This is a genomic window from Ensifer adhaerens, assembly GCF_000697965.2.
Lineage (GTDB): Bacteria > Pseudomonadota > Alphaproteobacteria > Rhizobiales > Rhizobiaceae > Ensifer > Ensifer adhaerens.
On record NZ_CP015880.1, the window covers coordinates 2027217 to 2249968 of the forward strand.

General features: G+C 63.8%; 231 protein-coding genes, 1 other RNA gene and 6 pseudogenes (1 of these 238 only partly in view). 115 read left to right on the forward strand and 123 right to left on the reverse strand.

Annotated elements, in window-relative coordinates:
• Window positions 1–98 precede the first annotated feature (98 nt).
• Window positions 99–779 (forward strand): glutathione S-transferase family protein, encoded by a 681-nt coding sequence (locus FA04_RS09745; RefSeq protein ID WP_034793207.1) that lies wholly within the window; start codon window positions 99–101, stop codon window positions 777–779.
• A gap of 82 nt (window positions 780–861) precedes the next feature.
• Here the strand turns inward: FA04_RS09745 and FA04_RS09750 are convergent, their stop codons facing one another.
• The gene (locus FA04_RS09750) at window positions 862–1107 is read right to left on the reverse strand and encodes a hypothetical protein (RefSeq protein ID WP_034793196.1); all 246 of its coding nucleotides are present in this window, start codon (window positions 1105–1107) and stop codon (window positions 862–864) included.
• Between the two features lie 468 nt (window positions 1108–1575).
• Window positions 1576–2553 (reverse strand): SphA family protein, encoded by a 978-nt coding sequence (locus FA04_RS09755; RefSeq protein WP_034793194.1) that lies wholly within the window; start codon window positions 2551–2553, stop codon window positions 1576–1578.
• 238 nt (window positions 2554–2791) lie between these two features.
• Between FA04_RS09755 and FA04_RS09760 the strand changes: the two genes are divergently transcribed.
• On the forward strand, window positions 2792–3841 hold the full coding sequence (locus tag FA04_RS09760) for an aldo/keto reductase (RefSeq protein ID WP_034793721.1): 1050 nt from the start codon (window positions 2792–2794) through the stop codon (window positions 3839–3841).
• Window positions 3842–3939: 98 nt separating this feature from the next.
• Here FA04_RS09760 and FA04_RS09765 read toward each other — a convergent pair whose 3' ends face one another.
• Entirely contained in the window at window positions 3940–4563 is a 624-nt protein-coding gene (locus FA04_RS09765; RefSeq protein WP_034793192.1) for a hypothetical protein, read from the reverse strand.
• Window positions 4564–5068: 505 nt separating this feature from the next.
• On the opposite strand from FA04_RS09765, the gene FA04_RS35855 reads away from it, so the two are divergent.
• From FA04_RS35855 to FA04_RS09795, 6 genes are all read left to right on the forward strand, one after another.
• Window positions 5069–5461 (forward strand): antitoxin Xre-like helix-turn-helix domain-containing protein, encoded by a 393-nt coding sequence (locus tag FA04_RS35855; protein ID WP_034793180.1) that lies wholly within the window; start codon window positions 5069–5071, stop codon window positions 5459–5461.
• Entirely contained in the window at window positions 5458–6153 is a 696-nt protein-coding gene (locus FA04_RS09775) for an RES family NAD+ phosphorylase (RefSeq protein WP_051659267.1), read from the forward strand. Before FA04_RS35855 ends, FA04_RS09775 begins: the two co-directional genes overlap by 4 nt.
• A 430-nt stretch (window positions 6154–6583) precedes the next feature.
• On the forward strand, window positions 6584–7024 hold the full coding sequence (locus FA04_RS09780) for a GNAT family N-acetyltransferase (RefSeq protein ID WP_034793178.1): 441 nt from the start codon (window positions 6584–6586) through the stop codon (window positions 7022–7024).
• Between the two features lie 112 nt (window positions 7025–7136).
• Window positions 7137–7646 (forward strand): GrpB family protein, encoded by a 510-nt coding sequence (locus FA04_RS09785; protein ID WP_034793174.1) that lies wholly within the window; start codon window positions 7137–7139, stop codon window positions 7644–7646.
• A 72-nt stretch (window positions 7647–7718) separates the two neighbouring features.
• The gene (locus tag FA04_RS09790) at window positions 7719–8120 is read left to right on the forward strand and encodes a GFA family protein (protein WP_034793170.1); all 402 of its coding nucleotides are present in this window, start codon (window positions 7719–7721) and stop codon (window positions 8118–8120) included.
• A gap of 90 nt (window positions 8121–8210) precedes the next feature.
• On the forward strand, window positions 8211–9077 hold the full coding sequence (locus FA04_RS09795) for a protein NO VEIN domain-containing protein (protein ID WP_234798748.1): 867 nt from the start codon (window positions 8211–8213) through the stop codon (window positions 9075–9077).
• A 56-nt stretch (window positions 9078–9133) separates the two neighbouring features.
• Here FA04_RS09795 and FA04_RS09800 read toward each other — a convergent pair whose 3' ends face one another.
• Together FA04_RS09800 and FA04_RS09805 are read right to left on the reverse strand one after the other, a co-directional pair.
• The gene (locus tag FA04_RS09800; protein ID WP_034793718.1) at window positions 9134–9901 is read right to left on the reverse strand and encodes an adenylate/guanylate cyclase domain-containing protein; all 768 of its coding nucleotides are present in this window, start codon (window positions 9899–9901) and stop codon (window positions 9134–9136) included.
• Window positions 9902–10017: 116 nt separating this feature from the next.
• Window positions 10018–10905 carry a LysR family transcriptional regulator gene (locus FA04_RS09805; RefSeq protein ID WP_034793162.1) on the reverse strand — a complete coding sequence of 296 codons (888 nt, stop codon included), beginning with the start codon at window positions 10903–10905 and terminating at the stop codon, window positions 10018–10020.
• Window positions 10906–11030: 125 nt separating this feature from the next.
• Here FA04_RS09805 and FA04_RS09810 point away from each other — a divergent pair, with 125 nt between their 5' ends.
• The gene (locus tag FA04_RS09810; protein WP_034793159.1) at window positions 11031–11375 is read left to right on the forward strand and encodes an antibiotic biosynthesis monooxygenase; all 345 of its coding nucleotides are present in this window, start codon (window positions 11031–11033) and stop codon (window positions 11373–11375) included.
• 63 nt (window positions 11376–11438) lie between these two features.
• On the opposite strand, the gene FA04_RS09815 is transcribed toward FA04_RS09810, so the two are convergent.
• Entirely contained in the window at window positions 11439–12878 is a 1440-nt protein-coding gene (locus tag FA04_RS09815) for a DUF1254 domain-containing protein (protein ID WP_034793156.1), read from the reverse strand.
• Between the two features lie 327 nt (window positions 12879–13205).
• Here FA04_RS09815 and FA04_RS09820 point away from each other — a divergent pair, with 327 nt between their 5' ends.
• Window positions 13206–15143 carry an elongation factor G gene (locus FA04_RS09820; RefSeq protein WP_034793153.1) on the forward strand — a complete coding sequence of 646 codons (1938 nt, stop codon included), beginning with the start codon at window positions 13206–13208 and terminating at the stop codon, window positions 15141–15143.
• A gap of 106 nt (window positions 15144–15249) precedes the next feature.
• Here the strand turns inward: FA04_RS09820 and FA04_RS09825 are convergent, their stop codons facing one another.
• The 9 genes from FA04_RS09825 to napE all read right to left on the reverse strand — a co-directional run bounded on the left by FA04_RS09825 (window position 15250) and on the right by napE (window position 22719).
• Complete coding sequence (locus FA04_RS09825; protein ID WP_034793150.1) at window positions 15250–16098, reverse strand: hypothetical protein; 849 nt, start codon at window positions 16096–16098, stop codon at window positions 15250–15252.
• 234 nt (window positions 16099–16332) lie between these two features.
• Window positions 16333–16932, reverse strand: a complete 600-nt coding sequence (locus FA04_RS09830; RefSeq protein ID WP_034793147.1) for a hypothetical protein — start codon at window positions 16930–16932, stop codon at window positions 16333–16335.
• A 159-nt stretch (window positions 16933–17091) separates the two neighbouring features.
• The gene (locus tag FA04_RS09835; protein WP_034793144.1) at window positions 17092–17514 is read right to left on the reverse strand and encodes a YciI family protein; all 423 of its coding nucleotides are present in this window, start codon (window positions 17512–17514) and stop codon (window positions 17092–17094) included.
• Window positions 17515–18036: 522 nt separating this feature from the next.
• The gene (locus tag FA04_RS09840; RefSeq protein WP_034793141.1) at window positions 18037–18735 is read right to left on the reverse strand and encodes a NapC/NirT family cytochrome c; all 699 of its coding nucleotides are present in this window, start codon (window positions 18733–18735) and stop codon (window positions 18037–18039) included.
• A gap of 4 nt (window positions 18736–18739) precedes the next feature.
• Complete coding sequence (locus FA04_RS09845) at window positions 18740–19195, reverse strand: nitrate reductase cytochrome c-type subunit (RefSeq protein ID WP_089043553.1); 456 nt, start codon at window positions 19193–19195, stop codon at window positions 18740–18742.
• A 44-nt stretch (window positions 19196–19239) separates the two neighbouring features.
• Window positions 19240–21747, reverse strand: coding sequence for a periplasmic nitrate reductase subunit alpha (gene napA, locus FA04_RS09850; RefSeq protein ID WP_034793137.1), 2508 nt, complete (start codon window positions 21745–21747; stop codon window positions 19240–19242).
• A complete protein-coding gene (locus tag FA04_RS09855) occupies window positions 21744–22028 on the reverse strand; it encodes a chaperone NapD (RefSeq protein ID WP_034793133.1) in 285 nt (94 codons plus the stop codon). Before FA04_RS09855 ends, napA begins: the two co-directional genes overlap by 4 nt.
• Window positions 22021–22521, reverse strand: a complete 501-nt coding sequence (gene napF, locus FA04_RS09860) for a ferredoxin-type protein NapF (protein WP_034793131.1) — start codon at window positions 22519–22521, stop codon at window positions 22021–22023. The genes FA04_RS09855 and napF overlap by 8 nt, the downstream gene beginning before the upstream one ends.
• A gap of 9 nt (window positions 22522–22530) precedes the next feature.
• A complete protein-coding gene (napE, locus tag FA04_RS09865) occupies window positions 22531–22719 on the reverse strand; it encodes a periplasmic nitrate reductase, NapE protein (RefSeq protein ID WP_034793129.1) in 189 nt (62 codons plus the stop codon).
• A 389-nt stretch (window positions 22720–23108) separates the two neighbouring features.
• Here napE and FA04_RS09870 point away from each other — a divergent pair, with 389 nt between their 5' ends.
• Together FA04_RS09870 and FA04_RS09875 are read left to right on the forward strand one after the other, a co-directional pair.
• Window positions 23109–23483, forward strand: a complete 375-nt coding sequence (locus tag FA04_RS09870) for a DUF4180 domain-containing protein (RefSeq protein WP_034793127.1) — start codon at window positions 23109–23111, stop codon at window positions 23481–23483.
• 50 nt (window positions 23484–23533) lie between these two features.
• Window positions 23534–24115 carry a GNAT family N-acetyltransferase gene (locus FA04_RS09875; protein WP_051659266.1) on the forward strand — a complete coding sequence of 194 codons (582 nt, stop codon included), beginning with the start codon at window positions 23534–23536 and terminating at the stop codon, window positions 24113–24115.
• 39 nt (window positions 24116–24154) lie between these two features.
• Here FA04_RS09875 and FA04_RS09880 read toward each other — a convergent pair whose 3' ends face one another.
• Complete coding sequence (locus FA04_RS09880) at window positions 24155–25600, reverse strand: MFS transporter (RefSeq protein ID WP_034793124.1); 1446 nt, start codon at window positions 25598–25600, stop codon at window positions 24155–24157.
• 285 nt (window positions 25601–25885) lie between these two features.
• On the opposite strand from FA04_RS09880, the gene FA04_RS09885 reads away from it, so the two are divergent.
• Together FA04_RS09885 and FA04_RS09890 are read left to right on the forward strand one after the other, a co-directional pair.
• Window positions 25886–26776 carry a LysR family transcriptional regulator gene (locus FA04_RS09885; protein ID WP_034793702.1) on the forward strand — a complete coding sequence of 297 codons (891 nt, stop codon included), beginning with the start codon at window positions 25886–25888 and terminating at the stop codon, window positions 26774–26776.
• A 156-nt stretch (window positions 26777–26932) separates the two neighbouring features.
• Window positions 26933–27301 (forward strand): VOC family protein, encoded by a 369-nt coding sequence (locus FA04_RS09890; protein ID WP_034793121.1) that lies wholly within the window; start codon window positions 26933–26935, stop codon window positions 27299–27301.
• 121 nt (window positions 27302–27422) lie between these two features.
• Here FA04_RS09890 and FA04_RS09895 read toward each other — a convergent pair whose 3' ends face one another.
• The 5 genes and pseudogenes from FA04_RS09895 to FA04_RS09910 all read right to left on the reverse strand — a co-directional run bounded on the left by FA04_RS09895 (window position 27423) and on the right by FA04_RS09910 (window position 32262).
• Window positions 27423–27671 (reverse strand): hypothetical protein, encoded by a 249-nt coding sequence (locus FA04_RS09895; protein WP_034793118.1) that lies wholly within the window; start codon window positions 27669–27671, stop codon window positions 27423–27425.
• Window positions 27672–27732: 61 nt separating this feature from the next.
• Entirely contained in the window at window positions 27733–27939 is a 207-nt protein-coding gene (locus FA04_RS36675; protein ID WP_034793116.1) for a hypothetical protein, read from the reverse strand.
• A pseudogene (locus FA04_RS36680) lies at window positions 27900–28058 on the reverse strand (arsenical-resistance protein); the annotation flags it as partial. The gene FA04_RS36675 and the pseudogene FA04_RS36680, both read right to left, overlap by 40 nt.
• Window positions 28059–28095: 37 nt before the next feature.
• Window positions 28096–30402: a rhodanese-like domain-containing protein gene (locus FA04_RS09905; protein WP_034793113.1), complete on the reverse strand. Its 2307-nt coding sequence runs from the start codon at window positions 30400–30402 to the stop codon at window positions 28096–28098.
• Between the two features lie 124 nt (window positions 30403–30526).
• Window positions 30527–32262: pseudogene (locus FA04_RS09910) on the reverse strand (adenylate/guanylate cyclase domain-containing protein).
• 246 nt (window positions 32263–32508) lie between these two features.
• Here FA04_RS09910 and FA04_RS09915 point away from each other — a divergent pair.
• Both FA04_RS09915 and FA04_RS09920 read left to right on the forward strand, forming a co-directional pair.
• Window positions 32509–33432: a bifunctional helix-turn-helix transcriptional regulator/GNAT family N-acetyltransferase gene (locus FA04_RS09915; protein WP_034793110.1), complete on the forward strand. Its 924-nt coding sequence runs from the start codon at window positions 32509–32511 to the stop codon at window positions 33430–33432.
• A 248-nt stretch (window positions 33433–33680) separates the two neighbouring features.
• On the forward strand, window positions 33681–34037 hold the full coding sequence (locus tag FA04_RS09920; protein WP_034793109.1) for a response regulator: 357 nt from the start codon (window positions 33681–33683) through the stop codon (window positions 34035–34037).
• A 119-nt stretch (window positions 34038–34156) separates the two neighbouring features.
• On the opposite strand, the gene FA04_RS09925 is transcribed toward FA04_RS09920, so the two are convergent.
• The 3 genes from FA04_RS09925 to FA04_RS09940 all read right to left on the reverse strand — a co-directional run bounded on the left by FA04_RS09925 (window position 34157) and on the right by FA04_RS09940 (window position 37609).
• On the reverse strand, window positions 34157–34765 hold the full coding sequence (locus FA04_RS09925) for a histidine phosphatase family protein (RefSeq protein ID WP_034793105.1): 609 nt from the start codon (window positions 34763–34765) through the stop codon (window positions 34157–34159).
• A gap of 652 nt (window positions 34766–35417) precedes the next feature.
• Entirely contained in the window at window positions 35418–36113 is a 696-nt protein-coding gene (locus tag FA04_RS09935) for an SOS response-associated peptidase (RefSeq protein ID WP_034793099.1), read from the reverse strand.
• A gap of 92 nt (window positions 36114–36205) precedes the next feature.
• Window positions 36206–37609 (reverse strand): DUF1254 domain-containing protein, encoded by a 1404-nt coding sequence (locus tag FA04_RS09940; protein ID WP_034793096.1) that lies wholly within the window; start codon window positions 37607–37609, stop codon window positions 36206–36208.
• 288 nt (window positions 37610–37897) lie between these two features.
• Here FA04_RS09940 and FA04_RS09945 point away from each other — a divergent pair, with 288 nt between their 5' ends.
• The 12 genes from FA04_RS09945 to FA04_RS09995 all read left to right on the forward strand — a co-directional run bounded on the left by FA04_RS09945 (window position 37898) and on the right by FA04_RS09995 (window position 46808).
• A complete protein-coding gene (locus FA04_RS09945) occupies window positions 37898–38473 on the forward strand; it encodes a TetR/AcrR family transcriptional regulator (RefSeq protein ID WP_034793094.1) in 576 nt (191 codons plus the stop codon).
• The gene (locus tag FA04_RS09950; RefSeq protein WP_034793090.1) at window positions 38470–39435 is read left to right on the forward strand and encodes a DMT family transporter; all 966 of its coding nucleotides are present in this window, start codon (window positions 38470–38472) and stop codon (window positions 39433–39435) included. Before FA04_RS09945 ends, FA04_RS09950 begins: the two co-directional genes overlap by 4 nt.
• A 16-nt stretch (window positions 39436–39451) precedes the next feature.
• Window positions 39452–40393, forward strand: coding sequence for a DMT family transporter (locus FA04_RS09955; protein WP_034793088.1), 942 nt, complete (start codon window positions 39452–39454; stop codon window positions 40391–40393).
• 78 nt (window positions 40394–40471) lie between these two features.
• Window positions 40472–41203: a hypothetical protein gene (locus tag FA04_RS09960; protein ID WP_051659265.1), complete on the forward strand. Its 732-nt coding sequence runs from the start codon at window positions 40472–40474 to the stop codon at window positions 41201–41203.
• A gap of 30 nt (window positions 41204–41233) precedes the next feature.
• The gene (locus FA04_RS36785) at window positions 41234–41530 is read left to right on the forward strand and encodes a MafI2 family immunity protein (protein WP_082566233.1); all 297 of its coding nucleotides are present in this window, start codon (window positions 41234–41236) and stop codon (window positions 41528–41530) included.
• A 120-nt stretch (window positions 41531–41650) separates the two neighbouring features.
• Window positions 41651–42085 carry an RrF2 family transcriptional regulator gene (locus FA04_RS09965; RefSeq protein WP_034793085.1) on the forward strand — a complete coding sequence of 145 codons (435 nt, stop codon included), beginning with the start codon at window positions 41651–41653 and terminating at the stop codon, window positions 42083–42085.
• Window positions 42086–42249: 164 nt separating this feature from the next.
• On the forward strand, window positions 42250–43134 hold the full coding sequence (locus tag FA04_RS09970; protein ID WP_034793082.1) for an NAD(P)/FAD-dependent oxidoreductase: 885 nt from the start codon (window positions 42250–42252) through the stop codon (window positions 43132–43134).
• Window positions 43135–43272: 138 nt separating this feature from the next.
• Window positions 43273–44091, forward strand: coding sequence for an arginase family protein (locus FA04_RS09975; RefSeq protein WP_051659264.1), 819 nt, complete (start codon window positions 43273–43275; stop codon window positions 44089–44091).
• A gap of 137 nt (window positions 44092–44228) precedes the next feature.
• Window positions 44229–45023, forward strand: coding sequence for a DUF1194 domain-containing protein (locus tag FA04_RS09980; protein WP_034793076.1), 795 nt, complete (start codon window positions 44229–44231; stop codon window positions 45021–45023).
• Window positions 45024–45102: 79 nt separating this feature from the next.
• Window positions 45103–45627, forward strand: coding sequence for a MarR family winged helix-turn-helix transcriptional regulator (locus tag FA04_RS09985; RefSeq protein WP_034793072.1), 525 nt, complete (start codon window positions 45103–45105; stop codon window positions 45625–45627).
• The gene (locus tag FA04_RS09990) at window positions 45624–46418 is read left to right on the forward strand and encodes a DNA alkylation repair protein (protein WP_034793069.1); all 795 of its coding nucleotides are present in this window, start codon (window positions 45624–45626) and stop codon (window positions 46416–46418) included. The genes FA04_RS09985 and FA04_RS09990 overlap by 4 nt, the downstream gene beginning before the upstream one ends.
• A 48-nt stretch (window positions 46419–46466) precedes the next feature.
• On the forward strand, window positions 46467–46808 hold the full coding sequence (locus FA04_RS09995) for a DUF6616 family protein (protein WP_034793040.1): 342 nt from the start codon (window positions 46467–46469) through the stop codon (window positions 46806–46808).
• A gap of 26 nt (window positions 46809–46834) precedes the next feature.
• On the opposite strand, the gene FA04_RS10000 is transcribed toward FA04_RS09995, so the two are convergent.
• The 3 genes from FA04_RS10000 to FA04_RS10010 all read right to left on the reverse strand — a co-directional run bounded on the left by FA04_RS10000 (window position 46835) and on the right by FA04_RS10010 (window position 50867).
• A complete protein-coding gene (locus FA04_RS10000) occupies window positions 46835–47260 on the reverse strand; it encodes a GNAT family N-acetyltransferase (protein ID WP_034793009.1) in 426 nt (141 codons plus the stop codon).
• Between the two features lie 198 nt (window positions 47261–47458).
• Window positions 47459–49051 carry an arylsulfatase gene (locus tag FA04_RS10005; protein WP_082572751.1) on the reverse strand — a complete coding sequence of 531 codons (1593 nt, stop codon included), beginning with the start codon at window positions 49049–49051 and terminating at the stop codon, window positions 47459–47461.
• A gap of 151 nt (window positions 49052–49202) precedes the next feature.
• On the reverse strand, window positions 49203–50867 hold the full coding sequence (locus FA04_RS10010) for an arylsulfatase (protein ID WP_034793006.1): 1665 nt from the start codon (window positions 50865–50867) through the stop codon (window positions 49203–49205).
• Between the two features lie 317 nt (window positions 50868–51184).
• Here FA04_RS10010 and FA04_RS10015 point away from each other — a divergent pair, with 317 nt between their 5' ends.
• The gene (locus FA04_RS10015) at window positions 51185–51655 is read left to right on the forward strand and encodes a group III truncated hemoglobin (protein ID WP_034793003.1); all 471 of its coding nucleotides are present in this window, start codon (window positions 51185–51187) and stop codon (window positions 51653–51655) included.
• Here the strand turns inward: FA04_RS10015 and FA04_RS10020 are convergent.
• The 4 genes from FA04_RS10020 to FA04_RS10035 all read right to left on the reverse strand — a co-directional run bounded on the left by FA04_RS10020 (window position 51613) and on the right by FA04_RS10035 (window position 55023).
• Window positions 51613–51876: an EamA family transporter gene (locus FA04_RS10020; protein ID WP_034793000.1), complete on the reverse strand. Its 264-nt coding sequence runs from the start codon at window positions 51874–51876 to the stop codon at window positions 51613–51615. The two genes, FA04_RS10015 and FA04_RS10020, sit on opposite strands and share 43 nt — an antisense overlap.
• A gap of 27 nt (window positions 51877–51903) precedes the next feature.
• Complete coding sequence (recX, locus tag FA04_RS10025) at window positions 51904–52491, reverse strand: recombination regulator RecX (protein ID WP_034792997.1); 588 nt, start codon at window positions 52489–52491, stop codon at window positions 51904–51906.
• 260 nt (window positions 52492–52751) lie between these two features.
• Window positions 52752–53522 (reverse strand): siderophore-interacting protein, encoded by a 771-nt coding sequence (locus FA04_RS10030; protein ID WP_034792990.1) that lies wholly within the window; start codon window positions 53520–53522, stop codon window positions 52752–52754.
• 271 nt (window positions 53523–53793) lie between these two features.
• Window positions 53794–55023 carry an aminotransferase-like domain-containing protein gene (locus tag FA04_RS10035; RefSeq protein WP_034792987.1) on the reverse strand — a complete coding sequence of 410 codons (1230 nt, stop codon included), beginning with the start codon at window positions 55021–55023 and terminating at the stop codon, window positions 53794–53796.
• 497 nt (window positions 55024–55520) lie between these two features.
• Here FA04_RS10035 and FA04_RS10040 point away from each other — a divergent pair, with 497 nt between their 5' ends.
• On the forward strand, window positions 55521–55970 hold the full coding sequence (locus FA04_RS10040; RefSeq protein WP_034792986.1) for a hypothetical protein: 450 nt from the start codon (window positions 55521–55523) through the stop codon (window positions 55968–55970).
• Between the two features lie 123 nt (window positions 55971–56093).
• On the opposite strand, the gene FA04_RS10045 is transcribed toward FA04_RS10040, so the two are convergent.
• Window positions 56094–56756 carry a LysE family translocator gene (locus FA04_RS10045; RefSeq protein WP_034792983.1) on the reverse strand — a complete coding sequence of 221 codons (663 nt, stop codon included), beginning with the start codon at window positions 56754–56756 and terminating at the stop codon, window positions 56094–56096.
• A gap of 239 nt (window positions 56757–56995) precedes the next feature.
• On the opposite strand from FA04_RS10045, the gene FA04_RS10050 reads away from it, so the two are divergent.
• Together FA04_RS10050 and FA04_RS10055 are read left to right on the forward strand one after the other, a co-directional pair.
• Entirely contained in the window at window positions 56996–57595 is a 600-nt protein-coding gene (locus tag FA04_RS10050) for a class I SAM-dependent methyltransferase (RefSeq protein ID WP_034792981.1), read from the forward strand.
• Window positions 57596–58184: 589 nt separating this feature from the next.
• Window positions 58185–59705, forward strand: coding sequence for an arylsulfatase B (locus FA04_RS10055; protein WP_082936528.1), 1521 nt, complete (start codon window positions 58185–58187; stop codon window positions 59703–59705).
• A 33-nt stretch (window positions 59706–59738) separates the two neighbouring features.
• On the opposite strand, the gene FA04_RS10060 is transcribed toward FA04_RS10055, so the two are convergent.
• From FA04_RS10060 to pdxR, 12 genes are all read right to left on the reverse strand, one after another.
• Window positions 59739–60032, reverse strand: coding sequence for a hypothetical protein (locus FA04_RS10060; protein ID WP_226020593.1), 294 nt, complete (start codon window positions 60030–60032; stop codon window positions 59739–59741).
• 170 nt (window positions 60033–60202) lie between these two features.
• Window positions 60203–60910: a L,D-transpeptidase gene (locus FA04_RS10065; RefSeq protein ID WP_051659263.1), complete on the reverse strand. Its 708-nt coding sequence runs from the start codon at window positions 60908–60910 to the stop codon at window positions 60203–60205.
• The gene (locus FA04_RS10070; protein WP_034793684.1) at window positions 60907–61821 is read right to left on the reverse strand and encodes an ABC transporter substrate-binding protein; all 915 of its coding nucleotides are present in this window, start codon (window positions 61819–61821) and stop codon (window positions 60907–60909) included. The genes FA04_RS10065 and FA04_RS10070 overlap by 4 nt, the downstream gene beginning before the upstream one ends.
• Window positions 61822–62364: 543 nt before the next feature.
• Window positions 62365–64098, reverse strand: a complete 1734-nt coding sequence (locus FA04_RS10075) for a methyl-accepting chemotaxis protein (RefSeq protein WP_034792979.1) — start codon at window positions 64096–64098, stop codon at window positions 62365–62367.
• A gap of 118 nt (window positions 64099–64216) precedes the next feature.
• The gene (locus tag FA04_RS10080; protein ID WP_034793683.1) at window positions 64217–64732 is read right to left on the reverse strand and encodes a metal-dependent hydrolase; all 516 of its coding nucleotides are present in this window, start codon (window positions 64730–64732) and stop codon (window positions 64217–64219) included.
• Between the two features lie 130 nt (window positions 64733–64862).
• Window positions 64863–65078 carry a hypothetical protein gene (locus FA04_RS10085; protein ID WP_034792977.1) on the reverse strand — a complete coding sequence of 72 codons (216 nt, stop codon included), beginning with the start codon at window positions 65076–65078 and terminating at the stop codon, window positions 64863–64865.
• A 139-nt stretch (window positions 65079–65217) separates the two neighbouring features.
• Entirely contained in the window at window positions 65218–66132 is a 915-nt protein-coding gene (gene ubiA, locus FA04_RS10090) for a 4-hydroxybenzoate octaprenyltransferase (protein WP_034793682.1), read from the reverse strand.
• Window positions 66133–66537: 405 nt separating this feature from the next.
• Window positions 66538–67200, reverse strand: a complete 663-nt coding sequence (locus tag FA04_RS10095) for a peroxiredoxin (RefSeq protein ID WP_034793680.1) — start codon at window positions 67198–67200, stop codon at window positions 66538–66540.
• Between the two features lie 360 nt (window positions 67201–67560).
• Window positions 67561–68118, reverse strand: a complete 558-nt coding sequence (locus FA04_RS10100; RefSeq protein WP_034792975.1) for a DsbA family protein — start codon at window positions 68116–68118, stop codon at window positions 67561–67563.
• 115 nt (window positions 68119–68233) lie between these two features.
• The gene (locus FA04_RS10105; protein ID WP_034792973.1) at window positions 68234–69223 is read right to left on the reverse strand and encodes a threo-3-hydroxy-L-aspartate ammonia-lyase; all 990 of its coding nucleotides are present in this window, start codon (window positions 69221–69223) and stop codon (window positions 68234–68236) included.
• Between the two features lie 63 nt (window positions 69224–69286).
• Window positions 69287–69874, reverse strand: a complete 588-nt coding sequence (locus FA04_RS10110; protein WP_051659262.1) for a hypothetical protein — start codon at window positions 69872–69874, stop codon at window positions 69287–69289.
• Between the two features lie 128 nt (window positions 69875–70002).
• Window positions 70003–71514 (reverse strand): MocR-like pyridoxine biosynthesis transcription factor PdxR, encoded by a 1512-nt coding sequence (pdxR, locus tag FA04_RS10115; RefSeq protein WP_051659291.1) that lies wholly within the window; start codon window positions 71512–71514, stop codon window positions 70003–70005.
• A gap of 93 nt (window positions 71515–71607) precedes the next feature.
• Here pdxR and FA04_RS10120 point away from each other — a divergent pair, with 93 nt between their 5' ends.
• From FA04_RS10120 to FA04_RS10170, 11 genes are all read left to right on the forward strand, one after another.
• The gene (locus FA04_RS10120) at window positions 71608–72231 is read left to right on the forward strand and encodes an FMN-binding negative transcriptional regulator (protein WP_034792971.1); all 624 of its coding nucleotides are present in this window, start codon (window positions 71608–71610) and stop codon (window positions 72229–72231) included.
• Window positions 72232–72362: 131 nt separating this feature from the next.
• Complete coding sequence (locus tag FA04_RS10125) at window positions 72363–72995, forward strand: LysE family translocator (RefSeq protein WP_034792969.1); 633 nt, start codon at window positions 72363–72365, stop codon at window positions 72993–72995.
• A 139-nt stretch (window positions 72996–73134) separates the two neighbouring features.
• On the forward strand, window positions 73135–74721 hold the full coding sequence (locus tag FA04_RS10130; RefSeq protein WP_034792967.1) for an acetolactate synthase large subunit: 1587 nt from the start codon (window positions 73135–73137) through the stop codon (window positions 74719–74721).
• Window positions 74722–75005: 284 nt separating this feature from the next.
• Window positions 75006–75242, forward strand: a complete 237-nt coding sequence (locus tag FA04_RS10135; RefSeq protein ID WP_034792964.1) for a helix-turn-helix domain-containing protein — start codon at window positions 75006–75008, stop codon at window positions 75240–75242.
• Between the two features lie 546 nt (window positions 75243–75788).
• Window positions 75789–75998 carry a cold-shock protein gene (locus FA04_RS10140; RefSeq protein ID WP_034792962.1) on the forward strand — a complete coding sequence of 70 codons (210 nt, stop codon included), beginning with the start codon at window positions 75789–75791 and terminating at the stop codon, window positions 75996–75998.
• Window positions 75999–76124: 126 nt separating this feature from the next.
• Window positions 76125–76400, forward strand: coding sequence for a hypothetical protein (locus FA04_RS10145; protein ID WP_034792960.1), 276 nt, complete (start codon window positions 76125–76127; stop codon window positions 76398–76400).
• 47 nt (window positions 76401–76447) lie between these two features.
• Entirely contained in the window at window positions 76448–76684 is a 237-nt protein-coding gene (rpsU, locus tag FA04_RS10150; RefSeq protein ID WP_034792958.1) for a 30S ribosomal protein S21, read from the forward strand.
• Window positions 76685–76727: 43 nt separating this feature from the next.
• Window positions 76728–76949, forward strand: a complete 222-nt coding sequence (locus tag FA04_RS10155) for a hypothetical protein (RefSeq protein WP_034792918.1) — start codon at window positions 76728–76730, stop codon at window positions 76947–76949.
• A gap of 180 nt (window positions 76950–77129) precedes the next feature.
• Window positions 77130–77513, forward strand: a complete 384-nt coding sequence (locus FA04_RS35115; RefSeq protein WP_060516030.1) for a hypothetical protein — start codon at window positions 77130–77132, stop codon at window positions 77511–77513.
• A gap of 597 nt (window positions 77514–78110) precedes the next feature.
• Window positions 78111–79025 (forward strand): pyridoxal-phosphate dependent enzyme, encoded by a 915-nt coding sequence (locus FA04_RS10165; protein WP_034792908.1) that lies wholly within the window; start codon window positions 78111–78113, stop codon window positions 79023–79025.
• A gap of 115 nt (window positions 79026–79140) precedes the next feature.
• Window positions 79141–79386: a hypothetical protein gene (locus FA04_RS10170; RefSeq protein WP_034792901.1), complete on the forward strand. Its 246-nt coding sequence runs from the start codon at window positions 79141–79143 to the stop codon at window positions 79384–79386.
• A gap of 107 nt (window positions 79387–79493) precedes the next feature.
• Here FA04_RS10170 and ilvC read toward each other — a convergent pair whose 3' ends face one another.
• A complete protein-coding gene (gene ilvC / locus FA04_RS10175) occupies window positions 79494–80513 on the reverse strand; it encodes a ketol-acid reductoisomerase (protein WP_034792899.1) in 1020 nt (339 codons plus the stop codon).
• 177 nt (window positions 80514–80690) lie between these two features.
• A complete protein-coding gene (locus tag FA04_RS10180) occupies window positions 80691–81338 on the reverse strand; it encodes a TetR/AcrR family transcriptional regulator C-terminal domain-containing protein (RefSeq protein WP_034792897.1) in 648 nt (215 codons plus the stop codon).
• A gap of 230 nt (window positions 81339–81568) precedes the next feature.
• On the opposite strand from FA04_RS10180, the gene FA04_RS10185 reads away from it, so the two are divergent.
• Complete coding sequence (locus FA04_RS10185) at window positions 81569–82147, forward strand: AAA family ATPase (RefSeq protein WP_034792881.1); 579 nt, start codon at window positions 81569–81571, stop codon at window positions 82145–82147.
• A gap of 24 nt (window positions 82148–82171) precedes the next feature.
• Here FA04_RS10185 and argS (FA04_RS10190) read toward each other — a convergent pair whose 3' ends face one another.
• From argS (FA04_RS10190) to FA04_RS10200, 3 genes are all read right to left on the reverse strand, one after another.
• Window positions 82172–83299 carry an arginine--tRNA ligase domain-containing protein gene (gene argS / locus FA04_RS10190; RefSeq protein ID WP_034793664.1) on the reverse strand — a complete coding sequence of 376 codons (1128 nt, stop codon included), beginning with the start codon at window positions 83297–83299 and terminating at the stop codon, window positions 82172–82174.
• Window positions 83286–84107: an arginine--tRNA ligase domain-containing protein gene (gene argS, locus FA04_RS10195; RefSeq protein ID WP_051659260.1), complete on the reverse strand. Its 822-nt coding sequence runs from the start codon at window positions 84105–84107 to the stop codon at window positions 83286–83288. The genes argS (FA04_RS10190) and argS (FA04_RS10195) overlap by 14 nt, the downstream gene beginning before the upstream one ends.
• 387 nt (window positions 84108–84494) lie before the next feature.
• A complete protein-coding gene (locus FA04_RS10200; RefSeq protein WP_034792878.1) occupies window positions 84495–85343 on the reverse strand; it encodes a LysR family transcriptional regulator in 849 nt (282 codons plus the stop codon).
• A gap of 178 nt (window positions 85344–85521) precedes the next feature.
• Here FA04_RS10200 and FA04_RS10205 point away from each other — a divergent pair, with 178 nt between their 5' ends.
• The 7 genes from FA04_RS10205 (at window position 85522) to FA04_RS10235 (ending at window position 92005) form a co-directional block, all read left to right on the forward strand.
• Window positions 85522–86130 (forward strand): cysteine hydrolase family protein, encoded by a 609-nt coding sequence (locus tag FA04_RS10205; protein ID WP_034792874.1) that lies wholly within the window; start codon window positions 85522–85524, stop codon window positions 86128–86130.
• A gap of 176 nt (window positions 86131–86306) precedes the next feature.
• Complete coding sequence (locus FA04_RS10210; protein WP_034792871.1) at window positions 86307–87644, forward strand: efflux RND transporter periplasmic adaptor subunit; 1338 nt, start codon at window positions 86307–86309, stop codon at window positions 87642–87644.
• Window positions 87645–87663: 19 nt separating this feature from the next.
• Window positions 87664–89607 carry a MacB family efflux pump subunit gene (locus tag FA04_RS10215; RefSeq protein ID WP_034792868.1) on the forward strand — a complete coding sequence of 648 codons (1944 nt, stop codon included), beginning with the start codon at window positions 87664–87666 and terminating at the stop codon, window positions 89605–89607.
• A 92-nt stretch (window positions 89608–89699) separates the two neighbouring features.
• Window positions 89700–90125 carry a hypothetical protein gene (locus FA04_RS10220; protein WP_034792865.1) on the forward strand — a complete coding sequence of 142 codons (426 nt, stop codon included), beginning with the start codon at window positions 89700–89702 and terminating at the stop codon, window positions 90123–90125.
• 166 nt (window positions 90126–90291) lie between these two features.
• Window positions 90292–90690, forward strand: coding sequence for a hypothetical protein (locus tag FA04_RS10225; protein ID WP_034792862.1), 399 nt, complete (start codon window positions 90292–90294; stop codon window positions 90688–90690).
• A gap of 44 nt (window positions 90691–90734) precedes the next feature.
• Entirely contained in the window at window positions 90735–91436 is a 702-nt protein-coding gene (locus FA04_RS10230; protein WP_034792859.1) for a Type 1 glutamine amidotransferase-like domain-containing protein, read from the forward strand.
• Window positions 91433–92005 (forward strand): nucleotidyltransferase family protein, encoded by a 573-nt coding sequence (locus tag FA04_RS10235; RefSeq protein ID WP_034792856.1) that lies wholly within the window; start codon window positions 91433–91435, stop codon window positions 92003–92005. Before FA04_RS10230 ends, FA04_RS10235 begins: the two co-directional genes overlap by 4 nt.
• Window positions 92006–92071: 66 nt before the next feature.
• On the opposite strand, the gene FA04_RS10240 is transcribed toward FA04_RS10235, so the two are convergent.
• The gene (locus FA04_RS10240; protein WP_034792853.1) at window positions 92072–92296 is read right to left on the reverse strand and encodes a YjiS-like domain-containing protein; all 225 of its coding nucleotides are present in this window, start codon (window positions 92294–92296) and stop codon (window positions 92072–92074) included.
• A gap of 113 nt (window positions 92297–92409) precedes the next feature.
• Here FA04_RS10240 and FA04_RS10245 point away from each other — a divergent pair.
• Window positions 92410–93270: pseudogene (locus FA04_RS10245) on the forward strand (LysR family transcriptional regulator); the annotation flags it as partial.
• Window positions 93271–93330: 60 nt separating this feature from the next.
• Here the strand turns inward: FA04_RS10245 and FA04_RS35870 are convergent.
• Window positions 93331–93420 (reverse strand): annotated as a pseudogene (locus FA04_RS35870) (DUF2280 domain-containing protein); the annotation flags it as partial.
• Between the two features lie 33 nt (window positions 93421–93453).
• Between FA04_RS35870 and FA04_RS10250 the strand changes: the two are divergent.
• Window positions 93454–93645 (forward strand): hypothetical protein, encoded by a 192-nt coding sequence (locus FA04_RS10250; protein ID WP_034792850.1) that lies wholly within the window; start codon window positions 93454–93456, stop codon window positions 93643–93645.
• Here FA04_RS10250 and FA04_RS10255 read toward each other — a convergent pair.
• On the reverse strand, window positions 93642–93917 hold the full coding sequence (locus tag FA04_RS10255; protein ID WP_034792847.1) for a hypothetical protein: 276 nt from the start codon (window positions 93915–93917) through the stop codon (window positions 93642–93644). The two genes, FA04_RS10250 and FA04_RS10255, sit on opposite strands and share 4 nt — an antisense overlap.
• Window positions 93918–94168: 251 nt before the next feature.
• Between FA04_RS10255 and FA04_RS10260 the strand changes: the two genes are divergently transcribed.
• A complete protein-coding gene (locus FA04_RS10260; RefSeq protein WP_034792821.1) occupies window positions 94169–94918 on the forward strand; it encodes an SDR family oxidoreductase in 750 nt (249 codons plus the stop codon).
• Window positions 94919–95152: 234 nt separating this feature from the next.
• Window positions 95153–95572 (forward strand): NUDIX domain-containing protein, encoded by a 420-nt coding sequence (locus FA04_RS10265; RefSeq protein WP_034792818.1) that lies wholly within the window; start codon window positions 95153–95155, stop codon window positions 95570–95572.
• A 73-nt stretch (window positions 95573–95645) separates the two neighbouring features.
• Here FA04_RS10265 and FA04_RS10270 read toward each other — a convergent pair whose 3' ends face one another.
• On the reverse strand, window positions 95646–96098 hold the full coding sequence (locus tag FA04_RS10270; RefSeq protein WP_034792802.1) for an Lrp/AsnC family transcriptional regulator: 453 nt from the start codon (window positions 96096–96098) through the stop codon (window positions 95646–95648).
• Window positions 96099–96217: 119 nt separating this feature from the next.
• Here FA04_RS10270 and FA04_RS10275 point away from each other — a divergent pair, with 119 nt between their 5' ends.
• Complete coding sequence (locus tag FA04_RS10275; RefSeq protein ID WP_034792799.1) at window positions 96218–97213, forward strand: nucleoside recognition domain-containing protein; 996 nt, start codon at window positions 96218–96220, stop codon at window positions 97211–97213.
• Window positions 97214–97584: 371 nt separating this feature from the next.
• The gene (locus FA04_RS10280) at window positions 97585–99207 is read left to right on the forward strand and encodes an arylsulfatase (protein ID WP_034792797.1); all 1623 of its coding nucleotides are present in this window, start codon (window positions 97585–97587) and stop codon (window positions 99205–99207) included.
• Window positions 99208–99307: 100 nt separating this feature from the next.
• Here FA04_RS10280 and ftrA read toward each other — a convergent pair whose 3' ends face one another.
• Entirely contained in the window at window positions 99308–100345 is a 1038-nt protein-coding gene (gene ftrA, locus FA04_RS10285; protein WP_113080969.1) for a transcriptional regulator FtrA, read from the reverse strand.
• Window positions 100346–100431: 86 nt separating this feature from the next.
• Here ftrA and FA04_RS10290 point away from each other — a divergent pair, with 86 nt between their 5' ends.
• Window positions 100432–100863: a rhodanese-like domain-containing protein gene (locus tag FA04_RS10290; RefSeq protein ID WP_034792795.1), complete on the forward strand. Its 432-nt coding sequence runs from the start codon at window positions 100432–100434 to the stop codon at window positions 100861–100863.
• Window positions 100864–101051: 188 nt separating this feature from the next.
• Window positions 101052–101528 carry a GNAT family N-acetyltransferase gene (locus FA04_RS10295; RefSeq protein ID WP_034792793.1) on the forward strand — a complete coding sequence of 159 codons (477 nt, stop codon included), beginning with the start codon at window positions 101052–101054 and terminating at the stop codon, window positions 101526–101528.
• Window positions 101529–102260: 732 nt separating this feature from the next.
• Here the strand turns inward: FA04_RS10295 and FA04_RS10305 are convergent.
• Entirely contained in the window at window positions 102261–103493 is a 1233-nt protein-coding gene (locus FA04_RS10305) for an HlyD family secretion protein (RefSeq protein ID WP_034792791.1), read from the reverse strand.
• Between the two features lie 3 nt (window positions 103494–103496).
• Window positions 103497–103970, reverse strand: a complete 474-nt coding sequence (locus FA04_RS10310; RefSeq protein WP_051659258.1) for a hypothetical protein — start codon at window positions 103968–103970, stop codon at window positions 103497–103499.
• Window positions 103971–104257: 287 nt separating this feature from the next.
• On the opposite strand from FA04_RS10310, the gene FA04_RS10315 reads away from it, so the two are divergent.
• A complete protein-coding gene (locus tag FA04_RS10315) occupies window positions 104258–104983 on the forward strand; it encodes a class I SAM-dependent methyltransferase (RefSeq protein ID WP_034792789.1) in 726 nt (241 codons plus the stop codon).
• A gap of 38 nt (window positions 104984–105021) precedes the next feature.
• Here FA04_RS10315 and FA04_RS10320 read toward each other — a convergent pair whose 3' ends face one another.
• Window positions 105022–106290, reverse strand: a complete 1269-nt coding sequence (locus FA04_RS10320; protein WP_034792787.1) for an NAD(P)/FAD-dependent oxidoreductase — start codon at window positions 106288–106290, stop codon at window positions 105022–105024.
• Between the two features lie 128 nt (window positions 106291–106418).
• Window positions 106419–106733 (reverse strand): DUF1272 domain-containing protein, encoded by a 315-nt coding sequence (locus tag FA04_RS10325; RefSeq protein ID WP_034793634.1) that lies wholly within the window; start codon window positions 106731–106733, stop codon window positions 106419–106421.
• A gap of 103 nt (window positions 106734–106836) precedes the next feature.
• Here FA04_RS10325 and FA04_RS10330 point away from each other — a divergent pair, with 103 nt between their 5' ends.
• Entirely contained in the window at window positions 106837–107790 is a 954-nt protein-coding gene (locus FA04_RS10330) for a GlxA family transcriptional regulator (RefSeq protein WP_159415449.1), read from the forward strand.
• A gap of 23 nt (window positions 107791–107813) precedes the next feature.
• Here FA04_RS10330 and FA04_RS10335 read toward each other — a convergent pair whose 3' ends face one another.
• The gene (locus FA04_RS10335; RefSeq protein WP_034792783.1) at window positions 107814–108410 is read right to left on the reverse strand and encodes an isochorismatase family protein; all 597 of its coding nucleotides are present in this window, start codon (window positions 108408–108410) and stop codon (window positions 107814–107816) included.
• A 6-nt stretch (window positions 108411–108416) separates the two neighbouring features.
• Window positions 108417–108881, reverse strand: a complete 465-nt coding sequence (locus tag FA04_RS10340; protein WP_034793632.1) for an Lrp/AsnC family transcriptional regulator — start codon at window positions 108879–108881, stop codon at window positions 108417–108419.
• 189 nt (window positions 108882–109070) lie between these two features.
• Between FA04_RS10340 and FA04_RS10345 the strand changes: the two genes are divergently transcribed.
• Window positions 109071–109790: an aspartate/glutamate racemase family protein gene (locus FA04_RS10345; RefSeq protein ID WP_082572749.1), complete on the forward strand. Its 720-nt coding sequence runs from the start codon at window positions 109071–109073 to the stop codon at window positions 109788–109790.
• Window positions 109791–109852: 62 nt separating this feature from the next.
• Here FA04_RS10345 and FA04_RS36555 read toward each other — a convergent pair whose 3' ends face one another.
• From FA04_RS36555 to FA04_RS10365, 4 genes are all read right to left on the reverse strand, one after another.
• Window positions 109853–110743, reverse strand: a complete 891-nt coding sequence (locus FA04_RS36555; protein ID WP_063979479.1) for a GrpB family protein — start codon at window positions 110741–110743, stop codon at window positions 109853–109855.
• Window positions 110744–111136 (reverse strand): VOC family protein, encoded by a 393-nt coding sequence (locus FA04_RS10355; RefSeq protein WP_034792769.1) that lies wholly within the window; start codon window positions 111134–111136, stop codon window positions 110744–110746.
• Window positions 111137–111188: 52 nt separating this feature from the next.
• On the reverse strand, window positions 111189–112469 hold the full coding sequence (locus tag FA04_RS10360) for an FAD-dependent oxidoreductase (RefSeq protein WP_051659256.1): 1281 nt from the start codon (window positions 112467–112469) through the stop codon (window positions 111189–111191).
• 439 nt (window positions 112470–112908) lie between these two features.
• The gene (locus FA04_RS10365) at window positions 112909–113313 is read right to left on the reverse strand and encodes a winged helix-turn-helix transcriptional regulator (protein ID WP_034792759.1); all 405 of its coding nucleotides are present in this window, start codon (window positions 113311–113313) and stop codon (window positions 112909–112911) included.
• 200 nt (window positions 113314–113513) lie between these two features.
• On the opposite strand from FA04_RS10365, the gene FA04_RS10370 reads away from it, so the two are divergent.
• The gene (locus tag FA04_RS10370) at window positions 113514–114398 is read left to right on the forward strand and encodes an SDR family oxidoreductase (RefSeq protein ID WP_034792757.1); all 885 of its coding nucleotides are present in this window, start codon (window positions 113514–113516) and stop codon (window positions 114396–114398) included.
• Window positions 114399–114605: 207 nt separating this feature from the next.
• Window positions 114606–114989 carry a VOC family protein gene (locus FA04_RS10375; protein ID WP_034792755.1) on the forward strand — a complete coding sequence of 128 codons (384 nt, stop codon included), beginning with the start codon at window positions 114606–114608 and terminating at the stop codon, window positions 114987–114989.
• 108 nt (window positions 114990–115097) lie between these two features.
• Here FA04_RS10375 and FA04_RS10380 read toward each other — a convergent pair whose 3' ends face one another.
• The 3 genes from FA04_RS10380 to FA04_RS10390 all read right to left on the reverse strand — a co-directional run bounded on the left by FA04_RS10380 (window position 115098) and on the right by FA04_RS10390 (window position 117808).
• Window positions 115098–116312, reverse strand: coding sequence for a multidrug effflux MFS transporter (locus FA04_RS10380; RefSeq protein ID WP_034792753.1), 1215 nt, complete (start codon window positions 116310–116312; stop codon window positions 115098–115100).
• A 99-nt stretch (window positions 116313–116411) separates the two neighbouring features.
• Window positions 116412–117044, reverse strand: coding sequence for a histidine phosphatase family protein (locus tag FA04_RS10385; RefSeq protein ID WP_034792751.1), 633 nt, complete (start codon window positions 117042–117044; stop codon window positions 116412–116414).
• Between the two features lie 11 nt (window positions 117045–117055).
• A complete protein-coding gene (locus FA04_RS10390) occupies window positions 117056–117808 on the reverse strand; it encodes a pyridoxine 5'-phosphate synthase (RefSeq protein WP_034792749.1) in 753 nt (250 codons plus the stop codon).
• Window positions 117809–118281: 473 nt separating this feature from the next.
• Here FA04_RS10390 and FA04_RS10395 point away from each other — a divergent pair, with 473 nt between their 5' ends.
• The 3 genes from FA04_RS10395 to FA04_RS10405 all read left to right on the forward strand — a co-directional run bounded on the left by FA04_RS10395 (window position 118282) and on the right by FA04_RS10405 (window position 121395).
• Window positions 118282–119394, forward strand: a complete 1113-nt coding sequence (locus FA04_RS10395; RefSeq protein ID WP_034792748.1) for a hypothetical protein — start codon at window positions 118282–118284, stop codon at window positions 119392–119394.
• Between the two features lie 397 nt (window positions 119395–119791).
• On the forward strand, window positions 119792–120466 hold the full coding sequence (locus FA04_RS10400; protein ID WP_034792747.1) for a MerR family transcriptional regulator: 675 nt from the start codon (window positions 119792–119794) through the stop codon (window positions 120464–120466).
• 254 nt (window positions 120467–120720) lie between these two features.
• The gene (locus tag FA04_RS10405; protein WP_034792746.1) at window positions 120721–121395 is read left to right on the forward strand and encodes a spermine/spermidine synthase domain-containing protein; all 675 of its coding nucleotides are present in this window, start codon (window positions 120721–120723) and stop codon (window positions 121393–121395) included.
• 20 nt (window positions 121396–121415) lie between these two features.
• On the opposite strand, the gene FA04_RS10410 is transcribed toward FA04_RS10405, so the two are convergent.
• Both FA04_RS10410 and FA04_RS10415 read right to left on the reverse strand, forming a co-directional pair.
• Window positions 121416–121775 carry a VOC family protein gene (locus FA04_RS10410; protein WP_034792745.1) on the reverse strand — a complete coding sequence of 120 codons (360 nt, stop codon included), beginning with the start codon at window positions 121773–121775 and terminating at the stop codon, window positions 121416–121418.
• A gap of 26 nt (window positions 121776–121801) precedes the next feature.
• Entirely contained in the window at window positions 121802–122929 is a 1128-nt protein-coding gene (locus FA04_RS10415) for an ATP-dependent DNA helicase (RefSeq protein WP_034792744.1), read from the reverse strand.
• 451 nt (window positions 122930–123380) lie between these two features.
• On the opposite strand from FA04_RS10415, the gene FA04_RS10420 reads away from it, so the two are divergent.
• Both FA04_RS10420 and FA04_RS10425 read left to right on the forward strand, forming a co-directional pair.
• Window positions 123381–124421 carry an AbrB family transcriptional regulator gene (locus FA04_RS10420; protein WP_371273166.1) on the forward strand — a complete coding sequence of 347 codons (1041 nt, stop codon included), beginning with the start codon at window positions 123381–123383 and terminating at the stop codon, window positions 124419–124421.
• A gap of 46 nt (window positions 124422–124467) precedes the next feature.
• Window positions 124468–124890: a hypothetical protein gene (locus FA04_RS10425; RefSeq protein WP_051659255.1), complete on the forward strand. Its 423-nt coding sequence runs from the start codon at window positions 124468–124470 to the stop codon at window positions 124888–124890.
• Window positions 124891–124928: 38 nt separating this feature from the next.
• Here the strand turns inward: FA04_RS10425 and FA04_RS10430 are convergent, their stop codons facing one another.
• Window positions 124929–125819: a LysR family transcriptional regulator gene (locus tag FA04_RS10430; protein ID WP_034792740.1), complete on the reverse strand. Its 891-nt coding sequence runs from the start codon at window positions 125817–125819 to the stop codon at window positions 124929–124931.
• A gap of 97 nt (window positions 125820–125916) precedes the next feature.
• Between FA04_RS10430 and FA04_RS10435 the strand changes: the two genes are divergently transcribed.
• The 4 genes from FA04_RS10435 to FA04_RS10450 all read left to right on the forward strand — a co-directional run bounded on the left by FA04_RS10435 (window position 125917) and on the right by FA04_RS10450 (window position 128899).
• Window positions 125917–126900 (forward strand): quinone oxidoreductase family protein, encoded by a 984-nt coding sequence (locus FA04_RS10435; RefSeq protein ID WP_034792738.1) that lies wholly within the window; start codon window positions 125917–125919, stop codon window positions 126898–126900.
• 256 nt (window positions 126901–127156) lie between these two features.
• Entirely contained in the window at window positions 127157–127534 is a 378-nt protein-coding gene (locus tag FA04_RS10440) for a COG4315 family predicted lipoprotein (RefSeq protein WP_034792736.1), read from the forward strand.
• A complete protein-coding gene (locus FA04_RS10445) occupies window positions 127518–128069 on the forward strand; it encodes an RNA polymerase sigma factor (RefSeq protein WP_034792734.1) in 552 nt (183 codons plus the stop codon). Before FA04_RS10440 ends, FA04_RS10445 begins: the two co-directional genes overlap by 17 nt.
• Window positions 128066–128899 (forward strand): anti-sigma factor family protein, encoded by an 834-nt coding sequence (locus FA04_RS10450; RefSeq protein WP_034792732.1) that lies wholly within the window; start codon window positions 128066–128068, stop codon window positions 128897–128899. Before FA04_RS10445 ends, FA04_RS10450 begins: the two co-directional genes overlap by 4 nt.
• 145 nt (window positions 128900–129044) lie before the next feature.
• On the opposite strand, the gene FA04_RS10455 is transcribed toward FA04_RS10450, so the two are convergent.
• Entirely contained in the window at window positions 129045–129680 is a 636-nt protein-coding gene (locus tag FA04_RS10455) for a TetR/AcrR family transcriptional regulator (RefSeq protein WP_034792728.1), read from the reverse strand.
• A 91-nt stretch (window positions 129681–129771) separates the two neighbouring features.
• Between FA04_RS10455 and FA04_RS10460 the strand changes: the two genes are divergently transcribed.
• The 3 genes from FA04_RS10460 (at window position 129772) to FA04_RS10470 (ending at window position 133060) form a co-directional block, all read left to right on the forward strand.
• Window positions 129772–130425 carry an O-methyltransferase gene (locus FA04_RS10460; protein ID WP_034793622.1) on the forward strand — a complete coding sequence of 218 codons (654 nt, stop codon included), beginning with the start codon at window positions 129772–129774 and terminating at the stop codon, window positions 130423–130425.
• Between the two features lie 71 nt (window positions 130426–130496).
• The gene (locus FA04_RS10465) at window positions 130497–131390 is read left to right on the forward strand and encodes an SDR family oxidoreductase (RefSeq protein ID WP_034792725.1); all 894 of its coding nucleotides are present in this window, start codon (window positions 130497–130499) and stop codon (window positions 131388–131390) included.
• A gap of 200 nt (window positions 131391–131590) precedes the next feature.
• Complete coding sequence (locus FA04_RS10470; RefSeq protein ID WP_051659254.1) at window positions 131591–133060, forward strand: MltF family protein; 1470 nt, start codon at window positions 131591–131593, stop codon at window positions 133058–133060.
• A 54-nt stretch (window positions 133061–133114) separates the two neighbouring features.
• Here FA04_RS10470 and FA04_RS10475 read toward each other — a convergent pair whose 3' ends face one another.
• From FA04_RS10475 to nthA, 3 genes and pseudogenes are all read right to left on the reverse strand, one after another.
• On the reverse strand, window positions 133115–133504 hold the full coding sequence (locus FA04_RS10475; RefSeq protein WP_090294265.1) for a nitrile hydratase accessory protein: 390 nt from the start codon (window positions 133502–133504) through the stop codon (window positions 133115–133117).
• Window positions 133473–134132, reverse strand: coding sequence for a nitrile hydratase subunit beta (gene nthB / locus FA04_RS10480; protein ID WP_034792719.1), 660 nt, complete (start codon window positions 134130–134132; stop codon window positions 133473–133475). The genes FA04_RS10475 and nthB overlap by 32 nt, the downstream gene beginning before the upstream one ends.
• Window positions 134129–134772: pseudogene (nthA, locus tag FA04_RS10485) on the reverse strand (nitrile hydratase subunit alpha). Before nthA ends, nthB begins: the two are co-directional and overlap by 4 nt.
• A gap of 233 nt (window positions 134773–135005) precedes the next feature.
• Here nthA and FA04_RS35875 point away from each other — a divergent pair.
• Together FA04_RS35875 and FA04_RS10490 are read left to right on the forward strand one after the other, a co-directional pair.
• Window positions 135006–135155 (forward strand): annotated as a pseudogene (locus tag FA04_RS35875) (DoxX-like family protein); the annotation flags it as partial.
• Window positions 135156–135157: 2 nt separating this feature from the next.
• Window positions 135158–135616: a DUF2269 family protein gene (locus tag FA04_RS10490; protein WP_034793618.1), complete on the forward strand. Its 459-nt coding sequence runs from the start codon at window positions 135158–135160 to the stop codon at window positions 135614–135616.
• On the opposite strand, the gene FA04_RS10495 is transcribed toward FA04_RS10490, so the two are convergent.
• Window positions 135608–136201: a LysE family translocator gene (locus tag FA04_RS10495; protein ID WP_034792716.1), complete on the reverse strand. Its 594-nt coding sequence runs from the start codon at window positions 136199–136201 to the stop codon at window positions 135608–135610. The two genes, FA04_RS10490 and FA04_RS10495, sit on opposite strands and share 9 nt — an antisense overlap.
• 543 nt (window positions 136202–136744) lie before the next feature.
• Between FA04_RS10495 and FA04_RS10500 the strand changes: the two genes are divergently transcribed.
• Window positions 136745–136984 carry a hypothetical protein gene (locus FA04_RS10500; RefSeq protein ID WP_127889203.1) on the forward strand — a complete coding sequence of 80 codons (240 nt, stop codon included), beginning with the start codon at window positions 136745–136747 and terminating at the stop codon, window positions 136982–136984.
• A gap of 92 nt (window positions 136985–137076) precedes the next feature.
• Here FA04_RS10500 and FA04_RS10505 read toward each other — a convergent pair whose 3' ends face one another.
• Window positions 137077–137988 (reverse strand): MBL fold metallo-hydrolase, encoded by a 912-nt coding sequence (locus FA04_RS10505; protein ID WP_034792710.1) that lies wholly within the window; start codon window positions 137986–137988, stop codon window positions 137077–137079.
• A 116-nt stretch (window positions 137989–138104) separates the two neighbouring features.
• Here FA04_RS10505 and FA04_RS10510 point away from each other — a divergent pair, with 116 nt between their 5' ends.
• Complete coding sequence (locus FA04_RS10510) at window positions 138105–139013, forward strand: LysR family transcriptional regulator (RefSeq protein ID WP_034792707.1); 909 nt, start codon at window positions 138105–138107, stop codon at window positions 139011–139013.
• A 171-nt stretch (window positions 139014–139184) separates the two neighbouring features.
• Window positions 139185–140030, forward strand: coding sequence for an aldo/keto reductase (locus FA04_RS10515; protein WP_034793617.1), 846 nt, complete (start codon window positions 139185–139187; stop codon window positions 140028–140030).
• 133 nt (window positions 140031–140163) lie between these two features.
• Here the strand turns inward: FA04_RS10515 and FA04_RS10520 are convergent, their stop codons facing one another.
• Window positions 140164–140913, reverse strand: a complete 750-nt coding sequence (locus tag FA04_RS10520) for a glucose 1-dehydrogenase (protein WP_034792704.1) — start codon at window positions 140911–140913, stop codon at window positions 140164–140166.
• Window positions 140914–141007: 94 nt separating this feature from the next.
• On the opposite strand from FA04_RS10520, the gene FA04_RS10525 reads away from it, so the two are divergent.
• Window positions 141008–141904 (forward strand): LysR family transcriptional regulator, encoded by an 897-nt coding sequence (locus FA04_RS10525; protein WP_034792690.1) that lies wholly within the window; start codon window positions 141008–141010, stop codon window positions 141902–141904.
• A 173-nt stretch (window positions 141905–142077) separates the two neighbouring features.
• On the opposite strand, the gene FA04_RS10530 is transcribed toward FA04_RS10525, so the two are convergent.
• The 3 genes from FA04_RS10530 to FA04_RS10540 all read right to left on the reverse strand — a co-directional run bounded on the left by FA04_RS10530 (window position 142078) and on the right by FA04_RS10540 (window position 145931).
• Entirely contained in the window at window positions 142078–143109 is a 1032-nt protein-coding gene (locus FA04_RS10530) for an NADP-dependent oxidoreductase (protein WP_234798700.1), read from the reverse strand.
• A 448-nt stretch (window positions 143110–143557) separates the two neighbouring features.
• Window positions 143558–144130 carry an acetolactate synthase small subunit gene (gene ilvN, locus FA04_RS10535; RefSeq protein ID WP_034792687.1) on the reverse strand — a complete coding sequence of 191 codons (573 nt, stop codon included), beginning with the start codon at window positions 144128–144130 and terminating at the stop codon, window positions 143558–143560.
• Between the two features lie 22 nt (window positions 144131–144152).
• A complete protein-coding gene (locus FA04_RS10540; RefSeq protein WP_034792684.1) occupies window positions 144153–145931 on the reverse strand; it encodes an acetolactate synthase 3 large subunit in 1779 nt (592 codons plus the stop codon).
• A gap of 524 nt (window positions 145932–146455) precedes the next feature.
• On the opposite strand from FA04_RS10540, the gene FA04_RS10545 reads away from it, so the two are divergent.
• Entirely contained in the window at window positions 146456–147829 is a 1374-nt protein-coding gene (locus FA04_RS10545) for an MATE family efflux transporter (protein WP_034792681.1), read from the forward strand.
• A gap of 46 nt (window positions 147830–147875) precedes the next feature.
• Here FA04_RS10545 and FA04_RS10550 read toward each other — a convergent pair whose 3' ends face one another.
• Complete coding sequence (locus tag FA04_RS10550) at window positions 147876–148244, reverse strand: hypothetical protein (protein ID WP_034792678.1); 369 nt, start codon at window positions 148242–148244, stop codon at window positions 147876–147878.
• A 397-nt stretch (window positions 148245–148641) separates the two neighbouring features.
• The gene (locus FA04_RS10555; RefSeq protein ID WP_063979478.1) at window positions 148642–149268 is read right to left on the reverse strand and encodes a TetR/AcrR family transcriptional regulator; all 627 of its coding nucleotides are present in this window, start codon (window positions 149266–149268) and stop codon (window positions 148642–148644) included.
• A 116-nt stretch (window positions 149269–149384) separates the two neighbouring features.
• Here FA04_RS10555 and FA04_RS10560 point away from each other — a divergent pair, with 116 nt between their 5' ends.
• Both FA04_RS10560 and FA04_RS10565 read left to right on the forward strand, forming a co-directional pair.
• A complete protein-coding gene (locus tag FA04_RS10560; protein ID WP_034792675.1) occupies window positions 149385–149996 on the forward strand; it encodes a class I SAM-dependent methyltransferase in 612 nt (203 codons plus the stop codon).
• 24 nt (window positions 149997–150020) lie between these two features.
• Window positions 150021–151031: an NAD-dependent epimerase/dehydratase family protein gene (locus tag FA04_RS10565; RefSeq protein ID WP_034792671.1), complete on the forward strand. Its 1011-nt coding sequence runs from the start codon at window positions 150021–150023 to the stop codon at window positions 151029–151031.
• A gap of 18 nt (window positions 151032–151049) precedes the next feature.
• Here the strand turns inward: FA04_RS10565 and cax are convergent, their stop codons facing one another.
• Together cax and FA04_RS10575 are read right to left on the reverse strand one after the other, a co-directional pair.
• Window positions 151050–152144 carry a calcium/proton exchanger gene (cax, locus tag FA04_RS10570; protein ID WP_034792668.1) on the reverse strand — a complete coding sequence of 365 codons (1095 nt, stop codon included), beginning with the start codon at window positions 152142–152144 and terminating at the stop codon, window positions 151050–151052.
• Between the two features lie 164 nt (window positions 152145–152308).
• Window positions 152309–152776: an Lrp/AsnC family transcriptional regulator gene (locus tag FA04_RS10575; protein ID WP_034792656.1), complete on the reverse strand. Its 468-nt coding sequence runs from the start codon at window positions 152774–152776 to the stop codon at window positions 152309–152311.
• Between the two features lie 107 nt (window positions 152777–152883).
• On the opposite strand from FA04_RS10575, the gene FA04_RS10580 reads away from it, so the two are divergent.
• The 4 genes from FA04_RS10580 (at window position 152884) to FA04_RS10595 (ending at window position 157219) form a co-directional block, all read left to right on the forward strand.
• Window positions 152884–153432, forward strand: a complete 549-nt coding sequence (locus FA04_RS10580) for an RBBP9/YdeN family alpha/beta hydrolase (RefSeq protein WP_034792653.1) — start codon at window positions 152884–152886, stop codon at window positions 153430–153432.
• A gap of 126 nt (window positions 153433–153558) precedes the next feature.
• Window positions 153559–154077 carry an ABZJ_00895 family protein gene (locus FA04_RS10585; protein WP_034792648.1) on the forward strand — a complete coding sequence of 173 codons (519 nt, stop codon included), beginning with the start codon at window positions 153559–153561 and terminating at the stop codon, window positions 154075–154077.
• Between the two features lie 135 nt (window positions 154078–154212).
• The gene (locus FA04_RS10590; RefSeq protein ID WP_034793613.1) at window positions 154213–156240 is read left to right on the forward strand and encodes an ATP-binding protein; all 2028 of its coding nucleotides are present in this window, start codon (window positions 154213–154215) and stop codon (window positions 156238–156240) included.
• Between the two features lie 283 nt (window positions 156241–156523).
• Complete coding sequence (locus FA04_RS10595) at window positions 156524–157219, forward strand: class I SAM-dependent methyltransferase (RefSeq protein ID WP_034792645.1); 696 nt, start codon at window positions 156524–156526, stop codon at window positions 157217–157219.
• Between the two features lie 45 nt (window positions 157220–157264).
• Here FA04_RS10595 and FA04_RS10600 read toward each other — a convergent pair whose 3' ends face one another.
• Complete coding sequence (locus FA04_RS10600) at window positions 157265–157678, reverse strand: winged helix-turn-helix transcriptional regulator (RefSeq protein WP_234798701.1); 414 nt, start codon at window positions 157676–157678, stop codon at window positions 157265–157267.
• Window positions 157679–157834: 156 nt separating this feature from the next.
• Between FA04_RS10600 and FA04_RS10605 the strand changes: the two genes are divergently transcribed.
• Window positions 157835–158227 carry an MAPEG family protein gene (locus tag FA04_RS10605; protein WP_034792642.1) on the forward strand — a complete coding sequence of 131 codons (393 nt, stop codon included), beginning with the start codon at window positions 157835–157837 and terminating at the stop codon, window positions 158225–158227.
• Between the two features lie 39 nt (window positions 158228–158266).
• On the opposite strand, the gene FA04_RS10610 is transcribed toward FA04_RS10605, so the two are convergent.
• Window positions 158267–158554, reverse strand: a complete 288-nt coding sequence (locus FA04_RS10610) for a hypothetical protein (RefSeq protein WP_034792640.1) — start codon at window positions 158552–158554, stop codon at window positions 158267–158269.
• A gap of 172 nt (window positions 158555–158726) precedes the next feature.
• Here FA04_RS10610 and FA04_RS10615 point away from each other — a divergent pair, with 172 nt between their 5' ends.
• Window positions 158727–159128 carry a VOC family protein gene (locus FA04_RS10615; protein WP_034792637.1) on the forward strand — a complete coding sequence of 134 codons (402 nt, stop codon included), beginning with the start codon at window positions 158727–158729 and terminating at the stop codon, window positions 159126–159128.
• Between the two features lie 19 nt (window positions 159129–159147).
• Here FA04_RS10615 and miaA read toward each other — a convergent pair whose 3' ends face one another.
• Entirely contained in the window at window positions 159148–160059 is a 912-nt protein-coding gene (gene miaA / locus FA04_RS10620; RefSeq protein WP_034792634.1) for a tRNA (adenosine(37)-N6)-dimethylallyltransferase MiaA, read from the reverse strand.
• Here miaA and serB point away from each other — a divergent pair.
• Both serB and FA04_RS10630 read left to right on the forward strand, forming a co-directional pair.
• Window positions 160058–160945: a phosphoserine phosphatase SerB gene (gene serB / locus FA04_RS10625; RefSeq protein ID WP_034792631.1), complete on the forward strand. Its 888-nt coding sequence runs from the start codon at window positions 160058–160060 to the stop codon at window positions 160943–160945. The genes miaA and serB overlap by 2 nt on opposite strands.
• A complete protein-coding gene (locus FA04_RS10630) occupies window positions 160942–161517 on the forward strand; it encodes a GNAT family N-acetyltransferase (protein ID WP_034792629.1) in 576 nt (191 codons plus the stop codon). Before serB ends, FA04_RS10630 begins: the two co-directional genes overlap by 4 nt.
• 204 nt (window positions 161518–161721) lie before the next feature.
• Here FA04_RS10630 and FA04_RS10635 read toward each other — a convergent pair whose 3' ends face one another.
• The 10 genes from FA04_RS10635 to FA04_RS10680 form a co-directional block, all read right to left on the reverse strand.
• The gene (locus tag FA04_RS10635; protein WP_034792628.1) at window positions 161722–162624 is read right to left on the reverse strand and encodes a LysR substrate-binding domain-containing protein; all 903 of its coding nucleotides are present in this window, start codon (window positions 162622–162624) and stop codon (window positions 161722–161724) included.
• Window positions 162625–163104: 480 nt separating this feature from the next.
• On the reverse strand, window positions 163105–164625 hold the full coding sequence (locus FA04_RS10640; protein ID WP_051659253.1) for a DegQ family serine endoprotease: 1521 nt from the start codon (window positions 164623–164625) through the stop codon (window positions 163105–163107).
• A 271-nt stretch (window positions 164626–164896) separates the two neighbouring features.
• Entirely contained in the window at window positions 164897–165283 is a 387-nt protein-coding gene (locus tag FA04_RS10645) for an ACT domain-containing protein (protein ID WP_034792627.1), read from the reverse strand.
• A gap of 6 nt (window positions 165284–165289) precedes the next feature.
• Entirely contained in the window at window positions 165290–165475 is a 186-nt protein-coding gene (locus FA04_RS10650; protein ID WP_034792618.1) for a DUF2065 domain-containing protein, read from the reverse strand.
• Between the two features lie 7 nt (window positions 165476–165482).
• Window positions 165483–166403: a protease modulator HflC gene (gene hflC / locus FA04_RS10655; RefSeq protein ID WP_034792614.1), complete on the reverse strand. Its 921-nt coding sequence runs from the start codon at window positions 166401–166403 to the stop codon at window positions 165483–165485.
• The gene (hflK, locus tag FA04_RS10660; protein ID WP_034792611.1) at window positions 166400–167518 is read right to left on the reverse strand and encodes an FtsH protease activity modulator HflK; all 1119 of its coding nucleotides are present in this window, start codon (window positions 167516–167518) and stop codon (window positions 166400–166402) included. Before hflK ends, hflC begins: the two co-directional genes overlap by 4 nt.
• A 156-nt stretch (window positions 167519–167674) precedes the next feature.
• Window positions 167675–168211 carry a dihydrofolate reductase gene (locus tag FA04_RS10665; protein ID WP_034792608.1) on the reverse strand — a complete coding sequence of 179 codons (537 nt, stop codon included), beginning with the start codon at window positions 168209–168211 and terminating at the stop codon, window positions 167675–167677.
• Window positions 168204–168809, reverse strand: coding sequence for a glutathione S-transferase (locus FA04_RS10670; RefSeq protein ID WP_034792605.1), 606 nt, complete (start codon window positions 168807–168809; stop codon window positions 168204–168206). The genes FA04_RS10665 and FA04_RS10670 overlap by 8 nt, the downstream gene beginning before the upstream one ends.
• A 167-nt stretch (window positions 168810–168976) precedes the next feature.
• Window positions 168977–169771 carry a thymidylate synthase gene (locus tag FA04_RS10675; protein ID WP_034792602.1) on the reverse strand — a complete coding sequence of 265 codons (795 nt, stop codon included), beginning with the start codon at window positions 169769–169771 and terminating at the stop codon, window positions 168977–168979.
• Between the two features lie 99 nt (window positions 169772–169870).
• Window positions 169871–170179, reverse strand: coding sequence for a DUF2853 family protein (locus FA04_RS10680; protein WP_034792600.1), 309 nt, complete (start codon window positions 170177–170179; stop codon window positions 169871–169873).
• Window positions 170180–170325: 146 nt separating this feature from the next.
• Between FA04_RS10680 and ssrA the strand changes: the two genes are divergently transcribed.
• The 5 genes from ssrA (at window position 170326) to FA04_RS10705 (ending at window position 173049) form a co-directional block, all read left to right on the forward strand.
• Window positions 170326–170684, forward strand: a transfer-messenger RNA (tmRNA) gene (ssrA, locus tag FA04_RS10685).
• Between the two features lie 138 nt (window positions 170685–170822).
• Window positions 170823–171335 (forward strand): SspB family protein, encoded by a 513-nt coding sequence (locus FA04_RS10690; RefSeq protein ID WP_034792598.1) that lies wholly within the window; start codon window positions 170823–170825, stop codon window positions 171333–171335.
• An 18-nt stretch (window positions 171336–171353) separates the two neighbouring features.
• A complete protein-coding gene (locus tag FA04_RS10695) occupies window positions 171354–171560 on the forward strand; it encodes a DUF4169 family protein (protein WP_034792596.1) in 207 nt (68 codons plus the stop codon).
• 88 nt (window positions 171561–171648) lie between these two features.
• On the forward strand, window positions 171649–171885 hold the full coding sequence (locus tag FA04_RS10700; RefSeq protein WP_034792594.1) for a ribbon-helix-helix domain-containing protein: 237 nt from the start codon (window positions 171649–171651) through the stop codon (window positions 171883–171885).
• A 375-nt stretch (window positions 171886–172260) separates the two neighbouring features.
• On the forward strand, window positions 172261–173049 hold the full coding sequence (locus FA04_RS10705; RefSeq protein WP_034792592.1) for a hypothetical protein: 789 nt from the start codon (window positions 172261–172263) through the stop codon (window positions 173047–173049).
• 73 nt (window positions 173050–173122) lie between these two features.
• On the opposite strand, the gene FA04_RS10710 is transcribed toward FA04_RS10705, so the two are convergent.
• The 3 genes from FA04_RS10710 to FA04_RS10720 all read right to left on the reverse strand — a co-directional run bounded on the left by FA04_RS10710 (window position 173123) and on the right by FA04_RS10720 (window position 180295).
• Window positions 173123–174457: a TadE/TadG family type IV pilus assembly protein gene (locus FA04_RS10710; RefSeq protein WP_034792590.1), complete on the reverse strand. Its 1335-nt coding sequence runs from the start codon at window positions 174455–174457 to the stop codon at window positions 173123–173125.
• Between the two features lie 467 nt (window positions 174458–174924).
• Window positions 174925–178668, reverse strand: coding sequence for an AsmA family protein (locus FA04_RS10715; protein ID WP_034792588.1), 3744 nt, complete (start codon window positions 178666–178668; stop codon window positions 174925–174927).
• 220 nt (window positions 178669–178888) lie between these two features.
• Window positions 178889–180295: an FAD-binding oxidoreductase gene (locus FA04_RS10720; RefSeq protein ID WP_034792584.1), complete on the reverse strand. Its 1407-nt coding sequence runs from the start codon at window positions 180293–180295 to the stop codon at window positions 178889–178891.
• Between the two features lie 315 nt (window positions 180296–180610).
• Between FA04_RS10720 and FA04_RS10725 the strand changes: the two genes are divergently transcribed.
• Both FA04_RS10725 and FA04_RS10730 read left to right on the forward strand, forming a co-directional pair.
• Window positions 180611–180871 (forward strand): hypothetical protein, encoded by a 261-nt coding sequence (locus FA04_RS10725; protein ID WP_156552974.1) that lies wholly within the window; start codon window positions 180611–180613, stop codon window positions 180869–180871.
• Window positions 180872–181057: 186 nt separating this feature from the next.
• Window positions 181058–181489, forward strand: coding sequence for an anthrone oxygenase family protein (locus FA04_RS10730; RefSeq protein ID WP_034792578.1), 432 nt, complete (start codon window positions 181058–181060; stop codon window positions 181487–181489).
• Between the two features lie 27 nt (window positions 181490–181516).
• On the opposite strand, the gene FA04_RS10735 is transcribed toward FA04_RS10730, so the two are convergent.
• Window positions 181517–184627 carry an efflux RND transporter permease subunit gene (locus tag FA04_RS10735; protein WP_034793607.1) on the reverse strand — a complete coding sequence of 1037 codons (3111 nt, stop codon included), beginning with the start codon at window positions 184625–184627 and terminating at the stop codon, window positions 181517–181519.
• 59 nt (window positions 184628–184686) lie between these two features.
• On the reverse strand, window positions 184687–185868 hold the full coding sequence (locus FA04_RS10740; RefSeq protein ID WP_034792575.1) for an efflux RND transporter periplasmic adaptor subunit: 1182 nt from the start codon (window positions 185866–185868) through the stop codon (window positions 184687–184689).
• A 317-nt stretch (window positions 185869–186185) separates the two neighbouring features.
• Here FA04_RS10740 and FA04_RS10745 point away from each other — a divergent pair, with 317 nt between their 5' ends.
• On the forward strand, window positions 186186–187007 hold the full coding sequence (locus FA04_RS10745) for a cyclase family protein (RefSeq protein ID WP_034792573.1): 822 nt from the start codon (window positions 186186–186188) through the stop codon (window positions 187005–187007).
• Window positions 187008–187205: 198 nt separating this feature from the next.
• Here FA04_RS10745 and FA04_RS10750 read toward each other — a convergent pair whose 3' ends face one another.
• Entirely contained in the window at window positions 187206–187520 is a 315-nt protein-coding gene (locus FA04_RS10750; protein ID WP_034792570.1) for an EthD family reductase, read from the reverse strand.
• Between FA04_RS10750 and FA04_RS10755 the strand changes: the two genes are divergently transcribed.
• The 5 genes from FA04_RS10755 (at window position 187513) to FA04_RS10775 (ending at window position 193047) form a co-directional block, all read left to right on the forward strand.
• Window positions 187513–187890 carry a hypothetical protein gene (locus FA04_RS10755; protein ID WP_143106221.1) on the forward strand — a complete coding sequence of 126 codons (378 nt, stop codon included), beginning with the start codon at window positions 187513–187515 and terminating at the stop codon, window positions 187888–187890. The genes FA04_RS10750 and FA04_RS10755 overlap by 8 nt on opposite strands.
• Window positions 187866–188510: a hypothetical protein gene (locus FA04_RS10760; RefSeq protein ID WP_034792564.1), complete on the forward strand. Its 645-nt coding sequence runs from the start codon at window positions 187866–187868 to the stop codon at window positions 188508–188510. The genes FA04_RS10755 and FA04_RS10760 overlap by 25 nt, the downstream gene beginning before the upstream one ends.
• Before the next feature lie 124 nt (window positions 188511–188634).
• Complete coding sequence (locus FA04_RS10765) at window positions 188635–189042, forward strand: carboxymuconolactone decarboxylase family protein (protein WP_034792561.1); 408 nt, start codon at window positions 188635–188637, stop codon at window positions 189040–189042.
• Between the two features lie 133 nt (window positions 189043–189175).
• Entirely contained in the window at window positions 189176–191641 is a 2466-nt protein-coding gene (locus FA04_RS10770; RefSeq protein ID WP_034792560.1) for an ATP-dependent helicase, read from the forward strand.
• Between the two features lie 155 nt (window positions 191642–191796).
• The gene (locus FA04_RS10775; protein WP_034792559.1) at window positions 191797–193047 is read left to right on the forward strand and encodes an adenylate/guanylate cyclase domain-containing protein; all 1251 of its coding nucleotides are present in this window, start codon (window positions 191797–191799) and stop codon (window positions 193045–193047) included.
• A gap of 19 nt (window positions 193048–193066) precedes the next feature.
• Here the strand turns inward: FA04_RS10775 and FA04_RS10780 are convergent, their stop codons facing one another.
• The 3 genes from FA04_RS10780 to FA04_RS10790 all read right to left on the reverse strand — a co-directional run bounded on the left by FA04_RS10780 (window position 193067) and on the right by FA04_RS10790 (window position 195048).
• Window positions 193067–193528 (reverse strand): GNAT family N-acetyltransferase, encoded by a 462-nt coding sequence (locus tag FA04_RS10780; RefSeq protein WP_034792558.1) that lies wholly within the window; start codon window positions 193526–193528, stop codon window positions 193067–193069.
• A 42-nt stretch (window positions 193529–193570) separates the two neighbouring features.
• Complete coding sequence (locus FA04_RS10785; protein ID WP_034792554.1) at window positions 193571–194206, reverse strand: cysteine hydrolase family protein; 636 nt, start codon at window positions 194204–194206, stop codon at window positions 193571–193573.
• A gap of 170 nt (window positions 194207–194376) precedes the next feature.
• Window positions 194377–195048, reverse strand: coding sequence for a phosphoribosyltransferase (locus tag FA04_RS10790; protein WP_034792548.1), 672 nt, complete (start codon window positions 195046–195048; stop codon window positions 194377–194379).
• A gap of 333 nt (window positions 195049–195381) precedes the next feature.
• Here FA04_RS10790 and FA04_RS10795 point away from each other — a divergent pair, with 333 nt between their 5' ends.
• Together FA04_RS10795 and FA04_RS10800 are read left to right on the forward strand one after the other, a co-directional pair.
• Complete coding sequence (locus tag FA04_RS10795; RefSeq protein ID WP_034792546.1) at window positions 195382–196626, forward strand: GGDEF domain-containing protein; 1245 nt, start codon at window positions 195382–195384, stop codon at window positions 196624–196626.
• A 153-nt stretch (window positions 196627–196779) separates the two neighbouring features.
• The gene (locus FA04_RS10800) at window positions 196780–197274 is read left to right on the forward strand and encodes a CreA family protein (protein ID WP_034792543.1); all 495 of its coding nucleotides are present in this window, start codon (window positions 196780–196782) and stop codon (window positions 197272–197274) included.
• A gap of 244 nt (window positions 197275–197518) precedes the next feature.
• On the opposite strand, the gene FA04_RS10805 is transcribed toward FA04_RS10800, so the two are convergent.
• The 3 genes from FA04_RS10805 to FA04_RS10815 all read right to left on the reverse strand — a co-directional run bounded on the left by FA04_RS10805 (window position 197519) and on the right by FA04_RS10815 (window position 200660).
• Window positions 197519–197827 carry a hypothetical protein gene (locus tag FA04_RS10805; RefSeq protein ID WP_034792540.1) on the reverse strand — a complete coding sequence of 103 codons (309 nt, stop codon included), beginning with the start codon at window positions 197825–197827 and terminating at the stop codon, window positions 197519–197521.
• A 260-nt stretch (window positions 197828–198087) separates the two neighbouring features.
• Window positions 198088–198552 (reverse strand): chemotaxis protein CheW, encoded by a 465-nt coding sequence (locus tag FA04_RS10810; RefSeq protein ID WP_034792537.1) that lies wholly within the window; start codon window positions 198550–198552, stop codon window positions 198088–198090.
• A gap of 2 nt (window positions 198553–198554) precedes the next feature.
• Window positions 198555–200660 (reverse strand): methyl-accepting chemotaxis protein, encoded by a 2106-nt coding sequence (locus FA04_RS10815; RefSeq protein ID WP_090425629.1) that lies wholly within the window; start codon window positions 200658–200660, stop codon window positions 198555–198557.
• A gap of 364 nt (window positions 200661–201024) precedes the next feature.
• Between FA04_RS10815 and FA04_RS35605 the strand changes: the two genes are divergently transcribed.
• The 3 genes from FA04_RS35605 (at window position 201025) to FA04_RS10825 (ending at window position 203158) form a co-directional block, all read left to right on the forward strand.
• Window positions 201025–201183, forward strand: a complete 159-nt coding sequence (locus FA04_RS35605; protein WP_034792531.1) for a hypothetical protein — start codon at window positions 201025–201027, stop codon at window positions 201181–201183.
• A gap of 338 nt (window positions 201184–201521) precedes the next feature.
• Window positions 201522–202121 (forward strand): SCO family protein, encoded by a 600-nt coding sequence (locus FA04_RS10820; RefSeq protein WP_034792528.1) that lies wholly within the window; start codon window positions 201522–201524, stop codon window positions 202119–202121.
• A 161-nt stretch (window positions 202122–202282) separates the two neighbouring features.
• A complete protein-coding gene (locus tag FA04_RS10825; protein ID WP_034792526.1) occupies window positions 202283–203158 on the forward strand; it encodes a 50S ribosomal protein L11 methyltransferase in 876 nt (291 codons plus the stop codon).
• 10 nt (window positions 203159–203168) lie between these two features.
• Here FA04_RS10825 and FA04_RS10830 read toward each other — a convergent pair whose 3' ends face one another.
• Entirely contained in the window at window positions 203169–203615 is a 447-nt protein-coding gene (locus FA04_RS10830) for a hypothetical protein (RefSeq protein WP_063979484.1), read from the reverse strand.
• A gap of 560 nt (window positions 203616–204175) precedes the next feature.
• On the opposite strand from FA04_RS10830, the gene FA04_RS10835 reads away from it, so the two are divergent.
• Entirely contained in the window at window positions 204176–206011 is a 1836-nt protein-coding gene (locus FA04_RS10835; RefSeq protein WP_034792524.1) for an aminopeptidase P family protein, read from the forward strand.
• Window positions 206012–206132: 121 nt separating this feature from the next.
• Here the strand turns inward: FA04_RS10835 and FA04_RS10840 are convergent, their stop codons facing one another.
• From FA04_RS10840 to panC, 5 genes are all read right to left on the reverse strand, one after another.
• The gene (locus FA04_RS10840) at window positions 206133–206372 is read right to left on the reverse strand and encodes a hypothetical protein (protein WP_034792522.1); all 240 of its coding nucleotides are present in this window, start codon (window positions 206370–206372) and stop codon (window positions 206133–206135) included.
• 182 nt (window positions 206373–206554) lie between these two features.
• Complete coding sequence (locus FA04_RS10845; protein WP_034792520.1) at window positions 206555–206869, reverse strand: AzlD family protein; 315 nt, start codon at window positions 206867–206869, stop codon at window positions 206555–206557.
• A 2-nt stretch (window positions 206870–206871) separates the two neighbouring features.
• Window positions 206872–207588 (reverse strand): AzlC family ABC transporter permease, encoded by a 717-nt coding sequence (locus FA04_RS10850; RefSeq protein ID WP_034792518.1) that lies wholly within the window; start codon window positions 207586–207588, stop codon window positions 206872–206874.
• A gap of 210 nt (window positions 207589–207798) precedes the next feature.
• Complete coding sequence (gene panB, locus FA04_RS10855; protein ID WP_034792516.1) at window positions 207799–208620, reverse strand: 3-methyl-2-oxobutanoate hydroxymethyltransferase; 822 nt, start codon at window positions 208618–208620, stop codon at window positions 207799–207801.
• A gap of 1 nt (window position 208621) precedes the next feature.
• Entirely contained in the window at window positions 208622–209497 is an 876-nt protein-coding gene (panC, locus tag FA04_RS10860; protein WP_034792514.1) for a pantoate--beta-alanine ligase, read from the reverse strand.
• A 249-nt stretch (window positions 209498–209746) separates the two neighbouring features.
• Between panC and FA04_RS10865 the strand changes: the two genes are divergently transcribed.
• The 3 genes from FA04_RS10865 (at window position 209747) to FA04_RS10875 (ending at window position 211634) form a co-directional block, all read left to right on the forward strand.
• Window positions 209747–210046 carry a hypothetical protein gene (locus tag FA04_RS10865; protein WP_034792512.1) on the forward strand — a complete coding sequence of 100 codons (300 nt, stop codon included), beginning with the start codon at window positions 209747–209749 and terminating at the stop codon, window positions 210044–210046.
• 320 nt (window positions 210047–210366) lie between these two features.
• Window positions 210367–210777 carry a VOC family protein gene (locus FA04_RS10870; protein ID WP_034793603.1) on the forward strand — a complete coding sequence of 137 codons (411 nt, stop codon included), beginning with the start codon at window positions 210367–210369 and terminating at the stop codon, window positions 210775–210777.
• Between the two features lie 203 nt (window positions 210778–210980).
• Window positions 210981–211634: a CatB-related O-acetyltransferase gene (locus tag FA04_RS10875; RefSeq protein WP_034792510.1), complete on the forward strand. Its 654-nt coding sequence runs from the start codon at window positions 210981–210983 to the stop codon at window positions 211632–211634.
• 34 nt (window positions 211635–211668) lie between these two features.
• Here FA04_RS10875 and ligA read toward each other — a convergent pair whose 3' ends face one another.
• The 8 genes from ligA to ftsQ form a co-directional block, all read right to left on the reverse strand.
• Window positions 211669–213822 (reverse strand): NAD-dependent DNA ligase LigA, encoded by a 2154-nt coding sequence (gene ligA / locus FA04_RS10880; RefSeq protein WP_034793601.1) that lies wholly within the window; start codon window positions 213820–213822, stop codon window positions 211669–211671.
• 75 nt (window positions 213823–213897) lie between these two features.
• Complete coding sequence (locus tag FA04_RS10885; RefSeq protein ID WP_034792508.1) at window positions 213898–214842, reverse strand: hypothetical protein; 945 nt, start codon at window positions 214840–214842, stop codon at window positions 213898–213900.
• Between the two features lie 204 nt (window positions 214843–215046).
• The gene (gene recN / locus FA04_RS10890) at window positions 215047–216720 is read right to left on the reverse strand and encodes a DNA repair protein RecN (protein WP_034792506.1); all 1674 of its coding nucleotides are present in this window, start codon (window positions 216718–216720) and stop codon (window positions 215047–215049) included.
• Window positions 216721–216757: 37 nt separating this feature from the next.
• Complete coding sequence (locus tag FA04_RS10895; RefSeq protein ID WP_034792504.1) at window positions 216758–217624, reverse strand: outer membrane protein assembly factor BamD; 867 nt, start codon at window positions 217622–217624, stop codon at window positions 216758–216760.
• A gap of 173 nt (window positions 217625–217797) precedes the next feature.
• On the reverse strand, window positions 217798–218751 hold the full coding sequence (lpxC, locus tag FA04_RS10900) for a UDP-3-O-acyl-N-acetylglucosamine deacetylase (protein WP_034792502.1): 954 nt from the start codon (window positions 218749–218751) through the stop codon (window positions 217798–217800).
• Between the two features lie 334 nt (window positions 218752–219085).
• Window positions 219086–220873: a cell division protein FtsZ gene (gene ftsZ, locus FA04_RS10905; RefSeq protein WP_034792500.1), complete on the reverse strand. Its 1788-nt coding sequence runs from the start codon at window positions 220871–220873 to the stop codon at window positions 219086–219088.
• Window positions 220874–220978: 105 nt separating this feature from the next.
• Entirely contained in the window at window positions 220979–222310 is a 1332-nt protein-coding gene (gene ftsA, locus FA04_RS10910) for a cell division protein FtsA (protein WP_034792498.1), read from the reverse strand.
• Window positions 222307–222752: the 3' portion of a cell division protein FtsQ gene (ftsQ, locus tag FA04_RS10915; RefSeq protein ID WP_034792496.1), read on the reverse strand. 505 nt of this gene lie beyond the right edge of the window; 446 of the gene's 951 nt are visible here — the last part of the coding sequence; its start codon lies off the right edge, out of view — the gene reads right to left on this strand; the stop codon is at window positions 222307–222309. Before ftsQ ends, ftsA begins: the two co-directional genes overlap by 4 nt.

Genomic DNA, 222752 nt, shown 5'->3' on the forward strand with positions numbered 1-222752 from the left:
AAACCGATTGCGAAACAGGACCGGTTTTGCGATAAACGGGCACGTAAAGACCTGACGACCGATCCGCAAGCGTCCCTTCCGCACTGGAGAATACGCGCATGTCCCTTACGCTTTACCAGCATCCACTCGCTTCCTTCTGCCACAAGGTGCTCATCGCGCTTTACGAAAACGAGACCCCGTTCAAAAGCAGCCTGGTCGACCTGCTCGACCCGGAAGAAGCGGCCCGCTTCGCGGCGCTGTGGCCGGTCGGCAAGATGCCGGTCTTGACGGACAGCGCTCGCGACGTGGTGATGCCGGAGACGTCGATCATCATCGAATATCTCGACCGCCATTATCCGGGACGCCAGCGGCTGATCCCCGATGACCCCGATATGGCTCTGAAAGCCCGGCTCTGGGATCGCTTCTTCGACAACTACATCCACGTGCCGATGCAGAAGATCGTCACTGACACGCTGCGGGGCCCGGGCGAAAACGACCACCGCGGCGTTGCCGACGCCCGCGCCGCGCTTGGCTTGGCCTATGGCATGGCCGACGCGCACTTCGCCACGCATGAATTTGCCGCGGGCGATACGTTCAGCCTTGCCGATTGCGCCGCCACCCCGGCTCTCTTTTATGGCGGCATCGTCGAGCCCTTCGATGAGACCCATCCGCATCTTGCGGTCTATTTCGAACGGCTGCTCGAACGCGCGTCCGTCCGCCGGGTGCTCGCCGAGGCCCGTCCGTATTTCCATATGTTCCCCTACCGGAACCTGATGCCGGAGCGGTTCTTCGAGATGTAGAGAATGTCGCGCAAAAGGGCGCAGCGGGTTGCGATAGACAACTCAATCTGAAAATCGCGATGTGCTTCAGGCGCCGCCGGCGTCAATTGTCGGCGCGATGCCGCGTTGAACCACCCTGCTGCTCCAACCACATGGCGTTTTCGAACAGCACCCGCTCGTCGGCAATGCCCCTGCGGAACTGGCCCGTGATGTGGCGGGCCAGCCGGTCGGCACGTTTGCCGTAGCGCGGGATGTCGCACCAGATGCAGACCCGGTCGAAGGTGCGTTGCAGCATATCAAGATCGTCGGGGCCGATCGGGCCGTCCGGTTCGCGTGCAAACTCCTGCATTGAAACCTCCTGGCTGCCAAGGGCCGGCGCGCCGCTATCCGCGTACGCCGCCAACCGCGGGTCGAAACCAATTGTGCCTTTCAGGGCGGACGCTCTTACGAATGCCCGCCGGCTGCGGCGGAAGTGACGCGTGGCACTTGCTTCCGCTCAATCGCCGTTGCACGGACACCCGATCTCGGCGAAGGCCTGGTCGATCCGGTCCATTGCGTGCAGGAGAAGCGCCTGTGGCCTGGCCGTCCGAGACATTCCGCGACCGCCCGTATCGGGACGAAAACGCGAACGATCTTACAGCCGCCGGAGCCGCATCCTGCCCAGCGAAGGCGGCAGTATGCGCCGATCGGGAGATAAAGCAACGTCGCCGCACGCGAACCCTGCCGCGATCGGTCGTTTCCGGACGAAGGTCACGCGTCATCCATGCCTCCGCCGGCCGAAACGGCGCCGGCGGGGCATGCGAGGCTTGGCTCAAGCCTACTTCACCTGGGCCGGCGGCGTGCCGATCGGGAAGGCGATGGTGACGAAACCGGCCGTGCCTTCTGGCCGGTTCTTGGCGCCAAATTCCTGGAAGACCTTGAGCGTCAGCGATACCGGCGTCTCGGCCATCTTGAAATTGTAGCCCATGGTGCCGCCGATCGCGGCAATACGGCCCTTGAACGGGCCGAGCCTTGCGCCGGCGCCACTGTCGCCGGTCACCTGCTGGTAGAAGTAGCCTGCAACGCCGGCGGAGAACTCCTGGCCGAAGTGCTTGGTAACGGCCCATTCCGCGTGGAATTCCGTACCTGTGCGGTAGTCCGTCGCCGGGTTCTCGCCGTTGAAGGTGAAGCCCGCGGCGCCCGAGATGTCGAAGCCCGTTTCCGGATTGAACCAAGTGCCGGCGAGCGTGAAGTCGCCAGCCCAGCGGTTGAACGAGAGATTGGCGAGCTGCCCCTTCTGGTAGTCGCCGATCGGCACGTTGACCGAGGCGTTCGCCGTCCAGTGGAAATCGCCCTCGTGCCAGCCGAGAACCGCGCCCAACACGGGGTCGCCGATAGTGAAGATAGAATCGCTGACCGAGGCCGAGCGACCGGCCCTTGGCGCCGAAAGCGTAGCGTCGATATCCGGCCCCCCGAAGGGCACGATCGCGGTGAAGCCGAGATTGCCGCCGAGCACTTCTTCGGGCATCACCCAGAGGCCGGTGCCGAAGATGCCGATCAGCGTCGCATCGACCTCGCCGACGATCTCGCCACCGAGCGGAAGCTGCTTGTTGCCCTTGAGCTCGCCCACATAGAAGTAGGTGTCGTTCTGGAAATAGGTCCCGGGCGGCGCCAAAAGGCCGGCCATCGGGCCACGTGCGCCGAGCAGATAGAAGCCGGCACCGTTTTCGGCCGCATTCGCCGTCAAGGGCGCCGCAACGCAACACAGGCCCGCAACGGTTGCCGATGCGGACAACAGACGCTTTACAACGCTCATCGAGTGATTCCCCTTAATCTCTCGACGAAACGATAACATTTTGCCGTGTTCAAGCCAGCCCTAAGAAACCGGAGCTGCAACCACCGCAACATCCGATTGCAGAGTGTTGCAGGCCTGCACACTGGGCCCGCGCCGCGGACGCGGCCTCTTTGAGCGCCACTTGACCGCCGCTGTCGCCTTCGGCTTTCATCCGGTGAAGCTTGCGTTCCCGTTCCCCACCAGCAAAGGACCAGAGACCATGGAATACCGGCTGCTCGGCCGTTCCGGCCTGAAAATCTCTGTCATCACCATGGGCACAATGACGATCGGCGGCCGCGGCAAGTTCGCCGAGGTCGGCAATGTCGGGCTGAAGGAGGCGCGCCGCTATGTCGACCTCTGCCTCGATGCCGGCGTCAACCTGATCGACACGGCCGACATCTATTCGACCGGCCATTGCGAGGAGATCATCGGCGAGGTCCTCGGCGGCCAGCGCAAAGGCGGTGTGCTCGTCGCCACCAAGGCGCGCTTTTCGATGGGGCCGGGGCCGAACGACGGCGGGCTCTCGCGCCAGCACCTGATTGCCGCTTGCGAGGCGAGCCTGAAGCGGCTGAACACCGACGTCATAGATCTCTACCAGGTGCATGAATGGGACGGCCTAACACCGCTCGAAGAAACGATGGAGGCGCTCGACAGCCTCGTTCGCAGCGGCAAGGTCCGCTATATCGGCTGCTCCAACTATTCCGGCTGGCACATCATGAAGGCGCTCGGCGTCAGCGCGCTTGGAGGCCGCCAGCGCTTCATCAGCCAGCAAATCCACTACACGCTCGAGGCCCGCGAGGCTGAATACGAGCTGATGCCGATCGCCATCGACCAGGGGCTCGGCGTGCTCGTCTGGAGCCCGCTTGCCGGCGGACTTCTCTCCGGCAAGCACCGGCGAAACGAGACACCGGAAGGCACCCGCCAGCTTGCCGGCTGGAAGGAGCCGCCGATCCGCGACGAGGAGCGGCTCTGGAAGATCGTCGACATGCTCGTTGCCATCGCCGCCGAGCGCGGCGTGTCGCCGGCGCAAGTTGCGCTCGCCTGGCTGATCGGTCGCAGGGGCGTAACTTCCGTCATCATCGGCGGGCGGACCGAGGCGCAGTTCTCAGACAACCTCGCCGCCGCAAATCTGAAGCTCTCCGACGAGGAGCGCGAACTGCTCGACGCCGTCAGCCTACCGCCGGTGATCTACCCCTACTGGCACCAGCTCTGGACCGCCAGGGACAGGCTCGGCGAGGCCGACCTGTCGTTGCTCGGGCCGCATGTCTGACGCACGTGGGAACGGACCTGCGACCCGGGCCGAGTGTCCGGGCCGTCAGGATGAAACCAAGGCGTGTCCCTTGCGCGTTACGATAAGCTGAAAGCGCCCTATTTCGCAGCGAAGCAATAGAACAGCCCCGCGCCGCCGGTGCCCTTGAAGGCCTCGACGGTGCAGCCGCCCCGCGTCGCGTGCGAAGAGTTCCAGGATTTGGCCTCGGCGGAATCGTTCAATCCGGTGCGGTCGCTGTGGCCGACGATCGCCGCGCCGTCGGCGCCGCCCATCGTCCAGTTGCCGCAGGTGTCCGGTGCCGCCGTGCCATCGGCTTTCGAGCCCGTCAGAATGTCGTGGCGGTTGGGCGTATCGCCGCGCCCGTTGATCACCTCGCCCTTTTCATTGAGCGCCGTCTGCTTCGTCAGGTTGTTCTTGTCGCTGTGGAGCGATGCGACGTCATCGGCGATCTTCTCGCCCTTGGCGTTGTACCAGGGGCCTGCGCCGATCCGGTCCTTGGCGTTCTCAGCGTCGGTGGAAAGATAGGCCTTCCAGCTCTTGCCCGTCGCCCCCGCTGCCTTGGCGAGCGTATCGCAATAGGCGTCCGCCCCCGTGAGGCCGCCCAGATCGCCGCCCTTTCCGGGGTTCACGCTGGTGACGAAGAAACTCATGCTGGTGTCCTGCGCATAGGCCGCGCCGGAACAGGCCAAGGCGAATGCGATTGCTGCTAATGCGCGCTTCATGGCTTTCTCTCCCATCAACTGTGCCGAAAAGCCTATCGGCCGCCGCCAACCGAGTAAAATCGAATTGCCGTGATGGAGACCGCGCCATCTCAACGGGTGGCGACGCAACGCGCGGCGACCTCTGCGCCACGTCAGGTGAAGGGCGATCCAAGCGGCAAGAGCCCCGACCGGGGTGAGGATGGCCCCTTTGCAGCAAAAGCGCTGCCCCTCACCCCCTGCCGGGACCTTCTCCCCGTCACGACGGCGAGAAGGAGACGTGGTCACCCGCTCCCCCCACAGAAACCTGGCCTACCTTAGGTTTGTGAGATCAGCCGCCGAGTGACGGTGCCCCCGTCGTCCATGTCCCCTCTCCCCGCGTGGCGGGCAGAGCGTTAGGGTGAGGGGCAGAGCCGGGCGCGTTCGCTCGGCAGTGCAAACAGGCATCAGCCGGCTAACCCTTGACTTTCCGCCCAACATCGCCATTTCATATCATATGATACACTCAGTCACCGCATAGGAGACATTCATGGCCCTCGCGCAACCGGCTTTCGCACCCGCCCGGCAGGAAGAAGCTGTGATCGTAAAGGCGGTGGTGAAAGCCTGCGACCTCTGGAACCTCACCAATAGGGAGGCGGCCCAGCTCTTCGACGTGCCGATCGCCACCTGGAACCGCATGAAGGCCGGCGACTTCAAGGGCAGGCTCGACCAGGACAAGCGCATGCGCGCGAGCCTGATCGTCGGCATCTTCAAGGGCCTGCGGCTGTTCTTCAACGGGCCGCTTACCTATCAATGGCCGAAGGCGGTCAACACCGGCCCGCTGTTTTCCGGCCGCTCGCCGGTCGACCTGATGATCGAGGGCGGCATTCCCGTGATGATGAAGGTCAGGCGCTATCTCGACGGGTTGCGCGGCGGCCTATGATCGCGCTGCCGGAAATCGACTTCAACGAGCCGGCAACCGTCCGGCTGATCTCGACCGCCTATATCGGCGAGCCCGCGGTCAAGCCGCTCGCCGACGATGACGACGAGATCGAGATCCTCAACCGGCTGGAGGCGATGACCTCGGCGCGGCTGAGCCCGCTCGCTCTGCCCATCGGCGTCGATCCTGCCGAACTCCTGAACGAGACCTTCGGCTACGGCTGGTCGCTGATCAATGCCGCCTTCTGCCATGCCCGGCCTCCAGGCAACCGCTTCAACGGCGAGGAGCGCGGCGCCTGGTACTGTGCCTTCGGCCCGCGGGCACTCCAGACCTGCCAGGCGGAAATCGTCTATCACCGCACCCGGGCGCTTCGCGAGGCCGGCAGCTTTCACGACATCGGTCGCTACCGCGAACTGATCGCCGGCTTCACCTGCCGCTTCCATGACGTGCGCGGCGAAGTGGACGCCGCCTATCTCTCCCCCGACACCGCCGTCGCCTACCCCGCCGGCCAGGCGCTCGCCGCCACCATTCTTGCAGAAGGCGGCAACGGCCTGATCTATCCGTCGGCCCGTGATCCCGAGGGCACGTGCCTCGCCGTGTTCCGCCCCTCGGTCATCCAGAACGTCCGCCAGGGCCACACCATCACCTTTGAATGGACGGGCAAAGCAGAGCCACGCATCATCGAAGAAACCTGAGCGGCTGGCGCGAAGGCGTTTCTTTCTTGCCATCGCAATTTTGCGGTAATGCGCCCGTTGGAGAAGGGCTCGCTTTCCGGATTTCGGCGCCTCGAGCGGCCCGGCCGGTACGGCAGAAACTGAAAACGTATAAATCAGATTGTTATTGACGCTTTGCCAGGCTGGACGCGTGTCCCCGTCCCTCCGGTTCCTTGCCCCCAACTCCCTCGCCCGCTGATCGGGAAAGGGAACGGCAGCGGCCCGGCTCCGCCTACCCTTCGGTTCCCCTGCCCGCCCCGCAGAGGGAACCGCTCGCGCCCAGGCGCAGGATGTGGACGCCGAGAGCGCTGCAAGGTCCCTTCTCCCCGCTCGCCCCGCGGGGAGAAGGTGACCGCAGACGGGATTAGACAGAGACTGCCTCCCAGGCCACAGCGTCGACCACGAGGACCGAATGACGATTACACTCCTGCCCGTCGATACCGTCGATGCCGATGTCATCCGAAGGCTCGACGTTCACGAAAACCAGATGGATTTCATCGCCAGCAACGACGAATCTCTCGAAGAACTCGGCGAACGCCCCGAATGCGTCGGTTTTGCCGTGATGGCCGAAGGCGCGCCGGTGGGTATCGCCATGTATGCGCTCGACCCCGATGACGGCAACCACTGGATCTACCGGCTGATGATCGATGCCCGCCACCAGGGCAAGGGCTATGGCGCCATGGCGCTCGCAGCCCTCCTGGACCACATGGCCAAGATCCCTGAATGCGGCGACATCTATCTCGGCGTCTACCCGGAAAACACCCGCGCCCACGCCCTCTACCACCGCTTCGGTTTCCGCGAGACCGGCATGGTCCTCGGCGAGGAAAAGGTCATGCGGCTCGACCGCAACTAGACGGTGGCGCGATCCGACCAAACAACCTTCCTCCGTCCAGGCGGGGGAAGGTCCATGAATTCGTTCCGGGTGCTACCATGACACCACCGTCAAGAACCCGGAGCAAGCCGCCGTGCCGCTGACCAGCCAGATTTCAGTCTATGATCCGCGATGGCCCGATCTGTTTCTCTCCGAGCAGCAGCGCATCCGCAGCGTATTCGCAAATGCGCTCGTCACGATCCACCATGTCGGCAGCACCGCCGTCCCCGGTCTCGCCGCGAAGCCGGAAATCGACCTTCTGGTCGAGGTGTCCGAGCATCGCGACGTGGGCGATGTGACGGAGCGGATGAAATCGCTTGGATATGTTCGCGGCACGGACCTTTCGCAGGACCACCACTTCTATCGGCGCGACGTCAATGGCGTTCGAACCCACAAGGTCCATGTGTGCCCGTCAGGACATTGGCAGATTGCAAGAATGCTGCGGTTTCGCGATCTTCTGCGGCAGGATCCGGACCTCAGCGCCCGCTATCAGGCGCTGAAGCTGCACCTCGAAGCCACGAACCAGCATGGCATCGGCGAGTACCTCGCCTCGAAGGCTCCCTTCATCGACGCTGTCTTGGCGCACAAGCGCGAGCGAGATTGATATCCGGCCCCGATTGCGGACATCCCGCCATCGGGGCACTATGCCGCCTCGGTACAATAGCGGGAGCGGCTCATGCTTGACGGCTCATGTCACTGCGGCAATGCGAAGTGGACGCTCAAAGGCGACCCCGGCCCGATCACCGCCTGCAACTGCACGCTCTGCCACCGCTACGGCACGCTCTGGGCCTATGACTACGAAGGCGAGCGCATCGCAGTCAGCGGCGAACTCACCGCCTATACCCGCGCCGACGAGAAGGACCCGACGCTCGAAATCCTCTTCTGCCCGACCTGCGCCGGCGTCGTCGCCTGGCGCAGCCTCAACCTCGACGCACGAGGCCGCCGGCGCATCGCCGTCAATGTCAGACTGGCCGCGCTGGACCGGGTCGCAAACCTTCCCATCGACCATTTCGATGGCTTCGATACCTTCGAGGACCTGGCACCGGATGGCCGCTGCGTGCGCGATCTGTGGGCGTGACCAGTGAACACAAGCATCGGTTGAGGCGAACTGATACTCAATATCCGGGGATGAGGGTATACGAAGCATGGCGAGGCGCTGCTTTTCCGGATGACTTATTCCGGTGTGCTGCGTAGCCTGGAGAGCATGGGCTTGGGGAATTGGACAGATACGGAAAATGACGCGATCGTCGCGGCCTATTTTTCCATGCTTCGCGACGAACTTTCTGGTCAATCCTACAACAAGGCCTTGCACAACCGGGTTCTGCAAGAAGCGCTCGGAAGAAGTCGCGGCTCGATAGAATTCAAACATTGCAACATTTCGGCTGCTGCGAGAGGGTTTGGTCTTCCCACCCTCAGCGGTTACCAGCCGCGGTTCAATTTTCAGATGTCCTTGGCCGAGGCAATATCCCGTTGGTTAGCGCAGCATCCGCAATGGGACAGTGTCCTTGGTTCCGGTCCGACATTCGGCATGGCCGAGCCACTGGCGCTCTTCATCGGTGTCCCGCCCACTCTCCACAATGCCCCACCCCCCGACGAATTGACACAGATGCAGACGGTCGCACGGCGTTTCGATGTGGCCGGGCGGGACGAACGCAACCGTGCACTCGGCCGCGCTGGAGAAGAGCGCGTACTCCAGCACGAACGCGCGCAGCTACTCCAGAGCGGTCGTCAGGATCTGGCCCGCCAGATTCGGTGGGTGGCGCAGGAAGATGGCGATGGCGCGGGCTATGACATAGCAAGCTTCACGCCGGATGGGCGCGTGCGTTTGATCGAGGTAAAGACCACCAACGGCTGGGAACGAACGCCATTCCATATTTCGCGCAACGAACTTGAGGTGGCCCAGACGCGACGCGAGGAGTGGTGCCTCCTCCGTCTCTATGATTTCTCACGCCATCCACAGGCCTTCGAACTGCGACCGCCTCTTGACGCTCATGTCTCGCTCATCGCGACCAGCTATCAGGCAAGTTTCCACTGAGTAAGCTGAAGCGGTTCACCTCGACACTAGGGAAATCAGCAAACGCTTCACGTCGATCAATGTGTCGCGAGCACCCTCGCCTCGACCGGCTGGTCGATGCCTTTCAGGACCAGCAGCCGCGTGCCGGCGCCCGCCGTCAGCGTTGCCGCCTGAGCGGCCGTCTCCGGGGAAAGCAGAATCTCCCCCGCCTCGGCCTGGGATTCGAGCCTCGAGGCCAGGTTGACCGTGCCGCCGATCGCGGTGAAATCGCTGCGGAATGTCGAAAACTCGCCGATCTCGACCTCGCCCGAATGAATGCCGACGCCCACGCCGAGCGGCCGTTCGCCGAGGTCGTCGAGGTCGAGGCGGCCGAGTGCATCGGCGCAGAGACGCTGGATATCGCGTGCTGCCATGATCGCCGCTTGCGCATGGTCTTTCCGGATGATCGGAAAGTTGAAGATCGCCATCAGCCCGTCGCCCATCTGCTTGTTGACGATGCCGTCATGCGCCCAGATCGCCTGGGCGCAGCGATCCTGGAACAGGCTGACGATCTGGCTCAAGCGCACCCGCTCGATCCGCTCCGAAAGATGCGTGAATCCGCGGATGTCGGCAAACAGGATTGTGGCGCTTGCCGCAACGTGACTCTGCTTCTTCACGTAACGGAAGGAGCGCTCGCAGATCGTACAGATGTTCGGGTTCATCTTGCTGCGGGTAATACCGAAGGCGCGGAACGGCAGCGCCAAGGGCCCGCGGATCGGGATCGGCACATGCATCTGGTCCCAGCATCCCCGGCAGATGCGGGCGTCATGGCTGGCGGCAGGCTGAATGGAAGAGGCGTCTGTCATGGTGCGCATCTGCTCCGGCTCGCATGACCCGATGGCGTCAGCGAAGCTTCGGACATTTGCAGCACTTTAGCAACGGCTGGATCGACGCCGGGGGAACGTTCCGTGCCGCCCGGCCGTCACGCGGCAAACAGGTTCTCCGCCATGAAATCGACGAAGGCACGCACCTTTGGCGAAAGATAGCGATTGGTCGGCCAAAGCACGCGGAACGTGCCGGTTTCGCGAAGGTAATCTTCCAGCAGCGAGACCAGCTTGCCTTCCGCCAGTTCAGGCGACACGGCAAAGGGCGGCAGGCAGGTGATGCCGAAGGAGCGCTCCGCAAGAAAGATCAAGGGGTCAAGCGTACTCGCCACCGTGGTCACAGGCAGGTCCAGCTTCACCTCACGCCCGTCACGAACGAGTGGCCAGGGTTCAAGGCGGCCGGAATTGGCGTAGCGGTGATGAAGGCAGCGGTGCCCAAGCAGGTCCTCCGGCACCTCCGGCCGCCCATGAGCCGCGAGATATTCCGGCGAAGCGACGATCCGGTGCCGGAACGTCCCGAGCTTGCGGCTCATCAGGCGTGTATCCTTCACGTCGCCGGTGCGGATGACCGCATCGAAGCCCTCCTCGATCACATCGACCAGCCGATCGGTGAAATCGAGATCAAGATTGATCAGCGGATAGGCGCGCATGAAGTCCGATATGGTCGGCATCAGCAGCATGCCGGCGAGCGGCAGGCTGACGCGCAATTGCCCGCGCGGCGTCGCATGCGAGCGTGACAGTTGCGCCTGGGCCGTTTCGAATTCGGACTGGATGCGGCGGCAGGTGTCGAGAAAGAAGCTGCCGTCGTCGGTCAACGCCATGCTTCTCGTCGACCGGTTGAAGAGGCGCGCGCCCATCTCGTCTTCGAGCCGCGCGATCGCCTTGCCGACGGCCGAACCTGAAAGCCCTAGGCGATGCCCGGCGGCCACGAAGCTGCCCGCCTCTGCCACCTGAATGAAAATGCTGAGCGTTCCGAGCTTGTCCATCGCGCGCCGATTACGGAATTATTTTCCGAAGTGATGAGAATACGCGCTCGTTTATCCGCTATTTCTCTCCCGATATCCAGATGCCGTCGCGGTCGATACGCCGCGGCGTTTAAATGGAGAGAAGCATGACAACGATTCCTACCCCCACTTTCTCGGCGTCCCCCGTTCCGACGACCTTCGTCGTCAACGTCATCCACGCCCATCCCGGCAAGCAGGAAGAAGCCTTCGCCGTCATCCAGGACGTCGTGCACTACGTTGCCGAACGGAAGGAAGGTTTTCTGTGGAGCACCCTGTCGAAGAGCACGGACGGCGAGACCGTCGTCAATGTCGAGGCGATCCAGGGCACCGGAAATGTCGATGAGTTCTTCTCCGATCCGGTGTTCGCGGAGAAGTTCCGCAAGCTGGACGAAGTCTCCCGCAGCGAGTTTCACATCTATACGGTCGGCGATCTCGTGCTGCCGAAGCGCTGAGCCGCAGCCTGATCGCCACGCCCTGCGCCTTCACGCGAAGACGCAGGGACTCTTTCGCCTCTGTCATCCCGCCTTCTTCACTGGCGGGATGAGCCACGACCCGTCGAGAATGGAAGGCGGGCTGTCGTCGGGCCAATAGAGCCGCATCATCAGGATGAACTTGCCCTTCGGCGCCGGCAACCAGTTGTTTTCCTTGTCCTTGCCGGGTGATTCATTCTGGATGTAGATCTCCGTCGAACCGTCGGCATTGGCCTTGGGGCTGACGCGCGTGCTGATCGAATAGCGGTTGAGCGGATTGTCGACGAAGAAATAGTTCTCGTCGTACATGGTGATCGACCAGAAGCCGCGCACCGGCGGCAATTGCCCCTTGGGGAAGGTGACGACGTATTTGTTGGAGCCGTGATAGGCGCGGGAAACCAGGCCGTCCCTGGACTTCAGCGACGTCGGATAGATCGCATCCTGCGGACGATTGGCGCCAAGCCCGATCGCCGTGATCAGCGCCCGCTGCAGATAGTTGGTGCCGTAGATGCCGGTCTTGGTGGTGAAGCCCCAGCCGTTGACGTTCTGGATGTCACCATCGCTGAACTTGAAGTGCAGCATGATGCGATGGAACGCCATGATGGGGATGCGCGAGACGAAGGCGGCATCGAGCTTGCTCTTGTCGAAGTCCTGGCCCGGCACGATGCCGATTTCGGCAAATTTGGCGATCGCCTCGCCATCCGCTGCCGTCGGCGGATTGGTCTTCATCAACTCGCAAAGAAGCGTGAAATATTCGACCGCATCCATGCGATTGACCTGCTCGCGCACCGCCGTCTTCATGTCGATCGACGGATCGACCTTGCCGACCGGCGGCGTCCAGTCCTTGCCATAGGCGCTGAGCGGACAAAGCTTGCACTCGTCCTGAAGTGCATGCACCGCCGCATAGTCCTCCGGCGTGCCATCACAATAGATGCGCCCGAGGATCCAGACGATGCCGGTTGAGGATTTGTATTCGGTCACGCCGTCGGGAAGGCTTCCCTGCCAGCCCGGCCCGGTAATGGCATAGGCCTGCGCCCCGCCGCCGGTCGTGCGCTTGCCCGGCACCTGAAACACCGTCGTCCAGCCGTCGAGCATCGGAAACAGGAAGAAGCGATCCTTCATGTCGGGGATCGACAGCACCCACGGCTCCTTGCCCACATCGACGAAGGCTGTCGTGTACAGCGTATCGGCATTCGGCGCGGTGACATCCTTGAAGGATGCGTTCGGATATTCACGCAGCTTGATGACGTGGCCCATCGGCCCCTTGCTGCCTTCGGGCTTGGCCACATTGGTCACCACCCGGCGGGTCATTTCCGTCGTCACCAGTGGGTAGCCGTAGATATAGGCTTCCACCGCCAGCCAGAAATCATCAGCAGCCTCGACCGGATCGAAAAGCGGCGATTCCAGCGCGTTCGCAGGTAAGAACGATGCTGATGCAAGCAGGCCGGCGCCGCCCAAAGCGACGGCGCGACGGGTCATGTCCATGTTTGCCTCCCCCTTTTTCTTTGGTGGGAGGAAGTTAGCATATACTAATAAGCACGACCAGACATTGTGTTCGGCCTGTCCTCGCGTAACCGCCTGAAGGGAGCATCGCCATTTTTCGATGGCCCCGGCCACACCAGCAAATCTGCAACACCGCGTCGGAGTTGTCAGGCGGCGCTTGACGCCCTTCCTGTGGCGTCCTTAGATTTCACGAGCACCCTCGCCTGCCGTGGGTTGCGCGATCCGCAAGAAGCTCAAGTCTGGAGGCCCCGATGCGCCGAGTCACTTCTCAAGAAACCCAGATCCGAATTTTTGAGAAGCTGATGGGATATGCGCACATTGAATCTGGGCATCCTCGCCCACGTGGATGCAGGCAAGACTAGCCTTACGGAAAGACTCCTTTTTGACACCGGCGCGATCGACAGGCTCGGCAGCGTCGATAGCGGCAATACCCAGACCGACAGCCTTGAACTCGAACGGCAGCGTGGCATCACCATTGCCGCCTCCGTCGTGTCGTTCAGGCTTGGCGATCTGGTCGTAAACCTCATCGACACCCCCGGGCATCCGGACTTCATCGCCGAGGTCGAGCGCGTGCTGCAATCGCTCGATGCCGCCGTCGTGGTCGTCTCGGCGGTGGAAGGCGTGCAGGCGCAGACCCGCGTGCTGGTGCGCGCCTTGCGCCGCCTCGGCGTCCCCTTCCTGTTCTTCGTCAACAAGATCGATCGCCTGGGGGCGCGTCCCGCCGAAGTGGTCGAAGAGATCGCCAGCCAACTCTCGGTCCGCCCCGTCATCATGTCGGCGGCGGTCGAGGCCGGCAGCCGACACGCGAGAGCCGAGCCGAACGACTTTGCGCAGGAACCGCATTTTTCGGCACTTTCGGAGGCGCTTGCCGCCAATGATGAAGCCTTGCTCGACGATTATGTGCTGGCACCGGAGCGTCTGACTGTCGAGCGGCTGCGGAAGGCCTTGGCGACGCAGCTTGCCGAAGGCCTTCTGCACCCGGTCTATTGCGGCATCGCCATGACCGGCGTCGGCGTGCCGGGCCTGATCACCGCGATCGAGACGCTGTTGCCGGCGAAGGCGCCCGCCCCGGATGCACCGGTCGAAGGCCGGATCTTCAAGATCGAGCGCGGCTGGGGCGGTGAAAAACTCGCCTTTCTCAACCTGACGTCCGGCACCGTCGCCATGCGCGACTATCTCGTCCTTCCCGGCGGCGCGGCGAAGGTGACCAGCATCCAGCTCTTCGACCAGGGCCGGCTGGAAAAGGTGGACCAGGTGACAGCCGGCCGCATCGCCAAGGTGGGCGGGCTTGCCCATGCCCGCATCGGTGATTGGATCGGCGTCGGCGGAAAGCGTGCCGGAGCGTTTCACTTCGCCCCGCCGACGCTCGAAACCCTCGTGCGGCCGAGGCGCCCTTCGGACAACACGGCGCTGTGGCTTGCCCTTCAGCAACTGGCCGAACAGGACCCGTTCATCAACCTGCGCACCAGCGACGATGCCAGCGAGATGTTCGTTTCGCTCTATGGCGAGGTGCAGAAGGAGGTGATCGAGGCCACCCTGTCGGCCGATTTCGGGCTGGAGGCGCATTTCGAGCAAAGCACGGTCATCTGCGTCGAACGGCCCCTTGGCACCGGAACCGGCATCGAGATCCTCTTCCGCGAGCCGAACCCCTTCCTTGCGACCGTCGGCCTCAGGATCGAACCGCGGCCGGCGGCAGCGGGCAACAGTTTTGCCTTGGAAGTGGATGTCGGCCAGATGCCTGCGAGCTTTTACCGGGCGGTCGAAGAGGCCGTTGCCGAAACGCTGAAGGCCGGGCTCTTCGGCTGGCAGGTGATCGATTGCCACGTCGCCATGACAGCGGCGCGCCAGACCTCGCCGGCCAGCACCGCCGTCGATTTTCGCCGGCTGACGCCGCTGGTGCTCGCCGAGGCGTTGTCTTCGGCCGGAACGGTCGTCTGCGAGCCGATCGACAGCTTCCGCCTTGAAGCGCCCGCGTCCGTCCTGACGGCCATTCACACGCTGCTCGCCAAGTCAGGCGCGTCGACGACGGATTCGATCATCGAAGGCGGCGTCGCCCGGCTTGCCGGAACGATCGCATCGGCCAACGTCCAGGGCGTCCAGCGGCAGTTGCCGGGGCTCACCAGCGGCGCGGGCGTGCTCGAAAACAGCTTCGATCACTACGCGCCGATCGCAGGCACGCAGCCTTCCCGGCCCCGGTTGGGCGCGAACCCGTTCGATCGGGCCAATTATCTCCGGAGCCTGCGATAACATAAGAACACCGCGCGCCTCTTCAGACGCGCGGTGCCACCATGCTCTTGCTTGATGATTGTACCTGGCTGGCAGCGGCGCAAAATGCTGCCGCCTGCCAAGCCGATCAGAACGCCAGGCGATTGCTGGACCAGACCGGGCCGAGGCGCTCTTCTTCCTTGAGCGTCGTCGAACCGTAGGAGAAGCGCAGGCCACCGAAGAGGGTGCTGGTGTCGCCGGAAACCGAAGCGCTCAGCCCTGAAAGCTCTTCGTTGGTGTATTTGTAGCCGGCAAAGAGCGTGACGGGGAAAGCGTCCAGCCGGTAGTTGGCCGTCAGCTTGACGCTGCGCAGGTCGTAATCCAGGTCGTTTTCGCTCATGCGATGCAGCGAGCCGTCGACGTCGAAGCGCAGGTTGTCGGTCGCGTAGATGCGCGCGCCTAGCGAGCCCATGTAATGATCGGCATCGATGTCGTCGAAGTCTTCCACACTCGCCTGGCCGTAGCCGATCGCGCCATGCAGCGTCCAGGTATCAAGGAAGTAGGCCGCTTCGACGCCACCCATGTAATCGTTGAGGTCGAGGCCGATGCCCGGGTCGAGGCGTGCGCCTTGCACGAAGACGCCTGCCGCAAAGAGATCATTGCGGTAGTAGCCGTGCAGCGCGCCGTCATAGCTGTTCGTGTCGATATCCTCAAAGGAGGCGCGCGTGTAGCCGAGATCGACCTGCAGGTTGAAGCCGGCGCCGGCGTCGAAGTTCACCGCACCGCGCAGGTCCCATGCATCCGCATCGATATCGCCGGGCGAGTCCACGGCCGCGCCGTAGGACGTCTCGACGTAGCCGACGATGCCGCCCGACGCCTGCTCCACCGGCACCTCATAGGCGTCCTGCGGCCCCACCAACGGACCATCGATATCGGCAGCCGCCGCGATCGAAACACTTGAAAGAAGAAAAATGACGAAACTGCTCGTCCTGACCATGGCCCCACTCCGGTTCAAACCCCGGAAATAAGGTAAACGAACACGGTTAATACAATCTCTACGAGAAATATTTAACGCGATCGACGTATGCGAATAGCCGGTGATCGCCATATTACTGTGCATAATCGGCGCGATTGCAGATACAGCCGCACGCTTCCCTCTCTCAGAGCGGGAAAGAGAAGTATGAGAGGCTTAACCAGTCCTCCAATGGCGAGCGTCAAAGAGAGCGGTCGCTTATCGGGTAGCTTGGCAAGACACAACAAAGACCCCATAATTTTGCTCTACAGCGGTCGCTGCCACATCACAGTTTCGGCCTTCGCCAGTTACAATAGTGGCACTACCATGCGCACCCGGCGTCACCTGAAAGGTCTTATCACGATATCCAACGGTCGCTTTTAGCTCGTCGCCCGATCCCGATATCATGTCCAGTGTGAGGTGCAGGTCAGTTCCCGCAAACAAGTGGCTTCCGCCCTGCGATATCCTCACCACTTGGGGCGAACGGTTATTCTCTTCAATGATGCGATTAACGTTGTCGAGCTCGGATTGAAGGCGGGCGATAGTGTCGTTCGCCTCCGCGAATTTTTTATCCGCTATCGCTAGCGCGGCCTTCGAAGCGGCGTTGGCTTTATCCGCTGCGGTAGTTGCATCCGCCACATTCTTGCGTGCGGTTTCAAGCCGCTTTTCGACTTCCTCAAGTTTCGTTGCAGGAACCGTCTTCCCAGTAACTAGCTCAATAAGCGGCAGCGCGGCATTTCCGGCGAAAAACCCACCCACCGCCGCGATGATCGCCAGGATAATCTGTAAGCTCTTCGTCGAATTGTTTTCAGTCGTCATTGCGGAACCCTACGTAGCAAATATTGACGAGACTCACTTCATAACCCGCCATTCTTGCTAAATCGTAAGTCTTCACAATCCTTTAGCATCTACGGAAGCAACCTAGGGCGGAGTCCTACTCCCGCCCTAGCGCCACAAGGTAATTGGTGCCGTTTGCCCTCACCCCTTGGCGATCTTCTCGCGCAGGCGCTCGTCCTGGGCGGCGATCTCCGGCGTCACCAAGTCGCCGAAATCTTCCATCTCGAAGACCGGGCGGATTTCGATTTCGCTCGGGCCCGGCATCGGGTTCGGGCAGCGCTTCACCCAGGCGATTGCCTCGGCCATGTCCTTGACGGTCCAGATCCAGAAGCCGGCGACCAGTTCCTTGGTCTCGGCAAAGGGGCCATCGATGACCATGCGGTCGGCGCCGTCGAAGGCGACGCGGGCGCCACGCGACGAGGGATGCAGCCCCTCGCCCGCCTGCATGATGCCGGCATTGACCAGTTCCTCGTTGTACTTGCCCATGGCTTCCAGCAGCTCGGTCGAGGGCATGTTGCCCGCTTCGCTGTCCTTGGTCGCCTTTACAAAAACCACTACGCGCATTGTCCATTCTCCTCTGTCACGCCAGTCCCGGTCCTCGTGACCTCTGGGGGTGCCGGCGTGGTGAAACCCAAATAGTGAGAGCAAGCTGCGGGCGAAAGACCCGCGCGGATTTTTTTCCTATCCCGCTCCGGTGGAGGAAGCCAGATTGCCTCCCTGCCTAAATGACGAACGGGAAATGGCGGCGCCGACAGCGGTGTCGAATTTTTTCCGAAAAAAGATTGGCGCGGGGAAATGAAGCGAGAAAAGCGCTGTTCGACAAGACCATCGCCGCAGATCCGAATGTGCGCCGTTGGCTCAAGAACCCCCAAGCCACTCCCCTCATCTGGCGGCTTGGCACGAGGCCGGCCCCCACCCACCCTCATCTCTGTGCTCGTCACAGGAATCCAGCAGCCGTGCGTCGGCACGGCGGGAAGTATGGTCCAGGAATGAAGGACGCACTGCCCAAGAACCGTAAAAAAGAGGGCCACACCGCACCGGCATGGCCCTGGAGAATTCAATGCGGCTCAGGCGGGCCGGCGCGTCTTACTGCGCCTGCATATGCAGATCCGCCATCGCCTGCCTCAGATCGTCGATCGGCGTCTGATTGGCCATCTTCTTGCCCTCCAGTTCCGGCGGCATCTTCCAGCCTGGATCGATGCCTTCCATGTTGGGCAGCTCGTGGGCGATGCCCTTATGGCAATCGATGCAGGTGGCCTTGCCCGAGAGCAGATAGCGGGTGTGGATCTCGGCCGCCCGCTGCGTCTGCTTCTGCAGGTCCATGGCGACGGAGGAATGGCAGTTGCGGCATTCAAGGCTGTCATTGGCCTTCATGCGCGCCCATTCGTGCTGCGCCAGTTCCAGCCGCTTCTCGAGGAATTTCGGCCTGGTATTGATCGTGCCGAAGATCTTGCCCCAGACTTCCTTCGAAGCCTGCATCTTGCGGGCGATCTTGTCGGTCCATTCATGCGGCACGTGGCAGTCCGGGCAACTGGCGCGCACGCCCGAGCGGTTGGAGAAGTGAATGGTGCGCGTCAGCTCCTGATAGACGTTGTCGTGCATCTCATGGCACGAGGTGCAGAACTTTTCGGTGTTGGTGAGTTCCAGCGCCGTGTTGAATGCACCCCAGAACATGACGCCGCCGATGAAGCCGCCGAGCGTGAGGAAGCCAAGGCCGAGCGTGCCGGCCGGCGTCTTCATGATGCCCCAGGCCCAAAGGATGATTTTCCTGATCCATGCGATCATGTCGTCACTCGCTTCCGGCCGGCTTGAAGCCCAGTTCGCTCATGTCCTTGAAATTGCTCGGCACCAGCGGGCTGGTATCGGCCTGCGGCACGTGGCAGGCGGTGCAGAAGTAACGCCGGGGCGAAACGTCGGCGATCATCTGCCCATCGCGCGTCATGTAGTGGGTGACGCTGATCATCGGCGCACCCGAATCCTGCGTGAACTCGCGCTTGTGACAGGACAGGCATCGGTTGGCATTGACCGAAAGCTCATAGCCCTCGATCGAATGCGGAATGACCGGAGGCTGGTCGGGATAGGCGCGCATCTTGCGCTTGTCATCGACCACCCATTTCGGCAGCGGTGCCGCCGCTTCCGTCGCCATCTGCGGCGTCGGCCCTTCGAGCTGCGGCACCAGTTTTTCCGCCACTTGGGCGACGGCCGCCGTCGTGACGAACATCAGAAGGCCAGCCGCAAGGGCCATCCATGCGGGCCGTTTGGCAACGGCCCGAACCAGCCGTGACCACCCTAGAGGGTGACGGGAAGAATCTTGACCGCGCATTTTTTGAAATCCGTCTGTTTGGAGATGGGATCGGTAGCGTCGAGCGTAACCTTGTTGATCAGCTGGCTGGCGTCGAACCAGGGAACGAAGACGACGCCGGGCGGCATGCGGTTGCGGCCGCGGATGTCGACGCGCGAGCGGATCTCGCCGCGGCGCGAGACGATGCGCACTTCCATGCCCTGGTTGATGCCGCGCTTGCGGGCATCCTCCGCGTTCATGAAGACGCGCGCGCCCGGAAACGCCTTGTAGAGTTCCGGCACCCGCATGGTCATCGAGCCCGAGTGCCAGTGTTCCAGCACGCGGCCGGTCACCAGCCAGGTATCGTATTCGTCGTCGGGGGATTCGGCCGGCGGCTCGTAGGGCACCGCAAGGATGATCGCCTTGCCGTCCTTGTTGCCATAGAACTTCACGCCCTCGCCCGGCTTCACATAGGGGTCGAAGCCCTCGCGGTAGCGCCAGCGCGTCTCCTGGCCGTTGACCACAGGCCAGCGCAGCCCGCGCACCTCGTGATAGGTGTCGTAGGGCGCCAGATCATGACCATGGCCGCGTCCGAAAATGGCATATTCCTCGAACAGCCCCTTCTGGATGTAGAAGCCGAAATCCTTGGCTTCGTTGTTGTCGTATTCGGCACTGACATCGGTCAGCGGGAAACGATCGACTTCGCCGTTCTTGAACAGAACCTCGAACAGCGTCTTGCCGCGATATTCGGGGCTGGCGTCGAGGATCTCCTTCGGCCACACCTCGTCGGTGGTGAAGCGCTTGGAAAACTCCACCATCTGCCAGAGGTCCGAGCGCGCTTCGCCGCCCGCTTGCACCAGCTGGTGCCAGACATGGGTGCGCCGCTCGGCATTGCCGTAGGCCCCTTCCTTCTCCACCCACATGGCGGCGGGCAGGATCAGGTCGGCGCTCATCGCCGTGATCGTCGGATAGGCATCGGAAACGACGATGAAATTGTCCGGGTTGCGATAGCCCTGCCAGGTCTCGTTGGCGGTGTTCGGCCCCGCCTGGACGTTGTTGTTGACCTGCACCCAGTAGAAATTGAGCTTGCCGTCCTTCAGCATCCGGTCCTGCTGCACGGCGTGGTAGCCGGGCTTTTCCGGAATGATACCGTGCGGAATGCGCCAGATTTCTTCGGCGTGCTTGCGGTGCTCGGGATTGGTCACCACCATGTCGGCAGGCAGGCGATGGGCGAAGGTGCCGACCTCGCGCGCCGTGCCGCAGGCAGACGGCTGCCCGGTCAGCGAGAACGGGCTGTTGCCGGGCTCGGAGATCTTTCCGGTCAGAAGATGCAGATTGTAGACCATCTGGTTGGCCCACACACCGCGCACATGCTGGTTGAAGCCCATGGTCCAGAGCGACATGACCTTGCGGCTCGGGTCGGCATAAAGCTCGGCCAGCTGCTCCAGGAACTCCGGATCGACGCCGGTCATCTCGGCGGTCTTCTTCAGCGTATATTCGGAAACGAACTCCTTGAACGCCTCGAAATCCATCGGCTCGGTCTTGCCGGGGTCCTTGGAGTTGGCGGCATTCACCTCGACCGGGTTGTCGGGCCGGAGACCATAGCCAATGTCGGTGACCCCGCGAGCAAACTTCGTGTGCTTGTTGACGAAGTCCTCGTTGACCTTGCCGGTCGTGATGATGTGGTTGGCGATGTAGTTGAGGATGACGAGGTCGGTGCCTGGCTTGAAGACGATCGGGATATCGGCCAGGTCCATGCTGCGATGGGTGAAGGTCGAAAGCACCGCGACGCGCACATGCGGCTGGCCGAGACGCCGGTCGGCGACACGGGTCCAGAGGATCGGGTGCATCTCCGCCATGTTCGAGCCCCAGAGCACGAAGGCATCGGCGTTCTCGAAGTCGTCGTAGCAGCCCATCGGCTCGTCCATGCCGAAGGTGCGCATGAAGGCGACGGCGGCGGACGCCATGCAGTGGCGGGCATTGGGATCGAGATTGTTGGAGCGGAAACCCGCCCGCATCAGTTTGGTCGCCGCATAACCCTCGAAGATCGTCCATTGACCGGAGCCGAACATGCCGACGGCCGTCGGGCCTTTCTCCTTCAGCACCTTCTTTGCCTGCTCGGCCATGACGTTGAAGGCTTCGTCCCAGCTGACGGGCTCGAACTCGCCGTCCTTGGCGTAAGTGCCGCCGCGCTTCCTCAAGAGCGGCGTCGTCAGGCGGTCGTTGCCGTACATGATCTTGGAAAGGAAATAGCCCTTGATGCAGTTGAGACCGCGGTTGACCTCGGCCTGCATGTCGCCGTGGGTGGCGACAACCTGGCCTTCCTTCACGCCCACCATCACGCCGCAGCCCGTGCCGCAGAAGCGACACGGCGCCTTGGACCACTTGATTTCCAGCGCGTTGACGCCGCCCGGCACCGGCTGTGCGGCGGCAGGCAGCGCAATGCCGGCCGTGGCGGCGGCGATGCCGGCCGCATGGGCCTTCAGAATGTCACGCCGCGTCAGTTCTCCGCTCATGGCTCCTGCCCTTCCTCTTCCATTTCCACATGCTCGAAAACCATGTTGGCCGAGATCACCCCGTCGAGCAGCGAGATCTGAGTCAGCCGTTCGCCGAGCGCGCCCGTGCTTCTGCCTTCGATGACGACGACGATCTTGCCGCCGCCATGGCCATGGATTTCGACGTTTTCCATTCCCGCGAGCGTCGCCAGGATCGCTTCGGTGCTCTGTGGCATCGTGGCGACCACGGCGCTCGAAATGTGATAGGGCGTACCCGCCTTTGCCGCTGCGGCCTCAGACATGCGCCACCTCCACTTCCAATGCCTTCACTGCAATCGCACTCACCGGGCAGCCACTGAGGCAGGCGCCGCAGCCGGTGCATCGGTCTTCGTTGATCTCAGGCAGAAACGGCCCGCCGATACGCGGGCGAAAACGGATCGCCTGCTCCGGACAGCTTTCGCCGCAGGACTGGCAGGCAATGTAACGGCGCGCGAGACAGGTATCGGTGACCGCGGCGACATGCGGGAAACGGCGCACGGCCTTCTCGGTGAATACCGGCTCGGGACAGGCTTCCTCGCAGGCACCACAGAAGGTGCATTCGCCGCCCGAAAAGTCGACGAAGGGAAGACCGTCAGAAAGACGGATTATGGCGGTGGGACATCGCTCCGCACAGGCGCCGCAACCGGTGCAGGCGGCAAGGCTGAGTTCCGAAACGCCCGGCGGGCGGATGCGGACGGGCTTTGCGGCAGCGCGGCCGGTAAAAAACTCACGGCGTGAGAGAGGTTCGACCTTCATGGCTCGACCTCAATGCCCGGGCGGGCCCGGCGGGCCAAAGATGATCTGCAGCATCCAGACGAGGAAACCATAGCCGCCGACAATGCCGACGGCGACGATCGGCCAGATGCCGAAGGCGAGCACGAAGAAGGTAATCAGCTCCGCGCGTCGCGAGCGCGGCGGCTTTTCGATCGGCTGTGCCTGAACGACTTCCGGCATTCCTGCGTCCCCCAACACAATCCAAGGTAAGATGCGCCACCGGAAATAAAAATCAATCCCGTGACCGGCCGATGACAGCTTTTCACCGTGCCTCAGAGTAAATGCCGAACAGAAGGGGTCATTGATCTGTGTCAAATTGACAGAAAACTGGCACCGGAATTCCCGAGAAATTCTCACGCGTCGTTCCGGCATAACTTGCGGACGCCAATCAGTTTTTGCGAATATCGATATATTTCTAGAAATACATCGCCTCATGCCCGCTCGGCCGAACCGACCGGACATGCGGATACGGGACCAATCCTGCCGGCGGCGAGCGCAACCTGCCCCGACGGCAGAACCCGAGGCAACAGCCCTTGCAACCCTGGGCTTTGCAGCCTACTTCTTGGCGCATGACACAGCTGATCGAAATCGGAACCGCGCGCGTGCTGCAATGCGCTGTCGATGGCCCTCTGCTTGCGGCACCGGGCGACGCCAATGATTTTCTCGGCGACGGCTGGGCGCATGAGGCCGACTTGCTGGCAGTCCCGGTCGAACGGCTGGGTCCCCATTTCCTCGATCTTTCGACCCGCGTCGCCGGCGAGGTGTTCCAGAAATTCGTCAACTACCGCATGCGGCTCGCCATCGTCGGCGATATCAGCACCAGGCTCGAAGCCAGCAAGGCGCTGACCGATTTCGTGCGCGAAACGAACAAGGGTGATTCGATCTGGTTCGTGCCGGATTTCGAAACGCTTCGCGCCCGGCTCGAGCGTTTGCCGACCGCCTGAACGCGGTAGTGTCTGACGATCAGTGCGGATCGATGGGGAAACCTCTGACAATGCGCCCATCCGCAGCGAACACTGGAAATCGCCCCGCGGTCACGCTGACGACCGATCGACTCGCGCTGCGCCCGACAACGCCCGCCGATGCGCAGCGCGCCTTTGAGATCCAGTCGGATTGGGACGTCACGCGCATGCTACGCATGGCGCAGTTTCCACCCGATCCCGACGACATGACCGGCTGGTTCGGTGTGCACCGGCAGGAATGGATCGCCGGCACGGCCTTTCGATTTGCCATCGAGCGCAAAGGCCACATGATCGGCCTGGTCGATCTCGACGAGATCGACGGCGAAGAAGGCGAACTCGGCTACTGGCTGGAGAAGCCAAGCTGGGGCCAGGGCTATGCCTTCGAGGCAGCGCAGGCAGTGGTGTCCTTCGCCTTCGAGCAGCTCGGGCTCGCGAGGCTGAAATCAGGCCACGCGGCCGACAATCCGGCCTCCGGCAAGGTCCTGCTCAAGCTCGGCTTTCGCCCTGAGAAAACCATGCGGAAGGCCTCCCGCTCGAGGGGCGAAGAGATCCTCCACCAGAGCTACAGCCTCGCGTCAGAGGCGTGGCGCAATCGGTCGGGTGCCGATCGCTGAGCGGCGGCGTGTCGGTGCGGTCCGTCTCTTGCGGGATCATCACTCTCCCGCTGGCTCCGCGGCGACGGCCCGTTGTGCGCGCCTGAACGCCCTGCCCGCAACGGCAATCGCCAGCGCGGTCACGGTCAACAGCCCAGCCACAGCAAAGGTCACCTGCATGCCCCTGGCGACCAAGGCTGGCGCCGCCCCGGCCATGTCGCTTGCCACCACGGCTGAGGCAAAGACCGCGCCCATGACCGATGCGCCGGTGACGAGGCCGAGATTGCGCGAAAGGTAGAGCAGGCCGGAAACGACGCCGCGCCGGTCCGCGCTCACATCCGCCATGACCGCCGTGTTGTTGGCCGCCTGGAACAGCTGGTAGCCGGGCGTCAAAAGCGCGATCGCCGCGACATAACCGGCAACGCCAAAAAGCCCCGGCAGCAGCACAAGCGCCGCGCAGCCCGCAACCATCGCGGCAAGACCGATCGTGACTACGAAGCCCGCGCCCAGGCGATCGACGATACGGCCGGCGACCACGCCACCAAAGGCCGAGATGACGGGACCGACCGACAGGACGAGCCCGACCATCGCCGCATCCAGCCCCAGCCCGCGCGACAGATAAAACGGCCCGACCACCAGCGTCGCCATCATCACGGTCGAGACCAGCGCATTGGTCGAAAGCCCGCGGCTGAAAACCGGATCACGCAACATCGCCGGCCGGATCAGCGGCGAGGCTACCTTGGTCTCGACCCGCAGGAACAGTGCAGAACCCACAACGGCGGCCGAAAGCAGCGCGACATTGAGCGCGCCGAAACTGCCGCGGCCCACCGTCATCGCCAATGCATAGGCGCCCAGCGAAAGCGCAAGCAGCAAGGTGCCGGCGACGTCGAAGCGTGGGCGTTCCCTGCCCTCATACCCCTTGTCCGCCGGCAGATACCGATGGGCGAGCACGAGCGCCAGAAGCCCCAACGGCACGTTGACGAGAAAGATCGCCCGCCAACCGGGCCCGGCAATCAGCGCGCCGCCGAGCGACGGCCCGAGCGCTGTGCCGATGGCCGACATGGTGCCGAGCAAGCCCATGGCGCTGCCGGTCTTCTCCTTCGCCACCGTCTCGCCGACAAACGCCATGGTCAGCGCCATCATGATCGCAGCCCCGATGCCCTGCATCGCTCGCGCCGCGACGAGCAGCGGGAAAGCGGGCGTCAGGCCGCAAAGCACCGAGGCTGCGATAAAGAGCGCGATGCCGGCAAGCAGAAGCCGCCGCCGGCCGACGATATCGCCAAGCCGCCCGACGCTGACGATCAGCGTGGTGATGGCAAGCAGATAGGCAAGCACCACCCATTGCACCGCCTGGAACGAGACACCAAAAGCGTCCGCCAGCGCCGGAAGCGCCACATTGGCGCTGCTGGTGCCAAGCGAGGAGAGCAGCATCGACAGCGACAGGCTGGTGAGCACGCAGCGAACCGAGGCGGTGGCGGGAGCGTTTGCAGTCTTCGTCGCGCTCATCGACCACCTCCCGCGCGCGAGGTTTCGCGCCGATCTTTTGCAGCACGGGAAATCGCGGGAAAACAAGGCGATAGCGCGCTTTCATGATTCAAAATATGCGGCAACGACTTCCGATCAGACAGGGAAATCGGGGCGGGCATCAGTGGGCATGGGATCATCGGAAAACCCTCCAAGGTCGGTTCTCCGAAAAATTAGACCTCGGCTTCATATGGCGGAAGGCGCAGCATTTGCACTTCATTCGTGCGTTTGACGCCACATCATGAGCCAACTGTGTTATGGATGGGCATGACCAGACCGGATCTCAACCTCCTCGTGACCCTCGACGTGCTGCTTGCGGAAGGCAGCGTCGCCCGCGCCGCCAGGCGCCTGCGGCTCAGCCCCTCGGCCATGAGCCGGGCGCTGGCAAGGCTGCGCGAGGCGACCGGCGATCCGCTGCTGGTGCGCGCCGGCCGCGGCCTCGTTCCAACGCCGAGGGCGTTGGAACTGCGCGATCGCATCGGCCCCATCGTCGAAGCGGCCGAAGCCTGCCTTCGCCCGGCCGAGAGCCTGGACCTGAAGACGCTTTCCCGCACCTTCACGCTCAGGAACCGCGAGGGTTTCGTCGAAAACTTCGGCGCTGCACTGATTGCCCGTGTCGAGCGAGAGGCGCCCGGCGTACGCCTGCGCTTCGTGCAGAAGCTCGACCGGGAAAGCAGCCCGCTTCGCGAAGGAACCGTCGATCTCGAAACTGCCGTTGTCGGCGACATGACGGGCCCGGAGCTTCGCGCCCAGGCCCTCTTCCACGACCGTTTCGTCGCCGTGGTCCGCCCGGGCCATCCGCTGACATCAGGCGAAGTGACGCCCACCCGCTACGCCGAAGGCCACCACATCCATGTCTCGCGCCGCGGCAACGACGTCGGCCCGATCGACACTGCCCTCCAGGTCCTCGGCCTTAGCCGCAAGATCACCGCTTCCGTCGGCAGCTTCTCCGAGGCCCTGGCGCTTGTCCGCGCCACCGACCTCGTCGCCAGCGTGCCCGAGCGCTACACCGGAAGCTTGCGCGAAAACCTCGTCACCTTCCCTTTGCCCGTCGCCCTGCCCGAAATCACCATCTCGTTGCTCTGGCACCCCCGCCTCGACGCCGACCCGGCGCACCGCTGGTTGCGGGCCTGCGTGCGGGAGGTCTGCACCGTGTGACGCGCCGCGCGGCAAGAGGCTAGGCCCCGAGCGCATACCGATGCGCCCCCAAGGACCTACGGTTGCCTGCAACAGGCCATCGGGGTATCAGCCCAATCCCGGCCGCAAATGCGCCGCCTCGCCAGCGCACGTCAAACCCGCACACAGGAGAACGCGATGTTCGACCACGTCAAATTCGGTGTCCGCGACTATGCGGCAAGCCTCGACTTCTACCTGAAGGCGCTCGAACCGCTCGGCGTTTCGGTGGTCGATCACGGCGCGCATGGCGTGGAGATGAGCACGGACGGCAAGTCGTCGCTGTGCCTCTACCAAACCGAGGAAACGCCGGCGCATCTTCACCTCGCCTTCATGGCCACGACCCGTGAGCAGGTCGACGCCTTCTACAGCGCAGCCCTTGCGGCCGGCGGCAGGGACAACGGCGCGCCGGGCCTGCGCCCACGCTACCACGCCAACTACTACGCCGCCTTCGTTTTCGATCCGGATGGCCACAACATCGAGGCTGTCTGCCACGAGCTTGAGGCCTGATCCGACCAAGATCGCAGCAAGGAGCCGTCATCTATGCCCGGCAAGCGAGCTGGGCCTTGATGGCGACAGGCTGAAGTCTACGTGGCGTTGCGCCCCCGCTTCAGGGCGGACGGCGCGACGCTCAAAACCAATAGCGTCTCATCCGCGCCAGGAATTCGACCGTCGTCACGGGAAAGCCTGAGCCACTGCCGATGACGGAATCGATGCCGCAACGGGGACAGATCGCCGTTGTGTCATCGTCGATCCATTCGTTTATCTCGGCCGCCGGAAAGATCTCGCAACAATAGAAGCATCCGCAGGACGGGCTCGCTTCGATTTCGGCTCGATGGTTGGCGCAATGCTTGTGCGCCTGGATGACGATTTCGTCCATCCGTCATCATTGGCGCATGTATCAAGGGTTGTCCAGCGAGCGCGACACGCGCCTCCATCGCTCATGCGCCTTTCGAGACGGAATTCCGGGCCACCGCCGGCGCTACCTCGTACCAGTCCCTGGACCTGTTCACGATCCAGACGACCGACAGCATCACCGGCACCTCGATGAGCACCCCGACGACGGTCGCGAGCGCGGCGCCCGACTGGATGCCGAACAGGCTGATGGCGGCGGCAACGGGCGGAAGAGCCAGCCGATGAACAACCATGCCAGCAGGGCCATAGAGAATGGCTTGATCGCCCAGTTGATGAAGAGCGTCACGCCGATGCCGCGCCAGTGGCGCCCCAGCTCGGACAGCGACCGGAAGTCGATCTTCATCAGCATCGGGCCACGGTAGCAATGGATCGGGACATCCCAGCCCGAACTACTTGCCGACCTCGATCACGAGCGGGTAGCCCTCGTCATCCCACTCCAGAAATCCGCCGGCGAAATAGTAGACGCGGGTGTAGCCCCAGGCGATCGCCTTGGCCGACGCATAGGCGGCATGGGTGCAGTTTCTGCCCTGACAATAGAAGGCGACCTCGTCTGCCTTTCCCACCACCTTGGCGAGGCTTTCCTTCGATAGCGCGGTCAGCAGCGACAGATTGACGGCCTTGGGGAGATGGCCAATGTCATAGGTGAGCGGCGCCCGCACATCGATGAAGGTGACGCCGCGCGCAAGCAGCGCTTTCACTTCCGCAACGTCGACCTTTATCGTTCGCTCGACGCTGAGCTCGCCCTTCAGCGTCATGAACTTGGCATAGTCGTCGAAGGCAAGGTCCGTGCCGGCCCCTTCCGGCAATCCGGCCTTGCGAAGTCCCTCCTGCAACCGCGCGATATAGGGCCGGTGGTAGCTGAAGGCGCTGCCATACCAGTCATAGGCGCTTTCCTGGACGGTGAGCGGATCTCCCAGCGAGGACGTCGCCAGTTTGTTGTACTGGTCGACCAGCCTCTGAATGTCGCCCGTGCGGCCGAGATGTCCGTAGCTCGAAGTCAGCGTGGCGTAATCCCCCAAGAGTTCGGAGCTTTTCTCGAGCACCCGCTCGTAGGTGGCGGCGGCCTCGTCGTATTTGCCTTGAGAAAACAGCGAGACGGCGAGCATGCGCAGCGTTGCCCGCGTCGGGTGAGGATCGAACCGCATCGCCAGGCGCGCCTCCTGTTCCGCCTCGGTCGCGCGTCCTGTCGCGTTGAGGATCCGCGCCATGCCGACATGGTTGTCGGGATCGTTGGGCGCAAGCGTCATCGCTCGGTCGATGGCGGCGAAGGCTTCGTCGTAACGCCCCTGCTGCGCAAGCACCTGCGCCGAGACGGCATAGGCAAGCGGCGTCGGCCTCTCCATGGCCTTTGCGAGATTTCTGGCGAGGTTCCTGGACGCGGCCTCCCTGCGGGAATAATCCCAGGAGAGGATGCTCGCCCGCCAGTTTGCTGCCGCCAGCGACGCGTAGGCGCGGCTATAGTGCGGGTCGAGCACGATCGCCTTCTGGAAAAATGCGGAAGCTGCGACCGTTTCCGCTTCGCTGTCGCGGCGAAGATGCTCCCAGCCGCGCAACAGGGTATCGTAGGCCTTCGGGTTCGTCGTTTCCGGCACCGCCGCCACGTTCTTTTCGGCACTCGTCAGCTTCACGGAGAGCGTCGAGACGATCTGTCCGATCACCTTGTCCTGCAGCCCGAACACGCCGCTCATTTCCCCATCATAGCGCTCGGCCCACAGGTGGTGCCCGTCGATCGCGTCGATCAATTGGGCATTGACCCGAACCTGGTTTCCCTCCCGACGGACGCTCCCTTCGAGGATATAGTGGACGCCCAGTTCCGCCCCCACCTGCTGCGCCTTGGTGGGCTTGCCCTTGTAGGCAAAGGTCGAGTTGCGCGCGATGACGAAGATGCCCGACAGTTTCGACAGTTCGGTGATCAGGTCGTCGGTCATGCCGTCGGCGAAGTAGCTTTGCGCTGAATCGGAGCTGAGATTTTCGAAAGGCAGCACCGCGATCGAGGGCGTCTGCGGCAGCGGCAAGGCGCTCCGCGCAACGGACGCGGGCTCGACGCTCTCGCGCCTCTGCACCAGCCACGTCGCGGCAAGGCCGGTCGCAACGATCACGGCCAGCGCAGCCGCAATGCGCCAGCCGCGAAGGGTCTCGAAGGTGAAGCGCCGACTCTTGAGATCTCCGTCGAACTGCACCCGGTAGACGCGGACGGGCCGCTGGATGTTCTTCACGTGATGCTCGCCAATGAACTCCAGCGGCAGTTCGAACTTGCCCTGCAGGTGGTCGAAGGCGGTGCCGGAGACGAACAGGCCCCCTGGCTCGCACATCTGCTCGAGGCGGGCTGCGACGTTGACGCCGTCGCCGAGCAGATCATCCCCCTCGACGACGACATCGCCGAGGTTGATGCCCATGCGCAGCAGCAGCCGATGCTCGCGCGGGATATCCGCCTGGCGCGCCGCAACCCTGTTTTGCGACGCGACCGCACAGGCGACGGCATCGACGACGGAGCCGAATTCGACGATCGCACCGTCGCCCATCAGTTTGACGATGCGGCCGTGGTAGTCCTGCATGAGGGGATCGAAGATGTCGCAACGCCACGCCTTGATGGCTGCGAGCGTACGGGCCTCGTCGGCCTCCATCAGCCGCGAGTAGCCGACAACGTCGACGGCAAGAATGGCCACCAGCCGCCGTTCTGCGCGAACTGCTTCCATAGCCACCTCTCCCGACGGTGCAGCAGGCTCCGCAATTGCGTTGTCAGGGGCGGAAACGCATCCTCCTCGCCTCCGGATCCGTGCTTGCGTCCACGCGCAGGCCTTGAGCGCGCGGGCCCGCTTTTCACCCCGCCCCCGCCTTCACCAGCCCCTCGCGCAGATGCTGCAGGTCCTCCTCCTGCGCATAGTGCATGGTCGCCAGAAAGGTCTCGATCTCGAAGCTCGGCGCCAGCGCCTTGACCTTGCCGATATGCGCGCCCGCCGCAATCGCATCACCGCGCCAGCCGTGGCAGGCGGCGACGAAGGCGTGCTGGGTCTCGTCCATCGAGGTCAGGTGCATGAAGGCCTCGATCGCCTCGCCATATCGGCGCGCGGCGAAATGCGCCTTGCCGAGGTGGCTCCAGAAGCGTTCCGGGTGGTGCGGGTTGAGGCGCATCGCCTTCAGGATCCATTCCGCTCCCTCCTCCGGCCGGCCGAGCCAGGTCAAGAGTTCGCCCTGCTGCACCACGACGAGGTCGTAATTGGGGTTGAGGAACAGCGCCCGCTCCTGGTGATAGCGCGCCGTCTCAGTTCGTTGGTGTTGACGTTGACGGCGGCAAGGATGCGATGCACGTCGGCGTCGTTGTCGTCGAGCGCAAGCGCCCGTTCGAGCTCGGCATTGACCTCGGCCCAGGTCGCCTCCTTGTCGGCACACCAGCCGTAGACCCAGGATTGCCCGAGGATGCAGGCCCGCCAGGCATGCGCGTGGGCATAGCCGGGATCGAGCGAAACGGCACGGTCGATCAACGCCTGCGCCTGCCTGTTGTCGTCGGCACTGCTGCGGTGATGCAGCACCTTGGCGGCAAGCGCACATTCATAGGCCGCCATGTTGGCCGGCTTGGTGCGCGAAAGCTGGTCGCGCTGGGCGGCCTCCAGCCGACCGGGCACGGTCGCGGCGATCGCCGCCGTCACCTCGTCCTGAATGGCGAAGATGTCGTCGAGCTGCCGGTCGTATTTGTCGGCCCAGATGTGTGCGTCGTTGACCGCGTCGATCAACTGGACGGTGACGCGCACCCGCTCGCCGATCTTGCGCACGCTGCCTTCCACCAGATATTGCGCCCCGAGGCTGGCAGCCACCTCGCGCACGTTGACCGACTGGTTCTTGTAGACGAAGGAGGAGTTGCGCGAGATGACGAAGAGCTCATGCCTTCGCGAAAGCTCGGTAATGATGTCCTCGGTCAGCCCGTCGGCGAAGAACTCCTGGTCGGGATCGCCGCTCATATTGTCGAAGGGCAAGACGACGATCGTCGGTTTGCAGACGCCCTTTTTCGCTTCGCTCCCTCCCGTCGAGGCCGGAAGGTCCAGACCCTCGAGACCGACGCGGTAGAGGCGCACCGGCCGGCTGATGTTCTTCAGCGTCTTCTCTCCGAGATCTTCGATCGGCAATTCCAGCCGGTCAGCCACTTGTGTCGCCACCGCCGCTGTCACGCAGATGCCACCGACCTCGGCCAGCTGCTCGGCGCGCGCGGCAATGTTGACGCCGTCGCCGAAGATGTCGTCGTCCTCGAAGATGATGTCGCCAAGATTGATGCCGATGCGGAATTCGATCCGCCGGTCCTCCGGCACATCGGAGTTCCGCCTCTTCATGCGCTGCTGGATCTCGACCGCGCATTTGACCGCATCGGTCACGCTCTGGAATTCCACCAGCAGCCCGTCGCCGGTGGTCTTGATCAGCCGCCCCTTGTTCTTGGCGATCGCGGGATCGATGAGCTCGATGCGGTGCGTGCGGAGCCGCGCAAGCGTGCCCGCTTCGTCGGCCTCCATCAGCCTGGAGTAGCCGGCCATATCGGCCGCCAGCACTGCGGCTAATCTCTGCTCCATGGGCTTGCCAAACACGTTGAAAAGCGGCCCGTTCCGGACTTCCGGACCTAAGAGATATCCGATCCGATATTATCGCAGCCTGAAACGATCTCCTACCTAAATTAGCAAATGCAAAAACCAAAAGGGGGCGCACATGCGCCGGCGCTCGGCAGCGGGCGGTCCCGCAGGCCTTGGCGCATTCCTGCTTGACAATACTTGCCTTAGGCAACTAATTATCTGATCAAGGCAAACTCATAAAGGCATCCCATGTCTCCGCAGCAAATCGATGACCGCGCCCAGACGGTGCGGCACTTCAACCGCTTTTACACCCGACTGATGGGCCTGCTGCACGAGCATCTGCTCGCCAGCGCCTTCTCGCTGACCGAAGTCCGCATTCTCTATGAGTTGGCGCATCGCTCCGGTCTGACGGCGAGCGACCTCTGCCGCGAACTCGGCCTCGATGCGGGATATCTCAGCCGCGTCATTACCGGCTTCGAGAAGAAGGGGCTGATCGAAAAGACCCGTTCGCCGGCCGACGGCCGGGTCACGCAACTCGAGCTGACGGACGCGGGGCGCGTGATCTTCCAGCCCCTGGAAGATGCATCACAGCGCGAAGTCGTCGCCATGCTGGAGAAGCTTTCGGTGCCGGAACAGAAGCAGCTGGTGGGCGCCATGGGCGAGATCGAAAGCCTGCTTGCCGAGGAGCGTACGCCGGGCTTCATCCTGCGCGATCCGCAGCCGGGCGACATGGGCTGGGTGATCCACCGGCAGGGCGCGCTCTATGCGCAGGAATATGGCTGGACCACCGCGTTCGAAGCGCTGGTCGCCGAGATCGTCGTCAAATACATGCACGACTACGATCCGAAGTCGGATCGATGCTGGATCGCCGAAAAAGACGGCAAGGTCGTCGGCTCGGTATTTCTCGTCCGCCACGATGAAACGACGGCGAAGCTGCGCCTGCTCTATGTCGAGCCCACCGCCCGGGGCCTCGGCATCGGCCGTCGGCTGGTCGAGGAATGCATGCGCCACGCCCGCCTTCTGGGCTACCACCGCATGATCCTGTGGACCAATGCCGGCCTCGACGCCGCCCGCCACATCTACGAGAAGGCCGGCTTCGCGCTGATCGAGGAAGAACAACACCACAGCTTCGGCAAGGATCTCACCGGCCAGATTTTCGCGCGGGACCTGTAGGAACGGCAGGCACGCCATCCGCTTGAAGATCGAGAAGGCCATTAAGAGGCGTCTTCTGCTGGCCTTGCAGGAAAGCGGCGGTCCGTCGGTCACGCCCCCGACGACGGCGGGCTTCGGCACCAGGCTTATCGAATTCTCCGTGAGAAGCGAATTGGGCGCGCGCGTGGAACTGAACTATGCACCAAAGGGTTTGGCAGCAGAGATCGCTACGCCCCTGTCACCGGTCTCCAAAGACAGAGACTGGTTTCATGTCCAAGTCCGTGCTTCTCGTCGAGGATGAGTTCCTGATCGCCATGGACCTTGAGCTGCTGCTGGAAAGGCACGGCTGGCATGTCTTGGGACCCGCCGCGACGGTAAAGCAGGCCCTGCAGCTCTTGCGAAGCGCCGAGCCGGCGGTGGCCATTCTGGACGTTACCCTGAAAGACGGCACCGTGACGCCGGTGGCGGAGGCGCTGCGGGCGCAGAGCGTGCCCTTCGTGCTTGCCAGCGCCTATGAAAAGCCGGAGCAGGTCGGCGGAGAGGTTCTGGCGGGGGTAGTCAATGTCGGCAAGCCGGCGGATACGCGGGCGTTGCTGAGCGCTCTGGAGCAGGTGATGCAAACGTGATGCTTGCGCAGTCCGCGTCTGCCTTTGGCCGATAGCCCTCCAACCGCGAAGAAACGTCGATCCACCGCGGCGGCCACTGGAAAAGCCCGGGAGCCGACCGAGGTGCCGCGCTGGTGCTTTCACTCGGTAGCGGACGCCAGTTGTCGGCCGGTCGATATGCCGGTGACGAGGCTGAACGTCCCTTCGCCGAGACGATAAAATCCATCCTGCGGCACCGGCAGCTCCAGCATTTCCCGCCTGGAGAGGCCGGCATAGACGCCGCGCAGCAACCGGCCGAACAGCCCATGGGAAATCGCGACCGTCGGCCGCCGGATATCCGCAAGCCAGCTTTCCGCCCGCGCACAGGCGGCATCGAAACTCTCCCCATCCGGCGAACGGAAATACCAGTCGAAGACATCGGAACCATCGAGTTTGCCCGGATACTCCATGTCGATCTCGAACTTGGTCATGCCATCCCAGCAGCCGACCGAAACCTCCATCAACCGCGCATCCTCGCGGCTCGCAAGCGGCAGCACCCGCTGCACCCTTTCGGCGGTTTCGCGGGTCCGTCCGAGCGGGCTGACATGCATCTCGAACGACGGCACCTCATCACCAATCTCGGCGCGAAGGAGGTTGGCGACAGCATCTGCCTGCTCGACGCCAAGCCTCGTCAGCGGCGAATCCAGCTGCCCCTGGAACCGACCGAGCGTGTTCCAGACGGTTTCGCCATGGCGGAGAAGATAGAACAAGAGCTGGCCTTTCCATGAGCCTGTGGCTGGCGCAGGCAGCTAGATCAGGTCGCCAAGACAATGTCGAGCACTGAGCTTGCGCTCCCGTCAGGCGATACGACGCTTTTCCAGGCCACCCCTCTCGCACAACACAAAGGATCGTGTTCAGTTTCAGCCGCAATCAAGGAAGGCATCGATGTCACAACGGTACATATGGACGTTAGCTGCTCACATTGGGCGCAAGCTCCAGCGTGCCTCTTCCGGCGTCCGCTGAGCCGGAAATAGCGGCGAACTGTGCGCTTCTCCGCCATGAAGACGTCGCGGGTATCGCTGCTACGGTCTATCGATATGAGCGACAGATCCAAAAGGACTATAATGTCCGTGTCGAAATGTGGATTTCCAAGGAAACCGGGTTGCCGCTAAAATCCCATTTCAGGGCGCTGCCTCTCGATAACATCTCTGAGCGCCGTCTGACCTACACCTACGGCGATGACGTAAAGGCACCGATTTGAGGCGGCAAAGCTGCAGCGGGAGGATCGTGAAGGTTGCCAAAACAATCGTTCACGATATCGCCTTTATCATCATCGCGTACATCGTGTTTCAGATGGTTATGGCACTTGCGATCGTGCCGTCATTGCTTTGGGCTCAATGGACGAAGTGAAGCGCTTCCCCTTCAATCCACCGGATCCAAGATATCCGGCGTATCGTTCTTCGGCGAGCCGACCTTGCTGCCGATCTTCCACATCGTCATGAGCTCAGGCGGAAACGGCTTCATCAGGTCAGGGGCTTCCGGCTCCGGCGAAAGCCAGCGCTCGTAATCGTCGGGATGCAGGATGACAGGCATGCGGTCGTGGATGTCGGCCATCATCGCGTTGGCGTCGGTGGTGACGATCGCAAAGGTGCGGATATCCTCGTCGGTATCGGGGTTCCGCCAGCTCTCCCAGATGCCGGCAAGGCAGAACGGCTCGCCCGTTTTCATGGCGATTGCATAGGGCTGCTTGTCCTTGCCGGTCCCGTGAATGTCCTTCCATTCGAAGAAACCGTCGATCGGCACCAGGCAGCGCCGGCGCTGGTAGGACGAGCGGAACTTGCTGGCGATCGTGTCGGAACGCACGTTGACGAGCGGCCTGCCCGCCTTCGGATCCTTCGTCCAGCTCGGGATCAAGCCCCAGCGGGCCGAGACGAAGACCGGCCCGAAGAGATCGGGATCGCGGATCACGTCGCGGATGATGATCGGATAGGTGAGCGTCGGCGCTCCGTTATAGCGCGGAAACTGGTTGGCGATCGTCTCGACGCCGCCACGCTCGGCAAAGCCGAAGGCGCGCAGCACCCCCTCCAGATTGGTCTTCAGATAGACGCGTCCGCACATGGTGGCTCCTTCCGCCCGCGGCTGCATGCATAGCTATGGCTCCGCCGGAATGCGTCAACACCGTCACTTTGCAAGTACGGCATTTGCAAGCGCTACGGCATCTTCTCCACGTCGGGCAGCTTCCAGCTTTTCTCGAACAGCGGCTTTTCCGGGCCGTAGAGCCTGAAAAGCAGTTCGAACTTGCGGGCAGGGTCGACGGGCACGAAGTTCGCCTCCTTGCCCGCAGGCGCCTTGGCGCCGAAATAGACGTCGACCGAGCCGTCGGCATTTTTCTTCACCCCCTCGCCGATCGAGGCGACGCTCGCCTTGTCCATGTTGCGGATCAGCGCATGGGTCTCGCGGTCGTAGGCGGTCACCGACCAGTACTGCTCGACCGGCGCATCCTTCGGCACGACGAGGCGGTAGTTAGCGCCGCCGTCGAACGGATTGCCGTCCTTGTCCTTGTTGGCCATCAGGTAGAACTGCGCCGTGCCCAGCCGCTTGATGCCGGTGAAGCCGAGCGTATAGGTCACGCCTCGGGCATCGACCGGATAGAGACCGGGATCGGCATAGGCCTCCGAGGCGGCCTTCACCATGTCCGGCAACCCGGCGGGGAACCAGCGGATGCCCTCGTTGATGACAGGAAAGCCGGCGTCATAGCGCGCCGAAAGCTCGGCTCTGGCTTCGGCCGCCGCCTTGTCGAGCAGCGCCTTGGTTTCGGCGCTTGGCTGGAAGGGCTTGCCCTTCTCGATGCCGAGCGTCTTCAGCTGGTCGATCATCGCCCGGTCGCGCTCGAGCCACGGCTCGGTCTGGACGACCCGGTTCAGATTGTCGAAGAAGCTGGCGTCGAAGCGGATGGTGCTGTCGAACAGCACGTCATAGGCGTCGGTAAAGACCGTTTCCGGCGGCTTGTCGGTCACCGGCATCGGGTAGATCTTGATCTTCTTGCCATAGGCGACCGACTTTTCGATATCGGCGTCGGCATGGCTCTTCAGGTTGGAACGCAGCAGAGCAAATCCGGTGAAGGTGTCCGAGCGAAGCGGAATGAAGCCCTCCGGCACCTCGCCCATGTAATCCGGCGGCAGGATCAGGTACTTGCCGCCCTTGCCCTCGTCGGCGCCATGCGGGCCGGCATCTTCGAGCGGCATCTGCCAGGCGTTGACGATGTTGCCGGCGATCGATCCGCCCTCGGCCGGTGGGATCTCGATGACGATGGGCCCTTCCTTCACGTTCCAGAAGGACATGAAATAGATCGAATCCGGGTTCGGCGTCAGCGTCTGGTTCTTCCAGTTGACCGGGCGAGACCAGTAGACGACTTCGTTGGCCCTGGCCTTCGTCGTCGAAAGCATCGTCTGCAGCATCAGGTCGGCATTGACCGCCGGCATGCCCCAGATCACCGCCTCCGTCGCCCGGCGGGCGATCGCGCGGTCCCGGAGTTCGGCCGGCAACATATCCTGCGCCGCGACGTTCGTCGCGCCGGCCAGAAGCACCACCCCTGTGAGTATAAATCGCAGCATGCCGAATCTCCCTCATACGCCGCGGCCGGCGGCCTTGAAATCTCTCGACCGCCGCTGCCTCGCAAACTCCATTGCGGGCCACCAATGCGAAATTTAGTGCGAATGCATGCCGAGCAGTAGACCCGTTGCGTGCGACGCGCGGAAGTACGTTACGGTTACAGCCGCAAACACAAACGGCGGCGATCGGCCGGCGCATCACCGCATCCTCATCCCCTTTGAAAAACACCGCGTCACTTGACATCGGACCAAAATAGGTAGATCGGTCTACCTAATAGATTGGAGAAAGCGATGAGCGACAAGGCGCCGGCGCGCGAGCGGCTTTTGAAGGCGGCAGCCGAACTGTTCTACCGGGATGGGGTCGGTGCCACGGGCATCGATGCGATCACCGCGCATGCGGGCGTCGCCAAGATGAGCCTCTACAACAACTTCTCGTCCAAGACCGATCTGGTGAACGCCTATATCGAGGCGCGCCACCGGGAATGGCAGGAGCTTTACCGCGAGCGCCTGGCTCATGCGGCAACGCCGAGAGATCGTGCGCTGGCGATCTTCGACAGCTATGTCGACCACGCTGAAATGGCCTATTCCTGGGGTTTCCGCGGCTGCGGGCTCCTGAATGCCGCAGCCGAGCTTTCGGTCGGCGATCCCGCCCGCGACATCGTCGCCTCGCAGAAGGACGAGGTGGAAACGCTCTTCAAGCAATATCTCGCCGAGATGAAGCCCGACGCGGGTGCCGCCATCGACGAGACGGCGGAGCACCTCTCCTTCCTGCTCGAAGGCGCGATGTCGCGTGCCGGACTCGACGGACATGACGCACGGCTGAAGACCGCGCGCCGGATCGCCATCTCGATCATGGACCAGCTATGACCTCCCGAAATTCCGCTTCTCTCGTCGGCTTTGCCTGCGTGCTCACCGCCTCCGCGCTCTGGGGCACGACCGGCACCACCGCCACCTTTGCTTCAGGGGTCAGCCCGCTTGGCATCGGCGCCGTCGCCATGGGCCTTGGCGGCCTGCTCTTGGCGCTGACGGCGCTGCATTCGATCGTCAAAAGCAGGGCGAAGATCGCCGCGCAGTGGCCGATGCTGATCCTCGGCTCGCTCTCGGTCGCGATCTATCCGCTTGCCTTCTACTCTTCCATGCATCTCGCCGGCGTCGCCATCGGCACCGTCATCTCCATCGGCTCGGCGCCACTCGCCGCTTCGCTGATCGAGCGCATCTTCGACGGTCAGAAGCTCACCACTCGCTGGTTGCTGGGTGCCGCCGCCGGCCTTGGCGGCGCCGTGCTTCTCACCTTTTCGGAAAGCCACGGCAGCGCCGGTGCTGCCGACGCGACGGCGGTCCTCTACGGCATCCTGCTCGGCCTGGTCTCCGGCCTGCTCTACGCGCTCTATTCCTGGGTGGCGCGGCGGCTGATGCAGGCGGGCATTCCGCCGCGTGCCGCCATGGGCTCGATCTTCGGTGTCGGCGGCACTCTGCTGTTGCCGGTGCTCGCCTTCACCGGCGCGCCGCTTTTAGCGTCGTCGACCAATGTCGCCGTCGGTATCTACATGGCGCTGGTGCCGGTGCTGGTCGCTTACGTGCTCTTCGCCTATGGCCTCGCCCGCGTGTCGGCCACCATGGCGACCACGCTGTCGCTGCTTGAACCGGTCATCGCCGCCGTGCTTGCCGTCGTCATCGTCGGCGAGCGCCTGCCGGCCGAGGGCTGGGCGGGCATCGGGCTGATCGTCGGCTCGCTCTTCATCCTCACCCTGCCGATGCCGGCCCGGCGCCGCCGCGCCGAACGCCCGCGATCCGCCGCCGCCATCGACGCGGCCCTCCCCAGCCGCTAGAGCCGGAACCCTTGATATGAGCGACGTCGCTGCGCTGCCTTCCCGCCGGCCAAACCGGATGTGGGCCGTCGTCATCCTGATCCTGCTCGAGGCCGCGCTGGTGATCTCCTGGAGCGCCGGCTTCGTCGGCATCCGCTTCGCCATCGATCACGCGCCGCTCTTCCTGATCCTCTTCTGGCGCAGCCTCGTCTCCGGTCTCATACTGCTGCCCTTCGCCCTGACGGTCGGGCCAAAGATCCGGTTGCAGGACGCCGTGCCGCAGATGCTCTTCGGCGCGCTTGCCATGTCCGGCTATCTCGCGGGCTTTGCGCTGGCGATTTCCTATGGCGTGCCCACTGGCCTCGTGGCGCTGATCACCGACATGCTGCCGCTTGCCGTCGCCATCCTCTCCTGGCCGGTCCTCGGCCAGGCCTTGACCGCCCGCCAATGGCTCGGCTCCTTCATCGGGCTGACCGGTGTCTTGATCGCCTCCGGCTGGTCGCTCGATATCGGCAACGTTCCGCTCTGGGCCTATGGCCTGCCAGTTCTCGGCACCCTGTCGCTGGCGCTGGCGACCCTGCTGCAGAAGCGCAGCCCGGCGGGCGCCATGCCGGTGCATCAAAGCCTCTCGATCCAGTGCCTGTCGGCGGCAGCGATCTTCGCGCTCTTTTCCTGGCATGAGGGCAGCGTTCTGCCGGTGCTCGATCCGGGCTTTGTCGGCGGTATCCTCTGGCTCGTTTTCGTCGCCACCTTCGGCGCCTGGAGCCTCTATTATCTGGCGCTGAAAAAATCCTCGCCCGCCCGCGTCACCGCCATCCTCTATTTGAGCCCGCCCGTGACGATGATCTGGGCCTTCGTCATGTTCGGCGAGCCTCTCTCCTGGGCCATGGCCGTCGGCCTCGCCGTCTCGCTCGTCGGCATCGTCATTGTCGCACGAGCACAGCAGCCGGCCGGCGGCCAAAGTCCGGCGCACGCCTAGGAAAGCCATCCACTGACCGCTTGCATCTTGTGGTGGTGTCTGCGACAGCTTCGCCAAAACCACCGGGGGACAGCGGCCATGAGCTTTTCCGAAGTCAAACCACGTCACGTGCTCTGCCTGCTCGGCGGAGAACGCCCCTTCTCCCACCTTTGCGAGATGATCCAGTCGGCGATCGACGATTTCGCCCTGGGTTTCGAGATCGACTATACGTTTTCCGAGGACGCGCCGGATGACCGCATGCCGATATCCTTCGAAGTCTGCCGGGATCGCGTCAAGAAGGGTGCCTGGACCGAAGCCGACGAAGAGGCCGTCAGCGACCATCGCTCGGTCATCTATGTGCTCGGCCCGCCGATGACGGCAGAGGATGCGGTCAAACATTCAGTCATCGCACTTCGGCTGGTCGCCCACACCCTCGATAACGGCATCGTCGCCGCCAAGGGCGAGAGCGCCGGCGTCGCCCACGGCGTTGAGAGGTGGAAAGAGCTTGCTCGCGACGCCGAAGGCCAAACAGGCGCTGCACTTGCCCGCCCCTGCCGCCTCGCCTTTGCCAAGCGGCCGATCGGCACCGACGAACATCTCTACAGCATCGGCTTCCATCTGGTCGGGATACCCGAAGTCTACGCGCCGAAAACCCTCTCCGACGACGAACTGGCCTTGAGCGCGTTGATCGACACCGTTGCCGACGAAGTCTTCAGCGACGGCGTCGAGACGGTGCTGAAGCACCGCGGCGCCCAATTGCTGCCCGTCGACGCCTATGACGAGGACGAGTTCAAGTACAATCCCTTTGGGGCCATCCATCTGGCGTCATAGATTCGAACCGCCCCAGCAATGAAGGTACTTATGCCAGCGTCAGATCGCGAGAAACGACTGCTCCTCAGCGTGCAACGCGCCTTGCTCGGAACAGTCCCGCCGACGATATCGGCCGTAACGTGCGGCTGGAACAACGACAATATCGTCCTCGAGTTCTTAGTAGACTCAGCTTTTGACGATGAAGATCGAGAACGTTGTGAAGTTGTTGCAACTGAGGTGGTCGCGGATTTCAGCTATGAAACGATAACGTCTGTCTTCACGGTACAAGCTTCCGGCGGACCGAAGACCCCAGTCGAAGAGCGGTGGTGGGCATACCGGCGATCTTAGCCGAATGCGCTGACAACAGGAGTGGCACCTCGTCAGGCAAGCCTCTGTCGCTTGGCACTTTTAGGCGTGAGCTAGAGGTACCGCTTGCATCGTACTTCGATTCGTAATAATTGAAGTTACATGAAAAAAGACAGCCGCCTTTCCTCCGTCCTGCACGCGCTCCTGCACATGGCCGAGCGCGGCGAGCCCTTGACCTCGGACGAGCTTGCCATGTGCATGCGCACCAATCCGGTGGTCGTTCGTCGCACCATGGGTTTCCTGCGCGATGCCGGCATCGTTTCCTCCGCCCGCGGCCATGCGGGCGGCTGGGCGATCACTGCCGATCTCAAGACCGTGACGCTCAGGCAGTTGCACGAAACACTCGGCGAACCCGCGATCTTTGCCATCGGCAACCGGCAGGAAATGCCGGAATGCCTCGTCGAACAGGCGGTCAACGCCGCCCTCGATACCGCCTTTGCGGAGGCCGAGGCGCTGCTGCTCGACCGCTTCGCCCACGTGACCCTTGCCGACCTAGCCGAGGACTTTGCCCGGCGGCACCGGCTCCGATCGCACTGACAGCAGCCGATCGATCCGTCCTGACGTGATCGATCCCGACACATCCGATTACACCGGGACCGCATAAGCGGTTTCCGGCCGGAACCCTATTGCCCAAAGCCCGGGTCGAGACACTGGTTCAAGAAACCGGTGGGCTGGCCTGCGCCCAACCGAAAGGAAGACCCATGCAACAGGACGTCATCATCATCGGCGGCAGTTATGCCGGCATGGCCGCCGCCCTCCAGCTCCTGCGCGCCCGCCGGCGCGTGACGATCATCGACGAGGGCATTCGCCGCAACCGTTTTGCCAGCCATTCCCATGGCTTCCTCGGTCAGGACGGCATCGACCCGTCAGAGATTGCCGCAACCGCGCGGGCGCAGCTCTCCAAATACCCCACGCTCACCTGGATCGACGGCCGTGCCGAGAAAGCCAGCGGCAAGCAGGATGCCTTCTTCGTTACCACCGCTGACGGCGCCTCCTTCGAAGGCCGGCGCCTGCTCTTTGCAACCGGCGTCAAGGACGGCCTGCCGCAGATCGAGGGGCTGACCGAGCGCTGGGGCAAGAGCGCCTTCCATTGCCCCTATTGCCACGGCTACGAGCTGAACCAGGGCGAGATCGCCGTCATCGCGGCAAGCCCCATGTCGATCCACCAGGCGCAGCTCATTCCGGAATGGGGCAAGGTGACCTTCTTCACCAATGGCGCCATCACCCTCGACGCCGAAGGCCGTGCCGATCTCGTCAGGCGCGGCGTGACCATCGACGAAACCCCGGTCGCACGGCTCGAAGGCCATGCCGACGTGGTGCTGACGGATGGCCGCCGCCTGCCCTTCGCAGGCCTTTTCGTCGCCACCCGCACCACGCCCTCATGCGACATCGCCGAGCGCTTCGGCTGCGAGATCGAGGAGACCCCGATGGGCCTGCAGATCCGGGCGACGGCCGCCAAGGAAACCACCATTCCCGGCGCCTATGCCTGCGGCGACGTCGGCCGCGTTCCCCACTCCGTCTCGCTTGCCGTCGGCGACGGCGCCTGGGCCGGCGCGCAACTGCACCGCTCGCTGGTGTTCGGATAGAAGGCACACCGAGCAGGGACGCTGGCATGAAGGAATACCGAACGGACGCAACCGCATTGCGCCGTTCGGCTTCCAGCCTTGCCAAATCGACGGCCTCTGTGCTTCGTTCGCTGCAAACGCGAGTTGGAGCCGCCATCGATGCCCATTGCCCTCACCTGCTTTCAGGGTCGCGCCGGCGATCACAACGACCTCGGCATTCCCGGCGCGAAGTCCGTTGCCGCCCATCTCGCCCGAAAACTCGGCCTCGAAACGGTCACGGTCGGAGATCCGGAACCGGCGCTGAACGGCCACTGGGCGGTCGAGCTCGAAGCCGCGATGCCGGCTCTGAAGCGCATGCGAGATCGCTTCGATGTGGTCTACGCCGAGGGATCGTTTTCGCTGGCAGCGACCAGCCGCTGTGCCGTCTCGCTCGCAACCCTGCCTGCCCTTGCGAGGCACCACGGCAATGCGGTCGTCGTCTGGTTCGACGCCCATGGCGACCTCAATACGCCTGAGGCCAGCAGCACCGGCTATCTCGGCGGGCTGGCGCTGTCCGGGCCCTGCGGCCTCTGGCAGTCCGGTCTGGGCGGCGGGCTTTCGATCGAAAATATCGTGCTCGTCGGCCAGCGCGACCTCGATCCCTTCGAGGCCGAACTCATCGAGGCGAAGCGCATTCCGCATATTCGTCCCGGTGCCAATCTCCCGCAAAGGCTGACCGAAGCCGTCGCCGGCCGACCGGTCTATATCCACCTCGACTGCGACGTGCTGAGCCCCGGCATCGTGCCCACCGACTACCAGCATGAAAACGGGCTGTCGCTCGATGACCTGCGTGCAGCCTGTGCTGTCCTTGCCGGGAGCGAAGTCGTCGGGCTTGAAATCGCCGAGTTTCAGAATGCTTGGGAGGAAGGCGGCGATCCGGTTTCGCCCGAACCGCTGATCGAGGCGCTGGAACCGCTTTTGCAGAAGCTGCGCCGCTGACCTGACCAGAGCCTGCCGGCAGGTTTGCCTAACCGCAGGGGGCTCAGCCGGCCAATCCATCGGCGGCGGACCCCCCATTGCGCTAGGTCGGTTTGGGCGTAGCATGGATATCCCGCTCGCCTTCGGTATCGGCCGCCATGAAGCTCGGATCGACCCTTCTTGCCTACGTCTGCCTTTTCTGCGGGAGTGCTTCCGCCGAACCGCTCCGGGTCGATCTCGAACTGGTGCTCGCCGTCGACGTTTCCTATTCCATGGAACTCGACGAGCAGCGGCTGCAGCGGCAGGGCTATGTCGCGGCCTTCCTGGAGCCCGCCCTCATCGAGGCGATCGAGAATGGTCCTGTCGGCCGCATCGCCGTCACCTATGTCGAATGGGGCGGCTCGGCGGTGCAGGCCACGCCCTGGACGCTGATCGACGGCCGCGGCACGGCCTCGCAATATTCCGAGCTGCTGCGGCGGCAGCCGATCCGGCGGATCGCCTTCACCTCGATCTCCAACACGCTGGCCTTCACCCGACGGCTGTTCGACTACAGCCCCTTTGAGGGCAGCCGCCGCGTCATCGACATCTCGGGCGACGGTCCCAACAATTCCGGCGTCCCCGCCCCTGTCGCCCGCAATTCCACCGTTGCCCGCGGCATCACCATCGACGGCCTGCCGATCATGCTGAAGACGCACGCCGCCTCGGACTCCGCCGCGATCCCCGATCTCGACGCCTATTACCGCGAATGCGTGATCGGCGGCGACGGCGCCTTTCTGGTGGAGGTGACGGACAGCGGCGAGTTCGCCCGCGCCATCCTGCGCAAGCTGATCATCGAAATCTCCGGCCTGGAGATAAGCCGCCTGTCGCCCGAAACGGTGCGCGCAGCCCGGTTCGGTGAGGGCTACAATTGCTTCATCGGCGAAGAAATGCAGGAGCGGATGATCGGGCGGTAGGGCAGGTCTGCCGCCCCATCCACAGCCGACAACGAAGAAGCCGTTGACTCTAATTAGGCGCCTTATTATCTGTCGCCTTATGACAATGCTGGAACAAAAACACCGGGCCATGTTGCAGGAAGCCGAGCGTCGTGCGGTCGCCGAGACCGGCAACATGCGCGCCTGCTTCGAACTGCTGGCGCTGTCAGGCGCGATCGACCGGGATTGCGCCACAAGACTGGCGCCCCACCGGCTTTCGGAAGGCAAGTTCGTTATCCTCTTCCTGCTCAACGATCAACCCGAGGGCCTGTCGCCGCACGAGCTTGCCGATCGCGCGGGCGTGACGCGCGCCACCATCACCGGGCTCCTCGACGGCCTGGAGCGCGATCGCTTCGTCGAGCGCCGCTCGGGCCTTAATGACCGGCGCAAGATCGCGGTAATGCTCACCGAAACCGGCCGCAGGACTGCCCGCGATCTGCTGGGCGAACACAGCGCCTGGATCGCCTCGCTGTTTGCCGGTTTCAGCGCCGATGAACACCAGACGTTCCACCGGCTGCTCAAGCGCATCTGGCAAAATCTGGAGACCGGCGCCACGCCCAAGAACACGCCGGAAACACAGACGTGAGCGAGAGCAAGACCAAGAAACGCGGCGCCAGCGGCATTGGCGCCGAGCGCCTGGCGCAGCTGAACGCCGGAGCGCAAGCCATCACCTTGACCGAATGCCTCGCGGTCGACTTCGCAGCGCTGATGGGCAACATCGTGCCCGGCATCGACGACGATGCCCTTGCCGAGATGACATCGGCCGCGTCGGCCGGCATCTCCCGGCGCATGCCGCTTGCCGCCCGGCTGATCGGAGAGCGCCTCGGCCCCTCGACTTTCGAGACGCTCAAGCAGCATTCCTCGGACACGGTGCGCGGCTGGGCCTGTTTCGTGGTGGCGGCCAGAGAAAACATGACCCTCGCCGAGCGGCTGGCCGCGATCCGGCCGCTGGCCGACGATAGCCATTTCGGTGTTCGCGAATGGGCCTGGATCGCCGTTCGCCCGCATCTCGCGGCCGATCTGGATCAAGCGATCGCCCTGCTGGCGGCAGAGTGGACATCAGATCCATCCGAGCGCATCCGCCGTTTCGCCTCGGAATCCATCCGCCCGCGCGGCGTCTGGTGCGCCCATCTCTCAGTGCTCAAGAAAGAACCCGAACGCGCGCTGCCCGTGCTCGAGCCGTTGCGCGCCGATCCCTCGCCTTACGTGCAGGATTCGGTCGGAAACTGGCTGAACGATGCGGCCAAGGATCGGCCCGAGTGGGTCCAGGCGCTGGCGGCACGCTGGTCCGCCGAAAGCTCAGGACCCGCGACATCGCGCATCTGTCGCCGCGCGCTTCGATCCATCCCCACCAGATCCAGTTCCGGAAACGCTTGAGAGCGCCCGGAATGGCATAACCTCAGACTGACAACAAGAAAGCAGACTATGCCTCACTACCTGACCGAACTTTACAGCGCCAAGCCGGCGTGGCTCGCCCTTCCCCGTCAGGGGCGCCAGCAGTTCCTGGCCGCGATCGGCTCCGCCATGCCGGGCCTGTCGGCGCTCGGCGTCGAGCTCATCACCTTCGGCAAGGTCGACCAGTCGAAGCTGCATGCGGCATCGCAGACCTTCTTCGCCGTCTGGCGCTGCCCGGACGCGACAGCACTCGAAGCCCTCGTCGCCGGCATCGCCCAATCCGGCTGGCACGAATATTTCGACACGATCAACGCCGCCGGCCGCGGCACCGACCTTGCCGGCCACCTCGCCGAGCTCGGCGCGGCCGCCTGAGCCCCCACGCTATCCACCCCCTCAGGTCACGATCGGCTTGGGGGGCTGTAGAAAACGATCTCCGGATCGTTCTCGTCGAGATTGTCGATGTAGCCGCTCGGCCGGAACCCGGCCTTGACCAACAGGTCCTGCATCGGACGGTTCGACATGTTGGTCGAGCTGAAGAGTTTCGCGCCCGACGACATGGATTGAAAGTGGGCGATCAGCGTCCCAGCCAGACCACGCCGGCGCCAGGACGTCCCCACCATCAGCATTTCGATGAAGGCCTGGCCAAAGAAGTGGCGGGTCAGCACGCCATAGGCGGCAGCCTCCCCCTCGATCTCGATGAGATGGCAGCAGCCCTGCTGGATCCAGTCGGCAATGTCGGCGCGTCGCTTCAGATCGTCGGCCGCAACGCTGTCGATCGCGCAAAGCGCCGGATGGTCGTCCTTGACCGCAGGTCGAATTCGCATGGTTCAGCTCCCGGCAGATTTGGCGGGAAACTAGGATGTGGTGTCGCTGGGCGCAATCGCGAAAGCGCTATCTCAACTGCCCCTCTCGCGGCGGCAAGACGAAGTCGCGACCGGACCTCACTGCGACGGCGCGGCGCCCGAAAATCCCCGCCGCGTCCACTGAAAATCCACGACGTCCCCTGTTCTGTACCGGATCGCTCACTGTCCAAGGCCGATGTTCTTCGCCGGGTATTTCTTGAAGGTGGCGGCATGCGCCTTCATCTCGGCCAGCATCGAGGCGAGGAAGGCATTCATCCGGTGGCCGACGGGATATTCCTCCTTCGGATCGATGTAGAGATTGAAGAGCCACGGGGCGAGGCCAACGTCGCTCACCGTCGTCATGTCGATGTTCAGCCACTGGGCCTTGGTTTCCACCACCTTCACGTGGATCTTGTACTCGTACATGCGCATCGCCATCAGGTTCTGCTCGTTCCAGACGAACACCTTCTCGCGGTTCGAACGGCCGTCGTCGGCAAGCAGGAACGAGGTCTGGTCGATGCCGTCGATGTAGCGGTCGACCGGCACCTTGTCTCTGATGCCGCCAAGGCTCAGCGACGTGTTGAAGAGGTCCATCAGGTCGAAGAGCTCGTCGCTTTCGCGGCCGGGCTTGATCATGCCCTTCCAGTAGGCGATCGCCGGGATGCGGATGCCGCCCTCCCAGGCCGATCCCTTGGCGCCGCGAAACGGCGTATAGCCGCTGTCCGGCCAGCTATCGAGCTGCGGGCCGTTGTCGGAGGTGACGAAGATGAAGGTATTGTCCAGGACGCCGGCCTGATCGAGCGCGTCGACGATCTCGCCGATATAGGCATCCACCTCCACCACGTCGTCCTTGTAGGGGTACTTGCTGCCGCTCTTGCCTTCGAAGGCCTTGGAGGCGAAATTGTCGGCGTGCACTTTCATGAAGCAGTGTTCGAGGAAGAACGGCGCCGTTCCCGACGCAAGCTCCTTGATCTTCTTCACCGTGAATTCCTTGAGCATCCGATCGCCTTCGGCCATCTTCTCGATGCTGTCGATCTCTTCGACTTGGCTGACTGGCCCGCCCTTTACCGCCTGTACCAGCGCCGTGCTCGATCCGGTCTTCCTCAGCATCGCCAGCCGCTCCGGGTTCAGCACCAGATCGGGGTAACGCCGCTTGTCGACCCCTTGGGTGATTTCCTTCTCGGCCTCGTAGAAGCCGTAGAACTCGTCAAACCCGACCTCGTGCGGCCGCATGCCTTCGCTTTCGCCCACATGCCACTTGCCCGAGAGCACGGTCTTGTACCCTGCCCCACCAAGCAGCGTCGGCAGGGAAACCTCGTCGGCCCAGGGGTTCTTGGTGATCTTGTCGCCGGCAAGGATCGGCCGCGTCAGGCCGGTGCGAACCGGCAACCGGCCCGTCAGGATCGCCGAGCGCGTCGGCGTGCAGGTGGGTTGCGAATAGGCCGAGGTGAGCCTCAGGCCCTCGCGCGCCAACCTGTCCATGTTGGGTGTCGCAGCGCCGATCGCAGCACCTCCGCCATAGGCGCCGGGGTCGCCATAGCCCATGTCATCAACCACGAGCCAGACGATGTTCGGCCTCTTGCCCAGCCTGGTATAAAGCGTATCGAGCTTCTGTTGCGCCGCGGACTGCTGGTCGGCATGGATCAGCGCTGGCTCCTGCGCCTCGCTCGTGCGTATGGCCTGAGTCATCACCGATTGTGCCGGCGCCACTGTCGGCAACGCCACCAGGATCGCCGTGTGTAGGGCAAGGGCACGCAGATTCCGCAGGCACATCGCACGCTCCTTTTTGCGATCGAACGCAAGGAATTACGCAAGGGATGCCGCCGGACCTTGATCCGCGGCAAGAGGTGGCGGCCTTTTTACAAGCCGCCGGCGCTTTGCGTCCCGCCGCCAGCGGTCGCCGGCGGCGGAGTCTTTCCGCTCTTTACCGCGGCGCCAGGCTTTCCAGTTCGCCCAGCCGCTTCATCGCTGCCTGCTGCGCAAGCCAGCCATAGTTGATGCCGCTGGCGTTCAGCGTGCTGCCGGCCTGGTACGGATAATCGTTGAAGTCGGCGAAGAACTCCTTGATCTTGCCCTGGATCGGCACCAGCAGCCACATGTTGCGGGCGAGGAACTCGATCGCCCCGCCGCCGTCTTCCATGCCGCGCTCGTAGGGGTCCATGCGCAGGTTGGCGATGACGGCCCAGCTCGGCACCTCACGGGTGGCCGTCGCGATGTTGCCGTGGCTCGCCTGGGCGAAGCTCAGCTTCCAGTCGTTCCAGCGGATAGCGTTGAGGTTGCCGCCCTGGTCGAAGTAGTAGACCGAGTCACGCGGCGGCTCCTTCGCCTCGCCCTTCAACAGCCCCGTCAGGTCGTAGCCGTCGAGATGCACCTTGAAGGTCTTCGACGTGCCCTTGAAGCCCTTCTTCATCTCTTCCTTGACGTCGGCGATGCCGGCGGCGGTCGCAAAGGTCGGCAGCCAGTCCATCAGCGTCACCGGGTCGTTGATCTGCGTGCCCGGCTTTACCACGCCCGGCCAACGCACCATCATCGGAATGCGGAAACCGCCTTCCCAGGTCGTGCCTTTCTCGCCGTGGAACATCGTCTGCGCGCCGTCCGGCCACAGCGCCAGTTCCGCGCCGTTGTCGGTGGTGTAGAGCACGATGGTGTTCTCGGCGATGCCGAGATCGTCGAGCTGTTTCAGGAGCTGGCCGACGTGACCGTCATGCTCCACCATGCCGTCGGCATGGATGCCCTTGCCGGTCTTGCCGAGCGAGTCCGGCTTCAGGTGGGTGAAGACATGCATGCGGGTCGAGTTGAACCAGCAGAAGAACGGTTTGTCGGCCTTCACCTGCCGGTCGATGTAATCCTTGGCAGCCGTCAGGAATTCCTCGTCGATCGTTTCCATGCGCTTGGTGTTGAGCGCGCCGGTGTCCTCGATCTTGCCGTCGGCGCTCGACTTGATGACGCCGCGCGGGCCGAACTTCTTCTTGAACTCCGGGTCCTTCGGATAGAAGTAGCCTTCCGGCTCCTCCTCGGCGTTGAGGTGGTAGAGGTTGCCGAAGAACTCGTCGAAGCCGTGTGCGGTCGGCAGATGCTCGTCGCGGTCGCCGAGGTGGTTCTTGCCGAACTGGCCGGTCGAATACCCCTTGGTCTTCAACACGTCGGCGATTGTCGGCATCCAGTCCTGGATGCCGTGCGGGTCGCCCGGCATGCCGATCGTCAAGAGCCCGGTGCGGAAAGGCTCCTGGCCGAGGATGAAGGAGGCGCGGCCCGCCGTACAACTGTTCTGGCCGTAGCTGTCGGTAAAGATCGCGCCTTCGGCGGCGATCCGGTCGATGTTGGGCGTGCGATAGCCCATCAGCCCCATCGTGTAGGCGCTGATCTGCGGAATGCCGATATCGTCGCCGAAGATGACGAGGATGTTTGGCGGCTTGCCGCTCGCCGAAGAAGAGGATTGCGCCTTGGCAGGGCTTACCGAAGCAGCGCCTGCCACCAGCGACGCGGCTGCAAAAATTGTTCCACTTAGAAGGAGATCGCGGCGGCTGACATCCGTTACCCCATTCTCGGCCATCGCTGGCGCAGCCTTGTTATCGTCATGCATGCTCATCGTACTCTCCTAGTTAAGGCGATCGGAAATGCACTGCTGTCGAGGACCGGGCGGATGATGCGCGTGCGGGGGTGGGTGTCCAAGTACGTAACAGTTACGACGTGCCGGCTCGCAACCGTTACTGCGACGCGCGACGCGGGCAATCCGTTGCAAGCCCGGGTAGAACAGCACTGGCAAAACTCACCCAGCGTAACCTCTGACAGATTGACGCAATCGCCCATTCGGCCTCTGGCGCGACGCCCCCGCATGCCTATATGCAAGACGCCAAAGATAAGGGCCTGGGCCTGAGACATGGGCATTGAGACAGGGACATCGGGATGGACGACAACGACTTGCAGGGCCGCGCCGCTCATGTCGCAGCAATCCGCGAACGAGCGGAAGCCGAGATGAAGGCGATCGGCATCGATGCGGCCTTCATCGATCGTCTCGTCGAGACCTTCTACGCCCGCGTGCTCGCCCATCCCGAACTCGGCCCCGTCTTCGACGCCAGGCTTTCCGGCCGCTGGCCGGAGCACATGGACAAGATGAAGAGCTTCTGGTCGGCCGTCGCCTTCCGCAACGGCGCCTATGGCGGCAAGCCGGTGCAGGCGCATGTCGGCGTCGCCAACATGACGCCGGATCTCTTTCCGAAATGGCTTGATCTCTTTTCCACGACGCTCGACGACATCGCCCCGAACGGCGAGGCCAAGGCCTGGTTCATGGCCACGGCCGAACGCATCGCCCGCAGCCTGACGCTTTCGCTATTCTACAATCCGGCGATGGACGATCCGGCGCTGAAGCGCGGGTAATTGCCGAGGCCTTTACGCCCGATGCCGAAGACGGGCGTCAGGGTCAGGAACAGCGCAGCCGTGCTCACCGGCAGGCGCTTGAGGCCGATCAGGTAGAGCCAGAAGGCGAGCGCGTACTGGACGATGCCGGAGATCAGGGCGAGCGCCAGCATGCCCGCCCCCGCGGCGGCAAGGTCCTTGCCGATCGCCTGAGGCCTGACCCAGGCGAACAGGAAGACCAATCAGACAACACGACCTGCCCCCTTGGGTCAGAGCGAGCGGCCTGCAAACAAAATGTCCTCGGCCTCGTCGACCGACATCGCAAAGACCCGCTTGCCCAGTTCGAAGCTGAAGCCGCCCCGGGCAAAGGCGGAGAGCTCCTTGGCCGTACGCTTCTCGTCGAGCGCCGCCTTGCGGAACGGCCCGAAGGCGCGCTTTCGCGCCAAGACGACGGCCGCATAGAGATCGTCGGCTTCCGCCACCGCCGCAGCGACGGCGTCCCGTGCAACGCCCTTTTCCGACAGCTTCTGGGCGATCGCCCGCTTCGACTTGCCGCCGCGCATGGCCGAGCGGGTCTTGATCTCGGCATAAGCTTTGTCGTTGAGCGCGCCATTGTCATAGGCAAAGGTCACGGCGGCAGCCGCCAGCAGCTCCACCTGGTTCACGCTGATATCCTCGAACTTCTCCCGCGCCTTGCGCGAGATGGCGTCGAAGAGCTGCTTTTCCGTCAGCATCTGCCGCGCCAGCCGATAGGCCGCTGAATTGCGCGCCCAGGCATACATGCGCGGCGTCGGTTGATCGGATTGCGCTTGATCGTCGATGAGGTCCAAGCCTGCCCTGCCCTCGAATTGAACCATTGATGGCACCAGTCGATCCGCAGGATGGGATAGACGTCGCCCCAAGATGCGAAATGACCTGACTCTCCGCGACAAGGCAATTGCGCACCCGAGCCCACGACATGTTTTCCCGGCCTTGTTCCGCCGGCATGAGGGCGGCAGGCGCCCCTCAAGAGAGGCGCGCCTGAGGTAACCGCAGCAGGGCCTGCGCGGATCTTTTGATCCGCCGGCCGAGCGTTCCCGTCGTGATGCCCGAGCAAAGGCACCGGAAAGCGTGATGTCTATTCGAACTTCTCGGTGCTGTCGGCCTTGCCCTTCACCCAGTAGCCGGAAGCTTTTAGCCAGCTGAGCGGCAAGCCGCGCTCCTCGACGAGATGGGTGCGGATCGCCCGGGTGACTGCGGCTTCGGCCGCGATCCAGACGAAGGTGCCGGGCTCGAGCGCCACTTGACGCACGACGGCAAGCAGCGCTGACGGATCGTGCGCTTGATCGAGCGGGCGATAGGCCCAATGGGTGGTGAGCGCCGCCTTGGTGCGGAACTTCTGCCGCTCGTCCAGCCCGGTGACGGCGGCGACACTGGTGATCTGATGCCCCGCCGGCGTCTCCTCGATCCGCCGCCCGATCGCCGGCAGCGCCGTCTCGTCGCCGATCAGCAGCCATCGCGTGAAATCTCCAGACACGACCGCCGAACCGCGCGGCCCGCCGATCTCGAGCTTGTCGCCCACGGAGGCCGCCATTGCCCAGGCGGTCACGGGGCCTGCCTCGTGCAACGCGAAATCGAGCGCCAGAACGCGCGCGTCGGTGTCGTAGCGCCGTGGCGTATAGTCCCGGCGCTCTTCGGTGCCGTTTGCGCCGGGCACGAAGATCTTGATGTGGTCATCCGCCCCGAGGCTGACGAAGTCGGCGAGATCCTCACCGGAAAGCGTGATCCGGAGCATGCCCGGCGTCACCCGCTCGATGCCGGAAACGACGAGCGAGCGGCGCTTCAGCTCATGGCGAACACGCTCGATGCGCGGCGTCGGGAGATGGGAATAGTTGGGAGAATTGTCCATTTGCATCCTTTGGAGGGCCTCGAAAAGCTCGATCCGCAGGACACAGTCGCGCAGATCGAAGCCGCTTCTGGCCGTTCGATCATACGCGTTGAGTGACGTTAACGCTTACGTGGCCGGGGGTGGCCCGGTCATGTCACGTTCTAACTATCGGAAGGCCCCGCTTCGATCAATGCGTCATCTTGACTAAAGCACGAAGGTTTTACCAGCCAAAAGAAAAACGCGCCCACAGGAGCAAGCGCGTTTCTCAAAATGAAGAAGGTCTGACGAAGCCTTAAGCCGCCAGAGCCGCAACTTCGCCACGGATGAGGTCGCCGAGCCGGCGGATGCCCTCGTCGATCATCTGATCGTTGGCGCAGGAGAAGGAAACGCGCAGGGTGTTTTCGCCCGAGCCATCGGCAAAGAAGGCGCGACCGGGAACGAAGGCGACCTTGGCGGTCTCGATCGATTTTGCAAGCAGTGCGGCGCCGTCCATGCCCTTTGGCAGCGTCACCCAGACGAACATGCCGCCTTCCGGCTTCGTCCAGGACACGCCCTCGGGCATGTACTTTTCAAGCGCTGCGAGCATGGCGTTGCGGCGCTGCTTGTAGACCCGGTGGATCTTCGCCACCTGCTCATCGAAGCCGCGCTCGGCAACGGTGCAGATCGCCATCTGGTTGATTGTCGAGGAATGCAGATCGGCTGCCTGCTTCAAGAGCACGAGCTTGCGGATCACCTTTTCCGAGGCGCAGACCCAGCCGACGCGAAGGCCGGGAGCGAGCGTCTTCGAGAACGAGCCGCAATAGATCGTGCGGGTGTTGTTGATGTCGCCCTTCTTGGCGATTTCGAGCGCCAGGATCGGCGGCACCGGCTCGCCGTCATAGCGCAGCGACTGGTAGGCCGCGTCTTCGATGACGGCAATGTCGAGCTCTTCGGCAAGCGTCAGCACGCGCTCGCGGCCGGCCCGGTCGACGGTCTCGCCGGTCGGGTTGGCGAAGTCGGCCGAGAGATAGGCAAACTTGACGCGGCCGCCCGCCTCGCCCGCCGCCTGACGGTAGGCTTCCGGCGTGCGGTTGCCGTTGGGGTTCAGCTGGTCGTAGGTCGGCTCATAGGCGTTGAAGGCCTGCAGCGCGCCGAGATAGGTCGGCCAGGTGACAAGTGCGGTATCATTCGGCGACAGGAACAGCTTGCCGAGATAGTCGAGGCCCTGCTGCGAACCGGACGTGATGAAGATGTTGTCGGCGCCGGCGGGAATGCCGAGATCGGCCATCTGCTTGGCAAGCCATTCGCGCAGCGGCTTGTAGCCTTCGCTGACCGAATACTGCAGTGCGGCACTCACGGCCGGGCCGGAAAAGATCTCCGCATAGGCGTCCTTGAATTCCGCATCCGGAAACAGCGCGGGATCGGGAATGCCGCCGGCAAACGAAATGATGTCGGGGCGATCGAGCAGCTTCAACAGTTCGCGGATTTCCGAAGCGCGCATCCGGTTCGAGCGCGTCGCGAAGATATGTTCCCAATCCAGCATGGGGTGTTTCCTCAGAGATTATAAGCGGAAAGCGGTTCTCCGCTTCCTCCCGCGTCATTCTAGAGCGCCGTGCGTTCGTTTGAACGCACAAAGCACGCTCTGGTTTTTTGTTTAGAGCATCTTTCCGCTTCGGGCGATCCCCCTGGAAGGAAGGATGCTCTGGACGGTGATGCGACAGGACCATGACGACCAATTTATGTCAATATTATTGACCTAATTCCGTGCGCTTTTCGGGCCTTTGGGGCTCCGCGCACGTTACGTCCAGGACCTGACGTTACGTCAGCTTGAGCCGAATGCCACGCGCCATGAGGTAAAGCAAGCCATCTGCTCAACCGCTACGCTCGCGCCGCTTGGCCCCAATCGCACAGACGCCCGTCGTCCGCTTGTCCTTGCGCCGGCAGCGGCACCCGGCGCCTGATAACCCAAAGTGGCAAATTGCCGGAGAAGGAGGCGAAGCGTAAAATTTCTCCCCTCAATTCGACCGGAGGGACTAGGCCATGAGCAGACTGTTTATCCTGTCGGCTGGCGCCGCCCTGGCGCTGGCACAAGCGGCGCCGGCGGCACCCGCAGCGCCGGAGACGCGACCCCTCAAGATCGCCAAGGAGTGCAGCCAGTTCACCGGCGACACCCCGAGCTTCTGCACCATTACGGAATCGAACCTCGAAGCGATCCCGGCTGGCAGCAAAATCCTCTACTATGGACCGGTGGTCGCCAATCCCCTCTTCTCCAGCAGCACCGCCGTCATCGCTGTCGGAAACGGCGACTCGGCGCTCGGATACTGCGTCGTCTACGATACGGCCAAGCCGCCGTTCGGCACCTGTGCGTTCCACGCCGGCAGCGGCACGCTCGCTGGCTTCCAGGCGATCGTGAAGGTCACGGTTGACGACAAGCAGATCTGGCACTGGGACGGAGACTACGTGCTCGGCACGACCCAGGCGGCCAAGTGAGACGGTAGGCATTGCCGGCTCCACACCCGGCCAATCGAGACGACGCGGCAGAAGACCTAGGCACTCTGCCATCAAGCAACGTCTTTCAAGTGCTGTCCCCGCCCAGCGGGGACAAGCGCCGCCTTACGTTTTGACCGCCGGCGCGCTGGCGTTGTCTGCAAACAGGAGCCGGAAGCCGAGCCCCAGCATGACGGCGCCGGTAAAACGCTGCTGCCAGACGAGCAGCCGCGGAAAACGATAAAGCGCCTGCCCGACCGTTCCCGAAGCAAGCGCTACCGAACCGAGCGAAAGGATGCCGGCAAGCTTCTGCACGGTGCCGAGCACGGCAAGCTGCAGCCAAACGGGGCCGGCGGTCGGGTCCACGAACTGCGGCAGGAAGGCGAACATGAAGAGCAGCGACTTCGGGTTCGTCAGGCTGTTGATCGTTCCCTCGCGGACCGCGCGCCAGTCGGACACCTCGGTCGCCGCCAGCCGCTTGCTTTCGGCCGCATCGCCGAAACTCGACCAGACCATGCGCGCGCCGAGATAGAGCATGTAGGCTGCCCCCACCCACTGCAGAAGCATGAGCCCGGCGGGATAGGCCTTCAGCAGCGAGGCGACGCCGAGGACCAGCAGGCCTACCTGCACGACGCCGGCGACGAAGATCATGCCGACCACCGTCAGCAGCGCCACCCGGCGCCCCTGCCCGATCCCGCGGGCGAGCACCAGCATCATGTCCGGACCGGGCGTGATCTCCAGAACGAAGAGTGCAGCAACGAAGGTCAGGAGAATGGGGAGATCGGCCATCGAAGGTTCCGGCTGAGGACAACTGCCACATGCTTATCCGGAAGCGTCAGGCCTGTCGACCAGCCCGCTTTAACCGCAGCATGCCGATATTTTTTGCTCCGCCTGCCGCCATCTTCGTCTAGTCTGCTCTCGGGCTTCGAACGGAGAAAAACGATCCATGGCGAAACGCTGACGGAACGGATTTCGCAGCCCAAGGCAATCGCCCTTCCCACGCCGGCGCCAACGCCCAGAAAGCATCGATGACAAAACCCGACGACGACACCCTCGCCTTCTATCGCGACAACGCCGCCACCTATGCGGCGCGCGAACGCAAGCCGCCGGCAACCCGTCTCGCGGCCTTCATGGCCCGTCTCGCCCCCGGCGCCTCGGTGCTCGATCTCGGCTGCGGCGGCGGGCATGACAGCCTTGTTCTGCTGGACCATGGCTTCGACGTCAGCGCCTGCGACGGTTCGGCGGAACTGGCGCGGGAAGCCGAAGTGCGCATCGGCCGCAAGGTCGAGGTCATCACGTTTCAGGAGATCGTTTGGGAAGGACGGTTCGACGGCATCTGGGCCGAGGCCTCGCTTCTGCATGTGCCGCGCACGGAGCTTGCCGACGTGCTCACACGCATTCGCCGGACGCTGAAGCCGGGCGGTCTTCTGCAGGCGAGTTTCAAGGCCGGCGAGACGGAAGGCCACGACCGCTTCGGCCGCTACTTCAACTACCCCTCAGCCGAATGGCTGCGCGCCTGCTTCGAAGACGCCGGCTGGCCCGAGCCTGACATCAGCGAGGCCGATGGAAGCGGTTATGACGGCGAACCAACCCGCTGGTTGCATGTCTCGGCAAGGCGCACGGCTTGAGCCGGTTCAGCGCTACGACCGTAAAGCCATGCAGATCGAAGTGCACGACGCCACGTGTTGTCGCGGTTCAGCGACGGCAAGCTTGAAGCGCCCGCGCCATTGGAACCCCTCCGGGTCGTCCACGGATCCCGTTTTGCTTCCCCGCGCCCTCAGGCCTCGCGGCTGAAGTAACTCAGGATCAGAAGCGTGCAGATCGCCGCAACGATCAAGGCGTCGAAAAGTGCAAAGTGCTCGAAGAACGAGAGCATGGCATGTCCTCCTTCCAACTAAACCTATGAGAGCACATATTTTCCAAACTTGGAAGAAGTCCTGGAAAATATACTGACCAAACAACGCAATTCGCCCGAATAATATTTGCACTGCAGCATTATTTATTTGCACTGCACAAAGCTTAATTCCATGAAAATTATCGTTGACAGTGCCGCGACAGCTCAACGATACAGCCGTCGATAGGCCGTCAACGACGCGCCATTTCCCCCCTTTGCCACCACGACAATGTTAATTGACGGCGCTACCGGAAGGTGCAGATATTAGAAAAATCGAATAGAAGATCCGCTGTCCGGTCGGGTCGCATTTCCAGGGGGTGCGCATGTCTGAACTGCAAGCGAACAACGCCCGTGCAAACGCATGCGGCGGCAAGACGGCTGAGGCGGATCCGGAAGCCGGCCTGACCCGGCGCGACATTCTCATGAGCAGTGCGGCGATCGCCGTTGCCGCCGGGCTGCCGGCGAGCCTTGCGGCTCTTGCCCCGAATGCGGCGCAAGCAGCCGGCGCGACGGCGCCGAACATCGTCTACATCATCGCTGACGATCTCGGCTGGGGCGGTGTCGGCTTCCGCGGCTCGGACATCAGCACACCCAATCTCGACAGGCTGGCGGCGACCGGCGTAACCTTCGACCAGTTCTACACCCAGCCGATGTGCACGCCGACGCGCGCAGCCTTCCTCACCGGCCGCTACCCGCTGCGCTATGGCCTGCAGACGGGCGTGATCCCCTCGCCCGGTACCTACGGTCTGGCGCTCGACGAATACCTGCTTTCCCAGGTCATGAAGGATGCCGGGTACAGAACCGCGCTGGTCGGCAAGTGGCATCTCGGCCATGCCAAGCCGGAATATTGGCCCAAGCAGCGCGGCTTCGACACCTTCTATGGCGCGCTGGTCGGCGAGATCGACCACTTCAAGCACGCCTCCCATGGGGTGAAGGACTGGTACCGTGGCAACAGGCCGCTCGAGGAGACCGGCTTCGACAACACGCTGATCGGCGACGAGGCAGCCCGGGTGGTCGAAAGCCACGATCCCGCAAGCCCACTCTTCCTCTATCTCGCCTTCACGGCGCCGCACACGCCCTTCCAGGCGCCCGATGACTATCTCGAGCGCTACAAGCACATCGCCGACAAGAACCGCCGTGCCTATGCGGCGATGATCTCCGTGCTCGACGACGGTATCGGCAAGCTGCTGGCGTCGCTCGAAAAGCGCGGCATGCGCGACAACACGATGATCGTCTTTCACAGCGACAATGGCGGTGTGACGAGTTCGCTCTTTGCCGGCGACAGCAAGGTGAGCGGCGAACTCCCGGCCGACAACGGCCCCTATCGCGACGGCAAGGGCACGCTCTACGAGGGCGGCACCCGCGTGGTCGCGCTTGCCAACTGGCCGAAGAAGATCAAGCCCGGCAAGGTCGCAGGCATGGTCCATGTGGTCGACATGTATCCGACGCTGGCAGCGATCGTCGGCGCGACGCTCGACAAGAACCAGCCGCTCGACGGCATCAACCTCTGGCCCTCTTTGAGCGAGGGCAAGCCGACGCCGCGCACCGAGGTTGTCTACAACGTCGACCCCATGGGCGGCGCCGTGCGCCGGGACAACTGGAAGCTCGTCTGGAAGGCGACGCTGCCGCAAAAGGTCGAACTCTTCGATCTTGGCGTCGACCCGTCCGAGGCACACGATGTTTCGGCCGATTACGCCGACCGCGTGCGCGACTTCCAGGACTGGATCACCAGCCTTGCGGTCGAGATGGACCAGCCGCTGCTGCTGATGGACGCGGCGCGCCTGACCTTCTACGCAGCGCCCGTCGTTGCCGATCCTTCGACGCTGTTCAATATTGGTGATTGACGGCCGGCAGCATGGCCGCGGCCGGGTTGTCTGCTAGACCGGCGTGACCGACTTCACGCTGCCGGCGGTGTCGACGATGCAGGTGAACTTGCGGCCGGCGGCGTCGAGGTCGACGCTGTAGGAGGCGGCATCGAGCGCCCGCGAACTGGTCGGCAAGACCTTGGCGCTGTCGACCTGGGCAGCACCGGCGGCCGCATGGGCACACAGAAGCTGCAGATCAGCCGGCGCCGTCTGCAGGCTGGTGCGCGCCATATCCTCGGGCTTGGGCGCGGACTGGCAACCGCTGATCGCGGCCGTGGCCGCCAGCGCCAGAACAAGGCCTTTCATACGCAATATCCCCTCGCTCACCACGTATCCTCCCCTTCGCATCTTCTGTCCCTGTTTCTTCGCGCGATCGACCACCCGTGTCCCCGGCGGCCGATCGGTTCTTTCCTGGCGCCCGCAAGGTGCCTGCGCCGACGCGCCGCTCTCAAGCGACCCGTCTTGCCTATACTGCCTCAAACGCCCTTGTAGAGCGCTGCCCCCTGCATCAGCACGATCACCTTGGCGCCGATCTCGATGCGCGAATGCAGGTCGATGACGTCGTCATTGTTCATGCGGATGCAGCCGGAGGAAACGTCGAGCCCGATCGTCCAGGGCTCCACCGTGCCGTGGATGCGGTAGATCGTGTCCTGGTCGCCCTCGTAGAGATAGAGCGCGCGGGCGCCGAGCGGATTGTCCGGCCCGCCGGGCATGCCGGCCGCCCATTTCGCCGCATTCGGGTCGCGCGCCACCATCTCGGCCGGCGGCGTCCAGGTCGGCCATTCGGCCGTGCGCCCGACGCGCACGATGCCGGCCCAGCCGAAGCCCTCCCGCCCGACGCCGATGCCGTAGCGGATCGCCTGGCCGCCGGGTTGCACCAGGTAGAGGAAGTGCTGGTTGCCGTCGATGATGATCGTGCCCGGCTGTTCCGCCGTTCGGAAGGTCACCACCTGGCGGCGGAACGCCTCTGGCAGCTGATTGTTGCGGGCGAAATACTGCCGCGCTTTCTTCTTGTCGTAGTTCACCCATTTCTTGGTGCGGGCGTCGTAGATCTGGGTCTGCGCCCAGGCGGCGAGCGGCCCGAGCGTAAGGGCGGCGGCAAGCACCGCGACACCGAGCCTGCGCCGCGTCCACAGGGGCCGGTCCGTGCCGGCAAGGCGATTGTCGTCAGAACGTCCGCTCATGGCTTGGCCCACCCGTCGATGCGCGCCGCATTGTCTTCGGCCCATTTCTTCGCGTAGTCGGCCGGCGCCTGCCGCTCGACCTCCAGCGCGTAGCTCATCTTCGTCACTTCCTCCGGCGAGAAATCCACCTTCTCCAGGAACTTCGCGACATCGGGGTGTTTCTTGCCGAAGGCAGTGGCATAGGCAATCTGGAAATGTGCCGCTTGCCAGGCGGTCGAGGCGCTGGATTTCGACACCCAGAGCGGGTCGCTCGGCGGCAAGATCTTCCACTTGGCGGCATCGTGCGGCGGCTCTTCGAGCCGTGCGATCGGGTGCAGCTCGAACACGTGATGCGGCGCGTAGCAGTAGAACACCATCGGCCTCTCGGTCGCGACGGCCGCATCGACGGCAGCCATCGCCACCTCCTCTTCCGCCTCGAACAGCGTCAGCGTCTTGTCGTAGCCGTAGCCGGCCGCCCGCGCCCGCTCGATGCCGGTCGAAAGCCAGGTGGCGGCGCCGATCCACATCTCGCCCTTGCCGTCGCCGTCGGTGTCGAGGACCTTGGTCTTTTCGGGGTCGCTGAGATCGGCGGCCGACTTGATCGTCTTGGCCGCTTCCGGCGTGGCGCAAAGGCCCTGCCAGGCCGGCACGCTGCGTTCGGTCAGCTGGCCGACCCCCTTTTCGGTCACGTATTTGCGCACGACGTCTTCGAAGTTCGGTCGCCAGACCTCAGGCTGAATGTCGACCGTGCCCGCCTCGAAACCGACGAAGGCATTGAGCGTGCCGAGCTCCTTGACCTCGGCATCGAGCCCGAATTTCTTGGCGATGCCCACTTTCAGGATATTGGCCGTCGCCTGGCCCGACGGCCAGTTCGGCATGGCGATCACCAGATCGGCGGCAGTGGCAGGCAGCGCCACGGATGCGGCCAGCATGGCAGCCAGCACCGCTGGCAGAAACCTCGACTTTTCCTTCACAATCCCCTCCGACCTCGAGCAATCGATGCGAATGACGTCGTGAATGCGTATGTCGTGCTCAAGCGACGCTGAAACGCGTCGCAACTCTGCAGGTTTCCCTTGATCGCGAGCCCCTGCAGCTCTTCAGAATGCCATGGCGACCTGGCGAGACGCACGGGCGCCGTTTGCGAATGCGAAGCTTATCAATGCCTTGGGCCTTTGGCCCTGCTCTTCCCGTGCCGTATCCGGCATCTTCGTTCGTTGGCCGGCAGGATGCATAGAACCGTGGGCTTCGTCAACGTATCAGCGATACCACACGTTGCACGAACACGTCTGCCGATCGTCTATCACGCGCCAATGCCACGGGAGACCTCGGAGACAGTGCGGTCACAATTTCGTTGCTGCGGTAGGGCTCTCCAACGCACGAAGGTTGCCTTGGAGGGGATGAGGCGGGCCGCACCCCCGGCCCGCCCGCCCGCGAACGGCAGGGCATGATCGCCCCGCACGTCCCGCTTTATTCCCTCAGGCGGCCCGCGCGTCGGTCGCGCGGCGACGGTCACCCATGCCGCCCGTTGCCGCTGCCGTGCCCGCCTCGCGCCGCTCGGCACGGCGGTTGAGCTGGAAGCGGTTGACCAGTTCCGTCAGCCGCTGCGCGCCTTCGGCCAGCCGGACGCTGACGTCGGCGGTGCGCTCCACCATGCCCGCATTCTTCTGCGTCATGACGTCGATGTCGTTGACCGCAGCGTTGATTTCGCCGAGGCCCGCCGTCTGCTCGGTCGCAGCCGTCGCGATCGCTGCGATCCGCGTGTCGATCGCCGCGACGAAGTCCTCGATTTCCTTCAGCGCGCTGCCGGTATCGCCGACGAGGCGCACGCCTTCGGCGACTTCGGCGACCGAATTCTGGATCAGCGCCTTGATCTCCTTGGCGGCCTTGGCCGAGCGCTGGGCGAGCTCGCGCACCTCCGAGGCAACGACCGCAAAGCCCTTGCCGGCATCGCCGGCGCGCGCCGCCTCGACCCCGGCGTTGAGCGCCAAAAGGTTGGTCTGGAAAGCGATCTCGTCGATCACGCCGATGATCTGGCTGATCTCCTCGGAGGCCGCCTTGATGCGTTGCATCGCCGTCACCGCATCGCGCACGACGCCGGAAGAGCTGTGCGCCGATTGCCGCGCATTCTGCACCAGTGCGCGGGTCTGCTGGGTATTCTCGGTCGAGGTGCGCACCGTCGCCGTCGCCTGTTCCAGCGCCGCCGAGGTCTGCTCCAGGGCTGCCGCCTGCTGGCGCGTGCGGTCGGCAAGATGCTCGGCGGCATCCTTCATCTCGTGGCTGTTGCTGTTGAGGTCGCGGGTCTGGCTGAGCACGGCCGACAGCGTTTCCTGGAACATGCCGATCGAGGTGTTGAAGTCGCGCCGAAGGATTTCGAGCTCGCCGACGAAGGGCTCGTCCAGCGTCATGCGGATGTTGCACTCGGCTAGGCGGCCGAGCCCGGCGCCGATCTCCTGGACCGCAAGCACGCGGTCGGAAACGTCGACGGCGAATTTCACCACCTTCGACACGCGACCGGCATCGTCGAGGATCGGATTGTAGGACGCCTGGATGAAGACCGTCTTGCCACCCTTGCCGATACGCTTGAACTGGTCGGTGACGAAGCGCCCGGCCGCAAGATCGCGCCAGAAGCCGGCATAGGCGGGCGAATGGACATCGTCCGGCTCGCAGAACATGGAATGGTGCCGGCCGACGATCTCGGGAAGCGCGTAGCCCATGGCCGAAAGGAAGTTTTCGTTGGCGGTGATGATCTCGCCCGAAGGCGTGAATTCGATGATCGCCTGGGCCCGCGACAGGGCGTCGATCTTGCCCTGATCGTCGGTGCTCTTTGCCTTCGACGCGGTGATGTCCGTCGCGAACTTCACCACCTTGTAGGGCTTGCGGCCGCGAAACACCGGATTGTAGGAGGCCTCGATCCAGATCTCCCGCCCGCCCTTGCCGATGCGCCGGTACTGCTGGCTGTCATATTCGCCGCGGGCAAGGCGTGCCCAGAAATCGGTATAGGCAGCGGACGCCGCCTCCTCCGGCTGCACGAACATGCGGTGATGCCGGCCGACAATCTCGTGGAGATCGTAACCCATCGCGCGGCAGAAATTCTCGTTGGCGGTCAGGATCGTGCCGGAAAGATCGAATTCGATGATCGCCTGCGACCGGTTGATCGCATCGAGCATGGCTTTGGCATCGGACGAAAAAAGAAACGGCAGGCCAGTCATGAGGGCGGGACCTATAGCTAACAAATCGAAAAGGGATACATGCGAATTGTAGCTATTCGTATGATAAATTTCTTAAGCGATTCTTTTCGCGCCCCCTAGAATTGCCCTGCTTTTGCTCTCATGCGGCCTCGGTCCCGATCGTGCGCCGCGCTCTCAAATCGTGCAAAGCGAAATGGCCGGCCAGCAGCCAGATCAAAACTTCGAGCGCAAAGGTCCAGTGCAAGAGGAAGTTCAGGTACCAGGGTTTGTAGACCGCCTGCACATGCACAAGGTTCACCCTGAGATCCACAAAGGGAAAGAACCAGCGGATATCAGCCGCGACAGAATCCATCACCAGATGCAGGAGCACGCTCGAAAGCCCGACACCGACAAGGACGAGCTGTTTGCGCCGCCCGGTGGCGATGAGAACAAGCGCAACCGTCGCCGCCAGCACCAGCCAGAAGATCGGCGTGTGCACCCAGTAGTCGTGATGCGGCGTGCGGCGCTGGTCGATCAGGTAGAAATAGGCGAGATCGAAATCCGGCAGGACGGAACAGACAAGCCCGACACCGAAGATGGCGCGGGCCTGCGACGGGCTGCGGCGCGCAAACGGGCGGCACAGCAGATACCCGGCCGGCAGATGTGCAATGAACAAGCAGGTTTCCTCCCGAAGCGCGGCGATACCCGCGCCCAACGGGCGCAGTCTTTACGCGAACTCCGGAGGATTTGCAACCAAACTTGTCGCTTTGATGGCTTCCACCCACAGGCATCGCTGCCAGCGGACGTTACCAGTTGCCCGGATCTGCCGTGTGGTCGACGCTCGCGAATTCGTCCGCCTTGTCGCGCTCGAGCGTCAGCCTGGTAATGTTCTTCGCCTCGTCGGTGACGGCGTAGGAAAGCGGCGCCGGCTCGCGGGTCAGATACTGGTACATCAAAAGGGCCGCCTCCTCGGCGCTATCGGCCTCGAATTCCTTGGCGACGCTGACGAAGAACCTTTGCATGGCCTGCCCCTGCCCGTTTGACTGCGCTGAACGCCTGGATATGACATCTGGATATGACATGGAGCGCTCGCGCCGGGCGTCAATGCGTCGCCCGCCTGTCGGCCGTATTCCAGGCGGCAGGCCGGACGTTCGGCGTCCCTCAAAAACTTCCGGCGAGAGCGGCGGCAGCCAGCAGCCCGCCGGTCAGGATATTCGCCAGAAACAGTCGATAGCTGATTTCGGGGCGATCGAGGTCGAAACGCCGGGCCTGCCACGCGAGATGGGCCGCGATCACCACCATGCCGATGGCATACAGGCTCGACATGCCGAGCATCCAGCCGCCAACAGACCAGGCGGCCAGCGTCAGGCCGTAGAACAGGGCGATACAGGCCTTGCCGCGAGAGCCGAACAGGATCGCCGTCGACTTGAGACCGAGACGCGTGTCGTCTCGCACATCGACATAGGCGTAGGCCGTATCATAGCCGATCTGCCACGCAACGGCGCCGGCCCACATCAGCACAGCGCCCGCCGGAACATGTCCGGCAACCTGCGACCAGGCCATCAGCATGCCCCAGTTGAAGGCAGCGCCCAAGACCGCTTGCGGCCAATGGGTGAACCTCTTGCAGAAGGGGTAGAGGAACACGAGCGGCACGACGCACACCGCAAGCACACGGGTCGCGGGGCTCAGGAAGACAAGGAGCGAAGCGGCGAGCGCAAGTTGCGCAATCAGGAAGACAACGGCCCGGGACATGCCGATCTCACCATTTGCAAGCGGACGAAACCGCGTGCGCTCGACATGCCCGTCGAAATTGCGGTCGGCCATGTCATTGATGGTGGAGCCGGCACTGCGCATCAGAAATGCGCCGAGCGTGAACACCAGAATATCCCGAATCTCGGGAAGGCCATGCGCCGCCTGGAAAAGCGCCGCCCAACAGGGAAAGAGCGTCAGCCAGATACCGACCGGCCTGTCGAGCCGCGCAAGACGGGTATAGGGCCGCACCGCCCGCGGCAACCGGCGATCCACCCAGTCGCCGCGGTGAATGTCTGTCAGGTCGGGGCGGCTTGCTGCGGTCATGAGGCGGGTCATCCAGTCAGCGTGCGGCGCGCTCCGGCGGCGGCCGCAAACAGCGGCACTATAGGCGCGGGCGTGCTCAGATAAAGGAGGGATTCTGTCGCAGAGGAAGCAGGCTTCCGGCGCGGGGTTCGCCGCTCCGGCAACCATGGGTCGTGGGAATGGAAGCTAAACGGCCTCTCCGCCGCCCCCCAGAGGCGGGGAAAAGGAACCGCGGAAAGCACGCCAACGTCCCTTCTCCCCGCATGCGGGGAGAAGGCGCCGGCAGGCGGGTGAGGGTCAGCTCCCTCACCGCGAGATGAGGGGCAGCCCCCTCGTCACGGAATGCGGATAAACCCTCACCACCAGCAACGAAGGACGAACCCGTACGCGGGCGCTTCCGCGCCCTGGCGAAATGTCAGCCCCGCCTCAGCCCTTCGGCTGCGGCACGATGCGGATATAGGGCTTCGGCGCGCGCCAGCCCTCCGGATAGACCTTGCGGGCATCCTCATCCGTGACGGAGCCGGCGATGATCACGTCGTCGCCCTGCTGCCAGTTCACCGGCGTTGCCACCTTGTGCTTGGCCGTCAGCTGCAGCGAGTCGATGACACGCAGCACCTCGTCGAAGTTGCGGCCTGTCGTCATCGGATAGATGAGGATCAGCTTGATCTTCTTGTCCGGGCCGACGACGAAGACGTTGCGCACCGTCTGGTTGTCAGCGGGCGTACGCTTGGTCGGATCGCCGGAAACCGGCGCCGGCAGCATGCCGTAGAGCTTCGAGACGGTGTAGTCGACATCGGCGATCATCGGGAAGTTCGGCGCATGGCCCTGTGTCTCCTCGATATCGGCGGCCCAGCCGGCATGGCGGTCGAGCGGATCGACCGAAAGGCCGATGATCTTGACGCCGCGCCGGTCGAATTCCGGCTTGATGCGCGCCATGTAGCCGAGCTCGGTGGTGCAGACGGGCGTAAAGTCCTTCGGGTGCGAAAACAGCACCGCCCAGGAGTCGCCGATCCAGTCGTGAAACCGGATCGTGCCGTCGGTTGTCCCGACCTCGAAGTCCGGTGCGAGGTCATTGATTGCAAGCGTCACGATACCCTCCAGTTGTGTATGCACCGCGCCCATCCGGAGCGGTGGCAGCGCTTAGATTTTTGGCAACGCGGCGTCCGAAAAGGCGCTCAAAAAGCCCGCTGTATTCCTCTGGCTTTTTCCAACATGTGTTTTCCGACGGAAATCGGCCGGAGAGAAATCCTTTAGAAAAACAAAATATTACAGTGGCCTCCGCCCTGTCATTCAGACGCTTGGCGCCGTCGCGCGAGGCTCAGTGTGCCACTTTTGCCGGTTAAGGCAACTGGAAAGACGGGCGTCGCCAACGGCCCGGTCGAGCCCCGGGAAAATGCCCGCAACGGGGGCCCGGCCGCTGCCCGCCGGAAGCGTCCCTTGCAACCTTCGTCAGGCGAGCAACTTCGCCGCCCAGGCCGAAACATCATCGCCGCTGCTCACGTCCGGCCGCACGATCCCGTCGATCATGAAGGTCGGGGAGACGTGGATGCCGTTCTGGCGGGCGTACCGGCAATGCCATTTGATCTCCCGATCGAGATCGGGGATCGCAAAGGCCGCCTTCAGTTGCACGCCGCTATAACCTTCCAGTCGCTCGATGATCGTGTTGGGGGTCACGTCCATGTTGGGCCCGCCGGCGTGGTGGGTGAACTCGAACTCCTCCCGATGCGCAGCGACGGCCGCGATGACGGTCTTTGCGGTCTCCTTGCCGCCCGCCAGCGTCGAGGCCGCAAGAATACAGCGAACGACGACGCCGGAATACATGTGCCAGGGCTGCGACTGCAGCCGGATCTTGATGGTGATCCTGTCCGCGCCGGCGCGGGCGAGAAGGGCATCGAGCTTGCCGAATGCCTTGGCCGAGTAAGGATCCGTCGGTTCCAGAAAGACCTCGAAGAGGTGCGGACCGGTGCCCCAGGTGAGTGGATCGGCGTGCCAAGGTGCGTCTGTCATGTGATGTCCCCTTCTTCAAGCCGCCTGATCTGTTCGATGAACGTCGAGAGCCATGCGCCCGGTCTGCAAGGCTTCGACGAAATGGCGGGCACCAGGACGGCGGTCCGGGTAAAGTTCACGTCGCCTGCAGCAGCGCGCCGTAGGTCGCCAGATCGACATTGCCGCCGCTCAGGACGATGCCGACGCGCTTGCCGGCGCAGGCAAGCACCCCCTCGAGCACGGCGGCCGCCGCAAGGCAGCCGGTCGGCTCGACCACGATCTTCATGCGCTCGCCGAAGAAACGCATGGTTTCGACCAGCTGTGCGTCGCTCACCGTGACGATGTCGGCGACCGCGCGCTGGATGATCGGAAAATTGTGGGCGCCGATGCTGGGGGTGAGCGCGCCGTCGGCGATCGACTTCGGGATGGCGATTTCGACGATCCGGCCCTGGCGCAGCGACTGCTGGCCGTCATTGCCGGCCTCGGGCTCGACGCCGACGATGGTCGCGCCGGGCGAGCGCTCCCTGGCGGCGAGCGCGGTGCCGCCAAGCAGCCCGCCGCCGCCGAGCGGCGTGACGATCAGGTCGAGCTCACCCACCTCCTCGATCAGCTCAAGAATTGCCGTCCCCTGGCCCGCGATCACGTCCGCATGGTCGAAGGGAGGGATCAGCACAGCGCCGCGCTCGGCCGCCAACCGGGCGCTGATGGCCGAGCGGTCTTCCTTGTAGCGGTCGTAGAACACGACGTCGGCGCCATAGCCGCGCGTTGCCGCCACCTTCATGTCGGGCGCATCGGCGGGCATGACGATCGTCGCTGCGACGCCCTGCAGGCGCGCGGCATAGGCGATCGCCTGGGCATGATTGCCGGAGGAAAAGGCGACGACGCCCTGCCTCGATCCCTTTTCCCTGAGCGCGGCGATGGCGTTATAGGCGCCGCGGAACTTGAAGGCGCCGCCGCGCTGGAAGTTTTCCGCCTTGAAGAACAGCCGGGCGCCGGTGGCGGCATCGGCCGTGCGCGAGGTCAGGACCGGCGTTCGGTGCGCGATCCCGGCGATCCGGTTTCGGGCCATCTGCACGTCGTCGAATGTCGGAATGCGCAATGCCTCGTCCGCCGCTGAAACTGCCATCGAGTCTCTCCCCTGAGCCTGCTTTCCGGAGGCTAGTAAAGACCGCCATGCAAGGCAAGGACGTCAGCCGTGTCCCCCATTTTTGGACACCTGCCCATCTTGGGGCGGGACCGTGCGGTAATGGTCGACGGCGAAGCTGAAGAGCACCTTGAGCATGAAGAGGCCTGAGACCGCCATCATCGCCGGCGTCAGACCGGGCAGAAGCGGCAGGCCGGCAAGGCCAATCGCAGTGAGCAGCCCGCCGACGAAGGTCTGCGCCTCCCGCCCCGCCAGCCGGTTGACGAGCGCGGCCGCTGCGATCGTATAGGCCAAGACGACAACCGCGGCCGCGATCCCGCTGCCAAGAAGCAGCGCGACGAGGACGATGTGGAAATGGATGGCGATGAATATCCAGCGGTTGCGCGGCCGGGCTGCGTAGAAATCATTGGTCGACGGCGTGAAATTGGCGACGCAGCCGGCGGCGATGTCGAGCACGAGAACAAGCGCCAGCGCCGCCCGCCACCAGGCAAGATCGGCAAGCATCGACCCCGTAGACAGCGCAAAGACGACGGCAACGCCGGCTCCGAACAGGAGTATGGCGGCGAGATAGGCGAGTGGTTGCTCTTCACCGAAAACGTCGTGCAGGTGGGGATGGATGCGAAGAGATCTCATGGAGGTCGCCTGGGCAAACGCGGAATGGCCGCCACTATGAAGGGACGTTGGCCGGGCGCAAGCGGCTAACCGTAACGTGCCGCCGGGATGCCCAGCCGCGCACGGGCTCCGCTCCGCCCGCTCCCGACCTAAGACGGCTTCGCCTCCGCCTTCTCGTCGCCCCAGGACCGCAACACCTGCGCAAGTGCTGCCACGCCCTTGCCGATCTCGGCCGCCTCGAGGCTCGCATAGCCCATGACGATGCCGGCCCGGTCCGGCCGGTGGCCGGCATCACCTGCCGCATAGAGGGGCGAAACCGGATAGAGGCCGACGCCAGCCGCCCGCGCTCGCGCGATCAGCGCGTCTTCCTGCGCCTTTTCCAACTGCTCGAACCAGACGACCACATGCAGGCCGGCATCGGCGCCGGATATGGTCACCGCGTCGCCGAGCTCCGCCTTGAGCGCCGTCAGCAGGGCCTCCCGCCGGCGGCCATTGTTGCGCCGGCTGCGGCGGATGTGGCGCTCATAGGCGCCGCTTGCAATCATCGCCGCCAGTGCTTCCTGCTCGAGGCTTGGCGAATGGCGGTCGATCAGTTGTTTGGCGGCGGCAAAGGCCGGGACAAGCGGCGGCGGCACGACGAGATAGCCGAGCCGGAGCATCGGCGACAGGCTCTTGGAAATCGTGCCGAGATAAAGCACGTTTTCCGCCTGTCCCATGGTCTGGAGCGGCGGGATCGGCCGGATGTCGTATCGATATTCGCCGTCGTAATCATCTTCGAGCACATAGGCCCCGGTTCGCCTGGACCAGGCCAGAAGCTCCTGCCGCCGCCGGGCCGAAAGCACGCTGCCGAGCGGGAACTGATGCGAGGGCGTGACATAGGCGAGCCTGGCATCCTCCAATTGTTCGAGGATGTCGGTCCTCAGCCCTTCCGCGTCGACCGCGAGGGGAACCACCGCGGCGCCGGCGGCGGCAAAGACCCGGCGCGCCATCACATAGCCCGGATCCTCCATCGCCACCCGGTCGCCAGCATCGACGAGCACGCGCGCCGCAAGGTCCAGCCCCTGCTGCGAGCCGTTGACGACGACGATCTGATCCGGATCGCAACTGAGCCCCCGCGCGCGCCAGAGATAGGCCTGCAGGGCCATGCGCAGGGCAGACGAACCGGCGGGGTGATCATAGGCAAGCCGCGGCCTTCGCCGGCGGAGCGCCGCGTTGACCGACTGCCGCCACGCCTCCTCCGGAAAATCCGCGGCCGACAGGTCGCCGTAACGAAAGTCGGCAATCAGCCGAGCAGAAACCGGCGGCATCCAGATCGGCCCGTCGCAAAGGGCAGCCCCCAGGCGTGACAGGCGAACCGCCGCCGCACCCTTGTCCCGATGCTTCTGGCTCGCTGGGCGCCCGGGCGCGGCCACCGAGCCGGGACCCTGCCAGGCCGCAAGCAACGCAACCCGCGAGCGCGCGCCCTGCCGGCTTTCCAGATACCCCTCGGACAGAAGCTGCTCATAGGCGGCCGTCACCGTCGTGCGCGAAACGCCAAGCTCGGCGGCGAGCGCCCGCGTCGACGGCAGCAGCGCCTCGGCGCCATAGGTGCCGTCAAGGACCTGTGCCTTCAGCGCCTCATAGATCCGCCGGGCGGTCCCGACCGTCGCCTCTTCTTTCATCGTCACAAACTGGCCCACGTATTTATACGGAAACTGGATATTCTTGGCCGTCCAGTTTGCCTCTATGACGGGACGAGCACAAGGAGCGAGATCATGTACACACCGCCTGCCTTCAAGGAAGAAACGCTGAGCGTGTTGCACGACATCATCGAGGCGGCTTCGCTTTCGACCCTCGTCACCGCCACGGCCGATGGGCTGCTTGCGAGCCCGCTGCCGCTGCTGCTTGATCGCAACGAGGGGCCGAACGGCACGCTCTACGGCCACGTCGCCCGCGCCAACCCGCAAGGAACGACACCGGTCATCGGCGCGGCTATGGCGACCTTCATGGGGCCGGACGCCTATGTCACGCCCTCCTGGTATGCCTCCAAGCGCGAACACGGCAAGGTCGTGCCGACCTGGAACTATGTCGCCGTGCACGCCTATGGCGCGGCCGAATTCTTCACCGACGAGGACCGGCTGCTCGACATCGTCACGCGGCTGACCAACCGGCATGAGGCCGGACGAGCCGAGCCCTGGCAGGTCAGCGACGCGCCCGCCGCCTTCGTCAAGGCGCAGCTTCGCGGCATCATCGGCCTCAGGCTGCCGATCGAGCGTCTCGACGGCAAGCGCAAGATGAGCCAGAACCGCAGTGCCGAGGACCGCACCGGCGTCGCGGCAGGGCTTGCCGCCAGCGCCCGCCGCGAGGATCGCCTCGTCGCTGAGGAAATACCGGTCTGACCACGGACGAACGGACCGCCGGCGGCTGACCCGCCGGCCCGAGCACTTGTGATTTTCCTTCAACTTTCCCGCGCAAGCCCTTACAACGACTCCCGCAAGAGGCCACGCAGCAGCAGACGAGGTATAACCGCATGCCATCGCTCGACATTCTCCTCACCTTCTTCGTCACCACGGCGATCTTCGCCTATATCCCGGGCCCGGCCATGCTCTACGCCGCCGCGCAAACCGTGGCCCGCGGCCGCTCTGCCGGAATGATGGCCTCGCTTGGCATTCATCTCGGCTGTTACGTGCACGTCATTGCCGCGGCTGCCGGCCTTTCGATGCTGTTCCATGCGGTGCCGACGCTGTATCTGGCAGTGAAGCTTGCAGGGGCCGCCTATCTCGTCTGGCTCGGCTTCACGCTGATGCGTACCAAGGCGACGGGCGACGGCAGCCTGCCCCTGACCGAGGCGAAATCGGCACGCCGCGCCTTCTTCGAGAGCATCACTGTCGAAGTACTGAACCCGAAGACCGCGATCTTCTTCGTCGCCTTCCTGCCGCAGTTCACCGATGCGTCTGCCGCCTTCCCGATCTGGGTGCAGTTCCTGCTGCTCGGCGCCCTCGCCAATCTGATGTTCTCCTCGGCCGATATCGTCTGCGTGTTCCTCGCCGGCGCCGTCGTCTCACGGATGCGCCGCTCCGGCAGGGCGCAGCGCCTGATGCAGCGCGCCGGCGGCACAGTGCTGATCGGGCTTGGCGCCCACCTCGCCTGGCAGCGGACCTGATGCCCGTCCGTTGAGCCGGCGCAGCGCCAGCCGATTGGCGCTGGCCGACTGGTGCTGCGCCGGGTGGCTCGCCATGCCCCGGTTGCACCGGCGCAAGTTGCCGCTATCATGCCCTTGAGGGCCATCGAGGGATACGCGCATGGGAGAAGGCGGCCAGGGAATTCGCACCACCGGCGCGGATGTGCTTGTCGATACGCTGCTTGCAAACGGCGTCGACGTCTGCTTCGCCAATCCCGGCACCTCGGAAATGCACTTCGTCGCGGCACTCGACCGCAAGCCGGAACTGCGCTGCATCCTCGGCCTCAGCGAAGGCCTCGTGACCGGCGCCGCCGATGGCTATGCGCGCATGACCGGGCGCCCGGCAGCGACCCTTCTGCACACCGGCCCTGGCCTTTCCAACGGCCTTGCCAACCTGCACAACGCCCGCCGCGCCCGGGCGGCTGTCGTCAACATCGTTGGCGACCACGCCTCCCATCACCTCCCGCTCGACGCACCGCTGACGACCGACATCGAGAGCTTGGCCGCGCCGATGTCGAACTGGGTCCGGCGCGTGAAGGATCCGGCTGATGTCGGTCCCACCGTTGCCGCCGCCGTTCAGGCCGCGCTGACGCCGCCGGGTGTCGCCACCATGATCCTGCCCGCCGACGCCGCCTGGGGAACGCTTGCCCTTGCCACCGCGCCACAAAAGGCGCCCATCGAAGCGCCGCGGCCGGCCAGCGCCGAGACGGTGCGCGAGGTAGCCCGCCTGATACGTTCGAATCCTCAAGGGATCGCCATGGTCGTCAGCGGCGCTGCGGCGCAGGCCGATGGCCTGGCCGTCGCCGGGCGGATCGCGGCTGCGTGCGGCATCCAGCTTTTCAACGAGGTTCTGGTCGCCCACACCCAGCGCGGCCGCGGACGGGTCGCGCCGGCGCGCATCCCCTACCCGATCGACATGGCGCTCGCCACGCTCAAGGACGTCCGCGTTCTCATCCTTGTCGGCGCGCCCGAGCCGGTCGCCTTCTTCGCCTATCCCGGCATGCCGGGCCGGCTGGTGCCGGAGGGCTGCACGGTCGCAACCCTTGCCCGCCATGGCGAAGACCTGAAGGCGACACTGGAGGCGCTTGGTGACGAACTCGGCGTCAGCCCGACCGGGCCGCTGCCAACGGCAGGCACCCCCACCGACACCGGCGAGCCCTCGGGCCCGCTCACCGAAGACGCGATCGCCGTCATCGTCGCGCACAAGGTGCCGGAGGACGCAATCGTCTGCGACGAAGGGGTCACCTCGGCGCGGCGCTTCTTTGCCCTGTCCGCCTTCTCCGCACCGCACGACCTCATCATGCAAACCGGCGGCGCGATCGGCGACGGTATCCCGCTTGCGACCGGCGCGGCCATCGCCTGCCCCGATCGGAAAGTGATCTGCCTGCAGGCCGACGGCAGCGCAATGTACAACATTCAAGGCTTGTGGACCCAGGCGCGCGAAAACCTCGACATCGTCACCGTCATCTTCTCCAACCGCACCTATGCCATCCTGCATGCCGAGATGCGCAATGTCGGCGTCGGGGAGATCGGCACCAATGCGCGGCAGATGCTGAACCTCGACAACCCCGCGCTCGACTGGGTGTCGCTTGCCCGCGGCCTTGGCGTCGAAGCTGCCGTTGCCACTTCCTGCGAGGCCTTCGCCGCGCTCTTTTCCGCAGCGCTGTCGCGGCGCGGACCGTTCCTGATCGAGGCGCGCCTGGCGTGAGTTTCGGCGCCGTTTTCGCAGTCCTTGGGACGGCGATTGGCGAGCAGCCGCGGTACCCCAGATCGCCTGGAAAAGGACCGTCCAGCACCCGATAATCACAGGGTAAGATATTGATATAAATATGATTTTTACAAAGATTCGGGCGCAAACTTGCGCCTGCGGACTTCTCGCTTATATTAGCGACGCCCTAGGTTCGCACTCATCTGCCTTGAGTCGCATTTCAGTTTTGGGCCCCCTTCAACCGGCAGCGTTCTTTGCCGGTGGACCAACGAAGGAGACACTTCATGTCCTTTAAGAAAGACCTAACCAAGGCTCCAGGCGCATCTCTGTCCCGCGTCAAAATCGGAGCCGCCATCAAGCGTTCGCGTGAAACCGCCGGTTATTCGGTTGACGATCTGTCGGTCACGACAGGCCTGACGGAAATTGAAATATCCAAGATCGAGCTCGGCGCCGATACCGATCCCGCCAAGCTGCAGCGCATCGCCGCCGCACTGCAGGTCTCGCCGCAGACCTTCACCTGAAAAGCGGGGGCGGTGCGCGACAGATACGCGTACCGCCGCCTGACCTCCCCTGCCACCGCTGGCCGGCGTGTTTGCTTTACCCCGTAGCCGATTAAAGGACAAAAGCATGCAGGATTTCAAAGTTCTGCAGCGACCTTCGCCCTTCTGACAAGACGCCCGGCGCTGTCGGGCGCGATGCGGAAGGCCAAGCCAGACTTCTCCCGACAGCAATCACACAAATGCACCGCCTCCAAAGCGGTCGCGCTGTCGGCTGACCCATGCGCCATATTCAGTCTCCATTGGCAGGGACCGAGCGTTCAATAGAAAGAAAAATAGCGGCACGAAAACCCGCATTTTCAGGCCTTTGACAAGGCTTATACAAGGACGGGAAAATAGATAATTTAATATTTTCATTGAGTTTCAAAAAGTATCGTCTATATATCAACTCATCGAATATTGCTTGTGACCTTTGACACAGCGCTTATGCGCGGCCAGATCTCCTCTCAAATATCGATCACCGCCAGAGAAATATTTTCTGGCAAACTCCACGATTGAAAGGAAATCGTCATGGCTTCGGGCACTGTAAAGTGGTTCAACAGCACCAAGGGCTTCGGCTTTATTCAACCGGATGACGGCAGCACCGACGTGTTTGTCCATATCTCCGCAGTAGAACGCGCTGGTCTGCGCTCGCTCGCCGACGGTCAGAAGGTGACCTTCGACGTCGTCGCCGACCGCAAGTCGGGCAAGAGCTCGGCCGACAATCTGCGCGCCGAATAATTTGTCATTCGCCCTTCTCTGACCACGGATGTACTGGCAGGAAAGGCTTGAATGACGGGAAGAGGTCGGGGAACAACCCGGCCTTTTTGCATCTTTGGCCCCTTCACTTCCGATATGGAGCTCGTCATGAGCCGCACGGCCTGCGAGATCGGCGACAGGGTCAAACTGAGGGCATCCGCCACACAGTCGGCCTTGGTCAGCCCCTTCGGCGTCATCGTCGGCCTTTTGCCCACGGAAGATCGCGGCGAGCCCCGCTTTCGCGTACGGGTCGACGGTGAGACATTTGAACGCTCGGTCCTTGCGACCGACATCGAACACGCCGAGACCGCCACACCGGACCCCGCTCAGGCGGAAGCTACCGGCCCCTGGCTCAAGAAACTGAGCGCCAAGCGCGGCAGATAGGCGCATGCGCCTCGCCCGCGCTGCAATCGACAACAGGAGAACATGTTTTGCAGGTACTCGTTAGAGACAACAACATCGACCAGGCTTTGCGCATTCTGAAGAAGAAGATGCAGCGCGAAGGGCTTTTCCGCGAGTTCAAGGCCCGCAGCAGCTATGAAAAGCCGTCGGAAAAGCGCGTGCGGGAAAAGGCGGAAGCCGTCCGACGCCAGCGCAAGCTGGCGCGCAAGAAGCTGCAGCGCGAAGGCCTGCTGCCCAGCCCCAAGAAGGCGGCGCGCACGCGCTGACCCCTCTGGGTCGGCAGCACCCGCCCGTTTCAGGAGACAGGTCATGACGCCCAACGCTAACGCAGCATTCAAGCCGGCCAAGACCTCCGCGAGCGACAAGGCGGCCGCAACCGATCATACGGCGAGAGCCATCGTTGCGGCTGAAAAGATCGCCCGCGACAAGAAGACCGAAAAGCTCAAGGCGCAACGCCTTGAGCGCGCCGCCGCCGAACCGGCCGCGGAGGTGTCCGCAAGCAAGCCGGCCCGGAAATCGCGCCGGTCCTGACTGACACAGAAAAACACACACCCTCCTGGCCGCCGGCAACGGGCGTCAACCCTGAGGTCATCCCAGCACGGTCCACCCGAGACGGAAAGACGCTCCGGGGGTAGAGTTCCTGGAAGCGCGCCTTGGGCGCTCGCACGCATGCGCCACGCAAACGACAGTTCCCATCAACAGGAGGGGCCTATGTCATCCGCAGAGCAGCATCCACTGATTCCCTCGGACCTTGCCATGCTCGACGGCGTGCTGCGGCGCGCGGGCTTTCACCAGCATGTCGACCTTGATGACCAGGAAAGCCTCCGTCTTGCCGCCGTCTTTCTGATCGGCAGGTTCCAGGCGGGCGTTATCACCGCCGATGCCCTGCTTTGCGAGCTTCAGGGCCGGAGCGGGCAGCGCACTCCGCGTCAGATTGAAACCGCAAATCTCGAACAGTGGGAGAACGATGGCGGCGCGCCGCAAAGGCGCAGCGCCGTTACCCGCTACACCGGCGCCCGACGCCTCCCCTGGCCGGAGGCCATGCCGCCCCGGGACCTGGCCTCGTTTGCTCGTAAAGGCCCCAAATCGGGATGAGGCTTGTGTGCTGGAACGCAAAAGGGTGCCGCCAAGGGGATCTTCCTTGTGCCGGACACTTTTGAGGCGCATGGTTTGACGATCGACACGGGCCGACTTGGCTTATCGCGGTGTGAGGGGCTCTCGAGCCGCCATATCCTCCTTTATCGACAGCAGCGCATGCGCGCGTTCGCGCCAAGGCGAGCCGCCGTCTGGCCAATTTCGCGGGCTGGGTAGCAATTGTCGTCACTGCCGAATTGCGGGCACCGCATTTCGCTCGAACGAACGGCGACGAGCCGCCGCTTACTCACGATTGGACGAACCCATGTTCCACACGCTGACACACAGACTTCGCCGATACGACTATACCCTGGCGGCAATCAAGGCGTCACTCGTCCTGTCCCTGCTCTTCGTCGCGTTCGTGACGCTAAGCGGCCTCTTGTGGTGACGGCCGCCGCAAATCCATGATGTTCCGTGAGATGACACGCAGCCATCCGCGACGGAGTGCTTCCCCATATTGCGCCGACGTGGCGATCGGGGGCAAATTGCCTCACGATTCTCCCTGAGCTCCGTCACACCGGGGCACCCATCGGCATCGCGCCCGCAACGGAACATCTCATGCCACTTCACCTCGAAACTCCGCTGATCGAATCCCTGCCGCTGGGTCTTGCCTCGGGCCGCTCAATCTTTCTGAAGATGGACGCGCTGCAGCCACCGGGTTCGTTCAAGATCCGCGGCGTCGGCGCTGCCTGCGAGCACCACGCGCGCGCCGGCAAGCGGCGCTTCGTCTCCTCCTCCGGCGGCAATGCCGGCATGGCGGTCGCCTATGCCGGGCGCATGCTTTCGATCCCTGTATTCGTCTTCGTTCCCGAAACGACGACCGAGCGCGCGAAGGGCCTGATCCGCCAGCAGGGCGCCGACGTCATCGTGCACGGCACCGCCTGGGATGAGGCGAATGCAGCCGCCCTCGCCTCCCTCGATGCCGACACCGCCTTCATCCATCCCTTCGACGACCCGCTGCTGTGGACCGGTCACGCGACGATGATCGACGAGGTCGCGCGATCCGGCCTCGCCTTCGATGCCGTGGTGCTGTCAGTCGGCGGCGGCGGACTGTTTGCCGGCGTTGCCGAGGGGCTCGCGCGCAACGGGCTTGGCCACGTGCCGATCCTTGCCGTCGAGACCGAAGGCACCGCTTCGCTGGCCGCCTCGATGGACGCGGGCTCGCTGACGGAACTCCCCTCCGTCAGCGGCATCGCAACGTCGCTCGCCGCCCGCAAGGTCAGCGAGCGCGCCTTCGAGCTGAGCCAGACGCGCCCAGTCGAGAGCGTCGTCGTCAGCGACACGGACGCCGCGCAAGCCTGCATCCGCTTCCTCGACGACCACCGCGTGCTGGTCGAGCCCGCCTGCGGCGCCGCCCTCGCCGTCGCCTACGCCCACGCCGACCGGCTGGCGCGCTTCGAGCGCATCCTGATGATCGTCTGCGGCGGCGCGACGACCACAGTCGAGCGGCTGCAGGCCTGGCAGGAGTTTTGAACCAAGCGCCCGAGCTCCCGGCCATTGATATCAGGTTGATCTGGAAATCACCTCTGCGCGAACTTATGTCCGGTACGTAACCACAGCGTGTTCCGGCTCGCGGCAGGGAAGGCAGATGCTTGATACGTTCATTCGCCATGCGACGACCACCCTCCGGGTTCTCTGGTGGATGACGATCGTCGGCACGGCGACCACTTTCGGCACCCTTTACGGCTGGCAGGGTTACGGCTTGGACGGCGCAATCGGCTTCGGTCTGGTTGGTTTCACCGCTGGCGCGGCCTTTGCCGCCCTGTTCCCCGAAATCTGTCTTGAGCTGTTCGGAAGGGTCTTTCTGGGCGTCTTTCGGCTTCTCTGGGATTAGTCTGACCCAATTCCAGGAAAAGCGTGAAGCTATCCGGGAGATGTATGCCAAACGAAAAAAGCCGGAGCATGCGCCCCGGCTTTTCTCATTCAACCGTTCGATAAGGCTTAGTTCTTCGCCTTGTCGACCAGCTTGTTCTTGCCGATCCAGGGCATCATGCCGCGGAGCTTGGCGCCGACTTCTTCGATCTGGTGGCTGTCGTTGACGCGGCGGATGCCCTTGAAGCGAGCCGCACCCGACTTGTATTCCTGCATCCACTCGGAGGTGAACTTGCCGGTCTGGATGTCCTTGAGGACGCGCTTCATCTCGGCCTTGGTTTCTTCGGTGATGATGCGCGGACCCGTGACGTATTCGCCCCACTCGGCCGTGTTCGAGATCGAGTAGTTCATGTTGGCGATGCCGCCTTCATAGATCAGGTCGACGATCAGCTTTACTTCGTGCAGGCACTCGAAATAGGCCATTTCCGGGGCGTAGCCGCCTTCGACCAGCGTTTCGAAGCCGGCGCGGATGAGCTCGACGAGACCGCCGCACAGAACGACCTGTTCGCCGAAGAGGTCGGTTTCGCACTCTTCCTTGAAGTTGGTCTCGATGATGCCCGAACGGCCGCCGCCGACGCCGCAGGCGTAGGAGAGAGCGAGGTCAAGGGCGTTGCCCGAAGCGTCCTGGTGAACGGCAACGAGGCAGGGAACGCCGCCGCCCTTCTGGTATTCGCCGCGAACCGTGTGGCCCGGGCCCTTCGGCGCGATCATGACGACGTCGAGCGAAGCCTTCGGCTCGATCAGGCCGAAGTGAACGTTGAGGCCGTGGGCGAAAGCGATCGCAGCGCCGTCACGGATGTTGCCGGCGATTTCGGCCTTGTAGATTTCGGCCTGGAGTTCGTCCGGGGTCGCCATCATGATGAGGTCGGCCCACTTGGCGGCTTCTGCTACCGAGAGAACCTGGAGACCGTCGGCCTCGACCTTGGCAGCCGTTGCCGAACCCGGCTTCAGAGCGATGCGGATTTCCTTGGCGCCGGAATCCTTGAGGTTCAGCGCATGGGCGCGGCCCTGGCTGCCGTAGCCGACGATGGCGACCTTCTTCGACTTGATCAGGTTGATATCGGCATCACGATCGTAATAGACGCGCATTGTTGTGGTCCTTCCCGTTGTTTGTCAGTTGCTTCCGCTGCATTACCCGGGAGCTCCGGGCCCTGCAGCAATTCCTGGTGTCGCAGCGACCTTTGCGCTTCTTTCGAAGCGCGGCGCTGTGACTTTTCTTTGCCGCAGCGACCTTACGCTTCTTTCGAAGCGCGGCGCTGCGGGCCGTTACCTTTTCGTGCCGTAAAGCGAAAGGAAGGCGGATACCGCCTGCTCCGCCTTGCGGCCAAAACTTTGTCTCATCTCGCCGGCCTCTTCGCCGAGCAGCATCTTCAGATGCCAGTCGGAGACGATCAGCCCATAAAGCGCGCCATAGGCCTCGTCGGCATCGTCGAACGTCAAGAGGCCCGCCTTGCGGCCGGCTTCGAGCAGCGCTGCGGCCCGGCGGCCGATCTGCCGACGCCCGCGTTCCTGCAGCATGTGGCCGAGCTTGGAGCCGTCGCGGCTCGCCTGGCCGATCGCCAGACGGTTGAGCGCCAGCGACACGTCACCGGCGAGAACCTCAAGCAGATCCTTGGCAAAAACGATCAGATGCCGCTGCAGGCTCTCGGCATCGAGCGCGCGGGCGGCAACGTCCTGCGTGCGCACCTTGCTCGCCTGGAAGCCGATCATCGCCGAAATCAGCCCGTCGCGATCGCCGAACCACTTGTAGAGGCTTTCCTTGGAGCAATTGGCAGCACGCGCGATGCCGGCCGTCGTCAGCGCCTTTTCGCCGCCGTCGACGAGAAGTCGCAATGCCTGCTCGAGAACGGCGCCCTGACGTTCCGTCAGCCCCTCCCCGGCATTCGCCTCTCTCATCGCCACAGTCATCTGCACGCTGCCTCGCCCTCGATCAGTACCGTACGGTACGGTTCGCAGTGTTCTAGTGAAGCCTCTCCAGAGCGTCAAGACGATTCTTGCAAAGGGGCGAAATTTCGACGGTGACGGCGCAGAAGCCGCGCCATAGGGTGCGAACCGACGGAATGGAGGTCGACCTGCCCTCGTCAGACGTAGGTGTTTGATCGTGGCGCGGTCGATCACGCGATCGATGGAATGGAGTCCAACGCATGCAGCAGCCGGCCCTCGGGATCCTGATTGGAGGAAGCTCGCATGTCGGGAAGTCGACACTCGCCAGGGCTCTCGCAAGTTCGCTCGGGCGGGAGCTGATCTCGACGGACGATCTGGGCCGCCATCCCGGCAGGCCCTGGCCGTCGGTCCGTCCTCAGGTCGCCGAGTACTATGCAAGCCTGACCGACGAGACCATCCATTGGTTCCTGAAGGTGCACCACGAAAACATGTGGCCGCGCATCCGCCAGATCATCGAAAGCCGCCTAAAACACGCTCAACCCTTCGTGCTTGAAGGTGCCGCGCTCCGGCCGGAGTATATGGCTCAATTCGAACAAGAGGACATCCTCCCCCTGTTTCTCTACGCGGATGACGCTTTCCTGCGCCGGCGTATGCTGGAAGAATCTCGGCGCGCAGATGCTGACGGGACGAAGGCCGCGATCATCGACAAGTTCATCGAGCGCTCGATCCGCGAAAACAGAGAGATGCTGGAGGCTGCCGGAACCGCCGACATCCGGTGTATCGATGTCGCGGCGCCCGGGACGCTCGACGCCTTGGTGAAAGAGTTTTCGGCGGCCTGATCACCGAGGTCGGCCAACCGAACGTTACATGCGCCGCACCGGCTCCATTCCAAGAAGCTCCAGACATTTCCCGATGACCTGTGCGACGAGCCTGCATGTGGCAAGCCGACCCGACGGATCATCTGCCTTCAGCACCGGGCAATCCGCGTAGAAGCGGCTGAACGCATCTGCCACCTGGTAGGCCCGGTCGGCGATCTCGAAGGATTCGAGCTGATGCGCCGCCTGCGAAAGCGCATGCGGATACCAGAGACATTCCATCAGCACGGCCCGCTCGGACGGATGGCTGATCGAGACCATCTCGGCTGGAACCATGCCCGCCTCCTCGGCCTTGTCCAGGATCGATGAGATCCGGGCGTAGGCATATTGAAGATACGGACCCGTCCGCCCCTCGAAGGAGGTCATCCTGTCGATGTCAAAAACATAACCTGTGTTTCGCGGCGTGGAGAGGTCGGTAAACTTCAGGGCGCCGAGACCGACGGCCGTGGCCGCCTCGCCGTCAGTCACCTTTTCCGACGACTTGGCAAGCGCCAGATCGATCATGTCGCCGACCGATGCGGCCGACCCGTCGCGGGTCTTGAAGGGCTTGCCGTCGCTGCCACGAACGGTGCCGAAGGTCGCGTGCCGCAGTTCGACGCCATCGGCATAACCTGCCGTCCGCGCCGCCGAAAACACGCTGGCAATATGCAGCGCCTGCCGGTCGTCGGTGCAATAGACGATCTGCTCTGTACCGAGATCGCGCACCCGCTGGCGCAGCGTCGCGAGATCCGTCGTGCCGTAAAGCGCAGCGCCGTCGCTCTTCTGAAGAAGCAGAGGTGGCGCATTGTCTGGAAGTCCGTCCCCGGCGACATCCATGACAAGAGCACCGTCGCTCTCCCGAGCGAGCTTGCGGGCAACGAGGTCGGCAAGCATGGGCGCGACTTCGGCATGCGCATCGCTTTCCCCCTTGAACAGGTCGAAATGCGCCCCTAGCACCTCTGCTGTGGCCGAGATCGCGACCAGGGAAATGGCCCGCATGCGCCCCCAGGCCGCGGTCAGGAGTGGATCTCCGTCCTGCAGTCTCGTGGTCAGCATCCGCGCCTGCGCAAGCGACGTCTCGTCCTCGCAGGCCGCATTGCCCGACCTGTAGAGAATGCCAAGTTCATCGACGGTCATGGCATCGAATGCGCGGGGATCGATGAAGGGCGCGGGATCGCCGGCTTTCCATCCGGCGGCCAAGGCCGCACCCAACAAGGGAAATGGCCCGCATGCGCCCCCAGGCCGCGGTCAGGAGTGGATCTCCGTCCTGCAGTCTCGTGGTCAGCATCCGCGCCTGCGCAAGCGACGTCTCGTCCTCGCAGGCCGCATTGCCCGACCTGTAGAGAATGCCAAGTTCATCGACGGTCATGGCATCGAATGCGCGGGGATCGATGAAGGGCGCGGGATCGCCGGCTTTCCATCCGGCGGCCAAGGCCGCACCCAACAGAAGCTTGCCCATCTGCAGGCCCCAGTCGCCGAGATGGATATCGGACAGCACGTCGTGGCCGATCTCAAGCAGGATGCGCCGCAGGCTTTCGCCGATGACGAAGGAACGCAGGTGCCCGACATGCAACGCCTTGGCGACGTTGGGTCCGCCGAAATCGATGATGGTGCGCAGCGGCTGCACCTTCTCGGCGGCAAGCGACCCATCGGCCAGCATCGCCGTCGCCTCCGCGGCAACCGCCGCATCCGTCAGCCGGACGTTGATGAAACCCGGACCGGCGACGGACACTTCCGCGAATTCTTCGCCGCGTGCCGCCTCGGCAACCTCAGCGGCAAGTTCGCGCGGATTCCGGCCGGCGGATTTTGCCAGCCGCATCATGTCGTTGCATTGGAGATCGCCGAACTCGGGCCGTGTCGACCGGGCGATGGAGGGTTCGGCTTTAAGGCCGTTCAGTTCATAGGCGCGAGCAAGGGCTGCGAGTGCTGCCGATTTGACGGACATGGATCATTTCCTGAAATTGCATGAAAAGGAGCGCAAAAGCGTTGAGAGCTTCAGCGTCGTCGTTCTGCAATTTTCGGAACCATGTTCATGGCAAGCCTCGAGATTGGAGCCCTTCAATAGTCCGTTCGGTGACCGCTGGCAATGTTATGATCGGCTGCGCCGTCACTACGTTGGTGTGGCTCAGAAGGCCCCCTCTTCCGCCTGACGGCACCCACTCGCCCAACAAGGCCCGCCCGATTTCCCGCTAATCGCGGACCCCGTTCGCGGTGCCGGCAGCATGGCACGTCACCTATATCCCCGCCCGCGGGGAGAGGGTTATTCCTCGGGTTAAACCCGATGAGCGGGGCAATGCCTCTGGACACGCGAACACCACGCCTCAACCAACACCTACTTCCACCCCCGAACCGCCTCTTCGATGAAAGCCGCGACCGCCGCCACGCTCGGCACGCGCGCCCGTTCCGGGTGCATCATCAGATAGACTGGGCGCTCGGCGGCCGCCCCCGGTTCGTCCACCGCCTCGAAACGCGGATCGCGTGAGGCCGAAACCTCCGGCAGCATCAGTTCGGCGCCGAGCGAAAGGGCCGCCTCCATCAGGATCTCCAGCTTGTCGGCCGTCAGCGCCACGCGGGCATCCGGTCTGAGCCGGTCAAGCGCCTGCATCTCCGGCACATGGGCGAGTGCCGGGCCGTAGCGCACGACCGGGCATGGGCCTTCTCCCTGCCCCCTCGGCCGGAACAGGCGGAAACGCAGCGTGCCGAGGCTCTTCACCCGCACACTGTCTTCGCCGGTGCGGGCCATGCGGATGGCGATGTCGGCCTCGCGCCGCTCGATGCTCAGCATCTGGTTGTCGGCAACGAGATCGAGGGTGAGGCCCGGATGGCGCTGTTCGAGGCGGGCAAGCGCCGGCGCCAGGATGGCGCTCAAGACGAAGCCGATGCTGGTCACCCGTACCTGGCCCTGCAGTTCCGCCGTGCGCCGCAGCAGCGTCGCCAGCGACAGCGACGCCTCCTCCGAGATCGTCCGAAGCCGCTCGACGACGGGGGAAAGCACCGGCGTCGGCGTCAGCCGGCCGTCGATGCGGTCGAAGAGCGCCGCCCCCACCCGCCGCTCCAGCGCCGCAAGCCGGCGCGACACCGTGGTCTGGTCGACACCAAGCGAGCGCGCCGCCTGGCTGAGCGTCGCACCGCGCACCAGATGATCGAGCAGTTCGAGATCCGCCCATCCCCCTGCATTCATGCAGATAGTCCTCCGAAAAATTCGGATCACTCTGCGCCAACGCAGCCGCTAAGATCAAGCCCATAGACCGACCGCTTCGACGAACCAACGCCAGGGCTACGGCCCCGAAACCACCGCCCGGCCAGGGCGGCCTTCCACCAAACACCCTGCACCGTCCGCACAAACAAGGAGCCTTCCCATGTCCGATTCCGCGCCCGCAGCAACCCTTTTCACACTTGCCGGCGTCACGCTCGCCCCGCCGCCGCTTGGCGAAGCGACGCTGGTGCTGATCGACTACCAGAACGAATATCTGGCCGGCCCCGTGCGCCTGGTCGAGCCGGAAGCGGCGATCGAAAAGGCGCGGCAGTTGCTGGTCGCCGCTCGCGCCGCCGGCGCGAAGATCATCCACGTCGCTCATAAGGGGGCCGCCGGCGGCATGTTCGACCGGGGGGCGCACCGCGGCGCGATCGTCGATGCGCTGACGCCAATCGCCGGCGAAGCGGTGGTCGAGAAGATCCGGCCCAACGGCTTTTCGGACACCAACCTTGCCGAAATCATTGGGCCGGCCGGCACGCCGGTGATCTTCGCCGGCTTCATGACCCACAATTGCGTGTCGTCGACGGCCCGCGCGGCCAAGGATCTCGGCTACGGCATCACCATCGCATCCGATGCCTGCACCACACGCGACCTGCCATCGGCAAGCGGCACCATCTCCGCCCGTGCCCTGCATGACGCCGAACTTGCCGGCCTTGCCGACCACCACGGCGCGGTCGTCAATGTCGCCGCGCTGATTGCGGCACGCAGCTGAGAGACCCGTCGTTCCCTTCGAAAACGGGCGTCCGCAGCTGCGGGCGCCTTTCTCTTGCCATGCAGATGGCGAAGATTACGAAAATATAATGATCTCAATGCTTTTCGCCGGGTCCATTCGCTTCTATTTTTGAACCTATCCATTTTGGCATCGGCGATGCCGGTTAGGCGCAAGCGATGAACAAGACAGCCAAGACGGCGCGAGCCGACACCACGCCCCGAGACGATGCGGCGCCCAACGTCACCTTCATTCCCGGTGCGGTGAAGACGGTGAAGCGCAGGCGCCGCTCGCGAGCCTGGCTGTGGCTGCCGGTCATCCTCGCCGTCGCCGGCGCCGGCTATTACGGCTGGACGCGCTATGGAGAGAACCCGGCCTCGACCGCAATGGTGACCGAGGTGGTGACCCGCGGCGACATCGAAAACAGCGTGACCGCCGTCGGTACGCTCGACGCGGTCAATTCCGTCGATGCCGGCGCCCAGGTCTCCGGCCAGTTGAAGGCGCTGCATGTGGCGATCGGCGACACGGTCACGCAAGACCAGCTCGTCGCCGAGATCGATCCGGCCACCATCGAGAACCGCATAGAGATCGACCAGGCGGAGCTTGCCAACCTTCAGGCCCAGCTCATTTCCAAGAGGGCGCAGCTCGTCCTCAAGCAGGCCAATATCGACCGCCAGCGCAATCTCGTCGAAACCCGGAGCGTGGCGCAATCGACGCTCGACCAGGCGATTGCCGATCTCGCCGCCGCCGAGGCCGACGTCAACGCCATCGAGGCGCAGATCCGCAAGCAGCAGGCGACCCTTGCCGGCGACAAGGTCGATCTCGGTTACACCAAGATCTACGCGCCGATCTCGGGCACCATCGTCGCCAACCCGGCCAAGGCCGGCCAGACGCTGAATGCCAACCAGACGACGCCGACCATCGTCACCATCGCTGACCTCTCGACCATGACCGTCAAGGCGCAGGTGTCGGAAGCAGACGTCACCCGGCTGAAGGTCGGCATGGATGCCTATTTCACCCTGCTCGGCCAGCCCGGCAAACATTTTGCCGGCAAGCTTCGCCAGATCCAGCCGATGCCGGACACGGCCAACAACGTCGTGCTCTATTACGCACTCTTCGACGTGCCCAATCCCGAAGGCGAACTGATGATGTCGATGAGCGCCCAGGTGTTCTTCGTGCAAGCCGCCGCCAAGGACGTATTGATCGTGCCGAGCGGCGCCTTGAGCCATCCGGCCAAGGGTACGGGAGATGCAACGGGTGAGAGCAACGGCCGACGCGACGGCCAGAGAAACGGAACCGGAAGCGGGCCCCGCAAGGCGCAGGTGACCGTGGTTACGGCTTCCGGCGCGCTCGAAACCCGCGACGTCGAAATCGGCATTCGCAACCGCGTCAGCGCCGAGATCAGAAGCGGCCTCCAGGAGGGCGAGAAGGTGGTCGTCAGCACCGGATCGACAGGGAGCGGCAACGCCCGCGACAACCGAAACCAGCGTGGCATGCGCATGCCGCCGATGTTCTGATCCAAGCTCGATAGTGGCCATGACCCCGCTTCTCTCACTCAGGCACGTCAGCAAGACCTATTTCAACGGCGACCTCGCCGTCGAGGTTCTGCACGGCCTGTCGCTCGATATCGAGGCGGGCGAGTTCGTGGCGATCGTCGGCCAGTCGGGTTCCGGCAAGTCGACGCTGATGAACATACTCGGCTGCCTCGACCAGCCGACCGGCGGCGACTACCTGATCGATGGCGAGAGCGTCGCTACCCTCGACAGTGACGAGCTCGCGGCCCTTCGCCGCCGCACCTTCGGCTTCGTCTTCCAAAGCTACAACCTCATCCCGACAGCAAGCGCCAAGGAAAATGTCGAAGTACCGGCCGTCTACGCCGGCATGTCCGCCCGCGACCGGCACGACCGCGCCGAGGCGCTGCTTGAAGCGCTGAAGCTCGGCGAGCGCCTCGACCACCGGCCGGGCCAGCTGTCGGGTGGCCAGCAGCAACGCGTCTCCATCGCCCGCGCGCTGATGAACGGCGGCCGGGTGATCCTGGCCGACGAGCCGACCGGCGCGCTCGACAGCCAGAGCGGCTCGGATGTGATGGCGCTGTTGCGCGACATGAACGATCAGGGCCATACGGTCATCGTCATCACCCATTCGCGCGAGGTCGCCGAACAGGCCGACCGGCTGATCGAGATCCATGACGGCCGCATCGTCGCCGACCGCGCCAAGAAGGCCCGCGTCAACGCCGAAGGGGCGGCCGCCCTCGCCCGCCATGTCAGCGAAGGCTCGGCCGCGATCGCCGATGTCACCGAAGCCGTCAAGATGGCGTTCCGGGCGCTGAAGGCCAATCTGTTCCGCACCATCCTGACCCTGCTCGGCATCGTCATCGGCGTCGGCTCGGTCGTCGCGATGCTGGCGATCGGCACCGGAGCGCAGGATTCCGTTCTGAGCCGCATCTCGTCGATGGGCTCGGACCTGCTGGTGGTGCGGCCGAGCATGGCGAATTTCCGCGGCAGCGCGGGCGGCAGCAACGTGACGCTGGTGCCCGCGGACGCGGACGCGATCCTGGAGGTGCCGAATGTCGCCTTCGCCGTGCCGGAGATGACCAGTTCCGTCACGCTTCGCCGCGGCAATGTCGACTATCAGACCACCGCCAACGGCACCGTACCGCAGTTTACCACCGCCAAATCCTGGAAGATGGCCAAGGGCGAGTTCATCAACCAGAACGACATGGACACCTACGCACCTGTGGCCGTACTCGGCCAGACGGTCGTGAAAACGCTTTTCCCCGACGGCGACAACCCGATCGGACAGTATGTGCTGGTCAACAAGATCCCCTTCCAGGTGATCGGCGTGATGGCGGAAATGGGCGCCACCTCCTTCGGCAACGACCAGGACGACGTGGTGCTGGTGCCGCTTTCGACCGGCAGCATCCGCCTCTTCGGCCAGCGCAACATCCGAACCATCACCGTTCAGGTGAAGGACGGTTCGGCGATCGACATCACGCAGCAGACGATCCAGGCGCTGCTCGACCAGCGCCACAAGCGCCAGGACACGCAGATCACCAACATGTCCTCCGTGCGCGAGGCCTTCACCGAGACCTCGAACACATTGAAGCTGTTCCTCGCCTCGGTGGCCGCGATCTCGCTGCTCGTCGGCGGCATCGGGGTCATGAACATCATGCTCGTCTCGGTCAGCGAGCGCACCCGAGAGATCGGCGTGCGCATGGCGACCGGCGCCCGCCAGCGCGATATCCTGCTGCAGTTCATCATCGAGGCGCTGGTCGTCTCGGCGATCGGCGGCACGCTCGGTGTGGCGCTCGGGCTTGGCACCGGCGCGCTTGCCGGCCAGTTCGGCATGCCCGTTTCCTTCACCCTCGGCCCGGTGGCGCTCGCCTTTGCCTGCGCCTTCCTGACCGGCCTCGTCTTCGGCTTCCTGCCCGCCCGCAACGCCTCGCGCCTGCAGCCGGCGGTGGCGCTGAGCGCGGATTAGGCAAAAGCCACGCTCCTGCCCGCCAGACGATAGACAAGTGTCGCGACACGACCCAAGATGGCAGGCACTGCATGCTTGGGGGATGATTCGCGATGTGGAAGGCGTTTGCAGTTCTCTATGGGCTGCTTTTCATTTTCATGCTGTCATCGGCTTTCGTCACGCTACCCCCTGAAATCGCGGTGCAGCTGTCGTCCGCCGACCGAGCCCTGTTCTATGCGGGCCTGGCCGTGGAATTTGCTGCCATGATAGGCGTCTTTGCCTATGCCTTCGGCCTGAGGGTCCCGCCCTTGTCATTCTGGCGGCCATTCAGCTGGGTTCTCGCCTGCTGGTGTCTCTACACGTTGATGGCCGATGCCTGGGATCTCGTCACGCTCATTTCCAGCCCCCAGCCCGGAGACGAAGGCCTGCTGTCGGCCTCCCTCGGTTTGCTGTTCCTGCTCCTTCTCAGCTATTTCGGCTGGCTCGGCGTCTGGCGCTATGGCCGCCGCATAGAGCAGCAGCCGGCCGCCATCGGCTGACAGCGGAACGTCAGCGCGCCAAGCACTCCGGTGAAAGAATGAGAGAGCGGGCGGCATGCAGGCCGTTTGAGGCGTAAGGCCTTGCGACAACCTCGCCCGCCGAACGATAGACAAGGCGCCCATCACCGCCGAAGCTGCCACCAACGCAGATACAGGATGATTCGCGATGTGGAAGGCATTTGCAATTTTCTACGTGCTCAGCCTTGCTTTCGGCCTGGTCATAGGCGCGACGCTGCTCCTGAGCTTTTGGGACGAGATGGCATACGGGATCAAGATCCTCGGCGGCGTCAGCCTGGTCATGGCGCTGGCAACGGCGATCGGTCTCGTCGCTTACGCCTTTAATCTGCAGGTCCCGCCGTTCGGGTTCTGGCGGCCCTACAGCTGGCTGCTCGGCATCCTTCTCGGCGGCCTGTCGCTGATCAGCGTCGTGCGATTTGCCGGTCAGTTCGAAGGCGGTGACGACCTCACCACTCTGCTCTGGCTTTGCCTGTCGCTTCTCGTCAACTATTTCAGCTGGCTCGGGATCTGGCGTTACGGCCGCCGGGTGAAGGCGATCGCGGGCTAGCCCGAGCGAACCGGGCTATGGCCCTTCGTCACGACAGGAAAGACATGCTCAACCTCGTCCTCTATAGCGACCAGATCGTGCCCGCCTGCTCGGCGATCGACCTCAGGCTTGTGGAGATGATGGCGGCAGGCGGCGCTGGAAAACGCATCGCCTATGTCGCCTCCGGTCCGGAACGGGACCGCGGCTTCTTCCTTGCCGGGCAGGCCTATTACGGCAGGCTGGGTCTCGATCTCGCGCTGTTCTTCGATCTCGACGAACCGCATTCGGCAGACGACATTGCAGCGCTCTTCGCCTCAGACGCCATTCACCTTGCAGGCGGTCACACCGGCGGCTTTCTCGAACGGCTGAAGCGAAGCGGCATGCTCGGGCCGCTTCGCGACTGGGCACAGTCCGGCGGCATCCTCATCGGCGTCAGCGCCGGCGCCATTCTCATGGCGCCGACGATCGCGACCGATGCGCTCTTCATCGGGCTGGAGCCGGAGGAAATCACCGACGGCGATGCGCTTGATCTCGTGCCCTTCGAGTTCTTCCCGCACCTGAGCGACGACAAGAGCTACCTGCCCGCTCTCTTGCGCTACAGCCTGTCGACGCCGCGACCGATCCTTGCCTGCAACGACGGCGACGGCATCGTCGTTGCGGGCACTCGGATCGAGTGCTTTGGCGATCCTCTATGGATCTCCGCGGGAGCCGCGCGAGCGCCGGCGGAACGCATGCTTCAAGGCTTCATGCCGATGCATATTCCATGACGGACCTGCAGACTATCATCCTGAAGAGCCCGCTCTTGGCTCCGATCCTCGATCGCTGGGTCCGGATTGCCCTGCCCGATGGCTGGCTGGCGGCCGGCGCGATAGCGCAGACCGTCTGGAACCATGCGTTCGCCCTGCCGCCGACGCACGGCATCGGCGATATCGACATCGTCTATTTCGACGGTGACGACCTCTCGCAAGAGGCGGAGGCCACGCATGCGAAGCGGATCGAAGGCCTGTTTGCGGATCTACCCGTGCGGATCGACGTCAAGAACGAGGCACGCGTTCACCTCTGGTACGAGGAAAAATTCGGCACGCCGATCAGGCCCTATCTATCGGCGGAAGAGGCGATCGCGACATTTCCGACGACTGCGACCGCCGTCGGACTTCGCCCGTCCCGGGGCGGACTGGAGATCTGCGCCCCTTTCGGCCTTGTGGACCTGCTCGCACCGATCGTGCGCGCCAACAAGAGCCAGATCACCCGCGCCATCTACGAGCGCAAAGTGGAACGGTGGCGCGCCCTTTGGCCGGGCCTTGCGATCGAAAGGTGGGACGTGAGGCCGGCTTGAGACGAGACGCTCCTGTCACTGGCGCCCCACCAGTTGTGGTCGGGAACAGTGCGCGGGCCGAAACCGCTACATCGCGCCCGCCCGTGCGGCGTCCGCATGCGGAACGACGACGGCCCCTTCGCGCGCCGGAACCGGCGCAACCTTGCGCCTTCCCAGCTGAGCTTCCGCCTCCGTCAGGCCGATATCGGCCAGATGCTCAGCATCCAGTTCGCGCAGTTGCTGCAGTTGCCAGTACCGCGAGCGCGGCGAAGCAACGAGATAAAGACCGAGTTCCCGGATCATGTCGAACATCCATGTTTCTTTTCCAACCATGGACACAGTCTGCGCCTCGACATCTCCTAAAAGAAGCTTAGCATTCCTATTCCACGCATAAGAGAAACTTTGACAATAAGAGAAACCTGGCCATGAGTGCTCTCAACCTCGATTATCTCAAAACCTTCGCGCTGGTCGCCGAACTCGGCAGCTTCTCGGCCGCCGCCGAGCGCCTGGGCCTGACCCAGCCGGCGGTCAGCCTGCAGGTGCGGGTGCTGGAGAAGCAGCTCGGCGTGCGCCTGGTCGAGCGGGTCGGCCGCAGGGCGCGGCCGAGTGCGGCCGGCGAGGAGCTGCTGGCCCATGCCGGCAGCATCGAGGCTGCCACCAGCCGGGCGATCGAGGCCGTCGCCCGCCACGCCAAAGGCGTTCTCGGGCGCGTCCGGCTCGGCACCGGCGCCACCCCGTGCGCCTTCCTGCTGCCGCCGCTTCTGGCCGATCTCAAGCGCCGCTTTCCTGATCTAGACATCACCGTGACAACCGGCAACAGCGCCGACATCGTCCGCGCGGTCGACGAGAACCTCATCGACATCGGCCTCGTCAGCCTGCCCGTTTCCGGCCGCATCTTCGATATCACGCCGCTCTTCGACGAGCGCTTCGTGGCGATTGCGCCGCTCGGAAGCGCCCTGCCCGATACCGTCACGCCCGCGATCCTGGCTGAACGGCCGCTGATCCTCTACGAGCCCGGCGCCAACACGCGAAGGATCACCGACGAATGGCTGGCCACCACAGGCACGACCGTCAAGCCGGTGATGGCGCTCGGCAGCGTCGACGCGATCAAGGAGATGGTCGCCGTCGGCCTCGGCTCAGCCCTCGTTCCGGAAATCGCCCTTCGCCCCGGCGACCGGGAACGGCTGGTGGTGCGGCCCGTCACCCCAACGCTCTTCCGCCGCTTCGCCCTGGTGCTTCGAAGCGACAAGCGGCTGGACCGGGCGCTGCGCGAAACGCTGGCCGCGCTGAAGACAACGGCGACTGGACTAGATACGCCCGAGGGCCGGACGCAGGGCCGCCAAAGGCGCCGCAGCGACGACGGGCGGGCTGTCGAAGCATGCCAGAGCCTTTACGATGTAGGTCTTGACCTCATCGCTTAGTTTTGGTTTGGCCATTGATCTGTCAAAGTGCAGTCAAAGGAGCAAGCAGTGACGAAGTACGATCCCGACAGATTGAAACTCCGCATCCAGGGACGCGGCCTGAACACATGGAACTGGCAGCTACTGCTTGATGGCAAGCAGCTCATAAAATCCGGAACCATCTCGGGCTCAAGACGCAATGCCGAAGTCGCGGCTGAGGCAGTCATGCGCGATATGTCAACTGCGCCGGATAAAGACTAAGCGAATAGAAGCTGGCAGGTGCCGCAGGCATGGGCGATCTGCACTCTGGCGATCTCGGGTTTCTGGTTGGCTGTATCGACCATGGCCCGGACGCCGGCAGCATCTGCACCATTATGTCTGACCACGCCGGCGAACGCCTCGGACGCCGTGTGCACGGATGACGAAGACTGGGCGGCCGGGTTGTGGCCGCGATAGTCGGTCAGTGCCGCCTCCCCGGTGATCAGCCGGAAGGCGTCGGGCTTCGCCACCATCGACCAGAGCCGCCTCTTCATGCAGGCCGTGCCGTTGCATTCTCCGTGCCGACGCTGAAGTCGAGGTCCGTCTCGATCCGCGCCGCGCCGCAATGGCGGCTGCCGCCATAGGTCCTCAGCATCCCTTCTTCCCTGCCCTCGTTGTCGGCCCGGACTATGCCACCGGGGCGATTGAGAATCTGCGCCGTCACAATCACCGATCGGAAATCGGGTGGGCGCTGATGCCCGCCGGCAGTAGTCAGGGCGCATCAATCAAGAGAAGGGAAAAGTCCATGACCATGCTGCAAGACAAGATCGTGATCGTCACCGGCGCCTCCTCCGGCATCGGCCGTGCGGTCGCCAGGCTCTTTGCCGCCGAGGGTGCGAAGATCGTCGCCAACGCCCGCGGCGAAGAGCAGCTTGACGCCGTCGTCGAAGCGATCCGCGAGGACGGCGGCGAAGCGATCGCGGTTGGCGGCGACGTCACCGCGGAAGAAACCCATATCCGGCTGGTGGAAGCGGCGCTCAAGCATTTCGGCGGCCTCGACATCGCCGTCAACAATGCCGGCGCGGTCAACGTCATGAAGCCGGTCGCCGAGATCACGTTCAAGGAATGGCAGCAATCGCTTGCCACCAACCTCACCTCCGCCTTCCTCGGCGCCCGCCACCAGATCCCGGCAATGCTCGCGCGTGACGGCGGCTCGCTGGTCTTCACCTCCACCTTCGTCGGCACCAGCGTCGGTATTCCCGGCATGGCCGCCTATGGCGCGGCAAAGGCCGGCCTGATGGGCCTCGTCAAGGGCATCACTGCCGACTATGGCGCAAAGGGCATTCGCGCCAATGCGCTCCTGCCCGGCGGCGTCGACACGCCGGCGGCCGGCAGCAAGGAAAACAAGGAATGGGCGGCCGGCCTGCACGCCATGAAGCGCATCGCCCAGCCGGAAGAAATCGCCCAGGCCGCCCTCTTCCTCTCAGGCCCGATGGCAAGCTTCGTCTCCGGTGCGGCGCTCTTTGCCGATGGAGGGAACGCTGCGGTGAAGTAACGGCAGCTCAAGCGCCGGGGGCAGATTTCCAGTCATGCTCCCGGTCAACCGGCCTTTTCGGTCCAGATAAGACGACGCCTGTCAGAATGGTATAGCCGGAAAACGCCGGGTTGTGTCACACCAGAAACAATCATTGCGAGCGTTGCCAAATTGCAAGATCTTCGGCTTTGCAAAAAATCGGGATTCATCGAAGACGAGAGTTGAGCTTCGCTCAGCAAGCGCAGGGTTTCGCAAATGGCCTTCATCCCCTTCAAGGGTGCAAAAATCGCATTGCTCTTTCAGGGGCTTTTGATTGCCTACCAGCGTGATCAGAAGCCGGAAATCCCCTTCCCCGGCATGTGGGATCTTCCGGGGGGCGGACGGGAGGATGATGAGAGCCCGGTCGAGTGCGCAATCAGGGAGACCCGCGAGGAGTTCGATATCGCGGTCGATCCGGCGTGGATCGTGTGGACGCGGTATTATCCGGCGCAGAATACGATCGCCCCTGGAAGTTACTTCCTTGTTGGCAAGCTCGAAGAGGGTTTCGGGCCTGTAAGGTTTGGCGACGAGGGCCAGCAGTGGGCAATGATGTCGATCGCTGACTTCCTGAAACACCCTGAAGTCGTCGAGAGTTTGAAGAGTAGATTGCGCGATTATCTCGTCGAAAACACTTGATCGGGATCCCGTCGGGACCGCCGGCCCGCCAGCGCCTGTCGTTTCGGGTCGTCCCCCGTGGTTCGGTGTCTTCTCACACCGGTATCTCCGTCGTCTCCTTGCCGGTACGGATCACGAAGGCGGTGTAGTAGCGCGCGACATTGGTTTCCTCGCGAAACAGCCGCTCGGTCAGCGCGTCGAGCTCGTCCATGTCTTTCAGCCGCAGCATCAAAATGGCGTCGGTCTCGCCGCTGACGCTGTAGGCCTGGATCACTGCCGGCTCCTTTTCCGCCATGTCGAGGAAGCGGCGGATATATTGCTCGCCGTGGCGCTCGAGCTCGACTGTGATGATCGCCTTCATGGTGCGACCAGCCTTTGCCGGATTAAGCACCGCGACGATCCGGTCGATGACGCCGGTCTCGTGTAGCCGCCTGATGCGACGCAGGCAACTCGATGGCGAAAGGCCAACCTCTTCCGCAAGCTCGGCATTGGTGCGAGAGGCATCCACCTGCAAGAGCCTCAAGAGCTTGCTGTCGATCTTGTCCATCCCCGTCCGTCCCCCTGTTGCGGTCATTTGCAATTTTATTGCACAAAGGTGCATATTTTGACCACAACTGCGAACGGCCTGGCGTTAGTCCTTGGACAACATCCCAAGGAGAGACAGCCATGACCGTCCTGATCATCCTCTACCGCAAGACCCTTGCTACCCTCGAAGTCTACTTCGATCTGGTGCGCATCATCGTGCCCGTCACCATCGTCACCCATGTGCTGCAGGAACTCGGCGTGATCCGCGCGGTCGCACCCGCCTTCGAGCCGGTAATGACGGTGATCGGCCTGCCGCCCGAGTTTGCCTTCGCGTGGCTCACCGGCCTGCTCGTCGGCATCTGGGGCGCCGTCGTTGTGGTCTTCGCGCTGGTGCCGGTCTCGGAACTGACGACTGCCGACATGACGGTGTTTTCGGCGCTGATGCTGGTGGCCCATGCCATCCCGATCGAACAGCGCATCATCCAGAAGGCGGGCCCAAGCTTCCTCGTCACCGCCGCGATAAGGATCGGCGGCGGCCTCATCTTCGCAGCCCTCCTGCATCAGCTCTTCGCCGTCACCGGATGGCTTGCAACCCCGCTCGCCCCCACCTGGATCCCGGCCAACGAGGGCTCCGGCTGGGTCGCCTTCGCCTTCGGCACGCTGAAGACGCTTCTGACCATGCTCGTCGTGCTGCTCGTGCTCAGTTGGACGATCGAGATCCTCAAGCTCGTCGGCATCCTCGCATGGCTGAACCGGGGCATGGCGCCGCTCTTTCGCCTTGCGGGCGTCAAGACCGAGACCGTGCCCTTTGCCGCCGTCGGCGTGCTGCTTGGCATTTCCTATGGTGGCGCGCTTCTGATCCGCGAGGCGCGCGAGGCCAAGGTCGAGCCGCGCCAGGTGTTCCTCGCCTGCGTCTTCATGGGCTTTGGCCATAGCCTCATCGAGGACACGCTGGTGGTCGTGGCGCTGGGGGCGGATTTCACCAGCGTCTTCTTCGGCCGGCTGGTCTTTGCCATCGTCGCCACGGCCATCGTCGCCCGGATTGTCGCCTCCGCGCCCGACGCCGTGTTCTTCCGGTCGTTCTTCCGCAAGGACGACTTCAACCTTGCGTCCCCTCAGGCCGAGCTCAACGGATGACCGTGTGACAGGGCGGCGAACGCCGCCCTGTCACATTGTAGCCCTGGTTCACCCGACGAAATTGGGCGTGCGCTACCGGGCGCACGCCTTGGGGCGAGCACCCATCGTTCTAGCATGCCCTTGGATTTTTTAACTGTTACGTACTTACGGGCTTGCCGCTTTTCTGTCTTGCTCCGGCACGCACAACGCAGTGTCGGAAATGCAGTTCGGCCATGCCTGAAACCAGAGCCGCCAAGTCCGGTCGCAAGGACGGGCAGGTGCGCACCAGTTCGGCCATTGCTTTCAGGACTGCACGTGGCTGGAGCCAGAGACGGATCCAGACCGACTGAAAGATCATCGACAATCCCATACCCCAATGAGGAGTACGATTGATGAAGGCCTTCAACTATCTTCTCTCTTGTTCCCTTGCAGCTTCGTTCACGTTGCTCGCCACCACGTCGCACGCCCAGGAGGCAAAGGGGTGGGACCGTACGGTCAGAACCGCGGACTATCTGGAGCCGGCCATTCCGCGCCCCGCTCAGGAGCAGACGGCCGCGGACCGGCTTCGCGAGTTTGAGACGAGGACCGGTCGCAAACCCAACATCCTGATCCTGCTCGTCGATGACCTTGGATATGGCGACCTGGGTGCGTTCGGCGGCGGCGCGATGCTCGGGGCTCCGACACCGAACATCGACAAGCTGGCAACCGAGGGCCTGAAGCTGACATCGGCCTATGCGACGCCGGTGTGCACGCCCTCGCGCGCGGCCCTGATGACGGGTCGTATTCCGGCGCGAAGCGGCCTTACGCGTCCCCTGCTTGCGAGCGACCACCCCACCAAGAACCCCTGGGCCGACGAGGTCTCGGCGGCAAAGCTCCTGAGCGACAACGGCTATGTCACCGGCCTCTCGGGCAAGTGGCACATCGGCGAAGCCAAGGGCATGCAGCCCCAGGACGTCGGCTATGACGAATTCCATGGTTTCCTGTCGGTCGTCAGCGAATACACGCAGTACATGGACAGCCGGAAATATTCGCAGCTTATGCTCGATCCGCAGCGGCTGGAGACGTTCAAGAGCCTCAGCGAGTATAACGGCGTGGTCGAAGGCAAGAAGGGCGGCGACCTGAAGATCGTCTATCCGCTGGAGACGCAGAAGCAGATGGGAAATGTCGACCAGGATTTTGCCAACTGGTCGGTGGATTTCATCAAGCGCGCGGCCAAGGACAACAAGCCGTTCTACCTGATCCACGCCTTTGCCAAGGTCCATTTCGACAACTATGCCGCTGATGGCTACGAGGGGCGCAGCCCCGCCAAGCTGCCCTACCGCGACGCCGTGGTCGAGGTCGACGACATCGTCGGGCGGCTGACGAAGACCCTTCAAGACGCCGGCCAGGCCGACAACACCTTCGTGTTCTTCACCTCCGACAACGGCCCGGAGGAAGACAGCTACCCGGACTCCGGCTTCACCCCGTTCCGCTCCGGCAAGGGCACGACCTGGGAAGGTGGCGTGCGCGTGCCGGGCATCGCCTACTGGCCCGGCATGATCAAGGCGGGGCGCATCAGCGACGGCCTGTTTGACCTCATGGACCTGTTCAACACGTCGCTGGCGCTTGCCGGCATCAAGGACAAGATCCCGACCGAGCGCTATATCGACGGTGTCGACCAGAGCAGCTTCCTGCTGGCCGACGACGGTCAGACGTCCCGCCAGGCGGTCTTCTCCTATAACCAGGCCGAGTTCTCGGCCATCCGCTGGGAAAACTTCAAGGGCTATTTCAAGGTCATGCAGTACGACCAGCCATTTTCCAACATCAGCATGTCGACATTCTCGCCGGTCGGCGTCGCCCCCTGGATCTTCGATATCTATCGTGATCCCAAGGAGCGCATCACCCGCAGCAATGGCGACTATGAATGGCTCTACGGCCCCATCCTGCAGCTGCAGACCCAGCACGCAGCGACCTTCGTCAAATATCCGAAGAAGGACATCGGCCTCGGGATCGGCGGCGGCGGCGATCCCAAGTAGGCTAGCATACCCGGCTGACATTCTAGACCGTGACTGGCGGCCCCCATCGAAATCGGTGGGGGCCGTTGTTTGAGGTGGGATGCGGCACCGACGATGCGGCCTATTCCGCAGCGACCCGCCCAAGCCCGCCTTCAGAAATCGCCATCCGTCCGAAGGCGGCACGGTAGGCGGCGGGTGTCGTCGAAAGCTGCTGGCGGAAGTGATGACGCAGCGTCTGGGTGGAGCCGAAGCCGGAGGCTTCCGCCACCTGCTCCATGCCGAGCGCGGTCTCCTCCAGCAATTGCCGGGCGCGCGACAGCCGCTCGGACAAAAGCCAGCGCGCCGGCGTCGTGCCGGTCGCCGCCTCGAAGCGGCGCAGGAAGGTGCGCTCGCTCATGCCCGCAGCCTTTGCCAGCGCCGCAATCGAAAAGTCCTCACCGAGCCGTTCGCGCATACGGTCAAGCAGCGGCCCGAGCCGGGCGCTCTCATGCACGTCGGGCACCGCCCGCTCGATGAACTGCGCCTGGCCGCCATCGCGATGCGGCGGCACGACGAGACGGCGGGCGACGCGGTTGGCCGCCTCGCTGCCGAAATCGCGGCGGATCAGGTGCAGGCAGAGATCGATGCCGGCCGCACTGCCAGCCGAGGTCAGAACCTCGCCGCCATCGACATAGAGCACATCCGGCACCACCTCGATGTCTGGATAAAGCGCTTTCAGCTTGTCGGTATAGCGCCAGTGGGTCGTCGCCCGCCGGCCCGATAGCAGCCCGGCAGCCGCCAGCACGAAGACGCCGGAGCAGATGGAAAGCACGCGCGCGCCCCGCGCGCAGGCGTCCCTCAGCGCCTGGCACACCGCCTCGGGCACGGGCTGATCGGCGCCGCGCCAGCCGGGCACGATGATCGTGCCGGCCTGGCCCAAAAGCTCGATGCCGCCGTCGGCGACAAAGCGAACGCCGCCGGTCGCCCTAAGCTCACCCGGATCGACCGAGGCGACGGCAAAACGGTACCAGCCCTCGCCCATTTCCGGCCGCGGCAGGCCGAACATCTCGACGGCGACGCCGAACTCGAAGGTACAGAGCCCGTCATAGGCGAGCGCCACGACGAGCGGGTTTGTGAGTGGTGCGGCAACGGAAAACGACTTTGGCATGATCTTGAGCATATATGGCAATGTTGCCAACTGCCAGCCCTGATCCAGTGCTGCTACACATTTCCTCGTCAACGCGCACCGAGCCAAGGAGAACCCCGATGAGCACCGTCACCGAAATTCCCGCCGCATCGCCTGAGATCGCCATTGCCCATTTTGCCGGGCGGCTCAGCGTCGAGACCGATTGCTCCGACGTCGCCCAGGCGCTGAAGAGCGGCGAGCAGGACTTCGTGCTGCTGCACGTCGTCGGCTCGGATGCGGCCTATGCGCGCCGCCACGTGCCGGGCGCGATCCACCTGCCCCACCGGCAGATCACTGCGGAGCGTTTGGCAGAGTGGCCGGCCGATACCCTCTTCGTCGCCTATTGCGCCGGCCCCCATTGCAACGGCGCCGACCAGGCCGCACTCAAGCTCGCCAGGCTCGGCCGGCCGGTGAAAATCATGATCGGCGGCATCACCGGCTGGGAAGACGAAGGCCTCGCGTTTGCGACCGGCGCTACCCCCGGCGAAGCGCTGTCTCTGCTCGCTGCTTAAGCCGGCGCCAAACGCCCTTTGCAGCGCCGCACGCCTTGCCGGATGCGCGGCACTGCAGCATTTTGGATCGCGATCGATTTCAGCCTGAAATCGATCGCGATTGCGGCAAATGATGCGGCAAGTTCGGCCTTCCACCGGCCCTCGGTAACCCGCCCCGGCCAGCTAACCCCTTTGCACGAGATATCGCGATGCCCGCGTCACCCGTTATCGTCCGCCCATTTAAACGAGATGACGTCGCCTGCGTGCTGCGGCTGATGCGCGGCCTTGCAGTCTTCGAAGCTTATATTGACGCGTTCCGCGTGACCGAGAGCGATCTGATCGAGCATGGGCTTGGCGACAACCCACGCTTTGGCGTGCTGGTCGCGGAGTTTGGCAGCCGTGTCATCGGCATCGCTGTGCATTACGTCATCCCCTGGACCTACGATCTGAAGCCGACGCTGGTGCTGAAGGAACTTTTCGTCGATGAAACAGCACGTTCCCTGGGGGCCGGCGCGGCGCTGATCGACGCCTTGAAACGTCATGCCGCAGCGATCGGCGCACCGCGCATCGAATGGTCGGTGCTTGCGAGCAACGAAAATGCCAAGCGCTTCTACCTGCGCCAGGGCGCGATACACGATGCGATATGGGAGCCCTGGACGCTGCCGATCGGGACCGACGAGACCTAAAAGGGAGTGTGGGGGATTTGTCTTTGTCCATGCGGGCTACCGTCAGGAAAATCCTGACCCGATTGGGTGAAAAAGCTGGGGATTTTCCCGTAACCCAAATTGACTATTAAAATCCCCTTAAAATCCATTGCTTTCAGATCACGCTTTTGCCACACTGTACTTGCGATTGCGCCCCGGAAGTATGCAATCCCCGGAAGAGTATGCATGCTTGTGGTTATATTGCAGTGCAGTTGCTTTATTAATTTTATTGCGCGCTTGAGCCTCCGTCCCCACGGGGGCTCAATCATTTTTGGACACCCCTTTTCCCTCCGTGACGGCCCGGCGCTCTCGGGGCCTTCCAGAGAAGGAGGCAAGGCATAGACGCAACGGAAGATAGCGCCGCATAGATCGCTCCCGCAAACATTGCGGCCTTTCAGGTGGGAAGCTGTCCGTTGAATTCCACGCCCTTGAAACCATCGATCCCGGCAAGATCGACGATGCAGCCGAAGCGATCTTGCCGCGCGAAGATGCGCTGTCTCGCATCGCAATTCGACGGCACACGCGACCGCTTCAACCGCGAGGACCCCGCGCGGGCTTTGGCGCTGGAAGATGGGACCCGCCTGCAAGGAGGGGGTTCAACGTTTGCAGGCCGATCGGACGAGGCTGAAGGAAGCGGTGGCCCGCCTGAAGGGGAATATCTGCAGGCGGCAGGCGCCGGCCGGGATCGGAAACCCCGGCCGCGTGTCTTCGTGCTTAATGCCCGCCGAGCACCAGCGTCTGCACCGGCAGCATCAGCGCCTGAATGCGCAGGATCGCCGCATGCACGAGGCCAACGGCATCGACACCGTGCAGATAGGCCCACTGCAGCGTGCTGATCCCCGGCTTGTCCAGTTCGTCGTGGTTGCTGGTGTAGGCATTGGCGATGCAACTGCTGCCGGGCGGAACGTCGTCGAGCACGCCGGGATAAAGCGGCTCCATGACCACGGTCAGCGTGCCGGGTTGCGAGATCTGCGTAACGTCGATCAGCTGGTCGCTGGCGCGCACCTGGCCGGAGGCAATCACGTCCTGCACCTCTGTGACGACGAGCGGAATGATGGTGAACGGCTTGCCGACGCAGGTCGCCTCGCCGATCATGCCGGGCTTCATCACCTGAGCCTCGATCTGCCCGAAGCCGGCCACCAGCCGGGCCCGGCCCGCGTCTTCCGGCACGAGCACGCCCGCTGGCCTCAGCAGCGGGTTGACGATTTCGCCGACCCGAAGCGTGAACTGCTGCAGCGTGCCGGACACGCCGGCGCGCACGGTGGTCTTGGTAATATCGACCTCCGCCTGCTTCAGCGCCGCTTCGGCGCTGGCCTTCTGCGACGGCAGCAGCGATTGCAGCTTCGTCTCCAGCGTCTGCTTGTTGGAAAGCACAGCGGTCAGCGCGCCCTTGCGCCCTTCGAGAAGCACCTGCTTGCGCTCGATTTCGCGGCGGGCAACGACGTTCGGGTTGAGCCGGTTAAGCTCCACCTGTGTGTTGTATTCGTCCTCGGCCTGCTTCACGTCGGCCTGTGCCTGGACGATCGCGCCATCAGCGGCAACAAGCTCGGTGCGACCGACAGCCAATTCGGCGTCAACCTCGGCGATCTGGCGGCGGGCGACCTCGGCGGCCGCTTCCTCCTCCGAACTGTCGAGCTTGAACAGCGGCTGGCCGGCCTTCACCTTCTCAAAGCGCGTGGCATAGATCTCCGTGACGCGCCCGTTGGTCTCCGGCAGCACGGCGACCGTACGGAACGCGGCCGTCACGTTCTTCGTCGACGGATGGAAGTAGAAGATCAGCGTGATCAGCGAGATCGTCAGCACGATGCAGGCGGTGATGCCCCAGCGCAGCTCGAACCAGACCGAATAGATGGTGATCTCGCGCCCGATGCGTTTTCCCTGGCCGTAACGGCGGAAGAGATAGTCGGGCAGGATGGTCAGCATCGAGCAAAGGATAAACTCGAACATGGCTTATGCCTTCCCTTCCGTCGATGGCTGAGCGGGCGATGCGTGGCCGTGGCCGGGCAACGCGTGCGGCTGTGGGTGGCTTGCTGCAGGCTCGGCCTCCACGTCCCTCGCCTCCGGCACGGTCGGCTGGTCCACCTTACCGGCAATCCGCTCCAGCGAACCGGCGATCGATGAAAGCGGCGAGGAGAAATCGGGAAGGTCGATCAGGGCGAGAAGCAGAGCTGCGCCCCACAGGAGGTTGTTGTGGGTGAGCAGCGACAGGAGCGCCAGGACCGCCACCAGCTCCAGCTGGATCTTGTTGGTCTTGTGCGCCATGACCTCCGGCAGCGAATGCAGCCTGAGATAGAGTGTACCGAGCGCGAAAATCGCCACGATCAGAAAAACGGCAACCGCATTCAAAAGCCAGTCGGACTGGCCCGGGGCTGTAATAAAGCCCGGCAGGTGATGGATGGCTGCAGGATGGATGGCTTCGGACATTACGCCTCCGCAAATCGGACTGGACCACGAGAATCGAACATTAGCACCCCTCAAAAAAAACGAAATAGAAGCTTGCACTTCAGCCGCAACTTGACCTTGCGGCAACACGCGCCCTATCAATCGACGCGCCGGCACTTCGAAGCGCCGCCGGTTTCGAGCAGGATCGAAAGGCACATGCTGTTCCCGCGGTAACGGCACCGGATGCCCACTCGCCCTAACGCGCGCAGACGCCCGCGCCTCTCGCGCGGCGGGTGCCGGCACAAGCACAGCCAGAAGGAGAGACCGCCATGGCCCAGAACATCTATGATCGTCAGGAGTTTTTCGAGGGCTACAGCCAGCTCGGGCGCTCGGTGCATGGTCTTGCCGGGGCCGCGGAATGGCCGGCGATTCGCGCGCTCCTACCGGATCTTTCCGGAAGCCGCGTCGTCGATCTCGGGTGCGGCTATGGCTGGTTTTCGCGCCACGCCCGCGAGGCCGGTGCCGCCCATGTGCTCGGGCTCGATCTCTCCGAGAAGATGATCGCCCGCGCCAAGGCCGACACATCAGATCCAGCAATCGACTACAAGATTGCCGATCTCGACCAGCTCGACCTGCCCGAAACGAGCTTCGACTTCGCCTACAGCTCGCTTGCCTTCCACTATGTCGAGGATTTCGGCCGGCTGGTCGCGACCATCCACAAGGCGCTGGTACCCGGCGCCCATTTCGTCTTCACCATCGAGCACCCGATCTACATGGCCTCGCACAATCCCGGCTGGCGCATCACCGATGGCGAGCGCACCTGGCCCGTTGATCACTACTCAGCCGAAGGCCCGCGCACGACGAACTGGCTGGCCAAGGGCGTGATCAAGCACCACCGCACCATCGGCACGACGCTGAACACGCTGATTGGCGCAGGCTTCGCCATCCGCCACGTCGAGGAGTGGCGGCCGACGCAAGAGCAGATCGCCGAGATCCCGGCTCTGGCCGAAGAGATGGACCGGCCGATGATCCTGATCGTGAAGGTGCAGAAGTAAGCGACGACGGCGGCCGTTACATTGGCCGCCTCTCGCCCTTACCCCTTCTCCTTCAGCGTCTCCTTCTGGGTGATCAGCCGGGCACTGTGCTGTCCGCTCAGATAGGTCCAGAACCAGCTCCAGGCGACGGCGAAGCGGCTGCGCGTGCCGATCAGGAAGTAGATGTGGGCGATGCCCCAGATCCACCAGGCAAGCGCGCCCTTGAGCTTGAAGCGGCCGAAATCGATGATCGCCGCGCGCCGGCCGATGGTGGCAAGGCTGCCCTGGTGGCGATAGCGGAAGTCTCCGGGCGGCTTGTCGCCTGAAAGCCGTGCGCGGATGACGTCGGCCACATAGGCGCCCTGCTGCTTGGCGGCGGGCGCAATGCCCGGCACCGGCTTGCCGCCGTCATAGGTGACGGCAGCCGTGTCGCCGATGACGAAGACGTCGGCATGGCCGGGAGCCGTGAGGTCAGCGCCGACGATCGCCCGGCCGGCGCGGTCGGCCGGGATATCCAGCCAGCGGGCAGCGGGCGAGGCCTGCACACCGGCGGCCCAGACGAGCGTACGGCTGCCGACGAATTGGTCGCCGATGACAACGCCCTCTTCCGTGCAGGATGTCACGGGTGTACCGGTGCGAACCTCGACGCCGAGCCGCTCCAGTTCCTTGACCGCATAGGCCGAAAGATCCTCGCTGAAGGCGGCGAGAATGCGCGGCCCCGCTTCCACCAGGATCACACGGGCCTGCCGCGTGTCGATGCGGCGAAATTCGTCGGGAAGCGTGCGGTGCGCCATCTCGGCGATGATGCCGGCAAGCTCGACGCCGGTCGGGCCGGCACCGATGACGGTGAAGGTCAGGAGGGCGGCACGGAGATCAGGATCCTCTTCGAGCTCGGCGCGCTCGAAGGCGAGCAGCACCCGCCGCCGGATCGTCGTCGCGTCTTCCAGGGTCTTCAGGCCGGGGGCAAAGGGCTCCCATTCGTCATGGCCGAAATAGGCGTGCGTCGCCCCGGTCGCCAGCACCAGCGTGTCGTAGCCGATCCGCTTGCCGTCCCTGAGCACCACGGCCTTTCCGGCCTCGTCGACATCGCTCACCTCGCCAAGCAGCGTCGTCACCTCGGGCCGGTCGCGCCAGAGGCTGCGGATCGGCCAGGCGATTTCGGAGGTCGCGATCAGCGTTGTTGCCACCTGGTAGAGCAAGGGCTGGAAGAGATGATGGTTGCGCCGGTCGATGAGGGTGATCCTCACCGGCGCGCCGGCAAGCCCCTTGACGAGTTGCAATCCGCCAAACCCGCCGCCGACAACGACCACGTGATGCCTGTCCTGCATGTTCTTTCCAGTCGGCTTTGCGACCGGCCTTCCGTTGGACATGCCACAACATTGGGGTTGTGACCGCCAAGGACAAGCGCAACCACCTCATGTCACCCTTGCAAAAAATCAAGAACAGCCCGCAACCGTCAGCGCTCGTCCGGCGCGAGATGCCGGATCCGCGCCACATGCGCCGCAATATCCTCAGCCGTAAACGGTGAATGGCGACGTACGTCGCTGGCGGGATCAAAGCCGAGACCCAACCGCTTTTCCGGGCGAAAGGACCGCTGGGGCCGGATCGGCCTTGGCGCAAATCCGCCGCCGCAGGTCGGGCAGACATTGTGAAGCACCGTTTCCACGCAGCTTGCGCAATAGGTGCATTCGTAAGAGCAAATGCGCGCGTCCGCGGACGCCGGCGGCAGGTCGCGGTCGCACAGTTCGCAGTTCGGTCTGAGTTCCAGCATGGTCGGCTCCATCGGTTGCGGATGATGTCCCCGCTTGCTCCCATGAAAAGCCTTTGGCATAAATGACAATATGCCCTCGTTTTATGCCAAACCCGAAAAAGACGTGCGAACGGTCGCGATCGTGCTCTTCGACCGCACCAAGCTGATCGATGTGACCGGCCCGTTGCAGGTCTTCAACGACGCCCGCACCGCGTCGGGCTCCCGGGCCTATTCCATCGCGCTGGTCTCCGAGTTCGGCGGCCCGGTCGCAACGGACACAGGCGTTGCGCTCGATACCCGCCCCTTTTCCGATTGCGCCGCGCCCGACACGCTCATCGTCTCGGGCGGGCAAAGCGCGCTCGAAGCGGCGAATTCGGAAGGGCTGCAAGCATTCCTGGCGGCCATGGCCGGCCAATGTCGGCGCCTCGGCTCCATCTGCCTCGGCGCCTTCATTCTCGCGCGCGGCGGCCATCTTGATGGGCGGCGCGCAACGACCCATTGGGAAGATTGCGCCCAGTTGCAGCAGGATTTCCCAGATATCGACGTGCGCGAGGATTCGATCTACGAGCAGGATCGCGGCATCTGGACCTCCGCCGGTGTGACCGCCGGCATCGACATGGCGCTTGCGATGGTCGAAGAGGACCTCGGCCGCAGCGAGGCCCTGCGGCTCGCGCGCTCCCTGGTGCTCTACGTCAAGCGCACGGGCGGCCAGCGCCAGTTCAGCGCCGCCCTGCACCAGCAGATGACGAGCCGAGGCGACCGCTTCGATGCGCTGGTGGCCGAGATCCGCTCCGATCTTACAGCCGACCTCTCCGTGCCGCGGCTTGCGGACATGGCGCGCATGAGCGAACGGAGTTTCTCCCGCCTGTTCACGCAGGAGGTGGGCGCAAGCCCGGCGCAGTTCGTCGAGGAATTGCGGGTCGATGCGGCCTGCGAGGCGATCGAGCGCAGAGACGTGTCCGTCTCGCAAGCCCCGTTCCTCTTCGGCTTCGGCAACGCCGAGCGCATGCGCCGCGCCTTTCAGCGCCGCAAGGGCATCGCGCCCTCGGACTATGCGGCCCGCTTCGGCCCGCCCTGACGGACGAAACCCGGAGGGGAAGCTTAAGCGGACGGAGACGCGACGGCGAAGGCGATGTCTTCCACCGCATCCGTGAGCACGATCTCGTCACCGAGCGACCATTCGGCCGCGCGTGCGGCGAGACGCGCAGGCACCATCGGCGAGCGGCCAGGACCGGGCGGCACGTCATAGGTGGCGTGTGCGTCATTGGCGAGGATCACGGTGAAGTCCTTCGCCATGGCCGTGCGGGCTGTCGCCGCCAGGCACATTTCCGAAAGCATGCCGCAGATCGCGATCGTCTCGACCTTGCGCGCCCGGAGCTGGTCTTCGAGATCGGTGCCGTCGAAGCCGTCGTCGTGCCGTTTGCGCACGACCACCTCGCCTGACTTGGCGGCAAAGAACAACTGCCAGCCATCGGTCTCCGGTTCGTCGACAGCGCCCTCAGGCCCATCGTTCTGCAGGAATATCACCGGCACGCCGGCCGAACGCGCCTTCTGCAGAAGCAGGCCAACGGCCCGTTGCAGATCGACATGGCCGGGCACGGCTTCAGGCCCGGAAATGAAGGCCCGCTGCACATCGACAATCACCAGCGCATCGGCAACGTCGCCACCGACCGCCTTGCTCACAGCGTCATTCGTCATTTCGCCTCACACCGCATAATCGACCGGCACCGCCGTGCCGCTCTTCAGGATTTCCATCGAGATCGAGGCGGAGACGTCGAAGAGTTCGACCTTGCGCACGATCTGCTTGTAGACCACGTCGTAGTGCTCGACACGCGGCAGCACGACCTTGACGATATAGTCATGATTTCCCGTCAGACGATGGGCCTCGACGATTTCGGGGATATCGCTGATCGCCCGGCGGAAGGTCTCGATCCATTCGTCCGAGTGGTGCGCCGTCTTGATCAGGGCAAACACGGTCGTCGGCACGCCCATGCGCTCGCGGTCGAGCACGACGATGCGCCTGGCGATGTAACCCGCCTCCTCCAGCCGCTGGATGCGGCGCGAACAGGCCGAAAGCGACAGGTTCACCCGCTCCGCCAATTCGCCGACGGCCACAGTCGCATCCTGCTGCAGCAGCGCCAGCAGCTTTCTGTCTCTATCGTCGAGCACGCCGATCCCTCCCATGATCAGAAATTCATACGCTACATAATTGCACATTCACTCCAACATGCGCAAACCATTCGCGCGCATGGCCGCTTTTGCTCCCATTAAAGCGAACCATTGCCGCCGACCCTGCGGCATAGTTCAGCCCATCAAACGACGGTCGCCACGGACGGCGGCGGTAGCGGACAGAGAGGAATGGTTATGCGCAAGATCGGTCTTATCGGCGGCATGAGCTTCGAAAGCTCGGCGGTCTACTATCGCATGGTCAACGAGGCCGTTCGCGACCACCTGGGCGGGCTGCATTCGGCCGAGGTGCTTTTGCATTCCGTCGACTTCCAGTCGATCGTCGACCTGCAGAAGGCCGGCCGCTGGGAAGACGCTGCCAAGCGGCTTGCCGATGTCGCCCAGAGCCTCGAAGCGGCCGGTGCGGACTGCGTGCTGATCTGCACCAACACCATGCACCTGATCGCCGATCAGGTTCAGGCAGCAATCGACATCCCCCTCATCAACATCATCGACGAGACGGCAGCGCGCCTGAAGGCCGCAAGCAGCCGCCGGCCGCTGCTGCTTGCCACCCGCTACACCATGGAGCACGGCTTTTATGCCGAGCGTATGAGAAGCCACGGCATCGACATCCTGGTGCCGGATGCGGACGGCCGCACCCTCGTGCACGATGTCATCTTCGACGAGCTTTGCGCCGGCAAGGTGCTGCGCTCGTCCCGCCGGGCGCTGATCGAATTGATCGACAAGGCCGAAGCGGAAGGCGCGGACGCCGTCATCCTCGGCTGCACCGAAATCTGTCTGACCCTCGACCCGAGAGCCTTGCCGCTGCCGGGCTTCGATTCCACCGCGATCCACGCGGAAGCTGCCGTCGAATTCGCACTGGATGGGGCTTGCCTCAAGCGGGCCGCGTAGTTAGCCGAGGGCTAGGCTAGGCTGCCCAATCGCGCCACATCGATCAGCCGCCACAAAGACGGCTATCGGCGGCGCGCAAGCGGCTGCAGGAAGACGCGCTCATAGCTCACGAACGGCGGATCGTCGGCGTAAAGCGCGTTCGCTGCCATCCCATCGGGATCCGCGGCCACATCGCTGCGATAGCGCAGATACGCCGCCTCGTCCGCAAAGGTGAAGAGCGCGACGGCGATGTCGCCGGCTCCGTCTTCGCCCACCCCCGGAAAACTGGCGCCGACGCCCTCAGGTTTTTCGCGCGGCACGAAATAGCCGTGATGCGTCCCGCCGTGCCGCTCGATCAGCGTCATCCAGGTTTGCGCATAGGCCTCGAATTCCGCCAGGCGGCCCGGTTTCAGCCGGTAACGGATCTCGCAAGTGACTGTTGCTTGCACCATGGCGGACCGATCTCCTGTCATCCGGTCTTCGCGGTCGACGATCGCGTCGACGAAGCGCGTCTTCTCAGCGGTGTAGCGATCGCCGTCATATCGATAGGCCTCGGCGAGGCGTGCCTTCAGCGCCGCGTAGGCCAAGGCGGTGTCCGCATGGCTGCGCAGATGGTCGCGGAAGACAAGACGCCGTCGATGGGTCTCGTTGTCCGGCGGGCAGAGATAGACGCGCCGATTCGGCTCGACCCCCTGCAGCATAAAGGCCCAGACATCGTCGTCGTACCGGTTGCCGCGCGCCTGGTAGCCGGCCGCAACGAGCAAGGCGCTGGCAGCCGCAATGTCGGGCAGCCCTCTCAAGGTGACATCGATGTCGATGACGGCCTTTGCCGCCATGCCGGGAACGGCCGTGCTGCCGATATGATCGACGGCGATGACCAGCGCATCCAGGATGCGCCTGAGATCCTGCGCGATCTCCCGGTAACGCTGCGGCCAGATGGGATCATAGGCAACGATTTCCACCCGTGTCGCCATTCAGAGCTCCGTCTCGTGGTCGATGCCACCCTTTCCCGGACGCGGCCCACGAAGGCCGATACAATTGCCCCAGGGGTCGCGCACCTGGCACATCCACAGCCCCTCCTGGATCGCCATCGGCCCGCGATAGAGATGCGCGCCGAGCGCCTCGAAATGGGCGAGCGCCCGATCGACGTCCGCGACCGCCCAGTAGACGACGGAACCGGCAGCACCGCTCGCCACCTTCTCGTCGGCCTGGACGATCTCGAGATCGATGGTGCCGATCCGCAGATAGGAAAAATCAAAGGCGGCAAGAAACCGATGTTCAGCGTCAGGAAATGCGCGCTGATACCAGGCAAGACCCGCCTGCGTATCGGCCACATGCACCAGAATGGCCGCCACGCCGTCCGCCATCACCCCCTCCATCCGCCATCCGGATCGCCTTGATACAGGATTCGCGGCCGTCTCAGGTGGAAATCGCCGGAGCGGCCGCTTGGCCGCGCCCGTCCGCGCCGCCCCGCACCGCCTGCCAATCGCATTCGGCAAGCCCCGCCGGCTTGAACGGGTCGATCAGCGTGCCCGAGACGATCGAGGCGAGCAGCCCCTGCATCGGCGGGGTGCGCGCAACTGTGGCTACCAGCCTGTCGCGCAGCCAGGCGAGAGCCGTCGAGTCCGACTGGTAGAAGGGCGTGAAGAGGAGCGACAGCAGCTGGAACAGCGCGACGTGGTTGCGGCGTGCGGCGGCATAGGCGGCAAGTGCGGCATCGAGATCGCCAGCCGTCTCCAGCGCATGCGAAAGTGCTGCGACGTCGAGCAGCGCCATATTCGCCCCCTGTCCGAGCTGCGGGCTCGTCGAATGGGCGCTGTCGCCGACAAAGGCGATGCGGCCGGAGACCGGCCGGCGCATGGTGCGGTGCGCATAGCGCGCCAGCGTCAGTTGCTCCCAGTCACTGATCTGATCCAGCAACGGCGCACAATCCGGCCAGTAATCGAGAATGCGCGCCTTCCAGCGATCGAGCCCGGCCTGCCATATCACGTCTGTGTCCGCGACCCTCAGGCTCCAGAAGAAGGCGACGCGGTCGCGCTCACCCATCCGCGCGCGGCCCGCCGGCAGGATGCCGATCATCACCTTCGCCCGGTCGTAGCGCTGCACCAAAGCGTGCGCATCATGATTGAGGCCGTCGCTGTCGAGCGTCGCCCAGAAGGCGCCATAGGCAAGCTCGCGCACCTTGGGCGCGGCGGTCGAACCGGCAGCAAGCGCCGAGCGTGCGCCGCTTGCATCGATCACCAGATCATAGGCGCCCGCCTCATGCCCTTGCGCATCCAGCATCACGGCCTTGCCGCCAGCCATGCGAACCTCGGTCAGCGTGACGCCGGTCTTGACCGGCAGCCCGACCGCGGCCACGGCATCGTGAAGCGTATTGAAGAGGGCCGCGCGCTGCACCGCCAGCCCGAAGCGCCCACCGGCGAGCGCATCATAGCGCACGTCGAGCACGGTGCGCCCGGATTTGGCATCGGCGCCATAGAGCCGGTCGATCCGGCTGCCGAGGACCAGCATCGGCTGCAACAGGCCGAGTGTGTTCAGGACCGTCAGCCCCGTCGGCTGCAGCATCAGCCCGGAACCGACAGGTGAAGCTGCGTCGAACCGCTCGAGGATCTCCACCCGATGACCGCGCCGCGACAGCATCAGTGCCGCTGCCAGCCCCGCCGGGCCGGCGCCCGCTATGCCGATATGAAGTGTCTTCATGGTTCCCCGAGGTGACGCGGATGATCGGCGAAACTATAGGGAAAATCAAAGTGCTAGGGCAAGGTCACGCTACCGGGACACGACGTCGCGCGTGGCGCATGACGTTGCGTCATGCTGCAAAGGAGTGGCCGCCCCTCATCCGGCCTGCCGGCCATCTTCTCCCCGCAGGCGGGCGAAGGGTACGCGTGGCACCCGCTCGCTCCATCGTCGCTCCCGCCAGTTGTGTCACCGTGGCAACGATCGGCGCGCCCTCGGTCTCATCTGACGGCTGCCCCACTCGGCAACGCTCCGACCGGGCGCGTCCCCTCTCCCCGCGTGCGGGGAGAGGGTTAGGGTGAGGGGCAAGCCCCACGAAACGATCACCGGACACGAAAATAGCAGGCGCGCCACAGCGCAACCAACCCGCGACTAAGGGGCATCATCGCCGCTACGAAACGCCCTACCCCTGCGCGTCATACACCTCGCGCGCGGCCCGAATGGCGCCGTGGTTTTCCACCGACCAGTCGACGAAGTGCTTGAGCAGGCCGAGCAGCGAGCGCCCGAGATCGGTCAGCGCATATTCGACGCTCGGCGGCTGTGTGGGGTAGACGGTGCGGTGGATGTAGCCGTCGCGCTGCAGGTCCCGCAGCGTCTGGGTCAACATGCGCTGGGAGATGTCGGGGATCAGCCGGCGGAGCTGCGAGAAGCGCAAGGGGCCGTCGGCGAGCGACAGGATCATCAGCGAGTTCCACTTGCCGCCGATATTGTCCATGACGTCGCGGACCGGGCAGTTTTCCATATCCATCGGCACGCCGCAGACGATCGCCACGCGCTTGCCCTTCATGTCCCCGGTCGGCTTGTTCATCGGCGGTACCCTTTTTGTAACCACAGCAGAAAAAACTGCCTCCTTTACAGCCCTACTGCGATTACGCGATAAGAGCAAGTCTCAAAAAGAGACCATGTGCCGAAGCATCTCCCAGGCAACGGCAGGAAGAGCCGGCGAGGCCTGCGCCGCGGCGTTCTGCGCGCGTTTCCGTCTCGGCCAAAACAGAAAAGGTAAAGACCATGTCCGATACATTGCTCGTCACCGGCGCAACCGGCCAACTCGGCAAGCTCGTGCTCGACCAGTTGCTTGCGTCCGGCATCGCACCGGCCCGGATCATCGCCACCAGCCGCGATACGACGAAGCTCGCCAATTATATCGCCAGGGGTGTTCAGGCCCGCGTCGCCGATTTCGACGATCCCGCTTCGCTCGACCAGGCCTTTGCCGGCGCCGACCGGATCCTGATTATCTCTACCGACGCGCTGGACCAGCCCGGCAAGCGGCTGAAGCAACATCTGGCCGCCGTTGCGGCTGCGAAGAAGGCCGGCGCCAAGCACATCGTCTACACCTCGATGCCGAGCCCGGAAACCTCGGTCATTCCCTTCGCACCCGATCATCTCGGCACTGAAAACGCCATCAAGGCGACCGGCATTCCCTATACGATCCTGCGCAACGGCTGGTACATGGAGAACCTGTTCATGGCGCTGCCGCATGCCCTTGAGACCGGGCAATGGTATTCTTCTTCGGGCGAAGGCCGCCTCGCCCACATCGCCCGCGGTGATGCCGCCAAGGCCGCAGCCGCAGCCCTTGCCGCCTCCACAAGCGAGAGCCACACCTATACGCTGACGGGCGGCGAGCTGCGCTCGACGGACGAGATCGCAGCCCTCGTCGCCAAGGCGACCGGCAAGTCCCTCAACGTCGTGCACATCTCCGACGAGGCGCTCGCAGGCGGCCTGAAGAGCGCCGGCCTGCCGGACTTCCTGATCCCGATCGTCGTTTCCTTCGACGCCAACACCCGCGGGGGCCACATCGACATGGTGACGGGCGATGTCACCGCGCTGACCGGCGCGACGCCGGTGACGCTCGCCGCCTTTCTCGAAGCGAGCAAGGCGCGACTTGCCAGCTAAGCGGTAAGCCAGGCAGCGGGAGCCCGGCCGTTTGCGTCGGGCTCTCGAAACGACCTTTGCCATGCTGTCGGCACCGGGAGGGCACGAGCTGCCCGCCCTGCCGGCCAGACAATCTTCGCCATGGTCGTCACCGCCATTTGTTCTTGCTTTGTTCACGTTTTCGCTCTATGAATTCTCCTGGCTTCACCGCTTAAAAAAGGGGAAATCATGAGCGTTTATCTGACCGTCGGTGCATTGGATTCCGCCAGGTCCAATGCCTTCTACGATGCCACCCTGGCGACGATCGGCTGGAAGGCGCACACGGACTTTCCGGACTGGCGCGCCTATTCCGAAGGCGGAACCGGCAATGGTCCCGTGCTGTGGGTCTGCAAGCCCTTCAACAATGAACCGGCAAGCGCTGGAAATGGTTCGATGGTCGGCTTCATGGTCCAGTCCCGTCAGGACGTCGATGCCTTCTACCAGGCAGGCATGGCCAATGGCGGAACGGATGAGGGCGCCCCCAACCCGCGGCCGCATTATGGGCCGCACTGGTACGCGGCCTACATGCGCGATCCCTCCGGAAACAAGATTTCCGTCGTCTATAACGGTTAGCCCATCGCTGCCTTGGCCGGGCACGGTAACCGGGCATCCGAAGCACCGCGCTCGCCGGCATGGGAAGGCTGATGCCTGGCACGCGGGCTTGCCAGCTTTTGCCGTCGCCTACCGGAAGGCCTCCACCGGCGAAGCATCAGCCCTCAGCGCAAGCTCGGCCAGAACGAGCGCGCCGACGCCGGCGAGAAAGAAGCCGGCCGAAAGATTGAGCGTCGTGCCATCGTAGAAGGCGCCCACCGCGATCGAAAACACCGTCGCCACGAGGCTGGAGCCGGAGGCGATCAGCGATGCGCCGAGCCCGGCCACCTGCCCGAGCGAACGCATGGCCATGGCGTTGAGATTGCCGAACAGCACGCCGACCGCAAAGAAGGCGGCAAAACCGAGCACCAGCAGGATCGCAAGCGGCGGCCGCCCGCCCCAATAGAGCGATGCCGCAAGCATCGCCAGCCCTGCCGCGGCAAGGCCCACAAAACCTCGGCGCGCCATCGCCTCCGCGCCGAAGCGCTGCACGAGCTTGGCATTAAGGAACGAGGCAAGCCCGATGCCCGTCGCCAGCATGGCAAAATAGAGCGGGAAGGTCTCACCGATCCCGTAGGCGTCGAAGAAGAGGTCGGCCGCCGTGCTCAGATAGAGAAGCTGCGCGCCGAAGACGAGCCCGGTCGCGACGATCAGCAACGTCACCCGCCGATGCGACAGGATGCGCCGCCCGTTCGATACGAGCAGCCCCAGGCGAAAGGGAATGCGTTTGTCGGCCGGCAATGTTTCCGGCTGCCGCATCACCAGCCACAGGCCGAGAACGCCCGCCGCCGCGAGATAGACGGCAAAGATGCTGCGCCAGCCGGCTACAGTGATGATCCCCTGCGCCAGTGTCGGCGCCAGCATCGGCACCAGAATGAACAGCGTGAACATGAACGACATGACGCGGGCCATCGCGTCACCCTCGAACTGGTCGCGGATCATCGCCCTCGTCGCGATCTTCGGCCCGGAGACGCCGACACCCTGAAGAAACCGGCCGAGGATGACCATTTCGAGCGAGTTCGCCACCATGGCGATGACCGTTCCGAGCGCATAGACGCCAAGGCCCAGGACCAGCGCCCTCTTCCGCCCCATCGCATCGGAAAGCGGCCCGAGCAGCAGTTCGCCGAACGCCATGCCGAGAATGAACAGCGAAATCACATGCTGGGTGGAAAGCGGCGGCGCGACGCCGACGTCGGCGCCGATCTGGCGCAGACCCGGCAACAGCGCGTCGATGCTGATCGAGGTCAGCGATGTCAGAAGCGCATAGAGAACGATGCGCTCGCGAAAACTGGTCTGAATGATCATGGGCCGGAGATGGGCGAGAGGACGGGCTTACTCTATAGCAGCCCCCGTTGCAGATTGCATTGCGTTCGCGCCTGCGTAGCCCTGAGTATTTTCAGGATGTTACGGCGTCTCATTTGCCAGATGCGCGGCATCCGCCAGGCAGACGACGGCGCGATTCCTGAAAAAATCATCCTCGCGCAGATGAGTGATGCTTCCGGATTTCGCCGGGAAGCTCAAGAAACCGGCGGCCTCGATCGGAACCTTCATCCAGGCCGCCATCACCAGCGTCAGCGTGAAACCGTGGGTAACGATGATCTGCGTCGGACAGGGCCTGGCGACGATGGCCTCGACGCAAGGGTAGACCCGAAGCGCCACGTCGCGGCGGGTTTCCGCGCCGTCGATACCGCAATCATGATCCAGCCGATTGTCGTCCGGCGCCGCGGTATAGCGCGCGTCGAGCCAGGCCTGCGGCCCGCCGCCGGCCACGCCATAGCTGATTTCGCGAAGAGCGGCGGTTTCCGTCACGGGCGCGGCAAGGCGCGCGGCGATCGCCGCCGCCGTTTCAGCGGTGCGCAAAAGGTCGGAGCTGAAGATCTCGACCTGCCTCCCGCCGACAAGGGTCGCAAGACGCTCGGCCGTGGCCGCCGCATCCTTTCGGCCGCGCTCGCTCAGGCCGGTATCGTACCAGCCGCCCACCCTGCCCTCGACATGGTGGACGGATTGCGTGTGGGTGACGACGAAGAGTTCCTTCATGCGAAGGCGCCTCAGACCTCCTGCCCGCAGGCGCGACGGAAGCGGCGCACGGTCTCGGCCATGCCGTATTCCAGCGCATCGGCGGTCAGGCCGTGGCCGATCGACACTTCGGCAAGGTTCGGAATGTGCCTGGCAAGCAGCGGCAGGTTGGCGACAGTCAGGTCGTGGCCGGCATTGACGTCGAGACCGAGCTCGGCCGCCAGCGCCGCCGTGCGGCCAAGCTCGCCGGCGATCTTCTCGGCCTTTTCCGGATCGTCATAGCAGCCGCCATAGGGGCCGGTGTAGAGTTCGATGCGGTCCGCACCCGTTTCCTTGGCGATGCGCAGCGCCTCCATGTCCTCGTCGCCATCGGCAAACAGCGAAACGCGAAAACCCTTCTTCTTCAGCCGGCCGACCACATGGCCGAGCAGATTGTGGTTCTTGCGGAAATCCCAGCCGTGGTCGGAGGTCGCCTGCGCCGGATCGTCGGGCACCAGCGTCACCTGTTCCGGCCGGTGCGCTTCGACGAGACCGAGAAACTCCTCGTTCGGGTAGCCTTCCATGTTGAATTCCGTCTCCGGGAATGCGCCGTCGATCAGGTCGCGGATCGGCTGCAGGTCGGAAAAGCGGACATGGCGCTGATCCGGCCGGGGATGCACCGTCAGGCCGGCGGCGCCGGCTTCGAGCGCAATGCGCCCGAGTGCGGTGACGGAGGGCCAGGGTAGATCGCGCCGGTTGCGAAGCATTGCGACGGCATTCAGATTCACGGACAGTTTTGCAGGCATGTCTGAACTTTCCAGAGGCGGGGCCGCTCACGGCCCGATGCGGGCAATGTGGATGCAATGTTCTACTGCATATTTAACGAAAGCAGAAACGGTTTGAGGTCGGGATTATGCAGCAATTCCAAGGAGTACCAATGCAATATCCGCGTCAATGGCGCGCAGTGCGTTTGCCCGCCTTGTCTTGATCAAATCTTGACAATCGATCTCTCTAATATGCAGGAAAGCTGAATCACCGGAACGAAACCTTCGGGCCGCCGGCACGCCGGCACTGGGCGAGCGAGCACCGCTACGATCTGTCACAGGGATTGAGGACGCAATTTTTACGTTTATTTCAGAAAAAACTCAAATTTGGCGTCTATCACCCCTGACAACCACTTCTTTTGGCCTTAAATTTCCGAATCAGATCGAATGGCCCTGGCCTACGCCGCGATCGCCTTCATAGATTTTTAGATCACATGACCCTGGAGCAAGCACCGATGACGACGGTCGAAAGACCCTGCGATGAGACGATACGGCGGACGCTCCGTCGCATCCTCGAAAGCAAGGCTTTCGCGCGCTCCGAGCGCTTGCGGGCGTTCCTCGCCTATGTCGTCGAAAAGGAGATGATCGGCGAAGGCCATCAGCTCAAGGGGTACTCGATCGCCATCGACGTCTTCGACCGGCCACAGGCCTTCAACGCCGACAGCGACCCGCTGGTGCGCGTGCATGCCGGCAAGCTGCGCAAGCTGCTCAAGGCCTTCTACGAGGGCGACGGCGCCGACGAGGATTGGCGCATTGCCATTCCCAAGGGAACCTACGTTCCGGAATACCGCCACGCGCGGACGGAAGTGGCCGAAACTGCCGCCCCCGCGCCGCGTCAGCCGAAGCCGGCCAAGCGGCGCTTTGCCGGGCATCGCCCCGCCTGGCCGCCAGCCCCGCTCTCCTCGCCGCTCTCCGTTCTGAGCGTCCTGCCGCTGTTGCTCTTTGCACCGATGCCGTCGCAGGAAATGACGCTGGACCTCGACGCCCAGGCCAAGCTCTTCAACGCCCGCCACGCAACCGAGCGGGTGCTGCCCGCCGTTACCGTGAAGCTCAGCGGCGCCGAAAACAGCGATGCGAAGGCCTTCGCCACGGCGCTGCGGCTTGCCGCCCAGCGCCACAAGACGCTGGCGCGCGCCACCGATGGCGACACCGGCCGACCGGTCTCGCGCAACTCAGCACTTTCCTTCACAGTCCAGGTGACCTGGTACGACGCACCGGCCCAGGGCATTCGCGTCACCCTCTCCCATGACGGCGAGAACGTGCCGATGCGCCAGGACTTCATCACCTGGAAGCGGCTCGAGACCGAGCCTGACCTGCTTTTCGAGAGCATGTCGCTCGCCGCCGAACTGTTTTCGCTCGATGGCGAGATCTATAATCACGCCCGCGAAGAGCAGATCGAAAGCCCGCTGATGGGCTGCATGGCCGCCACCCAGCGCTATCGCAAGCACCTCACCCGCGACACCTTCGAGACCGCCTGGTCCTGCCAGCAAAAACTCTCGCCGCTGCGCGGCGACGAGCCGCTGTTCATCCTCAGCGCCAACAGCCCGCTCAAGGTCATCGGACACTGAGCCTGCCCGGCGGGGCGGGCAAAGGCCGGTCCGCATGAAGCGGCTGCGACCCCCGGTCCGCCACATTCGCCTGCCATACTGGGACTGGTCATATTAGCGATTCGCGTATACGGTACACGCATGCGTTGGGAATGGGTGCCTGGGTGCTCGTCAGGCAAGCATCGATGTCCTGAGTAAACCGTGCCTTGCGCGCGGAGGTGCCCCAACCGAGCAGCAGGTATTGTCGTTGACGATCAACGAGTGCCTCACCGCGCGGATCCGTCCGCACCTTTGAGACCCGACGATCGCCACCGCTTCCGGACGCGGATTGCGCGCGCCCCTGGGTCGGTCTCGATTCAGGAAATTGCAGAAACAGCGCGTCGAAAGACGCGCAGGCTGTAGACCGGGGACCTTCGACATGCCGCGAGACCACTGGAAATTCGAGGGCGTGCTGGCCGCGCCCGATCGTGTCGGCTTTCTGCCCGACCTGCCGCTTCCCCACCACGACCCCACGACGCCGCTGGCGATCGCCGACATGGCCGACGCTTTCGGCGTCACCCATCGCACGCTGCACTTCTACGAGGAAAAGGGGCTCCTGACCGCCGCCCGCATGGGGCCGATGCGGGTCTACAACGAAGATCACATTCGCCGCATGGCCGTCATCAACGCCTGCCGCGAGATCGACATGCCGATCTCGACCATCCTGGAACTGCTGACCGGACTTGCGGGCACCGAGGAGCAGGCCGAAGCCGACAAGCTGTTTCGCGACGCCCTGCTGGCCCGACGGCGTGAGCTTGCCGCCCAGCAGGCAAACCTGCGCCGGCAGATGCAGCGCATCACCGAGCTGCTCGAAACCACCGACGGAGGCGAAGCCACCGATGAGGACGGCCATGTCCATCTCTCGCCGATCGAAAGCGAGTGCCTGACCTTCATGGCCGACGGCTATCCGGCGGCGCGCATCGCCGGCCTGATGGACATGGACGTGGCAGCAGCGCTTACCCTTGAAGCCGGCATCATCCGCAAGTTCGGCGCTAACAACCGCTTCCAGGCGATCGCCAAGGCGGTGCTTTCAGGCATGATCTCGCCGGAATAGCGAGGACACGGCAGCCTCCCCCGATGCCTTGCCGTCCGCATCCTCGTGCGTGAAGAGGACGAGGTCGCGTTGCGCCTCGCCTCGGTCACGACGCTCTCCTGCAGCCCCCTGCCCGCAGGCCTGCCACAGTAAGGCGCGCCGAACAGTTTGCAGGTCCACGCGGCACAATTCTCTTGAACGGCAGACATTGCGGTGTCGCCATTATCCCGCACGTGTTACGAGGGCGCCTGAACAAATACGGACGAGAGACCCCGATGCTTCCCTGGATAGAGCTGGACCGCGCAACCATTCCCGGTGACGGCGACGAGCTGCGCCTGAAGCAGCGCGGGCAGGAATTCTCGATCATGCTCGGCTCGAACGAGCTGATGAACAGCCGGTTGAGCGGCTCGGAAGAAGCGCTGGCGACGCTCGCCCATGAGCGCATCGCCGGCGGCAAGAACCTGAGCATGCTGATCGGCGGCCTGGGCATGGGCTTTACCTTGCGCGCGGCCCTTGCCGTGCTGCCAGGCGATGCCCGCGTGACCGTCGCCGAACTGGTTCCGGCCGTCGTCGACTGGGCTCGCGGCCCCATGGCCGAGCTGCACAAGGGCACGCTCGACGATCCCCGCGTCGATATCCATGTCGGCGATGTCGGCGCACTGATCCGCTCGAAGAAGGCCGCCTACGACGCCATCCTGCTCGATGTCGACAATGGCCCGGATGGCCTGACGCGCCCCTCCAACGACAGCCTCTACAGCCACACCGGCCTTCGCGCCGCGCAAGCCGCCCTTCGGGCTGGCGGCGTGCTTTCCGTCTGGTCGTCGGCACCCGACAGCGCCTTCACCCGCCGCCTGCGCGAAGTCGGCTTTGCCGCCGACGAGGTGAACGTGCGCGCCAACGGCAAACGCGGCGGCGCCCGCCATATGATTTGGATGGCAACGAAGCGGTAACAGCTCAAGACGGCTGCACCTCAGATCTTGCGGAAGGCGCGGCTCGATATCGAGATCGGATTGCCTGATGGGTCCTTCGCATTGGCGAACTGATAGCCATCGGCCTGATGGATGGCCCCGAATACCAGCCCTTCCTGAGCGCACCCTCGGCTGAAGGCTTCGACATCCCTGACATCGAACACTAGCTTGATGAGGGATTGGCCTTTCCGCGCGCCCTTGGCGGTCGGATGGACCATCAGGCTGGCGCCACCGTCTTGCGGGATCAGCTCGACGATACGGTCGCCCGCCTCGCGCGATGCCTGGAAGCCGAAGTGTTTTTCGTAGAAGCGAACCGTCGCTTCCACGTCATGGGCGTAGAGAATGATCCTGTTGATCGGCACGTCCGCATCCCTTCCGGCAGTGCGGTCTAGCGAACGATGGTCAGCCGCTCCGCAGCGCGAGTGATCGCGGTATAGAGCCAGCGCTCGCGGGTATCGCGGAAGGCCCAGCTTTCGTCGAACAGCACGACATTGTTCCACTGCGAGCCCTGCGCCTTGTGCACCGTCAGCGCGTAGCCGTAGTCGAACTCGTCGTAGCGCTTGCGCGTCGTCCAGGGGATCTCGCCCTCGACATCCTCGAAGGCCGCCTTCAACAGCTTGATCTTGGCGGCACCGCGATCCATGTCGTCGTCTTCGGGCCGGATCATCAGGTTGATCCCCGGCTTCACCGTCTCCTTCGAAGAACTCATCACCTGCCACAGCGAGCCGTTGAGCAGGCCCTTGGCCGGATCGTTCCTCAGGCACACGAGCTTGTCGCCCGATTGCGGATACTCGCTGGTAAAGCCTTTCAGTTCGCGCAGACGCTGGTTGTAGCGCCGGCGGGTCTTGTTGGTGCCGACCAGCACCTGGTCGGCCTCGAGCACCAGTTCCTGGTTCACCTGAGAGCGACCGATCACATGCGTCGTGCCATAGTCGCCATGCATGATTTCCTTGCCTTCGCGCACCTGCATGGCGAGCTGGATGATCGGATTGTCGCGCGCCTGGCGGTGAATGTCCGTCAGCAGGTAGTCCGGCTCTTGATTGGTGAAATAGCCGCCGCCCGTAACCGGCGGCAGCTGGCCGGGGTCGCCAAGCACCAGGATCGGCGTGCCGAAGCTCATCAGGTCCTTGCCGAGTGCCTCGTCCACCATCGAGCATTCGTCGACGATGATCAGCGCCGCCTTGGCGACCGGGCTCTGGCGGTTGATCGCAAACATCGGCGCGATCGAGGTCTTGCCGGTTTCCTCGTCGGAAACCTCCTCTTCGCCGCGCGGCCGGTAGATCAGCGAGTGAATGGTCTTGGCGTTGCTCGCGCCCTTGGAGCGCAGCACCTGCGCCGCCTTGCCGGTAAAGGCGGCAAACAGCACGTCGCCATCGACATGCTCGGCAAAATGCCGGGCCAGCGTCGTCTTGCCGGTACCGGCATAGCCGAACAGCCTAAAGAGCGGCGAGCGGCCCTCTTTCAGCCATTGCGAAACGGCCTTCAGGGCCTCGTCCTGTTGCGGTGCGAATTGCATGAGGTTGAGTGTCAGGATTCGGGCCGCACACGCAAGCCCGGAATTGCGGCCCCACCGGAGGACCAGGAGCCGCCAGCTTCGCGAGCGTCACCGCCGTGCGCAAAATTACCCCGTAAAATCAAGGCCGCGCCTCGTCACCGCTCCTTCCGGCGCGGCTTACGCCCGGCCGAATCTGTTCACGTTTTTTTCTCATTTCGCCTCCTGCCCGCACGGTGCTCGCATTGCCCGCTGGCAATCCTGTGGCACTTTCTTGCTCTGCCCCTTGAACGCAACGCCGCATTGTTGCTAACGAGCGTGACGTGATGGCGCCCGCGCTTCTGCTGGCGAAGACCATCGCTCAAAGCCCGTCAAGGCCGGCCCCGGTGGCCGTTCCCGCCTTTCCGGGTCATGCCGGAGAGTGCCCGTGAAAACCGACAAGCCAGCTGCGCCGCCCACCCCGGACAAGGTCGGCATCGGACGGTTCGCGCCCTGGCTGCAATGGAGCCTGCTGCTTGCGGTCTCCATCGTCCTTGCCTCGTTTTTCGAATTCATCGGCCTTCCGGCCGGGCTGCTCATGGGCCCGATGCTGGCCGCCGTGCTCGTCGGCATGAACGGCGGCACGATACGCCTGCCGCGCCAGCTGTTCTTCTGCGTGCAGTTCATCCTGGCAATGATGATTGCCGGTGCCATGACGCCGGGCATGCTCGCCACCTTCTCCGGCAACTGGCCGCTGTTTCTCGCCGTCATCCTCTCGGTCATCGCCGTCAGCACGCTCTGCGGCTGGGTCATCACCCGCATGCGCATCCTGCCGGGCACAACCGCGATCTGGGGATCGTCGGCAGGCGCCGCCTCGACCATGCTGCTGATGGCTGACGCCTATGGGGCCGATGCACGCCTCGTCGCCTTCATGCAGTATCTGCGCGTGATCTTCGTCGCCAGCACCGCGACCGTGGTTGCGCATATGTGGGTCACCGGCGCCGAAGCCGAGCAGACCACCCACTGGTTCGCACCGATCGACGGCCTGCTTTTCCTCGAGACAATCGCCGTCGGCCTTGGCGCAGCGCTCGCCGGCCGCTTCCTGCGCGTGCCCGCCGGTGCCTTCCTGCTGCCCTTCCTTCTCGGCGCCGTGCTGAACGTCTCAGGCGTGATGACCACCGCGCTGCCGCAATGGCTGCTGGCGATCTGTTTTGCCATGCTCGGCTGGAACATCGGCCTCGGCTTCACCCGCCAGATCCTCATCCATGCCCGCCGCGCGCTGGTGCCGACGATCATCTCGATCGTCGTGCTGATCTCGTTCTCCGGCCTGCTTGCCCTGCTTTTGATCAAGGTGGTCGGCATCGATCCGCTGACCGCCTATCTCGCCACCAGCCCCGGCGGCCTCGACTCGATCGCCGTCATTGCCGCCTCGAGCAATGTCGACCTCTCCTTCGTCATGGCCCTGCAGACAGCCCGCCTGCTGATCATCACCATGATCGGGCCGGCGCTCGCCCGCTTCGTCGCCGACCGGGCTTGACGATGTTGGCCCGGCACGTTTCCAATGCGCTGCCGGGAGAACACTCGTGAAGACGCTCAGAATCTATGGACCTCCGGAAGCCGCGCTTCCCTTCGACCTGCGCGACATCCTGCAGCGCCTCGCACCCCGCTCGCTGAGAGCGTCGTGGAGAGTTTCCGCCGTCGACGCAGGTTATCAATGGTTCGATGCCACCGGCCCCGGCGGCGACGTTCTGGAGAGTTGGGCCCAGTCCGGGAGCATGATCGAGGGCCGGCACCTGGCCGCCGCTGTGCAAGACGTTCTCCAGATCATCTGGGGAGAGTTTACCGGTTTCCTGCCCGGCACCCCGAACAGCCCCTGGATCGTCATTCGCGCCATCGACAGCACGTTTTACGAAATCACCACGGACGACGAGACGGTTCTGCAACGGGTGGAGACCGGTTTCCAGGGCGCTCGCCGTTCTGATGCCCCGTGGAAACCGGCCGACTAGCACCATCGGCTGCTCCCTCACGAAAGCGTCTGCAATCCTCAGGCGCTTTCCGCCAATCGCGCAGCGAAGCGCGCCATCACGGTGGAGACCGCCTCCTTGGTGAGCCGCACGCGCGGCAGTTCGGCCGATTGTTCATGGACCAGCAACCAGAGATCCGGGGCCAATGGCGGCGCCTCCGGCAGCAGCGGAGTGAAGCCTGCCGCCTCGGCCGCAAAGGCCGGAAGCACGGCAAAGCCGAGCCCGTTTTTCACCGCCGCCATCTGCGCGCCGAGCGAGGAGAAGCGCATCGCCGGCTGCAGGCCGGGGCATAGGGTTTCCAGCCAGGCGACCATAATCAGGTAGCTCAGCTCCTCGCTCCAGCCGATCAGCCGGTGGCGGTAGAGGTCGGCAGGTGCGCTCGGCATGCCGTGACGCGCGATGTAGCCAGGCATCGCATAAAGGCCGAAGGCGAGTTGGCCGAGCCTGCGCTGGCGATAGTTGCCCTGCTGCGGCCGCACCAGGCGCAGAACGATGTCGGCCTCTTCGCCGGCAAGCCGCACCGGGCGCACGCTCGAATGCATCTCCAGGCGGATTTCCGGATGCTCCAGCAGGAAACCGGCGAGGCCCGGCAACAGGACCTCCTGCCCCAACAGTTCAGGCACGTCGATGCGCACCGGGCCGGCAAGGTCGTTGTCCTTCTCCCGCGCCGTCCGCTCGAAGACCCGCATCTGCGCCTCGGCCCGTTCGGCCGGCGCCAAAAGCGCCTCGCCCGCCGGCGTCAGGTCGTAACCGTCGCGGTGCGGCCGGAAAAGCCTGACCTGCAACGCCGCCTCCAGCACCTCGATCCGGCGTGACACGGTCGATGCGCTGACACCAAGCCTGACGGAGGCCGCAGTCAGCGAGCGCGCATTGGCAACGGCAAGAAAGAATTTGAGATCGTTCCAGTCCATATTGCTTTCCATTTTTGGAAATCAGAATTGCGGAATGGTTTCTCGACCGAAGCCAGGAAATCAAGCAGTTTCTTCTGAAATCCGGAGAGAAACCAGCATGACGCCCAACATCGATACCTTTCGATTTTCCGAATTTGGCGAGCCGTCAGTGCTCGCCTTCAAGGCCGAGACGCTGGGCGAGCCCGGGCGCGGCGAAATCCAGATCCGCCATCTCGCCATCGGCGTGAACTACATCGACATTTATCACCGTCGGGGTTCGGCACCCCTGCCCCTGCCGAGCGGGATCGGCGTCGAAGGCGTCGGCGTGATCACCGCGCTTGGCGAAGGCGTCGAAGGCTTCTCGATTGGCGCACGCGTCGCCTATGTGGGCGGCCCGCCCGGCGCTTATGCCACCCACCGCAACCTGCCCGCCGCCCGGGCGCTGGCGCTGCCGGAGGAACTGGACAGCCGAGAGGTCGCAGCCCTCGTCTTCAAGGGACTGACCGTCGAATACCTGATCCGTCGCTGCATCGAGGTGAAGCCCGGCGACACGGTGCTCTTCCATGCGGCGGCCGGCGGTGTCGGCTCGATTGCCTGCCAGTGGCTGAGCCACATCGGCGCGACCGTCATCGGCACCGTCAGCTCCACAGAGAAAGCCGAAATCGCCCGGGCCAATGGCTGCCATCATGTCATCCTCTACAGCCAGGAGGATTTCCGGGTCCGCGTCGGCGAAATCACCGGTGGCAAGGGTGTCGGCGTCGTCTATGATTCCGTTGGCGCCGACACCTTCGCCAGGTCGCTCGACTGCCTGCGCCCGCGCGGCACGCTGGTTTCCTTCGGCGCCTCCTCCGGTCCGGTTCCCCCGCTCGACGTCGCCTCGCTCTCGGCCAAGGGCTCGCTCTATGTCACTCGTCCCTCGATCGCCCACTACACTGCCGAGCGAGGCGAGTACGAAGCGGCGGCGCGAGAGTTGTTCGGCGCCATGCAGGCAGGTGTCGTTCGTGCCCCAGCCATCACCACCTATCCGCTTCACGACGCCCGCAGGGCTCACGAAGACCTGGAGGCCCGGCGGACGACCGGATCCGTGGTCCTGCTGCCCTGAACGGCTGTCGCCTCCAACTGGTCAGCGCCCTATTCCCCCTCTCGTCGGCCGCGCGATGAACGTCGCGTGGCCGGATGCGTCCTGTGGCCGACCTGCAAGAACCGAACCGAAACTTCCGCCAGTTCTCCGGGAATAAACCCTGTGCTTGCCGTGTCTTACGGTTGGATCTGCACCATGCGGCTCCCGCGGAAACGGGACGAGGAGGCTTTTCGCCCGTTTCCGGACAGGAAAACCATCTTGAGGAAGGACAACTGCCATGAGAACGTTTCCACTGACGATCGCCATGCTGCTTGCGGCCAGCGTTACGGCTTTCGCCGCGCCGCCGGTCAAGGAAGTCGAGACCGCCAAGGGCAAGGTGCTGGCCGGAGAAAACGGCATGACGCTCTACACCTACAAGGACGATCATGGCGGCGTGTCCATGTGCTACGATGATTGCGCCAAGAACTGGCCGCCCTTCTTCGCGGAAGCCAGCGCCAAGGCAGATGGTGCTTATACGGTCGTCGAGCGCAAGGACGGCAAGAAGCAATGGGCCAAGGACGGTATGCCGCTCTACTTCTTCATCAAGGACAAGAAGATGGGTGACATGACCGGCGACGGCATGAAGAAGGGCGAATGGAATGTCGCCAAGCCGTAACGGCGGCAACGAGGATGCGGGGGCACCCCCCGCCTCCGACCGGTTCGAAGAGGATGTGCTGGCCCTGGTGCCGGCACTGCGGCGCTATGCCCGCAGCCTGGTGCGCTCGGACCCGGATGGCGAGGACCTGTTGCAGGATTGCGTGGAGAAGGTGCTTTCGCGCCGCGCGCAGTGGCGCGGCGTGAACCTGCGCGCCTGGGCCTTCACCATCATGACCAATCTCGGCCGCAACCGGCACCGCTATGTGGCGATGCACCCGCAGGTGGCGCTGGACGAGGACTTGGGCCTTGAGGCCGAGACCCACGAGAGCGACCCGCTGGAGCGCTCGCGGCTCGAACGGGCGCTGAACGGGCTCTCCACGGAGAACCGCTCGGTGCTGATGCTCGTGGTGATCGAAGGATACCGCTACCAGGACGTGGCCGAGATGATGGCCATACCGATCGGCACCGTGATGTCGCGCCTGTCGCGCGCGCGGCGCCAGCTTGCAGAAGCCATGAAGGACGACAATGTGATCAGCATGCGGAGACCGAAATGACGGAAGGCCACAACACCGTCTCCGAAGACGACCTGCACGCCTATGTCGACGGCGCCCTTGGCCCGCGCGAGCGGTTGCGGATCGAGCAATGGCTCGAGCAAAACCCCACGCAGGCCGAAGAGGTCCGGCAATGGCGGGCGCAGGCGGTCGAGTTGCGCGCGCTCTTTGCCGGCTATGCCCGCAGCGACGCCGATGACCGGGCTCTGCTTCTGAGCAACGGCAGCGAACGCCCGCAACAGGATCCCGGCAAGGACACCCGATCGTTTGCCAGCATCGCCCGCGCCGTCGCCGCCGGCCTGGTGCTCTTTGCGGCCGGCGGCCTCACCGGCCTTTACGCGCCCTCCTTGCTCGCACCCGAGCAAAGCCCCCGGCTGACGCAGACGGCCGACAGCCTGCCGCGCCAGGCGCAATCGGCCTTCCTGGTCTATGCGAGCGAAGTGCGCCATGCCGTCGAGGTCGGCGCCGACGACCAGACCCATCTCGCCACCTGGCTTGGCAAGCGCCTCGATCATCCGCTCTCGATCCCTGATCTCTCCTCGCTCGGCTTCTCGCTGGTCGGCGGCCGGCTGCTGCCGGTCAACGGCAAGGCAGGCGCGATGTTCATGTATGAGGATGGCACCGGCCGACGGCTGACGGTGCTGCTCGGCCGCAACGACGACAACCGCGAAACCAGCTTCCGCATCGACGAGAACGACGGCGTCGAGACCTTCTACTGGATCGACGGCCCGCTCGGCTACGCCGTCACCGGCGAGGTGCCGCGCGATCTGCTGCAGCAGGTGGCGTATGAATGCTACCGGCAGTTCGAAAAGAGCGAGGCGACGAAGAGCTGAGGGGTAACCCAGCCAACGCCGACTGGGCTTTGTTGGCAAGGTATTTCAAAGAGTTACAGTCGAGCCCGCACATTCGTCTCACCCTGCGTGACCCGAGACGCCCTGCGCTCAAAATCGCCGGGACGCTCACAATTTTCGGGATGCATCAGGTGCCGGCGCCCTTCGCCACGAGATAGGCCGAGAACATGTCGGCCATCGCATCCGCATAGGCCTCGATCTCCGCATCGCTGCGCGCCGTTCCCGAAAAATCCTTCCCCACCGTCGTCATCGTCGTCATGATCAGGTCACCGGCAAGTTCCCTGAGGTCGGTGGGTGCGTTCGGAAGAAGCTCGATCATGAACTGGTCGATGAGCGGATCGTTGGCCTCCTTGGCTTCCCGGGCTTCGGGCGCATCGCGATAAAGGGGTGCCGCGTCGCCCAGGGCAACCCGAACGGCCGCTTCCTCGCATTCCGAGCGCAGGAAGGCGTGAACCAGTGACCGCAGCCGATCGAGCGGCGACCACGACCCGTCACTGAGGATCGTCGCCAGCAGCCCCGACGTCTGCCGCCATTCGTCGCTTTGCAGGCGGAACAGGATCGCGCCCTTGTTGGGAAAATACTGGTACAGCGACCCGACGCTGACGCCCGCCCGTTCCGCGACGCGGGCCGTGGTAAATCGCTGCGCTCCCTCCTCCTCCAAAACCTGAACAGCAGCCTGGAGAATGGCCTTTACCAGCTCGTTCGAACGCGCCTGCTTGGGCGCTTTTCGTGAAGAAATACGGGCACTTGATCTGTTGGCCATTGGCACTGTCCGCAATGCGATTAGCGAATGCGACGAATTATTCGTATTTTTCCTCGTGAACGCAAGCCCATCGAAAACGAAGGAACATCCGATGACCACGCTCACCAGCCAGCCTCTCAAGGGCCTTCTCGACCGCCTATTCGACGAGGCCGATGCCGCGACCAGCCCCGCAGTCGCGCAACTGCCCGCAAGCGAACGCGAACGATTGCTGCACAGCAAGACCGAATATCTGCAGCTCTACGGGCTCTTGAAGGATCTGTGGCTTCCGGTTTCGCGTGAGACCGGCAACCTCCTCTACATGCTCGCCTGCGCGAGCCGCGCCCGCCGGATCGTCGAGTTCGGAACGTCCTTCGGCATTTCGACGCTCTTTCTCGCAGCGGCGCTGCGCGACAACGGCGGCGGCGAGCTGATCACCAGCGAATTCGAACCGGCGAAGGTGGCGCGGGCCGGACAGAACCTCACCGCAGCCGGTCTCGAGGATCTCGTCGAGATCCGGCAGGGTGACGCGCTGACGACTTTCACCGACCTTCCCGACGCGATCGATCTGGTGCTGCTCGACGGGGCAAAACCGATCTATCTCGACGTCTTCAAGCTGATCGAGCCTCGCCTGCGTCCAGGCGCCCTGATCATCGCCGACGACGCCGACAGTTGCCCGGAATATCTCGACTACATCCGTTCGGCCCCCGGCACCTACCTGTCGACACCGTTTGCCCAGGACATCGAAGTGACGATGCGCCTCGCCTGATCGGCGCCATCGTTTCGGTTGAGCGCCGGCGCTTACGCCCACGCAAGGCCACCACATCAAGGAGAACTGCAATGCATGTATTCGTAACGGGCGCGACCGGCTGGGTCGGGTCGGCCGTGGTCAAGGACCTGATCGCGGCGGGGCACAGGGTGTCCGGCCTGGCACGCTCCAGGGAAAAGGCCGCAACCCTCGCCGCAACCGGGGCTTCGGTCGTCGAAGGCGGGCTTGAGTCCGCGGCGGTCCTGCAGCGGGCCGCAGGGCAAGCCGATGCCGTCATTCACACGGCCTTCAGGCATGACTTCGTCCATGGCCCGCTCGACCAGGACTTTTCCAGTTTCCTGGAAAGTGCGGCCGAGGATCAGCGCGTCATCGCGCTTCTGGGTGAGGGTCTCGCCGGATCGGATCGGCCGCTACTCGTAACCTCGGGTCTCGCCGGGCTGCCGCTCGGTGCCACGGAAACCGATCGGCCCAATGCCGCCGTGCCGCGCAAATCCGAAGCCGCTGCCCGTGCCCTTGCCGAGCGCGGCATTCGGGCGGCAACGGTCCGGCTCGCGCCTTCGGTTCACGGCGTGGGTGACTATGGCTTCGTCCCCATCCTCGTGCGTCTTGCGCGCCAGACGGGCGTTTCGGCGTATCTGGATGATGGCGCCAATTGCTGGTCGGGCGTCTACCGGGATGATGCAGCACGGGTCTATCGGCTTGCGCTTGAAAGCGGCACGAGCGAGTGCGTCTACCACGCTGTGGCGGACGAAAAGATCCCGTTCCGACAGATCGCCGAGATCATCGGCCGAAATCTCGGCCTGCCGGTCGAAGCCCGCCCGCCCGCGCATTTCGGCTGGTTTGCCGGCATGGCCGGCGGCAACATGGCCGCGTCCAGCGCCCGGACGCGAGCCTTGCTCGGGTGGAAACCTGTTGGGCCTGACCTGCTCACCGATCTGGATCAGGCAACCTACTACGGCACCTGACAAACACGTCCCTGCCGATGACGTCTCGGCAGTTCCCGCGCCGCGACAGTGTCCGTGCACGACTGCAGCCACCGAATGCCACATATTCCAAACTGCTTGTTTACGGTTGCAGGGAGCGTAATCTCAATTCATCCAGTCTGGGCCAGAGCGTGGCAACTTTGGCTGTGGCCGACTAGAGAGCAACTTTGGGGGTCTGGGCAATGTTCACGCTTCTCGCTGTCGTCGCGCGGGTCGAATTGGCGCGCGCCTTTTTTATCCTTTCCGCCCTAGGTCTTGCAGGCCTTTCGCCCGGCAACTCTCGGGCCCAGGAGCAGACACCCGGCTACCGCGCCTGGACTGGCGATTTCGACGGCATGCAGCAACGCCGCCTGATCCGCATTCTCGTCCCCTTCAGCAAGACGATCTACTTCATCGACCGCGGCGAGCAATTGGGCACAGCGGTGGAGACCGGCAATGCGCTCGCAGAGGAACTCAACAAGGACCAGAAAAAGGAGATCGACAGGATCAAGGTCGTCTATGTGCCAACCAGCCGGGATCTGTTGCTTCCGGCCCTTGTCGAGGGACGCGGCGACATCGTTGCCGCCAACCTGACGATCACGTCCTCGCGCAAGGAGGTCGTCGACTTTACCGATCCGCTGGCAACGGGCGTCAACGAAATACTAGTGACGGGTCCGCCGGCCCAGTCGATCGCAACGCTTGACGACCTCGGCGGAAAGACGGTGTTTGCGCGGCAGAGCAGCAGCTACTTCGAACACCTCGGCGCGCTGAACGCCCGCCTGAAGGCATCCGGCAATACCGGGATCGATATCCGGCCGATCGACGAAAACCTGGAAGACGAGGACCTGATGGAGATGGTCAATGCTGGCCTTCTTCCCTGGTGCGTCGTCGATGATCACAAGGCGCGCATATGGGCAACCGTGTTCGATCGCGTCGTTCTGCATGAGGATATCGCCATTGCTGCGGAAGGCGAGATCGCTTGGGCCATCCGCAGGGACAGCCCGAAGCTCGCGGCCACCTTGAATGCCTTCATCAAGACCCACAAGGTCGGTACCGCCTTCGGCAACGTTCTGAAGAAGCGCTATTACCAGAGCGAGAAGATGGTGCGTGCCGCCTACGAGCGCTCCGAGCTTGAAAAGTATCGCACCCTGCGTGGCTTCTTCGAGACACACGCCACCACCTACGACTTCAACATGCTGCTGCTTGCCGCGCAGGGCTATCAGGAATCGCAACTCGACCAGAGCAAGCGCAGCCCGCGCGGCGCCGTTGGCATCATGCAATTGCTGCCGACAACGGCCGCCGACAAGTCGGTCGGCATTAACGGCGTAGAAAAGGATCCGAACCGCAACATCGAAGCCGGCGCCAAATACATGCGCTATCTGATCACCACCTATCTCAATGAGCCGGGCCTCGATCCCGTCAACCGGACATTGCTTGCTTTCGCCGCCTACAATGCCGGCCCCGGAAACCTGCGCAAGATCCGCCGTATCACCAATGAAATGGGGCTCGATCCGAACATCTGGTTCGGCAATGTCGAGAACGGGGCGGCGAAGGTGATCGGCCGCGAGACCGTGCAGTATGTCGGCAACATCTACAAATATTATGTCGCCTACTCACTCTTCACCGATCTGGAAGCTCGCAGGGCCGAGAGCGCCGCACAGTCACCGCAATGATGCGATGCCTTTGCAGCGCTCCGAGTTGCCATATGATGGAACCGGCAGGCCGCCTCACCGCAGCGGATCGTTCTCGATCACGATCGGTTGCCCATGCGGCGTTGCCTCCGCCGCGCGCTGCCAGCTCAGCGTCAGGTCTTCCAGTTCTCGACCGGAGGCGAGCGAAAGCTCCGTGACGAGGCGCGAGAGTGCGGCCACCCAGCAGTCGTAGTAGTCGCTGGCATCGGCCTTGCGGCCGGGTTTGTAAAGTTCGGCCGAAAGCGCTTCTGCCCATTCGGGCCAGGAGAACACACCCTTTTCGTGCAGGCGCACGGTCATGGCGAAGGCGTTCGCCTGCCAGGGCTCGGCAAAGACCGGATCGCCCTCCGGTGACTTCGGCAGTTCGGCCGAGGCAATCAGCGGCGATGTCACCTTACACGTGCTCAAGATAGCTCTCCCAGGCATCGATCGAGACGGTCAGCGTCGGGTCGGCGCCCTCGCCCCAGATCTCCGGCCCATCGAAAACGACCGTGTAGACCCATTGTGGATTTTCGCCGCGGCCATGGGCGTTGTCGTCAGGAAAGACGAAAGAGCCCTGCACCGCCTCGACCCGGCCGAGCTTGGCACGGGCATAGCGCGGCAGGCGCGTATGGGTCTCCGGATTGAAGTTTTTCGTGCGCACCCGGTCGCCGGCGGCAAAGCGTGGGCGCCCCTCGACCGGACGATCGCAGGGGCCGCCTTTGGCGAGCACGCCCGCCACCATGTCGGCCTTCAGCACCCGTTTCGGCGCCGCACCCTGTTCCAGCCTGTGGCCGCCATCGAGTTCGGCCTGGGTCACGAAGCCGTGGCGCTTCAACAGGGTTTCGAGCGCGCGCGTCCAGATCTCGTAATAGCTCGCCGAGAGATAGGTCGCCGGGGCCAAGTTTTCGCGCGCATGCCGGCTTTCGTCGATCGTCCAGGCGCCAAAGGCGCCGCAGGAAAGCGTGACGCCGAGCGCCCGCTTTTCCCACTCCGCATGGAAGTAGGGCTCGTCCTTTTCAGGCGCCACCGGGCCGAGGCCGTGGGCGCCGCCGAGATCGTGTGGACCGTTCATCGAAGCACCTCCGCAGAAAGTGCCAGGCCCGTCCCGATCATCGCGTCGCGGGTGACGAGGGCAGCAAGCTCGTCCTCGCTGAATCCTTCCGTCCCTGCCGGGCGCTCGGGGATCACGAGATAACGCAGTTCCGCCGTCGAATCCCAAACGCGATGCGCGTCGTCTCGGGAAGCGTCAGGCCGAATTCCTGGAGCACACCGCGCGGATCGATGACGGCGCGCGAACGATAGGGCGGCGCCTTGTACCAGACCGGCGGCAGACCGAGCACCGACCAGGGGTAACAGGAACAGAGCGTGCAGACGACGAGGTTATGGGTTTCGGGCGTGTTGAACACGGCGCGCATATGCTCGCCCTGCCGGCCGGTATAACTGAGGCTGGCGATCGCTTCCGTCGCATCGCGCTTCAGCCACTCGGCAAATTCCGGATCCACCCAGGCCTTGGCGACCACACGCGCGCCGTTGCGCGGACCGATCTTCGTCTCATAGGTCTCGACGATCGCATCGATCGCCGCCGGGTCGATCAACCCCTTCTCTGTCAGCACCGTCTCCAGCGCCTTCACCCGCGCTTCCATGTCGGTGAAATGGTTGTCGTGGTGATGGTCGTGATCGTGATGATCGTGGCCATGATGGTGTTCGGACATTGCCTGGCTCCTCGCAACGCTGTGCCATCACAGGCACAAAGATGGCGCTGCCTCCTCATAAAGTCGTAGCGCATAAACCCCGGATTCGAAATCGATTTCAACGCCCGCGGGTACCCGCAATTGTCACCATAACAAGTCTGGTCCGATGCGCTTCGGACCAGGCCACCGAGCAAGCCGGCTTCCGCTGCCGGCGATCATTTGCCATGCAGTTCCGAATGTATCATCTGCGCCATCTAGGCATGCTCGCACTGTCGGTCGCCTATCTCGCCTCCGCTCCCCTCGTCGAACCCCAACTTTGGGCCGATCCGCTCGGGCCGCTCGTCAAGGTGCTGCCGTCGCTGCTTCTCACGCTGGCGACGCTGACCATACTGGATGAACGCTGATGATGCTCGAAGATCTGCTGCGCCCTGCCAATGTTATCGGTGCCGCGGTGCTCTTCGGCACCGGCGCTGGTATCGCCTTCTTCATGCTTATGGCCAAGCGCACGCGCGATGCCCGGCTGATCGCGCACGTCGCCGACACGGTCTTCACCGCGACAGCGGTGCTGCTCCAGCCGATCACCGGTTACCTGCTGGCGACGAGCATCGGCTGGTCGCTGACGGAAGGATGGATCGCGCTGTCGCTGATCCTCTATGTCGTCACCGGCCTCTTCTGGCTGCCGGTCGTTTGGATCCAGTTGCGGCTGCGCGATCTCGCCCGGCTTGCAACGGCCAACGGTGCGCCGCTACCACCGGAGTTCGACCGGCTCTATGCCATCTGGTTTGCCTGCGGCTTCCCGGCCTTCTTTGCCGTCACCGGCATCTTCTGGCTGATGCTGATGAAACCACAATTCGCACTATTTTAGCATCGGCCAGAGACTGATGACGAGAAGCACCGCCATGGTGATGTTGAACCATTTCAGCCGCGACGGTTCCGAGAGCCATTGGCGCAGCGCCGAACCGAAGCCCGCCCATGTGGAAACGCTCGGCACGTTGACGAGCGCAAAGACGACGCCGACGACGAGCACGCTGAAGAGGTAGCTTTCGCTGCTGGTATAGGTCGCCATCGCTGACACCGCCATCACCCACGCCTTGGGATTGACCCATTGGAAGGCGGCAGCCCCGATGAAGGTCATCGGCTGTGCGCTGGCCTTGCCTTCGGACAGCGAACGCGAGGTGCCGATCTTCCAGGCGATCCAGATGAGATAGGCACCGCCTGCGAACTTCAGCGCCGTGTAGACGACCGGCACGGAATGGAGCAGCGCACCGAGGCCGAAACCGACGGCGATGAGCAGCAGGAAGAAGCCGGCGCCGATGCCCAGCATATGCGGAATGGTGCGCACGAAACCGAAATTCACGCCCGACGCGAACAGCATCATGTTGTTCGGCCCCGGCGTGATCGAAGTGGTGAATGCGAACAAAAACAGCGCCAGCAGCGTATCGGCCTGCATGGTTTCCTCCCGGTCAATTGGGTCAGCATAATTGACCTATTAGCCGGCATCAGCCGCGAACTTGTCATGGTGACAAGTTTCCCCTCGCCGATAAATTGCCAAAAAACCGTATAATACAGCAGTTTGTCTACAACGTTCGTGCGACTTTGGACCTAGGGCAGCGCTAGGGTACCCGCCTGGGCCCTGCGTCCCTCAGACCCCGTTATGTCGTGCCGGGCCCCGGTGGGATGGGCCTGGCGGAATCTTACTTGAGGCCATTAAGGGGGTCCCTACACGCCTCTCGGGCTCCGGCTCAACGGTAGATGGTCGGAGCAAGGAAGCGACCAGTCGGTTGATTGAGCGGCCTGCCGAGAGGCCTCGGTGATGGGGTAGCAATGCGATGACAACGCGCCCAAGCCCGTCGTTGTCCAGCCTCAGCCGTGTGTGTACTCTCGCTGTCATGCACGTGGGTAGGAGGCCACAATGAGGAGGACGATTGTTGCCGCTCTCGCCACTTTCGTGTTCACGGCCCCAGCCATGGCGCGATCAGAGGAGAGGCAGTCTATGACAACGCCATCCTTCACCGAATGTCAGAAGGTGCAGCAGGAGGTCATGCGTCTCGTCACAGGTGGAAGGGACTGGAAGCTGGTGCCGTGGGACGGTGGCGCAGTCGCTCTATTTCTCCAAATCGACGGCACAATCGCCATCACATGCAGCAGCGACGGCACAGCCGAAATCTACGCGACGGGCGTCGCTACCAATGCCTTTCCGGGATTTGTTCGCGCCTTTGAACTCCTAAAGTAACAGTGTCCTTGGTCTTGGTGCGCACCGTTTTCAGCATCCGTACATTCATGTGACCGGTCGCCGCCTCGCCTGTGCAGGAACGGTGGTCGGCCTCAGCCCCACTTCATCTCGCCCTTGGCGACCTTGGCGCCGAGCTCGAGCGTCGCGACACCGGGCAGATCCGGATAGCGCTTTGTCATCGCTGCGATCAGCTCGCCGCTGTCCTTGGCGGCGGCCGCCGCCTCGTTGAAGGCTGCGAGATAATCGCGGGTGAAGCGGATGGCCTCGACGCCCTCCGGCCCGCCAGCACTCTTGTGCGCCGGCACGACGATCGCGGGCTTGCGCGTCGCCATGGCATCGAGCGCCTCGATCCATTTCTGCCGCCCTTCCGCCGTCGCCTCGTCGGCCACCCAGACATGCGAGCCGGAATAGACGAGCACGCCACCGAAAATCGCCTGCAGTTCCGGCACGAAGAGATAGCGCCGGTCCTTCATCCCCTCGATCGTGACGATCTCGATCGTGCTGCCTTCGAGCGTCAACGCGGTGCGGTCGTCGGGCGTCGGCATCACCACATCGGCGAGCGTCTGCGGGCCATTGTCCTTCAACTGCGCCCCCCAGGTTTCAAGCTTTCCTTCAACATTGGCCCTGATCGCCTCGACGGTCGCTGAAGCGGCGATGACCTTCGCATCCGGAAAGGCTTCGACGATCGGCTTGAGGCTGAAATAGAAATCCGGGTCGTTGCAGCTGACATAGATGGTCGTCAGCCGCTTGCCCGTTGCCTTGATTGCCTCGGCCACCGCCCGGCCGTCGGAAAACGTGAAGCCGCCATCGATCAGGATCGCCTCGCTCTTTCCGGTCAGCAGCACCGGTGTACGGTTGAAGCCGGCATCATCCGCCTGGAAATAGCGCCATTCGAGCGCTGCGGCCGCATTGGCAAAGCGGCCACCGACCGGCTGAATGAGGATGGCGGCGCCGGCCGCCGCTGCCGTCTTGAGTGCGGTCCGCCGGGTCAACTGGATCTGCATGGGGTCTCCTTGGGCTTTTGTCGTGCCCGGCAGGATGACGGCACGGGCGCTCTTGAAAAAGCCCGGCAGTCCGAACAGACTGTCTGACAACCTCAGACAATCGCGAAGAATTTCGAATGACTGTAAATTTAAATCGCCTCTCGCATTTTGTTGCCGTGGTCGAGTGCGGCTCTTTCACCGCGGCTGCCGAACGGCTCGGGCTTGCCAAAGCCGCCGTCAGCCATCAGGTCGCCCAACTCGAAAAGGAGCTGGGCACCACCCTGCTCGTGCGCACCACACGGCGGCTAAGCCCGACCGCCACCGGCCAGCGCTTCTACGAGCGCTGCGCGCTGATCCTGCGCGATGCCGATGAGGCCGTCGGCGCGGTCTCAGCTGAAACCGAGATCCCGAGCGGCACGCTGACACTGACGGCACCGCTCGACTATGGCGCCAAGGTCGTAACCAACGCCGTCGCCGCCTATCTCGCGGCCTATCCCGCCATGCGGGTGGAGCTGAGCTTCAACGACACGGTTCTCGACATGATCGAGAAGCGCCTCGATCTCGCCATTCGCGCCGGCTGGCTGGTGGTTTCCAGCGAACGGGCAAAACGCATCGGCACGTTTCAGCAGCACCTCGTCGCAGCGCCCGCCTATGCCGCAAAGCTCGGGGACATCACGCACCCCAATCAATTGATGGAGGCAGACTGGATCGCCAACGGCGCGCTGAAGGCGCCGCTGGAATGGACCTTCACGCATGCTTCCGGCAACGGGGCGGCAATCCACGGCAAGGCGCTGGTGACCGCCGACAGCATCGATTCCGCCCACTGCTGCGCTGTCGCCGGCATCGGGCTTGCCGTGCTGCCGGACTATCAGGTGCGAACCGACATCGCCGAGGGCCGGCTGGTGCGGTTGCTTTCCGACTGGTCGCTGCCCTCGGGCGGTATCCATGTCGTCTATCCGCCCTCCCATTTCCGCCCGGCGCGCGTGCGCGCCTTCGTCGAGATCCTGCAGCGCATGGAAAAGGAGCGCGGGCGGCTTGCCGGATGAAGGCTCGAAAGACCGGCGGGATGCGCTAGATTGCCCGCTACCCGCCGATTTCCTGAAAGCGTTTCCGCTTTTACGGATAGCAACGGGGCGCACGTCTAAGTGCTACAGCGTGAGAGGCGCATCTTGAAAGCTGCGGCCGCTGTGGGCAATTTCGGCCGCGAGGAGAAAAGCATGCACGATCCGATCCCGACGACGACACTTCCCGACGGCCGCTCGATCCCGGTTCTTGGCCAAGGCACCTGGCGCATGGGCGACAGCGCAGCACGCAAGGCCGATGAGGTGAAGAGCCTGCAGCTCGGCCTCGATCTCGGCCTGACGCTGATCGACACGGCCGAAATGTATGGCAACGGCGCCTCGGAGCGCGTGGTCGGCGAAGCGGTGCGCGGGCGCCGCGACGAGGCCTTCATCGTCAGCAAGGTGCTGCCGTCCAACGCCAGCCGCATTGGCACCGAGGCCGCCTGCGCGCGCAGCCTGAAGCATCTCGGCGTCGACCATATCGATCTCTACCTCCTGCACTGGCGCGGCGGCTATCCGCTGGCGGAAACGGTTGCCGCCTTCGAGGCGCTGAAGAAATCAGGCAAGATCGGCGCCTGGGGCGTCTCGAACTTCGATGTCGACGACATGGAGGAGCTGCTGGACGTGCCGGATGGCAAAAACGTCGCCGTCAACCAGGTGCTCTACAACCTGTCGCGCCGCGGCATCGAATACGACCTCTTGCCCTGGTGCCAGAGCCAAGGCATCGCCATCATGGCCTATTCTCCGCTCGACGAGGGTCGGCTCTTGCGCCACCCCGATCTCATTCACATCGCCAAGGCGCATCAGGCGACGCCCTCCCAGATCGCCCTTGCCTTCCTCAAGACCCGCCCCGGCGTCATCTCGATCCCCAAGACCGGTTCGGCCGACCGCCTCCGCGAAAACCGCGACGCAATGGACATCCACCTGACCGCCGAAGACCTCGCCGCCCTCGACCACGCCTTCCCGCCGCCGAAGCGCAAGCGGTCGCTGGAGATGATTTGAGAGAAGCGTCGCGATAACGTTGACCGCGCCCTCAGCCGCTCAGCCCGACTGCGCGCCGGAGGCGCAGTCGGTGCAACATCGATGACGGTTCAATCAAACGCCCTCGCTGCTGTTCGGCGACATCCGCTATCCGTCAGACAAGCAACATTCCGCCGTCGACGTGGAGTTCGATGCCGTTGACGAAGCGACCGGCATCCGAAGCGAGGAAGAGTGCCGCACTGGCAAGCTCCCCGGACGTGCCCAGCCGGCCAGCCGGGATCGTCTCGGCCATGTGCTCGAGAAAGGGTACGCGTTCAGCCTCGGAGATTCCGAGCTTTCCAAGGATTTCCGTGTCCGTCGGCCCCGGGCTGAGAACATTCACGCGAATGCGGCGCGACTTGAACTCGATCGCCCAGTTGCGCGCGAACGCCGCTGCGGCAGCTTTGGAACCGGCATAGACGCTATGGTTCGGGAGAACCTTGGTCGCCGCCAGCGAACTGGTGATGATGATGCTCCCGCCCTCGTTCATGATGGGAGCGATGGCTTGAACGCCGAAGAAGACGCCCTTTGTGTTGATGGAAAAATGCCGGTCATAGGCTTCTTCGGAGATTGCGTCGGTCGGTTTGAGGTCGATCACGCCCGCGTTGGCAAGGTAGATATCGACCGCGCCAAATCGTTCCGCAACTGTGCCCGCGACCGCCCGATGATGGGCGAGATCAGCCACGTCACCCTGGATGCCGATCGCGCCGAAGCCGATTTCCTGAACGGCTTGATCTAGAAGGTCCTGGCGTCGAGCCGTGATGATGACCTGGGCGCCTTCTTCGGCAAAGAGCTTGGCGGTCGCCTTTCCGATGCCGCTGTTGCCGCCAGTAATGACGGCGACCTTTCCTTGAAGTGTCTTCATTTTCGTCTCCATGTTAGGTGTCATGGAGATAGAGATGCCTTGGACGGCGCATTAGCGGGTTCATGAGCACATGACATGTGCCTGCGAGGTGTAGATGCCCAATCTGCTGAACGAGACGCCTGGCTTGATCGCGTTCGTCAGGACCGTGGAGAGCGGTTCGTTCAGCGCTGCGGCCAAGATCCTGAGGACATCGCCGTCTGCCGTCTCGAGGAGCGTCGGAAGGTTGGAGACCTTGGTCAGGGCCCGCCTGTTTCTGAGGTCAACGCGAGCATTGGTTCTAACCTTCGAAGGGCAATCCTTGTTCGACAAGGTTGCTCCTCTCCTGCGCCAGCTTGATACGTCGGACGAGGTCGCCAGCCGTGAGGACACGCTCGCCGGCAGAATTCGGTTCAGCATGCCAAGCGATCTTGCCCGCTACTTCTTGACCCCGATATTTCGAGATTTCGCATCGGCCTTTCCCGCCATCAAGCTGGAGGTGGGGCTCGCAGACCGGCAAGTTGATTTGATCCGGGAGGATTACGACGTGGCCTTCCGCGTGGGCGGCGGTGGCCAAGGCGAACTGCGCGTACGAAAGCTAGCGAATGTCAACATGGTGATCGTCGCGTCTCCAGCTTACCTCGAGAAACACGGCAAGCCGCGTTCAGTAGACGAGGCGTCGGCTCTTCCCTTCGCCCGATACATTGTGCGTGGTCATCCGAGCCCGATGGTCTTTGCGGGCGGCAAGCAGTTTTCACCGCAGGGCCGCGTGGATTGCGATACCGGGCAGGCACTGCGGGCAGCGGCACTCCACGGTCTGGGGGCGGCACTGCTCATGAAGTGTGTGGTTCAGGACGAGTTGAACGACGGCCGGCTGATCGATATCTCCACTGAACTGGACCTGCCGCCGCAGCCTCTCAACGTGGTGCACGCCTTCGGCTCGATGATACCGCTTCGCGTTCGGCGATTTTGCGATTTCATCGCCGACCAAACCAAGAGCATACCAGGTCTGTGACAGCCTAAGACCAGTGGACTTGCGGTGAAATGGAAATACGCATTCACTCGCTCCGATAGGCCGTTGGCAACCTGCCCGTCCCTGAGAGAAAGGGAGTGAGGGACCATCCTCACGAAACGTCTGCCTTCTGCGCGCTGCGGTTTATCGCAAAGAACCGCCACCGCAAGCGTCGATCACGCAGTGACGCCCGCAATCTCCACCACCACCTTGCCCTTGGCGCGACCGGATTCCAGATAGGCGAAGGCTTCGGCGACATCGTTCAGTGCAAACACGCGGTCGATCACCGGCCTGACCGTCCCGGCGTCGATGAGGCCTGCGAGTTCGGCAAGCTCGGCACCATCAGGATGCATGAAGAGGTAGCGGTAGGAGACGCCGTGTTTCCGGGCGACGGCGCGTATCTTATAGGACGCAAGCCAGAACAGCGCCCTGAGGAACAGCCCGCGGCCGAGATCCTTTCGCGCGGTTTCGGGCTCGGGCATGCCGGCGATGGAAACCACCTTGCCGCCGCGCTTGACGACGCCGAAGGATTTTAGGAGCGTCTCGCCGCCCAGCAGATCGAAGGCGCCGTCCATGTCGCGCAAGCGCTCCTCGAAGCGCTCCTTCGTGTAGTCGATCACCACGTCGGCGCCGAGCGCCTCGACCAGCGCGCGGCCGCGGGGCGATGCGGTCGTCGTGACCTCCGCGCCCAGCCATTTCGCCAGCTGAATGGCGAAAGTACCCACACCGCCGGCGCCACCGGGGATGAAGATCCGGCTGCCCCGCCCCACATGAAGCTCGTCGCGCAGCGCCTGCAAGGCGGTAAGGCCGGCAAGCGGCACGCCGGCTGCCGTGTTGAAGTCGATCGATGCAGGCATCTTCGCCAGGAATTGTTCGGGCACGACGGCATACTCAGCAAGGCCCCCCATGGTGTCTTTGGGCATGCGCGCAAAGACCCGGTCGCCCGGCGCAAACGACGCGACGCCTTCTCCCAGTTCCTCGACGACGCCTGAGAGTTCGTTGCCCATGACGACAGGCAAGGGATAGCGCTGGACGACTTTCAGCATGCCGTCGCGCGTCTTGTAGTCGACCGGATTGAGGCCGGCGGCATGCACTCGGACAAGCACCTCGCCGCGCGCTGCGCGTGGGCGCCGCACGTCGCGCAACTCCGCGGCATCGGAACCACGATATCTCGTAAGGACCAAGGCCTTCATCTTGGTAGAATTCATCAGGCACCTGCGATCGTGAGAAATCTTCTGAGGGAATACTCGGCGAGAAATGCCGTGCGAAGTCAACCACGCGCGTGACGTCTGGCGGCTTCGGTCGCATGCGCGTGCACCGATCATCCGGCCGGCCGGGAGGTTTCGGCTGCAACTGCGGCGGCCCCTCATCCTGCCTGCCGGCCACCTTCTCCCCCAAGCGGGGAGAAGGAAACGTGCAGCGGGCGCCCGGTTCCCTTGAACCGCGAGCGCTTAGCATCTTCAGCAGAAGCGTGCCTTTGATGGACGGTCACCATGAAGGAGGAAAGAAGCGGCTCGCTGGGTGCGAGCGCCCCCTCTCCCCGCCTGCCGGGAGAGGGCTGGGGTGAGGGGCAGCCTCCGCACAAAGTGCGAGGGGCAATCCCGCTCGGAAAATCTCGCGCGCAAGAATGCACGCGAGCCCCTCACCTCGGCAAAATCACATGCCCTGCGGGCCGCGGTTCATCGCTGCGATGCCGGTGCGGCAGACCTCGATGAGGCCGAGCGGCTTCATGATGGCGATGAACTGCTCGATCTTCGACGGCTTGCCGGTGATTTCGAAGACGAAGTGATCGATGTTGGCGTCGATGACCGAGGCGCGGAAGGCGTCGGCAAGGCGCAGAGCCTCGACGCGGTGGTCGCCCGAGCCGTGTACCTTGACGAGCGCCAGTTCGCGTTCGATCGGCCGGTCGTGGCCCAGGCTGGCGGCGCGCACGGTCAGGTCGACGACGCGGTGGACCGGAACCAGCCGTTCCAGCTGGTTCTTGATCTGGTCGAGCACGTGCGGCGTGCCGCGCGTCACGATGGTGATGCGCGACAGGTGCGCCTCGTGTTCCGTTTCCGAAACCGTGAGGCTCTCGATGTTGTAGCCGCGACCGGAGAACAGGCCTATGACGCGGGCAAGGACGCCCGGTTCGTTGTCGACGAGAACCGAAAGCGTGTGGGTTTCGGCGACTTCGGTCTCCTTGGCGATGAAGTAGGCGGAGCCGGTCGGTTGAAGGTGTGCGTTCATGTGAGTGGTTCCTCTACCTATCTCAGACCAGCTGACGGCCCTTGGCGTCGATCGCGTTGGCGACCGCTTCGTCCGTGGCTTCGTCGGGCAACAGCATCTCGTTGTGGGCCTTGCCCGAGGGGATCATCGGGAAGCAGTTGGCGAGGTTGGCGACGCGGCAATCGAAGATAACCGGCGCCGGCGTGTCGATCATCTTGCGGATCGCTGCGTCGAGCTCGCTCGGCTTGTCGCAACGGATGCCGACGCCGCCATAGGCTTCCGCCAGCTTGACGAAGTCAGGCATCGCTTCGGTGTAGGAATGCGACAGGCGGTTGCCGTGAAGCAGCTGCTGCCACTGGCGCACCATGCCCATGTACTGGTTGTTGAGGATGAAGATCTTGACCGGCAGGCCGTACTGGACCGCGCAGGACATTTCCTGGATGCACATCTGGATCGAGGCGTCACCGGCGATGTCGACGACGAGGCTGTTCGGGTGCGCGACCTGCACGCCGATCGCCGCCGGGAAGCCGTAGCCCATGGTGCCGAGGCCGCCCGAGGTCATCCAGCGGTTCGGCTGCTCGAAGCCGAAGAACTGGGCTGCCCACATCTGATGCTGGCCGACTTCCGTGGTGATGTAGGTGTCGCGGTCCTTGCTCAGCTCATAGAGCCGCTGGATCGCATATTGCGGCATGATGACGTCGTCGTTCGGCGCATAGGCGAGCGAATTGCGGGCGCGCCACTTCGTGATCATCTCCCACCAGTCCGAGAGACGTGCCTTGTCGGTCGACTTGGAAGCGGCGCGCCAGAGGCGAACCATGTCTTCCAGAACCGTGCCGACATCGCCGAGGATCGGCACGTCGACGCGGACGTTCTTGTTGATCGACGACGGGTCGATGTCGATGTGGATCTTCTTGGAGTTCGGCGAAAACGCGTTGAGGCGGCCGGTGATGCGGTCGTCGAAGCGGGCGCCGATGCAGATCATGACGTCGCAGTCATGCATCGCCATGTTGGCCTCATAGGTGCCGTGCATGCCGAGCATGCCGAGCCAGGCCTTGCCGGAGGCCGGATAGGCGCCAAGCCCCATCAGCGTCGAGGTGATCGGGAAACCGGTGAGCTCGACCAATTCGCGCAGCAGATGCGAGGCTTCAGGGCCGGAGTTGATGACGCCGCCGCCGGAATAGATGATCGGCTGGCGCGCATTGCGCATCAGTTCGACCGCTTCCTCGATCTTCTTCAGATCGCCCTGCTTCTTCGGCTGGTAGCTCTTCTGGGTCGGGACGGCAGACGGCGGCGTGTAGGTGCCGGTCGCAAACTGGACGTCCTTCGGGATATCGACAACGACCGGGCCCGGACGGCCGGACTGGGCGACGCGGAAGGCCTCATGGATGATGCGGGCGAGATCGTTGACGTCGCGAACCAGCCAGTTGTGCTTGGTGCAAGGCCGGGTGATGCCGATCGTGTCGCATTCCTGGAAGGCGTCGGAGCCGATCAGCGAGGTCGGAACCTGGCCGGAGATGCAGACGAGCGGGATCGAATCCATCAGCGCGTCCTGCAGCGGCGTCACTGCATTGGTAGCACCTGGGCCGGAGGTGACCAGCATGACGCCGACCTTGCCGGTGGAGCGGGCATAGCCTTCGGCCATGTGGCCGGCGCCCTGCTCGTGGCGAACGAGGATGTGCTGGATATCGTCCTGCTGGTGGATTTCGTCGTAGATCGGAAGCACGGCGCCACCGGGATAGCCGAAGATATGCTCGACGCCATTGTCCTTCAGTGCCTGGAGAACGATCTCCGCGCCTGTCATCTGGTTTTCTGTACCGCTCATTGACTTGCTTCCGTCCCTTTTCCCAGTTGGGTGCTTAGCTTGTTTGAAGGCATAAAAAAAGGCCCCGTCAGGAGCCTCGTTCAGCGCATGGGTGGCTACCGCCGGATGGTTACACCATCCTGCCCATGCGCCGTCCCACCACAAGAATAACCGCAAAATTTTTCATGGGCCGAGTTGATAAACACAAATGCCTGAGGCGTCAACGGCTTTTCGTTACACGATCCGGCGCTTTCTCGGAACATTGTTGCGCAAACCGTCCGAGAAAGCTGCGCGAACAGGCCCATAGCGACTACGGCAAGGCACCGCTTGTCTCATGACGCGCAAGGGTCATCGTCCCCCGGCTTGACGGCGATGCGGCTTGGCGCTACCTCCCTTTCCGGGCTTCAGATCCCCGCCGCTCGCAGGCTTCCAGTCTCGGTGAAATCTGACTTCTGACGATATCCTCTCGCCCCGATCGCATTTCGTGTGGCAGGCAATGCGAGCCCCTCCTCTTCCCAATCGAAATGCGAGAACAGGAGTGCGGGATGTCCAAGGACACCTCCAAGCCGAATGCCTACTTGACCGCGCCGCTCGGCGCGATCTTCTTGAAAACGGCGCTGCCGATCATCTTCGTCATGAGCATGAACGGGCTGTTGACGGTGGCCGATGCCATCATGCTCGGCATCTATGTCGGCGCCGAAGCCGTCGGCGCCGTGACCACGGTGTTTCCGATCTTCATTCTCACCGTGGCGTTGGCCACCCTCGTCGTCAGCGGCATGGCGAGCCTGCTTGCCCGCCATCTCGGCGCCGGCCGCTTTGCTGAAGCCCGCGGCGTCTTCGCCGGCGCCCACATACTGGCGCTGACGATCGCTGTTGCACTGGTCGCGCTGTTCGCAGCCTTAGGCGACCGCCTGGTGCTGACGCTCACCAATGGTCCGGGGCCGCTCGCCAGCATGGCCGAGCGCTATATCGCGATCATCATCTTTTGCGCGCCCGTCCAGTTCCTGCTGGCGGTGCAATCGGACGCGCTCCGATGCGAGGGACGCGCCGGGCTGATGGCCGGCCTCAGCCTGCTGGTCTCGCTCGCAAACCTTGCCCTCAATTATGTGCTGATCGCGCTGCTGGACATGGGTGTCGCGGGGTCCGCGACCGGCACCGTGCTGGCGCAGCTCCTCGCGCTCGGCCTCATCGTCCTCTTCCGCCTGTTCGGACGCACGGAACTGCGGCTCTCCGCCCTCCTCCGGCATAACCCGCTGACGGGATGGAGCCGCATGATCGCGCTGGGCAGCCCCCAGAGCCTCGGCTTCATCGGCATGGCGCTGGTGTCGGTGACGATCATGGCGGCGCTGCAGAAGACGGCGGCCGAAAACTACGCCACCACGGTCGCCGCCTACGGCATCATCACCCGCATCATGACCTTCGCGCTGCTGCCGCTCTTGGGCCTGAGCCAGGCGATGCAGGCGATCGTCGGCAACAATGTCGGCGCCGGCCTCGCGGACCGGGCAGAAAGGATGCTGCGGCTTGGCATGCTTGTGGCGTTCTTCTACTGCCTCGCCGTCGAGGTGCTGCTCCTCGGCTTTGCCAGGCCGATTGGCGCGACCTTCGTCGACAACGATGCGGTCATCGCTGACGTCGCGCGCATCATGCCGGTGATGGTCGCGATGTACGTCTTATCCGGACCGCTGATCATGCTCGGCAGCTATTTCCAGGCGATCGGCGATGCGCGCCGGGCGGCGATCCTGGGGCTTGCCAAGCCCTATCTCTTCACCATGCCGCTGGTCGCACTCTACGCGTCGAGCTTTGGCGAACCCGGCATCTGGTTCGCCATGCCGACTGCAGACGCGCTGCTTCTCGCGGTCGCGCTGCTGGTGTTGTGGCAGGCCTCGCGCCAACGACCCGCAACGGCTCCGTCAGGCTGATCTGCGCGCGACGCGCCGGTTCTCCGGCGCGTCGCAGTCCCTATCGCTAGAACCGCGAGAACCCGACAAGCGACGGCATGATGGAACCGCGGCCATCGTTGATGAACGGCGCCAGCCCCGCGGCCACCTCTTTGCTCGGATTGCCATAGACCTCGAGCCGCTCCACCGAGCAGTGGGCGGAGACGTCGTTGATGTGTGCATCCGACATTTGCCAGTGCCGGAGCACGTCCTCAGAATTGCGGTAGAGCTGGATGCTCACCGCCTGCATCTCTTTCTCGTCGATGAACGTCTGCACCATCAACTGCGGCGCATGCTCTTCGACGAAGGCGATCGCGCTGCGCACCGCCTCGCGGAACGGTTCGAGATGGCCGGGAGTAATCCTCATCAGATTTCGGAAAAGCAGTTGCTCGGTCATGCATCCTCCATGTCGCGTATTGCTGGCTCCTCGGGCCGAATCCGGGCCGAAGATGGCGTTCGGGCCAACGCCGATGGAGAGGTTTGTAAGAGCTCAAGCTTGGTTGAGGTCAAGCGGCAGATACCAGAGCAATTTTGGAGGTCGGCCGCGTCCGCATGCACCGGCCATTAACACTTGCCGTGGCAAATTAGCTTGGCTGCATGATGCAGCTTAAAAACAAAGGCAATGAGATGCTTGACCTTTCCGTGCTCACACCTCTCCTCCTCAGTTTCGGCGCGATCTACCTGTTCTTCCGCTGGGTCGTGTTCGATATGAACGCCCCGAAATAGACCCTCGCGCTCCAAGCCTGCCTCCGTGAGAGGCCTGCGATCCCTGCCGGAGCGCACGGAGGCACCCCCTATTCATCGACAAGCCTGGCGACGAGATCACCGAGCAGGCGCTCGAGCTCGGCGTCATGCCCCTTATTCAGCGCTTCCAGCCCCACCACCTGGCGCATGATCTGCACGCCGGCGACGAGCGACATCAGCAGCGCCGCGCGCTGACCTGCATCCGGGCCTGAAAGCGCCTCAGTGACGTTCTTCTGGTGGTGGCTTTCGACCACCTGTCGCGCGATATCGACCGCACGCTCGTTGGAGATCGAGCGGAGCATGATGAGGAAGCCGTCGAGCGCGGTTGCCTCCGGCTCCGTCACCTTCAAAAGCGCGCTTGCGATGCGCGCTGCCCGGTCCGGTGCGCTGAGCGTCTCCGGCGTGGCGATGATCGGCCGTTGGTTGGCGGTCGAAAGCACTTCGGCAAAGAGCCCCTCCTTTGAACCGAAATAGCGGTTGATCAGCATCGCCGTAACCCCGGCCCCTTCAGCGATCTCGCGCACACCGGCGCCTTCATATCCCGAGGCGATGAAGGCGGAGCGTGCGGACTCAAGAATTGCGGCGCGCGTGGCGTTCGCGTCGCGGCGGCGCCCGTCCTTTTCGGCAGGCCGCTTTTCTGCGCCCCCTTTTTCAGCAGCCCCCTTTTTGGCAGGCATGGCCCCTCCTTAGTATACATCTGTAGACATGATCATGAATCGGAAGTATACAGACGTAGACTTGCCGCTGCAACGCGCCTTGCAAGACAGCCTTCATTCCATCCACGGAGCCTCACGTGACCAGCATTTGCGCCTATGGCGATAGCCTGCATTTCTTCCGCTCCTGGCTCGCAGATCCACTGCGCGTCGCCTCGGTCACGCCGTCCTCCCGGTCGCTTGCCCGGTTGATCACGCGCGAGATCGACCCTCGCTATGGCCCGGTGCTCGAACTCGGTCCCGGCACCGGTGTCTTCACGCGCGCGTTGATCGAGCGGGGCGTGCGCGAGGAAGACCTTGTGCTGGTCGAATCCGGCCCTGACTTTGCAGCCGTCCTGAAGGCGCGTTTCCCGGCCTCCACCATTCTTTCGATCGACGCGGCGCGGCTTGCCGATGGTCATTCCGAAATTCCCGCAGGCATCGGCGCTGCGGTCAGCGGCCTGCCGCTGCTCTCCATGCCCACCCGCAAGGTTATGGCAATCCTTTCCGGTATTTTCCTGCACATGCGGCCGGGTGGCCATCTCTACCAGTTCACCTACGGTCCGCGCTGCCCCATCCCGCGGCCGCTGCTCGACCGGCTCGGCCTTCGCGCCCGGCGCATCGGCGGCACCATCAGAAACTTCCCGCCCGCCTCCGTCTACCGGATCAGCCGGCGCAAACCCTTCGCGGCCATGGGCAGGACCTGCGACTGACGCAACGAAAGAAGATGAAAACCGATGAATGAATGTGTTCTTGTCACCGGCGGCACCGGCTTCGTCGCCCGCTGGTGCATCGTATCTCTGCTCGAAGGCGGATACCACGTTCGCGCCACCTTGCGCGATCTCGCAAAGGCCGACGCCGTCAGGCGCTCGATCGCCGCCGTCAGCGACGCGACAGACCGACTGTCCTTCGCCAGGGCCGATCTGACCGGAGATGACGGCTGGGCCGAGGCGATGGAGGGCTGCACCTATGTCCTGCACGTCGCGTCGCCGCTCGGCGGCATTCCCGGCGGCGGCCGCGACGCCTATGTTACGCCGGCCCGCGAAGGCACGCTGCGGGTGCTTTCCGCCGCCGTCGATGCGGGCGTCCGGCGTGTGGTGATGACTTCGGCAGCCGCCACGACCCGGCCGCCGCTGGACTCAGGCCTTGCCAGCGACGAGACGCGCTGGGCCGACCCCGACGACCCACAATTTGACAATTACCGGGTCTCCAAGATCCTCGCCGAGCGTGCCGCCTGGAAGTTCATGGAGGGCAAGGCGACGGAGTTCGCCACGGTGCTGCCCGGCGCCGTCTTCGGTCCGGTGCTTTCGAGCGAAAATCTCGGCTCGGTGAAGATCATCGGGGACCTCGCTGGCGGCCGGCCGCGGTTCCTGCCGCGCCTCGGTTTCTGGGTGGTGGACGTACGCGATCTCGCCGACCTGCACGTCACCGCCATGACCGCGCCTGAGGCCGCAGGCGAACGCTTTCTCGCCGCCGGCGACTTCCAATGGATGGAGGAGATCGCCGCCACGCTACGCCTGGGCCTCGGCGTCGATGGCCGCAAGGTGCCGACGCGACGGCTGCCGACCGCGCTCGTGCGGCTGCTGGCCCCGCTCAGCGCCGATTTGAAGCCGCTGGCCCCGCTGCTCGGTCGCAAATTTGCACTGTCATCCGACAAAGCCCGGCGCCTGCTTGGCTTTGCGCCGAGGTCCGTGAACGCCACCATCCTCGACTGCGCCCGCAGCCTGATTGCGGCCGGCGGGCGCTGATTTCAGCCGACCGCAGGGCTACACCTGCGGCGGCAGCAGGAACAGCGTCATGGCGAAGATCACGTAGACGGTGAGCGCCAGCACGCCCATGTACCAGGCAGACCGCCCGCCGTTGGAAAGCAGCGTCGCGGCCATGGTCGCGACCAGCATCATCACGATCGCCCCCGGCCAGAACTGCAGGTCCATCGGCTGCGGCCCGAGCACGTAGCTCAGAAGCACCAGCAGCGGCGCGACGAAGAGCGCAATCTGCACGGCGCTGCCGAGCGCTATGCCGACGCTCAGGTCCAGCCGATCCTTGCGCGCAGCGGAAAAAGCCGTCGCCATCTCGGCCGCAGCACCGACGAGCGCGACGACGACGAAGCCGACGAAGGCCGGCGTCATGCCAAGCTCTTCGGCCGCAACCTGCACCGAGCCGACGAAAACTTCGCTGACGAGCGCCACAAGAACGGTCACCACCAGCAGCACGATGATGCCCGTCGCCAGCGGCCAGTGCGGTTCATCACCGCCATGCTCAGAGGTGGCCGAGACGAACAGCTCGCGATGGGTCTTCAGCGAAAACAGCATCCAGAGCCCATAGGTGATGATGAGAAGGACGGAGAGGCCGGCGCTCAGCTGTTGGGTGAAAGCCGTCTGCGGCTGGCCGTCGGCAGCACCGATCAGCGAAGGCACGAGTACGGCGATCGTCGCCATGAACAGGAGGCTCGCCAGAAAGCGCGCATTCACCCGGTTGAACTCCTGCAGGTGAAACTTGAGCCCGCCGAGCAGAAACGAACCACCCAGCATGAACAGCGTGTTGGTGACGATCGCGCCGGCGATCGAGGCCTTGACCAGCAGATACTGGCCGGCAGCAAGCGCCATCAGGGCGATGACGAGCTCGGTCAGGTTGCCGAGCGTTGCATTCAAGAGCGCGCCGACCGTGTCGCCGGTGCGGGCCGCAACCGCCTCCGTCGCCTGGCTCAGGAGCGCCGCCAGCGGCACGATCGCCGCCACCGACAGCAGGAAGAGCAGCGTATGGGCGTCCGGCCAGATGTGCTCGCCGGCGATCGCGATCGGCACGAAGACGATCAGCCAGAGTATGGGTGTCCGACGAAAATAGGCAATTGCATCGCTCATGGCTTCCCCTCGCCCGCTTCCCGCTCGCCCTTCGAGCGTCCGTGGCCGGCAACGCCCCTGACGGTCACCCGAACGGACGTGCCTGGCCTATGGTTGAATTATCCCGCGTCCTCTCGCGTTCTGCATTGACTTTCATCAAGTCGAAGCGTGCCCGGCGCCCAGTCTCAGACCCGCTGGATCAGCGCCCGCCCGATCGGCTTTTCCGGCTCGCCGCTCAAGACAAGCGACGTCGTCACGGCGCCATAGCGCGCGATCGTGTCGACGATCGTTTCAAGCTCGCCCGGCGTCGGCACCAGCACCTTGAGAAGGAAACAGTCCTCGCCGGTCAGCCGCAGCACCTCGATCACCTGCGGCATCTCGGAAAACTGCTTGAGGCAGGCACGGATATGTTCGTGCGTCGTCTTCAGGCGGATCACCGCCATCATGCCAAGCCCGAGGCGTGCCGCATCGATGCGTGCGCCATAACCGGAAATGATGCCGCGCTCCTCCAGCCGCTTGACCCGCTCCGAGGTCGCCGGCTGCGACAGACCGATACGCCGCCCGAGCTCCGAGATCGCGATGCGTCCGTCTTCCTGCAATACCTCGATGATCGCGATATCGGTCGGGTCGAGGGCAGAACGGTCAACCGCCATGTTTCACCTTTAATCCATCGGCAAACGGCCGCACTTTCCGATGATTGCGCATTCAGATGGTCAAGGGAAGCTGGCAGTCTCCCCCATGTTGAAGATGAGAGGACGACATGAACGATATCATCATCCTGCCCGGCATCGGCGGTTCCGGCGAGGCGCACTGGCAAACCCGATGGGAGAATGCAGACCCTCACTTGCGCCGTTTCCAACCGGGCGATTGGGATCGTCCGCAGCTTGCCGACTGGATCCAGGCGCTCGACAGCGCCATTGCCTCAGCAAGCGAGCCACCCCTTCTCGCCGCCCACAGCCTTGCCTGTCTGCTCGTCGCCCATTGGCATGCGGTCCGCACCCGTCCTGTCGCCGGCGCTTTTCTCGTGGCGGTTCCCGATCCGACGTCTGCGGCCTTCCCGGCGGAGGCTGCCAGCTTCGCCAAGGTCCCGACGGAACGCTTCCGTTTTCCCTCCCTTATCGTCGCGAGTTCCAACGACCCCTTCGGCACCATCGGCTACGCGCAGATGCGGGCGGCGCAATGGGGCAGCCGGTTCGCCGAAGCCGGCGCCGTCGCCCATATCAACGGCAAGAGCGGGTTGAGTGACTGGCCGGAAGGGCGGGCGCTGTTCCGGTCGTTTGCTCAGTGCATCAAACCATCGGAGGGCTGAGGCGTCACACAGTCCGGCCAACGTCGGCGAGCTTTCCCGACAGTTTGCTCAGGGAGAGCGCACAATCTTGCAAGTTATGCGCTAATCATGCCAAGTGGCGCCACAACCGCCCGCCAGGAACCACGCATGACGCCGACCGTGTCGCTGACGCCATATTACCGCTACTTCGCCCTCGTTTGCCTGGCGTTGACAGGAGTCTGCGTGGCCGGGATGTTCGCCTACGAGACCCTTGTTGGCCCGATACCGAAGGGAACTGCATACGGCGTCTGGTTTGCGCAGACATTGTCATCGGCTACCGCCACAGCCAGCCGTTTCGTGCAAAGGCATCGCCGATGCCCGACGGAAGAAGAGAAAGCGAAACTGGCCCGCGTCTCCTTGGGCTTAGCCACGGCAATTAGCATTCTGCCGGGTGTTGCAATTGCTGCTTGGGTCTACGTCATGGCGTTTGTATTTGGCGACCCAGGCTATGAGATCGCCTACTACGTCAACCGGCAGCAGTTCGTCTCCCTGCTGATGTCTCTGGACATGGTTCTCTGTCTCGTGATCGCAGGCGGTATGGCCCTCCTCCTGACCGTCTCGTACTTCATGATGCGCTGGCAGTACGGTAGCTCGGCGAGGAGGATGGCCGGCCGGCTATCGCTCTGACAGGGAACTAAATCGGAGTGCGCAAGTCGCCATGCCGCTGCCCGTGCCCCGCGTGCTCGAGCGTGCAACATCTCGAAACCACTTGTTAAATCCCCTTGGCTAACATGAAGCGCCGTATTGCCGGGGTTTCTCGCGTTGCTGAACAATGAACTTCATTCCTCGATCCGTGCCGGAGAGCAGGATCGCCGTGACGGCCTGAAGCCCGGCAACCGGTTCCTCGGACGGGTGGTTGCCTGCAACGGCGCGCGCGCGACGATCGCTGCGATCGCAGAGAGCGGCGAGACGTCGCTGACCGAACTCTGGTCCGTCGGCCGGCTGATTTCCATTTCCGTCGGCAGGAACCGCGTGGTGGCGCTGGTCTATTCGATGCAGACCACCTCCAGCGAATGGGGCGAAGAGACCAACAACACCTTCCGCATCGAAGTCGAACTGATGGGCGAGGTCCATAGGGGGCCCGACGGTCGTGAAGAGTTTTCCGCCGGTATCAGCCAATATCCCTATCTCGGTGCCATCGCCCACCGCATCCGCGCCGCCGACCTTGCGCGCATCTACGATTCCGGCCGCAACGACAGCTGCATCATCGGCAAGCTGACCCAGGACGAGAGCCTCGACGCAACCATTCACGTGCCCTCGATGCTCGCCAAGCATTTCGCCATCGTCGGCACGACCGGCGTCGGCAAGTCGACCGCGGTCACGCTGCTGCTCAACAAGGCGATCATTGCCGATCCGAAGCTGCGCGTGCTGATCCTCGACCCGCACAACGAGTTCGCCGCCGCCTTCCCCGACCTTGCCGTCGTCATCGACACCGATACGCTCGACCTGCCCTTCTGGTTCTTCCGACTGGAGGAGTTCGCAGAGGTGATCTTCCGCGGCCGCCCGGCGCCGCCGGACGAGCTCGACATGCTGCGCGACATCATCCCCGAGGCGAAGAAGGCCTTCCGCGGCGGCGGCGACGCCGGCATCGTGCGGCGCCAGACGGAAAAGAGCTCGATCACCGCCGACACGCCGGTGCCTTACCGCATCGCCGACCTCTTGGCGCTGATCGACGAGCGCATCGGCCGGCTCGAAGGGCGCAACGACAAGCCGCATCTGCGCTCGCTCAAGGTCAAGATCGTCTCGGCGATCAACGATCCGCGCTATCATTTCATGTTCTCGTCGAACACGATCACCGACACGATCCAGGATACGATCGCCCGGGTTTTCCGCATTCCAGGCGACGGCCGGCCGATCGCCACCTTCCAGCTGGCCGGCATCCCCTCGGAAGTCGTTAATTCCGTCGCCTCGGTGCTTTGCCGCATGGCGTTTGAAATCGGGCTCTGGAGCAATGGCGGCATCCATATGCTGGTCGTCTGCGAAGAGGCGCACCGCTACGTGCCGGCCGATCCGTCGCTCGGCTTCCTGCCGACGCGGCAGGCGATCGCCCGCATCGCCAAGGAAGGCCGCAAATACGGCGTATCGCTCGGCATCATCACCCAGCGCCCCGGCGAACTCGATCCGACGATCCTGTCGCAGTGCTCGACGGTCTTTGCCATGCGGCTTGCCAACGACCGCGACCAGGACATCATCCGCTCGGCCATTCCGAACTCGTCGACATCGACGACGAGCTTCATTTCCTCGATCGGCAATGGCGAGGCAATCGCATTCGGCGAGGCGGTGGCCGTGCCGATGCGCATGCGCTTTTCTCGCATCGCCGAGGAGCGCCTGCCGCGCGCCCACGGGATCATCGACCGGATCGACGAGGACCATCCGCCGACCGTTGACCTGCGCGCGATCGTCAGCCGCATGCGCGCCATCAACGGGCCGGATATTTCGAACTTCCAGCAGAGCTACATGGCGGCGCAGACCGTGAGCGAAGAGCAGCGCTGGGAGACCGAACTGGGCGCCACGGCAGAAGCCGAGCCGCAACCGGGCCTCAGCGAGCCGCAGGTCGAGATCGAGCCCTATCGTCCGGACATGCTTCCGCGCGCGCCTGCCCCCGTCAATCCGGAGCTGGAGCGCTTCAATCAGATCCGCCAGCAGCTCTTGAACGAGCCATCCCCGGCCGATCAGGCCCAACGCCGTTCGCAAACGGCTGACCCGGCGTCCGGCGAGCGGCCGCGCCAGGGCTCGCTGCGCGAAAGCCTGTTGAAGCGGCCCCTCGGCAGCATCATCCGCAAGACCTAGGCAGCGAACGCGTGAAACTGCGGGCGCCCCATTTGCCCGATGACAACCAGAGATGTAAAAGCGTTTTGTCCAGACATTCGCTGCGGGCGGCAGTGCGTGAACAACTCTGGAGGGGAATAGCGGCTCGCTGGGTGGTCGCACGCGTCCTTGCGACCGAAGGTCCTCCAGGGGGCGCTCCACATTAACGCGATTGCCCGATGGCGTCGCAGACCGATAGAATAGAAGTTTCAAGCGCTTCGACATCTGATCGCGCACGCCTTTCGGTGGCAGCGGAGAAAAGACCTTGCCAGAGAACGACTACGATGCCTTTGCGGCAGCCTATGATGCCGACAACGAGAACAACGCCTGGAACGCCTATTACGAGCGGCCGGCGACTTTGGCACTCGCCGGCGACGTCGCCGGGCTTCGGGTGCTCGACGCCGGTTGCGGCGGCGGAGCGCACGCGGCAGCGCTCATCGAGCGCGGCGCCGCGGTGACGGGCATCGATCGCAGCGCCGGTCTTCTGGACATCGCCCGTCGACGCCTCGACGGGCGTGCGCAATTGCTGATGGCCGATCTGAGCGAACCCTTGCCGTTCGACGACGGTGCCTTCGACCTCATCGTGGCATCCCTCGTCATGCATTATCTGGAGGATTGGTCGCTCCCGCTTTCCGAGTTCAACCGGGTGCTACGAAAGGGCGGCCGTCTGGTGTTTTCCACGCACCATCCGTTCATGGATCATTCCCTTTCCGGTCACGACAACTATTTCGAGACCTATCGCTTCGACGATACCTGGGAACGGGGCGGCAGGACCATCCACATGCGCTTCTGGCACCGCCCGCTGCACGCCATGTTCGATGCGCTCAAATCAGCCGGATTTGCCACCGAGACGGTGAGCGAACCGGAGCCCGATCCGCGTGCCAGCACGCTCTTTCCGGACGCCTACAGGAGCCTGACGACCAAACCGCGCTTCCTCTTCTTCTCGGCCGTGAAAGCGTGAGCGCGACAGCCTTCTCGACGTTTTGAAGGGCCGAGCAGGAGGAAGTCATATCCCGAGGATTTGCTCGTGCGCGCCCGTTGCGCCCCAGCGGACGATTTCGGCAAGGATCGGCAGCAGCGCCTGCCCCTGGGCGGTCAGACTGTATTCCACCTTGCGCGGCACCACGGGATAGTCCCGGCGGCTGATCAGGCCCCGCTCCTCCAGTTCCCGCAGTTCGCGGCTGAGAATACGCGGGGTGATCGGCTTACCGAGTCCGCCACGAAGCAGCGACCGTCCGATTTCGCCATAGCGGTGCGTCCCGCCTTCGAGCACGCAGAGGATGTGCAGCTTGTAGCGCCCGCCGACGATCTGGTTGAAGGCGATGGCGGGGCAGAGCCGGATATGGCTCATGTCGAGACCGGTCAGGCTGGACACTTTCGGCCCGACACCTCGGTCCGATGCCACGGCTTGTTCCGTCATGTCGGCCCCCCCGTACTATCCTTTTTGTCCGTATTTACGATATCGTACCAGAGAGTTAGCGTGCTTTCAGCAAACAATGCGGGAGGAAAGCACGATGGCTGACATGGCGCAGGCACACGCGACAGTAAAGTTCGAGACGGCTTTCGGAGCGCGGCCATGAGCATGGAGATGACCGTGCTGGCGCTCGGCTGCATCTTCGGCATCATCCAGGTTTTTGTCGCGGCGCAACTCCAGACGCGCCAGAACGGACTGGCCTGGTCGCTCTCTTCGCGCGAAGCGGCCGGGCCGCCGCCAACGCCCCTCGTCGGACGGCTGAAACGCGCGCAGGCAAACTTCCTCGAGACTTTTCCCTTCGCCGCGTCCGCGCTGCTTGCGGTCGAAGTCACCGGCGCAAACAACACGACGACGGAACTCGGCGCGATCGTCTGGCTTTCGGCACGGCTCGCCTTTTGGCTCGCCTATGCGATCGGCATTCCCGTGCTGCGCTCGGCCCTGTTTGCGACCAGCATCATCGGGATCGGACTGGTGCTGTGGCCGCTGCTGGCGTGACTTGTCCGAGCTGATCAAGCGCAGGCACAAGCAAGCAAATCACCCCCTGAGGTCAGGGTAATCCCACGATGGCGCCAGACGGCGGCGTGCCGCTTTCACCGCTTCGGCGTAGTCTTCGCGAAAGGGTGCGACCAACTGCTTTTGAAGGTCTGCCAGCACTGCGAGCAGCACCGCGCATTCGGCCGTGCTTTCGAAACAGGAGGCGTCCGGCGTTGGAACTGCGTTCTCCTCGCTCCAACGCGACAGAAGTTCAAAGAGCACCAGGGCTTCATCGGGAGACAGACGGATTTCCGCGCTGTCAGGAGACGTTTTCTGCTCGTCTGTCATGATCGGGACATGGCATGCGCCGCCCGAACCTGCAAGCCGCCCCGCTCACAGCAAGGCATCAGCGCCTATCCTGCAAGGGAACTTTGCCGCGGGCCGACCGTTGTCGTGGCGACATCCTGGGGTAGGATCAGTCAGCCGGTTTTGTTGACACCGACGACAACGGGAGCGCGCCATGGTCACAAGCATCACGCCCTTTCTGATGTTCCAGGATGGCGTCGCCGACGACGCCATGGCCTTCTACGACTCGCTGTTCCCGAATGCCGAGGTGCTGGAAGTCGAGCGCTATGGACCGGATGAGCAAGGTCCCGAAGGCAGCGTCAAGGTGGCGCTTTTCCGGCTCGGCGCGCAGCGGGTCAAGTGCATCGACAGCCCGGTCCGGCACGCCTTCGATTTCACCCCGTCGTTCTCGTTCTTCGTGGAATGCCAGAGCGAGGATGAGATCATCACGCTTTATGGCATGCTCGCCGAAGGCGGGGCAGTGCTGATGCCACTCGACAATTACGGCTTCAGCCAGCGCTTCAGCTGGGTCACCGACCGCTTCGGCGTGTCCTGGCAGCTGAACCTCGCCGACTGATCCGCAGCAACGGCGCTCGTCAAAGCACCTCCTCGGCGCTCGAAATGCGCTGCCAGCTGTCGTCGAGCTGGTTACGGAACCAGGTCATCTGCCGCTTGGCATATTGTCGCGTTGCCGCAGCGCCCATCTCGATCACTTCGGCCTCGTCGAGTTCGCCCTTCAGAAGGGCTGCGATCTGGCTGACGCCGATCGCCTTCATGATGGGCATTTCCGACGGCAGCTCGAGCGCAAGCAGCGCCCGCACTTCGTCGATCGCGCCGCCGGCAAGCATCAACTGGAAGCGACGGTTGATGCGGTCGTGCAGGAGCTTTCGCTCCGGCAGCACGACATATTTTGTAGCCCGGTCCGGGTCGACGATCATGGGTCCGGTCTGCTGTTGGAAGAAGCGGATCGGCTTGCCGGTGGCCTCCACCATTTCGAGCGCCCGCACGATCCGCTGGCCGTCACCGGGCTTCAGTGTCACCGCCGTTTCCGGATCCCTGGCTTCGAGGTCGCGATGCAGCGCCTCCGCCCCTTCCGCCTTCAGCCGCTCGCGCAGCCTTTCCCGGATCGCCGCCGGGATCTCCGGCATGTCCGAGAGACCACCGGTCAGCGCCTTGAAATAGAGCCCGGTGCCGCCGACAAAAACCGGCAAGCGTCCCTCGCCCTTGAGCTGAGCGACCAATGCCTGCGCTTCACGCGCCCAGGCACCGGTGGAATAGGCGGATGCCGCCGGCACATGGCCGTAAAGACAGTGCCCTATGCCGCCCATGTCGGCCTCGTCCGGCCGCGCCGTCAACAGCCGCAGCGTGTCATAGACCTGCATGCTGTCGGCATTGACGACCACGCCGCCGTGTCGGCGCGCCAGTTCGACGGCAAGCGCGGACTTGCCGCTGGCGGTCGGCCCGGTTATCAGGATCGCGTCGCTCTCGGTATCAAGGTTGTTGTCCATGGCTCTCGTTGCCACGCTTATCGCCAATCCGTCAAATCCTGTTCTGACGCCAGCACTGGCGGAAGCAGCCGCTGACGCCGTCAAGGCATCCGGCCTCTATTGGCTCGCCGATGGCATCGCCTGCGATATCGCGCTGACCGACGGCACCGATCCGGATGCCGCCGAAACCCTGCTGCGCGGCGTGATCGGCGATGCACCGGTCGATGTCGCCGTGCAAGACGCCGAGAGCCGCCGCAAGAAACTGCTCATCGCCGACATGGACTCGACCATGATCGGCCAGGAATGCATCGACGAACTCGCCGCCGAAGTCGGCCTGAAAGACAAGGTGGCGGCGATCACCGCCCGCGCCATGAACGGCGAGATCGCCTTCGAGCCGGCGCTGATCGAACGCGTAGGACTTCTGAAGGGCCTGCCACTTGGCGTCGTCGACGAGGTCATCGCCAAGCGCATCACGCTGACGCCGGGCGGAAAACAACTGATCGCAACGATGAAGAGCAAGGGCCACCATACCGCGCTCGTCTCCGGCGGTTTCACCGTCTTTACCGGCCCGATCGCCGAGATGCTCGGCTTTGACGAGAACCGCGCCAATACGCTGATCGCCGAAGACGGCATCCTCACTGGCGAAGTCGCCAATCCCATCCTCGGCAAGCAGGCCAAGGTCGATTCGCTGATCGAGATCGCCGACCGCCTCGGCATCTCGACGGACGATGCCCTTGCCGTCGGCGACGGCGCCAACGATCTCGGCATGATCCAGCTTGCCGGCACCGGCGTGGCGCTGCATGCCAAGCCCGTGGTCGCCGAGCAGGCGAAGGTCCGCATCGACCACGGCGACCTCACCGCCCTTCTCTATCTGCAGGGCTATCGCAAGACGGATTTCGCCGGATGATCATTGCCGAGACTGAGCGGCTGCGCATCCGCGCCTGGAAGGAAAGCGATCGCGATCTCTTCTTCGCGATCAACAGCGATCCCAAGGTGATGGAATTCTTTCCCTTCCGCCGCAGCCGCGCGGAATCAGACGCGCTGTTCGACCGCGTCGGCAAGGGCATCGCCGAAACCGGCTTCGGCTTCTTCGCCGTGGCGCTCAAGGCCGACGACAAGCCAATCGGCTTCTGCGGCCTCGCGCTCACGGATTTGGAGCCGCACCTGCCCAAAGGAACCGTCGAAATCGGCTGGCGACTGGCTCCGCCCTACTGGGGCAAGGGCTACCTCACCGAAGCGGCCAACGCCCTGCTGCGCTACGGCTTCGAGGAAAAGGGCTTGAGCGAGGTCGTCTCCTTCGCGGTTCCCGCCAACACCCGCTCGACCGCTGTCATGCAACGGATCGGCATGCACCGCGACCCAAGTCGCGACTTCGACCACCCCCGCGTCCCAACCGATCAGCCGACCCTGGTTCGGCATGTGCTCTATGCGATCAGCGCCGAGGAATGGCGGGCGCATCGTTCAAAGGCCGGGAAATAAGCTGCCGCTTCGTGGGTTGCCCTCTCTGTCTGCCGGACATCTCTCTCCGCAGGCGGGAAGAGAGACGCCAGCCGCACTGGCACTACCCAACCACCTCTGAAGAATGGCGGGCGTTCGCCATATCTTTCCTTCTCCCCGCGTGCGGAGAGACGGTGCCGGCAGGCGGATGAGGGGCAAGCGCTCGCCCTGAGGATAAGGGCCGCCTCACCGCTTTCGCCCCGCCCCCGGGTAGCTCCGTTCGATCCAGTCGACAAAGGCCCTGGCCGCCTCCGACAGCGCCTCGAAGCGCCGCGCCACAATAAAGAACGCGCCATAGGGCACAGAGGCGTCGAACGGCTGGATCAGCCGGCCGGCGGCGATGTCGTCGCGGGCATGGTCGCGGTCGATGAGGCCGACGCCGCTGCCGCGCAGCGTCGCCTGCAGCACCATCGAGCCATCGGCGAAGATCGCGCCGCGTGCAAGCTTCACCGGCGCGGTGCCGGCCGCCGCAAACCATTGTTCCCAGAGTTGCCGGTTATCCTCATGCAACAATGGATGCTGCAACAGGTCTTCGGGTCGGTCGAGCGGCGGCCCGGCGCCGGCAAGCGCAGGCGTGATCACCGGGACCATCTCCACCTCGGCAAGGGGCCGCGCCTCCACCCGCGACCAGGCGCGGGCGGTCAAGCTGTGGCGGATGGCGATATCGGCCTCGCCGCTTCGAAACTCGGCGAGCCGCGACTCCGCATCGATCACCAGATCGATCTCCGGATGCGCCTCCTGAAATTCCTGCAAATGCGGCACCAGCCAGCAGCCGGCAAAGGATGGTTCGGCGCTGACCTTCAGCGTCTGCGACAACCGCCGCCCCGAGAGCGCGTCGAGGCTTTCGCCCACCATGTCGAAGGCAGATGTCAGCGTGCCGAGCAGCGCCTGACCATCGGCCGTCAACCGCACACCGCGGTGGAGCCTCTCAAACAGCGGCCGGCCGATCAGCTCTTCGAGCTCGCGCACCTGCCGGCTGATGGCCGCCTGCGAGACGAAAAGCTCCGATGCAGCCAGTGTGAAACTCTCCAGTCGCCCGGCCGCCTCGAAACTCCGCAACGCTGTCAGGGGCAGTCGGCCGCGCTTCATGCATAACCTCAAGTTATCCGAAGGCGACTGTAAACTCGTTTGAGGGGTGCCGGCAAGTGGAGTGAAATGCTTGCAAGAAAGGAGGTGCGGCAATGCATACGATTATCGAAATTCTGTTCGAAGCCCTCAGGCTGATGACCTTCCAGCCGGCGCGCAAGCCGTCCCCGCACCCCAGGCAAGCGAGCGAGGACTGCTGAAAGAAGGGCACCTCACCGCTTCTCGAATGCCCCTCACCCTAACCCTCTCCCCGCAAGCGGGGAGAAGGTCGCGGCAGCGGGACCGTGTCTGTGCCCATCATGAGCGCGCTGCGGCCCGTCGGCCGAACCGCAGCCTTGAATCAAAACCTGAGGACGTGGATTCAGCCTCTCAGCCCCAGAGGCGATAGCACTGAAAAGATTCAGACAATCGGCCTCGACCGAAAGCGGCGCTGCGGCATCGATCCGATGCCGCAATCGCAACTGCCGAAAGGCGCGATGCGTCCTACTCCACCCGAACGGTGACGAAGCGCAATTCGCCGGACTTGTTGGAGATCAGAAGGGCGGCGTGGCGACGGCCGCTGGATTTCAGCTCCTCGACCCGGTCGGCCACGTCGGCGGGCGTCTCCATCGCCTCCTGACCGACCTCGACGATGACGTCGCCCGCCTCTACGCGCCGCTCTGCCGCGACCGAATTCGGCGCGACCTCGGTGATGACAACGCCGTCCACGTCTTCGGCAATGCCGTATTTCTTGCGCGCCTCTTCGTTGAGCGTCGCAAGCTTCATGCCGAGCACGACGTCGGTCGCTGGAAGCGGCGCAGCCTCCGGCTTGTCAGCCTTCGACCCCTCGTCGCCGGTTGCCGCGTCGGCACTTGCAAGCGCGCCATCCTCGAGGCGTCCGAGCGTCACCTTGACTGTCTGTTCCTTGCCGTCGCGGATCACCACGACATCGACCGCCTTACCGACGGGGCTTTCGGCGACCACGCGCTTCAGGTCGCGCACCTCGCCGACATCATGGCCGTCGAATTTGACGATGACGTCGCCGGCCTTGATCTCGCCGTGCGTGATCGGCCCGCCTTCGATGATGCCGGAGACGAGCGCGCCGCGCGGCGCGTCCATCTTCAGGCTCTCGGCGATATCGTCGTTCACCGGCTGGACGCGCACGCCGAGCCAGCCGCGACGCGTCTCGCCGAAGTCCTTGAGCTGAAGTACCACATTGGCGGCAAGTTCGGTCGGCACGGAGAAGCCGATGCCGATCGAGCCGCCCGTTGGCGAGATGATCGCCGTGTTGATGCCGATCACTTCGCCGGCCATATTGAACAGCGGCCCGCCGGAATTGCCGCGGTTGATCGCAGCGTCCGTCTGGATGAAATTGTCATAGGGGCCGGCGTTGATGTTGCGGCCGCGCGCCGAGATGATGCCGACCGAAACGGAACCGCCAAGGCCGAACGGGTTGCCGATCGCCATCACCCAGTCGCCGATGCGCATCTTGCGCGAATCCCCGAAAGGCACGGCCTTCAGCGGCGCCTTCGGCTCGACCTTCAGCAGCGCGAGATCGGTCTGGGTGTCTTTGCCGACGAGCTTCGCCTTCAGTTTGCTGCCATTGGCGAAGTTGATCTCGATGTCGTCGGCGCCCTCGATCACGTGGTTGTTGGTGACGATGTAGCCAGAGGGATCGATGACGAAGCCGGAGCCGAGCGATTCGACCGTGCGCTGGCGGTTACCGCCCTGATTACCCTGGCCCTTGAAGAATTCATCGAAATAGCGCTGGTAGGGCGAGCCCTCCGGCACCTGCGGCGCCGGCGCATCATCGTCGTTCTTGACCTTCTGCGAAGTCGCGATGTTGACGACGGCATCCAGCAGTCCGGCGGCCAGATCGGCGACGGAGGCCGGGCCATTGCTCGGCGGCCGGATCGCCGTGTTCTGGGCGAGTGCGGTGCTGCTGAAGGCAAGCGCGCCTGCGAGCGCCAGAACGCCGAGGGAGGCGCCAAGCGAGTGTACTCGGGATTTTGATCGCGTGGACAATTCGCTTCAGCTCCTCTGGCTGTGTGCGGTGACACCGGCACACCATAGCACTTTGATTCTTCGCATAATTCCGCCTCGACCGAAACCGTCGGCCGGGCTTATGCGGCAGATTTGACAAACGCAAGCCGCAAGACCGCGACGTCCGACTTTCCTCTGAAGATAAGGCGGAATTCGGAAGGGTCCAAACACGATTTCCTGATCCTTGCGCGCACGGGTGCGAAAGGACGGGCGTTCCCGGCCGAGCCTTTAGGTCGAGGCCGGGCGTGGCTGATCAGGTGGTGAGCTCGTGGCCGTGGTCTTTCAGCGCCTGGACCGCCTTGTCGAGATCGGAGCCGGCAACGAAGATGTAGTCGGTGCTGAAGGTCGAATTGGCAAAGACGCCGACGCCGGCATCCGAAAGCGGCCGGAGCACCGAGGCGAGCACGCCAGGCACGTCAAAGGCAAAATGCTGCTCGACGCGGAAGCAGCGCCAGCCGAGCGAACTCTGGACGCTGGACGGCACGCGGGCGGCCCGGCAGACCAGTGTCATCTCCTCGCGCGAGCTCGACACGGTCCAGAAGCCCGGCCCCGGCAGCCATTCCGGCATGCTGGAGCCGATATTGAGGCGGGTGATGGCGTATTCGGCATCGACCAGCCGGATCAGCAGTTTATGTGGCATTTCGCATTATCCTCGAAGCAACCATACAAGTCCGACCCCGGCAGCCACGCAAACGAGCCCCGCCAGTCGAAGCTGATGTTCGGGGACATACGGCAAACGCTTCGCCATTTCCACCAAAACCAAAGGGGCCAGTGCGTACACCAGCCCCTCGATGATCAGGAAGAAAGCGAATCCTGTCAGAAAGTCTGACATCGCCCGCCTAGTTTCCGGTCGCTGCTTGAGGTGCCGCGGCCGGCGGAGTGCCTTCCGAGTTATTGAAGTAACGGAAGAATTCCGAATGCGGCGAAAGCACCAGCGTCGTGTCCGGGCTACCGATCGACTGCGTGTAAGCGGTCATGGAGCGATAGAACTCGAAGAACTTCGGATCGCGCGCAAAGGCGTCGGCAAAGGTCCTTGTGCGTTCGGCTTCGCCTTCACCGCGCAGGATTTCCGAATCACGCTGGGCCTCGGCGACGATTTCGACGACCTGACGGTCGGCAATCGCGCGGCGGCGCTGGCCTTCTTCGTTACCGCGGGCGCGGATCAGTTCCGCTTCCGCCAGACGCTCGGCCTTCATGCGGTCGTAGGTCTGTTGCGAGACCTCCTGCGTCAGGTCGGTGCGACGGATACGGACGTCCTCGATGTTGAGGCCGAGCGACTCCGCGTCGGCTTTGAGGTCGGCGCGCACTTCGCGCATCATCGACGCACGCTCGTCGGAGAGCGCTGCCTCGAAGCCGCGCAGACCGTAGACACGGCGCAGCGATGCGTCGAGACGGGTCCTGAGACGCGATTCCGCCGAGTCGCGATCGCCCGAGACCGTCTCGCGGAAGCGGCGGGGATCGGAGATCTTGTAGACGACGAAGGCATCAACTTCGTAGAACTTGCCGCCCGAGACCTGGACACGGATGTTGTCGAGGTCGAAGCGCAGTGCCTGGTCTTCGACGTACTGGACGCGGTCGGCGTCCATGAAGGCGAAGGGCAGCTTGAAGTAGAGGCCCGGCTGGCTCTTGACGTCCTTGATCTGACCGAAGCGAACGACGATCGCCTGCTGGCGCTCGTTGACGACGAAGACCGAGGAATAGATGCCGACGAAGACGACGGCGAGCAGGATCAGGATAACGGAGGTACGATTGTTGATCACTGGCCTGCTCCCGAAACTGCTGCGGCACCCGACGTCGTCGGACGACCGATTTCATTCAGCGGCAGATATGGCAGTACGCCCTGCCCGTTCTTCTCGTCGATGATGACCTTCTTCGACTTGCCGAGAACGCCCTGCATGGTTTCGAGATAGAGACGCTTGCGGGTAACGTCAGGCGCCTTGGAGTACTCGTCATAGACGGAGATGAAGCGCTGCGCCTCACCCTGTGCTTCCTTGACGACACGGTCCTTGTAGGCGGCCGCTTCTTCGCGGATCTGCGCACCCTGACCGCGTGCCTTACCGAGCACCTGGTTGGCATACTGGTTGGCTTCTTCGACGAAGCGGTCCTCGTCCTGTTCGGCGCGCTGCACTTCGTCGAACGCATCGGCCACTTCGCGCGGCGGTGCGGCGTCCTCGATGGCGACCGTGTTGACGGAAACGCCGGTGCCGTAGGTGTCCATCGTTGCCTGGATCGTGCTCTTCACGTCCGCGGCGATCGCCTGACGGTTGTCACGGAAGATGTCCTGCGCCGGACGGCGACCGACGACTTCGCGCATCGCGCTTTCGGCCACCTGCTGCAGCGTGTCGGACGGGTTCTCGACGTTGAAGAGGTAAGCCTTCGGATCGGTGACCGAATAAAGAACCGAGAACTGGACGTTGACGATGTTCTGGTCGCCGGTGAGCATCAGGCCGGAATTCGACTGGCCGCTAGAGCGCCCGCCGATGTTCTGCTGCTGCTCGGTGATCTTGACGAATTCGACGGTCTCGAATGGCCAGAAATGATAGTGCAGGCCAGGCATCGAGATCTCGTCCTTCGGCTTGCCGAAGCGCATCTCGACGCCGCGCTCGTCCGGCTGCACCGTGTAGATCGAATTGATCAGGACAAAACCGACGATCAGCAGGCCGATAATGGCGAAGACGCCACCATTGAAGCCGCCGGGAACGACGTTCTTGAGCTGGTCCTGGCCACGGCGAATGATCTCTTCCAGATCCGGCGGGCCGCCCTTGCCGCCACGCGGCCGGTTTGGCCCCTGGCCCCAGGGACCCCCCTGATTGCCGCCGCCACCGCCGCCGCCCCATGGGCCACCGCCGCCGCCATTCTGATTGCTCCAGGGCATCAAAACCTCTCTTTTGAATACTTCCCACGCTGAACGGCCGCGCCACCGCACGGTCGTTCATGATGTGAAACCGTTATAGGTATCACCCGCACCGCTTTCAACGCGATAGACCCGAGTTCACCGTAAATGGTTCAAAATAGTTGACGATCCGCCGCGTCAGGCTGTCGCACGCCGCTTAAAGGTGACGAAATGCATGGCGTGGCTGTCCTTTTCACCCTGCGGCAGGTCCTCTTCGAAGACCTTCTCGAAAATGCCGGGATCGATATCGGGGAAGCGCGTATCGCCATCCACGGTCGCCTGCACCTCGGTCACATGCAAGATATCGGCACGCGCGATCGACTGGCGGTAGATCTCGCCGCCACCGATCACGCAGATCTCGTCCACGCCCGCGGCCTCCGCCTCTCGGCCGGCAAGCGCTACCGCCGCATCGAGCGACGGGACGACGCTTGCCCCTTCCGCCACAAAATCCGCGTTGCGGGTGATGACGATGTTGGCGCGGCCGGGAAGCGGACGCCCGAGCGACGCCCAGGTCTTGCGCCCCATGATCACGGGCTTGCCGATCGTCAGCGCCTTGAAGCGCTTGAGATCGGTCGAAAGCCGCCAGGGCAGATCGCCGTCGCGGCCGATGACGCCGTTTGCGGCAACGGCGACGACGATCGATATCTTCGGGTGGGTGGTCTTCGTTTCAGTCATGGAACCCGTTCGGTTTGCTGTCGATTTCTCTGGCGCGGTCATAGGCTGCCCGGTCCGTCACCACGCGGATGTAGCGATCGACGACCGTGCTTTCCGGCAGGATCTTGCGCATCCACTGCAGCGCGCTTGCCAAGAGCAGATCGGCGGCACTCATCGTCTCGCCGAGCAGATAGGTCCGTCGGGTGAGCACGTCGATCACATGGGCGCACATTTCGCTGTAGAGCCGCGCCTGTGCCGGGTTGTTGATGGTGGCGCCGGAGATATGGGCAAGCGCCGTCGGCTCGATCACCCCCGCGTAATAGGCAAGCCAGGAGAGATAGGCGCCACGCTCCTTGTGGCCGGCCGGCCGGCCGAGGCTGCAATCGGGATAGAGGTCGGTGAGATACTGCACGACGGCCGCCGACTCCCAGATCACCGCGCCATTATGGATGAGCGCCGGCACCTGCTTGTGCGGATGCGGGTTGTTGTCGTCGGGCTCGCCCGAGCCGTCCCAGCGGCGGATCGAGACGTAGCGGATCTCGTATTCCGCGCCCAGCTCCTCAAGCAGCCAGACGATGCGCGAGGATCGCGACAGCGGCGCATGAACGAGTGTGAGCATCGATACCTCCCTTGGACGACAGCCCTCCCCGGCCGCCCCTCACCTTGGATTGCCGGCCCCTGCGCTTGCGGGCTACGGAAGCTCCTGCCCCGCCCGAAGGGTGGCGCGGCATCGGCATCGAGAAGAATTCAGAAATGCGGACCGTCCACCCGCAGCATCAGGATATGTCAGACGGCGATCGGCGCCTTGATGGATGAATCGGCTTCGTAGCCGACGAGCGTAAAGTCTTCGAAACGGAAGGAAAAGAGATCTTTCATGTCTGGATTGATTTCCATCCGCGGCAGCGCCTTCGGCGTGCGGGTGAGCTGCAGCCGGGCCTGTTCGAAATGGTTGTGGTAGATGTGCGCGTCGCCAAGCGTGTGCACGAAATCACCCGGCTTCAGGCCCGTCACCTGCGCCACCATCATCGTCAAGAGCGCATAGGAAGCGATGTTGAAGGGCACGCCGAGGAAGATGTCGGCCGAGCGCTGGTAGAGCTGGCAGGAAAGCTTGCCGTCGGAGACATAGAACTGGAACAGGCAATGGCAGGGCGGCAGCGCCATTTCGTCGACCAGCGCCGGGTTCCAGGCCGAGACGATGTGCCGGCGCGAATTGGGGTTGGTCTTGAGGCTCTCGACGAGGCCTTCGATCTGGTCGATATGGCGCCCGTCCGGCGCCGGCCAGGAGCGCCACTGGTAGCCATAGACCGGGCCGAGGTCGCCGTTCTCGTCCGCCCATTCGTCCCAGATGGTGACGCCGTTTTCCTTGAGGTAGCGGATATTGGTGTCGCCCTTCAGGAACCACAGCAGTTCGTGGATGATCGAGCGCAGATGCAGCTTCTTGGTCGTCAGCACCGGAAAGCCTTCGGAGAGGTCGAAGCGCATCTGGTGGCCGAAGACTGAGCGCGTGCCCGTTCCCGTCCGGTCGCCGCGGTCGGATCCGTTGGTCATCACATGGTCGAGAAGGTCGAGATATTGCTGCATGGTCTGGCGCCGCCGATTCGTACTTTCGCTAAATTTAGGACGAAGCCGGCGGCGAACCAATGACCACGGGACGATTATCCCGGATAATTCGGCGGGGAGCTACAAGGTCTGTAGCTTGCCGAGGTTCTTGGCCACCAGATAATAGAAGGTGACGCGCGATTTCGACCGGTCCGCCGACATCGCCTTGACGGTGGCGTCGATCGCGCTGTCCGCATCGGCGCCGCTGATGCCGAGCTTCTTCTCGCACCATTTCTCCTTGACCCGCTCGAGCTCTTTCGGATCCGACGCCGAAACGAGCGAGGAATCCCGGTTGCGAAGCGCAATGCCAAGGTGACGCACGATCTTGTTGACGATCGCCTCGTCGGCGCCGCTGTCGTATTTCTGCACATCTGCGAGGTAGTCCGTCATGAGGCCTCCAGCTTGCTTTGCTTTTCGAAACTGCGGCCGGAGATTGCCGGCCGCGTGGCAGCAGCGGGAGTTTTTCATGGATGCCGGTCAAGTCAAGGCGGTTCGGCACCGGGCAGTCCGGGAGAAAGTCATATATCCGACACATCCCCCTTTTCTTGGGGCCCGGAAAGACCTATATGAACTCTGCCGTCTTCGGGCGGCTATGGCAATAAACGGGCGATGAAATAAACCCATTGGACCCGGGGGCGGTACCCGGCGCCTCCACCAAAAACCGATCAGAATCGATCGGCTTTTGATGGGGGCGAAATAGGATCGACAAGGGCGTAAAGATCGACTTTTTGCTCGGCATTGTACCACCGTTATCGGGCTAAACTTATAGTTGCAAACGACAACTATGCTGAAGCACGTCTCGCTGCTTAATCGCGGTGCGACACTTCAAATCAAGTCCTTCCGGGTAGCACCGTAAGGCGGGGTCCGAAGGCACCTGGCAACAGAAGCCTTCACCTTCTCCCCCGCTTCGAAATGGTCTATAGATGCTTGAATAATTGACTCGTCTGCTTCAGACGGGCAATGAAAAGCCGACGGCTTGACCTCCAAGCCGGCAGCAGACAGTAGATTGAGTTCGAGGAAAGACGGGACGCTCATGGGCCAGGACCACATCCGCTACGACATTCTGGCACAGGACGCACTGCGCAGCGTCATCCGAAAGGTCCTGACGGAGGTTGCCACCACCGGTCACTTGCCGGGAGAGCACCACTTCTTCATCACCTTTCTGACCGGCGCGCCGGGCGTGCGCATCTCGCAGCACCTGAAAGCCAAGTATCCCGAACAGATGACCATCGTGGTCCAGCACCAGTTCTGGGAGCTGAAAGTCACCGAAATCGGCTTCGAAATCGGCCTCTCCTTCTCCGACACGCCCGAACGGCTAGTGATCCCGTTCAACGCCATCCGTGGCTTCTACGACCCGTCGGTCAATTTCGAACTGGAGTTCGACGTGGCGGCCGGCGAGGAAGAAGAACAGGAATCGGCGGAGATCACCGCCTATCCCGTTCCGGAAGAAAATGCCGAGACCTCGGCCAAGGACGACAAGCCCACCGAGCCGAAGAATGGCGGCGGCTCCGTCGTCTCGCTCGATTCCTTCCGCAAGAAGAACTGATCCGAGGAGCCGCGGCTCATGACCGGAGACGTCGTCAATCTGCGCCAGTTCCGCAAGCGTCGCGAGCGCACGGAAAAGGACAAGCAGGCCGAGCAGAACCGCATCTCCTTCGGCCGCACCAAGGCCGAGAAATCCCTGACGAAAGCGCTGAACGACAAGGCGGAGACCCGCCTTGACCAGGGCCGCATCGAGCGCCCTGCCGAAGGCGACGTCGACAAGGACTGAGCCCGCAAAAGCGATTCCGGAGCAAGGACTTGCGGCAGCTTCCGGACTCGAAATGCCAATTCCTTGAATCAGTCTCTAAGGCCGGGCGATGATCCGTAAGCATTCCGCAACGCTCCACGGCCACCGCACCAGCTTCTCGCTCGAAGACGCCTTCTGGCAGGAGCTGAAGACGATCGCCGAAACGCGGGCGGTGCCGCTTGCCCAGCTGATCGCCGAAATCGACGACCAGCGCACGCCCGACAGCAACCTCTCCTCGGCACTGCGCGTCCATGTGCTCGAATGGCTGAAATCGCAACGCTCGACGCTCTTGCCCGACGAGACCTGAGCTCCCGCCGTCGATGGCCAGCACGGCCAGAATTCGCGGCAAGAACTCGCCCAAGGCCTTTCACATCAAAGGGCTAGTGGCGAGACCTTGAGCCCTTGTTCTCACGCCGTTGCCGCACGAGCGCTCTACAGTGTCGGGCGACAGGCATTGGCGGATCCAAGGCAACTGTGTGGCCGATGCAACAGCGCGCGGCATTTGGCATGCCCCGCTTCGCCGTTTCGGGCCAAAACAGTTGTATTCGAATAAACTTATATAACAATACCCACATCGGGAGGCGGCGACTTTCCGCTGCCCTTGTGTTCGAGAGTCTGTAGTGCGCAATTCCAGACGGGCCCGTCTCTCGTTTCAGGGATTGTCTCAAGCGGGAGGCGTTTCATGAGTATCCCTACACGACTGGGCCTAACGGCCTGCCTTGGCCTGTTGTTCGCCCTGCCGACCCACGCGGCCGACATCACGCCGCTGATGGCGCCCGCGGCCCCCGTGGAAGAAACCGAGAGCGGCTGGCAATTCACCTTCGCGCCCTATTTCTGGATGGCGGGCCTCTCGGGCGACACGGCGCAATTCGGGCTCCCGACCGTTCACATCGACTCCAGCTTCAGCGACATCTGGAGCAATCTCGACTTCGCCGCCATGGCCACCGTCGAAGCGCGCAAGGACCGCTTCAGCGTCTTTGGTGACTTGATCTATACGAAGCTCTCCGGCGACGGCAAAGCGCGCGGCGTCTTCACCGATACGGTCGATGTGGAATCGGAGACCTTCGCCGGCCTCATCGGCGTCGGTTACACCGTCTTTGAGGATCAGAACTCGCATCTCGACGTGGTCGGCGGCGCCAGGATCTGGTCGGTCAACACCACCATATCCTTTCAGGGCGGCCCGCTCGACGGTATCAGCCGCGATGACCGCAAGACTTGGGTCGACGGCATGGTGGGCGTGCGCGGCAACTACTTCTTCACCCCGGAGATCTACCTGACCGGCTGGGGCCTGGTCGGCGCCGGCGGCGCCGACATCGACTGGGACGTCGGCCTTGGCCTCGGCTACCGTTTCAACGACACGATCTCGGCGATCGCAGGTTATCGTGCGCTGGGCGTCAACTACGACAATGACGGCTTCATCTTCGACGTGGTCCAGCAAGGTCCAATCCTCGGACTGTCCATCCGCTTCTGAAGGCAAGGCGCGCCTGGACACCGGCAAGCGATCCGCCGCCGGCCCAACGGCCGGTGGCAAGACGCGTCCGTCGTTATCGCACCAGCCGGATCGCGCCGGCGTTGTTGATCGTGGTGTTGGCCAGCACCGCCTTGCAATCCAGCTTGAAGCTGCTGTTGCCGATCATGGTGATTTCCTGGGCGACGATGCGCACGCATTCACCGCCGGTCGATCCGTTGCCGGCATACTGGATCTCGCGCGACGCCGGCATGTAGATGATGCCGGCGAGCGATGAGGCGCTGTTGCCGTTGATGGTGGCGCTGGCCGTGTTGTTGCGCCCGGCGACGATCGAGAAGCCGGCCCAGTCGCCGGTCGTCGGCGCGCTGACCTGGAAGGTCGCCCCGCCGTGAATGTCGAGCTGGGCGCCGTTCAAGAGGAAGAAGGTTACCCCTTCGGCGCTCACCACCGACTGGCTGGTGAACTTCAGGCTACCGCCGTCGATGATGTAGTTGCCGGGCCTCAGAAGAACCTTGCCCTTGATTTCGAGATCGCCATAGGTGCCAGGCTTCAGCTCGACGCGGTAGGTGTCGGGCGCGTTGTTCGGCGTCTTGCCGGTGCCGTTGCAGTCGCCGTTGCCGCCACCGCCGCCGACGAAATTCTGCCCGCAGCCGGCAAGGCTCACCCAGCCTGCCGTGGTCGGCATCTTCTTCGACCGGAAGGGGTCGGCAATTGGCGTCACCTCCTCTACCGCCTTGCCGCAGGCAAGCTGCAGGTTGGCGAGCGTCGCGGACACCTTGCCGGCGGCGTAGAGACACTCGGCCTTGAGCGTGGCCGAGCCGCTGAGGTAGATCGACTGCGCGTCGGTCGAGTTCGACGTGATCGTACAGCCGGATGTGTCGACGCTCGCCCCGCCGCTGACCTCGAAGGCCCGGCTCGCCGTCGGGTGCAGCGCCAGAATGCAGGCCTCTCTCCCGGGCATGCGCGCGGCAACACTTTCCCGGTCGATCGTATAGGGCTGCAGCCCGAAGAAGAGCGGATTGTATTTCAACGCGTAGGCCGCGGTCGCCGTGGTCTCGACGCCGGCGGCGCCGAAGGCGATCTGCACCGGCGTGGCCGCCACCGCCACACCGCTCTCCGGGCCGAGCTGATCGACGATCTCCGGCTGGCCGAAATTCGCAAAGAAGACGTTGTTGGCGAGATCCCTGGCACTGGCCTCGGTCTCGCCCTCGCCGTAGGATTTGACCGCCGAGAAGGCAGCGGCATCGAGCGCCGTCTGCATCTTCGCGGCCTCGAGATTGATCCGCGCCAGGTTGATGGCGATCGACGCGGCACTCAACAACGGCACCGCTATCAGCGCGGTCAGAACGGTAAAGTTGCCGCGCTCGTCCGCAAAGATACGGGCGGCTCTCTTCCTCAAATTGTAGCGCATCTCTGATCGTTGCCCCCTCAGCAGACGGCGACGCGCCGCTCGGGTCAATCCGGAGCGATCGACGTCGTCCTTCCCATGCGCCGATTAAAGACGCGGCCCGCAAGCCGCACCCCCTGCCCCATCCAACGCAAATTGCTAATTTAGTGATCAATAGTGGAGGATGTGCTTCAGAATTCGTTAAAACTCTGCCGATCCCGTTCGCGCGCCACGATGCGCCGGAAACCAAGAGAATGCCCGCCAGATAAAGGCATGTTCAAAACCTGAAGCCAGAGCATGTCGCGCAAAAGCGCGCAGCGGTCTTGGGATAACGACATGCGAAAAATCAAAAGCGCAGAGAGCGATGCTGAAAGATCGCGATGCGCTTCAGGGGGCACAAGCCAAGGATGGGATCATGGCCGGATCCGCAATTGGAAGCGCATCCCCGGCCCCGAAAGCCAGGGTGCGTCGTGCTCCGGCATAGTCGCCGGCTACTGTACGGTAACGTCGGGCAGGACGTCGAAGTTGAGCCTCTGTCCGGGAGGGGTGCCGGTGGCACCGTCCGGCACGGTCTGGGGGGTCGGTCCCGTCTGCGGGATCGGCTGGCCCTGTCCGGCGCTGCGCGCTGCCTCTGCCGCCCGACGCGCGGCTTCCGCCTGTCGCTCCGCTTCGGCCTTGCGTTCGGCCTCTGCTCGCGCATCTGCTTCCGCCTTGAGGCGGGCAGCGCCGGCTGCGCGCCTGCGTTCCTCGGCAACGGCGCGTTTGCGCTCCAGTTCCCTTGCCTCCGCCCGCGCCTTGTAAAGCGCAAGTTCGCGGCGCAGACGCTGCTTCTCCAGCACGTTCGCCTGCAGGATCTCGACCCGCCGGCGCTCGCGCTCGAAGGCGCGAAGCGACAGGAAGTTCGCGAGATCGGCAACGTTGAGATCGACGCCCGGTGCTTCCAGCAGGCCGGCATAGCCGATGCGCACACGCGGCTCGGCACCGGCAAGCGCCTCGTCACCCGGCCGGAAGGTCAGATCGATGCCGGCGTCGATCCGGCCCGCCGCAAGGTCCAGCGAAGCCTCGCCGGTCATCGCGGCATTGCCGTCGCCAGCCGTCACGTTCTGCGCCCGGAGCACCCCGCCGGCGATGCTGAAGGGTGCCTTGACGACGCCGACCAGCGATTGACCCGAGAAGATCGTCGCCTCCGCCGCACTTCTGATCGCGTCCGCCGAGATCTGCGTCTTCAGCGCATCGGCTGCCGCGATCAGCTGCGGCAGAGCTGCGCTGTTGATGCCGGCGAGCGTCATGCCGTTGAAGGTTGTCGTACCCGAACCGCTTGCCGAATGCGCCATCGCCTCGGGCGTCGCACCCGATGCCTCAAGTGCTACCGAAAGATCAAAAGTCCCGGTCGCGACCGGCGTTCCCGCATGGGCCCAGCCCGCCTGGGCAAGGTCGCCGCCCTTGACGTCCAGGCGCGAGCGCAGGAAGCCCGAGCCGTTGGCATTGCCGATCTGCACCCGCCCGGCGAGCTTGCCGCCCAGCCAGTCGCCGGCCGCATCGGTCAGCGCGACCTCGTCGCCCTTCCATTCCATCTTGCCGGCAAAGCTCGTGACCGCGCCATAGACGCCTGGCCAGAATTTCTGCGCCTGCACGTCCAGTGCGACGTTGAGCCCGGTCCAGGCAGGCTGCGCCAGAGCCCCCTTCGAGAAGGCCCCGTTCGTATCCTCGATCGGTCCGAGGACGCCCTCGCCGAGCCAGGCGAGATCGAGCGTGTCGAGCGTCAGCTGTCCGCTGGCCGCCCCCGGCGTCTTGCGGTCGATCGTCAGATTGCCGGTAAAGCCGTTGTGGTCGGCCTTCCCCTCGACAGTGGTCAGCGCAATTGTTTCGGGCGTCGTCGCGATATCGGCAGAGACGGTCAGCGGCAGGCCGCTCCCCATCTGCGGCAAGGCCACGCCCTGGAGCAGAAGATAGGGCTCCAGGTCCTGGGTCTGCAGCGTCACCTTCGCCTGACCTTCGAGGAAATGATCGCGGGAAAGATCGACGCTGCCCTTGGCGGCGAGCGACGTCTTCTCGGTCGTAAAGGTCACCGTGCCGTTCGCCGTCGGTCCGTCGGTGCTTTGCAGCTTGACGGAGAGAATGCCGTTGGCATCCGCATCGAAGGGCAAGGGATCGAAACCCGTTTGGCCGAGCAGGAGCCGCGTCTCGGGATTTTCGAGCGTCGCTTCCAAAAGCATGGCCTTGCCGGTCAGCGCCTGCGCCATGTCGGGCGCCTGGTAGCTGGCGGCGATCTTGGTACCGTTCGCGGTCCCGAAGATGCCGAAGGTCGCGGGCGCGTTGCCTTCCTTGTTGCCGGCCGTCAGCGTCACGTCGAAGGCCGTGTCGCTGTAATAGGGACCGGCCTTGATCAACTGCCGGAGCGCTGGATGATTGACCGCGTGGCGGCCGATCATTTCCAGGAACGGCGTCAGGTTCTTGGCGGCAAGCTTCATCTTGGCCGAGACGACGGGCTTTTCGAGGTCGCCGCTGGCCCGGCCGGAAAAGGCGAGCTGTGCGCCGGCGAGCGATCCGATCGCCACGCGTTCGGCCTGGAGCTGGCCGTTCTTCAGCGTCAGCACCGCCTGCACGTCCTGCGCTTGCTCGCCGAAGGCGGAAAACTCGTCAGCCGAAAGATCGGCAGCAATCGCATGCTGCAGCAAGGTATCGGTGGAAGCGTCGCCCGCCACCAGCCCGGTCAGCGCCTGCAAGGCTTCGAAGTCGATGCGGTTACCCTTCAGCTGCAGCGAGAGGTTCGGTTGCTGGTCGGCGAAGGACTGTCGCTCCAGCCGCCCCTTGAGGCTCGCCTCGTCGGCCGCCACTTCGAGGTTCTCGAACTGCTGCAATGTATCGGTGAGGTTCACCTTGGCGGAAAAGCCGGCGGTCCTCAGCTTGCGGATCGCCGGATCGACCGAGCCCGCCAGCCAGTTGGCAAGGCCGGAAGGCTGGTTGGAGGCCAGCAGAAGGTCGCCGCGGAAGGTGCGCTGTCCCTTGAGGTTCAGCCGCCCCTTGGCTTCGAGCTGCGTGCGCCCCGGCAGCAGCGCCACGACATTGTCGATCACCCAGCCGGCGCCATCGGGCTGTACGTCGATCCGCACGTCGCGGACCGTCGTATCGCCGACGACGATCGCCGGCAGCTTCAGGCTGGCGCGGCCGGGCACCTGCGGGATGGGAATTTCGGCGGCGATCGCCAGCATGGCTTCGAGCCGCTGGCGCATCGAGATCGCCGGATCGCGGCCGGTCTTGTTGTTGCGGCTCGGGCCGATGCGGCTGACGTCGATCTGCTGGCCGTCGGCGATCAGCAGGAACTTCTGGTCCTTGCCGGTATCGAGCGTTGCCTCGCCGGTGACCACATAGGGATCATCCGACGGGCCGATTTCGAAGCGATATTCCGGGACGCGGATGCTCTCGTTGGTCAGCTGGAAGTTGCCGTTGATGCGCAGCGGCGCCCGCCCATCCGCATCCTTCGTCTCGGCCTGCGGGCGGTTCTCCGTCAGCGTGAAGCGGCCGCTATAGACCGGCCTGAAATCGACGATGCGCAGCGAACCGTCGGTCTCGACGCCGAAGGGACGCTTGTCGGGCGTTACCCGCGCCTTCAGGCTGAGCGTACCCGCCTCGTCCACCTCGTTGCTGGTAAAGGAGAAACTGCCGGCTTCGCCATCGAGCGCGGCGCGCCCCTCAACCTTCCAGGGCCCGGCGAGCGTGCGGGCCGAAATGTCTGCGGCAAGTCCGCTCACGCGGCGGGTGCGGCCGGTCTGCTCGTCGACGAATTCGACCTGGCCATTGGTGATCTCGACGTTTTCAAGCACGACGGTCTTGGCCGGGATCGAGGCCCGGCGGCCCCTCGCCCAGTCGAGCGTACCGTCGGGCAACAGGCGCACCTTGGCCCGCGGACGATCGAGCTTCATGTCGAAGATCAAGGCCTCGCCGCTCAGGAACGGCGCAAGCTCGGCGCTCATCGAGAACTGCGCCACCTGGATCAGCGGGTCGCCGTCCTCGGCGGCGCCGACGCGCACGTCGTTGAGCGTCACGGTTGGGAATGGGATCAGCCGCGCATCGACGCTGCCATGCACGACGACGGGCTTGCCCATGATGCGGCTTGCCTCGCGCTCGAACTCCTTGCGGAAACCCGTCCAGTCGATGAACCACGGGGCGATCAGCGCCGCAAAGAGCGCAACGACCACAAGTCCACCGACGGCAAGAAGAATTCGCGAAAGCACCGTGCCTATATTCCCATTCCGTTCATCGGCGCATCCGCGCCGCAAATCGATTTAAGCGCCAGAAACCGGCGCCCGGCTGCAGCGCCGTTGATGGCGCCGTAGCATCTTTGATTTGCCGCATAATTCCCGAGGGGTCGATTCCGACTTTGAGAATTATGCAGTATCACACTTTGTCGCCGGCGCATTGTCCCAAAAAACGGCCCGCCGCGCGTATCTCTCCTCAAGCGAAAATCTTGCCCGGGTTGAAGATATTGTCCGGATCAAGCGAGTGCTTGATCTGGCGCATCAGATCGAGCGCGTCGCCGAGTTCGGCCTCAAGGAACGGCATCTTGCCCTGGCCGATGCCGTGCTCGCCGGTGCAGGTGCCGTCCATGGCGAGCGCCCGCGCGTTCAGCCGCTCGACAAAGGCCTCGGCGCGCACAACGTCAGCCGGATCCTTGTCGTCGAACAGCAGGCCAACATGGAAGTTTCCGTCGCCGGCATGGCCGACGATCGGCGCCGTCAGCCCGTGGGCGGCGCTATCTTCCTGCGTTGCCGCCACGCATTCCGCCAGCCGCGAGATCGGGACGCAGACATCGGTCGACAGGATCGCCGCGCCCGGGATCAGGCTTTTTTGCGCCCAATAGGCGTTGTGCCGCGCCTTCCAGAGCCGCGCCCGCTCCTCCGGATTGGTGGTCCAGAGGAAGTCGCTGGCGCCGAACTCCGAAGCGATCTCGCCAAACTGGCGCGCCTGTAATTCGACACTCTCGGGGCTGCCGTGGAATTCGACGAAGAGCGTCGGCGTCTCCTGATAGGAAAGGCCGGAATAGCCGTTGCAGGCCTTCATCTGCAGCGCATCGAGCAGTTCGATGCGCGCGACCGGAATGCCCGACTGGATGGTGAGGATCACCGCGTTGCAGGCGTCCTCGATCGTCGGGAACGGGCAGACGCCGCCGGAAATGACCTCCGGAATACCCTGCAGCCTGAGCGTGATCGAGGTGATGATGCCGAGCGTGCCTTCGGCGCCGACGAAAAGCCGCGTCAGGTCGTAGCCGGCAGAGGACTTGCGCGCCCGATGCGCCGTGCGGATCTCGCGCCCGTCAGCGGTCACCACCGTCAGCGCCAGCACATTGTCTTTCATCGTGCCGTAGCGCACCGCATTGGTGCCCGACGCCCGCGTCGAGGCCATGCCGCCGATCGAGGCGTTGGCGCCGGGATCGATCGGGAAGAACAGGCCGGTGTCGCGCAGGTAGGTGTTGAGCTCCTCGCGGGTGATGCCCGGCTCGACGCGGCAGTCGAGGTCCTCGGCATTGACCTCGAGCACCTTGTTCATACGCGAGAGATCGACCGAGATGCCGCCATGGGGGGCGTTGATATGCCCTTCGAGCGAGGAGCCGGTGCCGAACGGGATCAGCGGCACCTTGTGTCGCGCAGCGATCTGGACGATCGCGCGCACGTCCCCGGCGCTTTCCGCAAATAGCACGCCGTCGGGAAGCTGTGCCGGAATATAGGTGGTGGTGTGGGCATGCTGGGCGCGGATCGCCTCGCCCGTCTGGAACCGGTCGCCGAAGCGGGCGGAAAGGTCCGCCTTCGCCGCCGCAATCCCCGCCTCGTTTCTCGCGCCAGCCCTGATCGCCTTCAATGCCACGGAAAACGCCCTTCCTCTTGCATTCGCCACGCTGCCTTTTCGATGTTCGGGAAGCGCAGTCATTTCAAGGCGCTACTGTGCAAATCGGAATCACTTTGTCCAGACGCTCGCGCACTTCCCGGTCACAGTAGCGCAGGAAAACGCCTGACGTGAGACCGGAGTGTCACAAGACTGTATGACAGCGTGGAAAACACCAACGCTGAAAAGCCGACACGATATGTCCCCGTTTGCCGAAATGTCATCTCCACACCGCGCCGCGCGGTGATCCGCTCGGGAAGTCCTTGCGTATAAATGCCGAGCGGAAGGACGTGTGACGTGCTTGGAGAGATCGGCAGAAAGCGACTGATGATGCGGTTGCCGCACTTGAGGGACAGCATCGCGTCGGCATCGTCAGATTGCATGATTGAGCTGTTCTGCAGTTATGAACTCGCGGTCAACATGCGGGACGCACTCGTGTTGGGCGGCGGCCGCCCGGATCTCGCTGACGAGTACCGGCAGATCTGCCTCGAACTCGAAGAAGAGGTGGAGGTCGTGCTCTGCGCGACGGCGCTGGCCGTGCGGCGTGACGGCACATAGGGCGGGCCGGTAGACAGAGGGCCTTGCAAACGGCAAGCCGCGTCGCACCACATTTGCTGCTGGCAAAAGTCACGCCTCAGACCGACCAAACTCCGGTACTGCTACGTATGAGAGCGAAACGGCAGAAAACACCTGCCGTTTCGTGAGCCTTGGATTATGATGGAGGCGTGAAGGAAGGAGAGGCAAATGCTGGGTCTAACCGCTTTGCTCACCGCGTCGGTTTTCTTCGGCGCCGCCATCTACATCACCTGGGCAGAACAGCCCGCACGGCTGCATCTCGACGATCGCGCCGCACTCGTGCAGTGGGTGCCGTCCTATCGGCGCGGCTTCGAGATGCAGGCGACGCTCGCGCTCGTCTCGGGCCTCTTCGGCGCCGGTGCCTGGGGACAGACCGGCCATGTGCTGTGGGGGCTGGGGGCCGCGATCATCATCCTGAACTGGCCCTATACGCTGCTCTTCGTGATGCCGGTCAACCGCCAGCTGGAGGCAGTCCGGCCGGACGACGCCGGCCCGGAAAGCCGAGATCTCCTCGGTCTCTGGGGCAGGCTTCACGCCGGGCGCAGCGCGCTCGGCGGGCTGGCGGCAGCGATCTTTCTCGTTGCCGCCGGGCTAGAATAATAAGCCGTCGCGCGACGGCCGTTCCGGCTAGCGCACCTCCAGCGCTGCCGCCGCGTCCATTTCCTCGTGCAGCTTGCGCTCCTCGTCCGCATGCGGCTTGGTGAAGCGCGCGATCACCAGATAGGCGACCGGCGTCAGGTAGAGGGTGACGATCACCGCAAGACCGAGACCGCCGACGAGCACCCAGCCCAGCGCGATGCGCGCCTCGGCGCCCGCGCCGCTGGCAAGCACCAGCGGCACCGCGCCGACGATGGTGGCGATCATCGTCATCATGACAGGGCGCAGGCGGATGTTGGCGGCATTCTCGATCGCCGAGCGCACGTCTTGGCCGCGGTCGCGCAGCTGGTTGGCGAATTCGACGATCAGGATGCCGTTCTTCGCCATGATGCCGACAAGCATCACGAGGCCGATCTGGCTGTAGATGTTCAGCGTGTTGCCGGTCATGATCATCGCAAAGACCGCGCAGGCAAGCCCCAGCGGCACCGTCGACATGATGATCAGGCCGCTGACGAAGCTTTCGAACTGGGCCGCCAGCACCAGGAAGATGATGACGAGCGCGAAGCCGAAGGTGACGAAGAGGCCGTTGGCGTTTTCGTTGAGCGTTGCGGCTTCGGCAAGCGGCATGATCCGTGAGCCCGGCGGCAGAAGCGGCTCTGCCATCTGCTCGACCATGGTCAGTGCCTCGCCGAGCGCCAGATCGGACTTGAGGCCGGCCGAAAGCGAAACGGCGCGAAGCTGCGATTCCCGCGACAGCTGCGGCGCCACCGCCATCTCCTCGACGCTGGCGATCGTCGACATCGGCACGATCTTGCCGTCACCGGCCTTGAGGAAAATGTTCTGCAGATCGGTCGGGTCGTTGACCGGGTTGGTCGAGGACAGAAGCTTCACCGGATAGGATTCGCCGTCGACATAGACGTCGACGACGCTGTTGCCGTCGAGCATGGCCTGCAGCGCCCAGGCAAGGCCGCCGATATCGACACCCATGTCGGAGGCGCGCTCGCGGTCGATGGTGATCGAAAGCTGCGCCTGGTTGGCCTCGTAGTTGAGGCGGACGTTTTCGAAGCGGCCGGTGTCTTCCATCTGGCGCACCAGCTTTGCCGCCGCATCACCGAGCTTGTTGTAGTCGTTGCCGACGAGCGCCACCTGCAGGCCGCTGCCGGCGCCGCGAATGCCGAGACTGTTCGGTTGCATCGCAAAGACGCGAACCGAGGGGATGCGCCCGGTCACCTTGTTGATGTCGGTGACGATCTCCTGCTGGGTGCGGTCACGCTTGTCCCAGGGAGCGAGCGTCAGCACCATGAAGCCGCTGTTGACCGAACCGCCCTGCCCGGAGATCGAGAAGATGTTGTCGATCTCGCCGGATTTCACCAACGGCTGCAAGCCGTCCTCGATGCGGCGCATCTGGGCCTGGGCGTATTCGAGCGAAACGCCCTGCGGCGCGTTGATGCGCATCATGATCTGCGAGCGGTCTTCCGTCGGCGTCAGCTCCGATTTCAGCGTCAGGAAGCCGGCAGCCCCCATGGCGGTGAAGAAGCCCGCGACGACGAAGACGATCAGCGGCGAGTTGAGGCAGGCGCGCAGCGTCACCCGGTAGAACCCGGCCGCCCGCGCACCGAACCGCGCCATCGGCCCCGGCACCGTATGCGTATCCTTCGTCAGCATGCGCGAGGCGAGCATCGGGCAAAGCGTCAGCGACACGAAGGAGGACAGGAGGATCGCGAAGGCAAGCACGAAGCCGAACTCGCGGAAGAGACCGCCGGTCTGGCCCGGAAGGAACGAGAGCGGCACGAAGACGGCGGCAAGCGTCGCGGTCGTCGCCAGCACCGCGAAGAACACTTCGAGCGTGCCGTGAACGGCCGCCGCGCGTGGTCCAAGCCCCTCGGCGCGCCTTCGCACGATGTTTTCGAGCACCACGATGGCGTCGTCGACGACAAGCCCGGTCGCAAGCACGATCGCGAGCAGCGTCAGGATGTTGATCGAGAAGCCCGCGAGATAGATCGCCGCCACCGTGCCGATCAGCGCGATCGGCATCGAGATCGTCGGGATCAGCGTCGCCCGCCAGTCGAGCAGGAACATGTAGATGACCAGCGTCACAATGAAGACCGCAACGATCAGCGCGATTTCCACCTCGTGGATAGCGCCGTTGATGAAGACGGCGTCATCGCTGGTAATGCGGAGCTGCGTGCCCTCGGGCAGGATCTGCGTCTGGATCGTCTCGACGACCTTGCGCACGCCCTCGGAGATATCGACGGTGTTGGACTGCGCCTGGCGCACGATGCCAAGGCCGATGCCCTGGCGGCCGTTGGAGCGCAGCGCCGTCGTGCCGGTGTCGGGACCGAGCGTGACGGTCGCCACGTCGCGCAGGCGCACATTGTTGACGAGGATCAGGTTTTCGAACTGCTCCGGCGTCTGCAGGTCGGCCGTGGCGCGCACCGAAATGTCCTGGCTGGCGCTCGTCAGCTTGCCGGCCGGCACGTCGTAGGAGGCGTTGGCAAGCGCGGTCCTGAGGTTGGCGACCGTTACCCCGCGCCCGGCGAGCTTCGCCTGGTCGAGGTCGATGCGGAAGATCTTCTCCTGGTCGCCATAGACGGCAACGTCGGCCACGCCTTCAACGGCGGCGAGCCGGTCGCTGATCTCGTTTTCGACGAGCAGCGTCATGTCTTCCATCGACATCGTATCGGAGGTCAGCGCCAGCCGCATGATCGGCTGGCTGTCGGCATCGGCTTTCACGATGCTCGGCTCGTCGACATTGTCGGGAAGCTGGTTGCGCACCCGGCCGAGCGCATCGCGAATGTCGTTGGAAGCCTGGCCGATATCGGTCGTGTCGGAGAACTGCAGCGTCACGCGGCTGCGGCCGAAGGACGAGGTCGAGGAAATGTCGCGGATGCCCTGCACGCGCGACACGGCCCCTTCGACCACCGAGGTCACCTCGCGGTCCATGGTCTCGGGTGCGGCGCCATCGAGCGTTGTCGTCACCGAGATGACCGGCTGGTCGACCTGCGGCAGCTCGCGGATCTCGATGCCGTTCCAGGCCGCAAGGCCGGCAACGACGATCAGCGTATTGACCACCAGCGCGAAGATCGGCCGGCGGATGAAGAGTGCGGTAAAGCCGGTCTTGCTGCGTTCGCGGGCCGACATCTGGCCGCCGGCGCTGCCTTGGCCGGCACCATGGCCGCTTGCCTGACTGTCGCCGCCGCTCACTTGGTTTCCTCCGCAACCTTCTGCGGTTCCTGCTTGTTCTCACGGCCGGCGATGCGCACGGCGCCGCCGTCGCGCAGGCGCTGCACGCCTTCGGTGACGATCTCGTCGCCTTGCGACAGTGCGGCGTCCACCAGCACCTTGTCCGGGTTGCGCTGAATGATCTTCACCGGCACCTTCTCGCTCTTGTCGCTGGAGACGCGCCAGATATAGGAGCCTTCCGAACTCCACTGGATCGCCAGCGGATCGACCGTCGGATAAGTGTCGCCGTCAAAGGCCACGGTGACCGAGAAGGACATGCCCGCCCTCAGCTTGTCATCGGGGTTTTCAAGCCGTGCGCGCACGCGCAGCGTCCGGCTCGCCTGATCGAGGCGGTTGTCGATCGCGTGGATCGCACCGTCGAGCTGGTTGCCCGGCTGGGCGATGGCGAAGGCGGTGACCGGCTGGCCGACGAAGATCTTGTTGGCGAAGCGCTCGGGCACCCAGAAATCGACGAGGATTTCCGAGCGGTCGTCGACGACGGCAATCGGCGTCGTGGTCGTGACGTAGTCGCCGACATTGACGGTGATGATGCCGACGACGCCCTTCGACGGCGCCACGATGTCGCGGCGCTTGAGGTCGAGCTCTGCGGTCTTCAGCGCCAGTTCGGCGGTCTGCATGGCGATTTCGGCGTCGCGCACGTCCACGGCTGTTACCGCGCGGGCAGTGCTCAGGTTGCGGTAGCGCTCGACCTTTTCGCGTGCGCTGTCACGTGTCAGCCTCGCCTGGTCGGCAGCAATCTTCTGGTCGTCGCTGTCGAGCTTGGCAATGACCTGACCCTGCGACACCTTTTCGCCGGAGCGCACGAGGATTTCGGTGAGGTTGCCGGTTGCCGTCGGCGTCACGGTGACGGAATGGATCGCCTCGCCGTTGCCGATCGCGTTCAGCCGGTCGTTGACAACAGACGTGCCCGAAGGCCGGACCATGACGAGAATGGCGTTGTTGCCGCCCTGCCCGCGGCCATTGCCGCGTTCGCCGCCCTCGCCGCCACCGGCGCCGGGCTTGGACAAGGCATCAATCAGCGGATGCGAAACACCAATCGCCGCCAGCGTTTCACCAGCACCAGGCACAAAACGCACCCAGACGGCTGCGCCCACGAGAAGCACAGCGGCGCTCACCGCAAGCTGTTTCCAAACCCGCATTCAAGTCTCCGAATTAAACATAAAACACGCCCCAGCGCGGCGCGGCCGGCGGTTCGTTCCGATTGTGCGCGGAGTATCCCTGTTCGCGCGTGTCGGGGCAACGACAGAATACCATCATTACGCAATTGTAATAAAAGCGAATTTGTTGGCGGGATGATGACGCACGGGGGCTTCGCTCGACGCCTCGCAGCTTTGTCCAGAAATTCACTAGAGAATTACCGTTTACAGCCGCCGACACTGCGCTATCCTGCAACCGCCGGCAGCGTGTTTCGGCCGGCTTTGCGCCTGTCTTCAGGCCTCTTGGGGGAGAGAAGTCGATGTGCGATGCCTGTGTCATGGAAACGGTGAAAGAGCGCATGCTCTCGCGCCGCAGCTTCTTCAAAGCCGCCGCGGTCGGAACCGCGGGTCTTGCCGCCGCAAGCGTGGGCGCGGCCCCGCCGGCGCTGGCGCAGGGGCATTCAAGCGTCACCGACCTGACCCACGAGTTGCACGAAGATTTCCCGACCTTCTTCGGCCAGCAGCAGTTCTTCCGCGAGGAGAAGTTCAACTACGCCAAAGACAAGTTCAACATGTTCGAGCTCCGGGTGAACGAACACACCGGCACCCATGTCGACGCGCCCCTGCACTTCTCCGCCGATGGCCTCTCGGTCGCCGAACTGCCCGTCGACAAGCTGGTGGTGCCGCTGGTGATTGTCGATATCAGAAAGAAGGCTGAGGCCGATGCCGATGCGCAGGTGACGCCCGACGACCTCAAGGCCTGGGTCGCCGCCAATGGCGAGATCCCGGAAAACGCCTGCGTCGCCATGCTGTCGGGCTGGGGCGCGCATCTGGGCACGGACAAGTTCCGCAATGCCGATGGCGGCGGCAAGCTGCATTTCCCCGGCTTCCACGTCGAGGCGGCCAAATATCTGATCGAGGAAAGCAAGGCGGCTGGTATCGCCGTCGATACGCTGTCGCTCGACCATGGCCCCTCGCCCGATTTCGCCACGCATTATGCCTGGCTGCCGGAGGGTCGCTGGGGGCTGGAGGCAGCAGCCAATCTCGACAAGCTGCCGGTCAAGGGCGCAACCCTCATCCTCGGCGCACCGAAGCACCGCGGCGGCACCGGCGGCCCGGCCCGCGTCTTCGCGCTGGCCTAGGCCCCCGGCCTATTGAGCACAGCCAGGTTTTGGCTGAAGCGAGCCTGACGAGAGCAAGGTCGTTTACGCTTCGACGGCAACCACATGTTCCCGATCGTCAACCGGTTCCGCACTGGCTGCGTCACCATGGATCATGGTGCGCCAACGCTACGCCGATTGCGGAAAGGTCAACGGCTACGCCTGACGCGCCAAAGCCCCCTACCCTCCAACGACTTCGCTGATCTGCACGATGGGCGCGATGTCCGTATAGTTGGCGACGTCCGCGGCAATCTCGGCGCGGTGGGGACCTAACGCCTCCTGGAATGTCTCGAGGCTCGGCGAGTAGACGTGGCACGCCGCGACGAACCCCGGCGCGCTTCCAGGCTCGCGACCCGCAAGGCCCTTATCGATCTCGTAGCGCAGGCAGGCATCGCCGAGCCGTTCCTGGATCAGTGGCATGTGGCGGGTGCGGTAGTAGTCGTGATCGAACTTCGAGCCGCCATCGGCCGGATAGTAGACGCTCATCTTGATCATGGTCGGGCTCCTGCCTGAACGCCGCTCCGAGCGTTCGAAGTTTCTTCTAGGTCACCGACCTGTAGAGCACAACCAGGTTTTGGCTGAAGCGAGTTTGACGAGAGCAAGGTCGTTTTCGCTGTGCTTGTCGAAGCCGGTGACGACGGCACGGAAGTTCCTGAGTGCTGACGAAGCGTTCGACGAGGTTGCGATAGCGACAGAGGAAGGTGCTGAAGGACGCGCATCGTTTGTGGACGGCAACGATGCCGCGGGGTTGATCGAGCGCGGCAAAGGAAGGCGCTTGTTTGCGGGCAAAAGTCTTCGGGAGTATCTTGGGCAGCGGTACGGACAATGGCGGGGGTCGTCATGGGGCCGCATGCATTTTGCCTGACATTCGCGCTCGTCTCCATGGGCCTGCTTCTTGCGGGGTGTCAGACCGTGACTGTCCAGGCGGACGACAAGACCGGCCCGACCACGAAACTCGAAATCACCGGCATCCTGGATGACCATGGCAATCCCGACCCGGTCTTCAACGACAGCGGCTGCTGTAACCGCCGCCGAAGCGTCCCCGATCTGGCCCCGCTCACCATTGCGGCTTCGGCCGAGGATCCCGAGAGCGGTGTGCGCGACATTGCCGTCTGGATCTGGGCCATCAAGCGGTGCCGCTACGACGACAGCACGGCGGATTTTCAGATCACGCAATCGACCGTGGCCGCTGCAGGCACGGCTTCGGGGACGTACCCACCCGGCAGTTCCGCGCCGCTCAGCCGCAGCTCGACGGCAACCGTTCGCATGGCCGACACACCCTATGGCGCCTGCAACCCCAAGACCGTCACTGACGCCAGTGGCCAGACGCGCGTGGTTGCCGCGCAGCCGACGGGCTTCTGCGGCCGCAGGGTCTTCATCGTCACGCAGAACGGCAACGCCTATCAGGGTTCGAGCAAGGGCGTGCTGTTTACGACCGGACCATTCGGCTCGAACAATCAGCCGTGCAACGAAATCCCCAACTGAACGCATCGGCGACGGCTTCCCCAAAACGCAGCGCTGGCAATCGCCGCGACGTCGGCTATCGTCACCGCTTCAGGCGACAGGCCGGCCCGCACACAACCGCCGAGAACAACAGCGAAGGAGCCCCATGAGCACCGTATCCCCGCCTCAGAACCCGGAAGCCGATCCGCGTGTCAAAGCCGTGTTCGACGACATTCGCACCACCCGCAAATCCGACTTCATCAACAATATGTGGCTGTGGCTCGCCTTCGATCCGGAGCTCCTGGAACAGACCTGGCGCGACGTGAAGGCCGTGATGGCAACGCCCTCGGCGCTCGATCCGCTGGTCAAGGAGATGCTCTATATCGCCGTCTCCGTCACCAATGGCTGCGGCTACTGCGCCCATTCCCATACGGCGGCGGCAAGGGCGAAAGGCATGACCGACGCCGAGCATGCGGACCTGCTCAGGGTGATCTCGCTTGCCGCCCGCACCAACCAGTTGGCGACGGCGCTGCAGGTGCCTGTGGATACCGCCTTCGACAAGACAAAAGAATAGACCGCGCGACCAAGAATAAGCGGTCTCGAAATCGCCTGTCTTTCCACAGGCTTGGTGCGGCTGGCGCAGAAAACGGAATAAAAGAAGAACATCCTTTCTGGCCTTTCCCCACCGAATCACTACATTGAGCCGCATGATGAGTGGTTTCGACGATATTCCCTTCTTCGACGAGGAGCCGGCGCCGCGCAAGCAGCAGCCCGCCCCCGCAGGTATTCCGGCAACGGGCGGCATCGCCGCGCGCGCCATGGCGGCGCGCGATCGCGCCCAGCCGCGCCCGGACTATCTCTCCGGCCTCAACCCGGAACAGTCCGAAGCGGTCGAGACGCTCGATGGCCCCGTGCTCGTGCTTGCCGGCGCCGGCACCGGCAAGACCCGGGTGCTGACGACCCGCATCGCCCATATCCTTTCGACCAACCGCGCCTTTCCCTCGCAGATCCTGGCGGTGACCTTCACCAACAAGGCGGCGCGCGAGATGAAGGAGCGCATCGGCGTGCTCGTCGGCCATGCGGTCGAAGGCATGCCCTGGCTCGGCACCTTCCACTCGATCGGCGTCAAGCTGCTGCGTCGTCACGCCGAGCTCGTCGGCCTGCGTTCCGATTTCACCATTCTCGACACCGATGACGTAGTGCGGCTGATCAAGCAGCTCATCCAGGCGGAAGGCATCGACGACAAGCGCTGGCCGGCCAAGCAGTTTGCCGGCATGATCGACGGCTGGAAGAACAAGGGCCTCGATCCCGCCCAGATCCCCGAGGGAGACGCCCGCGCCTTTGCCAACGGCAAGGGCCGCGAACTCTATGCTGCCTACCAGAACCGGCTCTTGACGCTGAACGCCTGCGACTTCGGCGATCTTCTTTTGCACCCGATCCGCATCTTCCGCATGCATGCGGATGTGCTGAAGGACTATCACGACAAGTTCCGCTACATTCTCGTCGACGAGTACCAGGACACCAACACGGCGCAGTACATGTGGCTGCGGCTGCTTGCCCAGCGCCCCAAGGGCGTACCGCAGAACGTCTGCTGCGTGGGCGACGACGACCAGTCGATCTATGGCTGGCGCGGCGCGGAAGTGGACAATATCCTGCGCTTCGAAAAGGATTTCCCGGGCGCCAAGGTGATCAAGCTTGAGCGCAACTACCGCTCGACCGAGCACATTCTGGGCGCTGCCGGTCACCTGATCGCCCACAACGAGGGCCGCCTCGGCAAGACGCTCTTTACCGACCGCACCGATCCGGATGATGAGAAGGTGCAGGTGCACGCCGCCTGGGATTCCGAAGAGGAAGCCCGCGCCGTCGGCGAAGAGATCGAGCAGTTGCAGCGCAAGAGCCACAAGCTCAACGACATGGCGATCCTTGTGCGCGCCTCGTTCCAGATGCGCGAATTCGAAGACCGCTTCGTCACGCTCGGCCTCAACTACCGCGTCATCGGCGGCCCGCGCTTCTACGAGCGCCTCGAAATCCGCGATGCCATGGCCTATTTCCGCCTCGTCTGCCAGCCGGCCGACGATCTCGCCTTCGAGCGCATCGTCAACACGCCGAAGCGCGGTCTTGGCGACACCACCGTGCGCACGCTGCACGACTATGCCCGCGCCCGCGACATCCCGATGCTGGCGGCGGCCTCCGAGATCATCGAGACCGACGAGCTGAAGCCGAAGGCGCGCAAGGCGCTGTTCGACGTCGTCACCGATTTCCGCCGCTGGCAGAGCCTGCTGGAAACGACCGTGCACACCGAGCTTGCCGAGCAGATCCTCGACGAGAGCGGCTATACGGCCATGTGGCAGAACGACAAGACGGCGGAAGCCCCCGGACGGCTGGAAAACCTGAAGGAACTCATCCGCTCGATGGAAGCCTTCGAGAGCCTGCGCGGCTTCCTCGAACACGTCGCTCTGGTCATGGATGCCGAGCAGAACGAGAACCTCGATGCCGTCTCGATCATGACGCTGCACTCGGCCAAGGGCCTGGAGTTCGATACCGTCTTCCTGCCCGGCTGGGAGGAAGGCCTGTTCCCGCACCAGCGCGCGCTTGATGAGGGCGGCCGCTCCGGCCTTGAGGAAGAACGGCGCCTCGCCTATGTCGGCATCACCCGCGCCAAGCATCGCTGCCACATCTGGTTCGTCTCCAACCGCCGCATCCACGGCCTCTGGCAGTCGACCATGCCGTCACGCTTCCTCGAGGAGCTGCCGCTCGCCCATGTGGACGTGGCCGAGAATGAACAATCCTATGGCGGCTATGGTCGCGGCGGCTACGGCCAGTCGCGCTTCGACAAGGCTGATCCCTTCCAGAACAACTACTCCACGCCCGGCTGGAAGCGCGCCCAGCAGCACCGCTCCGACGCCACCCGCGACAACTGGGGCACCCGCTCCGGCCACGCGGTCGAGCGCATCGGCTACGGCGAAAGCGGCCCGCGCGGCCGCACGATCGACGGCGAGCTGGTGGCGAAATCGACGGCCACCGAACCCTCGCGTTTCTCGGTCGGCGACCGCGTCTTCCACATGAAGTTCGGCAACGGCAACATCGCCGCCATCGAAGGCAACAAGCTCACCATCGACTTCGACCGCGCCGGCCAGAAGCGGGTGCTGGATGGATTTGTGGAGAAGGCGTGAGGAGGTCGAAGCCCTCCTCACGTGCACTCCCTATGGACTGCACAACCATCGATCTCATGGCGCCAACCGGCGAAGTGCAATAATATTGCGGGCACAATTCTCGCGTTTGAACGAAACCATGTACCGATCTCCCTCGACGCAAAGTGGGTGGAGACATGTCCTGGACGAGCGCTGTTCGCAGCCTGCTGGAGCTGGGCGCCGCAAATGTTGCGGAGGGTGACCGTGAAGGCATCCTCGTCGCGAATGTCGCGGCCTGTGTGATCGTCGTCACCACCACGAGCTTTGCCCTCATCTACGCACTCTATGGCGAGCCGAGCCTCATTCCCCTCGTCTATGCCAATCTCGCCCTAGCCGTCGCGGCCGCCATGACGCCGCTTTTTCATCGCTTCGGCCGCGTCGCGTCAGGGCTTTGGGAATTCGGTATCTGCGTGGTGGTCCTCGTCTGGATCGCCTCCTATGTCGGTCGGGACTCCGGCGTCCTGCTGACGCTGCTCGGCGTGACGCCGGTCGCCTTCGCGATCCTCGGGTTTCAAAACATGGCGCTGGTCACGGTCCTCAGCGCCATGGCTGCGATCACGGTCATCGCCGCATCCATCGCGTTTCCTCAGGCGCGGTCGGGTGTCTATGACGACACCCGTTTCCTGCAACTCCTCCATTCGTCGTCGATCATCACGCTCACGCTCATGTGCTTCGCAACGATCTACTATGCCTTCCACCTGGCGAGAGAGGCGCAGGGGCGGCTCGCCCGCCTGATGACGTCGATCATGCCGGACGAGATCGTGGCGCGCCTGCTGAGGAACGAGCGTGAAACGATCATCGACGAATTCGAGCATGCGACTGTTGTCCTGATCGACATCGTCCAGTTCGTGGCCCTGTCAAACAGCCTGGGGCCGGAACGGACGGTCAACCTGCTCAACGAGCTCTTCAGCGAGTTCGATCGCCTGGCCGCAGCAACCGGTGTCGAAAAGATCAAGACCATCGGCGATGCCTATCTTGCGGTGGCGGGCGTGCCCGCCCGGCACCCCACGCCCGAGAAGGCGGCGGCAGTGTTCGGCTTCGGCGCCATCGCCGCGGCCCGCGAGATCGGCGAACGCCATGGCGTCGTCCTCAAGCTGCGCGCTGGCATGGCCTCGGGATCGGTAACGGCTGGCGTGCTTGGGCGAGCGAAATACGCCTATGATATCTGGGGTGCACCCGTGAACCTTGCCGCGCGCCTGGAAGCGATCGGCAAGCACGGCTGCATCACCACCACCGCAGAAATCAGGCAGCGACTAGGCGAGTCTTTCCTGTTCATTTGCTCCGGCCGCGAGGACATCAAGGGCTTCGGCCCGACTGAGATCTGGACCTCGCGGATGCTGGATCCCGATGCATGTGCCCCTGGCATCCGCGCACACACGGCGAAGTGAGCAGCCGAAAGGAGAGCCCTCAGACCGCCTTGCGATAAACGAGAAACCCCGACTTCTCCGCCACCTTGTCGTAAAGCGTCATCGCCGTCTCATTGGTCTCGTGCGTCATCCAGTAGACGCGTGGCGCGCCGACGGCACGTGCCGCCTCATAGACGCCCTCAATCAACGCTCGTCCGACGCCCTTGCCGCGGGCTTCCGCATTGGTGAAGAGGTCCTGTAGGTAGCAGTTCGGCTGGATCATCGTCGTGCTGCGGTGGAAGAGGTAGTGCGTAAGCCCGATCAGCCGCCCTTCGCTCTCCGCCACCAGCGCATGCACCGGCTCGTAGGCGTCGAAAAAGCGCGACCAGGTCATGGCGGTGATCGCCGGGTCCAGCGCGGTTTCGCCGGAGCGGCCGTAGAAGGCGTTGTAGCCGTCCCAGAGCGGCAGCCATTGTTCGTAGTCGGTCCGGGCTATCGGGCGGATGTGAAGCTTGTCGGTCATTTGTCGGTCCTGTGATCGATTGGATGGAGCGGCACTGCGGCCCTAGCGTTTGGTCATCGCGGCGGTGATTGCCTGAACGTCGGTCATGATCGCATCGCCCATGAAGGCGATGTTTTCCATCGCGCGCTCACCGGCCTCGTGATGCCCTGCCCCGCAGGCGTCACGCACGACGACGGGCACCAGGCCGAGATCGGTCGCATGGCGCACGGTCGGGTCGATGCCGATTTCCGTGGCGATACCGCAGATGGCGAAGGAAGTAAGCCCGAGGTCGCGCAGGATCATGGCGAGCGGCGTGCCCTCGAAGGCGGAAAACGTGATCTTGTCGAGGATCGCCTCGTCGTCACGGGGCGCAAGTTCGGGCACCAGCTCGGAGCCCGGCGTGCCGCGCAGAAACCAGGGGTGCACCGCATCCGGATCGTCTGTCCGCTGCCAGGCCATCGCCTGGCGTAGCTGGAAGGCGCCCATCAGCGGCCTCGGCATCGACAGATGCCGGAGAAAGATCACCGGAAACCCGCCGGCCCGCGCAGCGTCCAGCACCTTCAGCACCTTGGAAAGCACCGCCGGGCCGTTCTTGACCTGATTGGTAATCCCCACCTGCATGTCGTAGACGATGAGCGCCATCCGCTCCGGCCGGCAGAAATCCTCAAGCGTCTTTCCGATTTCCAGTTTCGCGGCCATGACATCTCCTCCGGGCTCCTCCTCTGGCGCCCCTCTCCCGGCAACATCGCGCGCCGGGAATGTGGCGCGGGAGAAGGAGGCTTGCAAGACGGTTTCGGCCGCCTCGCGCAACTATTCGGATGCCTGGCGGAAATCGCGGCAACCGGAGCCCGGCTTGCCCGGAACATGGATCAATCGCGCTCGTTGCGCAGCCGCGCCTTCTCCATCAGCGCCAGCACCTCTTCGTCCGCCGTCTGTTCGAAATTGCGGTAGTACAGGCCGACGGCACGGAACGCGAAGGGCGTGGCGAGGCAGACGATGCGATCGACCTGGCTGCGCAGTTCGGTAAGTTCGCTTTTCGGCGCTACCGGAACGGCAAGCACGAGGCGCCCCACCCCCATTCGCCGCAGCGCCTTGATCGCCGCCCGCACGGTGCCGCCGGTGGCGATACCGTCGTCGACGAGGATTACATCACGGGCTCGGGACGACGCCGGCGCGCGGTCGCCGAAATAGAGCGTGCGGCGGCGCAGGATCTCGGCGCGCTGGCGCTCCGTTTCGGCCTCCAGATAGCCTTTCGGCGGACGGACCAGCCGGATCGCCCGACGGTTGAGCACCAGTTCCGGCTCCTCGCCATCGACCAGAGCGCCCAGACCGAATTCCTCATGCCCAGGCGCGCCGATCTTGCGCACGATCAGGATTTCCAGCGGCGCCGCAATATGGACGGCGATTTCATAGGCGACCGGAACGCCTCCGCGCGGCAGCGCCATGACGAGCGGATCGTCAAGCCCCTCGTCTTCGACCGCGCGCGCCAGCTGGCGCCCGGCATCCGCCCTGTCCTCGAAGAGCCACGTTGCCGTGAACATGTCGCCTCTCCCGGTTCGTCCTCCTGCGTGAGTATCGGGCCCTGAAAACAAGGGGCGCGCATGCCTGGCCCGAGGCTCGGATCGCGCTGCCCGAAGGGCCTCACCCCGGGGCTGCGGGCGGTACCGTTCATGCACGCCTCTTCGCCTGCCGGCGTGCCGCCCCACGGTTGATCGGGCGCCGCTGTGAACAACCGTGCCAATCCCGACCAATCGCTAAAATTGCAACGGATTTCGCCGGGTTTCGTTAAGGCGCCATCGCTACCAATTGGCGTCACATATCTGGCTGAGACGCAAGCCGCCTTTGTTGATTTTAGCACGACAGGCCGTTTCGAAATGAGCTTTCTCCCTGCCATATCGATCATCGCTCTTCTGGCGATGCTCCCGGTGCTGATTTCCCTGCGGGCCTCCATGGTCGAGGGGGGCACGGATTTTGCAGCCGCCTGCGCCATCGCAGCGGCGGCAACGCTGTTTCTGATGCTGTCCGAGATCCCGGCGCTGCGGCCGTTGTCGCTGATCGGCATCGTCTTTCTCATTGGCGCCTGTCTTTTCGTGCTCTCGGGCTTTCACCGGGCGCTCGGCGTCCTCCGGCCGATGTCGACGCCGCTGGTCGCTGCCGCCTCGATTTCGGCCGTGGTGGTGCTGATTGCCGCCTTCGGCCCGCACAGCGCGACATTGCACGCACTGTCGGCCGTCGGCATCGCCGCCGCCTTCGTGCTGATCATCGCCGTCTGTTCGCAGCACCGGCGCGCAGCGCCCGGGCCGATCGAGCGCCTCTGCGTCATCGGCTGCGCCGCCATCGGCTGTTCCGCCCTGATTGCGGTCACGATTTTCTCGCCGATCGCCCACGGGACCGCCGAAACCCCGCTTGCGTCGGCCAGCTGGGACTTCGCCTGCGTCGTGCTTAGATATTTCTACCTGCCTGTGCTGTTCCTCGGCGTGATCCTGATGATCCAGAACCGGGTGATCACCGACCTCAAGAGCGCCATTGCCCGCGATGAGTTGACGGGCGCCCTGTCGCGCCGCGCGCTGCTCGACCTCGGACAGCGGGCGCTGGCAGTGGGTTTTGCGCGCCAGAGACCCGTCACCTTCCTGCTGCTCGATCTCGATTATTTCAAGCAGATCAACGACCGCTACGGCCATGCGGTCGGCGACACGGCGCTCGGCCACTTCGCCGGCACGGTCGCCGCCTGTCTCAGCGGGCGCGGCACGCTCGGGCGCATCGGCGGCGAAGAGTTCGGCATCGTCCTGCCCAATCACTCGGAAGATGCCGCCTTTGCGGTGGCCGAGGAGATCGGCCGCACGGTGCGCGATACGCCGATCGGCCGCTTCGACCGCCCGATCCGGCTGACAGTGAGCATTGGCCTTGCCGAGGCCGAGCCCGGCGATACTATCAGCGACATCATGATCCGCGCCGACATGGCGCTCTACGACGCCAAAGCCGACGGCCGCGACCGCTGCACCATCGCCGGCCGCTTCCAGACCGAGGCCAGCGCACGGGCTCTTGCCGCCGCCGCCGCGCAAATGCGCGCTGCCGACCACCGAAACCTCGAGCCGCAGCTTCTTCGCGGCACCGGTTGAGCCGGCACGCCTTGTAAAGCCAATTCCCGAACCTATGTGAACCTGGCTGCCCGAGCGCATGCCTTCCCGGGGATTGCCTCGGCAAAAACATGCGTCAATTCAAAATGCTACGGCGACCTTGCGTGAGACGTCAGGCGCTGCAGGAGGACATCCATGTCGCGTTCGCTTCGTGCGCTCTTTTTTGCCGGCCTTGCCATAGCCGCCACAGCCCTGCCCGCTCGCGCCGAAACAGTCGGCGAAGTCGGGGTCGACTGGCTCGGCAACGACATCATGATCGATGCCGTGAGCGACCCGAAGATCAAGGGTGTGACCTGCCACGTGACCTATTTCGACCGCAGCGTCATCGACCGGCTGAAGAACGGCAACTGGTTCGAGGATCCGTCGAACAATTCGATCGCCTGCCGGCAGACCGGCCCGATCGAAATCGGCGACATCGATCTTTCCAAGGAAGGCGAGGAAGTGTTTCGCGCCGGCTTGTCGCTCGTCTGGAAGAACCTGCTCGTCACACGGATCTACGACCGAAGGAACGATACGCTGATCTATCTGGCGCATTCGCGCGAATTGACGGATGGCTCTGCCAAGATGTCGATCACCACCATTCCGCTCTACGGCCAGACGGTCAATTGGCAGAACGGCAAGCCGCAGTAGGAGCGGTCCCTGCCGCCGGTATCGGCGTGCAAGGCGATCGGTCAAAGGTTGAAAGCGCCCGCCGCTTTGCGGGCGCTTCCGAAACCTCTTCGGTGCGAAACAGGGAGAAGTCTGGGAGCAACCCGTTCCGCTTTTGTAAGCACCTGACGTTCCGTGCGTTCACACGAACCTACGTGAACTCCCTGGCGCATTCATGCCAAATCGAATTTCCGCTTTCAACGTTTCCACTTCACCGCGGGATGATCTAGTAGGCCGTCGGCGGAACGATGCCCTGGTAGTAGTCGCCATCACCGCCCTGGTATCCGCCATAGGGGTTGCGATCACGGTAGACCGGCGTCGGCGCCGGCGCCGACATTCTGTTGATGCTGCCCGTCGACATCGTGTCAACCGAAGCGCTCGGCCGCTTCATTGGCGTCATCATCTTGTGTGTGTTCTGCGTTCCGGGAGGATTGTTGACGTCGATGCCCTGGTAATAGCTGTCGGCCAAGGCCGGTCCGGCGATGACCATCGTAACGGAGAGCACGGCGGCGAGTTTCCTGAGAGAGATTGTCATAGGTTCAACTCCTGTTGACGGGACCAGGCACCCGGCCTCCGTTCGGGCACCCGGCAACACCGGTAAAGTAGTACAAGTAACCCGCCCAGCCACTTGACGTTTTGTCACAATGGCATCGCCCAAGCGTGAAGTTCATTGCCGAAGTTTAACTTGACCGTATCGTTCCAGTACGTGCGGAAACGGTCTGAAAACACGCCGAAACGCAAGAAAGCCCCGGCGCCGATGCACCGGGGCTTTCTCAGATAAGGAACAAGCTTGCGTCAGGCGGCCTGGGCCAACTCGTCCGCAATGACGGTATCGAGGTTGAGGAAGCAGACCATGGTCTTTTCCAAAGCGACGATGCCGCGGCAGAAGGCGCGCTGCGCTTCCGGGATGATCTCCGGCGCCGGCTGCAGCGCCTCGCTCTTGATCGTCATCATGTCCGAGACCTGCTCGACCAGGAGGCCAACGAGCTTGCCGGCGATGTCGGTGACGATGATCGCCGAGCGCTCGGACGGCTCGGTCATCTTCATGCCGAGGCGGGCCGCCATGTCGATGACCGGGATCACCGCGCCGCGCAGGTTGATGAGGCCGAGCACGTAGGGCGGCGTATGCGGCATCGGCGTTACCGGCGCCCAGCCGCGGATTTCGCGGATCGCCATGATATCGATGCAGAATTCCTGGTCGCCGAGGTGGAACGACACGATTTCGAGATAGGCGCCGGACTGCTTGATTGCGTTGCTCATGTTCAGAATTCTTCCCAGTTTTCACCGGAGGCCGTCGTCGACGGCACCGAGCCCGGTTTGTTGCCGAATGCGCCCGCAAGCTTGCCCATCAGGGCCTTGGCGGGAGATGGAGTTGGAAACGAGGCCATTTTGGCAGCGCCGATCTTGCGCAGCGGCACCGCTTCGCTGGTGCCCTTGGCTGCCGGCCGCTGAACGGCTGAAACCGAAGGTGTTTTCGTCTGCACCGGCGCAGCGGTCCTCGCCGCGGGCGTCACAGGCGCCGGCGCCGCCGTCGGCATGGCGCGCTGCATCGTGTGCCCTTCGCGGAATTGGCCGACGAGGTCCGTCAGGCGTTCGGCGTCCTGCGCCAGCGTGTGGCTGGAGGCATTGGTCTGCTCGACCATGGCGGCGTTCTGCTGCGTCATCTGGTCGAGTTGGCCGACGGCCGTGCTGATCTCGTTGAGACCCGTCGACTGTTCGCGCGCCGCCATCACGATCGCGGTCATCAGTTCGTTGATGCGCGCGACATCAGTGCCGATCCGCCCGAGCGCCTCGCCGGTCGCCTGCACCAGCTTGACGCCGGTGCCGACCTCGCTGCCGGAGCGGCTGACGAGCGCCTTGATGTCCTTGGCGGCACCGGCGGCGCGCTGCGCCAGCTCGCGCACTTCCTGCGCCACGACCGCAAAGCCCTTGCCGGCTTCGCCCGCGCGCGCCGCCTCGACGCCGGCATTGAGCGCCAGAAGGTTGGTCTGGAAGGCAATCTCGTCGATGACGTTGATGATCTTGCCGATTTCGTTCGAGGCACCCTCGATGCGGGCCATGGCGGCGATCGCCTGGCCGACGATGCGGCCGGACTCCTCGGCATTGGTGCGGGTCTGGTCGACCATCTGGCTCGCCTCTTCGGCGCGCTGGGTCGCGGTGCGGACCGTCACGGTGATTTCGTCGAGGGCTGCCGAGGTCTGCTCCAGCGAAGCGGCCTGCCGCTCGGTGCGGCGCGCCAGGTCGTCGGCCGCCGTGCGCATCTGCCGCCCGTTGGATTCGATCGAAAGCGCATTGTCCTTAACGCTCGAAAGCACCACGCGCAGCCGCTCGACCGTCTGGTTGAAGTTCTGCCGGAGCTGGTCGAGATTGCCGTCGAACGGTCGGTCGATGGCAACGGCAAGGTCACCCTCGGCAAGCTGGGTCAGCGCGCGGCCGAGATTGTCGATCGCCGCCTGGATACGGCGCACCGCCTCCTCGCGCTCCTGCTGCTGCTGTTCGCGTTCCTTCTCGATCTCGCGGCGGCTGTGGGCAGCACTCTGTTCGAGAGACTGCTTTTCGATCGCCGACAGGCGGAAGAGGTCGACGGAGCGCGCCATGGCGCCGATTTCGTCGCCGCGGTCGAGCGCTTCCAGCTTGGTCGAAAGTTCGCCCTTCTGGATCCGCTGCATGCCATCGCGCAGGGAGAGAATGCCGCGCCTGAGCGTGCTGCCATGGAACCAGAGCAGATAAAGCAGCGTCGCCATGGCGATGAGGCCGGAGGCGAGCTGAAGCTGGAACGCCTCGTCGGAGGTGGCGCGCGCCTCGGCAACGCGCGTCTGAACCAGCGTCGCTGCCGCTTCGGAGAGGCTGGCGAGCGCCGTGGCGACCCGTTCGCCGGCACCGTCGATCGCGTCGTCGATCTTGCCGAAGTCGTCAGCCGAAGCCTTGCCTTCGATCAGTGCCTTCAGGTCCGTTCCGATCGCCCGGCGCAGTTCCGCCACATCGGCGTCAAAGGTCGAAAGCGCATCGCTGCCGCCAATGAGGCCGGCAAGCGCCTTGATATCGGTCGATTTCGTCTCAAGCAGTTTCAGGATCTCGGCGATGCTGGCGGCGCGCGCCGGCTGGATCGCGCCCTCCTCGCGGTCGATGATGCTGTCCATCGCATTGAGCACGAGATTGGTGGTCGCAAGCCGGACCTCGTCGACCGTGGTCAGCCCGTTCTGCGCGGCGAGCGCGCCCTGCAGGGCATCGTTCGCCTGCCGGCCCTCGTACCAGGCGACTCCGAGCACGGAGCCAAAACCGACGAAAGCGGCACCGGCAAGCGTTGCCAGCCGCTGGCTTACGGAAAGATTGCGCTTCAATGGGGAAGATGCGGCGGTCATAGACATTCCATGCTCACGGACCCGGCGCGGGCCGGATCCTCCGTTAGGATCGATGCGGAAAACCGGGCTCGATCAAACCGGATGACCTCATGTCATGTCGGAGCACAACGCTCCCCCGCGCTGGAAAAACACTGTCAAACAGACCTTAAACATTCGCTAAGGCGCCCCGCCGATCCCCAGGGAAAACGCCTTATTTTCGAGATCGCGCATATTTACTGCAAGCGCCGGTTTTCCCGGCATTTGAGGGCACAATCCATCAGCACGCCGGGTGCCGGTTTTGACACCGATCTCGTGACAGGCCCAGACAGACCCACGGTCCGCCGGCAGCGCGCCCGCTTCCCCTTGCCGCCCGAACTGTTATGATGATGCCATGAACACGAAGACTGAGCGCTCGATCCGCCTTCCTCTCGTCGCAACCCTTGCGGCCGCGATCGCCGTCGTGCTGCTGCTTGCCTTCCGCGGCTGGATGGAAAACGGCGCCGAGATGTTCCTGGCACTCGCCCAGTCCGGCCTTTCCTGGTGTTTTTAGCGCGGCCACGCTTCTAAGTTTTGCCCCTTACCCTAACCTTCTCCCCGCTTGCGGGAAGAAGGGACGAGAGCGAGCGAAACGTCGCCGTGCGGTTCTTCTGCGGTGGGTGTTGGCGCACTGAGGCTCATTGTCGGAGCGGGAGGTGGCCGTGCGGTCCCTTCTCCCCGTCACGACGGAAGGTCGCGGCAGCGGGATGAGTGGCAGCCACCCGACAAAATGCTCGCCCCGCTGCCACAACCTGCGGCAATTGTCCCATTTGCGCGGGGTGCGTGAAGGCGGTATCAAGGGCCAATCAACCGGACACGGCCGTCCTCGGCCCCAACAAATCGGTAGCACGCATGAAAACCATCCGCATCGTCCTTTGGGCCGCCGTCGTCGTCATGGCGGGTATCCTGGGCTGGCTGACCTATGAAATGACCCAGTCGAAACAGCAGGCCGCCTCCGGCCCCTTCGGCGTTCCCTTCACGCTGGTTGCCCAGGACGGCAAGGAAATCACCGAGAAGGCCTTCACCGGCAAGCCGACCGCGCTCTTCTTCGGCTTCACCCATTGCCCCGAGGTCTGCCCGACGACGCTGTTCGAACTGAACGGCTGGCTGGAACAGGTCGACCCCGAAGGCAACAAACTGCAGGCCTATTTCATCACCGTCGATCCCGAGCGCGACACCCCGGAAATCCTCGGCCAGTACGTCTCCAACGTCTCCAAGCGCATCACCGGCATTTCCGGTCCGGCCGACAAGGTCATGGAGATGGTCAAGGGCTTCCGCGTTTACGCCAAGAAGGTTCCGGTCGACGCCGCAAAGCCCGACGGCGACTATACCATGGACCACACCGCATCGGTGTTCCTGCTCGACGCCAACGGCAAGTTCTCTGGCACCATCGCCTATGAGGAAAACCCGGAGACGGCGGTAAAGAAGCTGGAAAACCTGACCAAGGGCTGAGCCCTTCGATCCTGACCTGAAGATGCAAGCGCCGGCCCCGTCCGGCGCTTTGCCTTTGTAGGGCAATCGTGATAGCGCACAGCACACGATTGCCGACGCTTGAGCGCACCCCTTTCAGGGCTTGGTGCGGGCGGCGGATTTGCCAGCCGAAGGACGGACCCTTGAGCGAGATCAGACTTTTCGTCACCACCACCGAGAAGCAGGCGGAAGCCGTGCTCGACCGCATGAGCGAGGTCTTCGGCGAAGAGGACTATGCCATCGGCACGACGGAAGTCGACGAGAAGCGCGACATCTGGGAAGCCTCGATCTACATGATGATGGTCGACGAGGAGAGCGTGGGCGAACGTCTCACCGAAGCGCTCTCTGAAAACTTCGCTCATCTCCCGATCGAGCGCGAAGTGCTGCCGGATATCGACTGGATCGCCAAGTCACTCGAGGGCCTGGCGCCGGTGCGCGCCGGTCGCTTCGTCGTGCACGGCTCGCATGACCGCGACAAGGTCAAGACCGGCGAAATCGCCATCGAGATCGACGCCGGCCAGGCCTTCGGCACCGGCCATCACGGCACCACCGCCGGCTGCCTCGAAGTGCTGGCGACCGTCGCGCGCACCCGCACCGTGCGCAACGTGCTCGATCTCGGCACCGGCAGCGGCGTGCTGGCGATCGCCGCCTGGAAACTGATGCACGTGCCGGTCCTTGCCACCGACATCGACCCGATCGCCACCCGCGTCGCCGAAGAAAACGCCCGGGTCAACGGCGTCGTTACCGGCATGACCTTTGCGACCGCCCCTGGCTTTCATTCGACGGCCTTCAGCACCAACGGCCCCTTCGATCTAATCATCGCCAACATCCTCGCCCGCCCCTTGATGAAGATGGCGCCGCAGCTCGTCGCCAACCTCGCCCCCGGCGGCTCGGTGATCCTCTCGGGCATCCTTGCCGAACAGCGCTGGAAAGTGCTCGCCCATTACAACGGCCAGCACCTGCGCCACGTGCGCACCATCTGGCGCAACGGCTGGGTAACGATCCATCTGGAGAAGTGAGGCCCGGCCGCTAATCTTGCGTGACCATGACATCCTCAATTAATGTCGTCGGCGTTCCACGCGCAAACAACCAATCCCGCGCCAGGCATTCGAAGGTGTCGTCGCGAAGATAGAACAGGAAATGCCTGTTCGCCGTCTCCGGCATGGGTGCCGGGCGCCAGCTCGATACCTGGTCGCGCAGCGGATCGTCGCCCACCAACTCGTAAAACTCACCCCACTTGGGAGCGAGCCTGCTGTAACGGCATTGGCCGCGAAACCAACCCTCGTCATTGGTCGCTCCGAGTCGCCAGGCTTGGCATCCGCCGAACGTGAGATAACCGATCTCATCCTCGCGCGCCGGATGCCCCCAAAGAGCCAGCCGAAAGCAAAGCTGGATTAGGCTTCCTGCCGCGCGGACTTCCACCGCCGGAACATTCGGATCAGCGTTCCAGTTTTCGTTGAGTTGTATGAAGCTCAAGCTTGGCAAGCGAACTACCTCACGACCGTATCGATTCGGCTGGAATGATACTTCTTGCCGTGACCAACCAAACCGAAAAACGAAAAGGCCGCCTCGTCCATCATGACGGGCGGCCTTTCGAAACTAAGGCGATGCCAGAGGCATCGCCTGCTGGTTGGCTTGTGGCCAACCATGCCCGCGAGCCTGAGGAGGAGGAGTGCTCGAGCGGGCGTCTACCGTTCCGAAGCTGACCACCCTTGAGGGAGGAGGAGAACAGAGTGACCAACTATTCTCGGAACCGCAGCTTTTTGAACCACCGGATGTTTGTCCGTGTTCGTTGAGGCGGCTTATAAACTATTATTCCGATAGAGAAAGAGTTTTTTGAGCATGGGTGCCATGCGCTGAGCGCATATGTATGGTAAATGAGCAATTGCCCTCCTATCAGGGTGCAACCGCAGCGTTGCGCGGACCGGGAATCAGGCCACCATGCAGGATATCGCCTCTTTCCCGGCAAGGGCGATTTCCGCTAACATAGCCCATCTTTTCCCGCGGTTTGCCGCTCAATCTACCGGAATTCCCTCATGTTTCAGTCATTTGAAGTCACCTCCACGCCGCAGTTCGGCAAGGAGCGCACCGAAGCCCTGCGCGCGTCCTTCGCAGCCCTCGGCATCGACGGCTTTCTCGTGCCGCGCGCGGACGAGTTCCAGGGCGAGTATGTGCCGGCCTCCTCCGAGCGCCTGTCCTGGCTCACCGGCTTTACCGGCTCGGCCGGCGTCGCCCTCATCACGCGGCGTGAAGCGGTCGTCTTCGTCGATGGCCGCTACGTCACGCAGTTGAAGGAGCAGGTCGACGGCGCGGTCTTTACTGGTGGCGACCTCATCGGCGAGCCGCCGCATCTCTGGTTGGAAAACCATGGAGCCAAGGGCTTCAAGCTCGGCATCGATCCCTGGGTCCACACCGGCGCCGAAGTGCGCCGGCTGGAAAAGGCGCTCGCTTCCCTCGGCGGTTCGCTCGTCTTCCTCGATCACAACCCGCTCGACAGGATCTGGACGAACCGTCCGGCTGCCCCGCTCGGGAAGGTGACGATCCAGCCGATCGAACATGCGGGCACGCTTGCCAAGGACAAGATCGCGACGATCGCAGCCGGCCTTTCCAAGACGGGCGCCGAAGCCGTCGTGCTGACCGACCCCTCCTCCGTCGCCTGGACATTCAACATCCGCGGGTCCGACGTGCCGCACACGCCGCATCCGCTGGCCCGCGCCATCATCCACGCCGACGGCCGCGCCGAACTTTTCCTCGACAAGCGCAAGACCGGCATCGAGCAGGAGGCCTACCTCACCCAGATCGCCGACATCGTCGCACCGTCGACCTTCGACGACCGTCTGCGGGCTCTCGGCACCGCCGGCGCCTCCGTCATGATCGATCCCGATCTCGCCTCCTTCGCCATTTCCGAACTGATCCGCGCCAAGGGCGGCAAGGTCGTCGAAGCGGTCGATCCCGCCCGCCTGCCCCGCGCCCAGAAGAACACGGCCGAGATGGAAGGCTCGAGCCGCGCCCATCTGCAGGATGGTGCGGCCATGGTCGAGTTCCTCGCCTGGCTCGACAGCCAACAGCCCGGCACAGTCACCGAGATCGGTGCCACCAACCAGCTGGAAGCTGCCCGCGCCACCGTCGGCGAGCGCATGCAGAACCCGCTAAAGGACATCTCCTTCGACACCATCTCCGGCGCCGGCGCGCACGCGGCGATCATGCACTACCGCGTCACCACGGCCACCGACCAGGCAATCGAAGCGGGCACCATGTTCCTGATCGATTCCGGCGCGCAGTATATCAACGGCACCACCGACATCACCCGCACGGTGGCCGTCGGCGCCGTGCCTGAAGAGCAGAAACGCTTCTTCACCCTGGTGCTGAAGGGCATGATCGCCATCAGCACGGCGCGCTTCCCCAAGGGCTCGCGTGGCGTGGATCTCGACCCCTTGGCGCGCATCGCGCTCTGGAAGGCGGGCGCCGACTATGCCCACGGCACCGGCCACGGCGTCGGCTCCTATCTCTCGGTGCATGAAGGCCCGCAGCGCATCGCCCGTCTTTCGACGCAGGAACTGCTGGCCGGCATGATCCTTTCCAACGAGCCCGGCTACTACCGCCCCGGCGCCTTCGGCATCCGCATCGAGAACCTCATCGTGGTGCAGCCGGCAACGATGGTTGATGGCGGCGACCTGCCGATGCTCGGCTTCGACACGATCACCTACTGCCCGATCGATCGCCGCCTGGTGCTGCCGGCGCTTCTGACCGACGAGGAACTCGCCTGGCTCAACGCCTATCACGCCGAGACGCGCGAAAAGTTGATGCCGCTGCTGGCCAGCGACGAGACGCGCGCCTGGCTGAAGGCCGCAACGGAAGCGCTGTCGCGCTGAGTCATGCTCTCTGCTGGGCTCCTGCTGTCGCGGGAGCCCATAAAACGAGCCGTCGCGCAGCCGATAGCGTGCTGCGCCCTCACCCGCCAGACCTTGGTCTCCGGACGTCCTGGTCTCTCGTTCAGATGCCCAGAAGCTTCTTCGCTTCGCCAAGCGTTGCCTCCGAGGCGGCGTGATCGCCAGCCTGGTGCTGTGCCTCACCCTTGGTGCGCAACTCCTTGACCTTGGCCATGTCGGCATCGGACAAGGAAGCGGTCTGCATGGCTGCATCGATCGCCTTCATCATGGTCGGGCATTGATTGGCAAAGGCCGTTGCCGGCGCTAGCGCCAGCAAAAGGGCAATAGAGATCCTGGTCAACATGGTCGCTCCTCCACTGCCGGGAGGCTTCATGCTGCGGTGACGTCGTACGCCACCTAACGAGGGGGGATATGTCCTGCCTCTCCGGCAACGGCAGAGATGATAGTCCAGGATGCGCGCGCCGCCAATCGAAACGGGCGCAACACATCCGTCCACGGCTTCGCACACCGCCGCGGACGGGCGTCCTACATCACCAGATGCCGGATCACCATGACCACCACCCAGCCGATGACGAGCATACGCAGTGTTGAGAGATTCAGCCCGAGCGCGATGGCAAAGGCGACGAACATGGCGATCGTCACGTCGAGCCCGCCATAGACGAAGGCCGGCGCCACCAGCGTCGTCAGAACGGCTGCGGGAACGGCGTTGAGCGCCGCCTCCAGCCGCGGCGGGATCTCTTTCATCTGGGTGATCAGGATATAGCCGCCGACACGCGTCAGGAAGGTCGCAACGGCCGCCGCGATGATCAGGTAGATGAGGTTCAGGTGTTGCGGATCCATGTTCACGCCTCCTTCTCGACACCCGTCGGTGCCACTGCCCGCTCGCTTGGCGGCAGACAGGCGGCAAGAATGATGCCGGCTAGTGCTCCGATGCTGACATGCCATGGCGAGCCGACGAAATGCATGCCGGCGACGGATGCAAGCCCCGAGACGATGACGATCGGCAGGAACCGGTCACGCTTGCGGAAGCCCATGACGAGACCCATGAAATAGACCGGCAGCAGGACATCAAGGCCGATCGCCTTGGGGTCACCGATCATCTGCCCGAAGATCGCGCCGACCAGCGTGTTGATGATCCACGGGATGTAGATCACGAGACCGAAGCCGAGATACCAGGCAAAGGTGATCGGCAAGCCGCGCTCGCCGCGCTTTTCGGTCTCGGCATATTGCGGATCGACCAGCAGGAAGAATGCGAGGAACTTCTGCCCGAAGGTGAAGTGCCGGACATATTTGGCGATCGAGGCCGAATAGAGCACGTGGCGGAAGTTGACCGCAAAGACGGAGAGCACCACCAGCCAGGGCTGGACGTGATTGCCGAAGAGCTCGATGCCGACCATCTGGCTAGCGCCGGCATAGACGGTCGCGCTCATGAACACCGCATCGGCAATGGTGAAGCCATTGTCGACCGCAAGCGCCCCGAACAGCGCACCGAAGGGCGATGCTGCCAGCATGATGGGAAAGCCGCCGCGGACCCCTTCCCAGAATTCATCTTTTTTCATGGAAACCTCCGCCGGCCGAGGCGATGACGCGCCATGCGGCCGGTGCCGGACTGATAGGCGCTTGCGCCCCCGGCAACAATTCAAATGCGCTGATACAATGATTGAATTTTATGATGCCTCGGCGAACGAGGCTTGAACAAAAGGCGCACCGATCAGGAAAACGATGCGCTTTATCGCTTGGAATAAGCGCCGGCGCGGGCCAGCCGCCCCTTACTTCTTGACCTGGAACGTATGCTCGATGCCGGGGAACGTGCGCGCCTTCACCTCGTTCGCATACTCCTCGGCAGCCTTCGAGATCGCCGGCGCCAACTCGGCAAAATGCTTGACGAAGCGTGGCTTGAAGTCGTTGAAGAGGCCGAGCATGTCGTCGGAGACGAGGATCTGGCCGTCGCAGGCAGGCGACGCGCCGATGCCGATCGTCGGCGAGCGCAGCTCCGCGGTAATGTCGCGGGCCACCGGCTCGACCGTGCCCTCGATGACGATGCCAAACGCTCCGGCATCGTCGATCGCCTTGGCGTCGCGGCGGATCTTTGCCACTTCCTTGTCGTTGCGGCCGACCGAGCGATAACCGCCGGTCGTGTTGACGAGCTGCGGCATCAAGCCGACATGGCCGAGCACCGGAATGCCGCGGCTGACGAGAAACTCGACCGTCTCGGCCATCTCCGCCCCGCCCTCGAGTTTCACTGCGCTGCAGCCGGTTTCCTTGAGGATACGCGCCGCACTGCGGAACGCCTGCTCCTTCGATTCCTGGTAGGAGCCGAAGGGCATGTCGATGACGACGCAGGCCTGCTGCGAGCCGCGCATGACCGCTTGGCCATGGGCGATCATCATTTCCAGCGTCACGCCGACGGTCGTGTCGAGGCCATAGAGCACCATGCCGACGGAATCGCCGACCAGCAGAAAGTCCACATGCGGATCGAGCAGCCGCGCAATCGGCGTCGTATAGGCCGTGAGGCTGACGATCGGGCGCTCGCCCTTCAGCGCTTCGATGTTGGCGGGGCTGAGCCGGCGCTTGGCGGTCTGCACGCTCATGTCAGGCAACCTTTGCAAATGATGCGGATTTCGGGGCGATCACGCGATTGTCGAGCAGCTTCGTCGTGCCGAAGCGGACGAAGAGCAGAAGCAGCACCGGCCGGTCGCCGATCGTTTCGATCGTCTCCAGCGTCTCGGGATCGCGCACCGCTACGACCTCGGGCTTCGCCAAGGGCTCGCTCGCCAGAAACTCGGTCACGGCCTTTTCGAGTTCGACGACATCGCTGACGCCGGAGGCAACGAGGTGCTGCGCCTCATCCAGCGCCTTCGGCACGATCGCCGCGGCACGCCGCTCTTCGGCCGTCAGGTAGACATTGCGCGACGAGCAGGCGAGCCCGTCGGCCTCGCGCACCGTCGGCACGCCGATCACGGTCACCGGCTGGGCGAGATCGTCCACCATGCGGCGGATGATCTGCAGCTGCTGGAAATCCTTCTCGCCGAAATAGGCGCGATCGGGCCCAACGATGTTGAAGAGCTTGGTGACGACGGTGGCAACACCGGCGAAATGACCGGGGCGCACGGAGCCCTCGAGCTCGCTGCCAAGCGTCGGCACGTCGACGACCGTCTCCATCGGCCGCGGATACATGTCGGCAACACCCGGCGCAAACAGATAGTCGACGCTGCCCGCTTCGAGCATCGCCTGGTCGCGGGCGAGATCGCGCGGATACTTGGAAAGATCCTCGTTGGCGCCGAACTGCAGCGGATTGACGAAGATGCTGGCGACGACGACGTCGTTTTCCTCGCGGGCCCGGCGCATCAGCTCCATATGGCCGACATGCAGGTAGCCCATGGTCGGCACGAAGCCGACCGTCTTGCCGGCGCGTCTATGCTCGGCAAGCGCTGCACGCAGCTCGGCGATGGTGGTGAAAGTCTTCATCTCCGGACCCTCCAATCCGCGCCGGCGCCCTGCCCTTTGGGATGCTGGCGCGCTGCCTTCGCAGATGGCCGCGCCCTGCTCCGCGAAAAGGCATTTGCATAAAATTCGGCTGCAATCCTCTATCTTGTGCAGCGCAAAAAAACAATCGGATTGATGACAGCTTGGTGACGCTCAGCCGCGCTTGACTTCCACCGGCAGCCTGTCACGGTTGGCGATCGATGCCACCTGCAACCCACGCTGGAGAGCAAGATGAAACCCTGCCTGCGCCTTCTCGGCGTTCTCGTCCCGACGCTTGCCTTCGCCACTGCGGCCGAAGCAAAAATCCCGCTGGTCAACGCCACCTGCCCCGGCAAGATCGAGGTCCATGCCGACGAAGGCGGCCCGATCTACATCAACGGCAAGGAAGCCAAGCTCAAGGTGTTCAACGAGAACTACTACGAAGCGCACGGCGCCGGCGTCACCATCTCGCTCAGCATCAATCCCGACGGCTCGCCGAGCGTGTCCTACACCGGCAAGGGCGGCGCCAACGGCGTGTGCACCGTGAAGTGACAATAACATCGAGCAGCGGCGCGCGCCCTTGGGGCCGCTCGCAGCCGCTAGCACCGTCGATCCTATTTGCAGCATCGAAGCAGGTCTCGCTCCGCTTGAAGACCTGTAGTTGCACCCCACATCAGCCCGGCTCAAAAAATCTTTGAGCCGGTGTCGGGATCGTCGACCGGCATTCGTCCTTAGGGCAACTCCAGGAAAAGTGCGACGCGGTTTTCCGTCCGGAGTTGCGCCAATCAAAGAGTTGGATCGCTTCGCGGTTTCGCCGAAACAACGAAGTGATCAGATCCGTAAAACACGAAATCCATTCCAAGGAGCATTTCATGCGCATGATTTTCGTAAATCTGCCGGTCAAGGATCTGAAGGCCTCGCGCGCGTTCTTCGCCGCCCTCGGCTTCACCTTCAACGAGCAGTTCTCCGACGACACCGCCGCCTGCACGGTGATCTCGGACAATATTTTCGTCATGCTTCTGACCGAGCCGAAGTTCCGCGACTTCATCACCGGCGAGATCAGCGACGCCCGGAAAGGAACCGAGGTCATTACCGCCCTTTCCGCGTCCAGCCGCGCTGAATGCGACGACATGCTCGCCAAGGCGCTCGCTGGCGGCGCCAAGCCCTGGAAGCCGGCGCTCGACTACGGCTTCATGTACGGCATTTCCTTCCAGGACCTCGACGGTCACGTCTGGGAATTCATGTGGATGGACCAGGAAGCCGCCCAGCAGCAGGCCTCCTGATCTCGCGCAGTGCCCCGAACTTTGCGCCTGCCGCCAAAAGCGGCGGGCGTTTTTGTGTGATGGAGTGATCGCAGTGCCCGCCAAAGCTTCCGGTCGGCGCCCGATTTGAGAAGAAAGCGACCGGTGAATCCGATAGTTGGGACGGGATACGAATGGCGAGCGACGCGCAGCTTCGCTTGCAAGCATTGAGAATGAGGAACCCCATGTCCACGAAGGTCGAAGCCAAGCATTGGTCCAAGGTCGAGCTCTTGCATGAGACAGTGCGCAACCCGAACATTCACGTGCGCGGCAGCAACAGCTACTACAGCAACGCCTGGACCGGATCCTTCGAGGAAAGTGTCGTTCGCTACCTCTATGGCGACGAATACAGCCTCAGGGCCTGGGAACCGCAATGGCCAATCGATCAACTGCTGATCGGCGACTATGTCGCGATTGGCGCCGAGGCGGTGATCCTCATGGGCGGCAACCACACCCATCGCACCGATTGGGTGAGCCTCTATCCCTTCCTCGATGTGATCGGCGAAGCCTATGTCGGCAAGGGCGACACCGTCATCGGCGACGGCGCCTGGATCGGCATGCGCGCCATGATCATGCCGGGTGTGACGCTCGGCGAAGGCGCCGTCATCGCGTCGGGTGCCATCGTGACGAAGGACGTTGCGCCCTACACCATCGTTGCGGGGAACCCTGCCCGCCCCGTGCGCCAGCGTTTCCCCGCGACCGATGTCGAGACGCTGGTTGCGCTCGGCATCTACCAGTGGGAACGGTCAAAGTTCGACGCATTGCGCCGTTTCATCTGCGCCGACGATATTGCCGCCCTGAAAGCCGCCTCCGAAGAGTACGACAGCAGGCAGGCGTAACGACGCTCTGCCGATTGCATGCAACCGGCGGGGATTACCCGCCGATCAGCGCCAGCCACTCGTCCTCGTCCATGGTCGCGACGCCGAGTTCGCGGGCCTTGTCGAGCTTGGAGCCGGCACCCGGTCCGGCAACGACGATGTCGGTCTTCTTCGACACGGAACCTGCCACCTTGGCGCCGAGGCTCTCGGCCTTGGCCTTGGCTTCATCGCGCGTCATCTTTTCGAGCGAACCGGTGAAGACGACAGTCTTGCCGGCGACCGGGCTGTTTGAGGCAACCGGTGCTTCCGCTGCCTCCGGCGTCACCTCCAACAACAGCCGGGTGACGACTTCGAGGTTGCGCGGCTCCTTGTAGAACTCGACGATGGCACGGGCGACCACCTCGCCGATGCCGTCGATGCTGTTGAGTTCATTCCAGGCGTCGCCCGTAAACGTCGACGCGTCGCGCATCGCCTCGCCGAAGTGCTCGTAGGTGCCATAGGAACGCGCCAGCAGCTTTGCCGTCGTCTCGCCCACATGGCGAATGCCGAGCGCATAGATGAAACGCTGCAGCGCGATCGAACGGCGCGTATTGATGGCGTCGTAAAGCTTGCGCACGCTGACGCGGCCGAAGCCGTCGATGTTTTCGAGCTTGGTGAGCGACGCCTCCTGGCGTTTCTCCAGCGTGAAGATATCCGGCGCCGTGCGGATCATCAGCGTCGGGTCTTCGCTTTCGAAGAAGAACTCGATCTGCTTCGAACCGAGGCCCTCGATGTCGTAGGCGTTGCGCGAGACGAAGTGCTTCAGGTGCTCGACGGCCTGCGCGCGGCAGACGAAACCGCCGGTGCAGCGGCGCACCGCATCTACTTTGCCGGTCTTCTCGTTGATGTCGCGCACCGCATGGCTGCCGCAGACCGGGCATGTGGTCGGGAAGCGATAGGGCTCGCTCCCCGCCTTGCGCTCGTCCATGACCACGTCGACGATCTGTGGAATGACGTCGCCGGCGCGCTGGACGATCACCATGTCGCCGATGCGGATGTCGCGGCCCTCGCGGATCGCCTCGCCCGAATTACCGAGACCCTTGATGTAATCCTCGTTGTGCAGCGTCGCGTTGGTGACGACGACGCCACCGACCGTGATCGGCTCAAGGCGTGCCACCGGCGTCAGCGCGCCGGTACGGCCGACCTGGATGTCGATCGCCGTCAGCCGGGTGAAGGCCTGCTCGGCAGGAAACTTGTGCGCGGTTGCCCAGCGCGGCGAGCGCGAACGGAAGCCGAGGCGGGCCTGCAGGTCGAGCCGGTCGACCTTGTAGACGACGCCGTCGATATCGTAGTCGAGATCCGGCCGTTCGCGCTCGATGTGGTGGTAATGCTCCAGCAGCGCGTCGGCCGAGGAGAGCCGCTGCATCAGCGGGTTAACCGGGAAGCCCCAGCTCTTGAACACCTCGACCATGCCCATCTGCGTGTCGGCGGGCATTTCCGAGATCTCGCCCCAGGCATAGGCAAAGAAACGCAGCTTGCGGCTCGCCGTCACCTTGGCGTCGAGCTGGCGCAGCGAGCCCGAAGCGGTGTTGCGCGGGTTGACATAGAGCGGCTTGCCGAGCGCCGCCATCTCGGCGTTGAGCGCGGCAAAGTCCGATTTCGCCATATAGATTTCGCCGCGCACCTCGACGACATCGGGCGCACCTGCCGGCAGCGTCTGCGGGATCATGCCGATGGTGCGGATATTGGCGGTGACGTTTTCGCCAGTCGTGCCGTCGCCGCGGGTCGCGGCCGTCACCAGCCGGCGGTTCTCATAGCGCAGCGACATGGAGAGCCCGTCGATCTTCGGCTCGGCGGTAAAGGCGATGGAGTTGTCCGGCAATTGGCCGAGGAAACGATAGACCGAGGCGACGAAATCGCGCGCGTCCTCGTCGGAAAACGTGTTGTCAAGCGACAGCATCGGCCGGGCGTGCACGACCGGCTGGAAGGTGACGGAGGGTGCAGCACCCACCTTCTTCGAGGGGCTGTCGTCGCGGATGAGTACCGGAAAGCGCTGCTCGATCGCGTCGTTGCGCCGCTTCAGCGCGTCATAGTCCGCATCCGAAATCTCCGGCGCGTCCTGGCCATGATAAAGCGCGTCATGGCGCGCAAGCTCGGCCGCGAGAAAGGCAAGCTCTTCGGCCGCTTCCGTTTCATTGAGATTCTCGACGGGTTTCAATTCTTGGGACATGCGCGACGACTCCGGATTCGAAGTCGTTTTGTAGAGCAACTGATGGGAAAGAAAAGACCGTCCGGCGCCGTCGGCTCACGCGCCAATGGCATTGACGGCCCCCGGCGCGAGCCCGACAAGCGGCCTGACATCCAGTTCGCACCAGCGTTCATAGCGCCTCTGATAACGGCAGCGGATGGCCTCGAGATCCTTTTTCTGGACACCACGCTTGCAGTAGATCCATTTGCCTTCCGCCTGGCCACGCATCACCCGGCTCACCGGCTGCAGACCGAACATCTTCAGGATCGCGGCCCCGCCCTTGTCCCAGCCGATGCTGTAGATGTCGATGCCGTCGGGCGGGAACGTGTGGTGTTCGAGGATCGCCGAAACCGTCGCCCAGACGAGAATGCCGTTCTGCCTGCGGCGCTCGGCGCGCATGGAATCGAGCAGGAAGCTCATATTGAGGATGGTCGCGAGATAGACGACCTTCGCCTTTCGCGCCTGCGGATGGGCAAGCAGCCCGCTCGCCAGCAGGTTGCCGAAGGCATAATGCCCCTGCAGGAACAGCTTGAAGTGGTTCTTCTCGAAGGCGTAGTAGTCGATGAAGCCGAAGATGTTGCCGTCGAGGTCCTGCAGGCAGATCAGGCTGTAGGGGTCGGAATGGAACGCCCTCATATCCTCTTCGGGATCGATCGCGCCGCTGCGAAACACATCCTGTGCCTTGCGGACCACCTCATAGGCAACCGCCGTCGGCGCCGGGACGCGGACAAGATAGGAACGGTCCCCGTGCGCACAGGGCGCCACAAGCGCCAATGGCGTGACTTCGTCCGCGTTCGGCGGCTGAGGATCGGCCTCCTCCTCCGCCAGCCCGACCTGCGAGGCGTGTCGCAGCCTTGCGACAAGAGTTGCTGCAGTCACGGCGATCGCAATGCACGCGAACACCCCGAAGCCACCCAGTTCCTGGTTCGCTTCCTTTATCGTCAGGATAAGGCCGGCATAGGCGAGCGCGATGAGCAGGATCAGTTCCGGATGCGCACGCATCTGCGCAAACCGGATCTCCAGTCTATGCTCAAGTTTCTCCCACATGCCCGAAGTGCCCCAACCGCAGAGGAAATAGAACACGGGTGCAGCGGCGCAACAATTCAACCAAAAGGCTTAGGAAGCCCAAGACCGTGGGTTCAGATGAACATTCTGAGGACATCGCATCCTTCAGCCGCCAATGCTTCCACTTGGCGCCAGGATGATCTAGCCGTTGCCGGAAAGCAAGCGAGCGGCAGCCGCCCTCGCCTCTTCGGTGATCGAGGCGCCGGCAAGCATGCGGGCGATTTCCTCGGTGCGCGCCTTGTCGTCCATGCGGGCGACACGGGTGGAAATCATCTCGGCCTTCTCGGTCGAAGGACCCTTGGAGATCAGAAGATGCGTTGCCGCACGGGCCGCGACCTGCGGCGCGTGGGTGACGGAGAGCACCTGCACCGTTGCCGAGAGCCGCTTCAGCCGCTGGCCGATAGCATCGGCCACCGCACCGCCGACACCGGTGTCGATTTCATCAAAGACGAGCGTCGGCGCCGAGCCGCGATCGGCAAGCGCCACCTTCAGCGCCAGCAGGAAGCGCGAAAGTTCGCCGCCGGAAGCCACCTTCATGATCGGGCCCGGCCGCGTGCCGGGGTTGGTCTGGACGTGGAACTCGACGAGGTCGATACCGTCGACCGTCGGCAGCGACGGATCGCTTTGCACCTCGACCATGAAGCGTGCCCGCTCGAGCTTCAACGCCGGCAGTTCGGCCATGACAGCGTCGGAAAGCGCGGTCGCGGTATGGCGACGCTTTTCGGAGAGCGAGCGCGCCGAAGCGTCGAACGCCACCCGCGCCACGCCGACTTGTGCATCGAGCTGCTTCAACTTTTCCTCGCCGGCATCGAGATCGGCGAGATCGGAAATCATGCGAACGGCGAGTGCCGGCAGTTCCGTGACCGGAACCGAATATTTGCGGCTGGCGGCGCGCAGCGCGAACAGCCGCTCCTCCACCCGCTCCAGTTCCTTCGGATCGAACTCCGTGTTGCGCAACGCCCGCTCGACCGACATCTGCGCGTCCGAAAGCTGGTTGAGCGCACCGTCGAGCAACTCGACCGTTTCTTCGAGCAGGCCCGGCGCCTCCTGGCTCTTGCGCTCGAGACGGCGCACGAGTGAGGCGATCAGCGGAACCGGCGAAGCGTTGCCGTTCAGGAACTCCGAGGCCTCGTTGATGTCGCCGGCGATGCGCTCGGCCTTCATCATCCGCGCCCGGTTCTCGGCAAGCTCGTCCTCTTCGCCGTCGCGGGGGCTGAGCTTCTCCAGTTCTTCGACCGAAGACCGAAGGTAGTCCGCCTCGCGCGCGGCCGCCTCGACCCGCTCGCGGTGCTTCTTCAGGCCGCGCTCGGCATCCTTCCAGGCGCGATAGAGTTCGCTCACATGCGCCGCTTCTTCGGCGGTGCCACCGAAGGCGTCGAGAAGCGTGCGGTGCGCGTCGATATCGACGAGCGCGCGGTCGTCGTGCTGTCCGTGAATTTCGACCAGCATCTGGCCAAGCTGGCGCATCAGCTGGACGCTGATCGGCTGGTCGTTGACATAGGCCTTGGTGCGGCCGTCGGCCGACTGCACGCGACGAAAGATCAGGTCGCCGTCGTCGTCGATGCCGTTTTCCCTGAGCATCAGCCGCGCCGAATGCCCCATCGGCACGTCGAAGACCGCCGTCACCTGCCCCTTGTCGGAACCGTGGCGAACGAGCGAGCCATCGCCGCGCCCGCCAAGGGCGAGCGACAGGCTGTCGAGAAGGATGGACTTGCCGGCCCCGGTTTCACCGGTCAGCACCGAGAGCCCGGCGTCGAAATTGAGATCGAGCCGTTCAATCAGGACGATATCGCGGATCGAAAGCTGGGCAAGCATCCGGGGTTATATCTTCCTTGAAGGGCGCCGATAGATATCAGGCGCCGACGAGTTTCTTGGCGGCGCGCGAAATCCAGGAGTTGCCGCTTTCACGCGGCTCAAGGCCACCCGACTGCAGCAGCTTGAAGCTATCGTTGTACCACTGGCTGTCCGGGTAGTTGTGACCGAGAACGGCGGCAGCGGTTTGCGCCTCCTGGGTCACGCCCATCGCGAAATAGGCTTCCGTCAGGCGCGCCAGCGCTTCTTCAACCTGGTTGGTGTTCGGATACTGCTCGACGACGACGCGGAAACGCGACACGGCGGCAAGGTATTCCTTACGCTCGAGATAGTAGCGGCCGACCTGCATCTCCTTGCCGGCCAGCTGGTCGCGGGCAAAGCGGATCTTCGACTTGGCGTCGTCGACATATTCGGAGTCCGGGTAGCGGTCTACGACCGCCTGCATGGCTTCGATCGCCTTGAAGGCCGGCTTCTGGTCCTGCGTCACCGCCGGGATCTGCTTGGTATAGGCGAGACCCTGGATGTACTGCGCATAGGCCGCGTCTTCCGACTGCGGATAAAGATTGAGGTAGCGGCCGGTGGCGTTGATCGCCTCCTGGTACTGACCGTTACGGTAAGAAACAAAGGCGTTCATGACCAGCGCCTTGCGGGCATATTCCGAGAACGGATGCTGGCGGTCGAGCGCTTCGAACTTGCGCGCCGCCTCCGTCGTCTTGCCGGCATTGAGGTTGGCGAGGCCCTGATTGTAGAGCACTTCCGGCGGATCGGTTTCGGCCGTCAGCTTGGTGATGTCGATATCGGGATCGTTCTGGCAGGCGGTAATCAGGGCGCTGCCGGCAACGGCCGCGACAATGACGGCGGCGACGCGCGCTGACTTTTTCAAATCCACAGAAACTGCAAGAACCATCGGATATTCCCGTTCCATTCTGCGGGCATGGACCCCGCCAGACATGCGCTTTTAGAGCAAGTTACCTTGAGACCGCAACGTCATGATCGGTGATTCATGCAAATTTGTGGCAGCTCTATCATGAAAATGCCGGCCTTTCGGCCGGCGACTGGAGGAGATGATGACTTTTCTTGTTATGCGGACCAGGGCGCGAAGCCCGGAGCTGCCACTGCAACCATATCGCGCGCGCGGGTACGCTGGCGCGGGGTTGCCGTTTCGACGACTTCGTAGGCCGTCGGGTCGCTGAGAAGTGCCTTCAGCGCGTTGGCGTTCATCTTGTGGCCGCCGCGGTACGAGCGGTAGCAGCCGATGAACGGCGCGCCGGCGAGCGAGAGGTCGCCAACCGCATCGAGCGTCTTGTGGCGCACGAATTCGTCGGTGTAGCGCAGGCCCTCGACGTTGATCACCGTGTTGTCGTCGGAAATGACGACGGAGTTTTCGAGCGAGGAGCCGAGCGCAAAACCAGCAGCCCAGAGGCGTTCGACATCGCGCATGAAGCCGAAGGTGCGGGCACGCGACAGCTCGCGCTTGAAGACCGAAGGCGTCATGTCGCCCTTCCAGGCCTGGCGGCCGATCAGCGGGCAATCGAAATCGATCTCGACCTCGAAGCGCATGCCGTCATAGGGCGTGAACTCCGACCAGGAGGCACCCGATTCGATGCGCACCGGCTTGACGATGCGGATGTAGCGACGCTTGACCGCAAGGGCGCGAACGCCCACCTGCTCGATCGCGTCGATGAAGGGTTCGGAGCTGCCGTCCATGATCGGCATTTCGGCGCCGTGCACTTCGACCGTGAGGTTGTCGAGGCCGAGCGCGTAGATCGCCGCCATCACATGCTCGATCGTGGCGATCGAAGTCGCCGGCGACATGCCGAGAACGGTGCAGAGATCGGTGTTGCCGACCTGCGAGGAAACCGCCTTGTATTCGCTGACCCGGCCGTTGGAGAGAACGCGCTGGAAAACGATGCCCGCATCGGCTTCGGCCGGATGGAAGGTGATCGACACTTCCGCACCGGAATGAACGCCAATTCCCTTGAGCGTTACCGGGCTTGCAATCGTCGTCTGAAACCCGAGCAATTCGATTCCCATTCTCGTCACTTTCAATACCTGTGGCCAATGGCCAAAACCTGCTGGTGGACGCAACGATCTTCAGGGCACAAGAAAGATGCCCGAGAGTCCCGGCTCAACGACCGGTCCTCTGCGTTTCGAACAGACAGCGCTTGATCGAATCGCATGCGTCCCCAATTCCGAGTCTGAAAATAGGAGTTTGGAGGCACCATTCCAAATCACTGTTCGTTTCGCTTTGTTACGCATTTGCGACGGTCCGTAACATCGAATCAAACACCTGAAATAATGAACAAAATGCAAAAATGCCCGGGCAGTTGCCCGGGCATTCGGCAAGGTGAAGGAACGAGCCTTCCAATCAGTTCGATTGACGGCGCAGGAACGCCGGGATTTCGAGCTGATCATCTTCTTGCGGGCGCGCCTGCGGCGAAGCGCGACCGTGATCGTCAAGCTGGCCGCGGCGCGGCGCATAGAGGCTCGCTTCCGGCGAGAGCGGCCGGCGCTGCTGGGAAGCAGCGGTCGGGGCGGAAGCCGTCATGTCGGCGGCTGCCGGGGTCTGTTCGCGGTCACGCAGGCCGAGCGAGCTGGTGATGCGGTTGAGCAGACCCATCGGGCCGCGCTCTTCCTGCATCGGGGCAGCCGGCTGTGCGCGGCGGTCCATCTCTGCCTTTACGACCGGCGGAAAGTCTTCGACCTTCGGCATGCGAACCTGTTCCGGCTGCTGGCGCATGACCGGAGCGACGGGCTCCTGGCGCATGATCGGCTGCGGCTGGGGCTGAACCGGCTGCATCTGCGGCTGCGGCTGGCGCATGACCGGAGCGGCCTCTACCGGTGCAGCACCGGCGAAAAGCTTGCTCTGGGGACGAAAGTTGTCGTCGTGCATCGGCTGCTGAACCGGGGCCTGGGCCTGCACCTGGGCAGCCCGGGTCGCGATGTCGAGCTCGCGCTCCATTTCGGCTTCGCGGATGGCGGCTGCGATCTGGTCGGCGGTTGCCTGCTGCTGCATCGGCTGCTGAACCGGCTGTGCGACCGGCTGCTGCATCACCGGCTGGTGAACCGGGGCCGGCTGGTGCTGGGCAACCGGCTGCGGCTGCTGGGCCGGAACGGCGGCGGACGGGCGGACGACCGGCTTTGCTGCTACCGGACGAAAGTCGGCGGAACGACCCGCCACCTCCGCGGCCGTGCGGTCGATGCCGGTGGCAACGACCGAGACGCGGATGAGGCCTTCGAGGTCTTCGTCGAACGTCGCGCCGAGGATGATGTTGGCATCCGGGTCGACTTCTTCGCGAATACGGGTAGCCGCTTCGTCGAGTTCGAACAGGGTGAGGTCGCGGCCGCCGGTGATCGAGATCAGGAGGCCTTGGGCGCCCTTCATCGAGGTTTCGTCGAGCAGCGGGTTGGCGATCGCGGCTTCGGCGGCGGCCAGTGCGCGGCCTTCGCCCGAAGCTTCGCCGGTGCCCATCATGGCGCGGCCCATTTCGCGCATCACCGAGCGGACGTCGGCGAAGTCGAGGTTGATGAGGCCTTCCTTGACCATGAGGTCGGTGATGCAGGCAACGCCCGAATAGAGAACCTGGTCGGCCATAGCAAACGCGTCCGCAAAGGTCGTGCGGTCGTTGGCGATGCGGAAGAGGTTCTGGTTCGGGATGACGATCAGGGTGTCGACCGACTTCTGCAGTTCGGCGATGCCCTGGTCGGCGAGCCGCATGCGGCGCGCGCCTTCGAAATGGAACGGCTTGGTGACGACGCCGACCGTCAGGATGCCCTTGTTGCGGGCGGCCTGCGCGACGATCGGGGCTGCACCGGTGCCGGTGCCGCCACCCATGCCGGCGGTGACGAAGCACATGTGGGTGCCGTTGAGGTGATCGATGATCTCATCGATGCACTCTTCGGCGGCCGCACGGCCGACTTCCGGCTGCGAACCGGCGCCGAGACCTTCGGTGACGGCAACGCCCATCTGGATGATGCGCTCGGCCTTGGTCATGGTCAGTGCCTGGGCATCCGTGTTGGCGACGACGAAATCGACGCCCTGGAGGCCTGCGGTGATCATGTTGTTGACAGCATTGCCGCCGCCGCCACCTACACCAAAGACGGTGATGCGGGGCTTCAGCTCCGTGATATCCGGCTTCTGCAAGTTGATAGTCATAGTCCCGTTCCTTCTGGTTTCTGGCCGCCTTGCCGAGCCGGCCAAATCTTTCAAAGTCCTAGTTTGTCTTCACCCGGCCCCGTCCCTGTCGGAGCCGGCCGTCACTCAAAAGCTCTCTTTCAGCCACTGGCCCATGCGGGCGATGCGGCCGTTGCCGGCGCCGAGCGCCGAGAACATGCCGCCGTGGGAGGCATGGGTCTCGAGGTCGGCGACCTGCGGATAGATCATCAGGCCGACCGCCGTGGAGAAGGCCGGGCCCTTGGCAGCGGCCGGCAGCCCGGAAACTCCGAGCGGACGGCCAATGCGAACATTGCGGGCGAGGATGCGGCGAGCCGCTTCCGGCAGGCCGGTCAGCTGGCTGGCGCCGCCCGTCAGAACGATTCGCTTGCCGACGATCGGGCTGAAGCCCGAGCGCTGGATGCGATCGCGGATGAGTTCCAGCGTCTCTTCGATGCGGGCGCGCACGATGCGCGACACAAGTGCGCGCGGCACATGCGTCGGCTGATCGCGGTCGTCCTCGCCGATCGGCGGAACCGATACGATGTCGCGTTCGTCGGCGCTGTTGGGCAGAGCCGACCCGTGCACGACCTTCAGCCGTTCGGCATCCTCGATGCGGGTCGAAAGACCACGCGCCAGATCCGTCGTCACGTGATGGCCGCCGAGGCTGACAGCGTCAGCGTGAACCAGCTTGCCTTCGGCAAAGACCGAGATCGTCGTCGTGCCGCCACCCATGTCGATCGCCGCACAGCCGAGCTCGACCTCGTCGTCGACGAGAGCGGCAAGACCGCTGGCATAGGGGGTCGCCACCATGCCCTCGACCGAAAGGTGGGCGCGGTTGACGCAGAGTTCGAGGTTCTTGAGCGCTGCCCGTTCGGCCGTCAGCACATGCATGTCGACGCCGAGAACGTCGCCGAACATGGCGAGCGGATCGCGGATGCCGCGCTCGCCGTCGAGCGAGAAGCCCGTCGGCAGCGAGTGCAGGATGGCGCGGTCGGAGCGCAGCGACTGCTGGCCGGCGGCGGAGAGAACCTTGCGCAGATCATTGGCGTCGACTTCCTGGCCGCCGAGATCGATCGTCGCCGTATAGACGTCGCTCTGCAGCCGGCCGGCCGAAACGTTGACAATCAGGCTGTCTATGGTGAGGCCGGCCATGCGCTCGGCCGCATCCACGGCGAGCCGTACGACGCTCTCGACCGCATCGAGGTCGGCGACGACGCCGTTCTTGACGCCGCGGGACTTCTGGTGGCCGATGCCGATGATTTCGACGCTATGCGTACGGTTGGGCAGGATCTGGCTTTCGGCGCGCGGCGTCAGCCGGCCGATCATGCAGACCACCTTGGTCGAACCGATATCCAGCACCGAGACGACATGAGACCGCTTCGAGGAAAGCGGCTTCAGGCGCGGCAGGCCAAAGCTGGAGGAACCGAATAGACTCATATGCGGCCTTCTTTCTTCTTTTCGGTCTCCTGCGCCTTCAGCATCTTGTCCCTCGCCTTCAAGGCAACTTCGCGCCGGGTCACTGCGTCCGGCGTCAACTGAACTGTTGTTCTGTCTTCGAGCCTCAGATCCACGGCAGCGATATCGCGATCGAGGAGCTGGTGCTGGCTTTCCATGTCGGAGAGCACCTTCATCGCCCGGGCGACGTCGTGCTCCGGCAGCTTGACGACGATGCTGTTGTCGAGGCGCAGGTCCCAGCGGCGGCCGGCCACGCGCACGAAGGCCTTCACGCGCGAGCGGATCTCCGGCCAGCGGGAAAACTCGTCGTAGAAATCGGCAGCCGCCGTTTCGGCGTCACGGCCGACGAAGAGCGGCAGAGCGGCAAACTTGTTGTCGCGCAAGGGCGCGATCACGCTGCCGCTGCGCTCGATCAGCGAAAGAT

Bases quoted from the DNA above. Each gene is read 5' to 3' on its own strand.
- FA04_RS09745 (WP_034793207.1), top strand. From the start codon at position 99: ATGTCCCTTACGCTTTACCAGCATCCACTCGCTTCCTTCTGCCACAAG.
- FA04_RS09750 (WP_034793196.1), bottom strand. From the start codon at position 1,107: ATGCAGGAGTTTGCACGCGAACCGGACGGCCCGATCGGCCCCGACGAT.
- FA04_RS09755 (WP_034793194.1), bottom strand. From the start codon at position 2,553: ATGAGCGTTGTAAAGCGTCTGTTGTCCGCATCGGCAACCGTTGCGGGC.
- FA04_RS09760 (WP_034793721.1), top strand. From the start codon at position 2,792: ATGGAATACCGGCTGCTCGGCCGTTCCGGCCTGAAAATCTCTGTCATC.
- FA04_RS09765 (WP_034793192.1), bottom strand. From the start codon at position 4,563: ATGAAGCGCGCATTAGCAGCAATCGCATTCGCCTTGGCCTGTTCCGGC.
- FA04_RS35855 (WP_034793180.1), top strand. From the start codon at position 5,069: ATGGCCCTCGCGCAACCGGCTTTCGCACCCGCCCGGCAGGAAGAAGCT.
- FA04_RS09775 (WP_051659267.1), top strand. From the start codon at position 5,458: ATGATCGCGCTGCCGGAAATCGACTTCAACGAGCCGGCAACCGTCCGG.
- FA04_RS09780 (WP_034793178.1), top strand. From the start codon at position 6,584: ATGACGATTACACTCCTGCCCGTCGATACCGTCGATGCCGATGTCATC.
- FA04_RS09790 (WP_034793170.1), top strand. From the start codon at position 7,719: ATGCTTGACGGCTCATGTCACTGCGGCAATGCGAAGTGGACGCTCAAA.
- FA04_RS09795 (WP_234798748.1), top strand. From the start codon at position 8,211: ATGACTTATTCCGGTGTGCTGCGTAGCCTGGAGAGCATGGGCTTGGGG.
- FA04_RS09800 (WP_034793718.1), bottom strand. From the start codon at position 9,901: ATGACAGACGCCTCTTCCATTCAGCCTGCCGCCAGCCATGACGCCCGC.
- FA04_RS09805 (WP_034793162.1), bottom strand. From the start codon at position 10,905: ATGGACAAGCTCGGAACGCTCAGCATTTTCATTCAGGTGGCAGAGGCG.
- FA04_RS09810 (WP_034793159.1), top strand. From the start codon at position 11,031: ATGACAACGATTCCTACCCCCACTTTCTCGGCGTCCCCCGTTCCGACG.
- FA04_RS09815 (WP_034793156.1), bottom strand. From the start codon at position 12,878: ATGGACATGACCCGTCGCGCCGTCGCTTTGGGCGGCGCCGGCCTGCTT.
- FA04_RS09820 (WP_034793153.1), top strand. From the start codon at position 13,206: ATGCGCACATTGAATCTGGGCATCCTCGCCCACGTGGATGCAGGCAAG.
- FA04_RS09825 (WP_034793150.1), bottom strand. From the start codon at position 16,098: ATGGTCAGGACGAGCAGTTTCGTCATTTTTCTTCTTTCAAGTGTTTCG.
- FA04_RS09830 (WP_034793147.1), bottom strand. From the start codon at position 16,932: ATGACGACTGAAAACAATTCGACGAAGAGCTTACAGATTATCCTGGCG.
- FA04_RS09835 (WP_034793144.1), bottom strand. From the start codon at position 17,514: ATGCGCGTAGTGGTTTTTGTAAAGGCGACCAAGGACAGCGAAGCGGGC.
- FA04_RS09840 (WP_034793141.1), bottom strand. From the start codon at position 18,735: ATGATCGCATGGATCAGGAAAATCATCCTTTGGGCCTGGGGCATCATG.
- FA04_RS09845 (WP_089043553.1), bottom strand. From the start codon at position 19,195: ATGGCCCTTGCGGCTGGCCTTCTGATGTTCGTCACGACGGCGGCCGTC.
- napA (WP_034793137.1), bottom strand. From the start codon at position 21,747: ATGAGCGGAGAACTGACGCGGCGTGACATTCTGAAGGCCCATGCGGCC.
- FA04_RS09855 (WP_034793133.1), bottom strand. From the start codon at position 22,028: ATGTCTGAGGCCGCAGCGGCAAAGGCGGGTACGCCCTATCACATTTCG.
- napF (WP_034793131.1), bottom strand. From the start codon at position 22,521: ATGAAGGTCGAACCTCTCTCACGCCGTGAGTTTTTTACCGGCCGCGCT.
- napE (WP_034793129.1), bottom strand. From the start codon at position 22,719: ATGCCGGAAGTCGTTCAGGCACAGCCGATCGAAAAGCCGCCGCGCTCG.
- FA04_RS09870 (WP_034793127.1), top strand. From the start codon at position 23,109: ATGACACAGCTGATCGAAATCGGAACCGCGCGCGTGCTGCAATGCGCT.
- FA04_RS09875 (WP_051659266.1), top strand. From the start codon at position 23,534: ATGCGCCCATCCGCAGCGAACACTGGAAATCGCCCCGCGGTCACGCTG.
- FA04_RS09880 (WP_034793124.1), bottom strand. From the start codon at position 25,600: ATGAGCGCGACGAAGACTGCAAACGCTCCCGCCACCGCCTCGGTTCGC.
- FA04_RS09885 (WP_034793702.1), top strand. From the start codon at position 25,886: ATGACCAGACCGGATCTCAACCTCCTCGTGACCCTCGACGTGCTGCTT.
- FA04_RS09890 (WP_034793121.1), top strand. From the start codon at position 26,933: ATGTTCGACCACGTCAAATTCGGTGTCCGCGACTATGCGGCAAGCCTC.
- FA04_RS09895 (WP_034793118.1), bottom strand. From the start codon at position 27,671: ATGGACGAAATCGTCATCCAGGCGCACAAGCATTGCGCCAACCATCGA.
- FA04_RS36675 (WP_034793116.1), bottom strand. From the start codon at position 27,939: ATGGTTGTTCATCGGCTGGCTCTTCCGCCCGTTGCCGCCGCCATCAGC.
- FA04_RS09905 (WP_034793113.1), bottom strand. From the start codon at position 30,402: ATGGAAGCAGTTCGCGCAGAACGGCGGCTGGTGGCCATTCTTGCCGTC.
- FA04_RS09915 (WP_034793110.1), top strand. From the start codon at position 32,509: ATGTCTCCGCAGCAAATCGATGACCGCGCCCAGACGGTGCGGCACTTC.
- FA04_RS09920 (WP_034793109.1), top strand. From the start codon at position 33,681: ATGTCCAAGTCCGTGCTTCTCGTCGAGGATGAGTTCCTGATCGCCATG.
- FA04_RS09935 (WP_034793099.1), bottom strand. From the start codon at position 36,113: ATGTGCGGACGCGTCTATCTGAAGACCAATCTGGAGGGGGTGCTGCGC.
- FA04_RS09940 (WP_034793096.1), bottom strand. From the start codon at position 37,609: ATGCTGCGATTTATACTCACAGGGGTGGTGCTTCTGGCCGGCGCGACG.
- FA04_RS09945 (WP_034793094.1), top strand. From the start codon at position 37,898: ATGAGCGACAAGGCGCCGGCGCGCGAGCGGCTTTTGAAGGCGGCAGCC.
- FA04_RS09950 (WP_034793090.1), top strand. From the start codon at position 38,470: ATGACCTCCCGAAATTCCGCTTCTCTCGTCGGCTTTGCCTGCGTGCTC.
- FA04_RS09955 (WP_034793088.1), top strand. From the start codon at position 39,452: ATGAGCGACGTCGCTGCGCTGCCTTCCCGCCGGCCAAACCGGATGTGG.
- FA04_RS09960 (WP_051659265.1), top strand. From the start codon at position 40,472: ATGAGCTTTTCCGAAGTCAAACCACGTCACGTGCTCTGCCTGCTCGGC.
- FA04_RS36785 (WP_082566233.1), top strand. From the start codon at position 41,234: ATGCCAGCGTCAGATCGCGAGAAACGACTGCTCCTCAGCGTGCAACGC.
- FA04_RS09965 (WP_034793085.1), top strand. From the start codon at position 41,651: ATGAAAAAAGACAGCCGCCTTTCCTCCGTCCTGCACGCGCTCCTGCAC.
- FA04_RS09970 (WP_034793082.1), top strand. From the start codon at position 42,250: ATGCAACAGGACGTCATCATCATCGGCGGCAGTTATGCCGGCATGGCC.
- FA04_RS09975 (WP_051659264.1), top strand. From the start codon at position 43,273: ATGCCCATTGCCCTCACCTGCTTTCAGGGTCGCGCCGGCGATCACAAC.
- FA04_RS09980 (WP_034793076.1), top strand. From the start codon at position 44,229: ATGAAGCTCGGATCGACCCTTCTTGCCTACGTCTGCCTTTTCTGCGGG.
- FA04_RS09985 (WP_034793072.1), top strand. From the start codon at position 45,103: ATGACAATGCTGGAACAAAAACACCGGGCCATGTTGCAGGAAGCCGAG.
- FA04_RS09995 (WP_034793040.1), top strand. From the start codon at position 46,467: ATGCCTCACTACCTGACCGAACTTTACAGCGCCAAGCCGGCGTGGCTC.
- FA04_RS10000 (WP_034793009.1), bottom strand. From the start codon at position 47,260: ATGCGAATTCGACCTGCGGTCAAGGACGACCATCCGGCGCTTTGCGCG.
- FA04_RS10005 (WP_082572751.1), bottom strand. From the start codon at position 49,051: ATGTGCCTGCGGAATCTGCGTGCCCTTGCCCTACACACGGCGATCCTG.
- FA04_RS10010 (WP_034793006.1), bottom strand. From the start codon at position 50,867: ATGAGCATGCATGACGATAACAAGGCTGCGCCAGCGATGGCCGAGAAT.
- FA04_RS10015 (WP_034793003.1), top strand. From the start codon at position 51,185: ATGGACGACAACGACTTGCAGGGCCGCGCCGCTCATGTCGCAGCAATC.
- recX (WP_034792997.1), bottom strand. From the start codon at position 52,491: ATGGTTCAATTCGAGGGCAGGGCAGGCTTGGACCTCATCGACGATCAA.
- FA04_RS10030 (WP_034792990.1), bottom strand. From the start codon at position 53,522: ATGGACAATTCTCCCAACTATTCCCATCTCCCGACGCCGCGCATCGAG.
- FA04_RS10035 (WP_034792987.1), bottom strand. From the start codon at position 55,023: ATGCTGGATTGGGAACATATCTTCGCGACGCGCTCGAACCGGATGCGC.
- FA04_RS10040 (WP_034792986.1), top strand. From the start codon at position 55,521: ATGAGCAGACTGTTTATCCTGTCGGCTGGCGCCGCCCTGGCGCTGGCA.
- FA04_RS10045 (WP_034792983.1), bottom strand. From the start codon at position 56,756: ATGGCCGATCTCCCCATTCTCCTGACCTTCGTTGCTGCACTCTTCGTT.
- FA04_RS10050 (WP_034792981.1), top strand. From the start codon at position 56,996: ATGACAAAACCCGACGACGACACCCTCGCCTTCTATCGCGACAACGCC.
- FA04_RS10055 (WP_082936528.1), top strand. From the start codon at position 58,185: ATGTCTGAACTGCAAGCGAACAACGCCCGTGCAAACGCATGCGGCGGC.
- FA04_RS10060 (WP_226020593.1), bottom strand. From the start codon at position 60,032: ATGAAAGGCCTTGTTCTGGCGCTGGCGGCCACGGCCGCGATCAGCGGT.
- FA04_RS10065 (WP_051659263.1), bottom strand. From the start codon at position 60,910: ATGAGCGGACGTTCTGACGACAATCGCCTTGCCGGCACGGACCGGCCC.
- FA04_RS10070 (WP_034793684.1), bottom strand. From the start codon at position 61,821: ATGCTGGCCGCATCCGTGGCGCTGCCTGCCACTGCCGCCGATCTGGTG.
- FA04_RS10075 (WP_034792979.1), bottom strand. From the start codon at position 64,098: ATGACTGGCCTGCCGTTTCTTTTTTCGTCCGATGCCAAAGCCATGCTC.
- FA04_RS10085 (WP_034792977.1), bottom strand. From the start codon at position 65,078: ATGCAAAGGTTCTTCGTCAGCGTCGCCAAGGAATTCGAGGCCGATAGC.
- ubiA (WP_034793682.1), bottom strand. From the start codon at position 66,132: ATGACCGCAGCAAGCCGCCCCGACCTGACAGACATTCACCGCGGCGAC.
- FA04_RS10100 (WP_034792975.1), bottom strand. From the start codon at position 68,118: ATGACAGACGCACCTTGGCACGCCGATCCACTCACCTGGGGCACCGGT.
- FA04_RS10105 (WP_034792973.1), bottom strand. From the start codon at position 69,223: ATGGCAGTTTCAGCGGCGGACGAGGCATTGCGCATTCCGACATTCGAC.
- FA04_RS10110 (WP_051659262.1), bottom strand. From the start codon at position 69,874: ATGAGATCTCTTCGCATCCATCCCCACCTGCACGACGTTTTCGGTGAA.
- pdxR (WP_051659291.1), bottom strand. From the start codon at position 71,514: ATGAAAGAAGAGGCGACGGTCGGGACCGCCCGGCGGATCTATGAGGCG.
- FA04_RS10120 (WP_034792971.1), top strand. From the start codon at position 71,608: ATGTACACACCGCCTGCCTTCAAGGAAGAAACGCTGAGCGTGTTGCAC.
- FA04_RS10125 (WP_034792969.1), top strand. From the start codon at position 72,363: ATGCCATCGCTCGACATTCTCCTCACCTTCTTCGTCACCACGGCGATC.
- FA04_RS10130 (WP_034792967.1), top strand. From the start codon at position 73,135: ATGGGAGAAGGCGGCCAGGGAATTCGCACCACCGGCGCGGATGTGCTT.
- FA04_RS10135 (WP_034792964.1), top strand. From the start codon at position 75,006: ATGTCCTTTAAGAAAGACCTAACCAAGGCTCCAGGCGCATCTCTGTCC.
- FA04_RS10140 (WP_034792962.1), top strand. From the start codon at position 75,789: ATGGCTTCGGGCACTGTAAAGTGGTTCAACAGCACCAAGGGCTTCGGC.
- FA04_RS10145 (WP_034792960.1), top strand. From the start codon at position 76,125: ATGAGCCGCACGGCCTGCGAGATCGGCGACAGGGTCAAACTGAGGGCA.
- FA04_RS10155 (WP_034792918.1), top strand. From the start codon at position 76,728: ATGACGCCCAACGCTAACGCAGCATTCAAGCCGGCCAAGACCTCCGCG.
- FA04_RS35115 (WP_060516030.1), top strand. From the start codon at position 77,130: ATGTCATCCGCAGAGCAGCATCCACTGATTCCCTCGGACCTTGCCATG.
- FA04_RS10165 (WP_034792908.1), top strand. From the start codon at position 78,111: ATGCCACTTCACCTCGAAACTCCGCTGATCGAATCCCTGCCGCTGGGT.
- FA04_RS10170 (WP_034792901.1), top strand. From the start codon at position 79,141: ATGCTTGATACGTTCATTCGCCATGCGACGACCACCCTCCGGGTTCTC.
- ilvC (WP_034792899.1), bottom strand. From the start codon at position 80,513: ATGCGCGTCTATTACGATCGTGATGCCGATATCAACCTGATCAAGTCG.
- FA04_RS10185 (WP_034792881.1), top strand. From the start codon at position 81,569: ATGCAGCAGCCGGCCCTCGGGATCCTGATTGGAGGAAGCTCGCATGTC.
- argS (WP_034793664.1), bottom strand. From the start codon at position 83,299: ATGACCGTCGATGAACTTGGCATTCTCTACAGGTCGGGCAATGCGGCC.
- argS (WP_051659260.1), bottom strand. From the start codon at position 84,107: ATGTCCGTCAAATCGGCAGCACTCGCAGCCCTTGCTCGCGCCTATGAA.
- FA04_RS10200 (WP_034792878.1), bottom strand. From the start codon at position 85,343: ATGAATGCAGGGGGATGGGCGGATCTCGAACTGCTCGATCATCTGGTG.
- FA04_RS10205 (WP_034792874.1), top strand. From the start codon at position 85,522: ATGTCCGATTCCGCGCCCGCAGCAACCCTTTTCACACTTGCCGGCGTC.
- FA04_RS10210 (WP_034792871.1), top strand. From the start codon at position 86,307: ATGAACAAGACAGCCAAGACGGCGCGAGCCGACACCACGCCCCGAGAC.
- FA04_RS10215 (WP_034792868.1), top strand. From the start codon at position 87,664: ATGACCCCGCTTCTCTCACTCAGGCACGTCAGCAAGACCTATTTCAAC.
- FA04_RS10220 (WP_034792865.1), top strand. From the start codon at position 89,700: ATGTGGAAGGCGTTTGCAGTTCTCTATGGGCTGCTTTTCATTTTCATG.
- FA04_RS10225 (WP_034792862.1), top strand. From the start codon at position 90,292: ATGTGGAAGGCATTTGCAATTTTCTACGTGCTCAGCCTTGCTTTCGGC.
- FA04_RS10230 (WP_034792859.1), top strand. From the start codon at position 90,735: ATGCTCAACCTCGTCCTCTATAGCGACCAGATCGTGCCCGCCTGCTCG.
- FA04_RS10235 (WP_034792856.1), top strand. From the start codon at position 91,433: ATGACGGACCTGCAGACTATCATCCTGAAGAGCCCGCTCTTGGCTCCG.
- FA04_RS10240 (WP_034792853.1), bottom strand. From the start codon at position 92,296: ATGTTCGACATGATCCGGGAACTCGGTCTTTATCTCGTTGCTTCGCCG.
- FA04_RS10255 (WP_034792847.1), bottom strand. From the start codon at position 93,917: ATGAAGAGGCGGCTCTGGTCGATGGTGGCGAAGCCCGACGCCTTCCGG.
- FA04_RS10260 (WP_034792821.1), top strand. From the start codon at position 94,169: ATGACCATGCTGCAAGACAAGATCGTGATCGTCACCGGCGCCTCCTCC.
- FA04_RS10265 (WP_034792818.1), top strand. From the start codon at position 95,153: ATGGCCTTCATCCCCTTCAAGGGTGCAAAAATCGCATTGCTCTTTCAG.
- FA04_RS10270 (WP_034792802.1), bottom strand. From the start codon at position 96,098: ATGGACAAGATCGACAGCAAGCTCTTGAGGCTCTTGCAGGTGGATGCC.
- FA04_RS10275 (WP_034792799.1), top strand. From the start codon at position 96,218: ATGACCGTCCTGATCATCCTCTACCGCAAGACCCTTGCTACCCTCGAA.
- FA04_RS10280 (WP_034792797.1), top strand. From the start codon at position 97,585: ATGAAGGCCTTCAACTATCTTCTCTCTTGTTCCCTTGCAGCTTCGTTC.
- ftrA (WP_113080969.1), bottom strand. From the start codon at position 100,345: ATGCTCAAGATCATGCCAAAGTCGTTTTCCGTTGCCGCACCACTCACA.
- FA04_RS10290 (WP_034792795.1), top strand. From the start codon at position 100,432: ATGAGCACCGTCACCGAAATTCCCGCCGCATCGCCTGAGATCGCCATT.
- FA04_RS10295 (WP_034792793.1), top strand. From the start codon at position 101,052: ATGCCCGCGTCACCCGTTATCGTCCGCCCATTTAAACGAGATGACGTC.
- FA04_RS10305 (WP_034792791.1), bottom strand. From the start codon at position 103,493: ATGTTCGAGTTTATCCTTTGCTCGATGCTGACCATCCTGCCCGACTAT.
- FA04_RS10310 (WP_051659258.1), bottom strand. From the start codon at position 103,970: ATGTCCGAAGCCATCCATCCTGCAGCCATCCATCACCTGCCGGGCTTT.
- FA04_RS10315 (WP_034792789.1), top strand. From the start codon at position 104,258: ATGGCCCAGAACATCTATGATCGTCAGGAGTTTTTCGAGGGCTACAGC.
- FA04_RS10320 (WP_034792787.1), bottom strand. From the start codon at position 106,290: ATGCAGGACAGGCATCACGTGGTCGTTGTCGGCGGCGGGTTTGGCGGA.
- FA04_RS10325 (WP_034793634.1), bottom strand. From the start codon at position 106,733: ATGCTGGAACTCAGACCGAACTGCGAACTGTGCGACCGCGACCTGCCG.
- FA04_RS10335 (WP_034792783.1), bottom strand. From the start codon at position 108,410: ATGACGAATGACGCTGTGAGCAAGGCGGTCGGTGGCGACGTTGCCGAT.
- FA04_RS10345 (WP_082572749.1), top strand. From the start codon at position 109,071: ATGGTTATGCGCAAGATCGGTCTTATCGGCGGCATGAGCTTCGAAAGC.
- FA04_RS36555 (WP_063979479.1), bottom strand. From the start codon at position 110,743: ATGGCGACACGGGTGGAAATCGTTGCCTATGATCCCATCTGGCCGCAG.
- FA04_RS10355 (WP_034792769.1), bottom strand. From the start codon at position 111,136: ATGGCGGACGGCGTGGCGGCCATTCTGGTGCATGTGGCCGATACGCAG.
- FA04_RS10360 (WP_051659256.1), bottom strand. From the start codon at position 112,469: ATGAAGACACTTCATATCGGCATAGCGGGCGCCGGCCCGGCGGGGCTG.
- FA04_RS10365 (WP_034792759.1), bottom strand. From the start codon at position 113,313: ATGAACAAGCCGACCGGGGACATGAAGGGCAAGCGCGTGGCGATCGTC.
- FA04_RS10370 (WP_034792757.1), top strand. From the start codon at position 113,514: ATGTCCGATACATTGCTCGTCACCGGCGCAACCGGCCAACTCGGCAAG.
- FA04_RS10375 (WP_034792755.1), top strand. From the start codon at position 114,606: ATGAGCGTTTATCTGACCGTCGGTGCATTGGATTCCGCCAGGTCCAAT.
- FA04_RS10380 (WP_034792753.1), bottom strand. From the start codon at position 116,312: ATGATCATTCAGACCAGTTTTCGCGAGCGCATCGTTCTCTATGCGCTT.
- FA04_RS10385 (WP_034792751.1), bottom strand. From the start codon at position 117,044: ATGAAGGAACTCTTCGTCGTCACCCACACGCAATCCGTCCACCATGTC.
- FA04_RS10390 (WP_034792749.1), bottom strand. From the start codon at position 117,808: ATGCCTGCAAAACTGTCCGTGAATCTGAATGCCGTCGCAATGCTTCGC.
- FA04_RS10395 (WP_034792748.1), top strand. From the start codon at position 118,282: ATGACGACGGTCGAAAGACCCTGCGATGAGACGATACGGCGGACGCTC.
- FA04_RS10400 (WP_034792747.1), top strand. From the start codon at position 119,792: ATGCCGCGAGACCACTGGAAATTCGAGGGCGTGCTGGCCGCGCCCGAT.
- FA04_RS10405 (WP_034792746.1), top strand. From the start codon at position 120,721: ATGCTTCCCTGGATAGAGCTGGACCGCGCAACCATTCCCGGTGACGGC.
- FA04_RS10415 (WP_034792744.1), bottom strand. From the start codon at position 122,929: ATGCAATTCGCACCGCAACAGGACGAGGCCCTGAAGGCCGTTTCGCAA.
- FA04_RS10430 (WP_034792740.1), bottom strand. From the start codon at position 125,819: ATGGACTGGAACGATCTCAAATTCTTTCTTGCCGTTGCCAATGCGCGC.
- FA04_RS10435 (WP_034792738.1), top strand. From the start codon at position 125,917: ATGACGCCCAACATCGATACCTTTCGATTTTCCGAATTTGGCGAGCCG.
- FA04_RS10440 (WP_034792736.1), top strand. From the start codon at position 127,157: ATGAGAACGTTTCCACTGACGATCGCCATGCTGCTTGCGGCCAGCGTT.
- FA04_RS10445 (WP_034792734.1), top strand. From the start codon at position 127,518: ATGTCGCCAAGCCGTAACGGCGGCAACGAGGATGCGGGGGCACCCCCC.
- FA04_RS10450 (WP_034792732.1), top strand. From the start codon at position 128,066: ATGACGGAAGGCCACAACACCGTCTCCGAAGACGACCTGCACGCCTAT.
- FA04_RS10455 (WP_034792728.1), bottom strand. From the start codon at position 129,680: ATGGCCAACAGATCAAGTGCCCGTATTTCTTCACGAAAAGCGCCCAAG.
- FA04_RS10460 (WP_034793622.1), top strand. From the start codon at position 129,772: ATGACCACGCTCACCAGCCAGCCTCTCAAGGGCCTTCTCGACCGCCTA.
- FA04_RS10465 (WP_034792725.1), top strand. From the start codon at position 130,497: ATGCATGTATTCGTAACGGGCGCGACCGGCTGGGTCGGGTCGGCCGTG.
- FA04_RS10470 (WP_051659254.1), top strand. From the start codon at position 131,591: ATGTTCACGCTTCTCGCTGTCGTCGCGCGGGTCGAATTGGCGCGCGCC.
- FA04_RS10475 (WP_090294265.1), bottom strand. From the start codon at position 133,504: ATGCCTGGGAGAGCTATCTTGAGCACGTGTAAGGTGACATCGCCGCTG.
- nthB (WP_034792719.1), bottom strand. From the start codon at position 134,132: ATGAACGGTCCACACGATCTCGGCGGCGCCCACGGCCTCGGCCCGGTG.
- FA04_RS10490 (WP_034793618.1), top strand. From the start codon at position 135,158: ATGCTCGAAGATCTGCTGCGCCCTGCCAATGTTATCGGTGCCGCGGTG.
- FA04_RS10495 (WP_034792716.1), bottom strand. From the start codon at position 136,201: ATGCAGGCCGATACGCTGCTGGCGCTGTTTTTGTTCGCATTCACCACT.
- FA04_RS10500 (WP_127889203.1), top strand. From the start codon at position 136,745: ATGACAACGCCATCCTTCACCGAATGTCAGAAGGTGCAGCAGGAGGTC.
- FA04_RS10505 (WP_034792710.1), bottom strand. From the start codon at position 137,988: ATGCAGATCCAGTTGACCCGGCGGACCGCACTCAAGACGGCAGCGGCG.
- FA04_RS10510 (WP_034792707.1), top strand. From the start codon at position 138,105: ATGACTGTAAATTTAAATCGCCTCTCGCATTTTGTTGCCGTGGTCGAG.
- FA04_RS10515 (WP_034793617.1), top strand. From the start codon at position 139,185: ATGCACGATCCGATCCCGACGACGACACTTCCCGACGGCCGCTCGATC.
- FA04_RS10520 (WP_034792704.1), bottom strand. From the start codon at position 140,913: ATGAAGACACTTCAAGGAAAGGTCGCCGTCATTACTGGCGGCAACAGC.
- FA04_RS10525 (WP_034792690.1), top strand. From the start codon at position 141,008: ATGCCCAATCTGCTGAACGAGACGCCTGGCTTGATCGCGTTCGTCAGG.
- FA04_RS10530 (WP_234798700.1), bottom strand. From the start codon at position 143,109: ATGAATTCTACCAAGATGAAGGCCTTGGTCCTTACGAGATATCGTGGT.
- ilvN (WP_034792687.1), bottom strand. From the start codon at position 144,130: ATGAACGCACACCTTCAACCGACCGGCTCCGCCTACTTCATCGCCAAG.
- FA04_RS10540 (WP_034792684.1), bottom strand. From the start codon at position 145,931: ATGAGCGGTACAGAAAACCAGATGACAGGCGCGGAGATCGTTCTCCAG.
- FA04_RS10545 (WP_034792681.1), top strand. From the start codon at position 146,456: ATGTCCAAGGACACCTCCAAGCCGAATGCCTACTTGACCGCGCCGCTC.
- FA04_RS10550 (WP_034792678.1), bottom strand. From the start codon at position 148,244: ATGACCGAGCAACTGCTTTTCCGAAATCTGATGAGGATTACTCCCGGC.
- FA04_RS10555 (WP_063979478.1), bottom strand. From the start codon at position 149,268: ATGCCTGCCAAAAAGGGGGCTGCTGAAAAAGGGGGCGCAGAAAAGCGG.
- FA04_RS10565 (WP_034792671.1), top strand. From the start codon at position 150,021: ATGAATGAATGTGTTCTTGTCACCGGCGGCACCGGCTTCGTCGCCCGC.
- cax (WP_034792668.1), bottom strand. From the start codon at position 152,144: ATGAGCGATGCAATTGCCTATTTTCGTCGGACACCCATACTCTGGCTG.
- FA04_RS10575 (WP_034792656.1), bottom strand. From the start codon at position 152,776: ATGGCGGTTGACCGTTCTGCCCTCGACCCGACCGATATCGCGATCATC.
- FA04_RS10580 (WP_034792653.1), top strand. From the start codon at position 152,884: ATGAACGATATCATCATCCTGCCCGGCATCGGCGGTTCCGGCGAGGCG.
- FA04_RS10585 (WP_034792648.1), top strand. From the start codon at position 153,559: ATGACGCCGACCGTGTCGCTGACGCCATATTACCGCTACTTCGCCCTC.
- FA04_RS10600 (WP_234798701.1), bottom strand. From the start codon at position 157,678: ATGACGGAACAAGCCGTGGCATCGGACCGAGGTGTCGGGCCGAAAGTG.
- FA04_RS10605 (WP_034792642.1), top strand. From the start codon at position 157,835: ATGAGCATGGAGATGACCGTGCTGGCGCTCGGCTGCATCTTCGGCATC.
- FA04_RS10610 (WP_034792640.1), bottom strand. From the start codon at position 158,554: ATGACAGACGAGCAGAAAACGTCTCCTGACAGCGCGGAAATCCGTCTG.
- FA04_RS10615 (WP_034792637.1), top strand. From the start codon at position 158,727: ATGGTCACAAGCATCACGCCCTTTCTGATGTTCCAGGATGGCGTCGCC.
- serB (WP_034792631.1), top strand. From the start codon at position 160,058: ATGGCTCTCGTTGCCACGCTTATCGCCAATCCGTCAAATCCTGTTCTG.
- miaA (WP_034792634.1), bottom strand. From the start codon at position 160,059: ATGGACAACAACCTTGATACCGAGAGCGACGCGATCCTGATAACCGGG.
- FA04_RS10630 (WP_034792629.1), top strand. From the start codon at position 160,942: ATGATCATTGCCGAGACTGAGCGGCTGCGCATCCGCGCCTGGAAGGAA.
- FA04_RS10635 (WP_034792628.1), bottom strand. From the start codon at position 162,624: ATGAAGCGCGGCCGACTGCCCCTGACAGCGTTGCGGAGTTTCGAGGCG.
- FA04_RS10645 (WP_034792627.1), bottom strand. From the start codon at position 165,283: ATGCCACATAAACTGCTGATCCGGCTGGTCGATGCCGAATACGCCATC.
- FA04_RS10650 (WP_034792618.1), bottom strand. From the start codon at position 165,475: ATGTCAGACTTTCTGACAGGATTCGCTTTCTTCCTGATCATCGAGGGG.
- hflK (WP_034792611.1), bottom strand. From the start codon at position 167,518: ATGCCCTGGAGCAATCAGAATGGCGGCGGCGGTGGCCCATGGGGCGGC.
- FA04_RS10665 (WP_034792608.1), bottom strand. From the start codon at position 168,211: ATGACTGAAACGAAGACCACCCACCCGAAGATATCGATCGTCGTCGCC.
- FA04_RS10670 (WP_034792605.1), bottom strand. From the start codon at position 168,809: ATGCTCACACTCGTTCATGCGCCGCTGTCGCGATCCTCGCGCATCGTC.
- FA04_RS10675 (WP_034792602.1), bottom strand. From the start codon at position 169,771: ATGCAGCAATATCTCGACCTTCTCGACCATGTGATGACCAACGGATCC.
- FA04_RS10680 (WP_034792600.1), bottom strand. From the start codon at position 170,179: ATGACGGACTACCTCGCAGATGTGCAGAAATACGACAGCGGCGCCGAC.
- FA04_RS10690 (WP_034792598.1), top strand. From the start codon at position 170,823: ATGGGCCAGGACCACATCCGCTACGACATTCTGGCACAGGACGCACTG.
- FA04_RS10695 (WP_034792596.1), top strand. From the start codon at position 171,354: ATGACCGGAGACGTCGTCAATCTGCGCCAGTTCCGCAAGCGTCGCGAG.
- FA04_RS10700 (WP_034792594.1), top strand. From the start codon at position 171,649: ATGATCCGTAAGCATTCCGCAACGCTCCACGGCCACCGCACCAGCTTC.
- FA04_RS10705 (WP_034792592.1), top strand. From the start codon at position 172,261: ATGAGTATCCCTACACGACTGGGCCTAACGGCCTGCCTTGGCCTGTTG.
- FA04_RS10710 (WP_034792590.1), bottom strand. From the start codon at position 174,457: ATGCGCTACAATTTGAGGAAGAGAGCCGCCCGTATCTTTGCGGACGAG.
- FA04_RS10730 (WP_034792578.1), top strand. From the start codon at position 181,058: ATGCTGGGTCTAACCGCTTTGCTCACCGCGTCGGTTTTCTTCGGCGCC.
- FA04_RS10735 (WP_034793607.1), bottom strand. From the start codon at position 184,627: ATGTCGGCCCGCGAACGCAGCAAGACCGGCTTTACCGCACTCTTCATC.
- FA04_RS10740 (WP_034792575.1), bottom strand. From the start codon at position 185,868: ATGCGGGTTTGGAAACAGCTTGCGGTGAGCGCCGCTGTGCTTCTCGTG.
- FA04_RS10745 (WP_034792573.1), top strand. From the start codon at position 186,186: ATGTGCGATGCCTGTGTCATGGAAACGGTGAAAGAGCGCATGCTCTCG.
- FA04_RS10750 (WP_034792570.1), bottom strand. From the start codon at position 187,520: ATGATCAAGATGAGCGTCTACTATCCGGCCGATGGCGGCTCGAAGTTC.
- FA04_RS10760 (WP_034792564.1), top strand. From the start codon at position 187,866: ATGGGGCCGCATGCATTTTGCCTGACATTCGCGCTCGTCTCCATGGGC.
- FA04_RS10765 (WP_034792561.1), top strand. From the start codon at position 188,635: ATGAGCACCGTATCCCCGCCTCAGAACCCGGAAGCCGATCCGCGTGTC.
- FA04_RS10770 (WP_034792560.1), top strand. From the start codon at position 189,176: ATGATGAGTGGTTTCGACGATATTCCCTTCTTCGACGAGGAGCCGGCG.
- FA04_RS10775 (WP_034792559.1), top strand. From the start codon at position 191,797: ATGTCCTGGACGAGCGCTGTTCGCAGCCTGCTGGAGCTGGGCGCCGCA.
- FA04_RS10780 (WP_034792558.1), bottom strand. From the start codon at position 193,528: ATGACCGACAAGCTTCACATCCGCCCGATAGCCCGGACCGACTACGAA.
- FA04_RS10785 (WP_034792554.1), bottom strand. From the start codon at position 194,206: ATGGCCGCGAAACTGGAAATCGGAAAGACGCTTGAGGATTTCTGCCGG.
- FA04_RS10790 (WP_034792548.1), bottom strand. From the start codon at position 195,048: ATGTTCACGGCAACGTGGCTCTTCGAGGACAGGGCGGATGCCGGGCGC.
- FA04_RS10795 (WP_034792546.1), top strand. From the start codon at position 195,382: ATGAGCTTTCTCCCTGCCATATCGATCATCGCTCTTCTGGCGATGCTC.
- FA04_RS10800 (WP_034792543.1), top strand. From the start codon at position 196,780: ATGTCGCGTTCGCTTCGTGCGCTCTTTTTTGCCGGCCTTGCCATAGCC.
- FA04_RS10805 (WP_034792540.1), bottom strand. From the start codon at position 197,827: ATGACAATCTCTCTCAGGAAACTCGCCGCCGTGCTCTCCGTTACGATG.
- FA04_RS10810 (WP_034792537.1), bottom strand. From the start codon at position 198,552: ATGAGCAACGCAATCAAGCAGTCCGGCGCCTATCTCGAAATCGTGTCG.
- FA04_RS10815 (WP_090425629.1), bottom strand. From the start codon at position 200,660: ATGTCTATGACCGCCGCATCTTCCCCATTGAAGCGCAATCTTTCCGTA.
- FA04_RS35605 (WP_034792531.1), top strand. From the start codon at position 201,025: ATGAACACGAAGACTGAGCGCTCGATCCGCCTTCCTCTCGTCGCAACC.
- FA04_RS10820 (WP_034792528.1), top strand. From the start codon at position 201,522: ATGAAAACCATCCGCATCGTCCTTTGGGCCGCCGTCGTCGTCATGGCG.
- FA04_RS10835 (WP_034792524.1), top strand. From the start codon at position 204,176: ATGTTTCAGTCATTTGAAGTCACCTCCACGCCGCAGTTCGGCAAGGAG.
- FA04_RS10840 (WP_034792522.1), bottom strand. From the start codon at position 206,372: ATGTTGACCAGGATCTCTATTGCCCTTTTGCTGGCGCTAGCGCCGGCA.
- FA04_RS10845 (WP_034792520.1), bottom strand. From the start codon at position 206,869: ATGGATCCGCAACACCTGAACCTCATCTACCTGATCATCGCGGCGGCC.
- FA04_RS10850 (WP_034792518.1), bottom strand. From the start codon at position 207,588: ATGAAAAAAGATGAATTCTGGGAAGGGGTCCGCGGCGGCTTTCCCATC.
- panB (WP_034792516.1), bottom strand. From the start codon at position 208,620: ATGAGCGTGCAGACCGCCAAGCGCCGGCTCAGCCCCGCCAACATCGAA.
- panC (WP_034792514.1), bottom strand. From the start codon at position 209,497: ATGAAGACTTTCACCACCATCGCCGAGCTGCGTGCAGCGCTTGCCGAG.
- FA04_RS10865 (WP_034792512.1), top strand. From the start codon at position 209,747: ATGAAACCCTGCCTGCGCCTTCTCGGCGTTCTCGTCCCGACGCTTGCC.
- FA04_RS10870 (WP_034793603.1), top strand. From the start codon at position 210,367: ATGCGCATGATTTTCGTAAATCTGCCGGTCAAGGATCTGAAGGCCTCG.
- FA04_RS10875 (WP_034792510.1), top strand. From the start codon at position 210,981: ATGTCCACGAAGGTCGAAGCCAAGCATTGGTCCAAGGTCGAGCTCTTG.
- ligA (WP_034793601.1), bottom strand. From the start codon at position 213,822: ATGTCCCAAGAATTGAAACCCGTCGAGAATCTCAATGAAACGGAAGCG.
- FA04_RS10885 (WP_034792508.1), bottom strand. From the start codon at position 214,842: ATGCGTGCGCATCCGGAACTGATCCTGCTCATCGCGCTCGCCTATGCC.
- recN (WP_034792506.1), bottom strand. From the start codon at position 216,720: ATGCTTGCCCAGCTTTCGATCCGCGATATCGTCCTGATTGAACGGCTC.
- FA04_RS10895 (WP_034792504.1), bottom strand. From the start codon at position 217,624: ATGGTTCTTGCAGTTTCTGTGGATTTGAAAAAGTCAGCGCGCGTCGCC.
- lpxC (WP_034792502.1), bottom strand. From the start codon at position 218,751: ATGGGAATCGAATTGCTCGGGTTTCAGACGACGATTGCAAGCCCGGTA.
- ftsZ (WP_034792500.1), bottom strand. From the start codon at position 220,873: ATGACTATCAACTTGCAGAAGCCGGATATCACGGAGCTGAAGCCCCGC.
- ftsA (WP_034792498.1), bottom strand. From the start codon at position 222,310: ATGAGTCTATTCGGTTCCTCCAGCTTTGGCCTGCCGCGCCTGAAGCCG.